This window comes from Methanosarcina horonobensis HB-1 = JCM 15518 (assembly GCF_000970285.1).
GTDB lineage: Archaea > Halobacteriota > Methanosarcinia > Methanosarcinales > Methanosarcinaceae > Methanosarcina > Methanosarcina horonobensis.
Genome location: NZ_CP009516.1, coordinates 172,469 through 403,154 on the forward strand (window position 1 = coordinate 172,469; position 230,686 = coordinate 403,154).

The following is a 230,686-nucleotide window of genomic DNA, read 5'->3' on the forward strand; positions in this document are numbered from 1 at the left end:
AAAGGAAAAAAAATTTGAATGAGTATCTAACTAAGTAAGTGGTCTTAATAAGCTTAACTAAAAAAGCCACTGCTTTGAGATCGATGTTTAGAGAAATCTCAGTCCCCTCAAGCTATGTGGCAAACCCCCAGTAATAAGCTCCTGTGATTTACTAATCTATTTCTATTTTACTGTGAACCCTGGTCCCTAATTTTATTGATTCCCCTGTATCCATAAGGCTTCTTTCTATGAAAAATTTTTCCCTTCTGGTGACCTTCCTCTTGATTGTAACCGGTTTTTTATCTTCCTTTACTATTTCTCCTGTACCGAAGAGTTTTCATGCTTGCATGGAAAATTTTATTTTGTACCTTCCCCTTTTTCGGAATATGAAAGTGCTGATCACAGGAGGAGCAGGTTTCATAGGCTCCCATATAGCTGAGTATTTTGCAGAAGCAGGACATGGTGTAAGGATCCTTGACAATCTAACTACCGGTTTTTCTCGAAACATCCCTCAGCACAGAAATATAGAATTCACTCAGGGGGATGTATGTGATCCCTCTTCAGTTGAAAAAGCTGTCTCGGGTATGGACTGCGTTTTCCATGAAGCTGCTCTTGTATCAGTGCCGCTTAGTTGTGAAAAACCTGTTGAGGCTTTCCGGATAAACACTCTTGGAACACTTAATATTTTACAGGCGTGTGTTAGGGCCGAAGTTAAAAAATTTGTAACAGCATCTTCAGCTGCAGTTTATGGTAATAATCCTGTACTTCCCAAAAGTGAGGGCATGTATCCTGAACCTGCGTCGCCTTATGCAATCTCCAAACTTGATGGAGAATACCTGGCAAGAATGTTTTATGAAGAGCACGGACTTCGGACTACTTGCCTGCGTTACTTTAACGTTTATGGTCCACGTCAGGATCCAAAATCTCCATATGCAGCCGTGATTCCCATTTTTCTGGAAAGGGCAAAGGCAGGAAAAGACCTTGTTATATACGGCGATGGACTTCAAAGCAGGGACTTTGTGCACGTTAAAGATGTTGTCAGGGCAAATGCGACAGCTCTTGAGCATGGGGATGGTCAGGTCTTCAATGTGGCTATGGGGAAAAGTGTAACAGTTTTGGAGCTTGCTAAAAATATTATCAAACTGACCGGCTCATCAAGCAAGATCGTACATGTCGGATCGAGGGCAGGAGATATTCGGGACTCAAGGGCAGATGTCTCAAAAATTTCTGGCTGGTGGAAAGGCAAGATAGATCTGGAAGAAGGACTAAAGAGCCTAATTTAAGCACTAAAGGTTAATTTTTATAATTTGTTCTCAAACAGGATTATAAAATCAAGCAGTAATTTCAGAATTAGATTTTTTAAATCAAAAATTTTTAATTTTTTAAAATAAGCTTTTTAAAATAAGTTTTTTAAAATAAGTTTTTTAAAATATATTTCTTAAATCCAACTTTTTAAAAAGAGTTTCTTATTATCGAATTCCTTAATATCGAATTCCTTAAACGGAATTATTATAAAATAGAATTTAAACAGGAGAACATTGTTCTCCTGTTTGACCTTATTCCTCAGAATTTTCAGAATTTACATCCTTATTATTCTGATCTATTTTTTTCAGTATTGCTATCCCGATTAACATTATCACAAAGAAGCCTGTGTAGAAGCTGATAACTCTTGACCACACGCTTCTATTTTCTTTAGAAGACATATCAGATCCCATAACTAATTCTGAATTGTCCTGTTGTTTTCCACCTGAAATGGACTGCCTTACGTCTCCCCCTGTTTTTTCTCCAATCTCAAGGATGTTCTTGCTGGCTGTAATTGCAAACGGGGAAAAACCCGGAGTTTCGGCTTCGAAGTAGATATATTCATCATCTTCATTTACTTTTTCCGTTTTGAGGGACTCCCATTGAGATCCATCGAAATGTTGAAGGGTTATTGTATCCATGTTGATATAATTTTCAGTTATCCATTCCTTGCTTACTTTGAAACCTACAACAGCATTTTCGATATTCTCTGAGTTTGCAAAGCCGCCGTTCCCTACCCAGATGTTCAGGTATTGGTAGACCGCTCCTTTGGGACCTATAGGAGTAAGTGAAGATTTTCCTTTCAGTTCCTCGACAATAGTTGTTATCTTACCTGCAGTTTTTTTGGCATCAAAAACTATGTAGCCGATAGAGGTTGCTTCCTTTGTGAATTCGAACTTTATCCTGTTGCCGTTTGAGATAAACTGCTGGCAGAGTTCTTTTGTTTTAACATTTTTCGCAGGTTCGGGGGAACCGCCTGCTCCTCCGCTGCCTCCTCCTGAGTTGCTACCACCGTTTGAACTTCCACCACCGTTTGAGTTTCCTTTTGATTTAATCTCCACCTCTTTCTGAGAAAGCCCTACAAGTCCCTTTTCAGAGCTGTATGCGCCCACAAGGAGGTAATAGTTACCTACAGGCAGGTCGAATGCGGTAAGTGACAGCTCTTTCTGGCCAGTTTCCCCTACTGCTATTGCTCCGTTTCCTTCTCCTATAAGGGTCTGGATTTCTGTCTGCAGTTCGTTTTTGGTCAATTTTGACCTGTAGTTTGAGGAGTTAATGTCAAATTCATCAATAATATCCAGATCATTTATTATAACGGAAGTTCCGGCTTTTGTGCCATCGGAGTTGATTTCTATATTTGCTTTGTATGCCTGTTCTTTTATGAGTATAGCCCCGTAGATGCAGTCGTTTGCATCGGAATTGGAAGCTTTCTCCAGTTTCATGCTTATATCCAGGTCATTTCCTTTTACTATACTTGAGGGGGATGAAACGCACAGTTCATACTCCGTAACCACAAAGGCTGTTGAAGAAAGGACTGTCAGACTTTCATCCTGATTCTGCCGAACCATAACTATGCAGTACTGGCCCGCATCAAGGCGTCCAAGGTCATAGTCTGATATATCTCCGCAGCTATCGAGGCTGGTGTGATACTTTTTGTATTCTTCGCCCACACTGTCTTTGAAGAGGGTGTTTAAGCTCCCAATATCTCCTGCCAGGAAGGCATCAAGAAGCTCATGTGCACAATTTGATGTCAACTTGAAGAGGTAGATCTCCGCTTCTTGTTTCTTTAGAGAAGATTCTCCATGGAAAGACATAGTTACATTCTCAGTAGGGAGATATACCGGGTGTGTAATGTAAGAGGCAGTTGAAGGATATTTTATTGTATAACTTTCATCTTCCTCTTTGTTTAAGGTCCCGGATGCTCCTCCGAATTCCTTATGTTTCGGGCCGTTATATGTGATTTTTATCGGCTCAGGAAGTTGAATCCTTGTGCCTTCGTTAGGGCATCCCATGGTGATCCAGTTTCCTTCTGCCGGGTCGCTGGTATGATCCACAAAGTAAACTGCTTTATCAGTAAAGTTTAAATTCCCAATTGACTCTGCATTTTTTTTCTCACCTCCTGCCATTGCTGGTGCAGAGGTTAAGACTAATATTGCCAATACTAATATCAATAAACTTTTTCTCAATTACATGCCTCCATTTCCCCAATTTTTTATTCATTAGTTTCAGAATAGTAAATTTTCATTTAAGTTGAAATTTTTATTTTTGTGTTGTTTTTCTCTTTGAATAAATAACAAGAGTTAAAACTGCTGTTCCCATTCCTCCCAGCATGTAAACCGTATCTACGGGCAATCCTGCTTTCTTAGCAGGTTGAGGCTCCTGAACTTCTACTTCTTTATTTTCTCCTTGTTCAGTGCTTTGATTCAGATTTAACTCGGTATCTTCTGTTTCTTCCTGAGTTTCTGAGGGCGTTTGTTCCATGTCGGATTCTGTTTCCTGTAGTGAATCCGATATAACAGCTGGAGTTTTTCCTTGCAGGGTTACTTTTTTTGTGATGCCTCCTACTCTTATTTCAAAGTCTCCTGGAGGAACCGCTTTTGTATTATAGGAGTAACTGAAGTCCCCGTCTGAGTCTGCTTTTATTTGTTGAACAGCTGTAATTTTCAGGTTCACAGTTGAAGTTTCCCCTTTAGCATCTCCATCCATCTTTATCTGATATGTTCCCGGAGGGACACTTGACTGTGTTACAGTTGCAGTATTCCCGGAAGCTTCTGAGCTTTTAGTTATCCATATCAGCATTTTTACCCTAACATTGAGGTTTCTGGCTTCACTGGCCTGGACCGTAAAGCGGTTCTTGAACCCTTCAGGGATTTCCACGTCTTCTAATATGTACTCGTACTCTCCCCCCGACGCCTGAACAGCCTTTTCAAAAGTTACCTGTACTTCAACTTCCTCTTCTGGAGATGCACTTCCTTTTATACTAAGGGTATCTCCAAGAACAGGTTTTTCAGGAGATATTTCCCAGCTGCTAACTGCTGCAGATGCAGGTGAAACTATTAGTATAGCCAGAATCAGAATCGACAGAGAGGTAATTATAACGTTATGTTCTTTTCTCTTTTTATGGAGATGAGCGAGTTTTCTCACGGGAACTACTCCTTTCAAACTTGGGATATGCTCATTATTTTTAATATGTACGTATTTAAATTTTTTGAGATCTTTAACAATATTTAATATTTATAATTACATTGCAGATAGATATTCTTTAAATATTTTTCCTTAATGTTGCATTAACTTTTATTGATAGTAATTTAGATTCTCTGTAAATTAAATATAAATCTTATGTTTTATTTTTGTTTTTAATGGCAAATCCTAAGTCCTACTAATTTTTAAATTTTTATAAACTGTACAACTAAATATTTTATTCTTTCACTTCCTATTCTTTTTTTAGTAAATGCAGTAGTAATGTTATTTAATGTTTATATTCTTTTCTCGTATTTTTCCTGCATGATTATAAAAACATTTTTAGCTCATATCAGTGTATAAAATCTCAAACCTTTATCTAGATATTGATTATTTCTTGTATTGCGCTGTATTCAGGCAATTTGTTTATTATTTTTGTTATATTAATAAACTAATTATTGTCTATCAATAGTCTATTATCTGAGGAAACTTTTTTATATCATGCAACCCTCCTATTTGTATAATTTCACAAAATCTTGAGTGAAACTAATTAATTATTTATGGGAGGTATCTTTGTGTTATTAAGTATAATTTCATCTAGTGCCATTTCTTCAAGTGCAATCTCTATGGTTACAAGTCCTGGGCTTCCTCAATACGGTGCCGCGGTAGTTGTCGGGTTGATCGCTCTTCTTTCTTTAAAAGAGATCCTATCAGCATCCGAGCACTGGGACAGGTCCCTTGACAGTTCCTTTAATCTGACAATCCTGCCTTTGCTCTTCAGTTTTGGTGCAATTGTCGTTTTCAAGGTTGCAGAAGTCATTTAAATTCCAGGTTTCTGGAATTATCCTTTTTTTGCCACCAATCAAATTTCGTGCATTTCTGCACTATTCTTTTTAGTGAGTCTTCTCTGTGTTTTGACTGACGATTTTTTGTTTTTCTTTTTCAGTTTGCTAAGGCTATCTTCAGATACTTGTTCTACCTCTCAGTCAGAAAAACGGAGAAAATAAACAGTATTGAGAACATTTCATAAGAAAGTAAATAGAAAAGTAAGCAGAAAAAAGATGAATTACTCAAGGAAGATAATAAGATCAATGACTCAAGAAAGATAAAGTGGATGAAGGAAGAATAAGGTGTAAGGATAAAGGGTCAGAGATAAGATAATGTGAGTTGTTCAGATGATTAAATGTATTAGTTTCTTTTTATTACTGGGGAGCGTGGAGAGTCACGAATACCCCAATTTTCAAGTTGGGATGAAGTGAACCCTCGCTGGCTTTTCTATGTGCTCTGGACAAAGCTTGAACAATCTGTAAGAACTGCCTCCTTTTAGGTGCTGAATTACCTCGGATAATGAGGTGCTTGGATGAAATTCCAGAAACAAGTGCATATGATCCTCTACCACTCCATGGCATATGTGACTGCAGACTCAATCAAGCAGTATATTGACGATTTCCAGGGAAAAACAAAGAAAAAGTTTCGATCGAGTAGATTAAAGAAATCTGGACAACTAAGTCTAGAAGATTTCTAACTATCCGAGAAATCGGCGGACGACCCGAAGCAATTTGATTTTATATGGATAACTAATTAAAAATCTCAATTTCCTATCTGCTTAGTAAGAGTGTAAAATTGATATCATTTTTTGTATTAAATTAATTATATTTTCTTATATTTTTTCACCTACTAGTATAATATTTTCAATCTTAATATTTTTAGGAAAAGCTTCTTATATTATGTAATCTTTTATATGAATAAGTCCCAGAATAAATTGGGTCAGTTTAATTCATATTTACGGGGGTATCTTTGTGCTATTAAGTATAATTTCATCTAGTGCCATTTCTTCAAGTGCAATCTCTATGGTTACAAGTCCTGGGCTTCCTCAATACGGTGCCGCGGTAGTTGTCGGGTTGATCGCTCTTCTTTCTTTAAAAGAGATCCTATCAGCATCCGAGCACTGGGACAGATCCCTTGACAGTTCCTTCAATCTGACAATCCTGCCTTTGCTCTTCAGTTTTGGTGCAATTGTCGTTTTTAAAATTGCAGAGGTCATTTAAGTTCCAGGTTTCTGGACCTTCATTTATTCTTCTATTCTATTTTTTGGTATCTGTATGCAGAAATCTCAATCAGACTTTTTGTGAAGTTTTATCGGCTTTTTTTTATATCAATTCTTAAATTAATCTAACTTGTTAAAAACAGGTTTTCTAATATTTCTGCTTCTTATTTTTGGTACTTTCTCTTTCTTGATGTTTATTTGTCTTATAACTAAACATTCTATAACTCAGTTTATACCTTTACGTATCCTTAATTTTGAAACCTTGTATTATTGCCTTAATAGCTAATATGTGAGTTTACCTACTCTTAAAATTTAGAGATTAGTGAAAAGTATTTTATAGTATGTTGTTTTATTATGTCAGTAACCTAACATTATTTCAATGATTTATTATTATACCAGTGATATTCCATGCTCACGGTATATCTTTTAATATTTGCAGGGGTGTCCGCATATGCTGTTAAGTGTAATTTCATCCAGTGCTATCTCTTCAAGTGTAATTTCCATGATTACAACCCCAGGACTTCCTCAGTATGGGTCCGCTGTAATTGTCGGGCTTATTTCTCTACTTTCTTTAAAGGAAGTCCTCTCTGCGTCCAAACATTGGAACGGTCGTCTTAGCAATTCTTTTAATCTGCCAATTGTTCCTTTACTGTTGAGCTTTGTAGCTATTGTTGTTTTTAAGGTCGGCACGATTATTTGAGATTATTATTCTGATTTTAAAAATTTCCTTCCTATATTCTTTTCATTAATTTTTTATCGCTCAAATAGTTTTATTTTTCTTTAAGTATTATCTCCTCAGGTCTACTTAAAGTCATATTTTTTTCTGTTTCCCTTCATCTTCTTTAATGTTTTTTTAGAAAGAAAATGAAAAAAGGAAAAAAAGGTTCGGTAAAAAAGAAAAAAGGCTGAAATCTTATATTCTCGGGAAATTCCTCAAATTAAAGCTTACATGGTTTTTTATTAAGAATTCAAAAACCAGGCAATAGGTTTAGCTGGTGAGGCAAGATCCCGAAAAGGAAAACGTTGACGAATCCGTGGAGGACAGCAACAAAGGGTAAACTTTTTGTTTTGTAGAAAGCAAGGCCCATGATAAGTCCTACAATGCCTGTATAGAAAATTTCATAAATAGTGCCATATCCTGAGTGCATTAGCCCGAACATAAAACTTGTAATTAACAGGGCCTCCCACACGCTGAGAGCTTGCTCGAGCCTGCTCTGCAGGATTGATCTGAAGATAAGTTCCTCAACAAGCCCTACGAAAAAGACCATAGTAATGGTGAGCTTAAGCAGATTTACGAAAGTCAGGTCCGGAATCAGGTAGCTTGCTCGTATTGTAAGGTATTCTCCAAGTCCCATCAGGAAGCCAAGAGGAACTGAAAGAAGCATGTAAGGTACGAAATGTTTCAGGGTTATCCCAATTTGCTCAAGGGAGTCCCGCTGATGCAGTACAATTACCACTACAGGAATTGCCAGGGGCCCGTAGATAAAGACGAAGGTGTAAAGAGTAGTCTCAAAAAAGATTGGCATTGAAAGGTTAATCAGTCTGAGCACCGGGAGAAGCATAAAGGCCTGGTAAATTCTGTGTATCTTCGGATCCTTTAAGAATATCTCGGAAAGAGAGAGAGCAATAACAATTCCTATATGTACCCAGACAGCAGCTCCCATTCTGCCTGAAAACATAAGAAGCTCTGCCAGGGTTATGCCCAGGATGGGAAATGCGGTAAGGAGCCTGAGTCTTGTGGTTTCGAATTCTTCCTCATTAATTTCTTCAATTTCTTCGGGCTCAGTTGTTTTGAAAATTTTAGATAAATGGAAATTTTCCATCATCTTTTTTTGTAAATTCGGGGTTTCTCTAAGAATGCGTAAATATCCAAATAAAATCAGAACTGCTGCCCCGATTCCCACGATTGTATAGGCAATATCTATCTTCTGTTCAAGCTTTAGAAATGGCTCTGAATCTTCATAAGGATCTGTAGCTCCGAGCTCTACTGTTTCTCCCGAAGTTTCGGCATGTATCTTTTCTGAAACAGAATCCATGTCTGGATAAGGAGACAAACTCAGGTTGCTATTCGATGCGGCAGCTGGAGAAATTACTATTGATGCCAGAATCAGAATTGAAACGATGATTAGAAAGTTCAGTTCTTTTTGCCTTTTGTGAGAACTAATTAGTTTTTGCACGGAAATTGCTCCTCTTCCAGATCCAGACGAGTTCAGATCTATTTTGCGCATATCTTATTAAAAGTTTTTCGTGGGTTTTTATTATTCGAGTATCAGGAAGGTCATAAGGGCCGGTATTATACAAGCTTTTCTTGTAAATATTATATAAAGTTTTGTAGATAGTCAGCTTTTTAAAATGTCGAATTTTGATCTGTCTGATTTCCCTTAAGACTGGAATGGGTGGATGTTTAGTTTTTCCCTTCGCTACACCTGAGCCAGTTGCTTAAAGCTTAAGTAAAAAGAACCCGAATTCACAGGATCAATGTTGAATTACTCCCCAAGATGACTTACTTCTTTTCATTACGAGCTTTTCGTTCTACTGTTAAAGGTATCGTTATTAGAGAACTTTTATACGGCACGGCAGTAAATTTATTGAGGAGATTTTGCCAAATGGTCAAAATCTAGCCGAAAATCTCTGGATGCTGGCAAATGCAGGTCAAAAACTGCCGTCTGAATTTTGCATTTACTGGAGTAATATTTAAGACTGAGCCTGATTGCTCAAAGGTCTTTGCTCTAGCTGCACCTTTTTGCCTCCAGAAGTTTATGCCTCAGTTTTCTGTTGAACTCACGTTTATCCAGAGATGTAGATCCCTGTAGGGTGTGTTCTTGTCTGTCTCGTTGAAGAGCAGGAACTCAAGTTTCATATCCTTTCCCTCTACCGAAGGAGTGAGTGTTAGTGGCTCTTCCCAGGTCTCGTTATGGGCGAGTGAAACCTGTTGCATGTTTCCGGGTAGGGGAAGGGACTCATTTTCAAGCCTCACGTCCAGTGTGTAATTTACAGGGCTGTATTCATGATTTACGACTCCGACAATTACTCTCCCGCTTTCCCCAAGTGTATAGTTTGTTGGGTAATTGTCAGCCATCCCTTCAGGCCCCAGGATATAGAACTCTGTGAAATGTTCTCCTTCTTTTGGGGTGATTACCACATAGAAAAGAGTTGTAACTGACAGAAGGATAGAGAGAATCAGAATTATTGTCAGAGCCCTGTCGAGTCCTGGTTCCGGCTTTTCCAGGATTTCAGCTTTAAGTTCATTTGCTATTCTCCTGAAGGGCACTTCAAAGGCATCAGCTTCGGGAAGTTTTTCCCGTCTCAAGTATGCAAGCCAGCACATTAAAAGTGTAAACAATGAAAGGCTTGTCAGGATTGGCAGAAGCCTTATTCCCCAGGGCGTGTAGTTGAGCCCAAGACCAATGAGGGGCACGACTGCAATGCTTAACCCGAAGGAAAGAGCTGTCCTTTCGATCCCGTCAAGGTCGGATTTTGCAGGAAAGAGTGCAGCAATAAGGGCATACCCTGGGAGGAACAGTACAAGAGGCAGGCCGACGATATTACGGATTACAGTTTCACTTAATCCGGGCACGAGTACGAAGAGATCGGTAAGGATCACAAGCCCGATAACGGCCAAAAGGTCTGAAGGAACTTTTTTTCCGGTCATTGAGGTCATCCGGCATATAATTTAAAGACTTATTATATCTCTCTGGTTTTTTTCAGAAGAATAAGAAGAGTAACTATTTTTTCCTAATACATTTTATTCTTTCGCTTCTTTTTCAATTCGTGTATTATCAGCTAGAATTTTTTTCTGTTCTTCTGTATTTCTTATGTCTTGCTGCGCGATTTTTCGACTTTTCTACATCATCTTCACTTTTTTCTAAGTGACTTTTTTCGTAGACCGATAGCTTTATTATTTTTCTTCATATGTATATTTTTTGATTAAGTCTATTTTAGATTTAACTCCCCTTGGGAAACCCAACCAAAGAATTCGGAAAGATCTTTCTAAAGTTCTTTTCTTTTTTGCTTCTCTCTTTATCCGGATATGCGGCAAGTTGTAAATATAGCTATGTAAAATTTTATGACTTCAAACCTCTGGTAAGGATGTCTAAAAATTCTGGAAAATTTACGGTACCAGTGTACTGAAATCCAGAGTGCTTACAATGCTGTTTTCTCTAAATTATTTTTTTATTTTTTGATATTTATTTTTTCCCTGTCGCAATTTTATAACTATTTTTTTAAAGTCTATAGTTCAATAGTATATCATTATATTTGTCCAACTAAGGCTTGCTTGCTATTATTATTTCTGACGTATTATTATTATATTGTTTATTCATCAATAAATATATATAGTCATGACATATATGTCATTCTAAAAAATTAAAGTGCATTTCGTACTCAAACAGTTATTCAATAAACTCTATTCATTGCGAAATTACGATAGTAAGTAACTTTTAGGCGTTTATAACTGTCTCTACTTTATAATATTAGTTAAAAAGGGGGTCATACAAATGAGTAATGAACTGCTTATGGACAACAATACTCAGTACTCAGCCCATATAGAAAACCAGCGCTTCAGGGAGTTCTCCTCTCAAAATATAACTGCTATCCTTCCAGTCTGCAATGAAGAAGTTTCAATAGGGAGTATAGTTCTTCTCACCAGACTTTATGCAGACAATGTAGTAGTGATTGATGACGGCAGCACTGACCGCACTACTGAAGTCGCTAAGAAAGCTGGAGCTCAGGTGATTGTACACAAATTCAATCAGGGAAAAGCTGAAGCTCTCAAAACCGGATTTAAAATTGCAGTCGATCTGGGCGCAGATATTATAGTTACTATGGATTTGAACAGCCAGCACAACCCTGCTGATATCCCAAAGCTCGTTGCTCCTATCATCAAAGGTGATGCTGAGATAGTAAATGGCAGTCGCTATCTGAATCATCCGGGTAAAAATGACTCTATCTACCGTCGCATAGGTCACACCATGCAGGATACAACTGCAAAAATGAACTTAAACCTTGGAATTACTGACACGCAGAGCGGTTTCCGCGCCTACGCAGCCTCCACAAAAGACATTTTCCGCTTCAGCGGCAAAAAAATAGCCATAGAAAATGAAATGCTTGCTGACGCAGGGAGGTCAGGCATCCGTATTACCGAAGTAGAGATCGGAGCCTACAATAACTCCGAAACTTCAATCAGAAATCCGGCAAAGTACATGCTCGGCACCCTGAAGACTGTGGTTGAAGACATAGAAAACAACAGGCCTTTGTACCTCTACTCCGTGCCAGGTTTTGCCCTTGCAACATGTGGCTTTTATATGGGGTTCAAATTCATGGAAGCCTTTTTCCTGGGCAGTGCAAACCTTAATTTCGGGCATACCTTCCTGATGGTTTTCCTGGCCCTTATAGGAGTATATATGACTTTAAAAGGAATAGTAGCCCATTCGATGGAAGGAGCTTTCAGACAAGTAGATCTTGTTTGATATTTACTCTAATACTTTGAATCTTATTTAGCTAACTTAACTAATTAAGATCAAACAATTATTCAGATGCGAGGATTAGATCATTAAACTAACTAAATTTGCTTTTTGTTCCCCATATGCCTGAATAATTTCAGCCAATTAATACATTCACCTGGTTGATACGTCCAATAATTACTTGATATGTCATTAACGGTCTTACTTACAGTAAATCTATTATCAGAGGGTTATTCAAATGAATCAAGAACGGCTTAAGGGTACAAGCATCCAATTACTATTAAAAAAAGAGGGGAGTCATGATGTAAAAGGTACATCCCCTCAAAATGTTACCGTAGTTCTTCCTGCCTTCAACGAGGAAGTTTCCATTGGTAGCATAGTCCTTCTCACTAAACACTACTGCGACAGTGTAATCGTGGTTGATGACGGCAGTTCTGACCGCACAGCTGCAATCGCCAGGAACGCAGGCGCCCATGTGGTTGTTCACGAGGCTAACAAAGGCAAAGGAGCAGCCCTCAAGACCGGCTTTAAAGCCGCTGCCGACCTCGGTGCGGATATTATAGTTACTATGGACTCTGACGGTCAGCACAATCCTGCAGACATTCCCAGACTTATAGCCCCTATTATTGACGGCTATGCTGAAATGGTCAACGGCAGCCGCTATTTAAGCCATAATGATAAAAACACTCCAGTTTATCGTCGTGTCGGGCAGACAATCCTCGATACGGCCACAAATATGAATTCAGGTCTCAAGATTACAGATTCGCAGAGTGGTTTTCGTGCCTTTGCAGCCTCAACAAAAGATATCTTCCGCTTCAATGCGCAGGGTATGGCAATAGAAAGTGAAATGCTTGCCGATGCAGGTAGATTCGGATTAAAGATCAAGGAAGTGGAGATCGGGGTAAGGTATGATGTTGACTGTTCAACAATAAGCCCGGTAAAACATGGTTTAGGCGTCCTTGTTATGGTTTTAAAAGATGTCGAGTTTAAAAGGCCTCTTTATTTCTTCACAGCCCCAGGAATTGTTCTGGATGCAGGCGGTCTGATTATGGGTGTGATGTTTCTACATAATTTTACGCTTGGCACAGGTCTGTATTTTGGGCCTACGGTACTGATGGTCCTGCTTATTATTGTAGGGACTTTCATGACTTTGACAGGAATATTACTGCATTCTGTGTCTGCAGTTGCGAGGAAAACAGATGTGGTTTAAACTAAATAATTAAAAGGGGGGTCTTTTTTCTTGAAAATACTGCGAGTTGCACCTGATATATATCCTCACACGGTCGGTGGATTTGGTATACATATTCATGAAATGTCTAAAGAACAGGTCAGATTAGGGCATAATGTGACTGTATATACAGCTTCTGAAGGTGTCGAACCTGAGTACAAAGCGGATGATGGTTATTATGTCCGTAATTTCAAGCCACTTATAAAAGTACTTGGCAATTCCATTATGCCTTCCATGCTTTTTAACCTCCTCGAAGAGCAATCCAATTACGATATTGTCCATGCTCATTCACATCTTTTTTTCTCAACTAACCTGAGTGCAGTGGCCAGACAGATCGGCTCAACCCCTCTTGTTATAACTAATCATGGCCTGAATTCTCAGACTGCTCCGAAATGGTTTCAGGACTTTTACACTGCAACAGGTGCACGTCTAACCTTTGCAGCTGCCGATAAAATTCTCTGCTATACTGAGACCGAAAAACAGGAACTTGTTGATCTGGGGATAAAATCCGATAAAATTGGGGTAATCCACAATGGAATTGATACCGATCTATTTATCCCTGCCAGAGATCCCTGTTTTGATAAAAAGGACCTGCTCTGGGTCGGCAGATATGCAAAAGGAAAAGGCCTCGATTACCTTATAGATGCTTTCAGTATTTTGAAAACAAGACATCCTGATGTTACTCTTACTCTGGTTGGTAAAGGCCCGGAAAAAGACCACATTACCCAAAAAGTACGCGATCTGGACCTGGAAAGCAGTATTATCATGAAAGACTTTGTTCCGAATTCCGAGATCGTAAGCATGTACCAGAATTCAAGCGTTTTTGTACTTCCAAGCCTTGAGGAAGGAGTTCCAAGGACGATTCTTGAAGCAATGTCCTGCGGGACCCCTGTTGTTTGTTCCAGATTACCCCAGCTTGTTGATATTGTTGAGGGCTGCGGGTTGCTAGTGCCTGTAAAAGACTCTCAAGCCCTTGCAGACAGCATTTCGAAAGTGCTTTCGGACTCCTCTCTCGCAGAAGAATTCCGGGAAAACGGGAGAAGAAAGGTAGTTGAAAATCATTCGTGGAAAGACACAGTGAAGAAAACGGTCCAGCTTTACAAAGAGTTGATCTAAATGTCCAAAATAGTTATCACAGGCGGTGCAGGTTTTATAGGCTCACATATTGCAGAAAACTTGGCAAAAAACGGACATGAGATTGTCATTGTAGATAACCTTGATCCTTATTATTCTGTTGATTTGAAAATGAAAAACGTAAAGACTGTTCTTAACAGTGGGGATGTCACTTTTGTTAATGCAGATATTACTGACCTTTCCAGGATGGGGCAGATTATTGATAGTACAGTGGACTATGTTTATCACGAAGCTGCCCAGGCAGGGGTAAGAATTTCAGTTGAAGACCCATTTAAGCCGAATGACGTGAATGTGCTGGGCACTTTGAATGTACTTAAGGCTTCTCTGGATGCGGGTGTAAAAAAGGTCATTAATGCTTCTTCTTCTTCTGTTTATGGAAAAGTAAAATATTTGCCTTTTGACGAGCAGCACCCAACAGAACCGGTATCTCCATACGGTGTTAGCAAATTAGCTGCAGAACACTACTGTAGAGTATTTTACGAAGTGTATGGGCTTCCAACTACTTCGTTACGTTATTTCACAGTATATGGACCAAGGATGAGACCTGATCTTGCAATATCAATATTCACTCGAAAAATGCTTGCGAATGAGCCTATTACTGTTTTTGGAGATGGAGAGCAAACCAGGGATTTTACATTTATTGAGGATGTCGTAGAAGCTAACAAGAGACTTCTTGACAATAAGATAACCGATGGAAAGGTTTTGAATATCGGTGGTGGAAACCGAATCAGTGTAAATTGTTTGATTGAAAACCTGAGATCGATTACCGGTTCAAAATCTGAAGTTATTTACGCAGGTAAACAAAAAGGAGATACAGAGGATACTCTTGCAGGTGTTGATCTGGGAAACGAAATGATTGGGTACAGACCGCTATTCAACATTAATAAAGGCTTGAATAATTTTGTAGACTGGTTTAAAACTGAGGGAGATACTCATGGGTTCGATAAACAAGTTAATGTTGCTTCACCAGGTTCGCAAAAGTCAGTGACTTCAGTTGTTCATTTAATTGAATCTTATAAAAAACATGTTTTGTATAATTCAAACTAATTTTATTGAAAAAGAGGCTTAGAAGATTAATACTGTGAATGATTTTTTATGAAAGTCTTAATTTGCGCTTCAGAGTATTATCCTTATGGATCTGGGATAGCCAACGTTGCATATAATGTAGTGGAACAATTGAAAAAAATGGGTATCGAATGCAGTGTTTGCTCTCCCACTGGCCCTGATATCAAGATTCCATATTTAGAAGGACATGGACGCTTAGGCCTAATCCATTTTTGGTACAAAGTAAGTAAATATTTTAAAGATAAGGCTGATGACTATGATATAATCTGGTTGCATTATCCCTTATTTATTGGGAAGATTCCTTTTAAGAACTCTTTGGTAACTGTACATTCTACTGCCTATGGATTTATGAATGAGAATATCTCTCCCAAGTTTTATTACAGGCTTTCTTATTTGCTTGAGAAGCATTGTTTAAATAGATTTAAAGGAGATGTTCGATTTACAGGAGTAAGTTCAAAAACCTGTAGTGAACTGAGCAAAATATTACCACAAGATCAATATATAACACGTATTTTAAATGGAGTAGATACTTCCATTTTTAAACCAGCAGTATCAAAAGATATTTCACGAAAAAAGTTTAATATTCCTCTGGATTCGAAAGTTATTCTTTCTGTGGGAAGGTTAGTAGATCATAAAATGCCATTTCTGATGCTTGGTGTTTTTAACGAACTCCAAAAAAGGACTTCTGATAAATACACGCTCGTAATTGCGGGAAAAGGTAAGTTATTTGAGCCTTTAAAAGAGTACAGTGCCAGTCATAATATTGGTAATGTTCTTTTTCTTGGTTTTATCCCGGATAGTGATTTACCTGATCTTTATTCTTGTTCCGATTATTTCATAATCACCTCTAAATATGAGGGTGGTGAACCGGTTTTAACCATAGCAGAAGCAATGGCGTCTGGTTTACCTTGTATAGCTTCACCTATCCCGAATTTTAAAATTATAGAAAGCTCCAAAAGTGGAATATGTGTTGATTTTTCAGATAGCAAAAAAGCTGTAGAATTGATTCTTAATTTTATTCAAAAAGACAATTCTGAGTGCTCTATATATGCAAGAAATTATGTAGTCCAAAATTTGGATTGGGGTATACTTGCAGATAAATATCTGAATGAATTTAAAAGAATTGTTCCTGAGTAAATGCTTCATTTAACATTTTACTTTTAGGTGGGTTTGGATGGATTACGTAAAATATCAGGATATTGGTTTAATAACCTCTCCAATAGCTATCGCTAATCGAAATCAATTATCAAATTTAGTATATATTATTTCTGCGATTTCAAAAAATATTTATTTCATCACTGGTAATGCCGGTTCTAATATTCTTGAAAAAGATAGTAAAATCCATACTTACCTAATAAGATATAATATCAAAAATAATTTGTTTTTGAAGGTTGTAGCACATGTTGCATTACAATTAAAAATATCATATAAATTTATCCAAATAAATAGAAAAGCTAAAACATGGATTTTTTTTCATGGATCTGGAACTCTATTACTCCCTATATTCCTTGCAAAACTCTTAAGAAAGAAAGTAATTCTAATGCTACCTGGTTCTTCAAAAGCACTCAAATACGCAAGAGATCCTTTTTATAGGGTTGTCAAAATCCTAGAATCTATTAACCTAGCATTATCAACTCAAATCATTGTATATTCAAATATTTTAGTGAATGATTGGAATTTAAACAAATATAGCAACAAAATTTCTATAGCGCACGAGCATTTTCTGGATTTTTCAAGCTTTTCTCTTACGCACCCATATACGGAAAGACAAGACTTGATCGGATATGTTGGGCGTTTAAGCGAAGAGAAAGGTATTTTAAATTTAATAAAAACAGTGCCTGAAGTAATTAAGTGGAATCCTGATATAAGATTTTTAATTATAGGTGATGGAAAGCTACGTAATGAGATAGAATCGTATTTAATTAAGAGTAATATTCTTGAGTATGTTATATTTTCTGGCTGGGTATCGCATGATGAGCTTCCAAAGTACTTTAATCAAATGAAATTAATGATTTTGCCTTCCTACTCAGAAGGACTTCCAAATGTTATTCTTGAAGCAATGGCTTGTGGTACTCCAGTATTGACAACGCCAGTTGGAGCAGTCCCTGATTTTGTAGAAGATGGGAAAACTGGTTTCATTATTGAGACAAGCTCACCGGACTCTATTTTCAGAAATATAATTAGGGCTATGGAATCTCCGATCTTAAATGAAATTTCTAAGAATGCAGCTTTAAAAGTAAGAGCTGAATTTAGTTATGATTCTGCAGTTAAAAATTATGAAAGAGTCCTTTACCCATATAAATGATCAAAAATAAAGTAAGTGAGTAATGAAATTATCAAATCAATTTACTTTCTTTATGTCTAAAATATTACGTTTGGCCCAGGGATCTTAAAATGAAGATTAAAGATTACATTGAAGCTGGTATGCATATTTTTTCAATTGCTTTCCCTTATATCATACCATTCATTCTTCTAGGTGCATATTTATGTATGCTGTTTATCGGCAGATCTGATTCGGCTATCAGAGGAATAGTCATTGCAATTCCAGCAATCATTTCATGTTATTATATTATAAATCTGAAAAATGAGCAAATTGATTTAAAAAAAGATTTATATATTTTTACCTCAGAGAGCAATGTCCTTAATTACGTATTTTGGATAATTTACCTTTTTTCAATAACGGTTTTATTTATCGGCGAAAGCAGGCCCTGGTACTATTTTCTTTTAATCTCATTTTCTTATCTGATCATATTTATACAAATATTTTCTAACATTAAAAAGCCTGCATTAATACTTACAGAGTTATTCTTTGTTATGTCAAATTTGATCTATAGCGTTACTATGAAGTATGGATCATATTTTGGAACAACCGATCTGCTTTCCCATATATTTATGTCTCAGATTACTCATATTTCAGGACATGTAATTCCAGTTTCTCTTAGCAGTTATTCTTATTTTCCTTTATATCATATCCTGCTATCGGAAACATCTTATCTTTTGAACCTTGATATTAGAATGTCTCTTTTTTTAATAGCTGCACCAATATATGCAATCACAATGGTCTTTACTTATCTTGTTTTTTTAAAAATTTCCGGTAATCAGCAAATTGCTCTCTTGTCTTCTTCGCTCTATTCATTAAACTCAACTGTAATATATTATGGTGTAAATTTAATCACAAGAACATTGGCTTTCATTTGTTTTATTATTATATTGTACTTGGCTTATTCAGGTAGTCAGGAAAAAAAACATAGGATGAGGTTCAGAATTCTTTCCATTCTGATTTCCATATTTTTGATCCTGGTTCATCAAGTTTCAATTCCTCAAATCCTATTGTTATTCTCAATCATATTTATTTCAGAATGGCTCACAGGTAACAAGAAATTTTTAAGTAATACTTATTATGTGCTGATGAATGTTATGTTTATTTCTTACTGGGTTTTCGTAGCCTATGTATTTGTCACAAAGGATATAAGCTCAAGACTGAACCCAAACTATCTAGATTCGGTCGTTCTGCTTAGTGGAAACTCTGGAGTATCCCAGAGCGAATGGCTGGGTATATTAGGGCTTTTTGATAAGTCTATATTCCTATTTTTTGCTTTAATTGCAATCGGTTATTTCTTAAAAAATCATAAAAATAATTATGCATCAGTTTTTGGACTAGTCGCATTATTTTCCCTTATCTTTTATATTCCAAACCCGTTGAACTCTGTATGGCAATTTATGGTGCTTTTTAGGTTTGATCGGCTAACGCTACTTGTTAGCCCATTTATTGCTTTTGTAATGGGCGCTGGAATTTATTTATATTTAACAACTGGCTCAAAAATTCATTCTAAACTATTTAAACGTAAATTTATTTTAGTATTTATTTTATTTTCTGTTTTTTCATTTATCTCATTAGTTTACAGTGTCTCTGATTCGGACGATCTTTGGATAAAGTCTCAACATGAGTACTTTAATAATCAAGAACTGGACTGTTTTAACCATATTTCTAAAAAAGTTCCTTTTGGCTCTATTATCTACTCCGATTATCACACGGTGCGATATTTCCCAGGCAAATTTGAAAAATCTCAGTCATTGGGTGTTTCATATTATGGAACTAAAAAAATTAGTAATGTTACTTCTTTGTCCTCTTATAAAGGGTATATTGTAATACGCGAGCAAGAATTGGCAAGAAACGGGCTTTACTTCGGACAGGGTGAGCTTGAATCAAGGGATACGCCTAACTATCTATATGCAGGTACTCCCGAAAATCAGATTGAATTATATTCAAAATTAGAGTTAAATCATAAATTTTATTCTAACTCTGCAGTTTCTATATATCTCAATCAAAGAGATCAATCTCAAAATATGATAACCAATGTTATTCATTCAGAGGAGAAATAATATGGTAACAAAAAATTTCAGAATTTTTTTTATTCATTACAACTACCTAAATTCTAATAATGGCTCAAATACTCATATTCTGGAGCTCTTTCACAATCTGAGCAGATATGCAGATGTTACGCTATTTGTCCCCAAAAGTAAGGCAAGGTTAGAAATGAGAAATATAAGATATATTTCTCACGTAAATAAAAAATTTTTCATAGGTATTTCCTATGAGCTTTCTTTATTTTTACATTTATTTTACGAATGCTTAAGAAATAAACCTAATGTAATTTATCTAAGACAAAATTCTTTTTCTTTCTTTCCTATTATATTATGTAAAACCTTCAAGATTCCCTGTATTATTGAAATAAATGGATTTATTCATGATGAGATATTGATGAATAGGTCATTAAAATCTGTAGCACGTAATCTAGATCATTTTTTGTGTATATCTTCAGAAAAATTCAATTATAAATATTGCAATAGAATTGTATCTGTCACTCAAAATCTCAAAGAGAAGCTTATAGATGCGTACAATATATCAGAAGGTAAAATTGAAGTAATTAATAACGGTGCAAACATAGATTTATTTAAACCCTTAGTCAAACAAGAAGCACTGGATAAGCTGAATCTGGACTCCTCTAATTTCCATATCTGTTTTGTTGGCAATTTAGCTCCTTGGCAGGGAGTTGAATACCTTATTAGAGCTGCTTCTTTAATTTTAACAGAGTATCCTCAGACACGTTTTTTAGTAGTTGGAGATGGTGTTATGAAGAAGGAGTGGTTGCAATTAGCAGAGAATTTAGGAGTGTCGGATAAATTTATTTTTACTGGTAGTGTTCCCTACAACATGGTTCCAATATATATCAATGCTTCAGACATTTGTGTTGCTCCATTTATTCGTGAAAGAAATTCGAAGATCGGCTTATCAGCTTTAAAAACGTATGAATATTTTGCCTGTGGAAAACCGCTCGTAGCAAGCAGTATACCTGGGATAAAAGACTTGATTGAACTTTCCGGCGGTGGAATTTCGGTAACACCCGAGAATCCTGAAGAGCTAGCAAATGCTGTGATCAAGTTACTTCCTGATGAAAATACTAGAAGTTTAATGGGCGATAAGGGCCGTAAATATGTTATTGAAAATCACAGTTGGGATGGTGTTGCAAGAAAAGTATTAGGTGTGTGCAATGAAGCAAGAATTCATAATATCTAATCTTTTGTCTGACTGAACTGTACATCTGGAGAAACTGAGAATGAATATGCTCATCTTACTATAGGATCAATAGAAAAATAGAATAAACCCAAATTAGTTTAAAAAAAGACTAGAATATATTTATTGAGATAAGTTATGAACAATTAGGAGCTTTAAAGAGTTATTTTAGAAAATCAGACGTAATGTCTGGATATGAAACAAAAGCGAAAAATTGAAAAATTCTAAGTACGAATTTTTCATGAGTATTATTTACTGTTCTTGCAGTAATTTTTCTGTTTTCTAGGAGGGTCTAAAACAAATTTATATAATTGATAAAGTCTGCGATACATAACTCTTTTATTTTTTAATATATTTAATATATTTAATTGAGGTCTAAAATTGGATTCAATACAAAAAAATTGAGATGCCCTTTATGCTTTTAAAAATGTTATTTTATACAATCTTTCAAAACTTAATCATAATATTTATTAAAGTTGGATCCTTATTTAACTAAAAATTTTTAGAGTAATAGGAAATCGGATAGTCAAGATAATACCATACCGTTTTCTAGACAAAATGTGATACTCATGCAATACAGCAAATTTGCAAAAGATGTAGGGATAGTAGGGATTACTCAGGCTCTTATCAGTCTTGGTAGTTTCTTTTTACTTCCAATTATTACCAAGACTCTTGGATCTCACAGTTACGGGGTCTGGGTACAGATTAATATCACTATTTATCTCTTAACGCCACTTGCTCTAATGGGTTTATCTATGGGGATCATAAGGTTTCTTTCATCCGAAAAAGATAGAGATAAGATAAGGGAGAGTTTCTTTTCAGTCATAGCTTTCGTTATTCTAACTGGTCTGTTTATATCCTCATTAGTATTTCTATTGTCTGATCTCTTAGCAATGTATATATTCAAAGACATTACCACTTCTTATCTAATAAAAATTGGAGCTTTTTTAATTCCTCTTAGTGCAGTTACTCAAATTTCAACTTTTTATTTTAGAATATTCCGATACATTAAAACTTTTGCTTTGCTAACTTTATTTCAAACTTTTGGGCAACTCTTTCTGACACTAATTTTTCTCCTTATGGGCTTCGAATTGTTAGGTGTTATCTTCGCAGTATTAATTGTCCAAAGTCTACTGTTCTTAATTTCTATTTTTAAAATAGTATCTCAAATCGGATTTAAAGCTCCCCGGTTTAAATATATTCGTGATTATCTGAAGTATTCTGTTCCATTAACTCCAAATTCTCTTATTAGATGGGTTACTGATTCCAGTGACAGGTATATGGTGTCTTATTTTCTAGGATTAAGTCAGGTAGGGATCTATTCAGCTTCCTATGCTATAGGAAATCTTATTCACTTATTTATTACGCCTATTCAGTTAATCTTATTTCCTGAACTTTCCAGATTATTTGATGAGGGCAAAATTGACGAAATAAAAACTTACTTAAGCTATTCTTTGAAATATTTCCTTTTAATAACGATTCCTGCTGTTTTTGGATTATCCGCGCTTTCAAAACCAATTTTAGAAATTCTTACAACTCAGGAGTTCATTTATGGAAGTATTGTTATACCTTTCATTGCTGTTTCAGGATTGTTAGCAGGTATTTTCCAGATAGTTATCAACATTACACACCTGGTGAAGAAAACAAAATTTAATCTATACATTCATTCTTTTGCAGCTCTCTTAAACATAATTTTTAACTTTTTTTTAATACCTTCAATAGGGATTATAGGAGCAGCAATTGCTACTTTAATTTCTTATTTTTTCATGACAGCAATTTGTTTGTATATTTCTTTTAAATACATAGAATTTAATATCGATTCTATTTTTATTTTAAAATGTTTGATTTCTTCCTCCATTATGTCGGGGATTGTCCTTTTAATAGGTCCTTCCAGTATTATGGAGCTTTTAATTTCTATAATATTGGGTATATTTGTTTATTTTTCGGTAATGGTGTTGATTGGAGGTATTAATAATTATGAATTAAACTTTATAAAAAAACTGAGCAGAAATACTATAGCTATGTTTGTTTAATATGAAGGAGTCTGCCGTATGAAGATTATATTCACAGGGGATCTATTTCTTGGAGGAGATCTTCTAAATAAACCTACCAAAGAAATTGTCAAATTCACTTCATTTGAATATGCAGATAAAAGAATTGTAAATTTGGAGCAGCCAATAAGTGATAATAATCTTATTGCTGATAAGTGCACATTGTATACTGGCTCCTTTGCCGTTAATCAATTGAAACAATTAAAAATAGATGCTGTTAATCTGGCTCATAACCATATACAAGATAAGGAAAAAGAAGGAATTAGAGATACAATTCTTCATCTAAATAGTTCTGAGATCGGGCATTTTGGTGCTGGTAAAGATATTCTTGAAGCAAAAAAGCCATACTACCTTACAGACAATTTATGTATCATAGGTTATTGTGATTTTGGCCGTTCTTATTTAAATCAAGTCCAGATAGCAACGGCCAACAAAGCTGGTGTAAATCCGTTAAGATATGAATCAGTGATAGATGATCTTGATCAATTACCAGAGGATACGAAAGTCATTCTGTATTTTCATTGGGGCAAAGAGCATGTCTGGCTCCCAACTGCTCACGATGTTGAATTAGCAAGAAAGCTGTTAGATAATAATAAAGTTTCTTTAATTTTAGGAATGCATTGTCATAGAGTCCAAGGATATATAATCCATAACGGAAAAAGGGCATATATGAGCCTTGGAAATTTTTTATTCCCGAATTTTTTTATCACTCCTCCAACCCAAATAGCTTATCCTGACATAATACCTGAAAAGTGTACTATTACGAGGCAATACCATAGTGTTGCCAGGTTAACTTATAAAAAATGGAAAACTGCTAACCGTGTATCGTTAACTATAGAATATGATACTGAGACGCAATCTGTAAAGCATATCCCAGTAATTCAAAGTGATAATGAGCCAAAAGTTGAGGAACTTACCGGATTTTCAAAAAAATTAGTTATTTTATGGATTCACTTTTTGACCGAAATGTATAAAATTCCGCCTAACTTATATTGTTTAATTGAGAATGTTAACTTCTTTGTTGTTTATAAGTTATGGAGATTCCAAATCTTTATGTTCTATATAAGACAGCGTGGCTTCAGACATTGTATTAAGAATTGTAGTACATTTATTCGGCAAATAATCAGTAAAATATAATTTTTTATTTTTTTAATATGGAAGGGAATATGGACTTTCATAAACTCAGTAAATTATTTTATAAAAAGAGATTAATTTTTGCGACCAGTGCTAGATATTTTAACAATTTAAATTTTGTTGAGAAAAAAGATAACCTTTCTTTTGAATTGATATCCTCAAACAATTTCCATAAGATAGCTAGCATTTATGAGTCTTCTGAAAATGATCCAAAATTGAAAATTTTGAAGAACAGACTTAACCGCCCTGATATCTGGAAAGGTGTGATTGCTAATTTGGACAAAAAACCTGTAGGGTGCCACTGGATATTATTGCCTTCAAAAGAAAAAATCCTCTATGACAGTTTTGAAATTAGTAATAAAGCTGCTTTATTTTGCGGGGTATTCGTAAACCCAAATTATAGAGGAAAACGCATCTACAATTCAATGCAACAATTTGCCTATAATATGTGGATTACTGACTTTCCCGATAGAAACATAATTACAATAGTTGAGAATGAAAACAAATCTTCTTTAAAAAGTAATTTCCGAATAGGATTAGAAGTTACAGGTGTGAATCATCTTTTTAAGTTTTTTGGAAAAAATTTTCTTTCAGTCTATTACTCACCTAATCATAAAATTCAGGTCTGGTATGTATTATCTAAGAAAAAATGGTGAATATAGTGAAACCTTATGCAATAGTTTTTAACTGCTATTTTAATGGCCTAAGTATAATTCAGGAGTTAGGCAGAAACGGCGTAAAATGTATAGCTATGGATTATATCCATGATATAGGAACTTTTTCAAAATATGCCACTTATCAGCAGTGCCCTAATCCACTAGAAGATGAGGATGAATTTGTTAATTTTTTATATAATTTCTGTAAAGAGTTAGAACATAAACCGGTTCTTTTTCCGACAAATGACCAATGGGCCGTAGCCGTCTCTAAAAATAAAAAATTATTATCTGAAGTATCACTTCCTGTTGTAGCGGATTGGGAAGTAGTAGAAGTTCTGATTAATAAAAATTTATTTTATGAGATCGGGGAGAAAATGAACTATTTGACTCCCCGGTCTTGGAGTGTTAATGATTTAAACAACCTCAACGAAGAAAATTTTCCTATTATAGCAAAACCAGTTTTCAGAAGGATTTCTTCTAATGAAAATTTAAAATATATTACTCAAAATATGGATCGACTAAGATTTAATGTTATAAAAAATAAAGAAGAGCTAGCTTTATTTGTCAAGAAAGAAAAGGTATTTATTGATAAACTTGTCTTTCAAGAATACGTTAATGGAATGTCAGATAGTATGTATACTGTTGGCATTTATTCAAATCGTCATTCTGAAATTTTAGGTTTATTTACAGGTCACAAGGTTAGAGGATATCCTGCAGAGAGCGGTGATTGTATTATTGGTGAGTGTGTGAAAGTTCCTGAGTATATAATTGAAAACACAAAGAGAATAGTAAAGGAACTAAAATATTCGGGAATTGCTGAATTTGAATACAAAAAAGACTTGATATCTGGTGAATTTAAGCTAATTGAAGTAAATCCCCGTTCTTGGTCCTGGATTGGAATTACTCCAGCGTGTGGAGTTAGTTTACCTCTAATAGCCTATAAAGACTTATGTGGGCAAAAAGTAGAGTATACGGAAAGTTGTTTAGAAAATAGTTCTGTGAGGTATGTGAAGATTATTCCAGATTTCTTTAACTGTCTTTTTTATTATAAAAAAGATTATCCCCAATGGGATATGTCTTTTTTCACATGGGTAAAAAATGTAAAAGCAAAAAGAATCGTTTTTGCTGAATTTAATGCCCGAGATTGGGTTATATCGATGAGACTGCTATATAGCGCTTTCCATGAATTGGCTAATATTTTCAAGGCTAAATTTTTTAAGCACCATAGGATCTAAAATAAATTTAGCTTTATAGCTACTTTGGTGCCTTCTTATTAAATTATTTAACTCACTTTTTTTAGATAGTGTACCGAAAGTTCTGTAAAGTATGATTGACTCTGTATTCTTTTTCTTTCATCACAAAAAAAACAGGATACAGAGTCAATGGTTAATGTCATCTCATTTATAAAAGATTATCTTGTCGATCAGGAAGATGGAATTCGTCATCTAATTACCTGGTTTTTAAACCTTGTAATGGAGGAGGGCTTCCTCCAATCTGGTGCAAAACGTTATGAGAGAACTGATTCTCGCAAAGCTAGTAGAAACGGTTACAAACCCCGTACTCTCCTTACCAAGTATGGAGAACTTGAATATTAAAACCTCAATTCCGTGAATTTCCATTTGAAAATAAGTATTTAATAATGGAACAGTAATCAAAAAAGAAGAAAAAAGGATAGAGAGAATTTTACAGAAGTTCAGACACACTGCCTTAAATCCCTATTGATATACGTTTTTAGATAAAATAACATTTATTCGGAATTAATCTATTATTGTATAATTAAGAAGTATTCTCTAATTTCGCAAAAAGCTTTTAGATAATAATTTTAACTGCTTCGCCTAGGTAAAACAATGTCAACGACCACCTTTGTTAAAATTCAATAAATAACTCTATCTGAATCGATTTCCACTTGCACTCCTATGGTCTTTTCTCGTAACGTCAAGAAGGTAATTTTCTTTATGCCCTTAAGGGTTAATATTTGGCACAAAAAAATTTAGGAATTATAGCGATGACTAAAAATTGAATGGTTAAAAAATTAGAAAGTTGATAATTTTCGATTTATAAATGAGTTACATATACAGATTAATTTTTTTATTACTTAACTCACGCCAAAACTAACTTTTGTTCCGTATTAATAAAGTTTCATAACTATTTTTCCAATCAAAAAACCAATTAAATGTTACATATTCAAGGTTAAGAGGCTTAATTTTTAATTTTTGGAATCTGTTCACTCTTTACAGTATGGTTTTTAGACTTATAGTGCACAACCTTAAGCTATATTTTAACTTTTAAATATTATTTTTGTATTATTTTTACTTTGTATATTATACTATTATTTAAGTTTAAATAAATTTTTATAGTTCTTGTGCCTATTACATCGTAAGTTTAGTTTAACAGATTCGCCTGAATTAACAGCTTTGTTCTTTCCATTTGCCTCTCAAACTGTTCTCACCATACTGGAGGGCTAAACACTCTTTAGTGACAATTATAATTAAAATTCTAATATATTTGGGGGTGTATATTATGACCTTAACTATCGCCGCAATGCCAGCCTATAATGAATCCAAATCGATCGCAAACATAATCTTGGGCTGCAGAAAATACGTTGACAAAGTAGTTGTCATCGATGATGGTAGCCAGGATAATACCGCCGAGCTTGCAGAATCTCTTGGTGCCTATGTAGTTCGCCATGAAACCAACAAAGGCTACGGGGCAGCTCTCAAAAATTGTTTTGAAACCGCCCGCAGGCTCGATGCACAAGCAATGGTCATAATAGATTCTGATGGTCAGCATGACCCTCATGAGATCCCCAAACTCCTTGATCCTCTGAAAAACGGTTTTGATCTGGTAATCGGCTCAAGGTTTGTTAACGGCAACGGCAAAAACGTCCCTCTCTACCGTAAGTTAGGAATGAAAGTCCTTGATGTTGCAACTATGATGGCAGGAGGTCTCAGAGTTACTGATTCTCAGAGCGGCTTCCGCGCTTATGGAAGAAAAGCTATTGAAACTATAAACTTAAGTGGTGAAGGTATGTCGGCAGGCTCTGAGATTCTCCTTCAGGCCCACGATCATTGCCTTAAGCATACCGAAGTGGAAATCCATTGCAGGTACGATGTAGAGAATTGTTCAAGTCAAAACCCGTTTGTACATGGGCCTAAGGTTCTTTTGCGGCTTTTAAAGGATATGGAGTACAGGAGACCCTTATACTATTTTACAGCTCCTGGAATGTTTTTAGGTACAATTGGGATGTTCATGGGACTGAAATTTTTACAAAATTTTTACCTTGATGGAAATTTAAGTTTTGGGCCCACATTGTTGATGATGTTACTGACTATTATTGGGATGTTCATGGCGTTTACAGGGGTCGTATTGCATGCTGTGTCAAGGACGATTCATCAAATTAATGGTCACAATTCTGAGAATTTATAAAACATTGAAGCATAGTTTATTAATTTCTATATAAATATAAAAATAATGTATTCTAATAACCAATATTGTCCTTGTCGTACAATCTCTTCAAAGAATTAAGCAAAAAGGAGGGCATTGAGACACCCGGGAATTAATTGGTGACATAGGATTATCTCTCAGCATCACTTCAGAGATCCTCAAAAGATGCAAAATATGCAACTGTTGTTAGGTGAACTTTATGGATAATAATGTTCTGATTCTTGGTGCAGGTCCAGCAGGGATGTCAGCTGCTTTAAGATTGCTCAATAATAACGTTAATTTTTCAGTAGTTGAAAAAGAGAATATTGTTGGGGGTCTTGCGAAAACAATAGATTTCGGACCGTTTTCTTTGGATATCGGTCCCCATATATTATGTACCAAACCCTACGTATATGATTATAATGAGAAAATATACCATTTCATCAGGGAGTTATTGGGAAAGCAACTGATCTTCTATGAAACATCGAATAGAAAATATCTCGAAACTGTCCGTGTTGGCGGAGACGAATTTGACTACCCTATTCAAATCAAAAACGCCTTACAAAATGTCGGTTTTATTCATGCCCTGCACATGGTCTATGATTATATGGAGGCCAAATCTGCACGTAATTTGAAGGAAGATACATCATTTGAGCAGATAATAACCACCCAACTAGGGCAATCTCTTGCAGATCTTTTTATCCTTAAATACTCCGAAAAAACCTGGGGACTCAAATGCTCAGCCCTCTCTTCTGACCTGGCCTGGCGAGTTGGTGAGTTCTCAATACTGAGTGTTCTTATTGAGCAGCTATCAAACTCATGGAAGAATCTTAGGTCTACATCCGGGCACCCGGTCTGCTATCCCAAGCAGGGCATAGGATTAATCTGTGAGCAGATTAGAGCGAACATCGAAAAGGGCAAGGTTGGCGAGATAAAGACCGAGTCCTATCCCGTACGTATTCTGCATGATAACGGACAAATTTGCGAAGTTGCAGTCTGCGAACAAGGGATCATCCAGTCATATCGTCCTGAATATGTTCTGTCGTCTATTCCGATCGGTCAGCTTATCCAGTTATTAGATCCTAGGCCACCTGATGAGGTTATACATTCTGTTTTGAGCTTGAAATACAGATCGCATCTCTGTTTGTATTTAATTGTCAATAAAGACCGCGTGCTACGGGAACATTGTATTTACTATCCAGATCCTGAAATCCCGTTTGCACGGATGATGGAACAGAAGAATTACAGTCGGGATACCTGCCCCGATGATATGACTGCTCTGGCGATTGAGTTTTTCTGTTGGTATGAGGATGATCTCTGGAATAATGATGACTCAGAACTTTTTAGGATTGCTATTTCTAAGTTGGAGGAACTAGGTATAGTCAAAGAGGATGAAGTCGTTGATTACTTTGTTCACAGAGAGCGATTTGCATACCCTGTATATGATCTTGGATATGCAGATCGTTTGAGAACTGTAACCACTTATTTAGAAGGCCTAAATAACCTCAAACTCATTGGACGCTCCGGGACTTTCACCTATATGGGCCAGTATCGTGCGATGGAAGCAGGCTCAAACGCCGCCGATAAAATCGTAGGTGAAATCTTTAAAGAATCTGGCGGTGATTTACCGTGAAAATCCTGAGGGTTGCAGGTGACCTATACCCTGCTTTCGTTGGTGGGATTGCTATCCATGCCCACGAGATGTCGAAAATGCAGGCGTCTGTGGGACATGAAGTGACAGTCTATACGTCCATCTGGGAAGACGAACCTCTGGAGGAAGTACGTGATAATTATCGCATAGTCAGGTTTAGAGGAATAACGATTTTCCGAAACCCGATATCGCCGAATCTATTTTATCGCCTGTTACGTGAGAGAAACAAATATGATGTCATTCACGCTCACTCCCACCTGTATTCATCCACAGTATTTTGTGCCCTTATGAGGATGATAGGCTCGTCCCCCCTTGTCGTTACGAATCACGGTCTCATTTCGTCGATCGTTCCCATGTGGCTACAGAAAATATACATCCCGACTATTGGCAGGTGGGTCTATGATACCGCTGATAGGATTATCTGTTACACAGAGACAGAGCGGGATCAGTTAATTGATCTGGGGATCCAGCCCAAAAAGATAACGGTCATCCACAATGGAATAGATACAGAGCATTTTGCTCCTTTAACAAATATTCCTCCTAAGAAACAGATCCTCTGGATAGGAAAATATGTCCCGGGAAAGGGTGTCGAATACCTCTTGCGAGGCTTCCAGTTATTCTCAAAAAATTTCCCTGATTACACCCTTTTGATGATCGGAAGAGGACCCCGGAAGGATGATTGCCTAAGAATGCTTGAGGATCTGGGCCTCACGGAGAAGGTTATTCTCAGGGATTTTGTCGATAATAAGGATCTCCCTGAGATCTATCAGCAATCCAGCCTGTTTGTCCTTCCAAGCCTTATGGAGGGTGTTCCAAGGGCAATCCTTGAAGCAATGGCCTGCGGCGTTCCGGTAGCCTGTACCGAACTCCCTCAGTTGGTCAAGATTGTCTCAGACTGTGGACTGTTGTTCCCGCTCAAGAATCCTGAGTCTCTGGCTGCTGCTCTTTCAACTCTGGTATCAGACACTGAGATGGCTCAAGCTTGCGGAAAGAATGGAAGGAAAAGAGCAGTCTCCATGTACTCTTGGAGCGACACTGTCTCCAAGACCTTGGATCTGTATGCCTCTCTTACCGGAGGTAAAGTGATGAATAACTCTCGCGAAAGTGAGGACGGCTATCTCAAACGCATATCTGGAGTTTCCAGTCATGATGAGGTGAGGTGAGCCATATGCTGTTCTCCCTCCTTTATGGGACCTCAAATCTCGTCGCCGAGCACTACTCCAGGGTCTTCTATGAGGTCTACGGCCCCCGGATGCGCACGGACCTCGCGATCTCCGTTTTCACCAAAAAGATGCTCGTAAACGAACCGATCGCGGTCTTTGGGGACGGCGAACAGACCCATGACTTCACCTATATTGACGATATCGTCTGGATGAACCGGAGGCTACTGAAGACACATCATGCCGATGGTTATGCGATGAACGTCGGCGGTGGTCACCAGATTACAGTGAACGGCCTGATTGCTCATCTCAGAGAGATCACCGGAAGCGCTTCTGAAGTGGTGCACTCTGACAGGCAGAAGGGTGATGCGAAGCATACGCGGGAGTTGGTAGGGTACAGGTTGGAGACAACCATAAAGAATGGTTTAAAGAAATTTATGGGCGGTATACAGAATCTTCACGCTGCATGTCATAGTGACTGAAGGATTTCCATGAAACTACTGGTCTGCACAACAGAGTATTTTCCGTACGGCGCAGGCATCGCCAACGTTGTATACAACGTCGTGGAACAGCTTAAAGGAATGGGTATTGAGTGTACGGTCTGTTCACCAACCGGTCCGGATATCAAACTAGGGAACCAAGCCCTGATACCGAAAATAGGTATCGGTGGGTTGCTCAACTACTGGCATCAGGCTTCCCGGTATTTCAAAGACAACGATTACGATGTCGTCTGGCTCCAGAATCCCTTTATTCTTACTGGAAATCCCTTCAAGCGTTGCTTGGTGACAATGCACTCAACCTACTATGGTTCGAGCACGCATGGCGTCGGGACTTTCCCGCTTCACCTGTATAAGTCACTGGTGGCTCATATCGAACGTTATTGCCTTACTCGCATGCCTCCCGACACGCTCTTCACCGGCGTAGGCCAACCAGTCTGTGAAGAACTGGAAGAAATCGGGGTCGTACAGAATATGATAACCTGTATCCCTAACGGGGTTAATGCCAGGCAGTTCCGCCCATTGGATGATAAGAAATCGGTGCGGAAGAAGTTCGGAATCCCAGAGGATGATATCGTTCTCCTGAGCGTCGGGCGGTTAACTCCCGCAAAACAACCCTTTACCATGATCGAGGTATTCTCGCACCTCGAGAAGAAGCTGGGCAACGTGACCCTCTGCATCGCAGGCAAAGGCGAGTTATTGGAAGAGATAAAAGGCTTTGTAAAGGAAAAAGGGTTGCGCAAAGTTCTTTTTCTTGGGCACGTAAACTATGAGTGGGATCTCCCTGATCTCTATGCCTGTGCTGATTACTATATTATGACTTCGAAGTACGAGGGGTTGCCTCTGACACTGCTGGAAGCGATGGCTTCGGGCCTGCCATGCATAGTGTCTGATATTCCAAACCTGAGGGTTGTCGGAGATGCTGATTGCGGGATTATCCTCAATTACGGGAACATTAGTATGGCGTCCGATCAAATATTAGATTATATCTCAAATGATCATTCTGATCATTCTCGAAATGCGAGAAAATATGCTCTTGACAAACTCGATTGGCATATTATTTCAGAGCAGTATCTTAAGGAGTTTTTAGGCTTAATGTGATGACATTACGTTAGACCTTTAGTTTGTCCCTGAACGATAGAATATATTGTAATCCATGAATAGGCAAGGAATATGAGATATAACACAAAAAAGCATATTGGGTTGCTAACTTTGCCCTTGGCAAGGGCTAGTGTGACACCGCTATTACATTTAGTTGAGATTTTAAATAATATCTCAACGAGATTTACCTTAGTTACTGGTAACGAGGGTCATTTGGCGTATAAAGGAGAACATCGCTTTATCGTACATAGCGTTAATTATAAAATAGACAATTCTGTATGGAAAGTCGCGAGGTACTTGTATGGACAAGTAAAGGCATCAATACTATTGATTAAAATTTCAAGAGGAGTTGATTTTTGGTTCTTTTTTGGAGGACAACGTTCGGTTGTTCCCATAATTGCGGCAAAGTTGTTGAACAAGAAAGTTATTATTGTGATGGCCGGATCAGCCATAAGGGACTCATCATTCTCCCAAGATAACTTTCTGGAAGTTATAAAGATGTTATCGTCAACTTGTCTCTCACTAGCAGATAAAATCGTCATTTACTCACCAAATCTTATCCCGGAGTGGGACCTTGAGTCCTATCGCCACAAAATTGTCATCGCCCACCGCCACTTCCTAGATTTCGAGACCTTCACCGTCACCACTCCAATTTCCAACCGCTCTCCTCTAATCGGCTACATCGGCCGGCTGAGCGGAGAAAAAGGCATCCAGCACTTTGCCAAGGCTCTTCCCGCCATCTTCATCGACCGGCAGGATCTCCATGTGCTCATTGGTGGGGATGGGGAATTAAAGGATTCGATCGCCGTCTCCCTGCAGGAAGAAGAGCTTACCGCCCGCGTCGATCTTCCGGGCTGGATCTCACACGATGATCTCCCCAAATACCTGAACCAGCTCCACCTTCTCGTCCTCCCTTCCTACACTGAAGGGCTCCCGAATATCATGCTCGAGGCGATGGCTTGCGGGACCCCAGTGCTTGCGACACCAGTCGGGGCGATACCTGATGTTATAATAAATGGCAAGACAGGATTTTTTATGGATAATAACTCGCCCGAGTGTATCGCGGAGAATGTGATCCAGGCGCTGAATTCCCCCGATCTGGAGCAGATCGCGGAAGCCGGGAGACGATTTGTGGAGAAGAATTTTACGTTCGGAAGTGTGGTTGAAAGGTGGAAGGAAGTGCTTGAAGAGATCTAACTGGTATCATATAGCTAAAGCTCAAATAAATGATTACTTTCAGTAATGTGTTAATGAAATGTAACAATTTTGAGATGTTAACATGAGTCCTACTAATTATTTTTTAAATCAGAAATTTGATGATATAATTCCTATTTTAGGCGTTGCGTCTTCAATTTTACTAATTTTTGTGTGTATGTCTTTTAATCGTACAGTATATTTATTTCCTGGAATTCTTTCACTTATTGCTTGTATGATATGGTTTGGTATGAGGAAGAAAACACTTTACAATCAGTATGCACACTTATCTTTTTCAACAGATATTATACTCAATTCTTTATATTTTATTTTTTTTTCACTTAGTATTTTATCTATCTATTTTAGACCGAATCTGTATGAAAGACCATTATTTTACTTTATTTTAGTGTCTTTAATCGTGGGGATCATGGCTCTTAGAATCTTCTGTAACAATATTTCAAATTCTCTGTTTATATTCCAAACAATATTAATTGGGATCTCTATTTCATGGTCCCAATTATTAATATTTCCAAGTCTGCTGGGCGTTGATCCTTGGTATCATCAAGCTTTGACATTAAAAATACTTGATATACATTTTATACCTGATGGATACAGTTACTCAAAGCTTCCATTATTCCACATATTAATTACTTTAACTTCTTTAGTCACAGGATTAGACTATAAATTTGCTACAATGCTCTCTGTTGGTTTATCACAAATTATATGCAATGTACTTTTTATTTTCTTGCTTGGAAAGTTCCTATTTAACAATAGGATTGGCTTATTAGCATCTTTATTACTAGTTGTTGCTGACCATCATATTTATATGAGTTATTGGTCAATTCCAAATGCCTTTGCAGTCGTATTTGTTTTATTTCTATTATATCTTTTATTTAAAGTAAAAATGAATGATTCTGTATTAATATCCATTGTTTCTATTTTACTAATGGTAGATATAATTCTCACTCATAGTGTTGTTTCAGTATTTACAGCAATTATTCTAACTTTTTACTGGCTGGGAAATTCTGTTTGTGATATATTGTATTCTAAAAAATATACCTCTATTACAAAGAATTATTCAATTTTATTTATCGTATCGATGTTTGCATGGTGGGGTTTTGCCTCTGGACATCTGTATAGTATTTCTAAGCTTCTAAAATGGGGTTTTAGTAGAGATATATTCGATAAAACACCTACTATATTAATATCAAAACACATTGCTACAGTGTCATTTTCAGAACAATTATTTAATAATGCTGGCATGTTTTCATTTTTCGCATTATCTTTTGTTGGATGTTTTTATATGATGTCTAAAAGGTATGGAAATCATAATACCTTTAATTTTGCATTTATTGGATTGATCCCGTTATTCTTTGGATTTTTTTCGTTAATTAGTAGTCATTCTATTGTTGAACATAGATGGTGGTATTTTGCTGAGATTTTATTATCTATTCCTCTCGCGCTCTCATTTACATTAATAACTAACTATTTTAAACAAAATTATCAAAGTTTGGGATTATTTTTTCTTTTAGTAGTTTTCATGTCATTTTTTTTAATAATGAGCCCTTTTGCAAATAGTGACAATCATATATTCTCACCAAATACTTCAATTACACACTCCTTTACAGCATCGGAACTCCAGGCTGTTAAAACAACATCAATAATCTGGGGAGGTACAATCAAAACAGATAGATATTACGCGAACAGCCAAAAATTCGAATATAATAATTTTGAAGCTTTTTGTAATGAAATTTATCAAAAGAATCCAAATAATTTTTTACACAGCTTGGTACTTACAAGAAAAGCGATCATTAATAAACCATTTAAATTATTTTCGTCGATTGTTAGCCTTGATTACGATCCAAGAATTCTTCTTGATGAACATGAATTCTCCAAAATATATGACTGCGGGTCTGTTGATGGCCGTCTGAAGCTCAGGTTTTAAAATCCAATTTCTTTATGAGGAATCTAATTTATCAAAAAGGGAGTTAATATGGAAAAAATAAACCTTAACATATGTCTTCTATTACCTGACTATTTTAGTGAAGAGATGCCTGCCAGGCCTGCGATTACTGAAATATATGGGAAGCATCTATCCCTTAATCATAATATTACTTGGATATGTCCCTCAAAAAAATTATATACACAATTGTTCGATCTACAGAAATACGAGCAAGTTAATGTTTATTCAATATCTCATCCAATTTGTCTTGGATTAATGTCGAAATCTTTTAACTTTATTATGTACTATTACAAATTGTACAAGCTTATGGCTGTATTATTCACAAAAGAGAATTTTGATATTATTCAAGTAAGAAATGATGTTTTCAGTGCCTTAATTGCTATATATTTCAAAAACAAATATCGTATACCATTTGTGTTTCAATATTCATTCCCAATAGATGCTTTCAAATTTAGAAAAAGAAACATCTATTACTTTTTTGGAATTCTTCAAAATTACCTTCAAAAGTATATACTAAAAAATGCAGATCTTATCTTTCCAATAAGCGAATGGATGGAGTTTAAGTTAATAAAAGGGGGAATCTCCAAATCGAAAATGGTGCCACTTCCAATGGGTGTGAATCCAGAACTATTCGACTTTAATATAGATGGTTCAAAGATAAGAGAAAGATACGGTTTAACTGACTATAAAGTTCTTCTTTATGTAGGGTCCATGGATAAACTACGATCACTTGATCCAATAATTCATGCTTTTTCACTCATTAGGAAAACAAATTTAGACACAAAGTTGTTAATGGTTGGTGATGGAAATGATAGATCTCATCTCGAAGAATTATCTGTAAAATTTGGAGTCAGTCAATATATCATATTTACTGGAAAAGTCTCTTATTTCGAAATCCCTTATTATATTTCATCTGCAGATATATGTTTATCGCCGATTAGACCTTTGGACATTTATAAAGTAAGTTCTCCTACAAAATTATTTGAATCAATGGTCATGCGTAAGCCTGTTGTTGCAAATAAGGAAATTCAGGAACAAAGAGAAGTTCTCGAAGTAAGTAATGGTGGAATTCTAGTTGAATTCCAGGCGGAATCTTTTGCTAGTGGAATAATCAGATTATTAAAAAATCCTGACATTGCAAAAGCTATGGGAGAAAAGGGATATAGATGGGTCATAGAAAATAGATCCTATGAATCCATGGCTTATAATGTAGAAAAAGAATACTTCAAACTTTTAAAATCTTACGGAGTGTCACAATCTTGAGTGGAATATTTGGATTTTTTGATCAAAATTTTAATGAAAACTTAATGAATAGTTTTCTTTATTTAATTAAGAATACAGAATATTGTATCACAGATAAGATCCTCAATCATCTATGCCTTTTAGGTGAGTTAGATATATCAGGCTCCAAAGTGAAAGAATCAACAAAAGTTGATGAGGATGACATAAGTATAGTTTGTTGTGGCGAAATATATAATGAAGGTATTAATAATCTTAAATTAGAAATACTTCGATTATATAAAGAGAAGCAATTACATTCACTTTCTAATTTTAACGGTTCATTTGCAGCTGCAATATATGACCACAAAGAGGGAAAAATTACTCTTGTAAATGATAGATATGGTTTAATGAAATTATTTTATTATTATGATAACGATCACTTTTGCTTTAGTCCAAAAATGAAACCGCTTTTAGCAATTTGTTCTGACAAAAGTCTAAGAGATGATTCAATTGTTGATTTTTTCACTTTTGGCTATATTTTAGGTGACAAAACATTTTTTAAAAATATCCATCAATTGCCTTCTGGTTCCATATTGGAATACTCTAGAAATCAGTTAAAAATTACAAAATATTGGTTTTACGAATATGACGAGAATTATGACTCAAGATCCAGTGATGAATTGATTTCTGAACTTGGCACTTTATGGCAGAAAGCTATAAAGCGTAGAATACAAAAGAATGATCGGGTTCTTATCCCATTAAGTGGTGGTCTAGATTCACGTGCTATTTTAGCAGAGGTTTTACAAATAACATCAAAAGAAAATATTATAACATTTACTTTCGGACATCCTGGTAGCTTTGATTTCGAAATTGGAAAACTTGTAGCTAAAAATGCAGGTGTAAGGAATATCGAATTAGGTGTTGAGATGGATTCTTTTGAATCTCAATATAATATTTCAATTGAAGATATCGAAGGGCTTATTGATGCCACACCATATATTGCTCTTAGAGGATATAAAGAGATGAAAAAATATGGAGCGAATATTATTTCAGGGTATATGGGTGGAGAAATTATGGGTTCTCATATTTCTTCAGAAATGTTAGATAAAACGCTAAAATCAGAGTTAAATTATATTGATGCTAAAAATATAATATTTAATAAAAATAGTATATATAATTTAAATGATATTAAATTATTATTTAATCAATCTTGCATTGTTGTTGATGACCTTGAACAATCTTTTGAAAATACACTACAAGACCTAATAACAAGAAAAAATTATGATATGGCTAATTTTTGCTCTTTATGGGATTATACACAAAGACAAAACAAATATATAATGACCACTCTTTTCAGATATCGTGGATCTTTTAAGAATTTGACTCCATTCTTAGATAACGATTTAATTGATTTTATGCTCAAAATTCCGCCTGAATTGAGATTTAATAAACATTTGTATACATTAATGCTCTTGAAAACATATCCCAAATTATTTGAAATCCCCACAAAAAATAGTTTTGGACTGAAACTGAAATCTCACAAAAAATTGAAGTCTCTCAAAATGGCGATCTTATTTTCAAAAACAAAAATAAATAATGCTTCAAGTATTTTGATTAATAAAAATATATTTCTTAATAAAAATAAAAATTATATTGATTATGATGACTTTCTACGGCGGAATTTTGAATATAATTATTACATTCGAAGTATGGTTTTTAAAGTTAGAGAAAGAAAGTATTTTAATAAAGAATTCATTGAAAATATTTGGAAACTGCATATGAGTGGTAAAGAAAATTATTCAATGTTATTTGGTCTATTAGTTACATTTGAGTTGTTTTATGAGTCGTATGTTGAAAATAATGATTTTTAATTTTTTATGAATTCGTTGCAATCATTTAATTTTAGAAGTATATATCACTATTCGAGTAAGTAAATTTAAATGTTTATAAAATATAATTTTTGGGTAAGTAGACTGAAGAATCTATTATTCGCAATTAAAAATAAGAATAATTAATATTTTAACAAATTTTTGATTAATAACCTAGAATTTTAGATTTGAGGTAAATAAATGAACATATGTTTATTCTTTAACTTAATTCGAAATTTAATACTTGAGCATCTGTTTTTATTTATTAGATACATATATTGGAAAATGCTTTTTAATGAATTGGGCAAAAATGTCAGATTCTATGGTAGTATTAAAGTACTCAGGCCAAATAATGTTTCCGTAGGAAATAATTGTGCATTCAATGATTATGTACTTCTTAATGCAAGAAATAAACTATATATTGGAGACAATGTGGTTTTTTCTTCCGGCGCGACCATTCATACGGCAGGTTTAATGTACAATGATCCTCAAAAGAGTCATCTCAGTAAAAAAATATCAATTGAAGATGACGTATGGATCGGAACAAATGCAACTATTTTGCCTGGAGTAACTATTGGAAAAAACAGTGTAATAGGTGCCGGAGCAGTAGTTAATAAAAGTATTCCTCCGAATTCAGTTGTAGTAGGAATACCTGCTAAGATTATTAAGACTATAGATTTTTTTGATCGAAACGAAGATAATTATCATTAGCTTGAATAAATTTCTTTTTTTCATTTATCTGACTTTCCGCAGATGTCTTCAAAAAAATAACATTTTTCCTGTTATCGTTTTTGGAGAATTATTCGAATATCTTTAATTATTATCCCAACTGAATCTTCGGGAAATGGCTGCTGGAGGCTTTTAATGAAGGCAAAAGGTCGAGAATTGTAGGACATTTAAAAAACACATGCTTGAGTAACCAAGGAGATTTCCAGAAAAAACGATAGCAAGAAAAATTATGAAAATTGAAAGGACATCTGCGGAAAGTGAGATTTATGATTCTACTAATTTTTCTCAGGCTTCCGAATAGTTTTGATCAACTGAAAAAGAGGATTTTTTCACTGCTTTTAACATTTTTTCTATGATTATAATCTCAACAATAGCCATTGATATAGAACAGAGTGCATATAAGATAATTGCAGCAATCCCTGCTCCAATAATTCCAATCGCACTTAGTAACCATTTTAATGTAATTAAATATATAATAGTTGCTACTAACTGAATCCAGAAAGATATTTTAGGTTTACCTATTGATAGCATTGCAGGTTGTAACGGGAATGAAAAAATAGCTATAACCATTGCTAACATATACATTATTGTTAGTGATTGTGCTGCAACATAGCTTGATCCAAAAAAAGTTTGGATAGCCCATGACCCAAACATTATAAAACCTATCCAAATAAAGGTCGCACTTGCTCCGGCGATAAGTCCTGAACGTATTATCAACTTTTTAAACGCTAATATTTCTTTCTTTGCCCATAATTTTGAAAGTTCTGGATATATCGATTGATACAATGAATCAGAACACATCGCCGGTATCGAGGCAAGTTGTTTTGCGACTTTATACAGACCGGCTCCTTCCGCACCTGCTATTCCTCCTATAATTAAGGTATCAACTTCTTTTCGACCCAAACCTACTGATCCAGTCAAGTTTGTTGTCAATACGAAGTTAAAGATCCCAGGGTTGAGGGAATTAATTTCTTTTAAAGGAACCTTAAAAACACCAGTGTAACCTTGAATCTGAAGTTCTCTCCAACCTAAGCTAAATAGTAAAATTTGTCCAATAATCGTAGTAGTTATATATAAACTAATTACCGTCCATAAATCTATGTTGAGATAGAAAATTATAGCAATTCCTGTTAGTTTTACTGTTGCAGTTATTATATGTATGATTGCGAATAACCGAAATTTATTGAATAGTCTAAGTACTCCTGTAGGAGTCCCTGATAAGTTAAAAAGAATAGTTAGACTATAGAATGTTGCCATATTTACAGTATCATTATTCCATGATAACCATGAACCAATTATTGAAACAATCAAAATTGCTGTTATTGTCCCCACAATTGCTGTTAGCACGTCGATGAGTGTACAAAACTTAACAACACCTTTAAACCTATTAATATTCTTGTTTTCTAGAGCATCTCCTCCATATTTTATCATGGCTTGCCAAGACTGAAAGTTAACAACGCCATCAACAAGCGTTACATATGAGATAATAAGAGTAAATAATCCAAACTGACTTGGCCCAAGGACACGGGCCATAAGTACAAAAGTAGTAAGCCCTAGAATCCATGCAATCATATTTGCGCTTAAGAGAGTGCCTGCATTCTTGAATAGCCGCTGGAATAAGTCATCTTTGAACCATATTCTAATTCTCTCGAATAAGTAATTTCGAAATATATTTTCTAAATTTTTAATCTTAGAGCCTCCATAAATTTTTCATTTAAATGTCGTACCCATTCTTAAAACAAAAGCCAATGCTACTAATGATAGTTTATGCTCTTTTTACAGGCCATCCAAGTATTTGTTTTTCAAGTGAGTATAAATCTGACTTTTACAGGTATCTCTCTAGTGTCGGGTCAACGATTAAATGTCGAATAAAATTGGCTACAATCATTCATAATCATTCGATCCTTTAGGATTGATGCGACACTAGTGTTGATTTTTTAGAATACCAATTATTTATGCAATTAGTTATCTTTAAATTTCAGTTTCGTGTTACTCTTATTAACTGATTTAACATTTTTACTAAGGACTACAAAATTTTTTGTAAAACATTGATGACCAAGAAATCGGCCTATTAACTTCTATTACACGAATTTAGATATTATTGATAACGTCAAATCAAAAAAAATCACAAGTACAATAGATACAGTTAAGCTAAATGAAATTATTATCCTTTTAGTCGTCCTCTCTTTCCCGAGCGTGCTTATTTCTTTAATCTGTGAGTTAACATTAGTATCATATTTCTTATTTTTTGTAGTTCTGATGCATAATCTTTGGATATAATAGGAAAAAATAATTACAATAGGAATTCCTAACAGTACTAGCAGCAATCCTTCAGCTGATTGACTTAAATCTAATGAATTTAAACATAATTTTACTACTGTTAATATTTGAAGATGGAATAGATATATAGAATAAGAAGATTCTGAGATAAAGGATATTAATTTTGATTTTTTGAAAAATGAACCTTTGTTATCATTTCCAATTGTAAGGGCACAACTTAAGGCTCCTATAAGAAATACTAGATAATATCGGAAGAAATCCATACTTATAATATTGTATTTTATTTTTAGTACAAAAAAGATAAATAAAAATAATATCGAATACATCACAAGCTCTTGATTATTTTTTGAAAAATAAACAATAATCGAATAGGATATATAGTATAAAAAAATGATCCCGATAAACCAAAGTCCTGGCATATGAAACTGAGGAAAAAATCCTTGTAATCCAGTTAAATGAATTAAAATATTTATATAACTTATATTTAGATTAAATGGCTTTACTATTTCTGAATCTAAGCTAAGATAGCCAAATAATATTAAAGAACATAAAATCGATACACAATAAAGTGGATAAATTCTTATTACCTTTTTTTTAAGAAAAATACTTATTTCTTTCTTTGATTTAATTCGATCATTATATTGAAGCAAATATCCAGAAATAAAAAAGAAAATAGTTAATCCTATTATAGCAAAGTAGTAATCATACGTTTCTATAAATTGTGATTTTGCAAAGTTATCTATATGAGAAAAAATAACTAATAAAATTGCTAAAGCACGTAAATAATCTAGCTCAAATAGTTTCTTTTTTTCCATACTCTCACTGATATGTATCATTTTTCTATTCTCTTCAAACTCAAGAATTTTTCTTCAAAAAATATGATAATTATATAGCTATAAAGATGAATTTGCCTTTTATTGTGTTCTTTTTAAATTTGGGTAGTTTTAAACTTTTTCCACAATGTAAGACTCATTCTCCCATACTTTTTGAAGAAAATAGTTATCTTTCACAAGACTATCGGATCTCAAATGTTTAAACTTCTTTAAACCATGACATTGTTCCAAGCAATTCCTCTTTAAATTCATTTTTTGGAGTATATCCAATTCCTTTAGCTCTTGAAATGTCTGCAAGGGAATGTTTTATATCTCCAGGTCTCGTAGAAACATATTCAGGCTTTATTTCTTTGTTAAGTATTTCGTTGATGTTGTTTACTAGTTCATTTATTGTAATTCTCCTTCCACATGCAATATTGAAAACTCCAGTCTGATCTGACTCACAGGAGAGTATATTCGCATCAACAACATTCTGAACAAATGTAAAATCTCTACTCTGTTCCCCATCCCCGTATATCACTGGACTCTCATCATTCAAAATCGCAGTAATAAATTTAGGAATTACAGCAGCATACTGGGAATTAGGATCCTGCCTTGGACCAAAAACATTGAAATACCTTAGACTAACTGTTGGAAGCCCATAGAGGTCTTGAAAAACCCTGCAGTACATTTCTCCGGTTGCTTTTGTAATTGCATATGGAGACATTGGATTTATGGGCATATCTTCTCTTTTTGGAAGAGTTGGAGTGTCGCCGTACACTGAAGAGGATGAAGAAAATATTACTTTCTTAACTCCAGTGTCTCTTGCAGCTATTAAAACATTCAGTGTTCCTGTTACATTGGAACTATTTGAACTGAAAGGATCCTTCACACTTCTTGGAACACTGGGAATAGCTGCAAGATGAAAGACATAATCTTTATCTTTGAAAATTTCTGTTAAATTTAAATCTACTATGCTGCCTTTTATTACAGTTAGGTTCTTGTGGTCTAGCAGATGTTTTATATTTTCAATTTTGCCTGTAGATTCGTTATCTATGACTGTTACTTTGTTGTCCTCAAGTAACTTCTCAGTAAGGTGGGAGCCGATAAAACCCATCCCGCCAGTGACTACTACTTTTTTATTTTCCAAAAGATCATCTCTTGTAAACTTGTGAAACGGTTGAAATTTTTGAAGTTTGCTTTTGAAGTTTGCTTTCCCGAACTTCTTTTTTTATCCTCTGGATGTGCCCTCTTCCAAGAGCTTTGACTTCACAGCCGAGTTCGAAATATCTTCTTATTTTTTCGTCGGGTAATATCCCGAAGCAGTCAATAACTGCAATAGGTCCGCCTGCCATTTCTACAATGGCTTCCGGCTCAAGAGTAAAATATTGATCATGTGGAACTGCAAAAATCAGAGCTTCTATGCCTTTAACAGCTGCTGGGAATTCATTTTTCATTTTCAGCTCTGTTAGACCATCCTGATTTCTAAAGAAACGTTTCCAGGACTGGCCGGATGCCGGATATGTGTCCTGGCTTTCCATCTCGTACCAGTGGTCTACATATGGGTCGTGGACACGCATCTCAGCGCCCATTTCCGTAAGTTTCCTTACAACAATTTCGCTTCCGCTGTATCTGGTATCTCCTACATCCTGCCTGTAGCTTGCTCCACAGATCAGGACCTCTGCTCCGGCAATATACCGGTCCATATTCCGTAGAGCGTCCCTTGTGAGCTCGGCTACGTGAAGAGCCCTGGTATCGTTAACGTCGATTGATGTTGGAGTGATTTTAAACACATCATCTCCATCTTCAAAACCCAGAATGTGCTTGTATGCCCAGTAACCCAGCCCTCCGTCTTTTGGAAGACAGTAGCCGCCTATTCCCGGACCTGGGAAAATTATATTGCTGTGGGTCGGGCGCATTTTTATTGCATTTATCACTTTTATAACGTCCACACCGTTTCTTTCGGAAAAAAGGCTCCATTCATTGAGGAATGCGAGTATTGTCGCACGATATGAATTTTCAATAATTTTTGCAGTTTCGGATTCTATTGGCCTGTCCATTACCGTCAGGGGGTGGTCTCCGGTATTGATAACTTCTTTTAAGAATTTTTCAACTTTTTCTTTTGCTTCGTTATTGCAGCCAGCGCAGACCCTCCAGAAATCGCGCACACTTGCAACATAATCTTTTCCTGGCATCACTCTTTCATAGCTGTGTGCAAGCAGAGGGGTCGAATCTATTCCACGCTTGTAAAATGCTTTTTTTAGGAGTGGAAGTGCAACGAATTCTGTAGTTCCTGGAGCAACGGTTGTCTCGATCAGGACAAGGCAATCAGGGCGGATGTTTTCTCCAATTGTTTTCATAGAGGATTCGAGTGCAGCCATATCTGCTTCGCCGGATCTGACGTTTCCAAGCTCACACTTTATGTAATCACATTGAATATCTACCACGACAACATCTGCAAGTTTCAGGCAGTCATTTGTGTAGGTAGCTACCAATGTTTTTGTTTCAAGAACACAACGCTTTATAATCTCATCTACTTCTTTATCTTCTGATTTTACAGGAGACTGTCCTCTGTTGAGCAGAGGAATCTTCCAGTAACTGCGGATGCTTGGTCTCTGACAGCCAATTACAAATTTACTGTAGTTACCATTTTCGTTTTTTGTATCTGCTATAATCGCAGCCATTACAGCTCCAACGAATCCGACTCCCATTACAACAACAATTTCTTTTCCTTCTATTCGGGCTTGATTTACGAGTTTTTCAATTCTTTTGAATTCCTTTTCATACTCTTCAGGAACGGGAAGTGGAAATTTTTCTCCTTCTGGACTAACCGAATAGTCTTTAATTTGAGGAGTAAAGTCTATAAGTGAGTCCCTCTCATCTTGGAGGACTTCAGTTTCAATAAAATGGCTTTTAATTTGAGTAGACATACCTTTCTCTCCAAGAATTTCAGTTAAATTATTTTTTAACTCAAATCTTTTTAAACTCAAATATATTTTTGATGAAGACTTTGTGCCGAAATAACTGCAATTTTCATACTTTTTACCGTATCTTTGTCAAGTAAACTCTTCAGAAATACTAGTTTTTCAATATGTAACTTACTAAATTATTTTAACCTATCGTTTCCCTTTAAACGCTCAGAGCATATCGATTTTTATAAAAAAGAATATTTACCCGAACCTTCATTTTTTTAGACAGTTTGAATTATTCTCTTATTCCATGAGAAATCTTTAAATAGTTCTTTCTAACTAAGATCGCCTCTAACGAAAGCCAAAAACAGATTCTATTTATTGAGCAAAATTGCAGTGTAAAGAAAAGTGAAATTATAAGAATATAGAAAATTCAAAATCAAAGATTTCAGGTTTGTTTTAACATTTTCAGCTCGATAAGCTTTAGCTGCAAAATATCTTTTTTCTGTCAGGCCAGGTTCTTTGAGAATATCTGTTCCGCTTTTCGAGATCTCAAGGTTCTGATAAGCTGCGTCAACAACCGTGTTTCCTGTAACAAAGATTTAACCGTGATTCTTCCGGCTTACAATGAAGAGGTCTCCATAGGCAGTGTTGTCCTTAGGTAGCGTTGTCCTGCTCGCCAGGCGGTACGCCGACAGGGTGATCGTGGTTGATGACGGAAGTTCGGACAGGACGGTCGAAGCTGCAGTAATGGCAGAGGCTGAGGTGGTTATGTCTTCCTTATGATTTCCTTTTCCCTTGTTAGCGCATCGTCATTATGAAAGAAATAGTCGAGCGTTAGATGGCAGGGGTATTCAGGCAGATAGAACCTGAGTAATATATTTATTCAATAACAATTAGTTAAGTTTAATAATTAGTATCTCTATTCAGTATTAGTAGTTCAATAGAATATCCGATATTTCAATTTAATAATAGGTTATTTAATTTAATCAATTTCAATAATGAGGTCATTAATCATTATTCAAGTTCGGCAACTGGAGCATTAAGGCAAGTTATGTACTGTTTTTATGCCTATTATGCTTTGATAGTCACACATGACCTTATTTATTCTTTTATAAATTTATTTATTCACTATATAGTTTATATAGTAAAACCTCCCATTATTTTTCATTAAATCTTTATATCTATTATTCAGGGGTTATTCGAATGAATGAAAAATCGTACATGGGAAAGGCTACCTATGTAATAGTCAAAAAAGAGGAAAATACGCTTACTAGAGGCTCAGACGTTAGTAGTGTAAACAGTATCGTGCCAACTTATGAAGACGCGATATCTCTCGGAAGTATCTTTTTACTTAGCAAACTTTACATTGATATCCAGCTTCTTTATCCTGTTTCGTACCCATCCGCAGTAACCCTATATACCTGGCATTTTCCGCCTTTTATTCTTCTTTCTTTTTTGTTTTTTCTCTTTCAATACTTTTTTTCTTCTTACTCTCCGCTCAAATTGTTTTCATCAATACTGGAGGGCTAAATATTTTTTAGTGATAATTTTTTGACTACTACCCCCACAAAATTCAGAGATGTCCCCCATGACCCTAACAATTGCGGCAATGCCCGCCTATAATGAATCCGAATCAATTGCAAACGTAATCCTGGGCTGCAGGAAATACGTCGACAAAATAGTTGTCGTCGATGACGGCAGCCTTGACAACACCGCCGAGCTCGCTGAAACCCTTGGTGCCTACGTAGTCCGCCATGAAACCAATAAAGGTTACGGAGCAGCATTGAATAATTGTTTTGAAACAGCTCGCAAGCTCGATGCACACGCAATGGTCATAATCGATTCTGACGGCCAGCACGACCCTCATGAGATTCCCAAACTTCTTGAACCCTTAAAACAGGGATTTGACCTGGTAATAGGTTCAAGGTTCGTTAACGGCAACGGTAAAAACGTCCCTCTCTACCGGAAATTCGGAATGAAAGTTCTCGATATTGCAACTATTATGGCAGGCGGTCTTCGCGTTACGGATTCTCAAAGCGGCTACCGTGCCTACGGTAAAAAAGCTATTGAAAATATAAATCTAAGCGGCTCCGATATGTCGGCAGGCTCTGAAATTCTCCTTCAGGCTAGGGATCATCATCTGAAACATACTGAGGTGGAGATCCATTGCAGGTACGATGTAGAAGATCGTTCCAGTCAACATCCATTTTTACATGGGCCTAAGGTCCTATTTCAACTTTTAAGAGATATGGAGTACAGGAGACCCTTATACTATTTTACAGCTCCTGGAATGTTTTTAGGTACAATTGGGATGTTCATGGGACTGAAATTTTTACAAACTTTTTATCTCGGTGGAAGTCTGAGTTTTGGGCCTACATTGTTGATGATGCTACTGACTATTGTCGGAATGTTCATGGCGTTTACGGGAATTATATTGCATGCGATCTCCAAGATGATATGCCAGATCAAATATAGCTAAAATAATCACTGGGGGTCATCTTTTTGAATCGTGATATCTCTGTTATAGTACCAGTAAAAAATGGCGAAAGAAATATTGGTGACTGTCTTAAAGCTATTTTTAATCAAACAATTACTCCATTAGAAGTGATTGTTGTAGATGGTCATTCGACAGATCAAACACTCGAAATCGTGAGAAAGTTTCCAGTAAATATATTTTACGAGGATTATAGAACTGTCGGTGGAGCTCGTAAAGTTGGAGTTGAAAAGGCAACAGGGTACTATGTTGCGTTTACAGATGCTGATTGCATACCTGAAACCGATTGGCTGGAAAATTTGATTAAAGAGCTTAAAGATGATATTGTAGGTGTAGGTGGAGCAACAGTTAACATTGGTAATGGGATCTGGGAAAAATCGATTGCGTTAGCACTAGATTCATTTCTTGGAAGTGCAAACTCAGTTCAAGACAGAACTCTTGATGTCTCAAAAACTGTAAAAAGCATCAGTGGTTGTAATAGTTTGTATAGAAAGAGTGATCTTTTGGAGATTGGAAACTTTAATCCTTGTCTTGCTTTCAATGAAGATACAGAGTTAAACAAAAGGTTGCTCAGTATTGGTAAGATTCTTTATACCCCAGATGCAAAAGTTTATCATCATCAGGATCGCGGATTGAAAGACTTTTCTAAAAGAATATTTTTGTTTGGGCAAGGTCGTGCTATAAACAAACTACCAGATTTGCAGATAGTACCACCCATCATCGCATTAATATGTTTCTTTTTAATGTTCATATCTTTAAAAGCATTCGTTTTCATGTTAATTCTTTATTTCTCACTTATATTCATTTTTGATGTTCTAATCTTTCTAAAGCATCAGAAAATACCTTACTTGTTTTCAGTCCCCATAATATTTATCTTAGAACATTTGGCTTATACACTTGGTTTTTGGAGAGGCATTGCAAAAATAGTTGGTGTTTAAATGAAAGTTTATTTGTTAAATCCCCCTTATTATCCACATTTCGGAAGAGGTGCCAGATGGCAGGATACCGGCAGAGGAGGTACCCTTTACTATCCGATATGGTTATCTTATGCGACGGCTCTTCTTGAAGAAGATAACGAAGTTAGATTGGTTGATGCTCCTGCATGGGGCTGGGACAAAGAGGATGTTATAAAGGATATTGGTATATTCAAACCAAATTTACTGGTTATTGACAGCAGTTTTCCCAGTTTAAATAATGATATAAACGTTGCAGAATCAATAAAAAGAAGCTACAATGAGATAAAAATTGTACTTGTAGGACCACCAGCTTCTCAATTTTCAGAAAAAATTCTTGAGAGTAATGGAATTGATATTGTAGCGAGATGGGAATATGATTTTACACTAAAAGAAGTTGCCGAGAAGTTTGAAAATGGAGATGACTGGTTAAAAGACATTAAAGGTATCTCTTTCAAGAAAGATGGAAAAGTTATTCATAGTTCCGATAGAGCTTTTTCAACCTCTGAAGATCTCGACAAAATACCTTTTGTTTCTAAAGTATATAAGAAGCATCTACATATTAATGATTATTTCTTAGGTCAATCTCTGTATCCAGAAGTTCAGATTTTTACAGGAAGGGGATGTCCAAATAGATGTACTTTCTGTTCATGGCCTCAAACATTAATGGGTAGAAAATACAGATATCGGTCTGTTTCAAATTTACTAGATGAAGTTGAATGGATTGGGAAGAATCTTAGTGTAAAAGAGATATTTTTTGAAGATGATACCTTTACATTAAGTAAAAATAGAGTTCTTGAATTCTGTAAAGGTTATAGAGATAGAAAACTAAAGATAGTATGGGCCTGCAATGCAAGGGTAGATTCTTTAGATTTAGAAACAATGAAAGCAATGAAAAAAGCAAATTGCAGATTGCTAATTGCAGGTTATGAGTCAGGAAGCGATGTGATTTTGAAAAACGTTAAAAAAGGGATTACAGTTGACCAAATAAAAGAATTTTCTAAAAATGCTAAAAAAGCTCGTTTACTTGTTCATGGAGACATAATATTTGGTCTACCGGGTGAAACTAAAGAAACGATTAATAAGACTAAACAACTTATTCGGACTGTAAAGCCGGATATTCTTCAGGTTGCTGTAGCCTCTCCCTTTCCAGGAACGGAATTCTATGAATATTGTAAAAATAATAGCTGTCTCTTGACAAATGATCCAAACAAATACTTGGATGAAAAAGGTCATCAAAAAGCAATAATCTCATATCCTGCATTGAGTAATGAAGACATGGTCAGTGAAGTAAACACTTTACTGAAGAACTATTATCTTTCCTTACAATATGTGCCTCTTGCATTTAATCAAATATTTCGAAAAAACGGCTTTCAAGAATTGAAAAGATTGTTGTTCTCAGCTAAAATGTTTCTAGGATATGTCAACGAAAAATAAAAAAGCAGAATACTATTTTATAATTCTTGAATTCCTTAAAGCCATCTTATATTGTTTCCGAGATTAAGATATTATTGTGCATTTTTTAAGGGGATTTTGCATGGACGACAAAAAATTGGTTTTATTATCTGGTACTTATACAAACAAAGGTGGACTTGCAATAGTCTATGGGACTTTAAAAGTTCTTAACGAATTAGGAATAAAAACAAAATATATTGTTGATCCTGAACCTTCGTTTCCTGATTCTTTTTATAAGAAATTTAATCTAACCCCTATATATAGATGGTCTCATAAATTTGGAACTGGAGAAACAAAATCGTTAACCTTATTAAGTTCAGTTAGACCCTTTGTGCATTTAATTAGGAATTTTTCATCAAGCCAAATAAAGCAACTACATGGTTACCCTATTTGGTACATTGGTGACAGTTCTCTAAACGATTACGGATCTGTACTTGCTTTACTTGGTCAAATAATTAACTTGTTATCACTAAAGTTATTTACTGGAGGTAAATTGCTTGTAAATGCATCAATGGGATATATGAGAACAGAAATAGGCGAATTTTTGTTAAAATTCTTTTTAAGATATGTAAATGTCTTCCTAGTGAGAGGTACAGCCTCTTATAAGAATATCACTCAAAGAGGAGTTCCAATAAGTAAGGTCTCGATTGTAAGTGACATGGCCTTTTTTTTAGACAAAAGCCAAACATCCAATACTAAAGAAATGTCAAATATAATCTCTAAATCTGAAAAGCCACCTATTGCCCTAATTTTTAAAAATTATTCAAAAGCAGAGAATAAGAGTATGTATATACACTCAATTAAGAAACTTGCCAATAGTCTAAAAAAAGATTACTGTATTTTTTTTGTTCCTACTTCTTATGTACCATATAAATATGAGAATGATTTGGAATTTCTCAACGAAATTGGAGTACAAAACATATTAAATATTAGTCATCTAGATCCTACCGAGATTATTGAAGTATTTACTAATTTTAAGGCTGTAATCACGTTAAGGCTTCATGGCGCTGTATATTCTACATTAGCGGGAGTACCCACTTATCATATATATGAGGCTGACAATAGCCTTGATGTCATAAGAGATACTTTTGGAGAATCAGTTCCTTTATTGCACATTTCTGATTTTATAATTGGGGATGTAGAGAAGATACATCAAGATGTTCAAAGATTAATCAATAGAAAAGATGAACTCTCATTTTCTATGAGACAATGTATTGAAGAAAACAAAGAGAAAACAATTGAAACTATTAAAAATTCACTTAAAAGCTATTTTTAAGGTGTGGGTTCAATTGAAAATATTATATGTGCTTCCATATGATTGGGGAGCAATGCCGCAGTATACAGCAGAACTTGCAAACGCTGTATCAAAGTATGAAGAGGTTACAGTAATAGGAAGCAAGGATATAAACAAAAAGTATTTCTCAGAAAGAGTTGAAATCATTAAAACTTTTGATAATTTTAATTTTTCGATGAACAATTTAAAAAATTTATTTTCATTGAAAACATTAAAAAGTTTTTTCTCATTTAGGAGTATTAATATCATTAATACAATAAATCCTGATATTGTACATTTAACTACACCTGTTATTCCTCCACTTTCCATATATATTTCATTATTCAAATTGGATACGAAATATAAGTTTGTTTATACAAAACATGGTATATTTTCAAACTCGGGCTTTAAGGAAAAAATACTTGAAGTATATGTTCTCGGATTTTTTGAAAAGCTTATTAATTTCGCAAAAATTATAGTACACACTCAAAAAGATAAAGATGCATTTCTTAATTTAAAGAAAGCAAATGAAGAAACTGTAGCAGTTATACCCCATGGAACTTACTCATTCTTCAAAAATTACGGGGGGTGCTATCCTGCCGAAAAAGATTGTATTCTTTTTTTCGGTAATATCAGAGAATATAAAGGGTTAAAATACTTAATCCAAGCTATTCCGCTTATACTAAAAGAGATTCCTGATTTGAAGGTTATAATTGCGGGAGAAGGGGACATTTCCGAATTCTCTTCATTCATAGAAAATAACAAATCTGTATTTGAAGTTTACAACGAATTCATCTCGGATGAAAAAGTATCTGAACTTTTTCAAAGAACAGAAATTGTGGTAATGCCTTATACAAAGATGAGTGGTCAAAGTGGAATTCTTAGCGTGGCACTTGCATTTAACAAACCAATTGTTTCTTCTAATGTTGGTGGGATAAACGAGGTTGTGGAAGATGGCATTACTGGGTTTCTAGTGCCACCTCAAAATTCAGAAGCTTTAGGTGATGCTATAATAAATATCCTAAAAAATGATACTCTTCTTAGCGATATGAAATCAAATCTTCTCGATAAATCTCAAGAACTATCATGGGATAACATCGCTAAGATACATATTGAATTATATAGCAAACTACTCAGTGATTCTCCCAAAAATAATTAATTCAATATACGAGGAATATTGTCATGTTAAATTCCGACTTAACAGCTAATAATTCAATAAAAAATAGCATTTCAGAACTTATCCAAGAAATGTCTCATAAATCCCAAGAAGTTAAAAAAATTGCTATCTGCATATCCATATTTTCAAGGTATGAAGGCGCTAGTAGATCAGCAGAAAATCAAGCAAAAGAACTGTCTGAACGTGGATATTCTGTAACTATTTTTACATTCTTCTCTAATATCTCTTCTGATGATTTTAAGATTAATATTATTAAACCAGTTATTCCTATAAACGATAATTTTCTGAATCTAATATATCGAGGACTTTTTCCTTTTAATGTAATAGATTTAGTTCGATTTATTCCAAAATTTAAAGATTTTGACTTTATCATAATTCATCATAACACTTTCTCAATTTTAAGCTATTTTGCCCAAAAAATATATGGTACTAAAGTAATATTTTACAACCATCACATCGCAGACGGATTTGAGTCTAACAAGGAATTTTTTTTTAAGAATATCTACCTAAAATGTGTTACTCCTATTCACTGGAATATTATTAGACAATTTGATCAAGTCGTTTCTGTAAGTTTATATAGCAAAAATTGTCTATTTCAGAAAACATGCTTGGAAAGTGTTGTAATTTATAATAGAATAGACTACAATCGTTTTAGTAATAATTTGGACAAGAATATTGTAAGAGAGCGATATCGAATATTTGATAGTCCATTAATTTTATTTGTTGGAAGAGTTCTTCCACATAAAGGAGTTCACATATTAATTGATGCTTTTAAAATAGTAAAAAACGAAATCCCTAACGCGCAGTTAATTATTGTAGGAAAACACTATGAAAATGATTATTCTAATAAGTTGAAGACAAAAAAGGATAGCTCTATCTTTTTTGTAGAAAATGTTTCAGACGAAGATTTGCCGTTTTATTATGCAGCATGCGATGTTTATGCAACTTGTTCTTTGTTAGAGGGATTCAATATGCCTCTAGTTGAAGCACAAGCTTGCGGAAAACCAGTTGTAGCTTTTAACATTGGACCACACAAAGAAGTTGTAAAAAATGGTTTTTTAGTTAAAGAAAATGATACTAAAGAGTTCGGAAATACGCTAATAAAAGTTATCAATAATATTAGAGGGAACAAGAGTGTACAGTAATCTTGGCTATATCAGAGTAAGTAACCGAAATCTCCTAATTGTGTGTTTGTCCATTCAATTGGCTTTTCTGGGAACTGTTGGATTTGATTTGTTAAATTTAAATATTCCAGTTCTAAGACAACTAATTGGTTTCATATATCTAACATTTATACCTGGATTTTTAATTCTCGAAACACTTAGATTAAATAAATTGAGTTTAATAGAAGTCATTTTATATTCCACAGGTTTAAGTTTATGTTTTTTAATGTTTTTAGGCGTGCTAATAAACTTTTTATTCCCTTTAGTCGGAATTTCTTCCCCACTATCTGATATTCCTCTGATAGTCACAATAAGCTTTGTAGTTATTTTATTATTTATTTTTAATATGTCTACAAAGAGTAATTCTTATTACGAGTTTGAATATAAAAATACTTCCTTTTTATTTATACTTTTTTTATTGTTAATTCCTTTTTTAGCAATTTTTGGAACATTGTTGGTTAATTTCTATCAAAATAACTTATTATTAATGATATCAATTCTAATAATCATTGGAGTAGTGATTTTTCTTGTTTTTAAGGATTCTATCTCTAAAAATGTTTACCCATTATCTATTTATGTCATTTCTATTTTCTTGTTGTATCACTATTCGTTGATATCTATGGATCTATGTGGATGGGATATTAATACAGAATACTATTTTTCAAGACTTACAGTACAAAATTCATTCTGGGATCCGGACTTATCGAATAATGTCAATTCAATGATCAGTATTGGTGTATTAATGCCAGTTTATTCTATCTTGTTGAATCTAGATTTAATTTGGATCTTTAAAATAATATGTCCGCTATTGTTTTCCTTAGTTCCTCTTTGTCTTTATAGCATATACATTAAACAAACAAATGAAAAAGTAGCACTTCTATCAGCTTATTTTTTTGTAACATTGTTTGTTTTTTACACAGAAATGTTATCTTTGGTTAGACAACAAATCGCTGAATTTTTTTTGATATTATTGATTTCTTTGATGGTAAATGGAAATCTCAGTAACTCAAAGAGATCTTTCTTATGTATTATTTTTAGTTTTTCTTTAGTTGTGTCTCACTATGGTTTGAGTTACATATATATGTTCAGTCTTATCTTTTCAGGAATTTTATTATTTATATCTAATAATTTGTGGATAAAAAAACTTAAAAATATGTCTCACTTTATAAATATATTTGCAAGCCCAAAAAAGGTCTTTATCACTCAATCTTATATTTTGCTTTTCGTTGTATTCGCATTGGCGTATTATATATATACCTCAAATTCTTCTGCGTTTTTGTCTCTTACTAGAATGATTAATCACACGTTTAATTCTATATTCACTGATTTTTTAGACCCTGGGAGTCCTTCTGGTTTCAGTCACATAACAAGTAGTTCAATTTCACCACTTTATAATGTCGCTAAATATCTTCACATATTCTCACAATTTCTTATTATTGTAGGAGTTATAACCTCTTTAAAAGAAACCAAGTTTATAAATATCACAACTGAATACAAGTTATTTTCCATTATTTATTTACTTATTTTAGTAGTATCTATCGTCTTCCCTTTTATAGAAATATCTTTCAGTACGTCAAGAATTTATCATATATCTTTAATATTTTTATCCCCCTTTTGTGTTATTGGTGGAATTACGATTATCAAACTTACTTCTAACATACTTAATATTTCTTGGACAGAAAAGCGATTTAAGAATTCACTAAAAATATTATCTATATTCTTTTCCATACTATTATTATTTAATACTAAATTTATTTTTGTAATTGCAAACGAAAGGCCGACGTCAATTCCTCTAGGTCAAGAAAAAATTGATCTGTATGGAGATGAAGATGATATAATTAGTTTTTATTCTCAATATCATCCTGAAACTGAAATTAATGGTGCAAAATGGTTATCACGATATAGAGAACATTCTTTTAATATTTATGCAGATAGAGCTCAAGTGTACAATAAACTTACCAGCTATATAATGCCAAAAGAGTATGGTTTGGTAGAGTTGACAAATGACACAACAATAAATGAGAATGCATATGTTTTTTTAGGTTACTCTAACGTCCATTTTGGATTGATGTTTAATAAAAAATATAGTGAAAAAAGTTGGTACGGTATTAATGAAATTTCTCAAATACTCGATACCTCATTCTTGGTTTATTCAAATAGTGGATCGGGCATATATTATAAGCCAAAAGTATAACTATATATCATAATCTTTAAATCCATTTGTTTTTCCAAACAAGTACTCCTGTAATTACTGTACCAATTCCATAGCTTAATACCCATGCATATCCAATACCAATAAGTCCAAATTTAAGCATAAATATATAACTTGATCCAATAAGGATTAAAAATATAATCCCGCTTAATATCACAATCTCATTAACATCTTTTTGAATCCTTTTTATTGTAATATATATTGAAGTTATGGTCATAAAAATACTTGTAAAGATCATAATTTTTAACAAATCACCACCATTTTCTGAATACGTTTTTCCAAATATGTTTAAAAACCAATCGCTTTCAAAGTAAAGAATAACTAAAGCAGGAATTATGATAGAAAATACAATACTAAATGATTTTATTATCATCTTCTTCAATTCTTTCCCATAACTTCCTTCTACAAGTAGAGACATGCTAATGGATCCTGGTATCATAAAAAGTAAAGAAGCTATAGAAAAAGCGATATAGTAATAGGCGGTTTCTTCTACACCTAGTATGTTCAACACAAGAAGTGGAAGAATATAATTTGGAGCTGTTGTAAACCATACTGCAAGATAATTTCCAACAGAAAAATTAAATGCTTCGTTTAGAAAGGTTTTATCAATTTTAAAGTTCAATTTTATTCCAAAGAGAGCGAGATATATTATTGAGAATATAGATGCAACTATAAATGAAGCTCCTATTGCGTCAAAAATACCTATGGCTTTCAGTTTTATGAATGGAAGAAGAAATAATATCCTAGTACTTACGAAAAGACTTTGAATAAATTGAAGACCAGCTTTGCGAAGCGCAACAAATGAAATTCCTGCAAGAATTGCGAAGGAGTTTGCAGATAGAAATATTAGGTATGTACATGCATTCGATGGAGACTTTAAGAAGTTTAAGTTTGGAGATAGTACATCAATTCCTATGATAAATAATATTCCAAAAACAACTGCAAAAAAAGTTGTAACTATCCAAGATGTATTGAATATACTATTTTTGTCATATTCAGGGAAAAAACGAATAATAGAATAATCTAAACCAAATCTAGAAAACAGGACTATGAGATTCATTGATGAAAGCAACGCTGTTGCAATGCCGACGTCTAGGGGTGAGTAAAACTTTGCAGCTAAAGTCCAGAAGACAAACCCAAAACCTGCGCTCGAAATTGAGTAAAGCATCATAAAAAATGAGTTTTTGAGTAAGGGACTCTTCAAAAAGGTAACTCGGCTATTAGATATGTACTGATTCATAAACAAAAGTCCATTTTTATTTTTTATTGTTCTAAGTTTTAACATTCCAAGTTTTTCTATTATTTATGGATTTTTGATTTAAGATAACTGAAAAGAAGTATTAAGCTCAATTTTCCTATTTTTTTATGCTCTTAAGCATATATCCATTCTCAATTTTTAGTACTTATCCTGCATTAACTTCAAGTTCACGCTAGTTGGAGCTGTAGAATTTTATCCATTCTCAAGACTAATAATGCGAGTCACTTCAAGAAGCCTAATGTTCCAAGGATATCCAAGTTTGCAGTAGTATACCCAGGAGTTTGAAAAGAGACCTACATATGACTCTAGTATACAAGGTTGTAAATTTCTTCAGGCTAAAATTTCTTGATTATTTTGTCTTGTTTGTTGGGATAGCTAGGGTATTCATAACGCATGAAATTTTATCTCTTTGTAGGAGTCTCTACAAAGGCGATCCATTCTTATAAAATCGAATGAAGAAGGTCTTCTTTTAATCCCATGAACATTCCTTTATCAAATAAAAGTTCAGCTAAATAAACTCGAGTATCTATAATTCCTATTTCTATATAACTTTAGGCAATTTTCCACTTCATTACTATTACAGGTTTTAAACGGGTTATGAATGAGCCTATCCCAAAACCAATTTTGTTCCCAAATAGTGAGAGTTTAAAATCATTTTTCATTACTGAGAACTCGGGTGATTATCCCAAATTCGAGATTTGAGACGCAATTTTGAGTTTTGGGGTCAGCTCAATAAGTAAGGATCAGATTTAGTAAACTCCCTTAAATAGTACATGTTGTGATCTCAGCTCTTATGCCGAGAATAATTGATTTTTACATTCTTAAGCACCTTTGTCGGGATTTCTCTAACTTTCTTAAGTTTTAATGAATTACACTTTGCAGTTATTTAAGTTATTTGATTCATATTTATACTTTACCCGTTTTTCTGTTTTTATTCTCTTGCAATTAATATTTTTTTACTGTAACTGAAAAATTCTTATGATGCTTTAATGTAATTTCTCAAATAAAGGCTAGCTTTGAGGTCATCAGAGGTGCGGTATACTTAAAGGTTGAGCTAAATAGTAAATTGGAATCATTATTTGAATGTCTATGCCAATACACGCCTGCGTACTGGCGCATAGGTCAGACTATTCTTGACAAGGCAACGGTCCTGAACTCCGGCGTCGAAATTACCGACTCCCAGAGCGGGTTCTGTGCCTTCTCAGCCTCCAAAAAAGATATTTTCCGCTTCAATGCGAAGGAGGATGGCAATAGAGAGCGAAATGCTTGCAGACGCAGGCAGGTACGGATTAAGGGTAAAAGAGGTGCCCATCGGAGTCAGGTACGATGTCGACGGCTCAACCGAAAATCCGGTACGGCACAGGCTGGCTGTTTTGTTAAAGATTATTAAGGATATAGAACATAACAAACCTCTGTACTCCTTTACTCTACCGGGTTCCATCCTCAGGATGGTAGGGTTATACATGGGGCTCATTTTTTTACGCACTTTTTACCCTGGCAAAGGTCTGGAATTCGGGCCTACTATGCTGATGATCCTGTTAACTCTGGTTGGGGTTTTTATGTTTTTTGCCGGAATTCTTCTGCACTCGATAGCTGGACTAATCACGCATTTAGGGCATTTGAAGCCCGAAAATTAGTTTAAGCAGAAACATTGAGGAAGATTGTTGAGATCGACTCATAAGGATTATTATGTTCTCCATATGGTTAAAAGTTGGTTTGATTTATTTATGCAGTTATAAATGTCTTTTTTGAGGCATATTTCTAATTTAGAATCTATTAATCATTGTATCTATTTCTTGCATGTAGGTAGTTTGAGAGAGGACAATTCTTCATATCTTTCTGGCAATGTGGTCGTTAAGATCTGAGATAAATCAACGAAATTCCATATTTTTTTCTAGCTTTAAATATATATTAATAATATTATTTCTCAAACATTTATACTATTATTTATGTTTAAATAAATTTTTATAGTAGCCTCTACATTACTTTATCAGTATAATGTTAGAGAAATCTGCACTAATAATCTTATTAAACTATTCTGTTTGGGGTAATTCGAATGAATGGTGAACTGCTCATGGGCAAAAGTGCCCGGATATTTATAAAAAAAGAGGAAATTTCAGATGTAAGGGGTACATCTCCTCAAAATGTAACCGTGGTTCTCCCTGCCCTCAACGAGGAAGTATCTATTGGCAGCATAGTGCTTCTTACAAAGTATTTCTCCGACAACGTTATCGTGGTCGATGACGGTAGCACTGATCGCACAGCTGAAATTGCCAGAAATGCAGGAGCTTATGTGGTTGTTCACGAGGTTAATAAAGGCAAAGGTGCAGCTCTCAGGACCGGATTTAAGGCCGCAGCAGACTTCGGTGCGGATATTATAGTTACAATGGATTCTGATGGTCAGCACAACCCTGCAGATATCCCAAAACTTGTAGCCCCCATTATTGACGGTTATGCAGAAATGGTGAATGGTAGCCGTTATCTTAGCCACAGGGATAAAAATACCCCGATTTACCGCCGTGTCGGCCAGACTATTCTTGATACAGCCACAAATATGAATTCCGGCCTCAAGATTACAGATTCTCAGAGTGGTTTTCGCGCTTTTGCAGCTTCAACAAAAGATATCTTTCGCTTCAGTGCACAGGGTATGGCAATAGAGAGTGAAATGCTCGCAGATGCAGGCAAATCGGGCCTCCGCATAAAAGAAGTAGAAATCGGAGTCCGTTATGACGTTGACTGCTCAACCGTAAACCCGATAAAACATGGTTTAGGCGTCCTTGTCATGGTTTTAAAGGATATCGAGTTTTACAGGCCTCTCTATTACTTCACAGCCCCCGGAATTGCTCTTGGAGCAGGCGGTCTGATTATGGGTGCCCATTTTCTGCATGAATTTATTCTTGGTAGAGGGCTGGATTTCGGGCCTACGATGCTTATGATCCTGTTTATCATGATAGGGACTTTTATGGCATTGACCGGAATATTGCTGCATTCGGTGTCTGCGATTATGAGGGAGACGAAGGCGGTTTAAATTTAAGAAAAAATTCTGTATAACAGCAATCATAGGTTGTATTTTTTTGTTATACTCCTTTACAAAGGTGCTCTTTATTTGGACTCTGTGTTTAAGGATTGATTTGTGAATACATGCATGTTACAGCACACTGGGAATTAATAACAACTACGGAATAGTCAGAAATTTAATCTTCACATTTATCTAGCACAAAGGAAAAGAACAATGACCCGAATATGGATAGATATTATAAACCCTTCTCATGCCCTTTTTTTCAACTCATTGATTCCTGAACTATCCTCCCATCAGCTTGATATTACCATAAGAGATAGAGCAGAAACAGTGAAACTATGCAAATCTTTTGGAATAAATGGTCGAGTTATAGGGACAGATTATGTCGATCCTTTGAAAAAATCAGTAAACATGGTTTATAGAACTCTAAAACTCTCTACATCTATACCTAAATTTGATATATCACTTTCCTTTGAGAATGGGATGTGTGTATTCGGTTCAAAAGTTAGAGGAAATCCTTCAATTCTGTTCTGTGACAACGACCTGAAGTTTTCCCAAAAAAAGTCTTTTTTGCAGGATCTGGAATCAGACATAAAGAGCCTTGCAAGTTATGTATTTATTCCCAGGGTTTGTAGAGAAAATTTCAGTATAATGTTTGATGATACTCAATTAATAACATATAACGGATGTAAAGAAGATATCTATATTGCAGATTATATCCCCGATCCCGATTTTCTGGACAAAATTCCTTTCAATGATTTTGTAGTAGTACGTCCGGAAGCACTCGGATCTTTCTATGTTAAAGAAAATAAGACTATCGTACCTGAAATTCTGAAAAGGTTTGAAAAGGAAAATGTTAATGTAATCTATCTTCCCAGAGAAAAAGAAGATATAAAATATGCTGAAGGATGCAAATTTTATACTCCTGATAACCCGCTAAATGGCCTTGACCTTTGTTATTATGCAAATGCGGTACTAACTGGTTCGGGAACACTTGCAAGAGAGGCTGCTTGTATGGGTACTACTTCGATTTCTTTTTTTCCAAGTTCTAAGCTTCTTTCAGTTGACCAATACTTTGTTGATCAGGGTAGAATTCTACATTCCAGGGATGTGAATGAAATTATGGATTACATAAATAAAAATATACAAAATGGCAAAAGGAGAGATCTCAAGAAGTGCAAAGCTATTAAAAAAGATTTTTTATCTAAATTACAAAAAAATCTTAACTAAATATTGAAGACAAGCGATCTATCATTCTATTGTGGTTATTTGTGGTCAACATGTATATTCTTGTTACGCCTGCAAAAAATGAAGCTGAAAACTTACCGGACCTCATTAAATCTATACTCAGTCAAACAGTGAAGCCTAATTTATGGGTTATTGTTGACGATGGTAGTACGGATGCTACTCCTGAAATATTGGCAAATAATGAGTTTGGTGACTGGATCAAAACTATAAGACTTCAACCTCATCCAAGGGATATAACTTTTCATTATAGTTTTGTGTGTAAAAACGGTTTTGATTATGCTATTGATTTTTGTACACAAATGCAAATAGAATATGAATTCATTGGATTAATTGATGCCGATACTCTTCTGGAAAATCAATATTTTGAAAAATTAATCGATGAGTTTAAGACTGATCCGTATATCGGAATCGCTAGTGGTGGTATTTATTATGATAATGAAGGAAAACTCGAATTGGACTCTGTTAACAAGGAGTATCCGAGAGGTACCGGAAGGCTATGGAGAAAAACATGCTTTATGGAAACTGAAGGTTACCTCATTGAACCCTCTCCGGATTCGATTTCAAACATTAAAGCTTTATTAATAGGATGGAAAGTTAAACAATTTAAAAATATAATCGCTATTCAAAAAAGAATGACAAGTAGTGCGGATGGATTGTGGAAAGGGTACAAATCAAACGGATTTATAGCTTACTATTTGAATAAGCATCCGTTACTTGTTTTTCTCAATACGATTTTTTATAGCACCAGAAATCCGTACTATGTTGGAATTCCGTATTTGTACGGATACCTGTTATCTATTATTAAAAGGAAATCTAAAATTAGGGATAAAGAAATTAAGGATTTTTTCTGGAATACCAGGTTAAAAGAATTAATTTCGATTAATATTATCAATATTATTAGATGAAACACTACTAGAACTAAACATTACTAGAACTAAACCGTTTTCTTTGAGTGGGAGATCAAAATTGGCAGATACTATTAAAGAAAGATCGTTTAAACTGACATTGATCTTTTGTTTAGTTTTTACTATCTTAGCATATCTTACAGCCTATCATGCCCCTTCTACAGGTTATGAGTTATCAATATATACCTCAACTCCGGTTCTTACATGGGTTTTTTTACTATTGAGCATTCTTGGTAGTCTATATATAGTTATAACTAATGTCTGTACAAACGAATCTGAAAGAAGTAACTTATGGTTAATAGGTATTTTTATATTATTTATGAACAGGTTATTATTGCTCTACATCCCTTTTATTAGAGGCTACTATACCTGGAACGGAGATAATATTTCTCATATTGGACACATAAAAGATCTCATTTTTACAGGTTTTATTTCTCCAGATAATCCCTATCCTATAACTCATATTTTACTCAGTGAAGTTTTATCTATCTCTGGAATGGAAATTAGTTTCATAATAAATCATAGCACTGCTTTATTATCTGGTTTTTATGTAATTTTCATCTATTTACTTAGTAGAGTCGTCTTCCCTGGCGAGAAAAGAATACATTTATTCTCTATAGCTTCCGTATTAGTAGTCTTATTTGATGGATATAACGTCTATTTAATGCCAAATGGATGGTCTATCTTTTACTTACCTTGTCTTTTCTTTCTTTATTTTAAATCAATTGGAAATAAGTTTTCCTTCCAGTACCGTTTTCTTTTCGCTATTATACTAATTTTATATCCTTTTTTCCATCCGCTTACATCGGTTATAATTATTATTTTGTTATTTATTGATGGAATTACCAGGTTAATTGTGTACTATACGTCAAATAAAAAAATTTTTTCAGGAATTATTAATGAACTTATCCCTTTTAACTCGATATTTATTATGTCAGTAATTTTTGTTCCATGGGTACTATCTTTCAAGATTTTTCATCCCAATTTGAAGAAATTTTATTTAGCGATTACGACCGGGAAAAGTTTTGATGTGATTGCAGACATGAGTAATACTTTAAATAAAATAAATCTTCATGGGTCTGAGTTACTTCTTTATATTTTTAAAGTAATGGGGGATCAAATAATATTTTTAGTTTTATCCATCGTCTCTTCAATTATATTTTTTACGAAATATGATTTTAAAAAATATAATAATTTTACGTCTTTGATCTCAATTACTTTTTTCATTGGATTTTTGTACTTGTCATATTTATTAAACTTACTACCGGGTCTCGAAAATATAGGCTCTGACAGATTGGTATCTTATCTCGTCATTTTTACACCCATTATGGTAGGTTTTATTTTTAATCATTTCACAAATACAAAAGGTATCAGTAGAGCAAATCTAAATGCGTTAATTATTATACTTCTGATAATAATTCCCTCAATTATCGGCCTATTCAGTTTATACCCTTCTCCTTATACTATAAAACCGAATTCACAAGTTACACAGATGGATATCCATGGTGCAAGATGGCTGTTTGTAGGTTGTAATAATTCGGAAATAGAAACTACAGATATCTTAGGCACAACACCAAGATTAGCGGATGGAGTTTTGGGAGTCAGCGAACGTCGTAAAAGATCAATATCTCGTGACTTTATACCTGAGCACTTTAATTATTCTCAACATATGTATCTGGGAAATTCATATATGGGTGATAAATTTTCTATGATTTCCAAACTCGATGAGCGTATTTACATTGATGTGTGGAGTCCCGTTGGGAGATTTAACGAAAAGGATTTTGAGAAGCTTAAAGCTGATTGCACTGTGGATAAAGTCTATTGTAACGGAGAATCTTATGTCTGCTGCATACATGGAAACCAAAAGTGATATTCTTAAAAGTAATATCTCGATTGTAAGAGTTGTATCCAGCTTTTATCCTAAAATAGGGGGTTCGATCACTCATACTATAGAACTAGCTCAAAAAATCAATCCATATCTCACTGACCAATTAATTTTAGCTCCAAAAACTAGTCTGGATTGTTCCGAATTTGACAAAAGCCTGGGAGTTCGTATTCTAAGGATTAAATACCCTGCACTCAAAAAAATCCCTTTAATACCAATGGAACCTTTAATACAAGTTCTATATTCGATCAGTGTATATTCTTCGTTGAGAGCCCTAAAAAAGCCTGATATTATTCATACTCATGATATCTCTCAAGCTGTATATTGCAGTATTGTAGGTAAAATATTTAAAATTCCCGTCGTTGGAATGTTACACGGTTCTACAAGCGCTTATTCTCCTGTCAATGGAATGTACGAGACTATACTTGCTAAACTCTCAAGTCCCAGCCATGCATTTGTTTTAGATGACGGATCTGAAGCTCCTTATAAGTTTAAGAAACTATGGGGAGATAAAGTATCAATTGTATATCATGCAATAGATACGGAGTTATTTAATAAATTACCCACTAACAAAGGTATACTAAAAAAATTAAAGATTGAGAATGCAGAATTTATCGTTCTGTCAACGAGCTCACTGATTACTGTAAAAAATATAGAGCTAGCGATTGAAGCTTTCAAATTATTTTTTGAGTCAGTTAGATCAAATAACATATACTTTTTAATAGCTGGAGATGGGGACCAAAAGACCTTTTTAATTAATTTAGTAAAAAGTTATCAACTGGAAAATAACGTTAAGTTTCTTGGCGAGGTTTCTTCCTCTGAAGTGGTAGAACTTCTATCAATAGCTGACGTAGTCGTAGCAACTAGCTTATATAGTAATATGAATCGGTCAGTTCAAGAAGCAATGTCTTGTGAAAAAGCTGTAATTGCTTTTGATAGTGGAGGGACAGGTAAATTAATCAAACATATGGAAAATGGAATACTGGTAAAAAAGAATGATGTAGCTAACCTTGCAAAAAGTATTCAACTTTTTTATAATTCTCAAGATCTAAAATTCTCAATTGGTACCAGGGCCAGGAATTTCATAATCAGTGAGCGAAGTTGGGATAAACGAATTAAACAAGAGTTAGAAATTTACGATAAGTTATTAACTAGAAAATAACTGTCCGGAGCATCTACTCCATTTATTCTCAATAAAAATCGGGATAAAATTTCTAAAAAAGTATAATCCTCAGATTAAATGTATGAACAGGAATAAAAATTTGATTTTTCTGGCAGGCACATGAATTGAATTCTTACTCATTGAGAAGTCATGCCATGTCTAAACACTGTCAGAAGCTAAAAAATCAATCTATAAACTGTTACACCTCATCTAGTTCCGATAATTTTTATTTTATAACCTGATTTCTCCAATAAATCTTTGTTAATGATATTTCTTGTATCTATAATATTCGGCTTTCTCATTTTATTATGTAAATTTTCAGGATCCACATTCCTAAACTCCGAATGATCCGTCAACACAACAATACAGTCACTTCCCTCAACAGCCTCTTCCAATCCCAGAATCGGATAGTTCCATTCTTTCACAAACGGATCATAAATCTTAATCTTGAAGCCTTCCTTTTCTGCAAGTTTGATAAACTTCTTGGCCGGAGTAGCTCTTGTATCTGCAATGTCTCCTTTATATGCAATTCCAAAAACTGTAATTATCGGATTTTCAATACCTGTAAGCATTTCTTTTACCATTTTTAAAACATACTGAGGCATGGAATCGTTTATTTGCCTGGACATCATAATGAGGCTGCTGTTGTTTGCGTTTTCTGTCAAGAACCAGGGATCAATTGCTATGCAATGTCCGCCTACTCCTGGACCAGGCTTTAGAATGTTTACACGAGGATGCTTATTTGCTATTTCGATAGCTTTCCAGACATCTATGCCGTAGTCGTCTGCTATCTGGGCGAATTCGTTGGCAAGCGCGATGTTGACGTCTCGGAAGGTATTTTCCATCAGTTTTATCATTTCTGCGGTTGTGCTGGTTGTGAGGTGGAGGTTGCCTTTTACAAAGGAAGAATAAAGGTCGGCTGTAAGCTGGGTAGATTTTTCATCTACGCCGCCGATTACGCGATCGTTGTAAACCATTTCGTGAAGGGTATTTCCGGGAATTGCCCTCTCCGGGCAGTGGGAGACACAGAAGTCTTCACACATTTTGAGGGTGGATTTTTCCAGGATTTGTTTTACCTGCTTTTCACAGGTGTTGGGTGGAATTGTAGATTCTATAATTACGAGATTACCTTTTTTCAGGTAGGGAACAATCATTTCGCAGGCAGATACCACATATTTGAGGTCTGCCATCCTCATTTCCGAATCGAAGGGTGTTGGAACGGCTACAAGGAAAACATCGGCTTCTTCCACAAGAGATTCTGCTCGGAAAGCTTTTCTGGCAACGGCTCCGTCCAGAAGTTCCTGGAAGCCTTTCTCTTCAAAAGGCATCTTGCCTGCTTTGAGAGTGTCAACAACACGTTTATTTACATCAATGCCCACGACTTCATGACCATTGTTCGCAAAAAGAAGAGCTGTTGGTAGGCCAATATATCCTTGACCGAGTACACAGATTTTTGACAACCTTATCCCGCCTTTCTTCAAATTATTTCCTATTTGAAAACCTATTAAATTTAAGAAAATACGAAATGAGAACAATTTTGAGGCTCATTCTGATGTAGAAACTAAAGCTCAGTTGTTATTATACATTTCAATTAACTTTTTTATTACCACTCTGGAATCATGAACTTCTTCAACATATTTTCGACTTTTAACTCCAAATTTAGCTCTCTCTTCTGGATTTTCGATTAACTTAGTTAAATTTTCATACATAAACTCCGGATATGTATTCAATATAGGCAAGTTTGTATAGTATTTATCTACCAAATCTTTTTTGATGAAGCATAAAACCGGTTTTCCCATACACATAGCTTCAATTGAAAACACTCCATATATTCCAAAACTAGGGTTAATCCAATCTACGACTATATCGGCAATTCTAAGTTGCCTTATAACTTCATCATGGGGTACATTTTCTAATAGGATAAATTCAACATCATATCCATCTTTTTTTAATTTATCTATTGCCTGTACCACATACTCGGTGCCCTTTATTTCTCTGGAACTTGGAGCGTGTAAAATCCTTAATTTGTGGGTCTGATAATTAAACTCTGTGAACTTGTATTCCCTTGTATCTGCTGGGTTTGGTAACCATATTCCTTTAGGAGACCATTCAAGAAGATCGGGGGTTGAAACAAGGATTTTATTTGCAAACCTGGAGTAAAGATATTTTTCACCTTTAAATCGAAGTTCAGAGCCATGGTGGTGTACAATTGTTTTTTTGTTCAATATTCTCCACAAGACTAGATCAATACCTTTTGGAAGAATAGTTCCGCTGTGAAAATGATATACATCGTATTTCTTAACAAATTTTAAAAAAATAAAAAACATTTTTATGTAATTATATGGAAACTTAGATGTTATAGGATAACAAAAGTCCGTTTTATACCTGAAAGGATGTTTTTTATACGAAAGGACATCACTTTTATAACCTAATTCTCTTTGTGCTTGGGCTATATTTTGAGGCACTCCAGCTACATCTCCAATATGTAATATCTTCATAATATGCTCACCCAACACATTTTACCGATTTTAAAGAAATAATATTGAGTTTTGGTCTTATTATCTGAATATTGACTTTTTCAATATACTAAGCCCTTCCTGAAATAGTAATTTGTCACTGGAGCTGAATACAATTGTTTTCCACCACGGATTTTCACTTAACTGGGAATATAACCACAATTTGATAATTGCATTCAAACCATAGGCGATAGTTGTTGCCATAGCTCCCCCTTCTATACCATATTTCGGGATCATAATTATATTCGCGATTATATTTACAAAAACCACTAGTATTGAAGTATAGAGATTTAGCTCTGGTCTGCCTCTAGCTGCAAGGTCATTTGCTAAAATCTTCGAGCCACTACCTACAACTATACCTGGAAGTAGCCATAGAAATGCGCCAACGGCCGGAGCAAATTCTCTACCAAATAAAAAATTAATAAGAAATGATGCCAATGGTGTTAATACTAATGCGAAAAATGTTGAAATTAGCAAGACCCAACGAGAAATTAAAGGAGTAAGTACCTTGCGTTTTTCTTCATCATTATGTAGTTCCGAAAGGCGGGGTAAAAGCACTGTACTTATTGCCTGTGACAATATCCATATTTTTTCAGCAATTTGCACAGCAATTAAATAAATACCTGTAGCTGCTGGTGTAAGAAAGAAATTAACTAAAAAGAGATCGGCTCTGTAGTTTACAAAAGCGAGGATATTACTCAAATGGGCCTTCCAGCCATATCCAAGGCACTCTTTTGTATAATTCTTTAAAATGTTATCCTCATGATTTGTATTATGTTTTTTGAGGTAAGGTTTTAAAATAATCAATGTAACAATCAATCCGCATAAATTGCCAATGATGAAAGATAACAAAGCTCCAAATACACCAAGTTTTAATATCCCGACCAGAAACGCTACAAGCAGGAGTGTAATACAGGGTGTTATTAACGAAATATAGTTGTAATTTTTAAAATCCTGTAACCCCTGAAATAGACTGCTCATAAATTCCTGAAGTAATGATAATGGAAATGCCAGAATACCAAGCCAGAGAATAGATAAAGGTATGCCTGGAAACCAGGTCTCACCTTGAGTTTCAACTACTGATATAGCAATTGAAATACCTATGATACATAAAATAAACCAAAGCCTAATATTAGTTTTAAATGCAGAATTAATATTAATTTTATTCGAAGCAATGAAGTAAACATTAGCAGGAGATACTCCAAGATTCAGGAAGCTAACAAGCATTGTTGGTAAGAGAATACCCATAGCGTATTGACCGTTACCCAGCGGACCTAATGAGCGAGCCAAAGTAATTGAAATAGCTAATCCGACAGCTATTCCAACGCTTTGACGAATAATTGTGAGAATAATATTATTACTTAGTTTTTTGAGTGAAAGACCTTCATAGTCTGACCCCATTTTTTGACCTCTGGTGTTTTAATTTCTCCGGTTATTTGCTGAAAAGTATTTCACAATTTAACTTTGATTCGCAAACAATGTTAAAATAGTAGTCAATTTGTATATTTGCATGAAAACAGGCCTTCTTTGAATTTTTGAATTATTAACTTTGCAGTATTAATTAGCTTTTAATAAACTTTCAGCTACTTCTGCGTTATAAATTGCCTGCCGTTCCAATTTTTCTGCACTGATAGCTAAATTTTTTTTGATTTCATTTCGATTTTCCCAAACATAGTTTATTTTTTCAAACATATCTGGTAATTCTATTTCTTTATAATTTAATGACCATTTATCCTGCTCGACCATTTTTAAAAATTCATCAACTTTCCCGCTATATGTAATTCCTATCATAGGCACATTCATTCTTGCCGAAAATATGAGAGAATGCAACCTCATACCAATAACCATCTCCATTTTTCCAAAAATTCCCATCATTTCTTGTGGTGTGTAAACACCTCTTACAATTCTGGCTTCTTGTTTACATTTCATCATCTGATGGATTGGATCCATTATTCTGATATCACATGTTGGTCTTGGTGGAAATTGCATAGGAATGAAAACTAAATTTACATTTAAATTCTCTATTATATAATCCGAAATTTTAGCTATTTTTTCAATGAAATTTTCCACAAATTCTGAGTCAAAACGGTATTCATAAGGATTCCATCTGACAGAAATTCCAACAAGTGGTTTCTCTGTGCAAATTCCTTCTCTATCCAATATCTCTTCAACTCTTCTTGAATTCGCAGGGGTTAGTGCCATCACAGGATCAGAAGTAACTTGAATAAGAGATTCATTTACTCCACTCGAGACTAATACTTCTTTAGATAATTTATTTCTAACATGTATGGCTTCTACTGAGCTCAAAGTGTGTTTTGTAAGCATTTTTCCAAATGTGGTTTTTATAGGACCCACTCCTGGTGCATACAAAACTATTGGCTTACGGAACATTTCTCCGATTACAATTTTGTTAAGCCAAAACTTAAAATTTTTATATGTAAGGTCATGTATAATTCCTCCTCCTCCGATAATCAATAAGTCTGCACCATATACTGTTTTTAGTATTGAGTGTAGATTGCGTAATTCGCTGATATAAACCGCGTTTACGCCGTGTTTTTCGATAGTTTCCTTTGGATTACCAGAAAATACTGTTATTTCTACGTCACATCTCTCTTTGATAGATTGGATAATAGCAGCGAGAATTGCTTCATCTCCAGTATTTCCGTATCCGTAATATCCGCAAATTGCAACTTTTTTTGTTGACATAACAGCTCACCAGGATCAATACACTAATTCACTTCCCCAATTCGCTACCTTTTATCTCACTCTCGTTTTTATCCGGTTATCCTTTATTACTGAATTTATTCAGGACTATCTATGATCTTCTATTCTACTGCATTTTACGCTTCAACCAGTCACTGTATTCTGAATAGTCAATTCTGCAGCATTTCCTTTTCCATATGGATTTTCCCACTCGCAATCCGACTCCATCATTTTTCTTGCGTATTCGATAATCTTTTCTCCTGCTCCTGCAACTAAATTTGCGCCTACCTCTACCGTTTCCGGCCTTTCGGTGTTGTCACGAAGGGTTACGCAGGGGATTCTGAAGATACAGCTTTCTTCCTGTACGCCTCCGCTGTCGGTAAGGATCAGCCTGGCTGAGCTTTCCAGTTGCAGGAATTCAAGGTAGCCAAGGGGTTTTATCAGCCGGGTTCCTTCCGGAAACTTTAAACCAAACTCTCCTATCATTTTCGCAGTTCTGGGATGAATCGGAAATATAATTGGAAGGCCAAACTCCTTATAAATGTGCGAAAAGGCGTTCAGAATTCCGCTGAGACGCTCTTTACTGTCCACATTTTCGGCTCGGTGGACTGTGGCTACAATATACTTTTTTTCTTCTATGCTTAATTTTGTAAGTATGTTAGTTTCGTATTTAGAAATCTCAAGGTTCTGGTAAGCTGCATCTACAACCGTATTTCCTGTAACGAAGATTTTCTCTTTGGGAATGCCTTCGTTTAGCAGATATCTTTTTGAAGTTTCGGTTGAAGCGAAGAGATAATCGGAAGTGTGATCTGCAATAACTCTGTTCGTTTCTTCGGGCATTGTCCTGTCAAAGGATCTAAGACCGGCTTCAACATGCCCGATTTTGATCTGAAGTTTGGATGCTGCAAGGGTGCCTGCAAGAACAGTATTTGTATCTCCCTGCACAAGAATAACATCCGGTCTGTCTTTTACCAGAATTTCTTCAATTCCGGCAAGCATTTTTGCAGTCTGTTCTCCATGTTTGCCAGAACCTACATCGAGGTTGTACTTTGCCTGCGGGAGTTTCAGTTGTTCAAAAAAGATTTTGTCCATTTCATAGCTGTAGTGCTGACCTGTATGCAGTATATAGTACTCTATGCCCTGTTTTTCACATTCTCTTATTATAGGGCTCATTTTTATGATTTCAGGCCTTGTGCCGAGAATGATTGCAATCTTCATATTTTTTATCATGTCCGTTCAAAGGAAAGTTTCCAGAAGTGTTAATATTAGGTAATACTCAATAAGTTATTTAACCCATTTGGTATGTTCTAAATCGCCAAACAGACATGTATTTTTAGAAAAAAATATTATTAATTATTATTTTTTTAATTCTTATATTTTAGGCGCATATACTAATACAAAAGTATGTTCAGTCAATTGATTATGTTTTGATATTGTAACTTTAGTTTATGCTTAAGCTAAAGAACATAATTCGTATGAATAGACCCTGCGAGCTAAAAGAAACAAAAATTGGAGTATTCGGATTTTTACTCTTTCCCCTGCAAAATTCGACAGAGACAAATTACTTTGTATTTTCCATTAGCAAACATTTTGTAATGTTGCGTACGAAGCGTTTGTATAACCGATTTTCCATTCATTTTGAGTATTTACTCCCACATACCACATGTGTATTGTGTCAGTATAAGGATCATATGTGATAGATGACTTATATAAGCTTGAATTATCAAATTTTCTTGTATTACTATCTGGTTTAAGAATTTTATCCGGATAATATTTCCACACTATCCCATCATTACTTTCCGCCCATGACAGGCTTTTATCAACATCAGAATATTGAATCATGAAAAATAGTTTATATTCGGGAATGTATTTTACTTCAATATGCCAGACATCTTTATTATAAATGTCATCTTCAAAAACGCAGTCTTCAGGTTCTGACCATTGAAAACCATCAGTTGAAGTTCGATATATTATTGAACATTCGGAATCCCACTTTTGTGCCCACATCATCCACGATCCATCTGGAAGTTGAACAATCGCATTCGATCTTTCTATATTTGTCGCGCCGTGTTGTAAATCTTTATGAATCACATTCAGTATCTTTATGCACATTCTTCTACATACTTGTTCTAATTTTGATCGGTTACAAAATGTAATTTTATTTGAAGGTATATTATAAAGTAATACAGGATTTGACCACGAAACCCCATCATATGTTTTTACAATTAAATATTTAGTCTCCTGACTGGTAGAATTATAGTCTCGATAAATGCAGTAAAGTTCGTCTGAGGTTTTGTTATGTGCCAGGCAAGGGTCAGAGTTAAATCCTACGGAAGGTCCTGGAATCACAGGATTGGTAAGTCCTTGTGGAACGGACCAATTTTCATAAGGCACATCAAAGCAGTAAATTGATGGGTTTTCATATTTATTATCCGAATTCGGATATGGTGTTGCTGCAGCCCAATATTTGTGCCCGTTCCAACCATCCGAGAAATATAATACTGATGGATGTGTTAGTTGCCCGCTGCCATCGTAAGTTGGAATCTCCAGAGGTTCATTTGAATTTTCAAATATGTCATTTGACCTCAAACTCACATTCGGAAAATTAAAATTTTGAACTCCATTATATTTTTCAGCTGTAGCTGGTATAATTAAACATAATATCAAATATGACACTAATACGAGTTTTAGCATTCTTTTCACGATCTCACTTATTTTATCCAATCACCTGTTCCTATATTAATTATAGAGAATTTAGATAAGTCCTCAATGTTTTAATATCTCAGGTAGATTTGTCAAAGTCAGGATAGAATGGTTTACAGGAATAAAGAATTTGATACAAAATCAAAATTTTATGACGCGGCAATAAAACAGCAACAAAAGAGCGTTTTTTGGGGATCAGGAATATAATTACAAACTTTCGGGTTAGCCTTGTTTTTGGCCTGGTAAATCCTTATAACAGTTTTTATCGTTTTTATCTGAGTTCTGTTTCACTTGCAGTATAGCTTTCAGAAAATCTTTGCTTTTTGTACTCCCGGGAGAAAGACTCGAGCCGATAGTCGCAGTTCGGGTGCTTTGAGAGCGAACAGAGAATAAGGTTTATCTTATGTTAATGAAAATAGATCTCATATGGAGAAACGTGCCGAGATCAAAGTACATGGTCGAGTCCAAAAAGCAGGTTTCAAAGACTTCATTGACGAGATTGCTTTTAATTTGAATCTCAATGGATACGTTAAAAATCTCGATGACGGGACAGTGCAGGTTGTTTGCGAGGGAGACGAAGCTGCTATTGCGGAATTGCTCGAAAAGATTAACATCACTCAATATCCCATCAGGGTAGAAAATATTGAAGTGACTTACAAAAAGCCAACAGGCGAGTATAAAGCATTTGAGGTTATCAGAGACGAAGACCTGACCACTGCAACTTATGAAAGAATGGATGCAGCTGCGCGGTATATTCGAGAAATGAATTCAAACCTCTGCCAGAAGGTGGATCTTCTTGGGGGGAAAATTGATGTCCTGGGTGGAAAAATGGATTCCCTTGGGGGAAAGATGGATTCTCTCGGCGGAAAAATCGATACACTGGGAGGGAAAATTGATTTTCTCGGAGGGAAGATTGATGTGCTTGGCGGAAAAGTGGATTCTTTCGGCGGGAAAATTGATGTACTGGGCAATAAAATCGATCACGCCCGTGTAGAAATCACATCAGAAATCCGGTTAAGCCGGAATAACTTCAGGTCTCACATTGACGAAAGGATTTCAACTATAGAACGCGAGTTAGCTCTCATTAAGTCTAAAGTCATTCCCTGAAGCACTTCTGCAAAAATAGTAACCGAAAGCAAGAGCTTTCGGAGAGGTGCTGATAAATCAGAACTTTGAAAGGCAGGACTAAGGATGTTTTTGTATAGCTTTTCGGGCCCATGTAAGCGGTTCGCTATGCTGGAGTATCTCTAAGTTAATCTGCAGAAAGTAAACCATGAAAGTTCCGGAACCGGAAAGTTAAAGTGAGAGTTAAACCGATAGGCTTCCGGGTAAATAACCGGTATTTTCCAGTCACTCTCTCCGGTCTCGAGCTTTTTTCCTGCTTTTATCCTTCTTTAACGCCTTTTACTCATTATTGTAATCCCTATAAGGAGCGTTCCCACAAAACCTATGAGGAAAGAAGCCAGCTTAGGGGGATTTTTTATTATCTCTGCTGCCTGGAGTGCTTCTCCTCTAATCTGGGGTTCGAGATCTCCAAATCCGAGTGAACTTGCTGTATCAAGAATGGACTTATCGGTTTCCAGAGTGGAAGGATTCTCATTCTCAGTTGATAGGTCAGTGTTTGATTTTTGCTTTTTATCCGGTCCGTTTGATTTTTTGACTTCACGAATGGATACCTCTGTCTGCGCTATACCCACAAGACCTCTACCTTTTTCATAGGCACCCGCAAAGAGAAGATAATCTCCTGGAGGAAGATCGAAGGTTGTCAGGGAGAGGGTGCTCTGGTTTTCTTCACCTATGCTTATCGTACCGTTGCCTTCTCCTATAAGGGTCTGGATTTCAGTTGTTAGCTCATCTTTGTTGAACTTGGATTCGTAGTTTGTTGAGTTGATATCGAACTCATTTATGATATCTATCCCGTTCACAAATATATCTGTCCCGGCTCTCGTTCCATTGGAACTGACATTTACTTCTGCACGATAGGCGTCCTCACTTATTAGCAGGGCTCCGTATGTGTAGCTTCCCTGGGCCGGAGCTTTTTTCAGATCCAGACTGACATCAAGGTTCTCGTGCTCTTTAAGGTTATTTGGAGCTTTTATTTTAAGTTCGTACTCCACAACTTCAAAACAGGTTGCTGAAAGAACCTTCCTCGACTCGGGGTTTTCATCGCCTTCAAGCATTATGAGTATTCCATAGCTTCCAGCCTGAAGAGGGTCAAGAGTCAGGGTGGAAGGGAGATCCCCGTTTTCGTCCAGGGTCACAGCAGTTACCAGGGTCGTAGAATTTGTACTGTTATCAAAGACTTCCTTCAGGTTCACGGCGTTTCCGTCCCTAATGTCCGTGAAAGCCTCACCAAGGGAACTCAGGTTAAGCCCCTGAACAAGATAAACATTTACATTCTGCTGTCCGAAAGCTGCAGGGCCTTTGTAGTCTACCTTCACTTTGTCTTTTTCAGCGTAAAAAGGATGAGTAGTGTACGGGTATGCAAGAACTATTTCAGTACCATCCCCGTACTCCCCTGGTTTCAGTTCAAGGGCAGCTCCTTCACTATTCAGGCTGTCTGTCCCTTTGTATGTGAAATTAAGAGGCTGTGGGAGCCGGATCTCATCTCCTCCACTGAGAAGGATCCAGCCTCCTTCCGTAAGGCTTTCATTATGGTCTGCAAAATAAATACTATCTCCGTTTTTCTCGATAACTGCAACCCATGGATCATCTTCAGAAATTGCTGCTGATGCCGAACTGAGTAGAAAAATCAGAGTTAAAACCATCAGGGTTAACTTGAACATTCCACTATAAACTCCGTTATACATTCCTGTTCTTTTCTTCAATTATAGCACCCCTTAATGATGTTTTTCTTCTTAATTCCGGTTTTTTTCCTTTTTTAAGGAATTTAACCGTAAATATTATTCTAATCTAATGTCATTAGTGCTCATATATTTATTTAAACCGCTTGTTCGCCGTTAAAGACATCTGTAAAGGCTCTTCTAAACTTAAAGAGTTTAAAGGCTTTTTTTGCCTTGGAAACTTCCATAATTTTAATGCTTTTTAATCCTTGAATAAAGCAGGACCAATAACATTCCGGCCAGAATTCCTCCAATCCATATGCTCCAGGCTTTCCAATTTTTGGAAAAGTCCTTTTTTGATTCCTTTGTTTGATCTGATGAGAGTATTACATCTGAAGACAGGTTTTCTGCCGGATGCAGGGTAACCTGCTTTGTAACGTCCTCGACCTTTATTTCAAAATTGCCTGCAGGTATGGATTTTGTGTTGTACTTATAGCTGAAATTTCCTGAGTCGACTTTTACCTGCTGAAGACCTGTGATCTTGAGTTTTACTTCAGGAGCACTTGACTTTCCATCGATCCTGATTCTGTAAGTCCCGGGGGGAACAGCAGACTGTGAAACTCTTGCAATTCCTCCTTCTGCTTTTGCAGTTCTGGATATCCACAGGATCATTTTTACCCTAACGTTCAGGTCGTCGGCTCCTTTTGCCTCTACACTAAAACGGTTATTGAACCCTGAGGGAATTTCCACGCCTTCAAGCAGATACTCGTATCTGCCGTCCGAGACCTGAACGTCTTTTTCAAAGGATACCAGCACTTTTGCTGTCTCTCCCGTGAAATTAGCTCCTTTTATCTCTATCACATTCCCAACCGCCGGGTTTTCAGGAACAAGTTCCCAACTGCTGGCTGCGGCAGGAGGGAGGGCAGTCAGAGATATAAATAACATAAATACACAAAGCTAAGACAGAGGTTTCAGCCTTTTTTTACTCCCCTGGTTCTGGAGAGAAGCGAAAACTAATTCCACGAAATCAATCCCTTTAGAAAGCAAGACCTTGAATCTCCTTTTTAACACCCAGAGTCTTTGATTTGAGTTATCACACTATAAGGTAGTTTTAACAATAATATGTTCCAGGAAAGTCTATTTATATTTTATGTTGACTTTTTAAGGCTTTTTACTAATATATATATCTAAACGTTAAAAATGAATACATAGCTATCAGTTTAAAAATTGACATTGTTGACAATTAAATAGGACAGTTAGTAATAAAATCAATCAAAAGAGAGCGGAAATCGTATCCTAAATTAAAGGAACCTTCATCTTTTTAGAAAGCTAGTTAAAATTTAGATTTAGTTAAAAAACTTTTTTGTTTCTAAATTGTGAGGAAGGAATAGTCCGCTTTATTTTGAGGCATTACCTGAGGGAGTTTGAGCTTTTTACGCTTTTCCCGGAGATTTGAATTCTTTTATTATCTTTTTTACCTGTCTATCTGTTTTCAATATATAAAGATAATAAACACAGATAATCAGTCCGGAGATTACAACAAGGAGAATCTGGTTTATTCCTGCGGTTTTGAGAGCTGTCAGCACTATTCCTGCAGGAATGAAGAGGATAAGATTTGAAAATACTATTTTCAGGGCTTTTGAAGTCTTCACCCCTGAGTAATGCATCATTTTCAGGCATAGATATCCATACACCACAATACCTGATATGGAAAAAAGGATAAGAGCTGTACGGGCGCTTCCAAGAATGCCGCCAATTGTAAGGGACAGGAAGCGGGTAGTCAGATTGAAAAAATTGTAACTAAAACCGAAATGGTGTTCTTCTACTACAAGGTATATTGTGCTTAAAGGGGATGAAATAAACCATATGAAAGCCCAGAGGCTCAGGATTTGGGCATAAACACCCGCTTCTGTCCAGGCACTCCCGAAAATCACAGTAAAGACATCACTTCCGACAATTGTCAGAATCAATATAGGGAACATGCCTATAATTACAAGCATCCTGAAAACATTCTCAACAAGGGTGCTGAGGCTTCCCTCGGATACTGCCCGTGACGCCCTCTGGTAAAACACCTGTGAAATTGATCCTCCAATAAAACTCATAGGGAGCTGGAGCAAACGGAACCCGAGGGAATAAAAGCCAACCACTGCAGGAGCAAAAAACGCCGAAAGGAGAAAAGCCGGAAGCTGCCAGGAGATTGAGTTCATAAGGGCAGACCAGCTGTCTATGAGTGGGAGGTTGCGGTGCCTTACAGCTCCTTCATACATCTTTCTCCAGCTCAAGCTCTTTTTTATCAAGCTTCTATCATCTCTCCAGATCTGACCTCCAAGCACTAATGTTGCCACCGACTGGCCTGCAAGACTGCCGCCGATTAAACCAGCTGAAGTTGGAGGGCGTTCTGAAATCCCGAGGAGAATTTGTGTTGCAGTTGTAGAAACCGAACTGGAAACCCTTGAAAAGGAGAGCCTCTTGAAGAGCTTTGTTCTTGAATTCCACTGGTTGAGCGCGAGAAAAATCCCATTTACGAATACGAACGGAGACACAAGCCAGAGATAGTTCTCTATCTGCGGAGCATTTAGAAGGTCAACTATCTGGGCTTTGAAGTACCAGACAACTGGCGCAGTAAATCCGGTTATAGCCAGGACTGCGAGGACACTGAGACCCAAAAGATTTACTGCATCTTCATTTGATTCGGGCAGCATTATAGAATACTCATACCTCAGGCATGAAATAATGCTTATTATGCTGGTGATAGAGATATATAGAGCCCATACTCCAAAATCCTCAGGTCCGTAAAGGCGGGTCAGAACAGGGGCTGCCAGAATCGTAAGGATTTGAGCAAAGGTCGTTCCACCTGCAAGTGTCAGTACATCCGATACAAAACTTGCCTTTTTTTCTTTTTTGGATGGCTTTTTTGTTGCTTTTTGTTTATTTCTATCCATAGTAGCCAGTACCCTTAGCAAAGGAACTCGTTTTTCAGGCCAGACAGTTAGAAGTTTTTTAATTTCTGCAATAATTGTTTCAATTACATGATTAAATTTCTCTTTTTAAGAATCTTAATTTTTAATAGCTTCAGCACACTGACCTTCTGCTTACTTTTTACCCCATACCTTTTTCTCCCTTTTCAATTCCTATACACAAATTATCCTTTATAAACTCATCCGATTCGGCGGTATTTTTCTCCCATTAGTGATAATACGTACCAGAAAAACATATAAGACACAGTACCTTTACAGACAGAACTCTGATTTTCTTTCCTCTTTCAAGAGACTTACAGTTCCCACTCTTACCGGATAAAAGAATTATTTAATTTTTAACAGAAAGTCACTGTTAACATTTTAACAGCTTAAACCCTTCAGACCAACATCAATCCGGTTAACCCGTCTGAGGCAGCTGCACATCTGATAAAAAAGAGTTCTCTTCAAGCTGCCGATTGATGTGTTTATTTTTTATAATGAAACCACATTTAGTCTTTTTACTGATCCTTGTTTTCAGATTCCCGGTTCAATCTTACTGGTCCACCAGTTGTAGATTTCCTCTCCGCTGGTAATCCAGGCATTTTTACCGGCACAGTACTCAAGGACTTTTTCGTAATACTTAAGATTCTCTCCTTCAATGCACGTGTTATTATGCCAGAGGATAGTAATCACACCGTTATATTTCTCAACCGTATTGATAAGATGTTTCGTACATTCCCAGGCTTTCTTAACGCTAAGGCGCATGTAATCCCTCAAAAGTGAACGGTCCATGATTACCAGTGGAATTTCCATGATATCGATCTGGTACCCTTCGTTTAAATTGAAAGGCCTGAATGGATGGCACATTCCGTTTCTAAAACCGGCACAGTCCGAATATCCGAGTGTGGTATCGTATTTGAAGCCTGCTTTACTTAATAATTCCCAGGTATCCGGTACTCTGAACCTTAAATAGTGATTTCTATACCCAATAACCTTTCTCCCTAAAACTTCCTCAAGACGCCTTTTTTTTTCTTTGATATCCTCAAGGCTGTTGTAAGACTCATGTCCGCCGTGCAGGCCTACTTCCCATCTCGTGTGTGAGGCAGACTGCAAATTTTTTTTCGTCCGGATATTGTGGCTTCAGCCCGTTTTCTACCAGAAATTTCGAAACTCTTGGCTCAAAAATGCTTCTATGATTGCTTAGATAGTAAGGAAACCTCTCATAACCATCGCGAAAGGTTACGCTGTACTCCTCTTTCCTGGTAAAGAGATCCCAGAGCTCCTCGTTTTCTTTTAGTTTTTCAAACATGTTCCTCGCCTTTTTTCCCAGAATATAAAAGATAGATCAATTTTAAAAAGGGGATTTCCCCCCTCACTTTATCTCATGTGAATTCTTGTCTCCCCTCCCAATTCCCTTATAAACGAACCCTTTTCCAGTAAATTCATCCGGCTCAATAACATTTCTCCCGTCAACAATGACCGGATTTGCTTTTCCGGTTATTCTCTTTATCCAATCAGCTTTCAGGCCAGAGTATGCACTGTGCCCTGCAAGCACTACTACAGCGTCCGCGCCCTTTACAACCTCTTCCAGATTATCCGAAATCTCGACTCCAGGATAATTGACAACGTACGGGTCGTGCACCATAACGCTGGCCCCGGCTTTCAGGCAGAGATCCCTGTAAGGTTCCGAGGGAGTGTTTCTGGCATCATCCGAGTCTTTGATAAATGCCCAGCCGAGCATTGCAACCTTTGAGCCTTCCATCTTCTTTCCAAGCCTATCAAGTGCAGCAGCAGTCAGGTTGTACATATGCACAGGCATGAAATCATTGACTTTCCTTGCAAGCACGTAAATTGAGTCCGAGCCTTCGGGATAGTCAAGCTCTCCCTTTCCAATCTTAACTCCCCTTTCCAGGTGGTATGTATCCTTGGTCAGGCAGTGGCCTCCAACCCCTGCTCCTGGCCAGAGGACAGCTCTTGTGATACCCTCACCTTTTAAGCTGTCAACTCCTGTCCTGACATCATAGACATTTATGCCCATAGCTTCACAGTAAAGGGCAAGCTGGTTGATTGCTGCGATCTGAAGATCGCGGAAAGTATTTTCTGCTGTTTTTGTAACCTCGGCTGCAGTTGCACTCATCGGGATAACCTTTCCGACCGTAAGCACCGGGGAGTACAGCTCAACCGCCCTCTTTGTGCTTGCTTCATTGATTCCTCCCACGATCCTGTCATGTTCTCTGATATTCTTCAGAAGCCTGCCCACCATCACCCTTTCAGGTGCGTGTGCAAGGGCAAAATCTTCACCGGCTTTTAACCCGGACTCTTCTTCAAGGATCTGTTTTGCCATTCCTTCGGTTGTCCCTGGAGTGATTGTGGATTCAAGGACTACAAGCATACCGGGTCTCAGATATTTTCCTGCATTCCTGATCCCTTCTATAAGAGCGCTGAAATCGGGTTCCAGATCTTTGGGATTTGCAAAAGGAGTTTGAATTGCGAGTGTAACTGCATCAAGTTCGGAGATCCTTGAGAAATCAGGTGTGCACTCAAACTTGCCGGCTTTTACAACCTTTCCAATCAGTTCTTCAAGGCCCGGCTCCTCTCCTTTGAGCGGGCTTTCTCCCCTGTTGAGCATGTCAATCTTGTAGCCTGAGCTTTTTGAGTTGCGCTGGAAGCCAAGGACTTTGTCAAAACAGGGAGCATCTGCAAAAAGGACAGCTGCAGGGATTCCCACATATCCCATGCCAAGCACACCCATTTTTTTTATAGGACCGCGTTCCTTCAGAAGTTTTTCTAATTTATTCATGCTAATCACTTCCCATTGTTGTTTTTAAAACATTCTCTCGTTTTCCCTGAGGTTTTCGGATTTCTATTTTCTTCACCATTTCTTCATGCGCTTTACTGTCCTACTTCAATCAGTCTTTCTTCTTCGTAAGATCTGATTGCTGACATTGCTACTTCAAGGGCATGTTTCCCATCTTCGCCACAGGGGCTCGGTTCTCTGCCTGTCCTGACACAGTCTATGAAATAAACAAGTTCGTTTTTCAGGGGTTCGCTTGGCTCGACTTTGGCTTTTCTTATCCAGCCATTATCATGCAGCTCAACTGTCTGGTCAATATAGTCCAGATAGGCTACACCCTTGACACCTATTGCTGTCAACTGCCTTACCTTATGAGGGGTTAGCCAGTTTGTTTCTACAACACCTGCAAAATTGTGATCCATACGCAGGATAATTGAGGCATGGTCCTCAAAAGAATGAATATCTGCACCTGCAATGGCATAAACACCCCTTATCTTCTTGCCATAAAGGTATGAGATGACGTCTATATCATGAACACCTATATCCAGAATTACGCCGACATCCCTTATCCTCGGATTATAGGGACCTACTCTTCTGGTAGAAATAGAAACTATTTTCCCCAGAGTACCTGAATCTATGATCTCTTTGAGCCTTATGACTGCAGGATTGAAACGTTCTATATGCCCTACCATGAGAACCTTTCCTGCTTTCTTTGCCGCTTCGATCATCAGCTCTGCGTTTTCAACCGTGTCGGCAATTGGTTTTTCAACAAGGATATGAAGGCCTGCTTCCAGGGCATCAAGAACTACCTGTTTATGCAGCTTTGTGGGCACAACAATGCTTACTGCATCAAGACCTTCTGCAAACATCTCTTTATAATCTGTAAAGGCTTTCGTTTTAAACTGGATAGCCATGGATTCAACTCTATTTTTGTCTACATCCGATATCCCGGCAAGTTCCACGCCTTCCATCTCGCTGTAGATTCGGACATGATTCTGACCCATGGCGCCAGTGCCTATTACTCCTACTCTGATCAAGGTTACACTTCCTTTCAAAAATGCAGCTGCAGCCTGGAAATTGTTCAAGCTTTTGCACAGAACTCTTTTACTTCTCTGATTATTTTTTGCACGTCGTCTTCGGATAAAGCCGGATGTACGGGAAGGGAGAGAACTTCCTCTGCTGCTTTTTCCGAAACCGGCAGGGAATCCCTGTACCCCAGCTCTTTATAGTAGGGTTGCTTATGGATGGGTACAGGATAATGTACTCCGGTACCTATTCCTTTTTCCTTCAGGAAATCTGCCAGCTCATCTCTTTTTTCAGCTCTGATTGTATACTGGTGGAAAACATGAGTGCGGCCGGGTTTTGTTATTACAGGTACGATCCCTGAAATGCCTTTGAGTCCGGCTGAAAGCATGGCTGCGTTTTTCTGCCTGGCGGCTGTAAACCCATCCAGTTTTTCGAGCTGGACAAGCCCGATTGCTGCTGCAATATCAGTCATGCGCAGATTAAAGCCAAGCATTTCGTGCAGGTAGCGAATTTTTGAGCCGTGAGCCCTGATCATTTTTGCTTTTTCTGCGATTTCCCTGTCACTGGTTGTGATCATCCCGCCTTCACTCGTTGTCATGTTTTTGGTCGGATAGAAGCTGAATCCTCCTGTGCCAAAACTGCCAACTTTTTTCCCGAGGTATTCTGCTCCATGGGACTGACAGGCATCTTCGATCACGACAAGTTTGCGGTCTTCAGCTATTTCCATTATAGCTTTCATATCTGCAGACTGCCCGTAAAGGTGAACAGGCATAATGGCTTTTGTTTTTGAAGTAATCTTTTCCTGGATTCTATCGGGATCTATATTGTATGTATCCGATTCAATGTCTACAAAAACAGGTTTTGCCCCGGTGTAAAGGATGCTGTTCGCAGTGGCAATAAATGTGAAAGGGCTTGTAATTACTTCGTCCCCTTTTCCAATGCCGTGGGCAAGAAGTGCAATATGCAGGGCTGCGGTGCCGGAGTTCACCGCAACTGAATATTCGCAGCCCGTGTACCCGGAAAATGCAAGCTCAAATTCTTCTACTTTTGGTCCCTGTGCAATCATGCCTGAGCTCAGGACCTTCGTTACTGCATCAATCTCTTCCTTGCCCAGCAGGGGCTTGGCGATTGGGATCATTTTCGGACCTCATATTAATCTTAATAATTCTTTATAACTTCGATTTTGTTTTCCGATAGGCTTATATTTGGTTCAACTCTTTAAGATCTTCAGGTAGTTCCTGTATTCTGGCAGGCACACCGAGTGCCAGTTTCCATGGGGGCACGTCTTTTGTCACAAGAGCTCCTCCGGCAACCATTGCTCCTTCTCCGATTTCCACTCCAGGAAGCAGAGTTGCGTTAGCGCCAATAGATGCTCCTTTCCTCAAAACAGGCCCTTTAAGTTCGTACTTTTTACGTATGGGATATTTATCATTAGCAAGAACAGCACATGGCCCAATAAATACATTGTCTTCGATAACTACATTTGTTGGAATATAGACATTCCCCTGGATACTGACATTATTTCCTATTTTCACGTTTCCGTCTATGATAACGTTCGTTCCGATAAGTACATTGTCCCCGATTTGCGTATTTTCCCTTATCATTACGTTATGTCCGGTTTTGAAGTTTTTTCCGGTTTTTACGCTGGAGAAAATTGTAGAACCTGCTCTTATGATAGAGTTTGGACCTATATTGCAGCCCGGAAAATCGAAGTCCTCTATTTCCATATCCTTTTTGAGAATCTCCGTGAGGACTTTGTGCTCTGGATACCCCAGTATTACATTCTCCAGAACTACCGTATCTTTTCCGACTATAGAATTACCGTAAATCTTGGAAGAACCATGGATTTTGAATTGTTTTGAATTCATATTGTTACCCTTTTATATATACCTTTTAATTTATTCGAAAGGTTTAGGACGGAATCAAAACATCGTTAATAATTTTTACACCTTCAATTTATGTACTCAGTTACACACTTGTTTTCGTTCTCCGGATTATCTGACTATCTATTGTTCCAGATTATCCGGGACTATTTTAATTTCTCTATTCTCTCTACTCACTCCCTGCAGTTTTGTAACTATGTGAATTTTTGTTCGAATACACTGTATAATTATTTAACTGATTTGGTTTGTCTTCTACCTGCTATTTCTCCGTTTTTTCTTTGATAAAGTAATTTGATTTGCCGTAGCAATTCAACATAAATTTTCTTTCCAGGCTTAAACTGATCTAATACATGCTTTCCACTTTCGTGGAGAAACCGGTTACTTATGGTTTCAATGTTTAAAATCAATCTAAAGGTTATGGAATTGGTCTTCTTTGCTTTTTATCTTTTATAAGGTTAGCCTTTTTCCTTTCCTCTCGGGACAGGATTTTTGGTTTTTAATGGTCATGTGCTCTCTTTTTTATTTCTATTTCCTGTTATATGGCTTTAGTTCGGGAAATTAAATGGAGGAGAATTTTTATATAAGATTGCATATTTGTTCCTCTTATATATACATGAATTAACCAAAGGAGTTCTAGTTACGCTTACAAGTTTAATTCCATCAACTTCCGCTTCTTCGGATGTGTTCACAATTATGACCACACCCGGGGTCCCTGAAGGTGCATCAGTAGCTGTAGCAGTTTTGCTTTTACTCTTACTTTTCAGAGACTTTCTCCCTCTGTCAAAGCACTGGGGAGATTCTGTGCAAACTTCTTTAAACATGGGAATCCTTCCACTTCTGTTTTCCTTCGGCGCAATTATTCTTTACAAGCTTGTAGCTCTCTTCTAATATCTGGGGAACTCTTTTAAGTTTGAACTTAAAGCATCGAGAGAAAAAATATTTTAAAAAAGTTTATGAAAGTAATTTTTTCCTATCCAGTTACTAAAAATAAGTTTTCCTGCTTTCTTTTCTGCCTGCTCACTTTCATGCACTACCTTTCTCTCTTTTTCCCTTTCGCTTGCATTTCTTCTCTTCAAGCAGAATCTTACAGCAGGATACATACATGTCTGAAAAGGAAACGGATCTGGAAAATGTACACTTGTGAACTACCCCTCCCTGCTTTCTGATGAAAGCGAGGAAGTGGCTTCTTGCTTCATCCCTCGAACTACCGTTCGCAAGTCCACAAGCTCATCCCCTACGTTCCATAGGTGTCAGATAACTATAAGATTTTGATCTTGAAGAGAGAACTTTTTGATATTGATTGCAGCATTTATGTCTCTGTCATGCTTTGTTTTGCAATCAGGACACGTCCACTCTCTAACATCAAGAGTTAGATTGGAATTGTGATACCCACAAACATTGCATAATTTAGAAGATGGCTCAAATCTTCCTATTCGTAAAATGGTTTTTCCCAACCATTCAGCTTTATACTCTAATTTTGTTACAAAACTACTCAACGAAGCATCGGAAATAGACTGAGCCAGACAATGATTTTTTACCATACCTTTAACATTCAGAGTTTCCAGCGCAATAGCTTGGTTCTCGCTAATCAGTCTAAAAGAGAGTTGATGCTGGAAATTATTTCTCTGATTGCTAATAGTTTCATGGATTTTTGAAAGATGCTGTCTAGCCTTATTCCTATTCTTAGAGCCTTTAACTTTTCTCGATACTCTTTTTTGCAAACATTTCATTCTTTTTAGAGAATTTTTAAGGTATTTTGGATTTTCAACCTTTTCTCCATTTGATAGAACTGCAAAATCTTTGATGCCTGCATCAATACCTATTGTAGTTGATTCTGAAAAGTTCTGCTTTTCAGGAATATCTTTTTCATTATCTACAAGGATACTGATATAATATTTTCCTGTACTTGATCTTGAAATTGTTGCGGTTTTAAGTTTGCCTTCAAACCTTCTATGAAGTATGGTTTTAACTTCACCTATTTTAGGAAGCTTAATTATCTGCTTCTCAAAATCTACCGCATAATGTTGAGGCATTTGATATGATTGAACCGGATTTTTCTTAGACTTGAACTTAGGAAATCCGGATTTCTCTCTAAAGAATTTAGTAAATGCTGATTCTACATTTACTAAAGAGGCAAGTAGAGCCTGTGAATTAGCTTCTTTTAACCATTCGTTAGAAGGTTTTACTTCATGGACTAAAATGTGCTGTAAATCAAACCTCGATATTGATTTCCTAGTTTGTTCATAAGTTTTTATCTTTTGTTCTAAAGCCCAGTTATAGACAAATCTACATGCACCAAAATGAACTTGTATCATTTCCTTTTGTTTTTTGCTAGGGTAGATTCGATATTTGTAGGCTTTTAACATACTATATATTATGCGTTTTAAAGAGATATATAGGTTTTGTTAAACTTAATATAGTGAAGTTGACGGCTTTCATCCCCCACCTGTCGCTTCGCTCCGAGGAAGGGGACTTCACGCCTTAAAGTTAAAAAATGAATTTAGAATTTAGAGTAGATGTGGTATAACCCCAAAGAGAAATACATTTATGAAACCGTGAATCATTGCGACCAGAGGGAGACTCCGGGTTTTATAGAATATATATCCTATGATAAAACCTACTAATAAGGCATAGAACACTTCAATTACATTCCCATACACGGAATGCATTAGTCCGAACAGGACACTTGTGATTATCAGGCCTTCCCTACTTCCGAGAAACACTTCGAGCCTGTTCTGCAGAATGGACCTGAAGATGATCTCTTCAATTAGACCTACTAAAAAGACCATAGTAAGAGTAAGTATCAGGAGGCTGAAAATTGATAGATCGGGAATCAGGTAGTTTGTCCCTATTATAATGTATTCTCCAGCTCCAAGAAGAAGACCTACAATTATCGATAGCGGAATATATATACCTATTTTTTTGAAGGTTATTCCAAGTTGTTCCTGGGTAAATCCCTGATGGGTGAGTGCGATGGTTACCGGAATTGTAAGGAGCCCGTAGATAAAGACAAACGAGTAAAGCGTTATCTCATAAAATGCCGGCATTGAGAGATTTACAAGTCGCAGGACCGGGAGCAGAAGAAGGGCCTGGTAAGTCTTCTGGATCTCGTCGTCCTTTATATATAACATGGAAAGAGAAAGTCCAAGCAGGAGAACTGCGTGTACTTCCATAGCTTCTACAACTTTTCCAGAATATATCATAAATTCCGCAAAAGCGATGGCTATAATGGGAATAATCAGGTAAAGTGCTTTGTTTTTTATAGCAGGCTCTTGTACTGACCTGCTTTCGGGCACATACATTTCTCCGTATTCAGGCGTTTGCATTTCTTTATTTTCGGGTACTTTTATCTCCTGATTTTCATATATCTCCATCTTCAGGCCTCCTCGGTAACGTTTATCCAGAGGCGCAGGTCCCTGTAAGGTACATCCTTTTCAGTATCATTGAAAAGCAGGAACTGAAGCTCCATGTTCTCCCCTTCAAAAGAGGGGGTTATCTCAAGCGGCTCTTCCAGGGTCGTATTGTCTTCAAGCTGTATATTCTTCAGGTTCTCAGGCAGAGCCAGAGATCTATTCTCTAGTCTGACATCCATCGTATAGTTTACTGTTCTATGTTCATGATTTACGACCCCTATGATGACCGTTCCGCTGTCTCCCTGTATGTACTCTGTAGTATAGTTATTAGCTGTCTTATCGGGTCCGAGAATATAGAACTCTGTAAATGGTTCCTGTTCGTGTGGGATTATAGATACATAGGCCAGGCTTCCAACTAAAGCCATAACAGAAATCGCCAGAAAAACCCGGAGGATTTTTTCTGTTGATGATTCTGGTTTTCCCAGAATTTCAACTAATAGAGAGTGGGCAGAAGCTTTGAAAGAGACTCCAAAGGCTTTATCTTCTGGAAGCTGTCTCCTGCGGACATATGCTGCTGCACATGTAAGGATGATGAGCAAAGAGAGGCTTGCAAGAAGAGGCATTTCTCTGATCCCGAATGATGTGTTATTAAGTACAAGTCCTATAAGAGGTACAGTTGCAACACTCATTCCGACAGAAAGTGCTGCCCTCTCAATTCCTTCAAGTCCGTTATTTGCTGGAAATAGTAAGGCTACAAGGGCATACCCTGGTAGAAACAGGACCAGTGGCAGGCCAAGGACTGTGCGAATAAAACTCTCACTGAGTACAGGGATGAGTACGAAAATATCCGTAAGAATTACGAGACCTATCACAAACAGCAGGTCAGATGGAAACTTCTGGTTTCCGGCCATATGACTCCTCATAAAACGGTTTTAATGTTTTTCTGGTTTTCCAGCTTTATTTTTCGTGTATTCAGGCTTATCTGCTTATTTCATTATCTATTGGCAGGCTTTTCAAAAACCTTTCTGGCTGTTTTTCCGGCTGGTCTGCTATATCTTCTACTACGAAGAGTTGAGAACCGGAAGATTGGGGATTAGTCCTTGGTTTCAATTCAGGATTCGATTCTTGATTTAGTAAAGCATTCGTTCTTGAATAGTTAATATTTTTTTCAATAATGTTTTTAATTCGATCTACTCAAATTCTCTTTTTATATAAAATATCTTTCCTTTTTCCTGCTTTGTTATTATAAAAATGTATTTCTTTTTTATGGTCTTTCTCAGAACTTCTACTTCTCAGAGTAAGTTTGACATTTTTTTGAAAATCATTTCTTGGATAAGTTTACACTTTTTTGATTATGTTAGTCTGAGTTACAGAAATCTCTGTTTACTTAACTATCTGTATAAACTTTTATATTTATATTAGAATATATGAAATTTTATTTGAAGCCATCTAAGGGGCTTTTAAGGCCAAAGGGCTTTTTAACGAGGCTTAACTGTTTTTCGTCATCGGGGGCACTGCTGAACTATTTTTTGTGCCTAAATGCTTATATAGCTCATATATTAAAACAAATACACGTCTTATTCAGAACTACTAACTTGCTTGCAGAGCATCTCTCCTTTCCCTAAAAGGAGACAAAAGCCCCCCAATGATGCGCTGTAAGTCCGATTATAGATTATCCTTAGAAACCCTTTAAAAATTGTGGAGCGATGACTCTGAAAAATGTATTCACTGTATTTGACATTCTCGCCAATTTCTCTATAGAATGGCGGTTTATAGAGAATTCTGAATTTTTTTATCAAAGAGGTAGATGATTGCATGACCATTACTATTGCAGCCATGCCTGCCTACAACGAAGCCCATGCCATTGCAGAGGTTATTCAGGGCTGCAAAAAATATGTGGACAGGGTGGTGGTTGTGGATGATGGGAGTACGGATGACACTGTTAACATCGCCGAGTCTCTTGGTGCATACGTAGTCCGCCATGAAATAAACAAAGGATATGGAGCAGCCCTCAGGAACTGTTTTGAAACCGCCCGTAACCTTGGCGCAGGTGCCATGGTTATAATCGATTCCGATGGTCAGCACGATCCTTCTGAAATCCCCAAACTTCTTGAACCTTTAAAGCAGGGATTTGATCTTGTTATTGGTTCAAGATTCGTCAACGGCAACGGAAAAAATGTCCCTATTTACCGTAAGTTTGGAATGAAAGTCCTTGATATCGCAACCTACATAGCAGGCGGTCTCAATGTCACCGATTCCCAGAGTGGTTTTCGGGCATACGGCAGAAAAGCCATTGAAAACATAAATCTGAATGGCACTGACATGTCTGCAGGTTCCGAGATTCTTATTCAGGCAAGGGATCACAAACTTAAGTTTACTGAAGTAGAAATCCACTGTAGATATGATCTTGAAGACTGCTCCAGCGAGCATCCTTTTATACATGGTCCCAGGGTTCTGTTTCAGCTTCTTAAAGATATGGAGTACAGGCGGCCTTTATACTACTTTGCTGTCCCCGGGCTGATTATGGTATCTGCAGGCGTCCTTATGGGGCTTAAGTTTTTGCAGGATTATATTCTTGGGGGATATCTGCGTTTCGGACCTACCCTTCTTATGGTAATGCTGACAATTATAGGGGCTTTCATGGTATTTACGGGAATAATACTGCATGCCATTTCAAGAATGATATTTCTGAATGAACAGATGCGGAAATAATAACGATTAAATTGGGTGTCATTTTATGGAATATCCTTTTGTTTCGGTTGTAGTAGGTATTCGCAACGAAGAGAGATTTATTGAAGAATGCATCGAGTCTCTTCTTTGTCTGAATTACCCTCAGGATTCTTATGAGATTCTTATAGTCGATGGAATGTCCACCGATAAAACCCGGGAACTCGTACAGAAGTACCCGGTAAGGCTCCTTCTTAATGAAAGAAAAAATGTTGCGGCAGCAAGGAACCTTGGCGTGGAAAACTCTCGGGGGGATCTCGTCGCATTTACGGACGGAGACTGCAAGGCCGATCCCCTGTGGTTAATAACACTTGTCAATGAAATGAAAACCGCTCCTGAAGACGTAGCATGTGTTGGCGGGCCTAACTTAATATTTGATACTGACCCTGTTTTTGGTAGGGTGGTAGGGCATGCCCAGGAAACATTTCTGGGGTCTGGAGGCTCTGCCCAGTCTAAGAATTCGACAAAGAAGCATTACGTCAGTTCTCTTCCTAACTGCAATGCGCTGTATAAAAAAAATACAATCAAGGAAGCCGGGTATTTTGACGAGCGATTTGTTGTAGGTCAGGACGGAGACCTCAATTACAGAATAAACAAAAAAGGTTATAAATTTTTGTATATTCCGGAAGCAAAAGTATTGCACCACAGAAGGGGAACTCTCAAATCATTTTCAGTAAGAATGTTTAAGTACGGTATGTGGATGGCTGAGCTTTTCAAAAAACACGGCGAATTTGTTCGCTGGTATGCATTTCTGCCCTCGATTGCCATCCTTTTTGCAGTCCTTTCGCTTGTTATTTCTCCTGTATATACAGCGCCGATAATAATTCTGCTCTTAATGGGAATTTTATATTTCATTCTGGTCCTTGTTACCTCAATTCAGGTAACATATAAAATGAAATCAAAATACGGCCTTTTTGCCCTTTTTGTGATTCCTGTGCAGCATATTACTTATGGACTGGGGTTTTTGTACAGTTTTATAAACTCCCTTTTCCTTTCAAAAGCCAAATCTCTTTCGAATAGTTAAAATTTTACAATTTATCGATTCTAGTGTCGCGTCAATCCTGAAGGACCGAATGATTCTGAATGGTTGTAGCCAAGTTTATACGACATTTAATCGTTGAAGCGACACCAGTACAGCTTTCCTTAAAGTAAATTTAATAAATTACTGGATAAATTGAATCTGACCTGGAGTATAAGTTGGAGCAAAAAATTCTTAACCAATATAGACCTCACTGTAACCCTGTTGGTTTCAAACAAAAAATCGGAGCCATTTTTCAGGTTCAGTCCTGAATCCTTATTCAGAGTAATCCCAAATCCTTATTCAGAGTAATTCTGAATCCTTATTCAGAGTAATCCCGAATCCCTGTTCAGATTCAATTCTGAACTCTTTATTTCAAATTCAATACATGAAATTATGATCGCTTAAGGTTATGGAGATAGTATGTTCGGATTGAGCGAAGAGACGGGACTCACGTACGTGGGTAACACTCGTTTAATGAAGGTAATTTCCTTTCTATTCCCGATAGCAATAATTCTTGCAGTTATACTCACTTTCGTGTGGATGTTTGCAACGGAAAAGCCAGCTTATGCAATTCGCGGACTCTTCACAGGAGTCCCTGCAGTAGTTTCCTGCTTTTTCATATTGTATATTTACAGAAAAGATGTAAGCCTGCATGATATAGACAGTTTCCCGTCGATAAACATCAGGTCTCTTACATACGTATTCGGTATATTTTATCTTGGCTCAATAGCTGCGCTTTTGCTATCTTCCGGAAGCAGGCCCTGGTACTATTTTGTGTTTATTCTGGTGACATATCTTTCGGTTTTCCTGCAAATTTTCTCTGAAAAGGTAAAGCCCTCATCTGTTCTTCTGGAGTCTTTTTTGATTATGGTAAACCTTACTTATAGTGTTACCTTAAATTATGACTTCTATTTTGGGACAACTGACATCTTGCCTCATATTTTTCTTTCGGAATTTACCGCAGTAACAGGACAGACAATTCCCATTTCCTTAAGTGATTATGCGTTTTTCCCTCTGTATCATATACTTGTTGCCGAATCCTCTCAAATTATGAATCTCAGTACAAAAACTTCACTTTTCCTGATAACAGCACCAATTTATGCGATAACAATAGTTTTTCTTTACTATCTCTTTAATTATATTACGCATAACAGACAAATCTCCCTGCTTTCCTGCCTGCTTTTCTCTGCAAGTTCTATTGTGCTCTACTACAGTACAAACGTTATTACACGTACAATGTCATTTGTAGCGTTTATTATACTACTATATCTGATTTACAGCGTTAATTTTAAGGAAGAAAAATTCTCTTTAAAAACTCTTTCAATAATAGTTTTACTGTTTCTAACCCTGGTACATAATGTTTCCATACTCCAATTTGTTTTACTAATTATTATCATGCTTGCCTCGGAATATATTATAGGGTCTGCCAATTACGTAAGCAAGCCTTTCTTCTTACTTTTAAATGTTACTTTCACTTCTTACTGGTTCTTTGCCGCTTACCTGTTCATGCAGAGAAGTCTGACTCCTCGCTTACAGAGCCATTTATTGGACTCTATAGTTTTAACTGCCGGAGGTTCTGATGTTCTTGAAGAAGGACTTATCAGTCTGATAGGACTCCTGGACAAATCTGTCTTTTTATTTTTTGCCCTTATAGGAATAGGCTTTCTTCTGAAAAACTACAGGAAAAACTATGCTTCAGTTTTCGGACTGTTTGCCCTGCTAACCCTCATGTTCTATATCCCGAATCCTCTCAATACTATCTGGCAGTTTAAGGTTCTGTTCAGAGTTGACCGATTTATGCTTTTCGTCAGTCCTTTTATGGCCTTTGTGATGGGATATGGAATCTATGTATTCTGGAACTATATGGACAAATACGGTCCTAAGAAATTCAATACAGTATCCTTTGTGGTCGTGCTATTCTCCATTTTTGTCCTTATCTCTTCAGTCTTTAGTATTTCGGATCTGGACATGCTTGGCCAGAGTTCAAAGCAGGAATATTTCACTGATCATGAATTGAGTAGTTTCGAACATGTTTATAACTACGTTCCTGAGGGCTCCGCCGTCTATTCGGACTACTATACTACAAGGTATTTTTATCTCCCGTCGATTCCTGAGAAGTCTTCGGGCATGAATTTCTCAATTTACAACAATTACAGAATCGATAACGTCAGTGAATTATCCAGTTACAGGGGTTATGTGATATTCCGGACTGGAGAGTTTCTCAAGAATGGTTTATATTTTGGCACCGATGAAAGCAGTACTAAAGAAACTTCCAATTACTTCTACAGGAATACTCCAGAAAACAGGATTGATCTTGAAGCTAATCTGACAGGAATAAATAAAATCTACTCAAATCCGGCAACGGATATCTTTGCTCCAGGTCCGGCTTTAAAGAAACCTATCAGAAGTTCTAACCTTAACAGCACTCTTACAGGCATCTAAATGCCTGTATTTTGAAGGGCTTTAAATAAGTTCTGAGTATATGTCTACCGTTTTCTTTGCATGGGCTTCCCATGTAAGCCCTCGCTGGATTATGCTCGTGCGTCCGAATTTTCCCATTTTTTCTCTTCTGCTTTCGTCTTCAAGCAGCTTATTTATCTTTTCTGATAGTTTTTCAGGGTTTTTTGCAGGGACAAGATAGCCTGTTTCCCCTTCAGTCATAATCTCCGGGATCCCTCCAACATCAGTTGCTACAACAGGAACTTCGCAGGAAAGGGCTTCAAGAACGACATTTGGTCTTCCCTCCGAAAGAGAAGGCAGGACAAGCATGTCAGATGCTGAAATCCAGAGAGGAATATCCTCATGATTTACAGGTCCCGTAAATTTGATGGAGCGAGCAATCTTGAGTTCTTCTGCCCTCTTCTCCAGGCTTTTTCTTAGTCCATCGTCCCTGCCTACTACGTAGAGGTCAGTGTTCGTATCCACAAAACTTTTCGCAGCTTCAATAAGATAGTCCACGCCTTTTATTTTTCTCAGGGCTCCTATAAACAGGACAATGTTCTTTTCCTGAGGCAGGTTTAAGACCTTTCTTGCATGTTCTCTTCCGGCAGACTTGAATTTCGCCGTATCAACGCCGTTAGGGACCACATGTACTTTCCTTTCGTCTATCCCGAGATTGGTTATATGAAGCTTGAGGTCTTCACTGACAGAAAGAATCTTATCTGCAAAATTCATGGCTTCTATGATCTTTTTTGAAGTATGGGACCCTTCATAGGCAACTTTTCTTTCTATCGTACCAAGGGCACTTATTACCAGAGGAACTTTCCATCTCTTTGCCAGGCCCATCATTCCATAACCATCGGGATACGAAAAATGTGCGTGAATCAGGTCCGGTTCTGGCTTTATATTTTTTATGGCATACCTGGAAACGAAATGGGCATATGAAATGCCGGTTATAGGATAAAAGTACTTTTTGGGAACAGCATAAATGTAACGTGGATAATGAAGATCGTATTTTTCTGTATGCTCAATCCTGGGCAGTTTAGAAAAATTGTGATACGGAAACGCAGAAAAAGGAAGCACAAAAGCCTTTGGAGAAATAACCATTAAGTCTATTCCCTGATCTGCGATTGAGTCTATGCTCTGCTTTATAAATGTTCCAAGCTGGGGATAATACCTGTTAGGTAACTCCTGACACACTTCCAGTACTCTCATAATTTTTTTCCTTTTTCGATTCGGATGCCTCAAAAACACACAAAGGAGAGAATTTCTCCTATAAATATTTCTCTATAAAATACAAATTTATTTTTCAGATCCTAAACTCCTAATCAGTTCTTCCATACGTGTAAAATTAATTATTTGAGTCCTGGGATAAACTAATTAACTACTTTTTACTATTCAGGTAACGGCAATTATGTTTAATAAAATAAATAATATTTTTCTGGTCTATTACGGTTCTTTCAACACAAAATCAGGTTCGAATATACATATACTCGAGCTCTTAAGAAATCTGAAAAAATATTCTGACGTAGTTATGTTTGCACCAGGTCAGAAAGGTGTAGAACACGTCTCTTCCGGAATAATATATGTACCTGTAATAGACAATAAGTATCTTGTACAGCCTTTTTACGAATTCATGCTATCCTTTTATCTTCTTTACTCATGTATAACAAACAGGCCTGACGTGCTTTATCTCCGTCAGAACTCTTTTCCGTTCTTCCCAATTGCTCTGTGCAAACTCATAGGAATTCCTTCGATAGTTGAGGTTAACGGACTGGTTATGGATGAACTCAAGGTAAGTCCGGATTCGAAGTCATTCGCATACAGGGTTTTTTCCTCTCTAGCACTCCGTTCTGAAAGGTTCAATTATAGGTACTGTGATAGGATAGTTTCCGTGACCGATAAGTTAAAAGACGAACTTGTAAGGCTATACTCGGTTCCTGCAGAAAAAGTTCTTGTAATTAACAACGGAGCAAACACCGACATTTTCAAACCCATGGACCAGAAGCAGGCAAGAGCTGGGCTCGGACTTGACGATTCAAAGAAATATGTATGTTTTGTAGGACACCTTGCAGCCTGGCAGGGAGTTGAATTTCTAATCCGTTCGGCTCCTTTCATTTTGGAAAAACTCCCTGATGTTCGTTTCCTCGTAGTCGGGGACGGAGTCATGAGGGATAAACTGATGGAAATAGCCTCAGAGATGGGAATTTCGGATAAATTCACTTTCACCGGAAGAGTTCCCTATGAGAACGTCCCTGTATATATTAATGCAGCCGATGTCTGCGTTGCTCCTTTTATACAGGAAAGAAACTCAAAGATAGGACTCTCTGCCTTAAAAACATATGAATATCTCGCATGTGGAAAGCCTATTGTGGCGAGCAGTATACCAGGTGTAAAAGACTTGATCGACCTTTCAGGTGGAGGTATTTCAGTGCCTCCTGAGAACCCCGGAGAACTCGCTAATGCAGTGGTAAAGCTGATTTCCGATCAAAAGATACGGAATATAATGGGAGAACAGGGCCGTAAATATGTCATTGAGAACCACAGCTGGGATGGGGTTGCAAGAAAGATTCTTGATATATGCCACGAAATTATCTGATGTTGTTTTCCAGGTTTCGTAACACTTTCAGTTTCATTAGCGGCTAATTTCTCTCCTTTTCTTTATTTGAATTTACCGGAAATTATTGAATTATCTCTTTTTCCGGCTTTTTTGCCGGGCTTTTTATTATTCGTTTATTGCTTTTACTTTCGATTTCTAGCTTCTATAACTATTCCTGCTTCATACTTTATTTTTTTATTTCTTCAATCTATGTTCTCGGGAAATGATAGATCTTAAACCGCTTATACTGGGAACTCTCTAAAAATTATCCTATATGCAAAAGTCCTGAAATTTTCTAATAAGTATTTACTTCTCATAACTTTTAATAATAAGCTTCATTCTGCTTGTTTCTATTCTCGAATAATGTTCAACTTTTTATTCTATTTGTTTATAAGTTTCTAAAAATATTTAAAAACTCCGCACAAATACTTTTATAATATAATGATCTAATTTACAATGCTGACTATAGAAATTTAATTAGAACATAATGTTCTAATTTAGTTTCAATGTAGTCATGGGGGGAATTCATGTATATTGGAGGTAAATTGCCTTAAAAAGGGAGTTAATTCTGAATCCATTATTCTTCTCGTCTAACAGGATTCAGTAACTGCTGAACTTTACTTTTCCCAGGACTTACTTAGGGTCTTGAACATTTAGAGAGTTGATGTTATTATTAAGTCCTGTCAGTTGACTTTGAATAATGGACAAAGAAATTTCTCAAAAATTGGATTAACAGCGTAAACATTTATTGAGAATTCCCGGCAATTTGGAGTGAACTTCTACCTTTATGAACATAATAAAAAATTGTATTATGGCCAATCCCAGGTGATAGCAATGCTAAAACGAGAATTGGGAGTCCTCTTCCTGGTAGGGTGCTTTATATTTTCAAGTGTTCCTATGGCTTCATGCCGGACTGCTGCACCTATGATTTATGTTGCAGGAGATGGGAGTGGGGACTTTAACTGTGATGGAAAAGACGATCATGTACAGATAAACCAGGCCCTTAAATTCGTGGCAGAAAATTCTGCATATACAACTGTCCACCTCAAAGGGCCTTTTACGTATGATATTGGCGATACACTTCTGATTGGAAGCAATACTATCCTTGAAGGAGATTCGAATGCTGTAATCAGGCTGCATAATAATGCAGGTTGGGCTACTATGAAACCTCTTATCCAGCAGATGAGCAGTTCAGGGAACACCAATATTACGATAAGAGGTTTCGAAGTTGATGTGAATCACGATGGCAACAGTGAACTTGCCAAAGGTAAAGGCTACTACAATGTGATTTACTTCCTCTACACCAGCAATGTAACCGTCCACGACATGTATATGCATGATGGACACGGGGACGGGCTGAGGATAAAGTACGGCAGTAATATCCGGTTTTATAACAATACAATTTATATGCTCGGACACGACGGGCTTTTTGCAATCGAGTGCTCTAACGTAGAAGCCTGGAACAACACGATAACCTGCAGGACCAATAGCGCTTTAAGAGTATGGAATTCAAACAATGTAAAGTTCCATGATAACTTTATTGATTCCTTTTACCACTGGAGCGCAGGCGGGCCCGGAATTCAGGTTGAGAGATCCGCAGGTGATATGAATAATATTGAGATCTATGATAATGTGATTACGAACACCTATGGTCCAGGTATCTGGCTTATAGGAACTGCCGGAGCATACGATAAGAGCTTATCAAGTGTGCATATCTACCACAACATCTTCTATGGTTCCGGTACTAATCCGAGCATAGAATGGGTTGGCGGGGTTCTTGGTAGCGGATTCCACAATGTCCTGATTGAAAATAACGTCTTTGACGGAGTCCACAATGCAGCAGTTGTAAACATGTATTCAACTGATGACAATGCAGGACCTTCAGGCACAGGGTTCACTACCACTGTCCGTAATAACATAATTGTTAATACTGTCCCCAGAACCACAAAAGGGACCGGTACCGGATATGGTGTTTCAAACTGCCTTCCCAAATCACATACTATGGTGCTGGAATATAATTGTGTCTACAATAATTCGGCTGGCAATTATAAAAACGTCGTCCATCCAACGGACATCAATGTTGATCCTCTCTTTGTAGACTCGAAAAATCATGATTACCACCTGAAGTCCGTGGCTGGTCGCTGGACCGGGACAGCATGGGTAAAGGATAGCACTGGTTCTTCGTGTATTGATGCCGGATCCGCTTCTTCTGATTACTCAAATGAGCCGGAGGACAATGGAAACAGAATCAATATCGGAAGGTATGGAAACACTATATACGCATCTCTCTCAGGGATTGCTCCTGATGATACATCTTCTGATGATACATCTTCTGATGATACATCTTCTGATGATTCGTCTTCTGATAGTACAACTCCTGAAGAGCCTGTGTTTGATGAAACTATCGTTTCCGAAGTTGCCGTATATGACAACAGGCTGCGTGAAGCTTCTCCTTCCACAGTCTATCAGAGTTCTCCTTTCATTGACCTGGGTGGGATGAACAGTGTCAGGTACAGGGATGTAATAGGATTCAACTTGAGTGAATATACGGATGCCTCTCAGATTGGAGCTGCTACCCTTTCGCTCTACTGGTATTATCCTGAAGGAGGTACCAGACCTCAGGATACTGTAATTGAGGTTTACAGACCTGCTTCTGCCTGGAACTCAAACTATGTAAGCTGGACCAGGAGAGACAATGGGGTTGCCTGGAAAAATGCTGGTGGAGACTGGTATGATAAAAATGGCGTCTTGCAGGGCAGTACTCCGTATGCCACAATTACAATTAAAGGTAGCACCCTTCCTGACAACAAGTACTATCAGCTCAATGTAACCGATCTCGTAAAAGAATATGTCAGTGGAAAGTACAAAAATACTGGATTCCTGATAAAAGTAAAAACTGAAAGTGACAATTACATTGCATTCTACAGCAATGACTGCGGAAACGAAAATCAGGAGCCAAAGCTTAACATAATAACTAAAGTGCCTGCAGTAACCGTACCTGTGGTCACTGTAAATGTGACCCTTAATGGTGAAAAGGATAACAGGCTGCGTGAAGCTTCTCCTGATGTAGTCTATCAGGACAGCTCTTTTATTGATATAGGAGGAATGAACGGTGTCAGGTACAGGGACGCAATCCGGTTTAATCTGAGCGAGTATAATGGCTCTGAAGTTACTAATGCGACCCTTTCTCTATACTGGTATTATCCTGAAGGAAGCTCAAGGCCTCAGGATACCGTAATTGAGATTTACAGGCCTGCTTCTGCCTGGAACTCAAATTACATAAGCTGGAATAAAAGAGATAAAGGTGTCTCATGGAAAAATCCCGGAGGAGACTGGTACGATAAAAATGGTGTTTCTCAGGGAAGCACTCCTTATGCTACACTTACCATTAAAGGCAGTGCCCTTCCTGACAACAAATACTATGAGCTGAATGTTACGGATCTCGTAAAAGAGTACGTCAGTGGCAAGTACGAAAACACGGGATTTCTGATAAAAGCCCGCAGTGAGAGTAACAACTATATTGCATTCTACAGCAATGATATCGGGAAGATAAATCAGGTGCCAAAACTTCAACTTGTATACAACGCCTGAACTTACCTGCGAGAAACTACTCAACTTTAAGGGTTTATCTAAGAATTTTCAGTAAACAAAGTACCTTAATAAGGTACTTTTACTTTTAGTTTTTTATCTATTATCTTTGCAGGCTCTATTTTAACTATGACAAGTGACTTTATCATACCCTGAGATCTTCACTTAAACTGACAATCTTCTAGATCTTCTTATTTCTATCTTAAAGCCAAACTTTTTTATTTACTTTACATATTCTGTTCTGATTCTTTATACGCTCTTCTTAAATTTTTATTCAATCTATTCTCTCTACCAATAAATTCCTTTTTCTAGAAGTCTGTTTATCTACATAGTTAACTATCATAAAAATTTATTTAAACACAAAGGCTTTTATCCTTTGTGGAAATCTTTTATTTGGGTGAGAAGGAGCCCGATTTCTTTAAAAGAGAACGATGTTCAAATAGACTCAAAGTTAACGGTGAAAAATATCTCTTGATCTCCCATCTTTAAATTCAGGAATGTCCCAAATTAAAGGTGTTTCTATGAATCACAATTATTGTGCCCCTATTATAAGAATAAAGTTAACACTGAGAATAAATAAAATTTTTTCAGGCTTTCTCCCTTACAATTAAAGGTGTTTTAATGATAATAAACAAATTCGCTCTGGTTATAGAAAAACAATTAATATATGGGCTAAGACCTGAGCCGGATAATCAATGGCGTTCAAAAGGATTTATATACCGAGCATTAATTAATAAACCGGGTCGTGCTATGGAAAAGATCTTTCGCGCGACTATCTAATAAATCCTTCATTAAAAACGGAAAGGAGACAGTTCTTTTTAGGGTGATATGATGTCATATCAAAAATTTGCAAGGGATGTCGGCTTTATCGGGACAGTTCAGATACTTACAAGCCTGAGCACCTTTTTTTTACTTCCTATTATCACAAAAACTCTTGGAGCATACGATTACGGACTCTGGGCACAGATCAATATTACAGTATCTTTAATCTCTTCCCTTGCACTTATGGGACTTTCGATGAGTTTCGTCAGATTTTTATCTTCCGAAACCGATACGAAAAAAATAAGGGAAGCAGTTTACTCAATCCTTTTTTTTGTTATGGTCTCAGGCTTTCTGGCTTCATTCGTATTGTATATGTTTGCAGAACCACTTGCAACTTTTGGTTTTAAGGACCCCGCAGCAACCTATTTTGTCAAGGCAGGTTCCCTCCTAATTCTTGTGAACGTAATCGAGTCCATATCCCTTTTTTACTTCAGAGTTTTCAGGCAGATTGAAAAATTCTCTTATTTTACTCTTTTTGAAACCTTTGGAAAACTCTTATTCATATTGATTTTCCTTAAAATGGGGTACGGACTCCTTGGAGTAATAACTGCCACTTTAATGGTTCAGGGTCTGATTTTTTCAATCACCCTCATTACTATAATTTCACAGATCGGATTTGTCATACCACGGTTTACTTATATCAGAGAGTATTTGCAGTTTTCTCTTCCTCTAACTCCGAACGCACTTATTAGATGGGTTACGGAATCGAGTGACAGATATATGGTCACTTACTTCCTCGGTCTCGGCAGTGTAGGTGTATATTCTGCGGCATGTTCGATCGGGAACCTTATTCAGCTTTTTGTAAGCCCGCTTCAGCTTATTCTCTTTCCCGAGCTTTCGAAGCTATTTGATCAGAATAGGATGGATGAAGTAAGAATCTACATGTCTCATTCTCTGAGATACTTCCTTATTATCGCCATTCCGGCAGTTTTTGGACTTTCAGCCCTTGCAAAGCCTTTGCTTGGGGTTCTTACCACTCAAGATTTTATTTCCGGCTGGTTTGTAATCCCTATTATTGCTTTTGCCGGGCTTATGGCAGGAATATTCCAGATCTTTGTAAATACGATGTTCCTTATAAAGGAAACGAGACCTGCCACTTATATTAACATTGTTGCCGCGGTTTCAAACGTACTGATTAACCTCATTCTCATTCCTTCAGTAGGCATTATCGGGGCTGCTATTTCAACGCTTGTTTCCTATTTTTTGATGGCTATGTTTTGCGTGCGTACATCCCTGAAACATTTTAAACTCGATTTTTTTTATCTGGACATTGCAAAAAGTATTCTGTCGTCAATGGCCATGTATTTCTTTGTTTCCAGTTTCGCTATCTCAGGCATACTTGAGCTTTTCGAAGCAGTGGGAGCGGGCACGTTTATTTATCTGGTTGTGATGTTTCTGATAGGCGGCTTTACCAACCATGAAATGTCTTTAATAAAAAGATATTTATTCAAGTCAGAGGCTAGTCCAAATAGCAAATAACCAGCTCTCTATTCTCGGTATCGAGCAAATATAGATTAGCTGATTATTCAAGTAGTTGAATAAATTTTGAACAGATTCTCAGTATGTTGCTCCCGGTTAACCATAGGAGCTTTCTAATCTCTTCTCTAACTGTAGTCCTCTATTTTCCCACAACTTTCTAATTGCGGTATAAAAAATTAAATTAAGAAAAAGAACTGGGTTTATTCTTGAAGATGAATTGTCCCAGAGTAATAAATCCTCAGTTTCCGGTAAGCAGTGACCTGGCAGTCTCTCTCACGCTTTTCTCCGAGGTATAGGCAGGCTTCCATCCTATGGCTTTTAACTTCTCAATTCCGAGCCTCATCCTTGGAACATCGCCTTTCCAGCCTCTGCTCCCTCCGGTATATGTAAACTCTACGTCCGAAAGCCCCATTTCTTCCACAACAACTTTTCCTATGCCTGTAGCACTGATAGTATCTTCAGAGCCAATATTGAAGATATTTACCTCTTCTTTACTTTTTTCTATTGCAAAAAGGATCCCATTAACACATTCCGAGACATGAAGATAGGATTTTTCCTGTTTTCCGTCCCCGAGAATCTCGAGCCGGCGGGGATTTTCCTTCAGCTTGTTTATAAAATCGACAGTAATCCCATGTGTGCTGCGAGGTCCGACAATGTTTGCAAAACGGAAAATCCATGCCTGCATGTCGAAGGTATGAGTGTATGAAGTAATGAGAGCTTCACAGGCAAGCTTTGAGGCTCCATAGAGGGATATAGGAATAAGGGGTCCGTAGTTCTCCGGAGTGGGCATAATACTTGCTTCCCCATAGACCGTAGATGTGGAGGTAAATGCAATTCTTTTTGCACTGCCTTTTCTCATGGCTTCAAGAAGATTATAGGTTGCCAGAATATTCTGGTCCAGATGGACTTTCGTATCCGAGGCTCCAAGTTTGACGTCAGGATTTGCGGCTACATGGCATACCATATCAGCATCCTTACAGGCGCTTTCGATCGCTTCAGGATCAAGAAGGTCTCCCTTTACAAAGGAAAAATCCGGGTTTTCAAGGTGGTGTTCTATAAATTCCATTTTACCGGAACTTAGATTGTCGAAAACGATAACCTTATTTCCTTTTTCCAAAAGGCAGTCTATGAGATTGCTCCCTATAAAACCGGCTCCTCCGGTCACAAGTATTCTGTTCTTTGCAGGCATATACATCCCCAAATAATCTTCCTCTCTTTATTAATATTTTACACTATTTAGGAAAATGGTTTAATTCTTTGTGTACTATTGAACTTTGCGGAGAAGTAAGGGAAAAATTAAAGAGATAGGGTGAAAAGTACTTTAACTTAGTAAGAATACATCTTTATAGAATTTTTCCTTTTATCGGAGAGTTAACCTTGACTATCAAAAAAGCACTCATTCCGGCAGCCGGTCTTGGAACCCGCTTTCTGCCGGCTACCAAGTCAATGCCAAAAGAGATGCTTCCTATCATTGACACACCTGTGATTCAGTATGTAGTAGAGGAAGCTATTGTCTCTGGAATCGAAGACATTATCATTATTACAGGCAGGGGCAAAAGAGCAATTGAGGATTATTTCGACGATTCTCCTGAGCTTGAGATGCACCTTGCAAAAAAACACCAGACAGACATGCTGAAGCTTGTCAGGGATATCTCTTCCCTTGTGGATATCCACTACATCCGACAGAAAGAGCCCAATGGGCTTGGAGATGCAGTCCTCAGGGCAGAGAACCATATAGGAGACGAGCCTTTTGCAGTGCTTCTCGGAGACGATATTATCGTCAATAATAAACCCTGTACTGCCCAGCTTATTGAGAACTTTACGAAGTATGGGAGGTCGACAATAGCAGTTGAAGAGGTGCCTTACGAAAAACTGAACAGCTACGGAATTATAAAGGGCAGGCCTCTGGACGACTCCCTGTACGTGCTTGAGGACATAGTAGAAAAGCCAGCGCCTGAAGATGCTCCTTCCAATATAGGGGCAATCGGACGCTATGTTTTCACTCCGGAAATTTTTGACTGCATAAAGCAAGCCGGAACAGGTGTTGGAAGCGAGATACAGCTCACAGACGGGATCAGACTCCTGAACAAATCCCAGATGATCTATGCCTGCAGGTTCAAAGGAAAAAGATTCGATACCGGAGACCGACTTGGATATGTAAAGTCCATAGTGGATTTTGCTCTTCAAAACGAAAGTCTCAGAGACGATGTACTTGAATACCTTCGGGAAATACTTGCAGTTAATAAGATTCCCGCAGAAAGGAAAGAGTAAAAGTAGTAAATGAACCGAGAGAACCTGAAATGACCAGAATAAAAAAAGTATCGGTTAAGATAAACAGAGATAAATAGATTGGAGAAAGACGGCCAAAAACTACATCAGTTATATTCAAGGGTAATCCTGCTGGTTCTCACCAGCAGAGCCCTTCATAATCAATATTTTTAGCTTTAATTACCCGCCTTCCATCAATAACTGTTTTTCCTTTCATGTTCTGGAATTCGGAATCAAGATTCCTGAACTCGTCCCATTCTGTCATCACAAGACAGGCGTCTGCATCTTTAAGCGCATCGGAAGCCTTACTACAATACTCAATTGCAGGAAAGATACGCTTCATATTCTCCACTGCCATCGGGTCATAAGCCGAAACTCTTGCCCCAAGTCTGAGAAGTTCAGCAATAACGGGAATTGATCTGGATTCTCTTATATCGTCAGTTTCATTTTTGAAGGCAAGGCCCAGGACTGCAATCTTTTTCTCCGCAAAGTCTCCGATTTTCCTCTGCAGAATTTCGGTCATAAGAAGGGGCTGTCTCTCGTTTACACTTATTACTGATTCAAGGAGCACAGGAGAGTACCCTATTGCTTTTGCCTTTCCTATAAGAGCTTTAACATCCTTAGGGAAACATGAACCTCCAAAACCTGCTCCTGAGTTCAGGAACTTTGGGGAAATTCTAAAGTCCTTACCCACAGCTTCCATGACCTCATAGGTATCGATTCCCAGTTTTTTGCAAATATTTCCTATTTCATTGGCAAAAGAGATCTTGGTTGCAAGCAGGGAATTGTTCGCATATTTTATCATCTCTGCAGTTGCCGGACCCGTACGTGTGACTTCACATTCAAAAGTCCGATAAAGCTCAGATACAAGGTCTCCTGATCTTCTGTCGATTGCTCCGATTACTATTTTATCAGGATGCATGAAGTCATGGACTGCCTTTCCTTCCCTCAGGAACTCCGGATTCATCGCAACACCGAAATCTTTTCCGGCTATCTTCCCTGACGCCTCCTCAAGAACAGGGAGAACGAATTTCTCTGTCGTTTCGGGGACTACTGTGCTTTTTACTACCACTACATGATACCTTTCTTTTTTTCCAAGGGCTGCACCAATACTTGCTGCTGCTGCTTTAACAATTGAAAGGTCTATACTTCCATCCTCTGCCGAAGGGGTTCCTACACAAATAAAGGAAATATCTGTTTCATTGACCGCAAATTCATAATCAGTAGTTGCTATGAGCTTTTTTCCTGCATATTTTTGCAAAAGCTCTTCAAGTCCTTCTTCGTATATGGGGGGAATGCCTGCGTTTATCTGCTCTGTTTTTTTCCTGTCGATATCTACGCAGATAACTTCATGTCCTACTTCTGCAAAACAGGCTGCAGTGACCGAACCTACATACCCTGAACCTATAACAGAAACTTTCATAGTCTTACCTCTTTCTCGTGAATTGAATAAGTAATCGATCCTAGTTCTTATTTAATTTTTTGATGAGTTCTTCATCATTTCCAAATCTTTAAGGTTCTCGCTTTCAGGCTTTCACATACTTATCCTTTTCGTACCCATTTAAATATTTATATAGTTTAACAGTTTATAAGTTTCTATAGTTAGAATTTAGTACATGTTCTGACAATACCTTTACCGCGATAATTTGGGGGATTTTTAGTGCTTTCTATGTTGATCCTGGGTACAGAAAAGCTCACTCTGGGAAATAGTTTTCCCGGTTCAGGCGTCTGTTTTGTTTATACGGACTTTGGAATTCCTGCATATTACAGGATAACAGTCCTGGGATTGATTGTCCTTCTGGGAATGAAAGAAATGCTTCTGGTTTCCAGAAAAGAAGATCGTTTTTCAATCGATTCTATTGAGATGGGGATATACTCACTACTAATATGTTTTGTTGCCAATTTCCTCTTTGCAGGGATAGAAATTATTTTCATAGGGTTGGCCCCTTAAATCTTTTAATTTTTTTATAATCTGACTATTTTCTTCCTTCATTAAAGAAAGTTGTCCTATTGAAATGTCAAGGAGTAAAAACAGGTTATTTTTTCTCATTTGTGAAGCTGTAGGAAAATCAGAATTATTCATGTTTTAAACTTCTTCCCCATCCTTAGTTCAGAATTTTACCTCCCAAAACTATTTATTTATGAACTATTTATTCTTTAATATAATAGTATTTGTTAGCGATCCTATCAGAATAAAAAATTTAGGTTTAAGGAGGCGCTATAATAGGGTGGGGCTATGGCCGGGGGGGCCAGAGTTGCTGCTACCCTGTTGTCCATAACAGGGAGATTTTAGGGACATTAAGTCTTAAAGGACGTTAAGTCTTAAAGGACGTTAAGTCTTACAGCAAGGTTAGGAAAAGAGACTTAGGAAGAATCAGGGTCCTATCTACTGCTTCTCTACAAACGAAGTAGAAAGACTCCCTGATTTCTTGAAACATCTTGCCTTATTTGTTTCCGGATTTGGCATATGTTTTCGCTTCTTATCTTCTTTTCTACTGCTGCCTTCCTGTAAGAAAAACTGCTCTTTTCCCTGAATGCGTACATTTATAAGTGGGGACCAGTTAGGGAGTGAAAATCTTGAGGATCATCGTTGATATAGGGCATCCTGCCCATGTTCATTTTTTCAAAAACACTATATGGAACCTTGAAAAGAAAGGACACCAGGTTGTGGTTGTCTCAAGGGATAAAGATGTCGTAATAGAATTATTAAATGCTTATAAAATTCCGCATACAGTTCTAAGTAAGGTTAAACCGGGAAAAGTTCACCTGTTTGAAGAGTGGTTTGTAAGAGAATCCAAGCTTTATAAAATCGCCCGTGAGTTTAACCCTGACCTTATTATAGGCATTCTTTCTCCTCCTGTTGCTCACGTTGCATGGGCGTTGGGAAAGAAATCCATAATCTTTAATGACACTGAACATGCAGAAATAGCCCAGAAAATGACCTATCCTTTCTGCAATATTATCTGCACTCCCACATCCTTTAACAGAGACGCAGGTAAAAAGCAGATCAGGTATAGAGGTTACCATGAACTGGCATATCTTCATCCAGCTTATTTCTCCCCGAATCCTGAGGTTTTACGGGAACTCGATGTGGAGATGGGCGAACCGTTCGTGATTCTGCGATTTGTTTCATGGAGCGCGCACCATGATGTAGGGCAGCACGGAATTGGTAATAAGCTAATACTTATTCAGGAACTCGAAAAATACGGGAAGGTCTTCATTTCTTCAGAAGGAAAAATGGCAGAAGAATTTGACCGGTACAGAATCAAGGTTCCCCCTGAAAAGATCCATAGTCTTCTTTATTATGCTACCTTATGCGTAGGTGAGGGTGCAACCATGGCTGTCGAAAGCGCACTCCTTGGGACTCCGTCAATCTATGTCTCTTCTCTTGCGGGAACTATGGGAAACTTCTCGGAACTCGAAGAGAAGTATGGTTTGCTTTTCAATTACAGTGATTCAGAAGCTGCTCTGAAAAAGGCTGTAGAACTTCTCAAGGACCCTGAACTTAAGAAAACCTGGAATCTCAAGAGAGCCGAGCTTCTCAAGGATAAAATCGACGTAACCGAATTCATGATAAAACTCATAGAGGGGACTCCTGGAAAAAGGCAGGGGAAAAAGCAAGGAGTATCCTTATCTGCGGTTTCGGATGAGAGCTATGCATGAATTATTGAAGCAAAAAGCAGGAATCTGGGACCTTTTCACCAGAAAAGAAGAATACCATTCTAATAAGCTTGACGAGCACGGCCGTTTCCTTTTTGCTGAAGAATACATGAGAAATGCCTCTAAACCTGAGGTTTCCAGATACCTGGTAGAAAACGGGATGGAGATTGAATTCCCGGAAAACAAAACCTTTGCTGTGTGCTTGACTCATGACATGGATGATATTTATCCTCCTCTTTCTCACAGCCTGCTGTCCTCATCCTGTTGCCTGAAAAATCTGGACTTTCGGGGTTTGGCAACTCAGTTTCTCTGGAAGTTCCGGGGATCTGAGTACTCCCCTTACCTTAATTTTTCCAAAATAATGGATCTTGAGGAAGATTTCGGGGCAAAATCTTCTTTTTATTTTATTGCCAGCAGAGAAGATCCCAATAGGTTCAGATACGATATAGAGGATTTGGAAAGCCGTCTGGGAGAGATTTCCGACAGAGGGTGGGAAGCTGGTTTGCACGGGGGATATTATTCATACGACAGTTCTGAAGCTATAAAAAATGAAAAAGAAAGGCTGGAAAAAGTATTGGGTAAAAAAGTCCTGGGATTTCGCAACCATTATCTCAGGTTCAAAACCCCGGAGACCTGGGAATCGCTGGCAGAAGCAGGTTTCAGTTATGACTCCACTTTCGGATTCAGCGAATCGGTAGGTTTCAGGAATGGTATGTGTCATCCTTTTAGACCGTATAATGTGAACAAAGACAGGGAGATAGACATCCTGGAAATTCCGCTTACTTTAATGGATGTCGCTCTCTTTAAGACTTCCAGATCTTTTGAAGAAGCCTGGAGACGCACAAAGGATTTGATAGACACAACAGCAAGGCTCAATGGAGTCATTACTCTGTTATGGCATAACTTCGTTTTCGGATGCAATTTCCGAGATGATTGGATCAAACTCTACGAAAAAGCACTGCACTACTGTTACGATAAAGGGGCATGGATGACAAGCGGGGAAGAGATTTACAGGTGGTGGGGAAATGAATTCCGATTTTAAAAGGAAGTACCTGCTGATTACACCTGCAAGGAACGAAGAAAAAAACCTGCCAGAGGTTTCGGAGTCTGTAGCCGGGCAGAAAATAACACCTGCACTCTGGATCATAGTAGACGATGGAAGTACGGATGACACTCCCAAAATTCTCGGAGTCCTGAAGGCAAAATACCCCTGGATTCAGAGTATAAGGCTTCCTCCAAGGCCAAGGGATATAACCTTCCACTATAGCTACGTCTGCAAGCAGGGATTTGATTATTCGCTGGAATACTGCAGGGAAAATGGAATTGAGTATGAGTACATAGGTCTTCTTGATGCCGATACTGTACTCGAAGAAAATTATTTTGGAAAATTGATGGATGAATTTGAGAAAAACTCTTCTCTTGGGATTGCAAGCGGAGGGGTTTACTATGATGTGGACGGCAAGCTTTCACGAGAAGTAACAGATATAAATCTGCCTCGAGGCACTGGAAGGCTCTGGAGAAAAGCCTGTTTCCTCGAGACCGAAGGCTATCAGATAGAACCTTCTCCTGATTCTATTTCCAATACTAAAGCTCTCCTTAGGGGCTGGCAGCTAAGGCAGTATGCAGATGTGATCGAGACCCAGAAAAGAAAAACGAGTGCCGGAGAGGGGCTCTGGAAAGGGTATGCCAAAAATGGCTGGATGGCCTATTATGTGGATAAAAGCCTGTCTATGGTTCTATTCAATATTCTTTATCGTTCCCTGAAATCTCCATATTACCCGGGTATCGCATACTTCTATGGATATTTGAGTTCGGCTATTAAAAGGGAGAAAAAAATTCAGGACCCGGAGATAAGGAGTTACTATAAAAATCAGAATCTGGGGTTTTTGTTTTCCAGAATTTCGGGAGCCTTCAGCCGCAACTCTATGGACCTCAAACAGGGAGAGCAATAAACGAATTAAATATTTTGAGACAACTCTGATTTAAAAGTGATAGTATGAAGTTGCTCTTTCTGGATATAGTGTGGCCCCTTTACCTGGCTGATGGTTCGCTTATTCACAGGCATGAACTTGTAAGCAACCTTGCAAAGCTGGAGAATGAAGTTCATATCTTCACCACTGATACCTCTACTCTTTCTCATCTGGATAACATCCGCAGTCACTACGTACGTCCTGGAAGCCTGCTTTCTCTCACAATCAATTATTTCAGGAGTTCTGCAGGTCTGGTCGGCTCTGGAAGTTTTGATGTGCTATATACCAGAAATCCGAATTTTGGCTTTCTTGCCGGGCTCTTTTGCAGGGGCCGATACAAAGCTCTTGTTTACGAATTAAATGGAATTCCAGAGGATGAAACTAGCCTTATTAAATTAAGACACGGTGAAGATAATTTACAGGGAAGAGGGACAGGAGAGCTATTAAGATATTTTTCTTCTGCAAAATCCAGGTTAAAGATTTTTATTCTGAGAAACGCTCTCGGGTTTTCGGATAAAATTATCGCAGTGACTCCTGGAATTAAAGCGAACCTTGAGAGTGCTTATCTAATTCCTGGAGAAAAAATAACCGTTGTACCTAACGGAGCAAATACCTCGCTGTTCAAACCTCTTGCTCAGGACGCCTGTAGAAAAGAGCTTGGGCTTGACCCGGAAGCCCCTTATATTTGTTTTGTGGGAAACCTCGCTCCCTGGCAGGGAGTCGAGTATCTTGTAAAGGCAGCTCCTTCAATACTCTCCAGATATCCTGGGTGCCGTTTTCTTATTGTCGGGGACGGGGTTATGAAAAATGAGCTCTTAAACCTTTCAAGAGAGCTCGGGATCGAAGACAGGTTTATTTTTACAGGTGTGGTTCCTTATGACCGCGTACCGGCTTACATCAATGCAAGCGATGTCTGCGCTGCACCCTTTATTTTGGCAAGGAATGCAAAAATAGGGCTTTCCCCTCTGAAGTTATACGAGTATATGGCTTGCGGAAAGCCTGTTGTTGCAAGTGCTATCAGTGGGGTTGCTGATGCACTTGAGGCTTCGAAAGGAGGAATTTCCGTCCTTCCGGAAAATCCGGAAGCTCTTGCAGGGGCTATCTTAAAGCTGCTTGAAAATAAGGAATTGAGAGCGAGTATGGGCTCAAAAGGTTTAAGTTATGTTACTGAAAATTACAGCTGGTACAGTGTTGCGAGACAGGTAGACGGAGTCTGCAAATCAGGGCTCAAGGACTGAACATTAAAAGCTGTCTTTCTATTAATACTATAATTTATTGAATAACTACTATAATTTATTGAATATCTAAATTATTATCTGTCAAACGGGGCTTAAAATGGACGAAGTTGAAGTTAGAGAATTAATGCCGTCTGAATACAAAGAATGGGATTTGCTTGTGGAAAAAGCTCAACCCGGTACGCTCTTTCACACAAGTGACTGGCTGGAAATCTGCAGGGATGTCCTTTCCAGAGACTTTAAGATTTATGGATGTTTTAGAAACGGCGAGCTTGTGGGTGGATGTCCCATTTTCGTTAAAAACATTAAAGGTATGTTGAAAATAGCTTCCTCTACCTGTAATATGACCGATTATTGCGGTCCCCTTATAAAAGAAGGAGCCAGCTCTAAAGCCAGCAAACGTATGCAGGATACGCATGAGATTCTTGGGGCCCTCAGGGAATTTCTCTGCAAGCAGGGGTTCGATAGTATTCACCTCACCCTCTCTCCTGGGCTTGAAGACGTAAGACCTTTTACCTGGAAAGGATGGGAGTCAAGCGTGCGATACACTCATCATCTGGACCTTAAAGAAAACGTAGACAGCAACCTTTCGAGAAAAATCCGGAGGGAACTTAAGAGCGCAGAAGAAGCAGGGCTTAAAACGAGATCTTCAAACGATCCTGAGACTTATTACCACCTGCTTTCCCTTGTCTATGAGAAACAAAATCTGGAACCTCCTGTGCCAAAGGGATTCTTTGAAAGAGTATTTAAATTGATCCAGGAGAAAGATGCTGGCTATATGTTTGTCTCGGAGACTCCCGAAGGAGAAGTAGTTGCATCTCATCTTAACCTGTATGGTAAGAAATGTACTGTTACCTGGTCTTCAGCCCTGAACCCCGAATTCGGCAGAATGGGTCCCAATGCACTTCTATATTATAACGAGTTTCTCGACCTCAAGGCCAGAAATTTCGAATATATGAATGTAATGGCAGCAAACATTCCAAGATTTGCGGACTTTATTATGGGTTTTTCCCCGAAGATTGTCCCTTATTATACTGTAACCCTGCGCAGCAAAAAGTATTCCCTCATGAGAATATTGTATCAGGCTACGCATGAAGAAACTGAATGATGAGCAGAAATCCTCTTTCCCGAAACTTTATCTTCCTGAATCTTTTTTCTCACAAGGCTTCGTAGAAGCTCTTAGAATAATAGCTTCTATCGAACCCATTCCTGAGTAAAAGATTTAATTCTCCTTCAGCTCCTATTTTTTACTTTTACAAGAAAAGATGAGAACATTTTTCTGAACATAGGATCTTCATGAAGGGCTATTAAGTAATACACAACTGTTACGACTACAGCTACAAACATTATTACATAAAAGTTCGAAGAAATCAATTCTATCAGAATTAACGGGGTCGAAACGATGAGGCTTATTACCGCGTATTTCACAAGAACTCCTATACTTTCTTTCTTGCTAATTCCTGCAAGCCCAAGGAGGTATGCATTGTTCCAGAGCCAGAACGCTATCCCTGTAAAACTGTACAGGGCAAGGGCGAATTCAGGAGTTCCATGACTTCCTCCGATGATCAGTGCTATTATCCTTGAAGCAAGAAGAGCTATGCTAAAGATGAGCCAGACTTTCTGCTTTTCAAATACGTTATAGAGAGTTGTTATAGGCGAAGAAAGAAAGACAAGGAATATCCAGGGGACAAGGATTCTCACATATATACCTGAAATACCCCACTCTTCTCCGAAAGCAAATGTGAAGATCTGCTCCCCAAGAAGCATCAGGAGTATCATAGGGAAAAGACCTATTGAAATCAGTTTATTATAAACTTCGCTAACTATAGTCTTCATGTTTCCTTCCCCATTCCCGTTCTTAACCTCGCTTACCTTCTGGAAAAAGACCTGCCCTATAGCGCTGCCGACAATCCCCATTGGCAGGTTTACAACCTGATTTGCAAGTGAGAAATGTCCTACAACCGAGGTGCTGTAAAAGTATGCAAGCAAAAAAGCAGGGACCTGTGGGGAAATAGTGTTCGCGATCGACGACCAGAAGCTGAATAAAGGAAAATCTTTGTATTGAATAGCCAATTCTTTCATTCTTTTTATTGATACTTTTTTGAAAACCTGAATATCTTTTTTTACGCCTTTAAGCATGAAGAGGTCTGCAAATGCGAATCCCGCAATATATCCTCCTATCAGGCCAAATGGAGTAACACTCGACTTCGCAAGCCCTATTTGAAGTACCTTTGTTGTTAGGGTGTTTGAAACTCTGGACCCTGCGATAACCCCGAATCGGGTCTTTCTTGAAAGCCAGTAGTTTTGCACAAAAAATATCCCATTAAGGAATACTATCAGTGGAAGAAGAGGCAGGTACTTCGAAATCCCGGGCGTATTAAATATATCATCGATATTTCCCGGAGCAAGTAACACTACGACACCTACAAGTAAAGATGTAATAGTTACCAGTATAGTGCACATAGAGGTAACATTTGCAGCGTCTTCCTCTGTTTTAGGTAGCATGATTGCAAGTTGATATGAAAAAGTAGAAACTATCACAAGTATGCCTGAGATTGAAATAAAAAGCTGGAAAATTCCAAAATCATCTGGATTATAAATTCTTGTGATTATGGGTATGAGAAGTATTCCCAGAGCCTGTGCAGCAACACTTCCTGATACTAGTTTCAGTACATTAGTAATAAAGTTAGACATAGGGGTTCAACCTTTTAATTATATTAACTCAGTTCCAGTCATGGATAGGTGTTTTCACTCAAGCGATTTATATAATAGTTTCCAATGGATCATTCATTTTTTACTTCTTTACTCTCTTTAAGATAAGCAAGTACCTCTGCATTGTCATACACCAGAGCATACTCCGGAGCTTCGAAGCTGTTAAAGAACTCCACCGGTAATGGCTTGATTATGTTTACCCCGTATCTATTCGGATCATTTATGGATGTAGGCTCCTTAAGGGATGATCTTCTTAGCAGTATCATACGATCGCCGCTTATTTCTCCTGTCTCTATCTGGTTCGTATCAAAGTATGTTGCATTATTTGCATCGTATCCCGGATCCCTGTAAAAAATACAGCTGTCATAAGGAGAATCCATTAAAATGCTTCCTGAGTACGCTCCAGTTAAGGTTTTCATAGCCTGAATTTCAATGTTCTTGAACTGGTTTCTTACGGTTGTATCTTTTCCTACCAGAGGGTTGTCTTTATTAATCCCCGGTGTGGTGACCATTACAAATGAGAATAATAGCAGTATAATAAAGACTGCAGGAATTTTTGCTTTTTTAGAGTTGAACAGGCTTACAAGTTTTAGTATATATGAAGCAGCTACAAGCACCAGAAATACTCCTATTAGAGGGAACCACCTGCTTGTGAGGAAATTTCTCATACCCAGTAAAGGAATTCCGTAGGCTAAGCTGTAAAGAATTGCAACAACAATTGCAATTGAGAACTTATCTATTTTTTCGGCATCTCTCCGGGAAAACCAGGTCAGAACTCCTCCTATTGCGAAGAAAGGCAGGGCAAGGTAACTTATGTGAAGTATCAGTGTCTCCATCGGGTCCTGATTGGTTGCTGTTCCCGTGATAAGTTCGTCACTCGAGTAACCGGACCCTGCCTGAAGTACCTCCACAAGAGGCCTGAAAATCATCTCAAAAAAGGAGGTATCCTGGGTAACATATGTAAACATCCAGTAGGTTTGAAGGCTAATTACAAAGAAAAGGATATAGTTAAAGCTGGCTGCTTCAACAGGCAAACTTCCATATAGGAGGTTATGAAGGTATTTCCCTGCTAATATTGATACTATAGCCAGAAAAACCACAAAAGTGGTCAACTGATGGGTCAGCACTATTAGAATCGTAGTCAGGAGAAGAAGACCTGTCTGCACCAGACCCGGCTTTTCGCTGAAGATTGCATAGAGAATAATTATAAAGTAGCAGAGAACCAGGGAACCCGGAGTTATGTTAGCAATTCCAGTGACAATATTGTGGTTGTTCAGGTTTATTAGTAAAGCGGCAAGTAACCCCATCTGGGGACCTTCAAGTTTCTTCCCTATAAGGTAAATCCCTGCCGTGCTGAAGATATTGGCAAAACCTATAGAATAAAAGAAACTGTCTTTGACATCCAGTCCACCCATAAGCTGGGTCATCGAGACAAAAATATGTGCAAGAGGATAATAGAAATATTTACTGCTGACTTCAATCGGAGGGACAGCCCCGGTGTCGGTAATCAGTTTTGACATACCTGCATGAAAGTAAGCATCATAGCCCATAAGGCTTGGAAAATTGTAATAGATTCCGGCTCTTATCAGAATTGAAAGCAGGAATATTTGCAGCAAGATCGGAGCTACCCTGTCTCCTTCTCTTACATAAAGGATTTCCGAGGCTATGATACCTGCGAGCACGCATATAAGTATAAAATAAGATATTGGCCTGTAGTACAGGTTCATGCTGTAGATAAAGATACTTATCAGAAAGACAAGATAAAAGGAAAGGTTGAGTATATTCCTCAATCTGTCTTTTCCTGAGGAAATGGGGGCTTCGTTTTTAAACTTCTTCCTGAACACAGAGTAAATCAAGCAGGCAGAAAGAACAGCAATTCCAATGTCCTGCTGGTTTAAGTTGATCAGGTAATATAAAGAAACAATGAATAAGCCTAAACTGAATCCTGTGAAGCTGAGAATCGTGTCCAGATTCCCGGTAAACTTCTCTTTATATTTTTTTCCAATTTCCATATGACCCACGACATAATAAATTTTCTTTGAGATTAAATAGTTTCCCGATGAATTATTTTTCTCTTACAAACAGAACTATCTTACTTATCGGTCTGCGGTTTCTTTTACTCGCTCCTTTCAAGCTTTATTTTTAAGCTTTAATATCTGTCTTTTCTCCCCTTTTCCCTCTAATTAATCACGCTTTTTAAATTGATATCTCTTTTACTTTTTTTAGATTTATAATTATCCTTGACTGTCGTATTCTTCTTTCCACCAGTTACAAATCTGAATTCCCGGAGCCATCCATGCTCCTTTTTCGGAACAGTGCTGCAAGAGTTTTTTATAAAATACCAGGTATTCTCCCTGCATATACGTATTATGCCAGAGAACCGTCAGGACTCCTCTGCAGCGTTCAACTGTAAGGATTAACATTTCCGTAAGAGCCCATGCGTGCTCGAAGTCCAGACGCATCTGACTTTGAAAAAGAGTTGTATCCATTATAGTTAACGGGAGTTCCAGGATATTGATTTCTTTTCCGGTTTTAAGGTTATATGGTTTGAAAGGATGGCACATCCCGTTTCTGAAACCTGCGCAGTCATGGTATCCGAAAGTTGAGTCATAGCTGAAGCCGGCATCTGCCAGCAGTTCCCAGGTTTCCGGAGTTTTGAACCTGAGATAATGGTTTCTGTATCCCATTACTTTTTCTCCGAGGACTTTTTCCAGCTTTTGTTTTTTCTTTTTTATCTCAATCAGGTTGTTGTAAGCTTCATGCCCTCCGTGAAGTCCTACTTCCCATCCTTCTTCAAGAATGTAGCCAAGTTCTCCTTCAAGTTCTTCAATACTAAAGGTGAAATCTTCATTTCCCGGATCAAGGGTCAGAAAATAGAAAGTAGATTTTGCCCCGTATTTTTCTTCAAGATCCATTATACGCCTGAAATTCCATAAAGGGTTCCACGTTTTATTTATTCTTGAAAACGGAAGCATTGAAGCTTCCGCAAACTGCCCTCTTTTGAGAGCCTTTACGGTCCTTGCCGCAGTGTTTAACGTGTCAATGTACACAAAATCAATATCATGAGTAAGACATACGGCAAATTTTTTCCCTTCGGGATACTCCGGATTCAGTCCGTTTTTCAACAAAAACTCTGAAACCTCAGGCTCAAAAACGTTTCTTTGCCTGCTCAGGTAATAAGGAAATCTTCCATACTTATCCAGCAAGGCAGCATTGTATTCCTCCTTTTTCGTAAATAACTCCCATAAATCTCTGTTCTGCTCTACCTTCTTAAGCACTTCATCAGCCTCGAAATTACTGCTCGCTTTTCTATGATTTTTTAAATGATGTTTTCATTCCTTTTCTATCTGCAAACAAAAGCAATTTAATGAGAAATTCCACGGAGATTGCTCCATCTTGCTGCAGTTCAGATCTCAATCATTCTTTCTTCTCTATATGACCGGATTGCAGCCAGAGCAACTTCCAGAGCATGCTTTCCTTCTTCTCCTGAAGGTCTGGGGCAGGTTCCGTCTCTTGAACAGCCGATAAAATGAGAAAGTTCTTTTTGAAGGGGTTCGGCTCTTTCTACCTTGGCTTTCCAGACCCAGCTGTCGTCGTGAAGCTCAACACTTTGATCAAGATAGTCCAGGTACGCAACTCCCTTCAGACCAACAGCCGTAAGCTTTCGGATTTTGTGGGGGGTAAGCCAGTTCGTTTCTAAAAGGCCTGAGTACTCATGGTTCAGGCGCAGGTGAACAGTTGCATGATCCTCAGATGAATGAATATCTGATCCCGCTACGGCATAAACCTGTTTTATCTTCATTCCGTAAACAAAAGAGATTATATCTATGTCATGGACTCCAATATCCAGGATTACTCCCACATCTCTTATTCTTGGATTGTAAGGTCCGACTCTTCTGGTTGAAATTGAGACTATCTTCCCCAGGATTCCAGAATTAATGATCTCTTTTAATTTTAGAACGGCAGGATTAAATCTCTCTATATGTCCTACCATCAGATGTCTGTCCATCTCTTCAGCAGATTCGATCATTGCAGTTGCATTTTCTACGCTGTCTGCAATGGGCTTCTCTACAAGCACGTCTATTCCTGCTTCAAGAGCATCAAGCACTATAGGGCAGTGAAGAGTAGTAGGAGCTGCAATACTTATTGCGTCAAGCTTTATTTTCTCGAACATCTTTTTATGGTCTGCAAAAGGTAGTGTATCATATCTTGCCGCAAGCTCTTTTACCCTTGAAGAATTGGGATCTGATATCCCTGTTAGTCTCACATCTTCCATTTCACTATAGATCCTGATGTGATTCTCCCCCATGTAACCGGTTCCAACTACTCCTACATTTATCAATCTTTTACCCCCACTAATAATACATCAAGCGCTTTTTCCTTAACTTCCCCAATATCCTGAAAAAGCGTAATACTTTAACACGGATAGTATGCTATGAATAAAATAAAAACCCATTCTTCAAAAATAGGCATTAAGTTCTTGCTTCTTTCTCAGATGACCCCGGTTCAGTTTTTCTTTATTCTTCCTTTCATTGTATGGAAAAATTCTCGGAACACATGCAAACTAAATTTCAAGTTCTCTTACCCCAGTTGACGGCATAATGTTTTAACAGTATGCGGTCTCTCTCTAAATGAACAAGTATTATTATAATGTAAGTTTGAGCCCTGTATTAGTATTTTTTATCAGTTTACTCTAACTATCTGAATATTCCAGCCTTCTCTGCTTAATTTTTTAAAGCCTATTGACACTTTCATATATTTTGCCTTTATTTCTCTCAACCAAATAACTCCAATAACTGCTTCATTCCTCGTAGAACAGAGCTGTGCAGGTGAATTTTTTTATCCCTTTTATAATCCCACATCTCTTTCTTTTCCTTATATCCGGAGGAATAAATAAGCTTCCTATCGATGTATTATTTTTCTTAATGCTATTGTGAGAGATCCAGGAGTTTTTACAGTGCTTATTATATACTCTTCTTAAATCAGGAACAATATTATTCTTATAATGGACGATTACTGCCTTTCACAGTACTTTTTCACCCTTTCGATCTCGCAAGTCGGTAAAATCCTTAAATTATCGATCCATGAAAGCTATGCTGCGACAGATAATTAAGTTCGAGCACATCACTGCAGTTTATTCTCTCTTCTTAGAATAATTTATACAGTAATTTTCCAGACTGATGTGCCATCAAAAAAGCTATTCTGGGGCAACATTTCTTTATTTTTGCAGAAATGAGCTGTTTTTTTGCATTTGCTGTTAACACGTAAATTGCAGGGAATTAATTACCTCTTATCGCAAATTTACCTGTTAAATATATTCTTTTTCCAAATATTCAGAAATGTACCTCGATTTTGTAATATTCCGGATATTTAAAAGTCAGAATAATAAAAATTATAATTCTTATTTATGTATTAGCAAATTTCTATCTAATGAAAGGAAAATTCCAGTAAATTGTTAATATTTTAACAAATTATTTTCAGTTGGATCGCAATTATATAAACATTTTTATCAAAATATTTTTTAAATGATAGCCTTTAATAATTTTGTTTTTATACACATACAGGGGGTTATATTATAATTCATGCTTATAAGGGGGTGGAGAGGGTTTGTATTCAGCCCTTACACTTTGTCTTAATTCTCTAATTTCCGATCCTATCAGTATAGTCTCATCGCCATCTCAACTTTCAGATAGGCCTCTAAAACACGAATTCACGGTCTTGATTCCAGCTCAAAATGAAGAGGCTTCCATCGGGAGTAAAGTCCTGCTTGCGGCGAGTTACGCGGACCGTGTACTTGTGCTTGATAAAGGTTCTACTGACCGAACTATGGAAGTGGCAGCTCTTGGTGGAGCAAGAGTCGTTCCTCTGGCAGGAGGAGAGGAAGCATTGCTCAAAATCCTTTACAGGGCATCCCTCGATTCGGAGCTCGTTGTTCTTATCTATCCTGATTGCATGCAGGACATAGATCTGCTTTCTCATGTCCTTGAGCCTCTGAAGCAGGGTTTTGACCTTTCGGTGGGTTCCTGGCCCTGCCGCGTTTCCTGTGAGCAGGAGACAGTTATGCTTCTGAACGGGAAAAGTACCTTCAAGGAAAAGATTGGCTTCCTTGCCGTAACATCAAGAGCGCTTCAAAACATTAGCTCGGGCAAAGAACATCTTTCTTTGAAATCCCTGCTTTCTGCTGCGAAAACCGAAAAACTTAATGTTAACTACCTGAGCTTTGACGTTGACCCGGCATTCAGGAAGCTTGAAAGTACCCGAATAGGGATCGTAGTACCTGCCTATAACGAGGAATTGCTTATCGGTGAAACCCTGAGTGGGATTCCAGAGTACGTGGATCGGATTTATGTTATCGATGACGGGAGTACTGACCGGACAGGAGAAATTGTAAAAAAGTTCGGAGATTCAAGAATTGTTTATCTGCGCCACGAAGTAAACAAAGGTGTCGGGGCAGGTATAATTGACGGGTATAAGCTTGCTCTAAAAGACGAAATGGACATTGTAGCAGTTATGGCCGGGGATAATCAGATGGATCCTGCCCATCTTCCCAGGTTGATTTTTCCGATTATTGAGGGGCTGGCTGACTACACAAAGGGTAACCGTCTTCTCTCTGATAATTTTATGACCGGGATGAGCAGGTGGCGATCCTTTGGAAACCTTCTGCTGAGTTTCCTGACTAAAATAGGTAGTGGATACTGGCACGTCATGGATCCGCAGAACGGGTATACAGCTATTTCCAGGCAGGCCCTTGAGGTTATCGATCTGGATTCGGTTTATCCTTATTACGGCTATTGTAACGACCTGTTAATCAAGCTTAACGCCTTTGGAATGAGGGTTATGGATATAGTGATTCCTGCCCGTTACGGCAGAGAGAAGTCCTCTATAAAGTACAGTAAGTATATCCGTAAGATTTCACCCATGCTCTTCAGGGGCTTTCTCTGGAGGCTAAGGATCAAGTACACAGTCCTTGATTTCCATCCTCTAGTTCTTTTCTATTTCCTTGGGATGCTTGCTTTACCTCTGAGTGTCTTTCTTGGTTTCTGGGGATTGTTGCAGATACTGCTTCAAAATCCACTTCCGTCCTATTACCCACTGCTCGGTTTTCTCGTACTGGGCACCGGGCTTCAAATGCTCCTGTTCGGAATGCTTTTTGATATGCAGGTTGAAAAGAAAAGGAGTGAAAGAGTAGGACTTGCTCGTTAAGATCTGGAAGGTAAACTTCCGGATTTTTTATATGCTACAAACTTCAGTGCTTTTCGGATTGTATTATTCGTCTGCATATTCTATAATAAGTTTGGGCCTCTGGCTTTTGTTTTGCCATTCCGAACTGTAAAAGGCAATATAATTACTGCTTTCTTCTCTGGCTTTTATAAGGAAGCCGGTATTTTCATAATTTCCGCTGGCGTATTCCTGAACAAGTTTTGTTACGTCCAGTTCACAGTATCTGTCATCCGGAAGATTGCTTCCCTTGATAGTTATTGTAGCATACGGCGTATCCCCCTGAGAAACACCGTTTTTATCGTACCAGTCTCCTCCCGAGTTCTGCCAGAGAGTTCCTGTTTCTCTTGATTCCCAGGTAACATGTTCTTCACACCATTTTTCCGGCCTGTATACTTCCAGAATAGTATCTTCCGGCCTGGTCTCATCAGGGTAATACCAGAACATAAAAAGGGTTGCTTTCTCAATTTCATATGTTTTTCTTAGCTGGCTCAGATCAAACAGTATGACATCCCTGTACTTTCCACTTTCTGGCCTTTCTCCCACATCTATATACTCAGTTTCCCTGAATGTCGTATTAGAAGATTCTTCTTTTAATCTGTTATCTGAGACGACCGAAGGCAAAGCAATTTTAAGACCTTCATTATCAGATCCTCCCGAAGTAAAGCCTGAAAAGATACTTTTCACGAATCTTATAATCTCTGAGATAACTCTTTTAATAGCCGACTCAAGACCTTCTTCCTGCCCTTCTTCCTGTTCTATATCAATGCCATCATCGTTTATCTCATAAGATAATCCCTGCGGTCCGGCTTTTATAGCCTCTGCACAAGGTAAGTTATCCGGCACCGAAGATCCATTTTTATCCAGCTGTTCTATAAGTGCAGGATCCACTTCTATATCCGATGTAGAGCTGGCATACATATAGTTCCCACCAGCATTGTTTAAGAGACAGTTGTTTTGAAGAATGAATGAGTGAGTGTCTTTTAACTCATTATTGAAAGCATAACCTTCTCCTGCTGCAGGACTTGACTGGCTATTAATTATTATATTATTTCTTGCAATGGTTGTATATCCTGACCCTGAAGATGAAAACTCGCCGTCTACCTCTTTGTGAGCAATTGCCGCTCCGTAGCACCCGTCGAATATATTATTTTCTATCAGAGTATCGTAAAAACCATTGAGAACTACACCCCCGGACCAGTCAGCACCGGGATTAATGCCGGTTTTGTAAAACTTATTATTGTGGATGCGCACATTTTTTGCAGAGTCTTTCGAATATGCAGACCCATAACCTGTAATCCAGACCCCTGCGGCATTAGTTTCATATAGCAGATTATTGAAGATTTCAATATCATCCATTACTGTGGAAGAACCTGCTTTCTGGATTTCAATTCCGGCTCCTCCTTCTCCCTCGGAATTAATAATGTTATTATAGAATTTCACATGATTTCCATTATATATCCTGAGTCCGCTGTTTGTTCTACACGTTATTTTATTATTCCATGCCTCTACGTTTGAGGAGTAAATAATATAAAGAGCATCATGTCCGAGTTTATATATTGTGTTATTATAAAATTGGATATTGGAACCTTTCACCACTTTTAGCCCGTCTCCGTGGCTGTCGTGCATATACATATCATAAACGCTGATATTTTTGCAGTTGAGGAAATGAATCAGGTTGTAGTACCCTTTTCCCCTGCCTTTTTCTTTGTTTCCATCATGGTTTCCGTCAATTTCAAAACCTCTTACAGTAATGTTCTGGTTTCCCGAGCTATCTATCTGGGTAATCAGAGGCTTCTCTTCTGGCCAGCCTGCTTTATCCTCAAGTTTTATTACAGCTGTGTGGTCTCCTTCCAGGATAGTATTGCTTCCAATGAAAATGCTGCCTGAGATAACGTATGCGTTGGGGCCTTTCAAATAAACGGTTGTATACTCCGGATGTTCTGCAACATATTCGAGGGCTTTATTGATCTCTACCTGATCATCAGTTCCATCACAATTAAAATCCCCGCTCCCATCAGTGTTTACATAAACTGTCATTTCAGACAAGGCATTTGAGAGGGCAACAGTTGCACTTGCAATCAGAATAATCAGAGTTAAGATCAGGATTCCCTTTTTCTTTTTTTCTCCCTGTCTATGTATCCACTGACTTTTTATCATTTTGTACCCCCAATACCCTTAATATAACTCTCTAAGCTTAAAAAAAGTTATCTGTTATGATTTATAAAAAATTTTTAAAGTAAATGTTTGGATATCCTTTATAGCTTGATGTCCGAAGAGCTTGATTTTTAGATAAATCACTTTTCAATTTCTATAAAGTTATTAACAGATATTCTATGATGATTTGTAAATCTTTGAGATGTAGTAAAGACCCGGTATGTGATAAGGATTTAGTATTCATCGGAGTTCAAAAAAGAGTTTTAAATTGGGTTTACTGAACCGGGGCGAATTTAACTTTAGATATTAAAAACAAACCCCTGAAAGTTCAAGTCAAAACCTCTTTTAAGGACTAAAAATTAACCTTAGAGAGAACCTGAAAAAGCGTTAAATGTGAATTTTAAAGCAGAATAGAAGGAAGATTCTCAGGAGTATCCTGAATATCCTCCATTCAGGTGAAAATATCTGATTCCACCAGGCTATATATCCGGGCATAACTCCTGACCTGGAGGCTTCTTCAGTATTTCCGTACCTTCCGATATTGATTCTCTGTCCATTGTCTTCAGTCTCCTGTGAGTAATCAGAGGATGGATACCCTGCATCAATACACGGAGAGCTCCGGATATCTTTTACCCACGTATTCCCGTTCCACCTGCCACCTGCTGACCTGAGATGGTAATCATTTTCTTTCTGATTTACGAAAAGGGGGTTTGCATAAATATCGCTTGTTGATGTTGCATTTCTATACTCTCCTGCCGCATTATCGTAAAAGCAGTTATTTTCCAGTACGAAACTATGGGTTTCCGGGAGATAATTGACAACACCAAATCCTGTCCCGCTCGACTCGCTTTTGCGCCGTTCAGTATTTGTAATAATGTTATTACGGACAATTGTAGTGTATCCTGTACCTTTAGGTGAGAGATCTGTAGAGTAGCCTGTAGGGTACATAAGGACGATGGCAGAATGATACGTGCCGTCAAACACGTTATTTTCAATCAGGGTATTGTTAAATCCGCTGGTTACAATACCTCCTACCCAGTCAATACTCGGGTTTGTGCCTGTGCTGTAGAGCGTATTGTGATGGATATGGACACCCTGTGCTTCTGCCACAGGGTAACTGCCATAAGCCACCAGCCAGATGCCAGGACCATAAGTGTTGTGGATTGTATTGTTATATACTTCTACATCATCCATGATGGCTGAAGATTTTTGAATCTGAATTCCGGGCCCGCCTGCGCTCCAGTGATAAAAAGAACTAATAGTATTGTCATGAAATTTTACATGATTTGAGTTCCACACTCTAAGCCCACTGTTAGTCCTGCAGGTTATTGTATTATTCCAGGCTTCTATATTTTGAGACTGGATCCCATAAAGGCCGTCGTGTCCGAGCTTATACACTACATTATTGTAAAATTGAATATTTGAGCTGTTTTCTATTTTCAGTCCGTCTCCATGACTATCATGCATATACATATCATGAACCTGAATATTCTTCGAGCTGGTAAAGTAGATCAGGTTATAATATCCGGCACCTCTCTTTTTTTCTGCATTGCCGTCATGGTTTCCGTCTATCTCAAAGCCCTTTATAGTAATATTACTAATCCCTGCATTATCTGTCTGTGTGATCAGGGATTGGTTCCATGACCAGTCTGCTTTGTCTTTAAGCTTTATCACAGCTGTAGGGTCTCCCTGCAGGATAACATCACTTCCGACAAAGATGCTCTCTGAGATAACGTATGTGTTAGGACCTTTCAAATAAACGGTTGTATACTCCGGGTTCTCTGCTATGTATGCAAGGGCTTTATTGATCTCTACCTGGTCGTCAGTTCCATCACAGTTAAAGTTCCCACTCCCGTCTCCAGCCACATAAACCGTCATGCCTGATGGTGTAGTGGATAAGGTAGTCGTCACCATTATAATCAGGAACATACAAACTGCAATGTAAACTCCTGTTTTTTTCCTTTTTCCCCATGTGTTTATAAGGTCCTTTCCTTTCATTTTTTATCCCTGTACCCTGGAGATATAAAACCTTCCAAACTTGAAAAAAGTTTATTGCTGGAAGGAAGGTACTGCCAATGGAGTTTTTAAAAAGCCTGATCTTTTCAGTCATTTCGCAGGTTAAATTTTTGCAATAATTCAAAATGATTCTTTTAACGTCTTCGTTTTTTCTTGGATATACGGGTTACTACATAAAGATACTAGTCATTGATTACGGCAGTATACAAAAAGCTTATGTGCTTAAAATTATCACAATTGTGTAGTAAACTCTGTTTAGAGGGATTCCTCACTATTATTGATTCTTTAAATATGTAGTCTGGTTCCACAGTTCAAACTGGAAATTCCTCATGAAAAAATAGGTCAGAAGAACTGAAAGACTCGGGTAGGAGGCCTTTTATTACCTCCATACTTCCAGCCTCTTAAGTTTTCTTTATGAAGTTAGATTTGTTAAACTGTTTCCTTTTCTTCTATAGTCAGCTTTGGACGCTGGTTTTCATTTTCGACCTCGCTACTGTAGAATGCTATATAATCCGCATTTTCGGTACGAGTTTTTATCAGGAACCCTGTGTTTTCATACTCACTGCTGACGTACTCTTTTACGAGTTCTGTTACGTTCAGCTCGTAGTATCTGTTGTCCGGTATATCGCTTCCGTTCAGAGTTATTGTAGCGTATGGTGCGTCTCCCTGAGAGACATTGTTCATGTCTAACCAATCTCCTCCAGGTTGTGTCCATAGTACTCCGTTATCCCTACTGTTCCAGGTTACGTTTTCCGGGTTCCATGCTGCAGCCGGCCTATATATCTCTATAATTGTGTCTTCTGGCCTTTCTATTCCATCGGGATAGTACCAGTAGAGAGACAGAGTAGCGTTGCTAATGTTTTCAGCATCGCCGTATTCACTTAGATTAAATAAAAGCAGCTCTCTATACTTCCCGATCCCAGGTCTGCCTCCTATGTCGAGATATGCTTTGTCCTGATATGCTGTATCAGGAGAGGCTTCCCTAAGTCGATTGTCAATAACAGTGCCTGTAATATTCTCTTTTGCCAATGATGTGTTATGAGTCCCAACTACCTGTTCAGGAGCAGTCTCTGTTACGGGAGTTTCACTAACTGCCGTCTGGGAATTTGATCCAGATATCGGATCTACAGTTGTTGTATCCTGTGTGCCTGATGCATTGTCAAGAGAGCCATATCCGTACCCTTTGGCTACCCAATTCTCAACACTGTGATCGGATGGGCCCAGTATGTTTGTGCCTGATCCTACCTCAACGTAAGGGGACACGTTCCACATAACGTTATCATGAACGCTAATTGACCCTTTTGCATTCCAGTTTCCAATGCCTGCACTGCTGCTTGATCCTTTGTAATCATGCATAATGTTGTGATGGACATTCACATTTGTCAGTGTATTTTCCAGCTCAACACAGCACCATCCGGACCCTGCGCTACCTGTGAAGGTATTATGGTCAACCTCAATATTTGCGCAGTTGTCTACCCTGGCACCTGTGTTGGTCTGAACCTCAACATAACAGTTATACATTCTGGAATCCTTGGTGCCGGACAAAAATGATACGCCATCGTGTCCTGAGGACTGTATTCTGCAGTTATATACCTCTATTCCAGAACTCTTACTGATTCTAACACCATCACCATACAGATAGCGAGTAAGTAAGATATCATGTACTTTACTATCGGTTACAGATGTGAATTTTATGCAGTTTCGATAGGCTCCATGACCTCCATCACCAGGTCCGGTTGCTGTACTCTGAAATTGAAGATGGGATATTTCAACGTTAGAAACACCTGATCCGAATATATATGCAGGTGATCCTTCGGAATTGCAGACTGAACCTTTAGCAAAGATTATTGTACTGTCGCCTGCACCTTTCAGTACTACATTGGATTTCAAAATTATAGGTGCACTTATCTCATAAGTGCCAGCACTGAGGATAACATATCCAGGGTTGCTTGCTGTTGCTCCTGATGCTACGGAATTTATTGCGTTATTGATTGCAGTTTGGGCATCTGACCCGGAGGTCGGACTTACGGTTACTGTATTCTGTGCGCCTAACGCCGCGGGTACGGTTGTTAAAATAAGGCATGCTGCTAGGAATAGGGTTCCTATCTGTCTTTTTAGCATCGTATCACCTTTGGGTTGGATCTGGAATTTGAGTAGACTCAAAAAATTTCATAGGATTAGAGTCTATTTTTCCCAAAGCACATACGGCAGTTAAACTAAGACGTGTTGTCAGGAATAGGGTTTCCTGCTTCATTTTTAGCATCGTATCGCCTCTGGATTGGATTTAGAATTTGAGTAAACTCAAAAACTCCAGGATAGTCGTATACTCTTTCCCGGATATTTCTCAAAATTCCATATTACGTACTCATAATGCTTTTCCGAACTATCTAATTAGACTGAGCCTGTATCAAATATCTAATTACGTCGGATCTATACGGTAATTCAAAATTCTAATTACGTCTGCGTAATATCTTTGAATCTATCCAATTCGGTTCTCTGCGTTTTGTGGGGCGGACACGATGCAGAGGATTTTCAACTCTGTATTTAATGTTAAAACACTGTTTTTCGGAGGCAACCGGATCTGAGAAGCTCTGACTCTGGATTTCCTGTTAAAAACCTGTTGTTATAATTGCAGGATATTTCTTTTTCAAATCAGTATCTTCTGTTCTTCCTAGCCGTAGCTTTTAGCCCGGTAAACTCATCTGCGAAATTTTTGTTTACTTATTTAATAGGTGAGTTGATTCTGAAGTTTATGTGAATCTATTATAAATTATTTTTGGTATTTTTTAAATAATTTTATATTGTATTAGGAATCTTTATATTTTTGTGAGTCCTATGAGGCGGAAAAAACAATTTTTTAGAGGGAAAGTTGCACAAATGTTCAAGCTTGAACCGGTAGAATAGAAGTGCACTACTGTTTTTAGATTCGACAGCAAATTTTAGCTAAATTATCTGTCTTTTTTCTTTTTCTCTTGCAAAATAAGAAAGGATGTAAATAAATTAATTTCCACTAGCTTGAATTTTACAAAATTCGTGGTTTTGTGAAATCTTTCTACTCACAAATTCAACATTTAATTTATTTTTATCTTAACTAAAATCCTTATTAAATGTCTTTTATAGTTCTTATGGTCTATATCTACATCAAAGTTTTATTTATATTTACATCAGAGTTTTCGGGTAAATCCGGTGAGAAATTCTAAAATAAACCTTTAAATTGGAGAGAGAAAAATAAATAAAATAATAACTGAAGTCATCTAAGTTTTTCCACATGACTTATTCTATGTTTATAATGAAGTCTCTCATTTTCTTATCCAATCGACTTTTCTACCATTTCCCTCAATCACTTTTTTTAAAATTTCAACTAAATATAGTATTAAGGATAATGTAAATAGCCCCTGGAGCTGAAAAATCTCTTTTTTAAATTATATGTATCCTCTCTAAAAATAGAGATGTTTTTTCTGGCATGCCTGTAAACCGGATAATCTGAAATTGAAGATGAAGGTCGTTACAATAGTATTTTTTCTCTATATAACAGAACAAACAATATCTAGAAATTTGAAAGGGAGGTTTCTTAGAGCCCGTTTTTATGAGATAAAAACGAACTCGATTTAATACGAGATAATATTAAAAAAAGAATCAATTTACCAATTGGTTTTAACTTAAAAATTACTTTGATTTCGGGACTAAATAATAAGTACAACTCAAAAACTATTCTTAATTATTTTCCTAAAAAGTCCACAATCCTTTTTTCTCTATAATACAACTGAAATTATGACTCCGTATCTTCAAATAAAGTCAATAAATATTAATTATGTTATGAAAAGACAATATTTAGTAATCGTCTCATATTTATATTTATGCTCTTAGTAAAAATTATTTTTTTTGTTCTCGCTGTTAAGGAGTTATTTCTTTAATCCAGTATTTCATAGTCCTTTTTTTTCTGAGGATATCTAGAAAAATCTTTTATACTCTTAGTGTGTCCTTTTAGTTGGGGGGCTTTCTAAGCTTAGTGGGGACTCGCGTAGTTGCTAACTTCCCATTTCGTGAAAAACTTCCAATCTAGTTTCACGATATTATAAAAACGATCGAGTGAGGGGATTCCATGAACAGTAGTCTTTCGGTTACGGTAGATCTTGAAGACTGGTATCATATTCCTTCCGTCTGCAGTTCCCCATTTTCGGTTTACAGGAGTGTGGACGAATTCTTCAAGAACTGGAATGGCAGGTATGATTTCTTAAGCGAACCTACAAAAAGAGTACTGGATATTCTTGATGAGTTCAATGTAAATGCTACTTTCTTTGTAGTTGCAGATACCATTGAACACTACCCGGGATTGGTAGAGTCAATTGTAGATAGAGGACATGAACTTGCCTGTCATGGGCTGAGCCATGCCTGTAAGATTGATCCTGAAACAAAAAAACAATTGATGAGTGTAGAAGATTTTGAGCAAAGGACTTTAACTGCAAAGAAAATGCTCGAAAAAATCAGCGGAGAAAAGTTGATAGGCTACAGGGCACCAAATGCTCTGGTAAGCGGATGGATGATTGATTCCCTTGAAAGGATGGGATTTAAATACGATTCCTCTGTCTCGGTAAACTCCATATATAACAAAACTGATTCGGCCCTTAGCACAGTTTCGTCTTTCCCTTACTATCCCGCAAAAAGCGAACTCGAAGTGGGTGATGACAGAGACTTTATTGAGTTCCCATGGGCCTATTCTCAACATGGACTGAAACTTCCTGCATCAGGTGGCCCTATGCTCCGATTCCTGGGGTCATCATTTATACTTGATGGGCTTATGCAGAGTCTTAAAAGGGGGCACACCATATTCTATTTCCATCCACTGGATATTTCCTGTGCAAAGTTTCCATCTCTTGGAAACAAAAGGCCATTTTACTGGTGCATAAAAGGGAGGTTTGTTGAAAAAAGAATCAGGCACATCCTGAATAAACTAAGTGAAGTTGAGAAAATATGTTTGAGGGATTATTCGGAAGTGTCATGTGTTTAAATTATACTTCCTGATGTTTAACGTAGGTTCAGGATTCTACTTTCTGTACTCTGAATGTGCCTGAGTTTTAATATTTTAGCAAAAAGGTGTATAGTCAGGAAGTCTAAAAAGGCGTAGGGTTCGTAAGAATATCGAATTCCTGCCCTCAAAATTCAATTTATGGGTAATTACTTTCTGAACTTGAGCAGTATTCTCTTCCTGTTTTTCAGGCTTCAACTTCCATAACTTTTTCTTTCCTGTGAATAACGTCTTACTGTCACATCTATATGTCTTAAAAGTACTGGAAACGTCTTAAATATCTACATTTATCTCTTTGAAAGCCCGAAAGCCTTTAATTCTTGAGGATTTTTATTTATGGGAACACCAACTACTTGAGGAGGGAATATCAACCTGGCACCGGATGCAACGATTAATTATTTATTAAGCGATTGCATACACGAAAAATAAAAAGGAGAAAAATAATAAAAAATTCTTAGATATAAGGAAATTTCGAGAAAGAAAGTTCCCTTATTGCAGACTGCCTGTGAAAGCAGATTCTAAGAAAACAATAGAGGGCTGTCTCAATGCTATCCTTGAATATAAGTGTGGGAACTGGACTCTGCAACTTTCCGGAAGGATGGGGGACACATTGTCTAAACTCAATAATAATATCTTAAATCTGGTAACCTCGATTTCTCTGCTGCTACTTGTTTACAGTCTCTTTATTCTTAGAGAAATCCAGCCTGGAGGATACATAGTTAATATCTATGATCAGCTTCCTTTCCGCTTCTACCTGATCCTGCTCTTATGTTACCTGTCCGCCTGCTTTCTACTTCTTGCATATAGAAAGATTAGTGCGGTTTTCATACTGCTATTTGTTCATGTTATCGTAATGATAATTCCCTATATGCTAGGCTACGCTTCAGTAGGTAGAGGAGATGAATTCTTATACCCGGGCCTGGCAGTAAATACAGGAATTTCAGAAACTTCAGGTTTGTCCGCATTCTCAGATCTCTCCCCCACCGGTCCTTTGTTAGTTTCAACTCTGGCTCTTGCCTCAGGTATGAATATACAGGCACTATCTCACTTTTTGCCGGTTTTCTTTTCGATTATATTTATTGCCGGCATGTTTCTGTTCTATCGGGGCTTTATGAGCCGGGAAAAGCTGGTCTCAGTAACATTTCTTTCTTCAGTTATTCCATATTTCGGGCATTTCCAGGTATCCTCGGTCTCATATTACCTCACTTTTTGCCTTGTTCCTATCTATCTCCTCTTGCTGTGGAATGCAGTATCCGATAAAAACAGAGCTGCAATGGTTGCCTGTCTGCTCTTTATGATACCTTTGATCCCATTGGCCCATCCTTTTATCTTTGCCTATCTCTTGTGCTTCACCCTGCTTCTGACTCTTGCGGGTAGAGTAACGCAGTCAGGCCTCCTTAAAAAAGCTCTCAGTCTTAAAAGCCTGGTTCGAAATCCACTTTCCAGCTCTTCAGGAAAAATAGTTCCCCTATTTATTTTCCTTTCATTTACTTCAGTCGGCTTCTTGCTCTTCGCAAAGTATGCTTCAGAGTTTTTTGATATTTTTCTTCCATCTCTTGTCTGGCGTATTGAGACCCTCACCGTAGCGGGTTTTGCTACAATTCCAAGCATGGAACCAGGAATTTTCGAATTTATACATCTCTTCAATCTTTACTATGGTAAATACTATATTCCATTAATTTTTGTTGTAATCAACACAATTATCGTATGGCAAAATCGCAAACGATTCTGTCATCATTTTGTCCGCAGGTATCCCCGCTTTTTACTCCTATATATAGCCTCGTTTTTCCTTGAACTGGGCTTTCTCTTAAACCCTTTCATACCCTATCCTCCGGATAGATTTGTAAACCTGAGCTTCATTATCTTTGCCCAGATTCCTTTGCTGGGATACTCTCTCTATATTGTCCTTCTCAGGAAGGGGTATGCGACCGGTCTTGGCGCTACGATCCTTATACTGGGCTTTCTATGGACTTTAGGTTTTTTCAGCTGTTTCAGTTCCCCGTGTACCGGCGGAATCTCGGAAGCTATTCCACAAAACGAAGTGGAAGGAGTTCAATGGCTGATAGAGTCAAAAGCAGCATACCCGTATATTATATCTTCCGGAGAAAAAGAAGGTTACACTTTCTCAGGAAACACTTCCGAAGCTTCTGCGAAGTTCGGGTCAACCCCTGCAGACCATAGTGAGGATGTAAAATTTTTTAAGAGTAATACTACGGATAACTCATTCTACTTTATAGCGACAACCTTTTCAGAGGCTCTAGGCCTTGAAAAGTCAGCAGGGTCCATAGGCTACTCTTCAGCTAGAAATAGCTCTGGAAACCAGGACGATAATCTTCTGTGCCAGATTTATGACTCTCTTGACATAAAAATCTACAAGCATACCGCTTGAGTCTGCTTTTCTTCCCGAGTTTCGCTTCGGCACCCGAGTTTCGCTTCGGCACCCGAGTTTCGCTTCGGGAGCACGAGGTCCTTTTCGCTTCGCTCAAGAGGACTACTTTATAGATTATTAGCAGTAAGCTGAGCTCTAGAGGACTAATTTGGAAGTTATGATAGTGAAATCTTCTCAAAGCACAGAAAAACTAATTCACAATATTTTGATCCTTACAACCGTACTCGCTATATTGAGTCGTTTATCTTCATTTGGTCGGCTGCAAGGCAGACTGGCTTGGGCGCTTTATTTGCCTGTGAACTGGAATATGACCTCCCGTCAAGAAAAATATTTTTCGGCCAGAAGCAGGTCCTTTTCGGAGAATAAAGCACTACGTTTTATTATTCCTGCTCTGCTTCCTTTTTCATTACTTGAGAGCTTATGTGATTTCCTTTAGCTTTTGACCTGATATAGCTGCCTGCAAACAGGAGAATGATCCCTAACCCTATTATTTCCGAGATAAATACACTTGAATAAGCCGGGTTGTACGAGTTATTTAAAATCCTCATGAAGTACTCAATAAAACTTCCGGAAAATGTATCTCTTGGAAACTCCCATCCGAGTAGCGGCCAGAAAAATGCTCTCGGTGAGTTCCACATCTGGTCCTCAAGCAGGTGACAGAACGAAGCACCTGCAATAACAAGAGGTACCTTCCAGCCCTTTTGGTAGAAGTTGTAATATGCGGCCAGTCCAAGCAGGATTGCGAAGATAAGGGTATGAGCAAATATCCTCCCGCTTCCTACGGCTTCAGCAAGGATTATTCTGCCAAGGGGTTTGTCAATTAAGTCCGGAAGGAGTGCTCCAAAAGCGATCCATTTTATGTCTACCGGAATGTTCTTCCCCGGAAATAGACGGCTAAGGAAATAGAAAATTCCCAGGGTTATACCTATATGCCCGAAAATAAACATCAGATTAAAAAAGTAAATGATGTATAATTATTTTTTGGCTGGCTGCCTCAAAGGCATGCCAGCGCAAATTCCGACGTTATGTGATTTTGCTGGTACACAGGATTTTCAGGCCTGACACTCAGCCACGAGTTTTTCTACAAGTTCCTGTCTGATTGCAGTTCTTCGGTCTCCGCCGCAGACCATACCCCTGACCCCAATTATGTCGGGACCTATCCTTTCGAGTACAGGAAGGTCCTCAAATTTCAGGGACCCGGCAATTGCATTTTCAAGCCCGTACTTATGAGCAAGATCGGTAAATTCTTTCAGCTCCTTTTCATCCATGAATTCAAAGGTAGATTTTCCGTCCTTAATGCCTGTGTCTACCATAACAACGTCTACCCCTGCTTCTGCGGCAACTGCGGGGAGTAAAACAGGAGAAATCGAATTAATGCGTCTGTAGTCCGAATATCCTGAGGCAACAACCTTTTTTGACGGGTCATAGTCTTTTACGGCCCGCGTAACCTTTGTGAGCAGTTCAAGAGCCTGTGCTTCAGTCTGGATATCATAAAGACCTACTTTTATATAGTCTGCTCCTGCGACTGCTGCCCCAAGGGCTGCAAGGGCGGCAGTTCCGGGTTTGTAGTTAAAATCTCCGATTGTTGCGCTTATCGGCTGCCTGCCGTTTACAACCGCTTTAACTTCTCTGATAATCCAGGGGAAATTGGCTCCGAGGGAACCTTCCTTGGGGTTTTTGACATCCACAATGTCCGCGCCGCCTATAGAAGCGATGATCGCCTCCTCTCTGTTAATTGGACTCACAAGCAGTTTCATATAAAGCCTCTAGTCAAGCATGAAATTAAATCTTTAACGATGTATATTCTTCCTTTTATACAATAAGGTTTATTTTATATTTTTTTATAGGATGATGAAACTATCGAATAAGTATGTTCCGAGTAGTCTTTGTAATGGATATATTTAATCGTAACGTGGTTCTTGCAAAAGGCGGAATAAGGGAGAATTACCGCCCGGTCTCGGATTCGAGTGCTGTATGCGGGACTTCAATTCCCCTGGAAATACTTGAATTTTTACATCCCGGAGAAGTTTATATTGCCGATCTCAATGCTCTGCAGGGCAAAGATCCTATTGACATTAATTCGGAGATTATCCGGGAAGTAAGTTCAAAAGCGGATACGATGCTTGATTTTGGAATATCTTCTCTAAGGGATGTAGATAAAGCCCTTTCTATTGCAGGAATTGCGATTATAGGTACGGAGACAGGCACGCTTGCAATAATTAAGGATGCAGCTTCCAGAAACCCGGGACGTATCAGTGTCAGTATCGATATCAAGCACGGAAAGATTCTGAAACGGGATTCTGAGATTCCTGAAGACCCTTTTGAAATCGTGAAACTTCTTAATGGACTTCCTTTAAAAGACCTGATTTTTCTTGATCTTGACAGAGTCGGCACAGCTTCAGGTTTTGATCCCGAGTTCCTGCGCAAACTGGCTGAGGCTTCAGTGCACGACGTCCTGCTTGCAGGGGGGGTCAGGGGTATGGAGGACCTTTTTGCTCTTGAAAGAATCGGTATAAAGGGCGCTCTGGTGGCAACTGCAATCCACTCAGGTTCGGTTCCTCCGGAAGTGATGACAGGAGGACTTGAGAAGGCTAAGAATACTGATCAATGAGTGCACGGGAGGGCTTTATGCTCTATCTTATGCCTCTGGTATATAAAGTATTGAGTATCTTATATAACTCTACAGGCATAACCCAATTAGCAGACTTATGTTCGGATTATTAGATTTTACCTAAATACAACAAATTTATGAGGTTACAGCATGGCAACAAGAAAGGTAACTGAGGAAAGTATTGAAGAGCCAGTTGATGAGAGTGCAGGAGGAAGCAGCGGAGACGGTTATGTGGAGATCAAGATGGGAGGCGGCTGGTACATGACTATCTCCCTGGCCCACAGTGACAGATTTGAAAAAGAATACGTAGAGCTCGCAAAAGAGCGCGGAGGCATGAAAAAGTCACGTTTCAATCTCAATCCTTCGCACGTTCGGATGCTCGGGGAAGCCCTGATTAAGTTTGCGGATGATAACGGGCTCTAACCGGAATTTTCTCTTTCTTTTTTATTTTTCTTTCTTTTTTTATTTTTATATTCCTATCGTCTGGTTATCGGGCGCCCAGTTCATATTATTTCACAACATATCGTTTAATCTTTTTTAATAAACTCAATAATTTTTTGTACAACTTCTTTTTCAACCTTTTCAGGGGAGGAGGAGGCATCAATTACAACGAAGCGATTCGGCTCTTCTTTGGCGAGACTGAGGAAATTTCCTCTGACCTTTTGTAAGAATTCTATTTTTTCGAACTTGGTCTGTTCTCCTCGCTTTCCGCAGCGTTCAACTGCAGTTTCAGGTTCAATGTCGAAAAGAAAAGTAAGATCCGGAACAATAGTCCACTCTCTATGCAGGCTCTTTACCCATTCCAGAGGATTTTCAAGCCGGTCTTTAAGAGTCACTCCCTGGTAAGCGTAACGGCTGTCAGAGTAACGGTCAGAAATTACGGTTTTCCCATTCTCAAGTGCAGGTTTTATAAGCTTTGCCAGATGCTCGGCATGGTCAGCTGTAAAAAGGAAGAGTTCGGCAAGCTGGTCGGTTTCAGACTGGATAGCATTTTCGACAGCATTTCCGGTAAGGGTGCCTCTGGTAGGCTCTCTTGTAAAGACCGGTTCAAAGAGACGAATTTCAGAGTTTTCCTGGAGCTTTTTTGCAACCGTGCTTTTGCCTGAACCATCAATACCTTCAAGTGTTATCAGTTTGCCTTTCATAAGGACTGCCTCTTCAATTTTTCTTTTAACAGGTTTTATTGAAATGCACTATCAGTATTTATAGCCTATACAGGTCGCGGGTAGCTGACAGGTTAGGGCAGTAGTTCCGGATAAAATGAGCATCTATTTATGTAAACATTAAAAATAGCTTAGTAATGACTGTAATAGGAGTTATCACACGGGGCAAGTACGGGCACCGCCTTATTGAATCTATAAAGGAGCACAGTGATTTTTCGGTTGTAACTACCGACCTTCCCGAGTTTGTGCCTGCATTCATCGAGGATCCAGATGAATTTCTGGAAAACCTGGATTTCGACAGGCATGTCTTTTCTGCCGATATCGTAGTTAGCTATGCTCTGCATCCTGACCTGACATCTTCAATTGCAAAGCTTGCTGCAGAAGCTGGTGTACGCTCTTTAATCGTGCCAGGAGGGCCTTCCAGGGCATCGGTTCCTGAACTTAAAAATATTTCTGAAGCTTCCGGAATGGATATTGAAGTGGACGAGATTTGCTGCACCCTCGAACCCAATTCCTGCAACCGGCCTTTTACTGAGATTTTTGGGTCTCCCATCCTAAAAGTTAAGACAAAGGACGGGAAAATAGCCGAGGTTGAGGTTATAAAAGGTGCTCCCTGCGGAAGCACATGGTATATGGCAAAGGAAATCATTGGAGTGCCGGTAAAGGATGCCCCTCCTAAAGCCGGATTGCTGGTTCAGCATTATCCCTGTCGGGCTTCAAGAGGTGATATGGGAGGAATTCACGAGTCTGGAGAATTGCACAAGCAGGCGTTAATAAAAGCACTTGAGAACGAGGAGTGATTATATATTCTTTGGAAAAATATAATCTAAATATGGCAGAAAAATGGGGCTAAGTTTTTGATTTCTGAGGTTCCTGTTTTTGCCTGTACCGATTGCCAAATACTTTCTGGGGGTGAAAACATTATTTCCCTATCTATATCCGAAGATTCAGGGCCTGAAGACCTTGAGCCAATAGCAGTTGCAATACATTCTCTAACCGGCCTCCCTACTACTATCAGAAGCGTTAAAAGAAGAGGGCTCCGTCTGGAAAAGGGAAAAGTCCTTGACAGGGATTATACAGGACCTGTACTTGAAGAGGTATTAAAGACTAATAAAGTCGCCCACGAAGTTCCCACAGAAGGCGTGTACCGTGGAAAACATGTTGTAGTTGCTCCCATCCGTTCAAAGGAAGGGAAAGTTGTTGCAGCTCTCGGAATCGTGGATCTTCTGGCTACGATTGATCTTCCGTCTGTCTTTCAGGAATATACCTCCGTACTGGAAGAAGTTGAAGATGCAAAAAAATGAGATAGAAGAAGGTTTAAAAAGTAGCAGCTTATAAAAAGCATCCTTAAAGACTATATAGAAAAGATAAAGGATAATTTGTAGTTTTGTTGGAGGATTTTGTCCCTCACCTACTTTTCAAGGTTTGAGAGGGACATTTTTCCAGTTCCTCCAGTTGCTAATGAGATCCAGGATTATGTTTTAGAGCTGAAAAACTTTTTCCAGCGTTTACTCTGGCTTTTCGTATAACCTGACTTTTTTCAACAGGGCTCCGCTCTTTGCGTGGGGCTGCCTGAAGACGGTGTCATTGGATTTTTCGATTTCTCTCGCCTGAGTTGCAAGCTGGGCTGCAGCTCCCATGATCTCATGTCCAGCTGCGGCTGTGAGGCATACCTGGTCGATTTCCTTTAACATGAAGCAAGCAGGGAAGTTAACCTGTGCGACTTTCTCAGCCATGTGAAGGGCAGCAAGAGCTTTTGCTTTTGCATAGGGATTTGCAAAGCCTGCATGTTCTACACATTTCTCGGGTTTTGCGAAGATGTGCGGAAGTTCCAGATCCTTTCCTGACTTTCCGGATGCTACCTGTTCGGTTACTTTATCGAGCTCTTCCTGGATGAGTCTTACAACACCACAGATGGAAAGCACTTTCATGGCGTCAGAGTTGAAGGATGCCATCTCTACGGGATCGAGGAATTCTCTCTTTGCTCCGATAAGGGGGTCTACCGGGAGGATAATGTATCCGAAGCCTTCTTGCTCAAAAGCCTCACGGGCTTCCTTCTTTGTAGGACCGTCTGAAACTACGATGCAGGGTACATCCTTCCAGATTTCACGGGCTGCTGTGGGACCTGGAGCTGCTGCATTCGGACTGATAATTACCACGAAGTCAGCGTTCCACTGCTTGAAGCTTTCAGTGTCTGCAGCATCGGCGGGGCCCATTTTGGCGCCTGTACCGAATACTCTTACAGTGATTCCTTCTCGCGCTGCAATTTCATCCTGGATCAGATTGATAACCTGGCTCATTCCCAGGTTGCCCATTTTTATAAAGCCTATGTTGACCATTTTTCTCAAAATCCTGTGTTGACCTTTTTCTTCAATAGTGGAATTCCTAAAGGGTTTATAATCCTTTTGGCAATCTTCCTTCCTTATCACCCTTATTTTATATATATCTGTCTTATTTATAATCATTATTCGATATATTTTGTTGCTCCTCCGAAAAGCTTAAAAGGGATGTGATTTATTTCACTCAAAAACGTTGACATCAATGCTGTTGTTTTGTGGTTTTGTTTTCGCGAAACCCGCATTATAATTTGAAAAACTTATCCGTTGGTGGGCTTTTAATGTCAGGGCAGATATATTATCTCAGGCTGCGGGGGTACCCCTGAAACGGTACTTCTGGCAGTATGCCCTCTTTCGGGAATTGTCCCGCTATATCTATAGATATTCAGGTCCAGGTTTTGATTGAGTGAACTGTCCTATAAATGATTCTACTGAAAACAAACTTATAGTTTTTGACATGGATAGCACCCTTATAGACGCTGAGACCATCGATGAGCTCGCCAGGGCTGCAGGTGTTGTAAGCAAAGTAGAGGAGATTACGAAGAGAGCGATGTATGGAGACCTCGATTTCGAGCAAGCGCTCGCAGAAAGGGTCAGACTTCTTAAGGGGCTCCCCCTGGAAACTGCCCTTGATGCTGTAAATCAGATTAATCTTATGCCGGGAGCAGCCGATCTTGTCCTGTATGTTAAAAGTCGGGGTTACAAGACTGCGATGATTTCCGGTGGATTTACCATAGCCGCCGAGAGGGTAGGTGAAACGCTTGGTATCGATTTTGTCGTTTCTAACGAACTGCTTGTGGAAGACGGCTACCTCACGGGAGAAGTTGTCGGTCCTGTCACACAAAGCGACTCCAAAGCAAAAGTGTTCGAGGAACTGGCACGTTTCTACAATGTCAGGCCCGAGCAGTGTGTGGTTGTCGGGGACGGCGCAAACGATGCCTGTATTTTTGAGATAGCAGGTTTTGCCATAGCTTTCAACCCAAAGCCCATCCTTAGGGAGTATGCGGACGTGGTCATAACAGTAAAAGATCTGAGAGCCGTAATCCCTGTTCTTGAATCTCTTTCTTATCAATTTTGTAATCAGGCACAGCATGTCGACATCGAACACTACTAAAATGCCAGCTCTTTTGCTGGACCGGGAGGCACAATAAGAGATGCTAAAGGAATTGCAGAAAAAAAGATCAGATTTGAAAGACATTTCTGAAGAATCCAAAGAAAAAAGGAATACTTTAAACGCTGAAGCCAGCGCTCTCGCCGCAAAGCGCAACGACCTCAACAAGAAGACAAAAGACCTTATCAACGAAGCCCAGGAATTAAAAGTTCTCAGGGACGAGATCAACGAGAAGGTCAGCGAATACAAGAACAAACGCGACGAGACCAATGCCAGGGCAAACGATCTGTTTGCAAAGGCAGACTCCATCAGAAAGCAGAACAACCTTGGCGGGCCCTCAATCAAAGCCTTAAGGAAAGACATCGATCGCCTTGAATTCGCCCAGCAGACCGAAGTCCTGAGCACCACCAAGGAAAGAGAACTCGTTGGTAAGATCCAGCAGCTTCAGAAGCAGTACCAGGTTAAAAAAGTCCAGCTTGAGAGCAACCTCGAATTGAAAAATATCCTGGACGAAGCCCAGAAAATCAGGGACGAAGCTTCCGTATTCCATGACGAGCTTGCAGAGTACGCCAGGCAGGCACAGGAATACCACGAGAAGATGATTGCAGCCTTTAAGGAAGCTGACAGAACCAGAGCAGAGTCGGACATCGCACACAGGGAATTTGTAAAAGCCCAGGAAGCAGCTGACGAACAGCACAAGATTTTCATCAATGCTCAGAAGGAAATCAGGGACCTTGACAAAGAAATCTTCAAGCTTAAGAAGAAAGACAAGGACGGAAAGTCCCGTGTCGTCAAGTCCGAACTCCAGAAAGATGCCAAATCCATCTTCGAGAAGTTCAAGGGCGGAGCAAAGCTCACCACTGAAGACCTGATGACTCTTCAGAGGTCCGGTTTAGTCTAATCAATCTCATAGAATAGATTCTCTGGAATCCTTAATTCCAATTGCAGGTGAAGGCAACTTCGCTTTTATCTGCATTCTTTTTTCTGTTATCAGAACGGTACTTTCTGTTGCCTTGAATTACTGAATCCGTTATTTTACTGGAATTGCTATTGTATTCTGTTAATGTACTTTTGAGCAGCTAATGCTATCGATTTATCTGATGTGCAGGCAAGCTAAATCCAGTAGGCAAGCTCAAACTCACTGGCATGCAGAAAAAAACAAGTAGTGTATTTTATGGCTTGACTTGCTTCAAAAATCTAAATTTGGTAAAATTTGAAGTTCAATTTACTTCAAAATGCCGAAGCTCACTCCAGAAGCTTCAGGTACTTCTCCCTGAACTCCGGGTTTCTCATAAGGCAGCATTTTGCGTTATATGCGGGGTCATTCCTGATTTTTTTCCACACATCCTTTACCCTGTCCCTATGAACATTTCCATAGGGAATAGGAATGCAGGCGCAGGGGAGAATATTTCCTTCAGGTGTAATATGTAGCCATTTCCTGCCTGCCATACAGCCTGTTGTCCTCATAACCTGCGGAATCGGAAAGATTCTCGGACCTTCTTTTTCACGTGCCTGAGAAACAAAACTATCAAATTTTCTCATATCTTTTGGAGTCATGATCTCGGAAGCATGATCCATCCATCTGCCAGTGGGCACTATCTCATAGAAAGAGAGTTCATGGGCTCCAAGGTCTGCAGCAAGGGTGTAAAGCTCATCAAGTTCATTGACATTATCCCTTGAAAGCACCACATATATATTTACAAGCAGCCCGGCCGCAAGTCCATTCTTGACTGCCTCAACCGCACTTTTGAATACCCCTATCCTGCCCCTTACATAATCGTGCTTTTCTTCATATGCGCTGTCAAAACTGACCGTAAGGGAATATAGCCCCGCAGCTTTCAGACTCTGCGCTCGTTCTTCGGTCAGCCCTACTCCCGAGGTGAACATGCCGGTGATGGCTTTTTCGGGATCTACATATCTTATCAGATCTTCCAGGCCGGGATATGTCAGGGGCTCTCCCCCATCAAAGATAACGAAGGTCGTGCCCATTTCGAGCACCTGATCAACTATGTCTCTAACCGTTTCGGGTGCAAGCTTTGCCCTGTTCTTTGTATCCGGAAGGGCACAGTGGATGCAGTTGTTAGGGCAGTCTTCTGTAATTGATATCGTTACCTGGTCAGGTATGTTTTTCCCGAGCATTGACGAAAGCTGGCTTTTCACAAGGCGGTCAAAGCCAGTACTCGGAATCGGGGGCATCCAGGTAGAATAGATCAGACGGTCAGCCTCTAAGTTTGCAGGCTTTTCGCCGTCAAAGATTGAGATGTTTGCCTTAAGGACTTTTTTCATCAGTGGAGATGCTGCCCCACCGGTTTTCATTGTCAAGCATCCGTCTTCAATTTCGGCATAAACCCTGAAAAGAGGATTTTTATAAAATTCGTACTGCATATTTTCCCTGCATCTGGCTTTCTGGTATTTTTTCCCTTTCTGTATTGTTCCGTTCTATTTTTTCCGTTTTTGCCTTTTTTTCAGTTCCTAAAATCCTGTCTTTACTCAGCCTGCCTTAACTTTCAGTTTGTTTCCAGTAGTTTATATTCCAATTTATTTGTTTCTCAGGAATGCCCTATACTTTAGCATAGCTGAAGGTTTCTTCTTCAACATGAATGTGAAAACCTGCATTGCCTGTTCAAAAGCGCTGCCGTGAATGAAGGAGAGGTCTTCGTTTTCAAACACTTCTGCCATCTCATCGATTTCTCTGTCCGTCATCTTCCTGAGGGTCTCAAGTCCTATACGGCCCACGTAGTGCTCTACTTTAAACTCTTTTTCCCAGATTTTTCTGTACTCGGAGAGAGCATTTTTTGAAACGTCTCCTCTTTTCACAGAATCTGCAGCCACATCTCCGCATATCTGGCCTGCCCTCATCGCATACCCTATTCCTGACTGGCCTGCAGCTCCTCCGACTACCATTATCCCGTCAGTTATGTATTCCCCGGGTATGGTTACTATGGGGTCTCCCCCGGAAAGTTTTCTTACAACCTCTATTTCTTCTAGCCCTTTAAGTTTTTTGAAACGCTCTACCCAGGCATTCAGGTAAGGGGTCGCATCCTTTCCGCACCTTCGTACATAAGCTCCGATAGCTGCATTATCTCCTCCCCTGGGAGCATATGTGGTCTTCCAGCCTGGGGCATGATTTCCTACATAATACTCAAACATCTCAGGTTTACCCAGTCCGGGTGCTCTAATATCAAGTTCAGTTCCCCAGGCTATATCTTCAGGGTGTTTCATCGTTTTCATACCCAGACGAGAAGCTATTTTCGAATTGATGCCGTCGGAAATAATCACAAGCTTGGATCTTAATGTCCCCTCAGAAGTAATGACAGCAAATTCCCTTCCTTCCTTCCAGATATCCCTTGCTTCGATCCCTGTTCTGAGTTCAACGCCGGTTTTCATAACTTTTTCCGCATAAAACCGGTCAAAATTTGATTTGTCGATGGAATAACCTGGGGTTTCAACTATTACTTCTCTACCTTCAGGGGAGATAATCTTCATCCCTTTGAGGTAATGTACGACATAAGACGGGTCTGCCTTTTCTCCGCACCTGTCAAGCATCCCCTTAAAGAAAGAGTTTGCAGGGTGTGGTGGATTTCCAATCTCTTCTTTCTTTTCGAGCAAAAGGATATCTGCACCTTTTTCACAGGCATTTCTGGCAGCCATGAGTCCTGCAGGGGATGCCCCGATTACAATAATGTCCGCGTCCATTTTTATCTATCCTTTTTTCACCAGAGAATGGAGGTATAAGATCCCAGATATATGCAGAGCACAACATCAAGGATCATTGACCCGAACATTATTGCTCTGTAATTTGAACCGTTAAGGAAAAGTGCACCGCCTCTCTCAGGAGTGGGATGCCTGATAAAGTCAAAGCACTGGGTAAGCATCCAGAGCCCTGAAGCAAGAGCTCCTGCAAAAAATACGGGACCGAGCCGGGCTGACCAGCCTATGATAACCGACGCAATAACCCCTACAATCCACCAGAAGGTCACAAACCTGGCAGTAAAGGGGATCCCGAAGGTTACGGGCATTGTAGGAGCTCCTTTTAGCCTGTCTCCCTCTACATCCCTGGCAACGCCTCCCAGAGTAAAAGCCCAGTCAGTTACGCACATCATGAGTCCGAAGCAGATTGCAGGAAGAGGTAGAATTACCCCGTCACTGCCTTTCAAAATCCCGGCCGGATCGAATGCAAGCCATATCCCGACAGGCACGAGCCCGTAGGAAATGCCTACGGGAAGAAAACTCAGGAATGTGCTGCGCTTTGCAAAGATTGAGTAAACAGTGATAGTTGCAGCTGCGATAAAGAGGACTACAAGGGACTCAGGGTTCAGGTACGTAGCTGCGGCACCTGCGATAAGCAAAAGCAAGAAGGCATACATCATCGCCGAGTTCTTTGAAACTCTCGAAGAGGGCAGTGGACGGTTCGGAATATTGATAGTGTCGATATCGACATCGCAGCAGTCATTGAAAACGTATGAACTGGTTATAGCCGCAAAGCCTCCTATCACGGCAATCAGGAAGGGGACAAGTAAGGGCAGCCCTCCGGTTGCCAGATATGAAGCAAGGATCGCGCTTGCGGCAGGGAGGGTCAGGTCCATGTAGTAGAGTTCGGGTCTCAGCAGCCGGAGGTAGGGGCTGAGCTCCCCGATTCTTGCTGTAAGGGACAATAGTTTCACCTGTGAATTTTCGGTTTATACGGATTTTTCTGTGTCCGGAATCTCATGTTTCGGGATTTTTCTGTTTAAGTGCTTGTTTGCAAATAGTCCTATAAAACTTTCGCATTTCAAAAAAGTTTCCTTTTTTACTGAAAGATTCTGCCAGTACGGGAGAGTTGAGAATTTGACATATATGGAAGGCTGTTGGAGAAGGGCTGTTAGATAAGAGTTGTTAGATATACTACACCTCATATCATTAAAGAGCCCGAAAGAAACCCATTTTAACAAGCTTTCATAGCTTGCTTATTCTTTTTTCCAGGCTTCTCTGTATACGAGCTTTGCTTTTTTCCCGATTTCTTCAATTAAAGGGTGTTCAAACTCTTTTTCGCAGATAAAGGTAAACTCTGCCCCAGGGTTCAGATCCATCAATTTAATTGTGTTTGAGAGGGCTGTGCTGAGAGCTTCGTAGTCCGGAAACTTCGGGATCTCGGCATTGAAGGGATAAACCTCTTCCATTTCCGCAGGAAAAGCCCCGAACGGAGCTTTGAATGCCAGGATCCGGTCATAGTCTTTTTCTCCTTTTACAGGGGCTGCGCGGATAATTGCCGAACCTTCAAGGCTGAACCTCTCCAGCCTTTTTCCGAAGCGCAGAACTTCAGGTCTGGAGGAGGATTCCGGCCCGCAGTAAAAGTATGTGCCTTTGGTTGCAGGGTCAAACTGTTCCAGCCATGCAGAATGAGTGTAGAGCCTTTTCAGCCCGTCAAGGAGTTTCGGGTGAGCACGGCAGCGCTGTTCGACAAGCTCGAGCAGTTTTCCATCCTTGATAGACTGCTTGATCAGCCTGATTTCTGCAAAGGTCGCATAAAGGTTATGCCGCCCCAGAAGTTCTTCTTTATTTCTGGCTTTTTTCAGTTCATCGGCAGTATATTTGGAACAGACAGGGCAGGAACAGGGCAGATAATTCAATTTTTCTATGTGATATGTCCCGTTTGCAGTAATATAACGTCCGTCTTTTGCATATAGGGCATAAGCTGCCGAGTCAAACAGGTCGCAGCCAAGAGCAACTGCAAGAGCAAACATCATGGGATGCCCTGCCCCGAAAAGGTGGACGGGTGAGGTTGGAGAAAGTCCTTTTTTGGATGCTGCAATTACATCAACAAGCTCTGCATAGCGGTAAGATTCCATCAGAGGGACAACAGCCCCCAATGGATAGACTTCAAAGTTCAGATTCCTCAGGTGAGATGCAGCTTTTTCCCTTAGTTCGGGATAGGTAGAACCCTGAACCGGGCCTGCGAGGAGCTGTTTGCTCTGGATGAATTTGCGGGCAGCTTCGAGACGTTCGGCTGTAATCGCAAGCTCTTCTTCTGCCTTCTTAAAGTGGACGTCCGGAGGAGTAGGAATATCAAGAGGGACTATAATGTCGCTTCCTATTTTTTCCTGGAACTCGAGGATCTCCTCGTTTGTAACTTCAACTGACCCGTACACTGAAAGCTGGAAAGAACCCGAGTCTGTCATAATCGGGCCGTCAAAGCCAAGAAGCCCATGCAGCCCTCTTTCAAGGGCGACGCTTCGGAGCTCTTCTTTACGGTAAATAATGTAGGAATTGGTGATCAGAATCTCTGCCCCGAAACTTCTCATCTCTTTCGGGGAAATAAGCTGGATGTTCGGATTAATTACAGGCATGACCGTAGGAGTCTCGACTATCCCGTGAGGAGTCCTGAGTTTCCCTATCCTGCCGCCTGCGTCCTTATCTAGAATTTCAAATATCGCTGACATGCCGCGGGTATAGATGCCTCTCAGATATATTTATCTTTGGGGCTGGCGGCTTTGTTGGAAAATAATTCTCTCATCTTACGTTTATTTTGAGAACTAGCTATAAACAAAGACCTTACTCCGATTTTTTGTAGCCTATGGAGGAAAAGTCCAGGAAAAATATAGAGCTTGCATAAATTATAAACAGATGCAGGTATAAAATCATAAACAATTGATGATATGCAGCCTATTACACCACACCTCGATTTTGAACAGCTTGAACAGAAGCTAAGGGAATTTTTCTCCAAAGTTGAGAATATTTCATTGGCTTATCTTTTCGGTTCAACCGTCCGGGGAGAATCTAATTGCCTGAGTGACATAGATATTGCTGTGCTTTTTGATGATACTCTTTTACAAAAGGAAGCTTTTGACCTTCAGCTGGAATTAATAAGTGAACTTACAGGTCTTCTTAAAACGAACAATGTAGACCTTGTGGTACTCAATGATTCTCCTCTCCTTTTGACATATAACATCATACGTAACGGGATCATTTTAAAGTCCGATGAACCTTTAAGGGTAAAGTTTGAGACAAAAATCATGTCCAGGTACCTGGACGAGCGGTACCATATTGAAAGGCATGCAAAAGAGAGCCTGAGAAGGATAGCAGAGAGCGGGTTTCGATGATAAAAGAGATCAACTTCAAGCTGGAACAACTTGGGGAGTATATCAGCACCCTCAGAGAATATCAATCGTGTGATATTGAGGAGATAAGGAACAATCGTACTTTGAGGGGAGCGATTGAAAGGTATATAGAGATCTCTCTTGCCTGCATGATTGATATCTGTGAGATGATCATTTCTAGCGAGAAATTGAGGCGTCCAGACACTTACAGAGAAGTTATTCTGGTACTTGGCCAGCACGATGTTCTCCCAAAAGAATTTACCAAGAAGCTGGCACCTGCAGCCGGTTTTCGAAATGTGCTTGTCCACATGTATGCAGATATTGACCTTGAAAAGCTTTATTCACATCTCCAAAATGACATTGACGATCTGGAACTTTTTGCTGAATACATTGCAAAGTACTTGGTTTCTAAGTACGAATAATTATGGTAGTGCCAGTCTAGTTGCGCCACCCTAATTGCACCTCGCTCGAATTGCGCCTCGGGATCACAGGAAATCGGAGATTTTCTGGGAGTTGCGATGTAATCGCAACAGTACGCTGTCCTTTTCGCTTCGCTCAAGAGGACTACTTTATAAGTTATAGAGTGGGCAGAGCTATAAGAGGACTAATTAAAAATGTTAGTGGAGCTTTTCCTTTCCGTCCTTGTTTTTCATGATCATAGGATATCAAGCGAACTAAGTTTAATATTTACGTCTAAACTATAGTCCCCCTCTCCTCATTTTTTTCTTCCCTTTATCTACTTTTTGGAATCAGTCTTCTTTTGCCCGTGGCATAGCAATGATTTCCCTGACCTGAAGGGAGAAAAAGTCATTGCTGTGGGCCGGCCTCAATACGAGAGCCACATCTGCGCCCCATCTCGTGCCTCCTATGGCTATGATCTCGGTATCGTTTGAGACAGGGATATGGCCTGAATCTGCTGCCATAATGGCAACCTCTATAGCTACCTTGAAGCCTTTTCCGAAAAGGGAACGCAGGGCGTCTGCAATTATCTCGGTTCTTGAATAGCCTCCGAACTTCTTTGTGATCGAACGCTCTATTCCGGAGAACATGTGTGACTGGGTGGTAATTACTGCTCCGAGCTCTTCGAGTTTCTTTTTGTACTCTTCTTCTACTTCCCATTCACCTTTTTCTTTCTGCCCGTACTGGTGGCTTACTCCAATTACTTTGATGCCACTGCCCTTTACTGCCTCTGCCATTTTAAGAGCAGTTTTCCCGCTGGTACTTGCAACTACGATATGTGAGATTTCAAGTTCTGATGCTCTTTCTGCTGCAACCTCAATAACAGCTTCCGTATTTTCTTCCCCTACGCTATCGAGATAAAGAATTGGTTTTTCCATGATTATTTCCTCCTGCATTTGATTTTTAATTATCTTTTACAAGCTTCTTCCACTGATTATTATAATCTTTTTAAGTTTAATTCTGTTAAGTCCGGTTCTGTCGTTTACATCTAACTCTACTGCTTAGATCTATTTTTTTCCGTTTTTTACATCTATATCTTTTATGTATAGTGCTTTTTATCTGCTGTTTTTACGGATCTTTCTTCTTATTTTCCATCTTTTCTGTAAAACTCTTTTCCCTCTCCTTTTTATCTCCCAGAAGCGCAGCTTATATTCGGCATATATTTGGCAAACGTTTAGTGGAGAAGATGTGGTAATTAAATAAGTAATTTTGATCTGAATTATTTTTTCTCTGTCATGAGAAGAGATATATATTAAAAGGATTCTCTTTTAATAAAAAAGAGGGTTATGGCATTCGAAATCCCGGGATCATCAATATTTTTTTTATTGGTGCCTGTGCAGAAGGTAACACAGACCCGGGCTGGCGAGAAACTTGTTTATTTAGGATTAGATAAGATATACTCATAGGGGTTGTATTTCATGAGGTGGTTTTTTGTCAACTACGACAGACTATGACGACAATGACGTGAAGATTATTACGAAACCTGTTCAATCAAAAAACCCTGTTTTGATTGAAGGTTTTCCCGGAATCGGGCTTGTGGGGAACATTGCAAGTCAGCACATGATCGAAGAAATGAACATGGAGTACATAGGCTCCATTGAGTCCAGGTATTTCCCCTCAATCGCAGTGCTTTATGAGGGGCTTATAAACATGCCTGTAAGGATCTACGAAAATGTGGAGCACAATATCATTATAGTTATTTCCGATATTCCTATCAGCCATTCGGTATCCTATGATGTAAGCAATGCTCTCGTGGACTGGGCTGAATCCATCAACGTCAGAGAGATTGCTTCCATTGCAGGGATTGCAATTATGGACGGAGGACATAAGGTTTTCGGAGCAGCTACCACGCCGGAAATGCTGGATAAAATCAGGGATAAGGTCGAGATTTTCCAGATGGGAACTATTTCCGGGATTTCAGGCAGCGTAATGGCTGAATGCTTGCTGCGCGGAATTCCTGCAATCAGCCTTCTCGGGGCTACGAAAACCCAGAACCCGGACCCAAGAGCCGCATCTTCTGTGATTGGAGTCCTTAATGAGCTGTATGGACTTTCAGTCAGCACTGATAGGCTCATAGAACAGGCTGAGCGCATAGAGATCGAACTCCAGAGGCTTGCTGAAGACGTTCAGGCTACCGAGCAGAAAGGAGAAGTCAAAAAGGAGTTCCCAATGTACGGGTGATCTCATGGAGTACATCGCATTAACAGGAATTGCCGACTCCGTGATTGAGATCCTGAAAAAGCACGATCTCAGGACTCTTGAGATCAGAAATCCGCAGAACTTCTTCGGAATACTGGGGCTCAATGCAGGAGACAGTGTTCTCCTGACCTCTACAAGCCTTCAGGACCTAACTGATGGGACTCAGGGGCTCATAGCAAGGGTTGTTCAAAAGCAGATCTCAGTTCACTCTTTTGTCAGCTCAAATGAACTCTATATTGAAGAGCGAGAGACCCTTTCAGCCCGTATTCAACTTGAGTGCAGGTGTATGGCAAGGGTAAGGAATGTTATCTCAAATGAAATCGGAAAACCCGTGAGAGTAGACGCAAGAGAAATCTCCTGCTATGAAGCCAGGTAAAGTTTTTCTTAAATTCAGCATATTCTGCCAGACTTCAATTCAAAAACGTACTTTTCTGAAGCCTTTGACCCTCTTATAATATCCGATTTTAATAAAATATATTAATAATGGTTAATTTTTCGAAAAACGTATTTTTTAATTTTTTCAATAATTGATTCTTAAAAAAGATTTTTAAAAGGTGAAACCGGAAAGTTGAGCTTTTCCGGAAACCGCCAGTTTAGTTTTAAATATATTTACATGTCTTCCGGCATTTCGCCGCCCATACCCGGGCCTGGGCCTGCTCTTCCGCCGCCGGATGAGGCGATTACGTCGTCGATCCTGAGGATCATGATTGCGGCTTCTGTAGCTGCGTTGATTGCCTGGGTCTTGATCCTGAGGGGTTCGACAACATCATTTTCGAACATATCCTCAATCTTGCCTGTATAAACATTGAGTCCGGCTCTCTTGTTACCTTTCTCGTGCTGGGAGCGCATTTCCACAAGCATGTCGATCGGATCAAGTCCTGCATTTTCTGCAAGGGTGTGCGGGATAATTTCCAGGGACTCGGCAAACTTCATTACTGCAAGCTGTTCCCTGCCTTTAAGGGTTGCTGCATATTCCTTGAGCCGGAGGGATAGTTCTACTTCAGGAGAGCCGCCACCGACAACGATCTTCTGGTCTTCGAGGGCAACGCCAACAACCCTGAGAGCATCTTCAAGGGCTCTCTCAAGGCCGTCAACCACATGCTCGGTTCCGCCGCGGAGCAGGATAGATGTGGTCTTGCTTTCCTTGCATCCTGTGACAAAGGTCATTCTGGAGCCTGTGACATCCTTTTCTTCTACAAGGCCTGCATAGCCGAGGTCGGATTCTTCGATCTCGTCAAGGTTGGTAATGACCCTTCCGCCTGTAGCTCTGGAGAGCTTGTCCATGTCGCTCTTCTTTACTCTGCGGATTGCGAAAATGCCTGCCTTTGTCAGGTAGTATTGGGCAAGGTCATCAATGCCCTTCTGGCAGAAGACTACGTTTGCACCGGTCTTGATTACCTTGTCAACGATTTCCCTGAGCATTGCTTCTTCCTGGTCAAGGAAAAGCTGCATCTGGTCAGGGGTGGTGATCTTAATTTCAGCTTTGGTTTCGGTCTTTTTGAGTTCGATAGGTACGCTTAAAAGAAGAACCTTTGCATCCTTTACAACTTCCGGCATGCCGGTGTGGACACGTTCCTTATCGACAATTACACCTTCGATAATTTCAGAGTCCTTGATGCTTCCGCCAGGTCTCTTTTCGGTTTTAACATCTTCTATGTCGACAGTGATCTTTCCGTCTTCACTTTTCTCAACAACGGACTTAATTGCATGGACTGCGAGCCTGGAGAGGTGAGCCTTGTGTGATTCCGCACCCTTTCCGGTGATGGCTGTGCCTGCGATCTTCTCGAGAGTCTCGGTATCTTCAGGAGATGCGCTGATGGTGACTGTGTCAAGAATCTTTACAGCCTGGGCTGCTGCGAGCCTGTAACCGCTTGCGATTACAGTGGGGTGTACGCCGCTTTCAAGCAGGTCTTCCGCCTTTGTCAGGAATTCTCCTGCGAGGACGGCTGCGGTAGTTGTTCCGTCACCGACTTCGGCGTCCTGAGTCTTGGCGACTTCTACGATCATCTTTGCACCGGGGTGCTCAATGTCCATTTCTTTGAGGATGGTTGCTCCGTCATTGGTGATGACGACATCTCCCATCGAGTCTACAAGCATCTTGTCCATACCCTTAGGCCCAAGAGTGGTCCTCACCGCTTCAGCTACTGCCTTTGCGGCCATAATGTTGTTGTGCTGAGCGTCGGAACCGTGGGTTCTCTTGCTGCCTTCCCTTAATATAAAGATCGGTTGTGCTGCCAAACTTCAATCTCCTTTTAATGATGTGAAATATATGAATTTTTGTTAATTGTATTCCTGAGCACTTACCTTTGTGCGTAATTTTCCTATTCTTAATGCAAGCACTTCTATATAAGAATTCCTCTGAAGGTCAGATCCCTAATCCTGAAAAAAGAGTCTGCTGGTCCTTTTAATACATGAGTTTCGCTTCCCGAGTTTCGCTTCGGGATCACAGAAAATCGGAGATTTTCTGGGAGTTGCGATGTAATCGCAACAGCACGAGGTCCTTTTCGCTCGCTCCGCTTCGCTCAAGAGGACTACTTTAGAAGTTATACAATGAGTTAAGCTCAGGAGGACTATTAGGAGAGCTCATAAATTCTAATACTGAAGCTCGATATTGAGGACAGCCTCTCAAATAAAACGAGGAAAACTGAGACACCATCAATAAAATTAGTTAGAGAACACAGAGGGGTGAAAAAAATGAAATTAATTTTGTCTGAAAAAAGGGTTAATCGAAGGAACTTCAGGTTTTTTTCCTTCGATTTCTTGATTCTGTTTTTAGTTTCTCTATTTTTCTTAGATGGCTTTCAGTGAGTTTTTATATACTCGATCATGCGCGGAGTAAGCAACGGAATCAACTCAGGCAGCATATTGGGCATGAGATTTTCCATGGCTTTTGGCATGAGATCAGGGAGCTGTTCTTTCATGTAGTCCGGCATGGGGACTCTTCTTTCCACGGCTTTGAGCATATCAGGCATGACTTTTGGCATGACAGAAGGCATGAGTCTTGGCATCATAACCGGCATCATGGGTTTCATCATGGCATCCATGCCTGGTACGTACTTGACCATCTTCATCATTGCTTGAAGAGGTGCTGGCATGGCAGCCATCATCTGGGGCATGAGTTCAACCATGAGATCGGTCATCTTTTCGGGCTGCATGAGGTCGATCATCTTTTCGAAAGGCACCCAGGATTGCAGCGTATAGTTTGTCGAGTCCGGGATGTCGTAGCCGAGACTTCTCGCTACCAGGGCACCGAGGTCCTGAGCCTGTATGTCAAGGTTATTTTCCTGCGCTGCCACCCTGAACTGGAAGATGCAGCATGGGCAAAGAGCTACAATAACATCAGCATTCACATCAGCAGCTTCCTGAAGTCTCATGTTCCCCAGCCTGTAAGCAACCGGAGGCTCGGCAATCAGGCTGACAACGGAGCCGCAGCAGTGCGCTCTTTCTCTATTATATTCCAGTTCTCTGAATTTTATGCCGGGTATGGCTTTAAGGAGCTCTCTCGGAGGCTCGTATACTTTACCTCCTGCTCTTCCCAGGTGGCAGGAGTCGTGCCAGGCGACCACTTTGTCAAGGGGCTGCTTAAACTTCGGTTTAAGGACGTCAAGTCGTTCCACAAGGACTTCGGAATAGTGCTTTGTCTCAAGCCCGTATTCGATCCCGAGCTTTTCTGCCCACTGGGGATAGACTGTGTGCCACATGAGCCAGCATGCAGGGCAGGAAGTAATGACCGTTTTTACGCCTTTCTTTTTCATGTTTGAGACGTTCATTCTCATTATCTTCTCAAAAACGTCCCACTTCCCGGCAACAAGCATGGGGATTCCACAGCAGGCTTCTTTGTCAAAGAGCCCCGTGAATTCGATACCTGCATCGTCGAGCATGCGGACTGCCCCTACAGCAACGTCATTTTCCACAAAGGATGCTGTGCAGCCTGCAAAGTAAGCGTACTCGGCTTCATCCTTCATTTTTGCCCGGATATCTTCTGGTATCCATTTATCCCGGTCTTTCCTGTAATTTGCCCATATATTCCGCTCTTTCAGGAGGCTTGCAGCCATGATCTCAAAGGGCGGGAAAGTCATCTTTTTCTCTTCCCCAATCAGTTTATCCCGCATGGTCATCCAGGCATGTTCGATTGGCATATCCAGTTCGCACCTGGAATCGCACATCTGGCAGGTGGTACAGCCAAGGAAAGTGTTTGTCTGCCTCTGGTCAAGTTTTTCCCTGCCTGCCAGGTACTCTTTAATAAAGAACCATTTCCCTCTTGGAGACTGGGATTCCCAGCCCCTGCCGTAGTACTGGTCGCACTCGCTCACACAGTACCCGCACTGGGAACAGGAATAAGCAAGTTCGGCAACCTCTGCGGGTATTTCCTTTTCATTTTTGAAGCTGACTTCTCCTATCCCGGACATGTTCCCTACAAGCCTGCCCATGGGTTCGAAAGAAGATCCAAGAGACACGGCTGTGTTCAGAAGCCCTTTCCCTTCCAGGGTTTCAGGGTTCATAATCCCGTTGGGGTCGTTTTCTTTTCTCAAAGCTTCGATTTCTGCAAGCCTGTCTCCGAAGACACTCTTCTTCTTCGAGGCGAAGAACAGGCCTGAAGAGTAAGCTCTACCTACATTTTCTTCTGCAATTTTAAGGATACTCAGGGACAGTGCAAAGGCCGTATTGAAAAGTACGGAACGCTCGGAATGGCGCATGAAACAGAGAAGTACAACGTTTCCGTCGCTGATAACCATCCCTTCGGTGAGCACCGGAAGTTTGATCTTCTTTTTAATCTCTTCAAATACACTGTCCATGTTTTCAAGCGGCACGAGTATTTCTGCAGGAATGAAGGAGGGACCAAGTCTTTTTACCTTCATGGATTTGAACCATTCTTCGGTCTCGTGCTTTGCAATCTCCTCAGGGAGAACCGTACCGCCAGCACTTTCGATTGCTTCTCTCAAGCCGGACACGTCTCTCGAAGCAGGATACATGAAGGTGCAGACATAAGCAACAGGCAGCACAGGTCTGTCTTTATCCACAACTTCTCCGTAGTGGAGTTTCTGAGGTGATTTGTTTTTCATGTCCGCCCATTCGGGATTCAGGAAGGAGATTGACCAGAGAGGAATGTTCTTTGCCCTGATTGTTTCAACTGCTTTTTTCATAGCTGAAGCATCAGGGAAACTTGCAGAAACAGCATCTCTATTTTCGAGTTTTTGGACGTTCAGGGTGATTTCGGTTATTATTCCCGTTGTTCCCATTGTCCCTATCAGCTTCTTGAGTTCGGGACCTGAAAATTCCTTTATTTTTCCGTTTGGGAGAACGACCCGGACTTTTTCCATGCTCTCGTAGCCCCAGCCGAACTCATAACTCCCGTATCCGGCTCCGCTCTGGGCAAGCCAGCCTCCTACGGTTGAGGAAGGGGCGCTCGATGGAAGTGCCCTTACAGAAAGGCCCTCTTCTTTCAGCTTTCTTTCCAGTTTTTCCCAGATAATCCCGCTCTGCACAACTGCTTTCTGTCCTTCCGGGTCGATGCTGATTACTTTATTAAGCAGGGTCACGTCGGCAACAATTCCTCCTTTTGTAGGGATTACTCCGCCATACCCTGAGGAGGCTCCTGCACGTGGAACTACAGGAATTTTGTGCCTGTTTGCAAATTCCAGAAGCTTTATTACATCTTCTTCTGTACGAACCTTTACAACGGCTGCCGGATCTGCTTTTCCTATCACTTTTTTAACAAGTGGAGGGAGGGCTCCTATATCGTGATTATAATAGTGGCGTTCGCGTTTGTCAAGATTGACATATTCCCCGAAGAGTTTGGAGAGTTCTGTTTTCTGGACTTCTGAAAGCTCGGATACGCTTTTTGCTGTCATATTTTTTCTAGCTCCCCTTTATTTTTATAACTATAATACAATTAAAAAAATAAAAAATAATTAAAGTTAATAATTATTGAAGTTAAAATAATTAAAGTAATAATTAGAAGTGAAGTGCATCTTTAGGACAGGCACTAACACAGCGCCCGCACTTGATACAGTCGGGCTTTGTCTCGTTCTGGCACACCTTAAGCTGCATCGGACAGACTTTTTCGCATTTCTTACAGCTGATGCATTTGTCTTTTTCAAGTTTCAGCTGGTACCTTTTTCCTCCGAGCAGGCGCTGGGCTGTGCCCATAGGACAGAAAGAACACCAGGTTCTCGGGCTCAGGAAACTTCCGAGAAGGACTGCAATTGAGGTGGTCACAAGGCACATCATTACAAAGATCATGCCTATCTTTTCGAATGTGTTAAGGCTTCCGAAAGTACTTGCTACCCTGTAGCCCATAAAGCCCATCAGCAGGAAAAAGATTGGCAGACGGACCCAGAGACTCCTGAGTGCTTCGGGTATTTTTCTTTTCTTTGAGATTTTGCTGACCCAGAAGTCAACAAGGCTTCCTCTCGGGCAGAGATTTCCGCAGAACCATCTTCCTCTGAAAGGACTGATCAGGAAGATTGCGGCAAACACAAGCAGCATAAAGTACCCGAGTGCAGGATACCAGAGACCCCCGATAGAGACGATCAGTACAAGAATTCCCAGGTAGGGAGTGATTTTGAGCATTTTAATTAACCTCCGTTTTCCCATTTTTCAAGTTCCTGCCCGAGTCTGTCAGCCCAGGACTGGACGATTTTTTGAATGACATTTCTAATCTGGTTTTTTGAATGGATTTTGTAAATGAAGACATAGCCCCCTCCGTCAAGGTTCTGCTGCGATCTCTGAAGAATTTCTTTTTCATGCAGCTTTTTTACGGAGCGCTGGACTGTAGAAATATCTAGGCTCAGAGATTTTGAGAGGGCATCCGTATCAATCCATTTTTCAGGTTCATTTAAAAAATGCCTCATGACATTCAGATCAGCTTTTGTAAGATTGAGGGCGCACTTGATTACGTCCTCTATTTTGAATTCCTTGCAGGCGAAGTCCATTATCCAATCCCTCTTATATTCTACAGTACTGTAATATTACGTCAGGAGTATATATATACTGGGAACTACTGTAGAATAAAGCCAGAAATCAGAAGTACTGTATTTTTTAATTTTGTTGTCCAGGTTGATATTTATAAAGAATAAAGAACAGATAGACAAAAATGAAGGAGAAAGTGCAAGTATGCGTGCTCTGAGAAATGTTTGATCCTTATCTCTGCACCAGGGTCTGTTTTAACAACGAGTCCTGGACCGTTTAGTTCCTAGCAACTGTCAGGTTTGGACGGATTAAAATTCTATACCTAAGTTTAATAGCAATATTCTTATTATATTGCACTAATTATATATCATGGGGGAAAATAAAAATTCATCTGCAATTGGTGTTGGTGTTCTGGTATTCATTGTATTTCTTGTGATAATGCTCGCAGCATTTAATACAGCGAATAATTTAACAACAGGTACAATTTTAGGCACAATTTTTACTGGACTTTTCATGGGGTTTTTAGTGACCGCTGCAATACTACAATAATAAAAAGAGATTTTTGAATGACCTGAAGTAAAAATCAAAGAGTTTATGCCTCTTTATTTCCAAACAAGATGGCAAACTCTGTTCCTCTATCTCTTTTAAGTTCAACATAACCATCTATCTGTTCAACAAGAATATTTATAAGCTGAAGTCCGAGAGAATCGGCATTTTGAAAATCTATCTCTTCTGGAATGCCTTTTCCATTGTCAACTACTCTAAGTATGTACTGGAAGCCATTTTCTTCCCTGCAATCCTCGTCCGAACTGGACATTTCAGATCTGGCTGCAAAGGTCTCAGTTCTTTGCAGGTTTATACATATTTCACCTTTACTTCCGGCAGGAAAAGCATGTTTCAGGGAATTTGAGATCAGCTCATTTACAATGATTCCAAGAGGAATTGCCGTATCCATATCCAGATATGCCTGTTCGAGATCCATTCTCAGGCTGACATTATTTCCAAGATTGTAAGAACTGAAAAGGTCTGAGGCGAATTTACGAAGGTAAGCTGCAAAATCAAGGGCGTCATTTTTGTCTCCCCTGTAAAGTTCTTCATGAATCAAAGCCATTGAAGCTACACGGTTCTGGCTCTCCCTGAAGGCTTCAAGCATCTTTTCATCGCTGAATTTATCAGCTTCAAGGCTGAGAAGAGAACATATAACCTGCAGATTATTTTTTATCCTGTGGTGAATTTCTTTAATCCTGATTTTATCCATTTTTTCCAGGGACTCTTCAGCTATTTTTCTATCAGTTATGTCATACATCATACCCTGGTAAAGCTCTTTATTGCCTGATTCGGAAATGTTCTGGGCAATTCCATGGATCCAGCGGACTTCTCCGTCTTTTTTCCTTATCCTGTACTCATGCCTGACAGTCATACTGGGGGTATTTTTCATTTTTTGAGCTTTTTCCTGCAGTCCTGCACGGTCTTCGGGCACTACAATTTCACTCCAGCGGACTTTTCCGGAAAGAAAATCTTCTTTAGTGTATCCTGTTAGTTCCTCAACAGCCCCGTGCAGGAATACAGGAACAAAGTTCCCATCTAGCTGAGTGCCAATACCCATGAAGTTCTGCAGATATAACTGGACGCGCTCTTCACTCTCTTTTATTTTTTCAATTGCAAGCTTCTGTTCGGTAATATCCTGGATTGCTCCTCTCATTCCAATAGGAGTCTTTTTCTCGTCAAAAATAACTTCACCTTGAGTATGTACCATGCGCTCTGTTCCATTAGCTGAGATAATCCTGCAATCATTGCTATAGGGTTCCCCTTTTAAAGCTTTTTTAACGTTATTCTCTACATAGTCTTGATCTTCTGGATGTACATATCTTAAAAATGAATCAAAAGTTACTTCAAATTCCTGGGGCTCAAGTCCAAAAATGCGATATGTCTCGTCAGACCAGTATACTTTATCAGTTATAAAGTCCCGATACCAGCTCCCCAGATGAGCCATTTTTTGGGCTTCAGCAAGAACTCTTTCGCTTTCTTTTAACGAGTTGTAAGCCTTTTCAAGCTCTGCTGTACGCTCTTTAACTAGCTTTTCTAAATTGTCAAGTATGTTTTTCAACTTAGTCTCTGCTACTTTTCGCTCAGTGATATCCGCAAGAGTGACTACACAGCCTATAATCCTGCCATCGGAATTTTTTAGGGGCCCTGAGTTCAAAAATAAATGGAGTTTCTCGTGGGAATTCTGACATCTTTTAAGTTCGAGAGTTGTTTCCATTCCAAGAATGGTGTCTCCTTTAAGAGCGGAGGAGACAGGAAGAATACTTTTGCCGGCATCTTCTCCTTCCGAAAATCGAAGGTCTATTATGTCTTCAAAACTCTGGAACATCGGGTTATACTCACAGAGTATGGGTACTGCGTTACTGAACCGAATAATCCTCCCGGACGTATCACAGACAACTATAGCCTCGACAGCCTGTTCTATAATCGATCTAGCCAGGCGCTCAGCAGCAACGATTTCTTCACTCTTCTTTTGCTCGGTCAGGTCCGTTGCTACAAGGCACCAGGCGTTTGGAGAACCTTCGGTTTTTAACGAGCTAACTGATAGATATACTGGCACGGATTTCTTATCCTCACCTTGAAGCTTGACCTCTCCCATGCCCTTTTCCAGCTTCAGGAGTGCCTTAAAGGTTGTGGCGTCTTCAGGTGCAATGAATTTATGGATAGATGTACCTATTATATCCCGGAACGACATCCTCATGAGTTCTGCAAAGTGGCGGTTACAGTAAAGGATGGTTCCGTCGCAGGCAAGGGTGGCAGTGCCTTCATTCATCGTCTCTACCAGGACACGATAAGCACGGTCGGCACTATCCAGAGTGAAGATTAACTCCTCTCCCGGTCTGGATATCACCAGGGCATCCAGATCCCCTTCACTGATAGCACGCTTGAGTTCTTCAGCCTCTTCCAGACGTATTCTCAGATCCTGTATTTCTGCCTCCAGGGCATGATTCTTATCTAACAGTGCCTGATAAGACATGGGATTCCGGTCTTTTGCCAATTTAAAATTCATATTCACAACGCCCTTACCCAAGTGTCGTCTATTTTTTGTCAGTTATTCTTTATCCTTTCTGGATTTCAGGTCCATTCCAACCAGAACCCTATCGGTATCCGACATGCTACCTATGAGTTTCCTCAGGGGTGGAGGAAGCTCTTTTATGAGGGTTGGAGCTGCCACTATCTGACCATCTTTGGCGAAGACCGGGTTCTGATAGATATCAATGACCTCCAGCTGGTACTTGCCGGGCACATACTCTTCAAATATGCGTTTGATATTGTCTATCGCCTGTATGGATTTGGGGCCCATCCCTGCGACATAGAGGCGCAGAACGTATTTGCTGTCATCCTTTTTGGCCAGAGCTTCCTCAAAAGCGGCTGTTGAGTCCCTGACTTCTGATGTGCTGGTCTTTTCGTTATTGTTCATCTGTATCACTCCGCAGGACGCAAATCCAGGCCTACCAGGACTCGTTCCGTATTCGACAGGTCTCCTATGATTTTCTTTATAGGTGGAGGAAGCCTTCTAACCAGCGTCGGGACAGCCAGGATCTGGTCTCCTTTAGCCAGTTGCGGGTTTTCCAGAAGATCTATAACCTCAATCCTGTACCTGCCTCCCAGGTGTTCCTCGCAGATTTTCTTTAAGTTTGCAAAGGCTGTCAAACTCTTTTTAGTCTGGCCAGCTACATATAATCTCAGGATATAAGCTTCCTGATCAGGTATGGTATCGGACTCAGTAGGCTCAGGTCCGTTGTCATCTTGCGCTTCATCTTCCATCGAATTTCCACCGTTGAACTTTAGAAGGCTTATTCTTTTCCGGGGAGTTTCATCTCTTTAGCTTTTGGAACCCATGATTATGTTTAACAGGAGTTATGGGACAACGAAAACAACCATCTTTCCAGATTTTGAGACCGCTGCCTGAATAAACCGCTGCCTATGTAAGGCTGGAGATCGTCTTTCGACCTCTCGCTGCCTGCTGTGTGAGCTTTCGATTCCTCTGTGGGGGTCTTTTCTACATAGCCTTTCTCACTATCAACATCTGTCGGACTGGAGGTTCTCAAATTCAGGGCCTTAAGTACCTTTTCCGGGTTAGAGAGACTACCTATAACCTTTTTCTCTGGATGGTTCTTTATTATAAGGGTGGGAACGGCTAAGATCTGATCCGCTCTGGCAAGACTCGGGTCCTTTATTAGATCTATGACTTCTATATGGCATTTTCCTGAGAGATATTTCTCGCAGATATCCTTCAGGTTCTCGAAAGCTAACTGGCTCTTTTTATTATTGCCTGCCACATAGAGTTTCAGTTCATAAATATGCGCATGATAATGGGCATGACTGGACGAGTAACCAGACTGTTCTGTATCTTCCATGAAGTCTCCACTGCCTGTTTAGGGCTCATCGGCTTTTTTTATGCGGGCCATCCTGCTTCTATCGCTTGCAAGCGCCTTACTTCTGAGCTCATCCTCGGAAACGAGTTTATTCAGCTCCTCTTCCTGCATCTCTAATTCGGAGTTTAAAATAGCGATCCGGGCGTCAAGGGATTTTAGCTTGTTCTCCATCTCTCTCTTCAGCCGCGCATCATTCTGTCTTTGAGCCATTTCTTCGGCCATCTCCTCAGCTTCATGGATAGCTCTGGAAGAACCCATAAGCAGACCTCCCGAAGGGCCCAGGTACACATCCTGAATCTCTATGCCGTGATCAGTCAGCAGATACTCCCTTATCTGGTTTGAATGCTCCATACCTCTTGACTTAATAATAGAGATTCCGCGGTTGCGCTCATTGTTACTCTCGAAGAAGCGGAGGTTGATCCATGTGTCCATGAGAGAAGATATACTCTCGGCATTAACGCCAGCAGTGCTCTCGTTCTCTACAAGACTTGTACATATAGCAGTGATATTCTTGAGCTTTAAGTAGTCAATAAGCCGGGTGAGCATGATCCTGACATCGCTCTCAGTACCTGCATTGACCAGGTTGGAAATAGGGTCTATGACTACGGCACTCGGTTTGAAGGTATCCAGAACTCTGCGCATTGCTATCAGATGCATTTCCAGTCCGTACGCCATGGGTCTTGAGGCATGTATCTGCATGAGTCCGGAATCAATATAGGTCTGCAGGTCTATTCCTATGGAATTCATATTCCTGACGATCTGGTCCGGAGATTCCTCGAATGCAAAGAACAGGCAGCGTTCTCCTCTTTCACAGGCAGCTTTGCAGAACTGGGCTGCAAAACTTGTCTTGCCTGTGCCCGCTGTTCCTGAGACAAGTATGGTGGTGCCGCGATAGTAACCCTCCACTCCAAGCATTGTATCCAGACGCGGTATGCCTGTTGATGTCCTCTCTGTAGACGCCTCGTGTTCCAGGCTCAGTGAGGTGATAGGCAGGACAGATATACCGTCTTCCTCTATCATGAAGGGATACTCGTTTGTACCGTGCTTTGAGCCTCTGTACTTGATGATCCGCAGGCGCCGTGTTGCTATTTGTTCCTCCATCCTGTTATCCAGAAGGATAACACAGTCTGCAACATATTCTTCCAGTCCGTATCTGGTAAGTGATTCTTCTCCTCGCTCTCCGGTGACTATGGCTGTTACACCCCTATCCTTCAGCCAGCGGAATAGCCTTCGAAGCTCGGATCGCAGTATAGCCTCGTTCTGGAATCCTGAGAACAGAACTTCCAATGTATCCAGTGCTACACGTTTGGCACCTATGGAATCTATAGCCAGACCGAGCCTTATGAACAGCCCTTCAAGATCGTACTCACCTGTTTCTTCTATCTCGCTTTTATCAATATGAACGTGGTCAATCGTTAGCCTGTTCTCTGCTTCCAGACTATCCAGATCGAATCCCAGAGACGCAAAATTTTCGGTAAGGTCCTCAGCGGTCTCCTCAAAAGCCATGAATACGCCGGGCTCACCGTACTTTTCGGCACCATTAACCAAGAACTCCATAGCCATAAGAGTCTTTCCCGAGCCTGCACTTCCGTATACAAGGGTTGTGCGGCCCCTGGGCAGCCCGCCATAAGTTATATCATCTAATCCGTTTATGCCTGTTGGGGTTTTCTCCAGACTTTTTTCTTTTAAAGTTCTGCTCTTCTCTTCAGTCATTAAATTCCCCTTTTAATAATCTGATATATAATAAGGATTATTATAAACTCTTATTTTTCATTAAGTCTCTACATATCGATATTCTTGAGGAGGCATGATTAATCCTATCAATAAAGGAAAACTGCTCTCTATTTCCGGAATCACGTCTTCATTCCTGGAGTGTTTTTTCCGTCTGTTCTAACTGTTCCAATCATCTTTTTCATTTATAAAAATAAATTGAAAAGTCCTATTTATATTATACTTATTTTATGCGACAATTATCAGTTATAAAATGGAAACTTTTCTGAAACACTTTCAGCGCTGAGTGAAATAATTTTAATGACAATTTTTAAGAAAAAGGACGGTTCTGTCTAAGTATTTTTATGGTCTATTTTTTTATAAAATTAATTGTACAGCAATGTTTTTATACTCCCTCTCCAATCTGCAAATTAAGGTTTAATGAGCTTGCTTGCTTTAAGACTTCTTTTCCACAAAAAGGCTCGGTCTTAAAATTATGCTTCAGGCTCATTAAAATCCACATATACTCCACAAGAACCGGCAGGTTTCTCCTTTTCTCCTGCCGGGTCCACACACCCTTTTTCAATAAACTATACCTGGCCCGCAATATTCAATTACGTCTATCTGTCTTCTTTCCAATACCTCTTTTCCTGGCTCTCGGCTCTTCCCTTTCACAGGCAGATCTTTCCCCGGCCTGTTTCGGAGTTTTCGGAAATTTATCGGGGAAACTGCAGTGTTTCCCCGTCTGCCTGACTTACGTTCCGAAAGCTGTTTGTGTTATTGTGTTTTCTATTTCTTCCTTCAGCTCTTCCGGAATTCCCCTTATCCCTACGTCAAGGAATCCCCTTATGATCATTCCAACGGCTTCTTCCTCGGTAAGTCCTCTCGCCATCAGGTACTCTACCTGATCCTTGGCGATTTTTCCAACGGCTGCCTCGTGGGTGAGCTCGATATCATCCACATTTGCCTCAAGGATAGGGATTGCAAGCTGGCTGCCTTTGTCAGTAAGAACGAGCCCTTTACATTCAAGGTGCCCTTTTGCGCCCTTTGCATTGCCTATCATCTCTCCGCGTGCAACCAGTCTCCCACCTATGGTAATTGTTCTCGAAATCAGTTCGGCTCTCGTACCCGGGGCATTGAAAACAGCTCTGCTCCCAAGGTCAAGTTCGGAGCCGGGATGCGCAATTGCTATGGTATTGAGCCTTGTTACCGCACCTTTTCCTTCGAGCCTGACAGTCGGATAGGTCTGTACGGAGCGCACGGGTTTCAGGCAGATGTAATTGCTAATATAAGTCCCGCCTTCTTCCACATGCACAACTGTCCTCGGGCGGACTCCTATCTGTTCAGCCCAGTTATGGATCATCGTAAAGTTCAGGGTAGCGCCTTTTTTTACGTACATCTCGGAAATCCCGAGGTGAAGTCCTTCTTCGACTCCTTTTTTGGAGGTGCAGCCTGTGATAATGTCAAGACTTGCTCCTTCCTCTACAACTATGATATTATGCACTGTCTGGGATACCTTTTTGCTTCCCAGCATAAGGCAGGTCTGAACAGGCATGGCGGATTTCTTTCCCGCAGGTACCCTGATAAAGTAACCGTCCGCGTCCTCCAGATAGGTTTTTGCGGTGTACTTGTCCGCGTCCACCTGCACGAGTTTCCAGGAGTAATCTTTGAGCCACTCATATTTTTCCATGGCTTTGTGGGTGGACATAAGTTCCACATTTTTATCTTTAAGGGTAGAGTGCGAGACCGCATTATCCAGTACCAGCAGGCTGCCTGATCTACCTTCTTCGCTCGGGATCACCCCTACCTGGAGAAGAGTTTTTTTGCTTTCCTCATCGAGAGCCTGGAGATCTTCAATAGGCTTGCTGACCTTAGAACCTTCCTCATATTTATCCAGTTCAAAATCCTCGCCGAAAGCCGCTTTTTTCTCAACTGCACTCTCAGCTCTTTTTTTAAGGCTCATTTCATCAGTCTGCATGTAATACACTCCTGGTACCCTTTGCTTTTTATTTCTTCCAGCATTTTCATGGGATTTCCCGAACACATAACCGTGCCGTTGCAGAGAATATATCCTCTGTCCGCCTGCACATAATCAAGGACCTGACCTGTGTGGGTTATAATAAGGGCTGACTTCCCTTTTATGCACCTTTCTCCAGGGCAGTCCATGCCTTCGGCAAGCAGTCCTTTTATCGTCATTCCGACCTGCTCTATGCTTACAAGGTCCACTCCGGACTCAGGCTCGTCCAGAAGATAAAGGCTCGGATTCTGGGCTGCAAGCTGGAGAAGTTCGGAGCGTTTGATCTCTCCGCCTGAAAAACCCACATTTACATCCCTGTCCAGAAAGCGCTTCATATCGAGATTTTCTGCCAGGGTTTCAGGGTCTCTTTTTCCTTTCGATGCTACTTTTACAAGGTCCCTGAGTTTGATTCCGGACATATCCGGCGGGCGCTGCATCATAATCCCCAGCCCGCGTCGGGCTCTTTCATCTACCGGAAGATGGGTAATATCTTCCCCATTGAACAGTATCCTGCCTTTCACAACCCTGTACTCACTAAAACCCATAATTGTTCTCATAAGGGCTGACTTTCCGGCTCCGTTTGGCCCGAAAAGTACATTTGTATACCCTTTTTCAACCTCGAGGTTCACGTCATGGAGCAGGGTTTTTCCGTTGACCTCTACAGTCAGGTCTTCTATTTTTAGCATCGCTGTTTTCTCCCTTTGTCTCATTTTTGATACGGTTTCCCCTTTCTTATTCCGTATCCTGAGAAATAGCCTTTCAGAATGTGTTTATTTTATTACGTAGATATGGCAGAAACGAGGGTAAAAATCAGGCTGTCTTTACAGTCCTGTCTGATTTCAGGTTTTCTGCGCAAAATCTTTTACTCTTTTTGGAGGACATGGTATTTCTAACCATATGTTCCTCAGGGCTTCTGCACCATCTTTTTAAATTAAAATACTAAGTTCGGATTATTCAGTGAATCGTAATCGCCCCATGCCCGGCATTTCGGAGCGACAGATATCGAGTTAATTAAAAATAATCTTCAGCCTCTTTAGAAACATAGGAGGCGTAAACATAGGAATATCAAATGTCGGCTGTCTGGTGGTTGCCTTTTTTAAAAGAGATAATATTTCCCAAATTAATATTTGGTTAATTCAAGGTGCAGACCAGCTCGGGTTTCCATAAATTTTGAGGGAAAAAGCTCTTTTATCCTTTCTTTATGGGCTGTGCAGTGTCCGGCAGCTATCAGTTTCATTTCTTTAAACCTTTCAAACCTGTCACTATCATGCAGCCCTCCAAGAATTCCTTTAATCTCTCCATAATAAAGGGCAGCATCCATAATCTCATCAATTCCCGGATGAGCGCAGCCTGTAATCACATATGACCCGTTTTCCGTATTCAGAACAAGGGATTGTTCTTTTATTTTATCTCCCAGTTCTCCGGTGCTCCAGATCCCATCGGATATCTCAATAGCCTCTTTCACCTCTACAAGTGTGGCTCTCTTCTTAATTTCCCTTTTGAGATTCTCTGAAAAAGAGGCAGGGACATACACGGTAATTCCGGGATTTGCACAAAGGATCTCGGGCAGACCTCCTATATGATCCCAGTGCTGATGGGAAAGAACCAGTTTGCTTATACAGGCAGGATCAATGCCAGTTTTCTCCATATTCTTGAGAAGTAAAGTTCCATCCCATCCAGTATCGAAAAGAAGGGTGTCTCTACCTGTCTCAATTAAGGCCGAAAATCCCCAGCTTCCTGTAAAACCAGGACAGGCTTCATTATCATACAGCACTGTCAGCCTGAGCATTTTCCTGCCTCACATTTTTGGTGTTTTTCGGCTTGTATTTCTAAAAGCATAAAATTTATATTTCTGTCATTGTTCGGTAGTCCAGCATGGTGGAAATCGGGTTAGTTTCAATCTCAATTCCTGTTTCCTCAAGGGCACAGATCCCGTTAATTCCTCCTACTACCGCAGCCCCGAACTTTCCTGTTTCAACCGGAGCTCCAAGTAAAAACTCGTCAATTTCTCCTATAGTGATACAGCCCGCAAGACCCACCTTTTCTGCCTTTTTCAAAATTTCTGTTGCCATATCGTAAGCAGAAGCATTTATCTGTCTCATATTGGCAAGGATTTTTCCTTCTCCTTTTTCAAGTACTCCAAGTACTGAGGTAGGAGTCCTATTCATGAAAATTTTTATCGGGTCAATAGAGGTTCCACTGTAGGAAATAAGATCAAGGAAGCGTGCAGGTTTTTTATTCTCTATCTGGAGGATTCCTCCGTAGGCGGGTTCTACTGGAATTCCTGCTTTCAGAAGGAGCCCGTCAAAAGTGACGCTGCATACGGTGGCTATCCCTATCTTCCCCGGAGGTAAAGGTATTTCAAATGAATCTTCTTCGAAGACTCTCACTCTCGGGCTTATCATATAGCCTGAGTGGGCCGTATACGAAATTAAATCGATGACAGTTTCGAAGTCATCCTTGTCAAAGTAAGAAATATTTACCACAACATCCCCTTTGTTAGTTTCGGGATTATAGGTGGTTCTGAATGCCATTTCTTCGATCCTGGATATCACAAAACCGAAACGGTCCCCTATGAGGGCATCATTCATTTCACTTTCCCCAAGATCGGTAAGCGTACGCCCGGCATATCCGTGCTTGCGTGTAAACCCTCTCTCATCCAGGATCCTGAGGTGGTAACGGACAGCCCGCTCCCCTATATCATAGCCCCGGTTGTTCAGTTCGTCAGCTATGGCCCGGGCACCTATGGGCTTGTCACTCTCGTGAATTACCCTCATGATTTCAATGAGTTTTCTTTCTATTTGCGGATCCATCATGTTTATAACACCGTTATACCCTGTATCAATTCCGTAAACTTTACGGATAATAATGATAAAACCACAAAACCACGTATTGAACCTTTTAAGAACGAATCTGATGAATAAATTCCAGTGGCTTCAGTGGGATTTCAGTAAACAGTTTTCCGGATAGCTTCAGTGAGTACTTTTTTCATGAGCTCCCGATTAATTAATATAATAATTCTTGAATCTTATTGTCTATTGTTCAATTACTCAAACCGGATTCATTTTTGCTTTTAAATATCTTAATTATAGTAAATCTTTTCGTACTTAATATATGTTTGTCTTATCTAACTTCGTAATAAATGCTGCTGAAAATCCCGGAAAAGAGAATTTTCTGACAACAAAAAGTTCTTTAACAATTGTTTATTAATTTTTCTTTTTAATTTTTCTTTTATTTCGCTCTCAGTCACTTAACATGTCAGTTGATTAGAGGGGCAGTCTTAAAAATAAATAAAAATAAATTCATAAAAAACAAATTTTCGGTGAAGAAGGATTATTGATAATTAGTTCTAATAGTAAGTGCTCAATAATAGACCTCAGTAGCGCATAATCAAACCGACAGCTAATAATTACAAAAATTTATGTAAGTTTTACAGTACCTGGTTCCGGAGAGTAAAGCTCTCCTGTTTCCAGAAGCTTTTTCAGGATTGTCTCAAACTTTTCCTCACTTATCCCTTTTTCCAGAGCTTTTTCGCGAAATTCTTCGATCTTCATTTTCCCATCTGAAGCTTCAAGGATCTCACTCATGATTGTTTTCTGGTCTTTTTTAGCTGATACGCCTTCAGAAGTGGTTTTGGCTTCCGGAAATTGAGCTATTCTTTGTACGGCCTTGTCTTCAGAGCCTGATCTTTCGGTTTTTTTCGGAAGGGTATTCAGGGAAAAAGTTTCTTTTCCTTTTCCGGAAAGTTCAGCCTGCAGGCGGGTTCTGAAATTCACAGCTTCGGGCACTTCTTCAAAAGAACCGAATATTCTGAGCTTTCGCGCCTGCAGGAGGGCTCCGCAGTGCTGACATCTAAGAGTTTTTTTTCCGGTTTCGGTTATCTGGGCATGCTGTCTGCATTTAGGGCATACAATCACGACATAACGATTTCCGGTTTTTTCCCCAAACTCCATCTTTTTTCACTTTCCGTACCTTCTCTGTCTCTTCTGGAAGTCTCTTATAACTCTCATGAGGTCTATTTTCCTCACATTATTCCAGTTAACGTCCGTAAAATAGAGTTCCGAATACACCGACTGCCATACAAGGAAATCCGAAAGTTTCTGCCCGCCCGAACGGATCATTATATCAGGTTCATGTTTGATAAGGAGATGTGATTCAAGCATTTTTTCGTCAACGTCTTCAGGTCTGACATATCCGGCCTTAACCTCCTTGAGGATAGAAGTTACAGCCCTGGTGATTTCTCCTCTCCCTCCAAAACCAAGGGATACGTATACCAAAAAATCCTTTCCCTGCCGGCTGCTCTTTACTTCTCCTTCAAGCCCGCATATTTCATAACCTGTCCCGGAAGGAAGATCTATGAAACTTTTTTCCAATCTGTTTCCAAGCGTTGAGGCAATCTCGGTTTTCACAGGCTGATCAGCTTTAAGAATGTCCACATAGATGCTCACAAGTTCTACCTTAAACCTTTTGAATATAAGGAGTGCGGCAAGGAGCTTTTCAATTCCTTTATGTTCTAGGAGATCGGTTTCCTTGAGTATGAGAGCCACATGTTCCGGAGTCCTTGTAGCTGATCTTGTTATTTGCCAGGCCAGGTATCTCTCATAAAGAGGTTGACCAAAGGAAAGCAGGTCCATTAAGTATTCCTTCTTAATAAAGCCTTAAATGGCCCGGAATTTTCTTTTTCATTTCTTATTTCACGCTTCGTTTTTCCCATATGAATTTTTTTCTGCTCTTTCCACGCAGGTTACTTTGCAGTAGATACGATCTTAATCACATCGCCGTTTTTCAGTTCGTGCTTTTCCCCGAGCCTGAGCCTTGTTCTTGCATCTACCGCATATAGGAAACGATCTCCTATCTCAGTATGGATCTGGTATGCAAGGTCGTGGCAGGTAGATCCCCTTTTCATAAGGTAAGCATCCGGCAGTACATTACCCAGTTTGTCAGACCATTTTCCTTCATCTTCTACAGGATATACCACAATCAGGTCCAGAAGTTCAAAGACAGTCCTGTTTATACATTCCTGAATACCAGTGGTGCCAAACTGATCAATTACTTTATGGATTGCCTCAAGCCCTTTTTTCTGGGCTTTTGTAAGGTCTTCCGTAAGTAGTTCGAAATCCCTATCACCTGGCGTGTACCTTATTAACCCGCTCTTTGCCGCTGACCTTAAAGCCAGTTCGGCTGCTGCACTGGTAGGTACCATTATTCTGTCAAGTTCTCTGAGTTTATCCAGATTTTCTCTTGGGGCAACATCAGCTTTATTTGCAGCAATAAGCAGAGGTTTACTGATTTCCCTCATGGTATCGCAGAGCCGGATCATGTCTTCTTCAGTCCATTTAACATGATCCGTCCTTGCAAGCCCTGTGTCCATTAAGGCAGCGTTTACATGGGATTCCTTTATTCCTGCTCCTGCAAGCTGTTCCGAAATTACCGCTTCAAGCTTGAGCCCCTCTGCCTGGATTTTTCTGGAAAGCTTGACCCAGTTCCTCTCAAGAATTCCATAAAGCCACATTGTAATTTCCCTGTTCAGGAAAGCCACATCTTCAAGCGGGTCGTGGTCCCCTATATCTACGGGATTGCCTTCACAGTCTGTCCCGCCTGAAGCATCCACCACGTGAATTATAGCCTGAGCCTGCCTGAGTTCATCCAGGAATGTGTTCCCAAGTCCTCTTCCTTTACATGCGTCAGGCACAAGCCCTGCAACGTCTATAATGTCAATAGGAACAAGCCTGACTCCATCCACGCACTTCCCGCACGTTTTTCCTTTCTCTTTGCACGGGCACTCAGCCCGAACATATGTGACGCCATGGTTGGCATTTATAGTTGTGAAAGGATAATTTGCAATCTCAACATCTGCAAGGGTAGCCGCTTTAAAGAAGGTGGATTTGCCCGCATTGGGCTTTCCTGCAAGTCCTATAGTCATTGACATAAATTATAAAAAAGAGCTTGTTGCATTTAATCTTTATTGATATTGAAGTCGTGGAAACGGGTTTTTTTCCTCAATTTTTCAGAGACGTCGGAAAGATTCGCTATATCTTCTGCTAACTTTTGAATAATAAAGTTTATATTCTAGAATGTGCTTATCAGTGGTGCTCGCTTGCGTCCCGATAGGGTAGTGGATATCCTTGAGGCCTGCGGAGCCTTAGACCTGAGTTCAAGTCTCAGTCGGGACGTAAATTCTTATTTTTGTTTTTTCCCTTTTTTTCTTTCTTTTTTTCTCTTCAATCTCTTAAATCTATCAAAAAGATAATGAATATAAATTATCTTATAAATAAAGACTAAAAGATGGTGAGATCCATGAAAGGGAAAATTTTAGTTTTACTTCTGGTGTTTGTGTTTCTGTTCGCCTCCGGTTGTGCTGAGGAAGATGCAGAACCGACTGAAGAATCCGGTGCTTTAGAAGCTTCAGCAGAACAGCAGGATAATGTACCGCAGGAAAATTCAGGATCTGGAAAAGATCATATTGTCCGCCTTGAGTATTATGATGTAGCAAGACCCTCAGAACTGGATATTTCGGCAGGAGATACAGTTTCCTGGTGGAGCGGCAAAAGGCAGGGGACTTATATTCTTGTCAGCGAAGAAGGCCTTTTTCCGAATCAGGAACTGAATTACAGTGTTCCTTACAGCTACACCTTTACCGATCCGGGCACTTATCTTTTCACTGTAAAAGACAATTCAATGAATGTTACGATCAGGGTGAGTTAAAAAACCCTGTTCCCCCTTATTTTTAAAAAAACATTTTTTCTCTGCAAAAAGCATACGGATAGTGTAATAACGCTCTTTTGGAAAAGCAGTACCTTATCACTTGCAGGAACATTATCCTTTAAGAGCTGTTCTTTTTAAAGTTATTTTTATTCAAACTTTTTATAGAAGGAAAATTTTCTTTCAGACCCTTGTAATCGGCCTTGCCACACCTTTATAATGGTCAAAAAGTTCTTTTCCCCATTTAAGTGCACTTTCGTCAAAACTTACAAGATTATGGTTATAGTAGATTCCGCTATTACAGAATAGAGAGAGAGCCATAAACTTCTCTGTAACTATACTTGATGCGATTTTCATATTGTTATTATTGCAAACATACAGTTTGGTGTACTTCAGATTTAGAAAGTGTTCTAGCTCTTTTTTGTAGTCATTGAGCATTCTGTCATAGACATATTCGGTGAATACAAGGGTAATATCCGTACCTTTTGCAGCAAGCTCTATACAGAGAGAAGGATATATCGGAAGGAAGAATGAAGATGAGATCATTACTTTATCGGATTCGGAAAGATGTTTAACAACCTCTTTTGGATACTCGAACACGTGGTTTCGGTCAGGATTTACTTCCATGTAATTTCCAAGTTTTCCTATGTCGTCCAGAAACTCGGGAGGAATTGATGTCATATCCTGGTTTATCCAGTAATCATGGTTTTTATCGAAGACATTAAAGGTTTCGAGGATTGCTTTCATTTTGGGAACAAGAATCTCTCCGATACTGGAAAGCTTGTAAAGCCTGTTATTTTCAACAATTAAATCCTGTTTCATCAGGATTTTTATTTGGGTCATTATAGGGCTTGAGCGTACATCAAGTGTACTTTTAATCTCCTCAATAGTCTTGGGTCCGTCCAGAAGAAGCAGAAGGAGGTTTTTCCTTTTTTCCGAAAGAAAGAGAACATCCAGTAATGATGATTCCATCTAATTCCCTCTCTTGTTTTTCATCCTGTTATATCCAACATTGTATATATCTCTATACCGGAAGTTTTAAGCACTTCTCTTACTTTTCTCCATAATCATTGCCGCTATGGAAAAAGTACTCACAGGTTAAGAACTATGGAGACATCTTGAAAATTGCCATTTTTGCGTAACAAATTACTACTATAAGATATATAATTATTTTTCATTATTTTTGTTTCTGATGTCCCCATTCCCGGGTTTATCCGGCAAAACTCTGATTGGTCATATCTTTATATGCATAAAGAATGAGACAGGATTTATATCTAGAAATAGCTGGGGTTTTCATCTTTATTTTTCCTCTCGCATTTTTTAAATTATATCTTATTCACCTGTTTGGAAAGCTTCTTGAAATAATCAAACAGTTCCTGTCCCCACTTCAGGGCAGCAGGCTTAAAGCTCATAATGAACTGCTGATCAAACTTTCCATTTTTATCAAAGAGTCCAAGAAGCATTATTTTATCAGTTACTGTAATCTCAGAGATTTTTATTCCTTCTTTTGAGATATAAAGGCTCACATTATCCATGCTCATTAGCTCTTTTATCATATTTGAGTGCTCGTTTGAGAGATGATCCCATACAGATTGTGTAAAATTAAGTGAAAGCTCGGCATCCTTTCTGCCGAGTTCAACATATAGGGGCAAATAGGCAGGATTGAAATATGAAGCAAAGGTTGCAGTCATTTTTGCATTTGCCATACTATCGATTATCTTCTGGGAAGGCTCATAAATATGGTTCAGGTCTGGCTCTATCAGAGTACAGTCTCCAAGCTCCGAGATTCTCTCAAGAAGGTGACGGGGAATCGAATTCAGATCATGACCTGTCCAGTAACAGTTGTTCTTTTCCACTACCTCAAGAGCATTGATGAGCGGTTTTACCTTCTTGATTATAAATTCTCCCAGTACAGTGAGCTTATACATCCTGTCTTCCTGGACAATAAGATCGCTGTCTATCAATTTCTTTATCTGGGGAAGAATTGATGTGGCAGTAACATCCAGTTCATCCCTGATCTCATCAATGTTTTTTGAGCCGCTATCCAGCAGTATAAGAAGGTTTTTTCTTTTATCGGAGCGGAAAACAAGATCAATAAGTGAAGATTCCATATCTCCCTACTTCCTGCAGTATAATTTCCTGCGATATGCTGCCGATCCTTCTTCCCGGCAGGCTGGTTCCTTGGCTGTTCTCTTTCAAATTCAGAATTTCTCCGGCGTTTTTTCAAATTACATATTGTGGGGGGTGAATGTAATAATTCAGTCCATTGAAAAACCGGGGGTACAAACCCCTACAAACGTCATTTTTGTCTCCATCGGGGTCTGCTTCCATCCCGGAGGAACAAGATACTCTATGCTGGTATCTATCTTTATTGAATTTTCCGGAAGCCCGAAGTCTTTCATCGAATCCAGAATGAGCTCTTCGCCAGCTTTTTGAGAATATTCCACTGCAGTCCTGTACTGCTCGAATTTTTTTCTTCCAGCCGGAGTAAATACAAGGAAATTCTGATCCGGGTTTTCCATTGAATACGGTCTGATCGTTATTTCAATTCTTTTAATCCCTTTTCCTACAAGAGCTCCTACAGCGTTTCCTACTCTTGCCTGCTCAGGGACAATGATCTCCGCATCAATGAGAGACTTCAGTTCTCCATAGTAAGCTTTTACCGGTCCTCCCAGCAGAACTATAGGAATGTTTACTTTATACTGGACAGGTACTTCTTCTTCCAGCATCATCTTTATTCCGTCTTTTCCCCTGCCTTCCATTATAAAGGACATAAGGCTGTAAGCCATGTTTCTGGCAACCTGCTGCTTTACTTTTTTACAGAAAGCATGGACTCCCAACTGAGTAAAGCGGGAAAGTTTTTTAGCTCCTGTCAGGGAAGCTTCTACGTCCCATTCCGTATATTCCCCAAGGACATGCAGAGCATCTGTGGGCGTAAAGCCTATTGCGTGAATTACCCTCTGGTTGAGCAGAGAATCAAGGACTGCAGGAGAGGGAAAACGCTTCATTTTATTTAATATTTCATGGATAGAGAGGGGTTCGTCTCCTATTACTTCAAGCAGTTTCTTTTCACTCTCTGAGGGGTTGATGGGGTTTACTCCGGTCCTGACAAAAAACTTGGTAGGCTGAATATGCTCATTGAGCATAGTTCTCAAAGGTATGGGATTTTTCTCAAGTTTTTCTTTGAAGTTAGGATAGTTTACCGCAGCAAAACAGAGAGGCATAACTCTTCTCGGTCCTATCCTTATGCATTTCTTGAACCATACGTGGCTGTCTCCTCCGTTTGCGGAGCTTTCCATTTTTATGGCTTTTACGCGGGTCTGCCAGCCTCCGACAACTGCTCCTTTCTCGCAGAGTTCCGGAACTCCGTTTTTAATTATGGAGACATCCGTGCCCGTCCCTCCAACATCGATTACGGCACATGTATCCAGGCCTGAAAGATGTGAAGCTCCCATAATACTCGCGGCAGGACCCGAAAAAATAGTTTCAATAGGACGCAGTTTTGCTCCTTTTATATCAATGACCGAGCCGTCGCATTTTAACATCAGAACCTTTGCATCAAGATTTCTTTCCCTGACTTCGGTCATAATAGAATGGATAAACTGATAGGTTATGGGAATTAACTGGGCATTTAAAACTGCCGTAGCCGCTCTTTCGTAAGCTCCGAGTTCCTGGGAAAGTTCATGCCCGCAAACTACGGGATGCCCTGTAAGTTTAAGGATTACATTCTTTATCTTAATCTCATGTTCAGGGTTTCTGGTACTGAAATAAGAAGAAACAGCAAATGCTGACACTTTCTTTTTAAGACTTACTGCAAACTGTTCTACGGCTACGAGGTCAAGAGGCTGGAGCTCGTCTCCGTTGCTATCATGTCCTCCTTTAACCGTGATAGTATAATCGGCTGGCAGCTCCTTTGGAGTGGTATAGTCTCCTACAAGGATCAGGCCAACAGGATATCCTGTCCTTTCCAGAATGGTATTTGTGGAGAGAGTTGTAGAAACCGACACAAGTTTTACTTGTTTAAGATATTCCGGGTTCAATTTGTTAATTGCGTTTCGAATTCCGGTCATCAGGTTTGGATAGGTGGTAATCGCTTTACTGGTATCAAGGATCCTGCTGTCCGAATCCCTCAGGATAACAGCATCCGTGTATGTTCCACCTGCATCAATACCCAGACTATATTGCATATCAAAACAGCCCCATTTTTTATTCTTTTTAGGCGATCTGTGTCCTTTTTTTTAGCCGTATTAATCCCTTTTAGCCGGATTTATACAGTTATGCCTCAAGATATATATTTTTACTTATAATGTTCAACAATTTCCGTTTCTTACTATATTCCTTTTAGATTGTTACGCTATTCCTCGGAACTCCAATCCCTACATAAACAAGTTTTGTCTCCAGAGGAACGTCTGTCCAGCCGCTGGGTGCCAGGTGCTTCCTGCTCACGTCTATTCTTATATCCTCTTTTCCAAGCCCTGCGCTAATCATGTAATCCATAACAAGCTGCCTTCCTAGCTTTTCGGCATACTCAAGGGCTTCGCCATATACGTCAAATTTCTTTCTTTCCGACGGAGAAAAGACAATAAACTCGTTTTTCTTTTCCTGCTGGAGCGTATCTTCTATAACTTCATTCTCAGGAGCTGCGCAGTGATCCTCACCTATAATGGGGGCTTCTTCTCTTGACCTGGGAACCAGCCTTGTTTTTATTAGAATCTCTACCCTTTTAATTCCTTTTCCAACAAGAGCCCCAACTGCATTGCCAACATCTGCGTGTTCGGGAACTATAAACTCAGCGCTAATCAATCTTCTCAGGTCTTCAACATATGCTCCTACAGGACCTCCGAGAAGCACGACAGGAATTTCTACTCTGAAGCGCGTAAAGTTTTTCCCCATGAGAACTCTATCAATCTCTTCTCTGGGTATTCCCTCTATCAGATATGCTATAAGGTCTTCGGCAATATTGCGTGCAACCCTGCGCTTTACCTCGGCACTGAAATCTTCCGGATCAAGCTTCAGTGATCTTCCAAGAATGTAAGCCCCAATTCTTGCAGCTTCCACATCCCATTCCGTATATTCTCCGAGAACGTGCAGGGCATCGGTAGGTGTAAAACCTATAGCCTGGATTAGCCTTTTCTGTATAAGCGAATCAAGCATTGAGGGCGAGGGACGCTTTTTCAGGGCTATTAGCAGGTCTCCGAAGGAGACAGGTTCTTTTCCTATATGCCTGTAGATTTCACGTTCTCCTGCTTTCAGTTCTATAGGTCTGAATCCTGTCCTTATAAAAAACTTCGTTACCTGAATGTTTTCACAGAGGTAACCTTTTGCTACCCTGTTATGCTTGAGTTTCTCCCTGAATCCGGGATATATGACAGAAGCTCTGCAGAGAGGAATGACTCTGCGGGGACCTACATTAATCCTGTCGCCCTTAAGCCATATATGGCTATCACCTCCGGTTGCTGAGGTTTCCATGCGGATAGCTTTTACACGGGTCTGCCAGCCTCCGACTACAGCACCCGAACTGCTGAGTTCCGGTAATCCGTTCTGCATCATGGCAACATCCGTGCTTGTCCCTCCAACATCAATCATAGCGCATGTATCAAGCCTGCTAAGGTGAGAAGCACCTACAAGACTTGCGGCAGGTCCCGAGAAAATAGTTTCAATGGGTTTTTCCAGAGCTTCTTCGATTCCGACTACCGACCCGTCGCATTTTAACATCAGCATATTTGCATTGATTCCGCGGCTTTCGAATTCTCTTATTATTGCCTGAATGAACTTATGAGTGATAGGAATTAGCTGGGCATTCAGAAAAGCAGTTATAGCCCTCTCGTAGGCTCCGAGATCCTGGGACAGTTCGTGCCCGCAAACAACAGGGTGGTCTGTGAGCTCCTTTACAGCTTTTTTGACTGCAAGCTCATGCTCGGGGTTTCGGTTGCTGAAGTAAGAAGAAACCGCAAAAGCAGAAACTTTACTCTGAACTTTGAGTGCGAACTCTTCTACCGCATCAAGATCCAGAACTTTTAATTCTTCTCCATCGCTGTTATGCCCTCCCGAGACTGCTATCCAGTAATCTGTTGGAAGTTTCTCAGGAATCACATAGTCTCCGACCATGATCAGCCCTACAGGAAATCCCGTGCTTTCCAGAATCGTATTTGTGGATAGTGTAGTGGATACGGATACGAGCTTTATATCTCCAAGATATCCGGGATCCAGCCTGTCTATTGCATTTTTCATTCCAGGCAGAGGGTCGGGGTAGGTCGTCAGAGCTTTGCTTGACTCAACTACTGCTCCATCAGAATCCCTTACGATAACGGCATCGGTATACGTGCCTCCTGCATCTATTCCAAGACTGAAGTGCATTTCCTCATTAACCTCTTTGTGAATTGGATAGTGACTTCTTCAGACTTTCCGGAAAATTTTTAGTTTCTGATTATTTACTTTACGGCCGGTCAGTTTTGAGTCTATTAAACTCTATATGTTTTAAATTCCGGTGCTGGCTAAAGCCTATTATTATAATAAAGTCCGAATAGTTGTTAAATATGTAGTAGCTAAATGGATATCTAATAACATCTGAGTGATATGAAAGACGGATTTCGGAACTTTGATGTCCTGAAAGATATCTTCCATCCAGAGGGTTTTATTATATTATTTTTTTACTATTTTATTTTTTTGTGTTTATAATTTTTCTGGTTGACTTATCAAATCGACTTTTCATCTTGCTTGTTTATATCGTTATCTTCTTTCCTTCCTCGGGGAATCCGATTTTTTTCTGGAAAGAACAATTTCTTTCAGGATCAGGTTCTGCTTTTATAAGGGTGTATATATCCTTCCCATAGGCTGCTTTCAGTCTATCTTCCACGAGGTCCGCAATTTCTGCGACTTCCTGTATATTCAAAGAGTCATTTACAGTAATACAGGCATTGATTGCTATCCCGTTTCCTATTCTCCGTGTTTTAAGCTCGCCGGACCCCATCACTCCTTCGGTTCGGTTTATTATTTCCCTGATCTTCCGGTTATCTTCTTCATTAAGAGAAGCTTCTATAAGTTCGTTAGCAGTGCCGTAGAGGAGTCTGCCCGAGTTTCCGAGAAGGTAAAGACTAATAAGAACCGCAATAAAAGAATCAGTTATAGCCCAGTTTTTTCCGGGAAGAAAGGTACACCCTATGCCCAGAGTAACAAAACAGGAGAGAAATAAACTTCTGATCTGAGCTTTTTTGGCATAAAAGTCAATTTCTGATGAAACGCCTTCAACTTTTTTCCTGGCTTTCCTGCTGAAAAAAGGAACAATTTCTCTTGATATCAGGGTTAGAGCAGCTGCGGATAGTGCAAAGATTTCAGGGACTTCTGTCTCTCTTCCCTGTATAAACATGAGTAGTTTTTCTGAAGCCAGACTTATTGATTGTATACCTGCAAAAAGGACTACACATGCTCCCGCTCCCATAAAGAGGGTTGCAACTTTTCCATGTCCGTAATTGTGACTCCAGTCTTCGGGTTTGCTGGCTATAAAAATATCAAGAAGCTTTCCGAGTTCATCGATCAACTCTGAAAAGGAACGGATCGAATCCGCAAGAAGTGCCGTGCTGTGTCCCAGCAGGCCGGCAAACAGTTTAAAAAGAGTTAATGCAAGACTAAAAAAAAGCCCAGCGTATGATATTTTCCGAGTAGTATTCAAATTTTTGTCCGCTTTCATCAGAAATTCACCGTTAATGAATTTTTTTCTAATCCTCCCTGGTAAAGCGGACCCCCTTAAAAGGGTCGAAAAGAGATCATAGTAACAATAATTATCTAAAATGTTAAGCAGCCTCGAACGCCTACATTTGCCCTAACGCGGTACATGCGCAGCATTTTCAGCCACTAAGATCAATAGATGGAGAGGGTAAGTATATTGAAAACACAGATTCTAAATCTGTGTTTTCAAGGGTTGGGTTTTTTCGGGCTTTCTATCCTGTTTTTGCCCTGTCGTTTTTGTGGGTTTTGTAGGTCGTCGAGGTTGGTGTAGGTTTCCTCAGTTTCCGTTTTTCTAATTTTTCTGAGGGTGTAATGCTGTCATTACTTTATCTTCAGAGTGGAGCAACTGTCTTGCCATGGACTTCATTCATTACCATCGCAAGAGCGGTATACATGGAGGCAAGGCCCATAATAAGTCCTACATATCCGGCCACTACAAGCAGTCCGGCACTTCCGGTTGCGTTTACAACGGCCAGCAACATAAATAATATAAATAATGTTACAAATATAAACTGAAGGGCTCTAACTCCGATTTTCATTGTAATGATCAACATAACAAAGGTGTACACGCCCCAGATGAAGAGATATGCGGCCATGGCGATTCCGGAAGAGGCCTCAATCCAGCCCATTGCAGGCATCACAATCAGTCCGGCCAGTGAGAACCAGAAAAGGCCGAATGCTGAAAATGCGGTTCCTGCAAAAATGTCTCCTTTCTTCCAGGACATAATTCCTGCAAATACCTGAGCAAATCCTCCCAGGAATATTGCCATGGAGACAATCATTGACCCCACAGGGTATACGCCGATGTAACTCAGACTTAACAGAACTGCAGCGAGGCCCAGTCCGGTAAAGCCAAGAGGGGCGGCGTTTGCTGTTTTATCAACTATTATTGTAGAAGTTCCTGCGTTTTCGCTCATGATTATTCCCCTGAAGCCATTTTTTCGAAAAAATTAAAAAAGGAAGTTTAAGGCTTAGAGCCCGTAGTTTTCGGTCTTGAAAACTGCAACTTCCTGCTTGAATTTGGTCAGGTTGTCACTCATGAACTTGTCAGCATCGTCGGTAAGGGCTTCAAGGTCGGCTTTAACCTTTGCAAGAGCATTGGTTTCGAACCTTGTGAGTCTCAGCTTGCCGGAGTTGATACCTTCTTCGACAATTTTGCAGCACTCGATTGCAGCTGCCTTTGCACGGAGGTAGTTGTTGCTTCCGTTCTTTGCAATTGCCTGTCCGACCTTGTAGGCGTTGTCGTAGGCGAGGACATATCCCTGTGGGTCTCTGTATTTGTCAGAGAGTGTGAGGATGTCCCTGAGGTCCTTTGCCTTTCCGAGTTTCAGAGAGGTGTTCATCATTGCACAGTCGTATGCAAGAGTCTCGGACCAGCACTGAACGGTGGTACCACCGAATTCACCGTGGTATTCAACGGACTCGTTGGACCAGAGGTCACAGCACTGCATTGTCAGGTTACCCATCAGGTCAGAGTGGGCACAGGTTGAGGTCTTACCTTCCTGAGCAATTGGCACACCAGCTATGGATTTTATGATGGTGTTTTCGTATCCACAGTCCTTTCCAGGGCCGGTTGCACCGGATTCATATGCACAGAGGGATCTTCCTGCAGAGATTGCCCTTGCAACGATTGCGGTTGTGTGGGCAAGGTTCTTGTCAAGGAGACCGCCTGCGATGAACATTGCAGTGTTTGCCTGGGCACAGTCTGTGTCACCGGCTGCAACTACGCCGTTCTTCTTTGCAATGTCTGCAATGTCGGACCAGACCATTTCCATGTCCATGCTGCCGAGCACACCGATACCGAAGAGGATACCTGCAGTGTCGTTCCTGAGGATGGAGTAGTCGAATACTTCCTTACCACCCATTGATTCAACGGAAAGCAGGTCTGCACCGTTCTGGGCACACTGTTCGAATGCTTCCATAAAGGTGCTGTACTTGTCTCCTCTGAGCTGGAGGTAGTCACGGTCTTCACGGATGTCACCGATTGTGTGGCGGAGGGCGCACTTTATGCCGTATTCATCGTGGTATTCTTCCATGATGGTCTTCTGGGCGTGTGCAACAGCGCCTCCCCAGTCGGGGTTGTTGGACATCTGTTCGACGTGTTCGGTTTCGAGTACGATGGAGGGTGCACCGATCTGGACCATTCTTGCCATTGCGTCGGTGGTGATCCTCTCGTATTCCTTTACGAGTTTTTCTTTGGACTTGCCTGCCTGAGGTCTGGGGGCGTAGTTCAGTTCAGGAGTGGTGTATCCTGCACCGATCTCGAGGCCAAGTCCTGCCTTTACTGGGAATTTTGAGTTCCCGAAAAGCATGTCGTCTGCCTTAGCGTAAGCCATTGAAGTGTATTTCTTTACCATTTTGCTCCCTCCGATTAGTGCTTGTGGAATTCCTCTCTTAATTTCTCAATGTCGTCTCCGCTGGCAACGATTGCGTCAGCAATCTTTACAGCGTCTGAAGCTTCTTCACCATAAACTCCGAGGTCATACTGTGCAACGAAGTCCTGGTTCACAGCACCGCCACCACATGCGAAGGGCAGTTTTATTCCCTTTTCAAGGAGTTTGTCGTTGATTTCCTTGAATGCATACATGGTGGTTGTCATGAGAGCAGTACCTGTAAGCAGTATGGGTTTCTCTTTTACAACAGCTGCAATGACTTCATCAACAGGGACATCTCTGCCCAGGTCAGTTACGTCATAGCCGGCTGCTCTCAGGAGGGCAGCAACAATGTTCTTTCCGATGTCATGCACGTCACCTTCTGCAACATGGCAGACGACCTTGCCCTTGGGTTCAGGTACTTCGGTGGTCTGGGTCTTGCAGTAATCAATACCATTCAGCATGGCATCAGCAGACATCATTACATTGGGGAGGAAAATGATACCTTCGTCGTAGAGCTGGGATACAACTCCCATACCTACCATCAGGGCATCGTTGATAAGATCGATTGGTTTCTTGCCTGCGTCGATTGCGGCTTTAAGGGCGTCAACAACATCGTCTTCTTCTCCCTCGTAGATTGCTTTTGCAATCGGGTAGATGAGTTCATCCTTCGGGTAAAGCTCTTCTGCTGCTTCGTCAGGGGTCATTTCCTTTTCGAGGGCGACGTTGTAGCGTACTAATATGCCATCGATGTCTTCCAGTTTAAAATCCAACATATTTTAACCTCCATTTAATAACGAAGAGATCTCGGATTGCTCAGATCTTCGATCCTGCAAGTTGAATTTTCCTGAACTTTCAGGTATTTCTTCCGAAATACTGTCTGAAACAATGCAAACGAATTCGAAAACCTCCAGATCGAATTCTTTCCATTGTGGGGGTATGGATAACCTCTTGGTGGTATACTGGTTGCACATCAATTAGTGCTGAATTACGGTCAATTTCCCGTTTTTCAGGCTCATCAGGAATATTACTGTTTCCTGGGGTTCAGGATCATGCAATTCCTGCTTTCATGTGCCTTTTGACCTTTTCTTCCCAGTTAACTAATGAAAGGTGTACTCCCTTTACTATTCGGGAATTCACTTGCAGATGACAGTTGGATTTACTGGAATATACCTTCATCTGTGCTAATTTTTGCGAAGCTATAATTTTATAATTAGGACGTCAATTTTCTCGGCAAATGATTTTATAAAAAAGAGTAGTTTTTTTGATTTCATTAATCTAATCAATGGCATCAAAATTTATCAAGCAATTATCCTCTTTTCAGGGATATCTCTCAGTGCAAATATTGAAGAAATACTGACATTTATTTGAGCTAGGGAGGTTGTCAAGTGGATTTGTTTTATCTGGAATTCTTCATAAGGCAAAATATGATACATCAGGGCTTTTTCTTAAGAGCATGCAAGTGAAGTTAACATGTTCAATTACTTTCCTGTATTTTTTTCGGATTTTTATTCTCTTCTTAATATATAAGAGGATCTTTTGAAGTCCCTTGCTTTAAATTGTCCCTGAATCCGGTTAAATCTTATTTTTTTGCCTTCTTTCTGCCGTTTTTAAAAATGTGGCCGAACTTTTTCCCTGGTAAGTTATTGTTCCTCTGTTTTTAATTTCTTATTATGCTAACTTATTGAATATTTTCTATATATTTGTTTCCATCCCGGGTCCAGGTTACTCAGGAGGCTGAAAGAGTACTTTACCTCTCTATATGAAAGGTCTCTCTTCGGGCAAGGATCGAGGACAATTTTATCTTATATAAGGTTTTTGTATGTCAGGTCACAGCTTTCCTGAACCGGAAACATGCTTCCTTCAGAAGTTCCTCTACTTAAAGGGATTTATTGTGACCTGACCGTATCCGTGGCTGTTTTTTTCCGCTTTTTTATATGAAAGCTGCCTGTCCTCCAGCTGTCCGCTTACCGTTGTGTCCACAGCCTTAACAAGTTCTTCCCTGGGTACGGACGTTACCGCAGAGAGCACCTTTATCCTTGATCGGGAATTCCTTCCTTTTTTAAGGACTTCAATCTCATATCTTTCATACGCCGAAGTCACACTTCCTTTTACAAGATTTCCTTTGTGTGCAAAGGAGAGTTTGATATGCCCTGTAAAGTCAGGGTTCAGCCCTGTTACCCTGCTTCTTATACTATCCAGAATCTGCCCGGATACAGAGATCGCCGTTTCAAGAGGTATTTCCTTTGAGGTTATCTCGAATTCGGTTGAGTAAGTTGAAACTCCGGACATTTCAATTGAGTTTCTCGTTTCAATTGAGTTCCTTATCTTTACTGAGTTTCTCACTTCAAGAGCAATTTTACTCTGGCTATTTCCGTTGACCAGCCCGAACAGTTTGTCCAGATCCTCACCTCCTTGCCTGGCTGAAAAATGAACTATCCTCGCTTTCGAGTTCAATTTGCGCAGAAACAGGCATATCTCAAAAAGTTTTTCTGGCTCTATAAGGTCTACTTTGTTAATGCCCAGAATCTCGGCATCCTCTATCTGGTTTCTAACGAAATTCTGCAAATCTCCCGTATCCTGGCTCAGGCGGCAGGGATCCACAAGACTTACAATCGGGGCAAATGTGATCTCCGGGATATTCATGCTCTGTATATTGTTTTTAATCTGTCTTGGGAAGGCTATCCCTGTAGGCTCTATTATAATAGTATCCGGGCTGTAAGAGGACATAAGACTTCTCAGGGTATACTCCATACTGATTCTCAGGGTACAGCAAACGCACCCGCTTGTAATTTCCCTGGTTTCTATTCCGCCTGCTGAAATAGCATCCCCATCTATCCCTATTTCTCCTATCTCGTTGACAATGATTGCTGTCCTCTGTCCCTGTGTTCCAAGGTGTTCCACCAGCTTTCTTATTGTTGTTGTTTTCCCGCTTCCAAGAAATCCACCTATTATTATACACTTCATAGCTCTGTTGCCCTCCGCAAGATTTTTTTCTTGATTGAAATCCAGCCAAACCTGTCCCTCAGACTGACATTTGCAGCAGTTCTGTTCTGTCTGCTGGTTTCCTCAGGTCGGGACACTGCCCCTGTTCCTGCCCGGAAGATTTCAGCAGAACCGGAGCATTCCCTTTTTTTCGCTTCAGGTTTTACGGCTTCTCTTTAACCCTTGAAATGGCAAAAAAGAGTATGAGAAGTGTTCTTTTCACCTGAGGTTTCGTGTTCAGATACTCTTTTGAGAGGTGACTTAAGGTTTAGAGTATCTTGCAGTCTCTTTTTCCGGTTCTGGCTGACAAACTCACGGCAAATGGCAAAACCGGAGTCTGCGCTTTTCCGGAGTTTTCCTGGATGTAGATTTCCTCTCTGAAAGGCTATTAAATGGCAAATCTATGCCTTTCCGGAAAAGTGTTGCAAGTTTAACTCACTTCTGGGGAATATGACAACAATGCCCGGAGAGGGAAGGGCACTGTTATCAGCGTGACTTTCCGTCTTTTTGTGTCTTTTTCTCTCTTTTTCGGCTCCCTTTTTCCTTATTCACGATTCTATTCTTCTATTTACTTCTTTGGAACAATTTCATCTATCCTTAACACATTCCTTGCCGTCTCAGTTCCTGCGATAATTGCCAGCGTTTTTACTGTTGCCGAATCGTAAACTTTCTTTCCTTTGTCCGTTACCTTTCCTGAAAGGTCTATCCTTGCCTCTACCCCTTTTGCATATGAGTTTCTCATCTGCGCCATTGCATCAATCGAGTTCATCCCCATATTTCTTGCAAGAATAGTTGGGATTTTTTCGAGAGCCTCTGCATACGCCTGAACTGCCATCTGTCTTTTTCCTGTCTGTGTCGATGCAAAGAGCCTTACCATATGCGCAAGTTCAAACTCAATTGCCCCTCCCCCGTTTACTATTCCTCTGTTTTTCAGGAGGAAAGCCGCATTATTGAGTGCATCGTCAACAGCCTCTTCGACCTTATCAAGCCCATATTTCACAGGTTCCCAGATCAGGATAGTAGCTATTGCCTTTTCTTTCACGGTAACGAAAACAAAATTTTCTCCGTTTTTCTTTTCTACTCTTATGCTGTCTGCTTTTCCGAGATCGCAGGGGTGAATCTCATCTTTCGGGCTCATCAGTGTAGTGTCTGTTGCTTCCGCAAGCTTTTCGAGGTCTTTCGTTTTCAGCTTCTTGAAAGCCAGAATATTATTGTCCCTCAGCAGAGTTTCAATATAGGGGATCAATATCTCCCTCGGAAAAGAGCACATTTGCTCCCGAATCAATTATTTTTCTGGCAATTTTCGCACACATCTGCTTTTTCTTTTCTTCAAAAAGGAGTGCAGTCTTCACGGAGTCCATTTTGAGGTTATGCTGTGGGTTTAAGTATCCGCTTTTAATCTTGAGGTCATAGTTCGTAATCAAAACCTTTAGGGTTTTCAAATTCGGCTGGCATGTCAACCCTTGCAGGATTTTCATCCATAATCAGGCCTTCCACTGCAACGATTTCAGGTCCGCCTTTCTTTTTGAGGACTTGATGTTCCTGTTCAGGTCGAGCCTTCCGGCCTGTTTTTCGTTGAGGTGGTTGATAACTTTCAGGACAATATCAGTTACGGCTTCTGCCTGATTCCTTTCAATCCCCTTTCCTGTTGCAGAGCACATTATAGTAGTGCGTACATCCTCTTCAGATGCCTGCTTTATGCTGTACTGCAACATCTCGTAGGCTTTTTGCATGGCAAGTTCGTATCCTTCGATAACGATTGTCGGATGCACTCCTGCCCTTATCAGTTTGACAGCGTTTTTTATGAGATTGCTTGCAAAAATCACGGCAGTTTTTGTTCCATCCCCGCATGCTTTGTCCATTGATTCGGCAAGCTTTTTAAGGGAAGTCACGAGCGGGTGAAGCACATCCATTTCTTTTAAGATGACTTTGCCGTCGCTCGTAACGAAAATATCCCCCACCGGGTTTACTATTATCTTGTTCATCCCTTTCGGTCCCAGGGATGAGCCAAGCAGCTCGTCAATCTCTATGGATGCCCTTTCAAGCTGGTCGATCAGCCCTTCTTCTTTTACCGGCTCATCAATGAGAATCTTGTCTCTTATTGTCCGTGCCAGTTTTGCCATTCCGTCCTGGCTTTCAAGGTTCGTGCTGCCCGGTACTTTTAATTCGCTTGCCATGTTTTTTCCTCATTTGCTGCGGTTTTGTGATTTTCTGCTGAGGTTCCTGCTGTTTTGACCTGCCGGAAGTCTTATTTCTGGCTAACATTCTGCTTTCTCCAAAATTTCCATCCGCAGCTCTAACATCTTTCATGTTTTTTTATCCGGTTTTTTCGAAGGCTAAAATTAAGAAATTCTGGAGATTTTGCTGGTTTTTTGAGGGCCATATTGTTCTTCTGGAGGTTGCCTTTCTGGAGTTTTCTATTTTTTATTTCAACTGGAAATTTTTGAAAACTTTTGTTATCGGATTATTTTCTCAACTGAGTGCTGAATATCTGATGATTCGGAGAGCTTTCCTGTACATTCCAGGTAAATATCAGGATTTGACATTGTAAGGTCCGCTTCTGCGAGCAGATCGGAATATCTTGAATCCTTACTTGTGTCTGTATATTCTATCGATCTCTGTGTGGAGTTTGATCCGTATTTCAAAGGACCTGCTTCAATAACCGAATAACGAAATAGGAAGTTCTGAGAGGAATGGTTCAGTCCCTGTTTGTAGGCTGCAGGGTGTACAGGACTCGAATAAGACCTTCTCCCCTCAGGTTCCGGTACCTTCTGATGTCTCATCCATTTTCACCTCTTTTTCCAGAGTTTTGAGAAGGTTCCCATCTATTTTCTGCGGAAGTTGTTTGCGTTTTTCGGCCCAAATGTGTTTATATCTATTTGTATCTGCTTTTCGCTCTTGTTTTTTTGTGTTTTTTTCTTCCCAATGCCTTCTGCCGTTTTTAGTTCGCTTGCATTTAACAAGGCAAAGAATGCAGGAAATAGCGAGAACTCTCTTTTAATGATAAATTAAGAGAGGATGAGCCAGAAGCCCATCCTGTACCTGACAAGCCATTCTTGTTTTTTTCACTATGGCTTCAGCGGGTGAGTTTATCCGATAATTTTCTTGTAGATCTCGGGACCCTTTTCTGCTACTGTGTAGGTCTGGGCAGTAATCGCATCGCAGGGTGCTCCTGGCGGCACTTCACAGCCTGTTGCGATTGCATACTTGGACTGCATGCCGTTCTCCTTGAGGGTATTCAGGACACTTTCCTGCAGGGCAATGGTGTCTGCCTTCATCTTCTGAATGCCTTCAGGGCTGTTGTCAAGGAATACAACCGGGCTGACTTCACCGGCAAACATCGTCTTCTTGCCGTAAGTATTGATCAGGTACTTGTGGTCTCTGGAACCCTTGTTAACTTCATCCGGATAGAAGGTGTAGCTGTAGTACTTTGTATCCCATTTATGGATAAGGTCCCAGTGCGGGGCATCGGAGCAGTTGTGAATGACTGTCGGCTTGTTGTACTTCTTGTACAGCGGGGCGATCCTGTTCTGCATGATCTGGCCTTCGGATTTCATGTACTCGTCAGCGCTAAGGATGACGTTGTTGGTCCAGAGGGTTACCATACAGAGATTGTCAGGCTGGGCTTCTTCGAACATACCCTTCATTATTTCTTCTACATAGGTTGCGGTCTTGTCAAGAGCCTTGAGAACAACATCGGGGTTTGTCCTGAGGTCTGAGAGTACACGGGTTGCTCCCATGATCTGGGTAAGGGCAACCATTGGACCTTCTATAAGGGCGGTCATGGGTGCGCCAAGGGCATGTGCCTTTTCGGTTGCAAGCTTGTTGCCCTGGATCAGGTTATAGGCACGGGTGCCTTCCTTTATTTCTGGAACCTCAAGCTTCTCGTAGTCTTCAAGGTGGCCGGTTGCTGCAGGTGTGTCTTCTTCAGGGTACCTGACGGTTGCACCGAAGTCCGCTGCGTCAACACAAAGGTCGGTCAGGCCGACGAAGGTGTCCATATTGAAGTATTTGATACCTGCTTCGACACAGTCTGCGTACTTCTCTGCCCTGGTTGAATAGTCCTTATAGGAACAGGGGACGAACTTCCTTGATACGCCGCAGGCAAGAGTCGCAATTGGAAGCCTGTCAACCTTCTTGTCTTCAAATGATGCGGAGAACCTTTCTGCCTTGGTCATGGTTTCCTTGAATTTCGGAACTACGGAGTCAAACTCTGCCTTCACTTTCTCAGCGGTCACCAGGCCGACATCGATCTTTTCCCTGCTGCCTTTCTGTGCGAGGGATTCTTTGTACTTCATCTTGCTTGCTGCAATTGCCGAGTCGCTCCAGATATCGGCAGGAAGTTCGCTTACAAGGGAAGTAAGAGTCTCGACTGCAGTGCTTGCATCAAGGGCTGTTCCGTCTGCGCCTATGCTGTCAGCAAAGGTCTGAGAAACGGGTGCACCGCCGACCATGACAATGAGGGAGTCTCTGATTCCGTCTTCCTGGAGCTGCTCAATAACAGTTTCCATGCCGCTCATTGTTGTGGTCATAAGTGTGCTCATCGAGATTGCAGTCGCCTTCTTCTCTTTTGCAGCTTCTGCGAACTTATCAAGAGGTACATCACAGCCGAGGTCGATCATATTGAAGCCGGCAGCAGTCATCATGGTTTTGACAAGGTTTTTCCCAATGTCGTGCACGTCTCCTTCAACGGTACCGATGATAACATTCCTGGGGGCAGAGGTTTCGTCTACTTTAATGTAAGGAGTAAGGATGTCCATCCCGGCATACATCGCATCTGCTGCGAGCAGAAGGCTGGGGACGAAGGCTTCTCCTTTCTCGTACATATCACTGATAATCTTCATACCCTTTGCAAGGCCTTCAACGATTGCTTCATATGCATCGAGGCTCTCATCAAGGGCTTTCTGTGCGAATTCTTCTGCAAGTTCGTCGTCACCTTCAACGACAGCATCAGCTAAAGCGTTCAAAATATCTTCTTTTGCCATAAAAAATCTCCTTTTTTTGTTAAAGGATCCAGACAGTCAGTCTTCCGCCTGTTCTCCGGATCACTATCTACTTTTATTTAGATCTTTAACGGGTTCCACAGCCCGTCAATTCTCTAAATTCACTATTAATACTCCTGGTCCACAACATGACCATTTCTTCTGAAAAGCAGTACTCCCTCTGAAAATCAGCAGTTCTCAGCCGCGGTACAAACTGTAATTTCTCCTGAATTCAGTATGGTTATTCTTTCTTTTCAGGCCTAGATGGTCACTACTGACAGATTGATCCTATGATATATAGCTTAACCGACAATGTTTTTTGATCCAACGGCAATTTTTTTCCCCTTAGTAAAATATAGTTTTCCTCATATTTTGTATGAGTCGGATTTTTATCTGGATTCTTATTTCTGGGTACCGGGAAATTTGTTATTTCTTAACCTTTTATGCTCTTATCCATTTTTCAATCTTGAGGTTTTTACTTGTGTGAATGGAAAATCTCCTTATCTGGAAAAGCAGGGATCATTGAATATTGAAGAGGTATGTAAAAATCAGGGGTATTGAAAATTTGAGGGTAATGATCGAGAAATACAGATTTAAAAGCTCGAAGTTTCGAGCAGCCTGTTGACCCCTTTTTTGAGCCTAGGAATTTATATTCTTTGGTGTAAAAAATATTTTTATTCCTCATTAGTCTCAAAACAGTAAAATATCTCTGACATTTGTTTTATAACTTTTGATTCTTTACTTATTATGTTAATTTAAATATAATATCTGCAATTTACACTATACCTAAAAATTAATATTTAATATGACTCATGTAATATAATTTATATGATTTTTGGTCTGAATAAATTCTCCACTTTTCGATAGTCTCGTTAAAGATATATCGATCAGTGTTCTTTAATGCAGAGGTGCTGCAACAAGAGCTAAAATTTCAAAATGCTTTATTACAGGTAAATTTGATGCATCCTGGTAAAATTACTGGGTTATCCAGTATTTCTCTTTACTAAATGTGGAAGCTGTCTTTCCCGGAGGATAAGGCGGGTTTATGGGTATAACTCCGGAAAATGGTAGTCCGGCTTAACGTAATAGACGCATGGTTGGAAGCTGATAAAAATGAGTTCCCTTGTAGACTTGATTTTCTTCTCTGAAAAAAGAAAGAATCTGCTTATTCAGTTAGCTAACGGGCCGATGTATATTGATGAGATCAAGGAAACCCTTAATGTGAAGGCATGTGCGGTAATGCCGCAGATAAAAAAACTGAAAGATATGGACATCATAGTGCAGAAAGGGAATACCTATGAACTCTCGGACATCGGAGAAGTGATAGTTGAAAAAATGCTCCCCCTTACCTCTCTCCTTGATGTTTTTGACGGAAACAAGGATTACTGGTCAAAACACGACAGGTCTCCAATCCCAAGACACCTGATAAAGAAGATTGATATGCTGGGGAAATGCACTCTTGAAGAGCCTGACCTTGACCATCTCTTTGAATTTCCAAAACATTTAAGGGATAAGCTGGATAAGTCAAAAAAGGTTACATCCTTTTACTCTTATTTCTGCCCCGATTGCCCTTCAATCCAGGCAAGCTGTGCAAAGAATGGAGCTGAAGTACGTCTTATCCTTGATGAAAAAGTCTATAACAGGATGAAAAACGATTTTGAAGAGGAATATAATACCTGTGTCAAAAACAGGGTTTCTCTTTATATTTACTCCGGTAAAGTGAGGCCTTCTTCCTTCATGGTTTCGGATAATTTCATGCTGTTGAAACTTTTCGGAAAAGAGGGGGAGTTCGACCACAGAAAGATCATGAGTTTTACCCCGAGTGCTCTGGAATGGGGTAATGAGCTTGCGCAGTATTATATAGACCGCTCGGAGAAAATAAATTAAAACTTATTGCCCGCTGTAAGTCTTAAGGGCTGTTTCCCAGGAATTCTCTCTGGGAATCATTTTACGGCACCCGGTCCTAACTCCAGGGAAAAGTTTTAGAGCAGGGCGGGACGAGAAAAAACTTCAATCTTACTCTCCCTTTCCTTTACTCTTTCTATTTTTACTCTTTTCTGCCTATATTCACGATTCTCTGCACATTTCCGTGATTTTTATGTTCGTGATTATGTTCGTGATTATGTTCATGTACGGCTTTGTGCACCTTGATTCTCCTTTTTTCAAAGGTGTCCTTCACAGAGCTGTTTACAGCATCTTTCAGGGATTCTTTGTCAACATTCGAGACTGCAGAGAGAATCTTGAATGTCGGAACAGCTCCTTCTTTTGACCTGATGATATCTTCCTGAGGCTCTTCATAATAGATTGTAATACTCTGTTTTACGGTTTCAAGTCCGTTGTCAAGGAAGAGTTTTATGTGTCCTACAAACTCGGGATTTAATTTCAGAACCTTTATCTTTATTGCATTCATCAATTCGGTTGTGAGCTCTCTGGCTGCTTCCGTGCTCAGGTTTTCTCCGCCTTTAATTGCAAATTCTGCAGAGTAACTGCCAACTCCTGAGGCTTTAATGGAATCTTCAGTCTCCTGAGGCTCGGAAAGTCTGGACGCTTCTCCTGTAGCAACGGTTGCCTGGACTTTTTCCGAAACTTCTTTGATATCGGGGAGAACTTCATGCATGAAATTTTCAAATCTTTCGCCTGTATCCTTTCCTGAAAGCAAAACCACTTTTGCTTTAGGATTCAACTGCTGAACCGAAGCTTCGAGGATAGGTATTCTGATAGGTTCGATCAGATCGACCTTATTTATTCCCAGAATCTCGGCATCAATAATCTGCCTCATGGCAAATTCTTTTACCTCTTTCATCAGGTGTTTGAAACGGCTGCCGTCAATAAGGGTTACAAGGGGAGCAATTTTCACTTCTTCGCCGAGGTTCATAAGCTCTACTTCGTTTTTGATAATCTGCGGGAAAGCAATTCCTGTGGGCTCGATCATTATGATATCGGGCTTGTATTCTTTTACAAGGAGATTCATTGTTGTCCTCAGCCCTACTTTCAGGGAGCAGCAGATACATCCGCTTGTAATTTCCTTGGTATCGAACCCGAACCTTTTTATTACATCCCCGTCAATCCCTATCTCTCCGATCTCGTTTACGATAATCGCAACTTTTTTCCCTTTCTCTGCAAGGAATTTACCCATATTGATAATGGTGGTTGTCTTTCCGCTTCCCAGGAAACCTCCAACAACAATGACTTCCACTTTTTTTCCTCCGTTTTCTGCAGCTTTCTGTTTATTGTCCCTTTATTTTTTCTATTTTTCATAAAAAGTAGTAAAGTCCTGTCTTTAATACAGGGTGTATAAGTGTCAACTTTTCTATTTCAAAGTATATTTCTCTATCTCTATATCGCTCTCTATAAAAGTACTTGCAGATAAAAAAAGGTGATCTTCATGTTAAGACGGCATAGATCAAATTGAATCCTGCAAGCGATCAAAAATATTGTTAAAAAGAACCTTCAGTTGCAAGCATATAGGTGCAGGTATTCGGTGTGACTGTATTAGTGTATAAAAGCATAAAAAATACATAAAAGCACAAAACATCCAAGCATATTATAAATTCACTCATTAGTCTTAGATATATGGTGGTTCCACATCAAGGGTCTGGAGGAAGCCTGAATATGGAAACCACCTGTGTTTTTGGAAGTTAAAATATTAAAATACATCAGGTTTCACATACTTGATGAGCAAAGAAGTATCCTTCAAGCCAATCTTTTTTATTTTACTTTATGCAGCTTCTGATGCTCATATTTTTCGTGCGCATGCTGCTCACAATGGTCAAATACGTGGTAGCCATGGTCATGATCCTCATCGTGTTCATGTTCTGCATGGCTGTGTCCCTTTCTGTGGTCATGTTTATGGTGGTGATGGTCATGCTCGTGGTGGTCATCTTCATCATGATCATGATGATGACCATGCTCGTGATCATGATCATGACTGTGTTTGACCTGATGAATCTCTATTCCCATTCTTTCTAATGTTTCCTGCACTGAACTGTTAACTGCATTTTTAAGTACTTCTTTTTCAACTTTTGAAACTGCTGAAAGAACTTTAAATGTCGGGGTAGCTCCGTCGTTTGATTTGAAAATGTCTTCTTGTGGCTCTTCGTAATATATTGTAATGCTCTGTTTCACTGTTTCTGATCCGTTATCGAGGAAGAGTTTGATATGCCCTAAGAATTCTGGATTAAGTTTAAGAGCCTTTTCTTTTATCTTATTCATTATTTCAGTTGTAATGGCTCTTGCAGTTTCCTTACTTAGAGCACAGCCGTCTTTTAAGGAATATTCTACGGAATAACTGCCAACGGTATGCTTGAAAGAATCGCCATGATTATATGGGATTTCTGAGGAATTATCTTCAGAACTGTCAGTTCCAGAGGCACCGATTGAGTTTTCAAACTCCTGCCGTGCAGATTCAGGCTCTTTCTCGACCTCCTTTGTTTTCTTAGGAATGTCCTTTACTCCCGGAAGAACTAACTGCATGAAGCTTTCAAACCTTTCTCCGGTGTCTTTCCCTGAAAGTAAGACAATTTTGGCTGCTGGATTAAGTTGCTGGACCGAAACTTCAAGAATAGGGATCTGAAGTGAGTCTATAAGGTCCACCTTGTTTATTCCCAGGATCTCAGCATCTATGATCTGCCTCATGGCAAAATCTTTTACCTCTTTCATCAGGTGTTTGAAGCGGCTTCCATCTATCAGAGTTACCAGAGGGGCAACTTTAACTTCCTCCCCAAGGTTCATTAGCTTGAATTCGTTTTTAATGGAATTCGGAAACGCAATCCCTGTGGGTTCGATCATCAGGATATCAGGCTTATACTCCCTCATGAGAGTATCGACTGTTGCCCTCAACCCCATTTTCAGGGTACAGCATATGCATCCGCTTGTGATTTCTTTGGTATCGAACCCGAATTTCTTTATTATATCTCCATCAATCCCTATTTCTCCTATCTCATTAACAATGATAGCGACTTTTTTTCCTTTTTCTGCCAGGTATTTTCCCATATTGATAACTGTCGTGGTCTTCCCGCTTCCCAGGAAACCACCAATAACAATCACGTCCATTTTTTTGTCCTCGTTTTCTTCCATTTTTCTTTTTTATGTCTTTGTTCACGCAGGCCTAAATCTCCAGAGCTTTTTAGCCGGAAAATTTAAACTTTAACCTTTCTATCTTCATAGTATATTTTTGTATCTATAATTTGGTATATATAAAATATTTTTTAATGCCTTATATATCTCTTTTTTAATTTTATACTTTAATTTTTGGTATATATCTAAAATTTTGCTCGTTAATTCAGATCTTTTATATTCTTTTGCCCTTCAATCTTACTCCGCTACTCCGCTGATTAAACTCTTTTTTCCTTTATGCATATTGATTTTTGTCTTTTGTATCTTTTTTCTTTCATTTAATGATCTCAATTTCCTGTTTCTTGATTTCATTTGTTCTCCTATTTTTGGTATCAATAAAACTTTTTTTGGTATATGTCCAACTCCTGCCCGCATAGGATGCATAGTGTATGCTAAAATCAGTACCTCGAATCGAATTCTGCTAACTGCAAGAAAACTTCAGTGAAAGAAAAATCACCGTCTAAAAAATACCCATGTCTTGGCACTGTCTCTAAAAAGAAAGCAAAAGAAGCAAAATAAAAAAATAATCACAGTGTAGATATGAATTATGCAATTTCCTCATGAAGGCAGGGGTATTTTCCACAGGCTTCTGAGTTATATCTGGAGTGTGGTATAAAAGCAGAGAGTCCGCAAACTTCAGTCTACGGGCTGTCTGCCTCCTAAAATATAAAAATTTCTCTACTTCTTCAGTCAGACTCCTGCAACGGTCAGGTTTTCCCATTTAAACCTGTCATCAGGGCAGGCATGCAGACAGCGCTGGCAATTTGCTCCGTCACAGAGGTCGGTCCTTATTTTTACAAGCCCTTTGTCATCCATCCTGAGAGCTCCGGTAGGACATACTTTTACACACTTCTTGCAACCCTGGCAGTTCTCGATAATCATGGTAAGGTAGGTCCCGACTTTTTCAAGTACTTCAAGCCCTTCTTCTCCCAGTACCGGAATGTCCCTTTCGACCTGGCGGTCTATTTTCAGGATAGTTGAAGGCTCGCTTATCATGGGCAGTTTTTTCTTTTTCAGGAACTTCTGGAGCATCTTGAATGCCATGCCCTCGTTCCAGTAGGCAAGTTCAAGCAGATATGCTTCCTTAAAGGCTTCCGAGGTTGCAAACATCACATGCGTACCCACAATCTCTTTTGCAATTGCCTGCAGTTCCCAGAGCCTGTCTTCGGAAAGCAGGATTTCCCGGGCAACTGTAAGGGAAGTGTTCCCTATCTGTGAGACATAACTTGCATTGTAAGGGATCATTCCTACCTGATGGGCTTTTGCGGCGTCCATGTAGGTGCCGGCAGCTCCTGACATGTGGGCTATTTTGAGGTCTTCCATCTCGATGCCTGCAGCTGCACAGAGGGTAATGTGGCCTGCTCGGAGTGCGCCTATTGCTCTTCCGGCTGCGATAAGGTCTTTCTCCGTGAACTTGATGCCGTCCTGCAGGTAGATGATGCCTTCAGGAGTATGAATCTTTGGCAGGACTATCAGTTTGTTCCTCATTCCGGCTTCGATAAGGGCAATAACCCCTGTACCCGTAATGCCCTTTGCAGTGACCTCTCCTTTTTCCACGACCTCTCCTGTTTTCGGGTTTACAAGGTCTCCGATGGCTGTTTTCATGTCTTTATCAAGAACATAACAGCGGAGGTTATTCCCTTCAAACTCGACATCACAGATAGTATGAGGGGAAGCAATGGATCCGTACTCGATCTCCTGACCTTCGAGAGCAGGCCCGGCAGCAGCCGACCCTGTGTAAATAACGCCATTTGATTTAAGGGCCATTTCGGCGTTTGTCCCATAGTCAGTGGCAATTGCAACTTCGTCGCTCTCGATCATGCCTGCTTTTACAATAAGGGCAAGTGCATCGGCTCCTACCTCATGTTTTATCGCCGGCGGTACATATAGTTTACAGTTTTTAAACTCTTCAAACCCCGTGATTTCGGACAGAGGTACAATCCGAGCATCTCTATTCTGCTCTTCAATATGATACTTCTGTTTCTTACGCTCGCCCGCGTATGCCAGGTCTTCAATTGGAATTCCCTGAAAGATAGAAAGCTGGATAGGGTTTCCACAGATTGAGAACTTTTCCATTTCTTCGGGTTTTACTCCGAGCTCATTAAGGATATTTTTTACCGCTGTTGCCGAGAGCCCATGAGCTTTATCAAGCCCGTAATGGATTGCAAAGTCAAGGTGGTCCATTACGTTTGCTCCTGGCAGAGGGTTCCGGAGAGTTATCACGGTTTTCTTAATCTCGCCGCTCTCAAGGTCAATTTTCTGGGCCCTGAATCCACTGGTTCCCAGGTCAATTGCAACTCCTGTTCTCATATCTTAACCTCCTCCAAAAAAGTTTAAGACTTTCTCAGCTAATCCTTTCAACAGTTATTATTTTTAATAAATTTAAATAAGTTTTATGATGAATAAGCCATCCCTGTGAGTTTTACCGGATTATCTGCCCGGATCGAGTCTACTGAACTGGCAGCCTGTAAGGGGCCTGGTTCTGGATATCCTCATCCCTGAAGTCCCATCCCGGCAAAGTAAAAAAAATTAATCGGGAATTATATCCAGAGCTGAAATTTCTTGCTCAGGATTTGCCCGCAAAAAAATAAAGAAATTTTGTGCCTTCTCAGGCGTAGTACTCGTCTCTTGCTGCGACCATGGCTTTAATGTTCTCGAGAGGGGTCATGGGTGCAATTCCACAGCCTGGCGCGAGTACATCAACGCCGTCTGCAATAGCCTGCTTTGCTTCGGCTTTGATCTTGTCAATAGGTCCTGGGAGCAGGGTGAAGGGGCTGGAAACGTTTCCTACTAATCTTGCTCTGGTTCCGATGACTTCCTTTGCCTTCTTTGCGCTGCCGATCTTTTCTTCAACACTGAGACCTTCGAAACCGCAGTCTGCCATGTAGTTGAGGATCGGGTTCACGTTTCCGCAGACGTGGAGGATGGTTACGGAGTTCACGCTGGAGGAGAACTTCTGGAGCCTGGACTGGAGATACTGCTTGAAGGAGTCAGGGCTCATGAGGTCAGGGGATGCTACAGGGTCTGCAATAGCGATAATGTCTGCACCGGCTTCTACCATTGCATTTGCATACATAATTGCAGCTTCGGTTGCAAGGTCCAGAGTCTGTTCGAAGAGGTCAATTTTTTTGATGGACCATTTCATGAAGGATTTAACACTTACAAGGTCGGATGCGACTGTGATAGGGCCTTCCATGCCGCCAACGATTGGCACGTCAGGACCTACTTTTTCCCTGATGATCTTGATTGCTTCAAGTACTGCCGGAATTCTGCCTTTCTGCAGGAGGTCTGCAGGGATTGCTGCGCCTTCGAGGTCCTTGGGGTAGGGGTGACCGGTAACAGAGGGCTGCCTGTTCTTGGTACCCATGTTGATCTCACAGCCCATAGCTTCGACCAGAACGGTAAGGCAGTAGGGGACTCTTACAGCTTCAAGTCCGCTGAGCTCGTAGTTGGCAATTGCCAGCTTTGCCATAAGTTCAGGGTTGGAGTGGGATTCCGGCCAGGGGGCTCCTACTTCGTCCATGAGTTCCACAATTCCGGTCTGGGTCACGGAACAAACAGGTACTTTGTCAACGGGCTTGCCTTCAAGGGCGGCTAAAAGTCTTGTTTTAAGTGTGAATTCGCTCATATCGGTCATACCTTTTTTACTTTTATCCTTGTACATTTATTTTTATTACAATTTTATTGTCTACTTGACAATATTATATAGACCTTTTCAATCCAAAATGTTTCACACTCCAGACTAGAGTATCCAGAGTTCAAAACATGTCAAAAAATTGTGGTTTCTTTTGATAAATGGGAACGGATAGTTCTTTATCATTGTTTTTTTTCTCGCCTGAGCAGGAACGAGAACGATCAAAGTAAAAACAGTTCTCGAACCCTTCAATTGAGTCAGAATGCGGACATTTTTTTAGTTAGCAAATTATAAAAGCTAATTGCCGGGAATTTTTTTCTCTCTTTTCTTTGATCAATAATGCAATAATTTTTAATCTCATTATTTAATTTTTTTTCTTCATGAATAGTTTCAGCCGCATGTTTTTACCCTTCAACGAATTGTAACGTGATATTTGACTTTATCTCTTATGATCGTTTTTCGGGAGTTCGGGAGACTCGTAATGTTAAGTTTCTTATTCTTGTGCCACATTAAACTATAGGGGGTTTGATGGAAAAAGAATCGGCTGGAAACAAAAATAGGGCATGCTCTCCGCGGGGTGATGAGCATCTTATTTCTCTCTCAGAATTCCTGCAGAGATTAGACGTAAGCGAAAACGGGCTCAGTGAACAGGAAGCTGCCCGCAGACTTAAGGAGTGCGGCCCAAATGTCCTCGAAGAAGCCGGAAAGGAAAACATATTTAAGAGATATGTCCGGCAGTTCCGCAACTTTTTCTCCATCCTTCTAACTGTAGGAGCCATTCTATCTTTCCTTGGTGAATACCTTGATCCCGGGCAGGGGAATATTTATATCGGAATTGCCCTCGTCGGGGTCGTCATCCTTAACGGAACTTTCACGTTTGTGCAGGAATACCAGGCTGCGAAGACAATGGAAAGCTTTCGGCAGCTTCTTCCGCCCCATGCCAGGGTTCTGAGGGAAGGAAAGGAAAGGGATATTCTGGCGTCGGAGCTTGTTGCAGGAGATATTATTCTTCTTGAGGAAGGAGATAAAGTTCCTGCCGACGGGCGTTTAATTGAAACCAACGTTCTGAAAGTGGATAACTCGGCTATTACAGGTGAATCCGAACCTCAGCTCAGGTCTCTTGAGTGCACTCATCCAAATATGCTCGAGTGCAGGAACATGGTTTTTTCAGGGACTCTTGTACAGAGCGGAAACGGAAATGCAGTTATTTTTGCAACAGGACAGAACACCCAGATCGGAAGCCTCGCAACGCTTACAGAGCAGACATCCGAAGTGGACACACCTATCCGAAGAGAACTAAATCATTTCATAAAAATCATATCCTCAATTGCGATTACCCTGGGAGTAATCTTCTTTATACTGGCGTTTATTCTTCAGGATGTCTTTCTTGCAAGCCTTATCTTTGCAATTGGAATTATCGTTGCCAATGTGCCTGAAGGGCTTTTACCTACAGTTACCCTTGCCCTGAGTCTTGCCTCAAGAAGAATGGCTTCGCGGAATGCCCTTATTAAACAGCTTGAGTCGGTAGAAACCCTGGGCTCTACGACGGTTATCTGTACGGACAAGACCGGTACCCTGACCCAGAACAAAATGGCAGTGAATTCCATCATGTTAGGTTTTGAATGCCTCCTTCTCGAGAACCCTCTGAGTACTAAAAAAAGGACTGAAGGGCAGGAAGCAGAGGAAAGCATAAGCAAAACTGCTGTGGGTACAAATAGTGATGTTGCGGAAGGAATTACAGATCCCGGAACAGAAGGATTTTGTGTTCTAGAAAAGCCTGTATGGGAACCTCAAAGATTACCATCTGTTTTCATAAGAGCCGCAGGGCTCTGCAATAATGCAAAACTTTATGAGTCTCCTCCAGGGTATACCGGTGATCCGACCGAAGGAGCTCTTCTTGTTTTTGCAAATAGTTTTGAAGATGTAAAAAAGCTTCAGAACGATTATCCAAGGTTGGAAGAGTTTCCTTTTGATTCGCTTACCAAAAGGATGGAAGTTATCTGCCGCACTCCTGAAGGAAAACTTGAAGTTTATCTCAAGGGTGCCCCGGAAGTAGTTGTGAAGATGTGTAGTTTTGCCATAGATTCAGGAGGAATAACTGAACTGGATGAAACTAAACAGCAACAACTTCTTGACCGTCACCTGAGACTTGCAAAAAAAGGAGAACGGATTATCGCCCTTGCGTACAGGCAGGGAGATGACCTGAGGGAATACACCGGAGGCTTTGTTTTCCTGGGATTTATAGGAATTCTTGATCCTCTGCGCCCTGAAGCCAGAGATGCTATTGCAAGATGCTACGCCGCCGGGATCAAAGTTGTTATGATTACCGGAGATCATCCTGTCACTGCAGAATCAATTGCAAAGGATGTAGGGCTTGCAGACACAGGAAAGCTTGAAATCATCACTGGAGAGGAGCTGAACTTACTCTCGCGTACAGAGCTTGCCTCAAGACTGAAAAACCCAAGCATCGTCTTTGCCCGTACTTCTCCTGTACAGAAGCTGAAAATTGTACAGCTTTTCCAGTCAGAAGGGGAGATCGTGACCATGACAGGAGACGGGGTCAATGACGCCCCTGCAATTAAGAATGCGGATATGGGAGTCGCTATGGGCAGCGGCACGGATGTAGCTCGTGAAGCTGCGGATATGGTACTCCTTGATGACAACTTTGCTACGATTGTGAATGCTGTAGAAGAGGGCAGGACCGTTTTTGATAACATTAAGAAATTCATTGTGTATATTCTTGCAAGCAATATTCCCGAGATTCTGCCTTTCATAGCTTTTGTACTTCTTTCCATTCCCCTTCCCATGCCTGTCCAGTTAATCCTTGCAATCGATCTGGGTACGGATATGCTGCCTGCCATTGCTCTGGGAATGGAAAAAGGAGAGGGTGATATCATGAAGAGACCTCCCAGATCAAGGAGTGAAAAATTATTGACTCCTCAGTTACTCCTGACAGCCTACGGAGTAAAAGGACCTATAGAGGCTGCTGCAGGATTCTTTTGTTATTTCGCCGTACTTTTTGAAGGGGGCTGGACTTTCGGAGAACAGCTTGCAAATACTAACCCTCTTTATAGGCAGGCAATAACAGCTTTCTTTTCAGCTGTCATCATCTGTCAGATTGCCAATGTGTTTGCTTCAAGAACCCGGTTTCAGTCAGTCTTCTCTATGGGATTGTTCAGCAACCGACAGGTTCTCCTGGGAATTGCAAGCGAGCTCCTGATTCTTGCCCTTATTATCTGGAATCCGTTTGCTAACCTGATTTTTAACACTACTCCCATTAACCTCATGTACATACTGCTTGCCGTTCCTTTTGCAGTTCTCCTTCTTGGAGTCGACGAACTGAGAAAATATCTCCTGAGAAAAAACGTGAGCTGGGCAGTTAGATTCTTTAAATGGTAATCCGGCCACTGGCAATAAACTAACTTGGTACAGAAACAGCTGGAGGTACAGCTTGACGGAGGTACGGCTTGAAAATCCGGCTGGAGAGAAATTGATGCGCATAGTCCATGGGTACTTTGAAGGCAGGTAATATAGTAGTAAAATTTTTTGCAGGATTTTTTTTGACTCTTGTTTAAGATATTTTTTTCGTAATTTTCCCTTTGAATGTCTTTTTCGATCAATAGGGTCTGGTTACCTTTATTCACAGCTAATTCAGGATAAATTTTTATACTATGTATGTAGAAATTGTTTATATAAGTCGCTTAAATCTGTCTATTATAATTAATATATAGCTTCCTATTCAGTTTCAACCCCGTCGAGTCCAGAATATGAATGTTAATCGAAAAATTTTTGTTATTATTTACATAATTTTTGCCCTTCTTACCTCAACTGTCATTTTTGTATCACAGAGTATCCTAGACTCAAGTTTTTCCGACCTGGAAGAAAAAGAGGCAATCAGTAATGTGGAAAATGTACATAACATGATTGATTTCCAGACCATTGAACTGGATGAGATAAACTCTGCCCTTTCTTTAAGGGAAGATGTCAGGGTTTTTATGCGAACTGAAAATCCAGAAGATCTTGGCGGGACTTTACTTACTGATTTTTTTACTCTAAGTGGATGTGACTTTATTTTTTTTGTCAATAGTTCCGGAGAGATAATACATTCTCAGGTTTCGGATTCAGAAAATGAGGGTAACACTTCCAACGACTTAATAATTTCCGAAATCGGTCAGAAAGTAAATGATGGAAGCTTTCTCTGCAGAGATAAAACGAATTCTCTAAATGGAATGCTCATGCTGAAAACCGGACCTGTAATTTTTTCCTGCCGCTGTGTATCTGCAACATCGGATAACAATGAAACAATCGGAACAATAATCCTTGGGAGAAGATTGGATTCTGGTTTTGTCGAATCTCTCCAGAAGATTACAGGAAATCCGGTTTTACTTTCCGGTCCTGACAGTATACCTCCTGATTTCCAGCAGGCATTTTCAGAAGAAGGAAACAGGAGTTACATGCACAATATAGAGGGAGGCCGGTTAGCAGGTTATTTTGTGCACGAGGACATTAACGGAAACCCGGCAGTTATGATTCGGACGGATGCTGACAGGAACATCTATGAAATAGGCAGAAAAACCCTCAGGTATATCGTAATTCTCCTCCTGTTTTCAGGTCTCATGGTCGGAGCAGGCTGCAAGTTCCTTCTTGACAGAGAAGTTGTATCCCGAATCGTTGTCATTGATAATTTTGTAAAAAAAGTGGGAAAGGATGAGGACTTCTCAGCACACTGCATTATGGATGGAGACGATGAACTTTCAAGGTTGACTACAGGAATAAACGGAATGATTGACCGTTTGAAACAAAATTCCAATAAATTTAAAGCACAGGAACACGAGAAGAAGGTAATTCTAAACTCACTCAGCGAGCTTGTAATCTTTATGGATCTTGAGCTTAGAATCGTCTGGGCAAACAGGGCTGCTCTGGACCATGCGGGTCTTAAGCTTGAAAACATTACCGGACACAGATATGAAGAATTCTCCCTTATGTCCGACGTTATTTCTGGGAAGTTTCTCGCACAAAAGGCACTTAAGTCCGGAAATGAGGAATCGGGAGAGATAGTTACTCCCGATGGAAAAGTCTGGATGATCTGTGCAAATCTGATAAAGGATGAAAATGGAAAAGCAACCGGAATCCTGCAAACAGGGCTTGACATTACCGCACATAAACGCTCTGAAGAGAAACTCCTTCAGGCAAAACTGGAAGCTGAAGCTGCCAGCTGTACTAAAAGCGAGTTCCTTGCCAATATGAGCCACGAACTGCGGACGCCTCTTAACTCCATTATCGGTTTTTCGGATATCTTGCTCGAAAAAGTTTTTGGGGAACTCAACGAAAAACAGTTGAAGTATATTAACAATATCTCTGTCAGCGGAAAACATCTCCTCGGACTTATAAACGACATTCTTGACCTCTCAAAAGTGGAGGCCGGAAAAATGGAGCTTCACTACAGTGAGTTTTCTGTTGGCTCGGTTTTCGATGAGGTGAAGTCCACGTTTTTCCTTCTTGCCCAGGCAAAATCTCTTGAAATGGACTTTAAGTTAGAGTCGGATTTTGGAGATATTCAGGCTGACAGAAGTCGTCTTATTCAGATCCTTTATAATCTTGTAAGTAACGCGGTTAAGTTTACTCCGGAAAAGGGGAGAATTTTCGTCCACTGTAAAAAAAGCGGAAACAGAGCTATTTTTTCAGTTGCTGATTCGGGAATAGGTATTTCCCCTGAAGACCAGAAAAAACTTTTCCAGCCCTTTACCCAGATTGATTCGTCATCCTCCAGGCAATACTGCGGGACAGGGCTTGGGCTTGCTCTCGTGAAGAAGCTCGTAAATTTACATCAGGGAGATATCTGGGTTGAGAGTGAACCTGAAAAGGGAAGTACTTTTATATTTACGATTCCTCTCACCAGACCTTCTGAAACTCGAAAAGTCGATACAAAAGACCTTAAAGAAGTGCTGATGGAGTTTGAAATGAGTAAAACGGCTGCTTTTTCCGCAAAAGAGTGTGAAAAAGGTCTGCAGGACGGGTCCGGGCTTCCCGAAATCCGTCTTCCTGAGACAGCTCATGAAACCCGGAATCTTGTGCTTGTAGTTGATGACGACAGGAACTCCAATGAATTGATTTCGGTTGTTCTCAGGGAAGACGGATACAGTACAGCCTCTTTATATACTGGAAAAGATGTTCTGAATGTTGCAAAGAAACTGAAGCCTGATGTTATTACGCTTGATGTTTTCCTTCCTGATACTAATGGCTGGCATGTCCTGAGCCAGTTGAAGGGCGACCCTGATACAGCTCGCATCCCTGTACTTATTATTTCAGTAACAGACAATAACGAACTGGGAGTCGCCCTTGGGGCAACTTATTCCTTTACAAAACCCGTAAAAAGAGTCGAACTTCTGGATTCTCTGAGAGAGATCACAGGTAAATTCAGGTTTGAAGAGCCAAGAATTCTTATTATTGATGACGATGAGAACGCAGTGGAGCTACTGAGTTCAATGATTGAGCCCGAAGGCTTTGAGGTGGCAAAGGCTTATAGCGGACAGGAAGGTCTGGACAAACTCTTTTCCGGGCAACAGCCGGACATTCTCATTCTCGATTTGCTGATGCCGGAAATCAGTGGATTCGAGATTATTTCCCGCATGAGAGCAGGTGAAAAGACAAAAGATATTCCTTTAATTGTATGTACCGCAGCAGAGTTTACTGAGAAAAATCTCGAAGAACTAAATGGTGAGCTTAAAGGAAGCCTTATCTCTATCATGAAGAAGGGCACTTTCGGAAGAAAAGAATTAATTAATAGGATAAAACAATTAGCTATGCTGAAGAGGCGTGATGATGAAAGAAATTCTTATTGTCGAAGATAACCCCATGAACATGGAATTGATCCTGGACCTCCTCGAGTTTTACGGGCACCGTGTAACCGAAGCAGAGGATGGGATAAAGGCTCTTGAACGCCTTGCTGAGAAAAAGTTCGATATTATCCTTCTCGATATGCAGCTTCCTAAAATGGACGGGCTTGAGGTTCTTGACAGGATAAAGAAGAATCCTGCTACTGCAGAGATTCCAGTAATAGCTGTCACAGCCCATGCTATGAAGGGAAGCGAAGAACACTTTATTGAAATGGGATGTGTGGACTATATCTCAAAACCCATAGATATTCACAGGTTCAGGTCCCTTATTGATAAGTATCTTGGAGAGTAAAAGATAAAAGACAGATTTCAACTTAATAACCTGGGACTATGAATCTATAACTTATCAAAAAACTTTAAGACTTCCCAAAAGTTTCATAAACTGTACTTGATTGGAAGTTACAGCTGAATCCAATCCAGTTTTCAGTCCCAGCTCGATTTTCATCTAGCTCTGGCTTCAGTTTTGGTTATAAAGGACTGCTTTTGTTTCAGGCAGTCCATATCTCAGCGGACAATAATTATACTTTTTCCAGCCGTCTTGACATATCTTTATAATATAAAAAGAGCTCTTCACACCATTTAAGTGCACTTTCATCGAAGCTCATTAATCGCTGATGGTCAAACTTTCCTTTTTTATCAAAGAGCACAAGTGAGCAGAAACGTTCTGTTACAACGTCTTTAAGGGTTACGTTTTTGTCACAGACATAGATTTCTGTATTCTTTGATTCTACGAGCATCTTCAGGTCTTCCAGATAGTCTTTTTTCAACCTGTCAAAGACAGGCTCTGTAAGGATAAGACACATCTCTGCTTCTTTTCGTATAAGTTCGGAATATATCTCAATATAGAGGGGGTTAAAGTACGAAAGAAATATTTTTATATTTTTTGACTCAAGAAGGTTATTCTTAAAATCTTCGGGAACTTCAAAAAGCCGATTAAGGTCGGCTTCAAGCAGAAAGTAATTTCCGAGTTCGTCTATCCTGTTAAGGAGGTGCTCGGGAATTGCGGTAAAATCATGGTTGGTCCAGTAGTCATAGTTTTCCTCGAAAACTCTAACCGTGTCCAGCAGAGGTTCCATCTTCTCGACAACTATTTCTCCCATGTCCGAGAGCCTGTAGGTATTTCTTTCGTCCTGCACTATCAGGCGCCCTTCTTTTAATTTTTTGATCTGGGGCATAATTGAAGTCGAGTTCACGTTAAGGGCTGTTTTTATTTCGTCGCCTGTTTTGGGTCCTTCTTCCAGCAGGAGCAATACATCTTTTCTTTTTTCGGATAAGAACGCCAGGTCAATCAGTGATATCTTCATTTTATTCCATCTCCCCTAGAAGCTTCTTAAATATACCGGAGCATTTCTCCTTTGTTTTTTTTAGGAAACAACTTTTATTGGCAAAAGTCCTTTCTTTCTCCCAGGTGAAAACCGTTAAGGGGACTTAGTGCAACACTCATGCGCTACTTTTTAGTTGATTACTTATATTTTTTTCCAAAAAACACTTACTTTCTTAAAGTTAGGCTCCTTTCCCTGCCTTTTTCTTTATTTTTTTTCTTCCATTTTTAAAGGATATTTTTACTTACTTTACTTCCTTTTTTGTCGGGATTTAATCATTATGTTTCTCCCAAGCCTCTTTTCTCTCTCTAAGTCAATTATTTACTTTTTTGCTCGTTTAAGCCCTTTCTTCCTGTAACCAGTACATTATTCATAACTTTTAATACCATTTTCCTCCACAACAGAACTCTTTGCCCTCATTAAGTCATCTAAATCTCTACTGTACCTTGTACTTTACAAAGAAGCGCTTTCACATCTCTAAAAGCAGTCCAGCAAGAGATCTCAAAATATTCCAGAGATATTATAATGCCATACTGGGACCTGTGTTGAGGTCTCAGACTCTATAAATCCTCCTGTCCCGCCTCAAATCGCCCCAACAAAGATCTATTCTCCAGGGGGTTCTGTGGACAGTTGATTCCCAAAAATCAACTCTTCTGGGCATCTTCAGGGACTTTAATGTCAGTGAAGACACAGGAAACAGTTTGAAATAAAAATCTCTTCCGACAGACAAAGCTGGCAGACAAAACTTTTTTGGGAAACAAAGTTCGACTAAAAAGAAAGTGATCTGTATAAAAAGAAGATGCTTCTGCCTCAGGCAGAAGAAACCCGATAATTATTCTCGGGCTTTTTTAACAAGGGCAAAAATTCCCTGCATGATTTCTTTCGGAGAGGGCGGGTTCCCGGGAATTTTCACATCCACGGGCAGGATTTTGTCAACTCCTCCGAGCACGGCATAAGAACCCTTATAGATCCCACCGTCACAGGCATCGTCCCCAACTGCTATTACATACTTTGGGTAAGGCATGGCTTCATAGGTTTTTTTTGCGGCTTCGGCCATGTTAAGGGTTACTGCTCCTGTAACCAGCAGGACGTCAGCATGCCTCGGAGATGCTACAAAAGAGATCCCGAACCTCTCAACATCATAATGGGGGTTTCCGAGGTTTGAGATTTCAATCTCCGTAGAGTTGTCACTGCCTGAATCCAGTTCACGAATGGCAAGGCTGTGTCCAAATACTTTCGGGATTTCTTTTTTAATTTTTGCCCCGATAGCTTCCAGTTCTTCGTTACGGAATTCAAATGTCTCGGTAACTTTCGGGTGGAAGAAGAGAGATAGTGGATTTACCATAATCAGACCTCAATGTGTTTCTTTAGTTTTCCTGAGTTCAAAGGTCGGTCCCTGCATACGAAAGGTTAAGGCTTTTATTTATCAGGGGAAAATCGGGAACGATATTCCCTATAACTGCATGTTCTATTGCCTGCCAGTTGCAGAAAGATGCCGTTCTTATCTTATAGCGGTCTACGATTCCATTTTTCAGGTAGACCCAGTGAAGGTTTTGTCCTCTTGGTGCTTCTATGAGGGCAAGAGAATACCCTGTGGCTCCAGAGTTGTTTGTTACTTCTGAACTGCCCCCATTTCCGGCATATCCGGTACTTTCAGCAAATACAGGACCTTTCGGAAGATTTTCTATGAGACTGAGGATCAGGGCTACAGATGCACGGATTTCATCGGCTTTTACCTCAAATCGGGAAAGAACATCCCCTTTTTTCCTCATCGAAGGCTCCGGAGCAAAATTCCTGTAAGCTCCGTAAGGTCTGTCAAGCCTGGTATCTGCAGGACAGCCTGATGCTCTGGCAAGAGGACCTGTAAGGTTAAGCGGGGATACAAGTTCTTTTTTTATCACTCCTGTAGTTGCAAACCTGTCGATAAGGGAAGACGAAGACATTGCCCTGTCATAAGCAGATTCGAAAGTCCTGGAAAACCTCCCAAGGAAGACAGGCAGTTCTTTTAGGGACGAGTCTGGAATGTCTTTTTTCAGCCCTCCCGGAACGGTAATTCCACGCAAGAACCTTGAGCCTGTCAGTTTCTCGTTCTGCCTGAATATCTCTTCTCTGAGTACGAAGAAAGGACTTGCTACAAGAGCAAAACCCACATCTACAGCCATGCCTGCAAGATCTCCGAGCAGGGAGTAAATACGTTCGAGTTCAAGCATGACTGCTCGGAGGCGTTCTGCCCTTTCAGACACATTTATTCCGCAGACCTGTTCTACTGCCATACAGAATCCAGCTGCGTTTGCCATGCTTTCGTCCCCGCTTACAGCTTCGGCAAGAGGGACGCATTCCGAAGGGGTTTTTCCTTCAGCCAGTTTTTCTATTCCTCTGTGTTTGTAAAAGAGCCGGATTTCCAGGCTGAATATAGGTTCCCCTATCACACTGAACCTGAAATGTCCTGGTTCGATTATCCCTGCGTGCACAGGTCCTACAGGAATCTGGTACACACCTTCACCTTTGACCTGCCTGAACCTGTACTCAGTACATGGGGCTTCAGCCGTCGAGATTGGCCCGTTTTTGAAAGCTTTTTGCAGAGGATGGAAACCTTCAGGGTAACACTCATGCAGGAAAAGTCTTCGTGTATCAAACGCCCCTGTAAATTCAAGCCCGAAACCATCTCTTACCTCCCTCTCGAACCATGAAGCTGAAGGAAAAGTCTCCGCAATTGAAACGGCCTTTTCTTCCCTCTCCAATTCCCTGACAAGTATAAGGACAGGCGGCTTGCTTTCCTGTTTAAATATATAGAAAAGTGTAAGACCATCCTTTTTTTCAAAGGCTTCCGCACAGAAGAGTCCTGTAAGGCTAAACTTTCTCTCCGCAAGAGAAGGATAGATATCCTTAAACCTGCTTTCCGAAATCTTCAGATATACCTCATTTTCACGGGTACTGAGTAGTTCGGGCTCTTCTTCTTTTATACTCGAAACAATTGAAAGTAACTCCATTTTATCTTTACTCATTTTGATACTCATCTCGATCGCCCCTTAAACATACCCGAGTTCAAGAATTATCGCATCAAGCAGATCTTTCAGAGAATCGGGGAAATAAAAACCCAGGGCAATGGCAAGAGCCAGCATGAAGACCGCCGGAACCCTCATTCCACTCCTGACGAGATATTGATTCGGAAGCCTGTTTTCATCGTAATCCACTTTCTCTGCGAAGGTCTTTATAAATACCTTCGATTTAACTCCTTCTGTCCCTGCATGAGTTCTGGGTATGTGTCTGTCTTTTTCGTTTTCTTCCTCTACGGTCACTTTTGAAAAAGCTTTCAAGAGAAAGTTTGCAAAGGATGCGGATGCAAGGATAAGCATGAGCAACACTGCAAGGGTCAGGTAAGGAGAAACTGCCGCACTTTCCAGCAGGATAAAAAATTTTGCCGGAAAAAGAGGAAATGGCGGCATTCCTACTATCGCAATGCTTCCAAGAATCAAACCCCAGGCTGCCCTGGGCTGGAGTTTAAAGACATCCCGCATATCTTCACGCATGTTGCTTCTGTACTGTCTGTGCAGGATGCCTGCGGAAAACAGCAGGGTTTCCTTTACCAGCACATGGACGAGCATGTAGAAAAGAGCCCAGAAAAGGGCAAGAGGTGTCCCTATTCCTATTCCTATGAGTAGAAGGCCCATATGCTCGACACTTGAGAAAGCTATCAACCGCTTCAAATTTCTCTGCTGGAACATGCTGAACGAAGCAAGAGCAATTGAGAATACTCCTGCTGCAAGCAGTATAGAAGATGCCTGAGGGGCTGCACTGCTTTCTCTGAGCAAGGCGTACATCCTTATTATGCCGTAGATTCCCAGGTTCTGCATCAGTCCCGAGAGAATTGCACTTACTGAAGGTGCCCTTGCATAGGCATCCGGAAGCCAGGTATGAAAAGGAGCTACCCCTGCTTTTGCTCCGAAACCTATGAACATGAAGGCAAAGCTTGCAAGGAGGAGGGCAGGTGAAAACTCAGAAACATGCACTTCCAGCTCTGTCCAGTTAAGAGTTCCTTCCCCGAGAGCCTGTTCCGAGAGGGTGAACAGAAAAATCAACCCGAGGAAAGCAAAGAGCATGGCTCCCGAGACTATAAAGACATACTTTAAGGCGGCATCAATGTTCTCCCTTGCAGAAAGGATTGCAACAAGCATGGCAGCACAGACCGTTGTGAGCTCTGCAAAGATCCAGAAGAGAGCAAGGTTATCTGAGAAAAGTGCAACAGTGGCTGTGACAAGCAGGAGGTTGAAGGCAAGGTAGAAAGTCTTCAAATTCCTGGGGTCAAGTTCTCCGGCTTCCATAAGGCTGTCAGTGTACCCTCTGGCATAGAAGGCTGCAGCAGTGAATCCCAGTGCGGTTATAAGTTCCACGTAAAGGTTAAGGTGGTCAAGATAGAGCGACTCTCCTAGCCTTCCTGGCAGGTCAAGCATGAGAAGGGCAATGCAGCTCATGACAAGGTGCAGTAGACCGTTTCCTGCTGCAAGTGCGTTCATGAGCCTGTGGGACTTCGGAATAAGGCCAAGTGCCAGAAATATTCCCATTACTAACAGGTAGTATCGGATCACCGGGACTCAACTCCTGTCCAGACCTGCAATTTCCGGAATTTTTGCCTGTACTCTTCAATGCTGGAGTCCATTCCCACAGCCAGGATTGTGGTCAGCATTACCAGGATAATAAGGTCGATTATGATCAGGACTTCTATAATGAAAGGAAGCTCGGTCACAAAGAGGCCGAACATCAGGACCCCATTTTCCATGCTGAGATATCCGAGTGCCTTTGTTACGACCTTTTTTCTGCTGAACACTACAAGCATGCCCATCAGGGTAAGGGAAAGCCCTATCACGGCACCAAAGAAGAAAAGCTTTGAGAGGGGCAGCCCTTCGAAGACTTTTGAAAGGAAGGTGTAGGAGAGTATGATAAGACCTATGCTCAGCAGAAGAGAGGGTGTTGGCTCCAGATACGTAAAATGGAGATCTCTGCCTATTCTAATTTTTTCTTCTATCCTGGAGATGAAATAAGGGATCAAGATTACCTTGCTTGCCAGAGTCAGGCCTGCCAGCAGCAGAAGCTGCCCTTTTCCGTCTATCATGTAGAGGAGAAATGAGACTGATGCCAGCAGGAAAGACTGTATTGTGTATGCGGTCAGTACTGAACTCAGGTTGCGGGTTGAAATGATCAGCCCTGCACTGATAAGGACAAAGACAAAAAGGATCTTTATTATACCTTCAAGGAAGAGCGGGTCAATCATGCAAACACCTCGATAAGGATTGTAACGGCTGAAAAGAAAAATGCCATAACATAAAACGCAGGAAGCCTGAAGAGCCTCATCTTTGCAATGGCTGATTCAAAGAGCCCGATTATTACTGCAAGCAGCCCTGCCTTCAGGAGGAAGAGAAAAGTTGAAACCGCGATTTTTCCGGCATCGATTTCCGTACTGAGCCCTATCGGAAGAATTGTATTAATTAATATCCCCATCAGCAGGAACTGTTTAAGGGCATGGGTAAGTTCGAGCAGGGCAAGGTTCTTTCCTGTCTGTTCGAGAATCATTGCCTCATTAATCATGGTAAGTTCGAGATGTGTAGCCGGGTTATCAACAGGAAGCCTGCCGGTTTCCACGATCAGGATAATGAAGAGAGAGATCGAGACAAGGACAAGGGTCGGGCTGATGGGAAGAACCGTACCCGCGGTAAGGGCAAACATCTTGTGCAGGTTCAGGCTTTTCAGGACAAATGCCAGAGCTGCAAAAGAAATCACCATTGTAGGTTCGATCACGGCTGCAAGGCTCATAGACCTTGAACTGCCCATGCCTCCGAAAGTGCTTCCTGCGTCAAGTCCGCCAAGTGCAGTAAAGAATCTCTCAAGCGCCAGAAGGTACAGGAAGACAATAATGTTACCGAGCCCTCCTGCCGGTTCGGGGACAAAGACCAGAGGTACGAAAAGGGAGCAGACAAGCAGGGTTGAAAGGTTCAGGTACGGAGTAAACCGCATTACCCATGAAGAAGTAGGGGAATAGACCGCTTCTTTTTTCATGAGCTTTTTTAAGTCATAATAGACCTGAAAGAGCTTCGGGCCCTTTCTCCCCTGAGCATATGCCTTCACTTTCCGGATCAGAGCCATATATAGAGGGGCTGCCAGTAGGGCAAAGAGCGGATTCAAGAGAGCAAAGAGCAGGAACGAAGTGTTCATACAAAGCCTCCTGTTGCTATAATTAATACGATGACTGCGAGAAAGGCGTAAAGGACATAACTGTCAAGTTTTCCGTTCTGCAGTTTTGAAACATATTTTGAAAAACTATCAATTACCCTTGCAGGGGGGATGTAAAGGTACTCTTCAAAGAAGCGAAGCAGGCGGATCTCCACTTTCCCTTTCTTAAAGAGACTTTCCTGTTTGTCGAAATACTCAGCTCTGTTCACAATCTTTGTCCTGTAAACGCTTTTGAAGATCATCACAAGAGGCTCGGAAAAGCCTGCAGAGCTGTATTCCATATAAGGCGCAAGAGTCGGAATTCCACATCCCCATGTCTCGCTAATCCTGGCAGGGCTCGTTTCCTTTGAACGGATTATCAGGAAAAGGGCTGCATATATTAACCCGAGAAGAAGCCCCAGCAAAAGCATGTCCGGAAACTCGATTTCCCAGCCTGCTAGAGAAAGGAGCTGCTTTGAAAAGAGCCCTGTAAGTATGCAGAGGGCTGCAGGCACTGCGGGTCCTGTAAGCATGGGTTTCCGGACTTCTTCCGCAAGACGGCTCTTTTCCGAACGCGGTATGGCAAGACAGGTGATCCCGAAAAGTTTTACGAAAAGGGCAGCTGCCAGCGCTCCGGTCAGGGCAAAGCTTGAGAGAGCAATTATCAGAAATACGGTAAGCAGAGGATCGGTTACGGCAAAAGACTGGAAGAATGCCTGGTAGAGCAGGAGCTCGCCGGCAAAACCATTTGTTAGAGGCAGGGCTGCAATTGAAACCGACCCTATCATGAAAAGGGCAGAGGTTACAGGCATGCTTTTTACAAGCCCTCCAAAGGCTTCGATTTTCCTTGTGCCTGTAGTATGGACCACAGAGCCTGCACAGAGGAAGAGCAGACTTTTGAAGAGGGCATGATTAAAGGCATGGAAGCAGGCTCCGACAAGGCTTAACAGAGCAAGGGATTCAAGCCCTTCAACTTTGAATATTACATACAGCCCTATCCCCGTAAAGATGATCCCTATGTTTTCAATACTGCTGTAGGCAAGGAGCCTTTTTATATCATTTTCCTTAAGGGCGTAAATTACCCCGAAGAGAGCTGAAAGGCTGCCTGCTGTGATGATGAGCACTCCCCACCAGAGTTCAGGCGCGGAAATTGAAAGCAGGAAACGCAGGAAGCCGTAGACTGCGACTTTAAGCATAACTCCTGACATCAAAGCTGAAACATTTGACGGGGCTGCAGGATGAGCATAGGGCAGCCATTTGTGGAAAGGAACTAGCCCTGCCTTGACTCCGAAGCCAATAAACAGAGAGAGGAATGGAAGTGCCAGATCTGCCGCAGGATATTCCAGTGGTCCGAAATCGGCAGAGCCTGTCAGCCTGAAGAGGCTTATGAATCCCAGGAAAAGAAAAGCCGTACTTATACTGGTCATCACGAAGTAGAAAAAGCCGGCTTTTTTATTCTCCTCGGAAGAATAGTCGTGCAGGACTAGCAGGAGAGAGGAAAGGGACATTATTTCCCAGAAAATCAGGAAGCCTACCATATTGCCTGCAAGTATGACCATCAGCATGGCAAGGATAAAAAGATTTGTCAGGGCTGCCTGCAGGTTTTTCCTGGCTTCGCTTTTAACGTGTTCCACATATTCCACCGAGTATACCGAAACTCCGGGTACTACTGCTGCGATTAGGAGGATAAATCCGGCTGCTAGCCTGTCTGCAGTCAGAGTAAAGTCCAGGCCCGGCAGGAATCCGATGACTGGAAATACAGGCTCTTTTCCGGTATATAGGACCGTGCCTGCAAAACCCAGAAGCAGGACCGATGAGATAAGAGAAAAGCCAAAAGCAGTCTTTCTTGTGTTTTTACTGCGGTACAGGAGAGGGAGGACAGTTCCGGATATAAGAGCGGCAATTGCACCGTACATCAAGGCTTCGAGCAATATATTCACTCCTCAAACCATAATCCGGCAGCTAAAAGAAAAGCTGAAAACAGTTCTTCAGTCCAGGTAGAGAGTTCTGGCTTTCCAGCCTCTCTTTCGCTTAAAGTGAGACTTTCAAAACTATCCTCATATGAAATGATAGGGTATGAAATGATAGGATTAGTTATATAGTTCGTATTGACATTCCACCGTAAATTTCATCCCGTGAGTTACTTTCCCCGGGAACGTTTTTTGCCTAATACTCTCTAATATTATATAGGTTTACATTATAAACTTTATTGCACGGATTGATAATTATTAATCGTTATGTATATTTTTCCTGGAAAAGATCGAGACAATTCTGAAAAATAGAGGGTAAAAATCCAAAAAAAGCAATTAAAAGGTTTATTTCCTAATTTTAAGGAAAAATCTCTCTTATATTCTCTTTTTATAAAAATATCTTCGAAATCCACTAAATTATAATTGTCTAATATTAATATTATGGTTACTCCTAAAATGGGTTATTCTCAGACTCAAAACTTATTAAAAAATATTTGTTTAACTCAAAAAATTTCCAGGCTATTTATAGTTGTCGATATTTATAATCCGTTTGACCCCATACTGCCCTGTGACTTCGTTGCTTTATGTTCCGTTAATTCTCTTCCCGATCTGAATTTTATCCCGTGCCCTGCAGTATTAAGTTCCTTTAGTATTTCACTCAGGGAGAAAAGGAACTCGGCCCTCAACCTTTCGGTCAGCTGTTCCGGACCAATGCACCAGAAATATGCCGGAGTTCCTCCTGTAACTTCCACATACTTCTTTTTTGACATTCTCCTCAGCGTCGCATAAATTTTTGGTCTTGGGACGTGCGTAAATTCATGTATCTCTCTTGCAGTTGCTTTTCCCAGGCCAAGGAGCCCTATATAGATCTTCGCCTCATTTTCGGTAAATCCCAGTTTCTGGAGTTTTCTTACGAGTTCCGTGTACTCCATGCTATCTACTCTTTTTTCTTGCTTTCATATTTTGTATAAAATTTTAATTTTCAGAAATTTCTGAAAATTAAGAAACTTGTTATTTATATCCTTTTTGTCAGATGGTTTGACAGAAAATTAAAAACGTCATGACTTAATTTCCATACCTTTCAGGACTTACGCAGTTGAAGCATTTTTCCATAAGTTACATTAAAATATTTTTTAATATATTAATAGGAATATAATCAGAAAAAAAAATCTCTGAGTTGAATCAAATAAATCCTCCTAAATGCACTGACCTTGATTATTATGGCCTGGAAGATGAGGTAGACATCTTTTACGGAAAAGAGGGCCTTTATTTTTCCTTGTTCATGAATATGGTTCTCCTTCCAGAGGCATTCAGAAGGGGTCTTTTATGAGGTCTGCTCTGGAAGAGAACAGAAAGGATTGAAGATGATCTTCGCAAAAACTGCGAAGTAATCACTTCTTCCTCATACTCCATGCTATTACGCCAACTACTATTAGAGACCCTGCCACGATCCCAATACTTAACAGTGTGTTCTTCTTCTGAGACTGATCAGGGTTTCCAGTTTCATTCTCTGCAAGAGCTACGGACCCTACAGTCCTGTTTTCAGCTGGGAGGTTAGCTTCTTCCTGGACCTGGAGAGTAGGAGCTCCAGCAATTACGAATGATCCATAACCAGGAGTCTCAGCTGTGAAGTACAGGTTCTCGTCGTCTTCTCCGGTCTGTTCAACTGTAAGCTGTACCCATTCCTTATTCTTGTCATCGTACTTGTAGAGGATGACAGAAGCTGGATCCACATTATTCTCCCGGATCCAGAATTTCTCCACTTTGAATGAAATACCAGCATCTATGATCTTGTCAGAGCTGCCATACCCTGCATTACCGACCCAGACATTGAATGACCTGTAGATAGTTCCTTCAGGCAGGCTTGAAACCAGAGTAGATTTGTTTTTCAGATCCTCGGCAATGGCAGTTGTCTTGCCCATTGTTTTCTCAGATGTAAAGGTGATGAAATTGACAACAGTTGCATCGTTTGTGAAGTTAAAAGTCACCTGCTGATCATTAGGAATAAAAACTTTTGTAGTATCTTTAATTTCGACGTTCTTTTGAGGTTCAGGAGATCCACCAGTTCCACCACCGGAGCTACCGGAACTGCGTTGGCTGCTGCCTGAGCTGTGAGACCCACCAGATGAACCGGAAGAATCACTGGAACTACGAGGGTCGGAAGAATCGGAAGAGTCCGAAGAATCGGAAGAGTTGTTGAAACTACCGGAATCAGATGAATTGTCAGAGTCCGAAGAACCGGGTGAACTGCCAGAAGGATCGCTGGAGTTGGTGTCACCACTATTTTCATCACTAATATTTTTCATTTCTACGGTTATTGTAACTGTTTTTGTAGAAGTTCCGTTTTCATTGATTGAAGTCAGGTTAACACTGTACGTCCCTGGATTTGAAAATGTATAAACTGGATTTGCTTCACCACTGTCACCCTTCCAGTCACTGTTGAAGTCCCAGGATCTTCCGGTTGAATTCTCAGATAAGTCTGTAAACTGTACAGTAAGAGGAGCATAGCCGCTTGTGACATTAGTTTTGAAGTTTGCTGTGGGAATAACTTTTACTTCCTGCACGATTATTTCTAATGTCTTTGAGGTGTTTCCATTTTCATTGCTTACTGTTAAGTTGACGATATAATTCCCGGCTTTATCGTATGTGTGCACCGGATTCTTTTCTGCGGAAGATGTCCCGTCCCCAAAACTCCAGTTCCATGAATTTGGTGATTCTGTACTTTTATCGGTAAATGTCACTGCTAGCGGTGCATTTCCTGAAGTCGCGGAGGCAAAAAAATCAGCATTTGGAACTTCTGAATCAAGGGTAATCATGTAAATATCATAATTACCGTCAGGATTATCAGTGAACACTATTTTGTTGCTGTAGATCGCAGGGTCTTTAACGAACATAAGCGGTAGTTCAATCGACTTTTTAGCAGAAAAATCATACAAGGTAGTAACTAATCCTGTATACATATCATTGTAAATTATCTGATTCTCATACATTGAAAAGTCAAGTATCATACCATAGGTAATTTCAGTTGTCCGTTTCGTGGAAATATCATATAATATAATTTTATCTAAGGCTTGATCCTCTACAGTCTGCCAGGCTATCTTGTTACCATAGATAGTAGGATTAGTTGCTCCAGTGCCTGATGTAAGCCAAGTTTCATTTTTAGTAGACATATCTTCCAGGTAAATATCAGCTCCGCCATTACGAGTATCGGTCCAAACAATGTAATTGCCATACACTCCTGGTAATGTTTGATCTGCCGTGTTCGTAGTTATTCTGGTAGTCTTCTTGCTGGAAATCTCGTACATATATATGTCCCAATTTCCATTCCTCTTATCCTGCCATACAATCTTGTCTCCGGATACGCAGGGATATTCTGCATCGACGTTTGAAGTAACCCTTGTTTGCACTTTCGTTGAAAGATCCTGCAGGTAAATATCAGACCCACCATTGCGGGTATCCTGCCAAACAATATAATTACTCCAAATTGAAGGGTTTGTTTGTTCAGCTGTATTAGTAGTTATCCTGGTTTCTGTATATGCAGAACCTATTCCACAACTTGCAGTCAATATAAAAGCTGCAAGAAACAGTAAGAAGAATTTATTGTTTTTACACACTGGAATAAACCCCTAAACTTATTTATTAAGCAGGCTGTAATGTTGGGTCATCCATTGTTACATGGTTGATATTACTCTGATTTGACATTCAGTATGGCAAATGCTTGCGTTTTTGTACAAAGAACGCAAGTCAGCTCCAGTTACACTGAGGTTCGGAACAAAAAGAACCTAAAAATTACTTTACGAGCATTTGGAAATAATATCAATCAGACAACAGAGGACAACCTAATGTTGGTTGAATGTTAAAAGTACTTTGAGTTTTTGAAAGCTATACAGCCTCAATATCCAAAGCTTTATATTATTACTTAAATATATCTAAGTTTCTCTAAATATCACTATATATTCTCAAAAAAGATTAGTGAAAAATCACATCTCCTTAGATTTCAGGAACGTACACAATAAAGAAACGAGTACAAGTACTAATTCAAACCCTGGAGCCTTTTCATTTCTTTCAGTAGCTTTAGCTGTAATTGTGCTTGTGTTGTCGCCTAAATTAGTTTTTTTAACTGTTCCAACAGATTCTGATGCTACTGTACTTTGTTCTTCTTTCTCTCCTGCGTCTCCTGTAATAACGAAAGAAGAATAGCCAGGTACATTTGCCGTGAAATAAAGGAATTGATTGTCTTCACTTGATAAAGTTACTGTTGTCTTCTCCCATTCCTTCTTCTTGTCATCATATTTGTACAGCACAATAGAAGATTGGTCTATGTCATTTTCCTTAATCCATGGCTTTTCAACCTTGAAGTTTATAACTGCATTCTGAATATTGTCGGAGTCTTCATAACCGCCGTTTTCTACCCACACGTTAAAGGACTTATAGACTTCACCCTCAGGCAGGCTTGAAACCAGAGCAGGTTTGTCCTTGAGATTTTCGACAATAGCTGTAGTTTTACCTACAGTCTTCTCAGAAGTAAAGCTGATAGACTCAACAAAAGTTACATCATTTGTAAAGTTGAAATAAACAGATTTATCGCCAGGAATGAAAACTTTTGTTGTATCTTTAGTTTCGACATTCTTTTGAGGTTCAAGGGCTCCTCCAGTGCCACCACCGCCACCAGATCTACCTGATGAGCTGTGATGACTTCCTCCTAAACTGCTTCCACTGTCTTCAGTTGGAGTTTCTTCAGGGGTTGGGGTCGGCTCTGGAGTAGGTGTCGGTTCTGGTGTCGGAGTGACAGTCTCGTTCATTTCATTCACATTCTCTGTTGGAGTGGGTTCTGGTTCAGCTGATGCAGGAGTTACCAGAGGGAAATAATCAACAACGATATCGGAACTTGCTTCGACAGCGTTACCTCCGTTCTCATCCGGTATCCAGAATTTATATTATACGCTTCTTCAGCTATCCCATCGCTGTTATTATCATGATGAGTCTGTGAAAAGCCATCTCCTACCGGAGTAGCCCAGTAGTTCCCGCCAATGTACGGGCCTCCTCCTATAATGTTAGTGCCTTTCACTAGAGAGCTCTTGCTCCAGGCATCGACTTTAGCACCATCACCCATTCTTACATTCACGTCGTTTTCGAATTTGTTATTAAAAAACACTGTCCATCAAGCCATATTGCCTCATATCAAGTCCTACGTCACAGCCTGATATTTTGTTTTCCTGAGATCTCCACGCATTGAGTCTGGTATCCTGGCTGAATTCCATATTCTGAATCATAGATCCCGTTCCCGGTTATACTATTATTACTCCCGCCATAGCCGTACTTGTTGAAACGGTTGTTCCTGATAGTGTTATGATCGCTATATTTTCCTCCTGTTTTATCCCGAAATTATTTCGCGTTAACTATTTTGTTTGTAGTTCCCTATCTATTGTGAAACTTAGTAGGAAAAAGATCCGTTGGATCGTTACTCAAGAGTTGAAAGGCGAATCCACCTCTACGATAGCTGAGATCCTGGGGATCTCAGCCCGTCGAGTTCAGCAGATCTATAAAGAGTATGTTGAGACTGGTCAGTTTCCTCAAGTTGGCACTAACCTTGGACTACCAAAAAAAACCATTATCGTCCGACGAAAAAAAAATTGATTGACCAAACATACTCAGATTACAAGTTTGGAGCCTGTTACCTCGAGATCCTCATAGAAAGCAGACATAATCGAAAGATATCTTATAACAGAATCCATAACCACCTACTCAGCATGAACCCTGCCCATGAGAACCGAAAAAAGAAGCAGAGAAGAAAATGGTGCAGATACAAACGTGAACACAACATGTCTGCTGCACACATCGACTGGCATGAAAACCCTGTGTTAGGGCTGCAAGTCTGTGCCATTCTTGATAATTCATCAAAATGATAATTGTAGGTGGAGAATATGTTCATTGTAACACGGAGAACACCACTAAAGTGATTGATGAACTTGTCAGAGAGTACTGGGATATATGTCCTTTAAGGGAGCTCTAATGGATCATGGAAGTGAGTTCGGAGCTCACAGAATCAATAAGGATGGTTCATGGGATAGTGAGTTTAAAAGACGCATTGAAGAACTTGGAATTAAACCAATACTTGTAAGGGTAAGACATCCTCAGACAAACGGAAAAATAGAGAAATGGTTCGATACATATCAAAGGTTCAGAGGAGAATTTGAATCATTTGAAGAATTCGTACAATGGTATAACAAGAGGCCTCATGGCACTTTGAAACTTGAGCAATTAGAATCGCCACAAGATGCTTCTGGAATAGATTACCGGTAGAGGCAAAATTCAGAATAGGAGTGAGAGTGTTTGGATGGTGAAAAAATGGACAAAATGAAAAAAGTTTCAAAGCGAAATGATTTCAGGACAAAACATGAATTGACAGAAAAATTAAAAATATTAGTTGCCGATTTCATACGACATTTATTGTTGACCCGACAGTAGTGACCTGCGGCCTATGCCAACTTTCTTATGAGCAATTTCCCTATGAGCAACTCACTTCTCTTTTTCCTCAGCGAAGTTCTCCTTTGAATGAGAACAACTCTTTTTTCTGTTCTTTTTCCTTTCTTTTTCCACCTTGTCCAGATTTTCCATATAATCTTTAAATGGCTTTTCTGTGCTCAGGAGCTGTTCGTAGTAGTTTTCCACAATTTCCAGCTCTTTTGAGGTCTCTTCGGAATCTTCTTTTTTTTTGTAGGCCTCGATGATCCCCGGAAGGACCTGCTTCGTTGGCAGGATGACGTTTTCGTATTTTGCTCTGAGAATCCGGACTCCAATGGATATCATATCCTTCTCCATGAAAAGGTACACTTTTTTTGAGCCCGGTTTTCTGAACTTCTTGATCAGCCCGATGCTTGCCAGAAATTTTGAAGCCGTACTGACTGCCGAGAGGCTGTACCCTGTTTTTTCGGCAAGCTCTTCGAGAGGGATCTCTTCGGGTTCGATAAAGAGCACGGCGAGTATCTGCGAAGTGAGCTCGTCGAGTCCCTGAACCTTTGAGTTATGCACTATCAACTGAATAAACTCGTCTCTTGGGTTTTTTATCATCGGATCATCCAGGATTTAAAATTTCTAACTTACAGTAAGCTGTGAAAGCAGACAGTAAGTCATGAAAGCAAATGATATTTTATATTTTTCGGTTTTCATAACCTCCATTATGGCTTTTACTTTTTTAAGACCCTGTAAACCAGATGCACATACTTCTTTTCCACAATTTCGTTTCTTACAAGTTCCAGTTGAGTCCCGCTTTTCTCAATGCCCCTGAAAAGGTTTGTTCCATTTTTCCCCACGATTTCCGGGGTCAATATCAGGCTGATTTCCTCTACGAGTCCCTGTTCGAGTAAAATACTGTTCAATATTCCTCCGCTGTCCGAGACAACAAGTTTAAAACCGTATCGTTCATTTGCAATTTCAAGGGCCTGTTTGACGTCCACGCGCTCGGCTCCTGCCTGAATAAAGTCATAGTCCCTTTCTTTCAGGTAGTTGAGGTAAGCTTCAGGAGTTTTCTCCGATACAAGGACAATAACATCTTTACTGTACTCGGAACGCCTGAATACATGCATAAGCCCTTCAAGAATCCCCCTGGAGTCTGCAATCATCCAGTATGCTCGTGTGTCATCGGGCTGGATATCAGGTTTCTTGAAATCGGATTCCTCTTCAGGAGGGATTTTTTCGCAAAAAAATTGTGTTCCTGTCTTTGCAGTGTTTGAACCGACTATCATGGCATCGGGCTCGTAACTGCCCAGGATTCCATAGTGAACATCAAGGTTTGCCGTAAAACCGGTAGTTGAGCCGTCAAGACTTATGCTGTTGTGTATAACCAGTTTGGGTATCATATTGTCACCTATTCCCCCAGATTGAAAATAGTCTGTTAATTCAAATTAAAGTCGTTTATTATCTTAAATTGACTTAAACCAAACATTCAATAAACTTATTCTATATTGGAAGATATTTAATCTGGATGCATGCTCTGGAATTTAAAGGCGTATCAAAGTCTTTCGCCGAAAAAAATGTTATAAGAGATATCTCTTTTTCAGTTGAGCAGGGTGAAATCTTCGGGCTGCTCGGGCCAAACGGGGCTGGAAAGACCACCCTTATAAGGCTGCTTCTTGACATTATAAAGCCGGACTCGGGAGAGATCCGGGTTTTTGGGGATTCTCTTACTGCCGCTGGAAAAGACAGGATAGGCTACCTGCCTGAAGAACGCGGGCTGTACAGGAAAACAAAGCTCCTGGATACGCTTGTGTACCTCGCCCAACTTAAAAATGTTCCTAAGAAAGAGGCTCAGGCGAACGCAGAGGCGCTTCTTAAGTCCCTGGATCTGTACGAACACAGGGGAAAAAGAGTAGAAGAGCTTTCAAAAGGAATGCAGCAAAAAATTCAGTTTCTTTCTTCTATTATCCACGACCCTGAACTTATTATTCTTGACGAACCTTTTTCCGGGCTTGATCCGGTAAGCACGAAAACCGTTAAAGCAAAAATACTTGAGTACAGGAACGCAGGCAGAACAGTTATTCTTTCCACCCACATGATGGAGCAGGCGCAAAAGCTATGTGACAGAATTCTTATGCTCAATAAAGGCCAGAGAGTACTTTACGGCACAGTTGCAGGTATAAGAAAAGAACAGGGAAAAAACTCCCTGCTTGTGGAGTTCGCAGAAAAAGAGAGTTTGAACATTCTTCAGGAAATTCCAGGCATCAGAAAGATTATAGAGCGTGAAGGATCGGTTGAGATCTTTCCTGAAGACGGAATAAGAGCACAGACAGTTCTTCAGGAGCTTGTAAGGAGAACCGAGATCCTGCGCTTTGAGCAGGCACTTCCCTCCCTGAATGAAATTTTTATTGAGACTGTGGAGCGTGTTTCTGGTGAGTAAATTTCCCGAAAAAACCTTTATTGTCGCCAGGTACGAGTTTTTGAAAACCATCAGGCGTAAAGAGTTTCTTTTCATGACTTTTGCTTTTCCTCTTTTCCTTGCCGCAATTGCTATTGTTCCCTCTCTGCTTGCCACTACCACTTCTGCAGAAGACCAGAGGGTAGGTTACATTGACATGACCGGCTCCTTCGATTTCCCGGAATCTTTAACCAGTGAAGGTTTTTCTGTAGGTCCGCTTGGGGCAAAGGCTTCGACCATAGAATTTATAGAATACGAAGAGAGTTCCGAAGCCAGGGAAGATATGCAGTCCGGAAAAATCTCTTCTTATCTTATAGTCCCTGAAGATTTCCTTGAGACCGGCGTAACAGAACTCTATACTTCAGGGAAAGGAGCGTCAGTTCCGGGGTTCGAGCTATCGGGTGAACTTTCAAATATAGCAATTGATTCTCTCCTGAAAGACAACGTGGACGAGTCTGTGCTCCAGAGAGTCAAAAACCCTATCAATTTGAAGATGTATAATGTAGGGGACAACGGAGAGTTTTCAGAACAGGGCATAGAAGAGATCCTGACTGACTTTGGTCTGCCTTTCCTTACTGCTTTTCTCCTCTTTTTCAGCATTTTCTCCTCATCGGGCTATCTTCTTCGCGGAGTTGCCGAAGAGAAGGAAAACAGGATTATGGAAGTTCTTCTCTCTTCTGCTACCCCTACCGAACTTCTTACAGGCAAAGTAATCGGGCTCGGTGCAGTCGGCCTTGTGCAGATTGTCATCTGGCTCTCAGTAATCATTCTCGGGGGTGGGTATGCCCTCCCTGTAAAAGTTGAGCCCATGCTTCTTTTTCTCGCTCTTATCTATTTCCTGTTAGGTTTTCTCTTCTTTGCCAGCATGATGGCAGGGATCGGGGCAGTAACAGGTTCTCTTCAGGAGAGCCAGCAGGTTGCGGGAATTTTCACATTTGCTGCCGCGTTTCCTCTTGTTTTCATGCAGCTCATCCTCACGAAGCCCGACAGCCCTCTTGCAATTTTCCTTTCCCTTTTCCCCTTTACATCTCCCGTAGCCATGCTTTCCAGGATAGGGACATCGGAAGTGCCTTTCTACCAGATCGCAGCGAGCATATTGATCCTGTTTGTTTCTATTCACGCAGTAATCATAATTTCGAGCCGACTGTTCAGGGTTTATTTGCTCATGTATGGAAAAAGACCCGGTGTAAAAGAAATCCTGAAGAGTATCAGGGAAGCCGGAAGGTAAAGAAAAGTAAGGCAGAGTAAGGAAAGAAAATTCACGTTTCCCAAGGCAGGATGCTTGTGACTTTAGTCATGAGAAGAATGCCGTCAACTTTCAGGCATTCCGTTGTATATTCGTATCCGTCTACTCTGCTCAACACTTTACAGTGTTTATGATTAATTCCCTGTGCGATCCTAACACCTTCTTTATTTTTGATATCAAAATATCCATTTTTTCTACAGGCCAGAGCGCCAGTCCAGGTTCCTTTGTACTTTCCTTCAGGTACTATCGCCTTAACAATATCTCCTGTGGAGCCCAAAGAAACTTTTTTGTCTACTCAGATAACCTCTTGGAAATCCGTATCTATCAAGATTGGTTCTGCAATGTGATCCTCGGCTTTTTGCTTTTATATGTAAAACCTCATTAGTTTTTATTTTAATAATTCCTGGTGTCGATTGCCCAACACAAACGGCATCGAAATGATGGTCTTTTGGCAGATTCAAACCGATTCGATTCATCTTTGTTCTCGCACCTGTGCCACATTCGACAGGTAATCCTGTAGCAACCAGTGATCATACACTTTCCATCTCTGCTGAATGACAGGGACTTAACGGCTGCTTGTTTTTGTTTAATACAAACACAATCTTGAATTTCTCCTATCTCAAACACAGGTTTGATCCTATATCTGGTAATGAACTTTCGTTTCTCCTCTCGCTAATATTGGAAACGCTTGTTAGGTATAGCACACTGTTCCTGCCCTTCAGAACTTTTAATGCTATACAACAGAGCTACAAACTGAGGAAGTATTCGTAGGTGTTATGACATTCCCAACGTAGTTCTCGAAGAACTTAAGCTGGTCAACCAGGGCAATTACATGCCTGCCACTTCAGTGGCGGGTAGTTGACTGGTTCTGGGCTGCACTTCAGGATTTAGTCTGGATTAACAGAGTAAAATGCCCTGAACCTTTATCTTAATCTATTTGCTTGGAGGGATTTGCTAAATACTGAAAACAAATGAAAGCATCTCTTCAGGTGCACAAGGGCACCCAACTGCTATATTTATTAACTGATTAAATATTCTATACTTCTATCGCAGGTATTTTATATTATAACTTACATAGTATTAATTGGTTCATAAGGGAAGAGCTGTAAAATGGAGCAAATTCAGGACAGCCTGAAAACTGATCCCGAAATCTATTTCATTGACTCATTAACGCGTAAGGTAAATGAAGCAAATTCAGGACGGCTTGAAAACCGATCCCGTAATATACTTCATTGACGCGTAAGATGTAAAATGAAGTAAATTCAGGACAGTCTGAAAGCTGATCCCGAAATCTACTTCATTGACACAGGGTCCCCTGTGAACCACCAAACTGTTTTTTACCTAATGTTCAAGCTCATAATCTACTGTTTTTCTCGTCTTTTACTTCTTTTACCATGCCAGTGAACTACTGTAAAAGAATTCAAATCTATCTACAGCTTCTGGAGGAAGCCCCATATTGTCAAACATTTCTCTGAAGACTGCCCGGTATTCCTCTTCAGGTATTGTTTCTCCACTGCTTCCTCCGGGCATTATTATTTCTAGTTTTACGTCTCCTGAAGCTCTGAGTCCAAGCTTGTATTGATTCCCATTATCGAAAGTTTCAACCTCAGCGGTGGGTATGAAGTATTTTATGTATCCCAGTCTGCTTTCGTTCCTTAAAAATATCTCCTCCGCATCCGAGCTCTGAATAAGAATTCCAGTGACATCTGATCCGGAGCTGGCGCTGTTTTTCTGAAGATAGTCATAGACTGAAGGAAAGTCCAGAGATTCATTCACCTGAAGCTTCACGTCCCATGTCTGATTTTGTGCGGCTGCTTTCATTTCTCTCATATAGGACCGGGAAGTGGCTTCATCCAGGTCAAAGAGAAGTCCGATCATCTCAAGCATCCATTTTTCTTCGGGGTATTCCGAAGGCTTGAGGGACGAATTAAGGTCCCGGTGGGTCGTATTTGTAAAGGCGAGATAAGTTTCTGGTTGTCCATCATATTTGCAGACCACAAGTTCGGAATTGCTGTCATAGTAGAGCCTTATTTCCTGCACAACGGTTGCATTTCCGAATTTTTCTTTTGCCTCTGCCACTTTCCATGTTCCAAAACCTGAATTATCTCCGGGCCAGGGCCAAGACCCCCTTCACAGTATAACCTGCTTCTTCTGCTTTTGCGAGTTCGGCATTGTAATCAACCGGCCCCACATTTACAGCCTCTGAATAGTACCAGGAACTGTCAATAAAACTCAGTAATATGAAAGGTCCGATGGTAATACTCAAAAAAATAAGAGGGAGAATGAATAACAGAATTAGCAGAATCTTTAACTCTTTCATAAGCACAGCCACCACTGATATTTCTATTTATATCCATGTGTGACTATCTTACTTACATACATAGTCTTTTTTTACTCAAAGAGGAAAATTTGAAGGATATGTGGAATATTCAGTGAAAAACCAATTATTACTGAAAATCTTTCCTGTTTTACATATTTGATTGGGAGAAAGGGACTCCTCCCAATAGTCCTTTCCGAAGACTCCTTGAAACTGTGAATTTATCCGTGGCAGCCTCCGCAACTGGTATTCTCGTCAACTGAAATATGGGTTTCAGGGATGCTGCCGTTTAAGAGAACCGATTTTGCTTTGAAAACAGCATCTTCCGGACCTGAAGCATAGATATCAGCTCCTATCTGGTCAGCCCATTCCTGAGTGACCAGTGATCCTCCTACGCCTGTTATGACCTTATCCCGTATCCCCGCAGCATTTTCTTGCTCACTGGAATCTCCGGCTGATACCGGGAAAACTAATTGGGAAACAATCATTCCCAGGACTAACAGGACAAATAGATTCGGGTTTTTTCCGTATATATTTCTCCCTCCTTTCTTATCCAGGCTTACTCTGTATTATTGCAACTGTTCCCTTCCGTACTTTCGGTTTTTTCTGAAATTTTCCCGAATACAAGGGAAAGGTAATCATAGTTCGTTTCCGTTATGTTGAACGGGAGGTCTGCAATCATATCTCCGTCTTCATCCGAAGCTGTTTGTGAAAAACCATCTCCTTCCGGAGAAACCCAGAAATTCCCGCCTAGGTAAGGTCCTCCTGCAATATTCACACCGGTTGTTTTCGAAATGTTCCAGGTATTTGTTCCGTAGTTTTCGGCATTCTGACTGTTATTCAGGTAGTTATGTAGGAGCCTATCCCATAAGTAATATTATGTTGAAAATATAAATTTACTTTTATGTCATTCCATGAAATCGATGATGTTCTATGGAAATCAATAGAGCCTTATCTTCCTCCTCAGAAACCACATACAGGAAGACCACGCGCAAATATGAGGAAGTTAATGAACGGTATTCTTTCAAGCCAGATTCCATCGTCGCTGTTTTATAGACGATTATTTTTCAGAGAGTTCTCGTGCGAATCTCTTAACATGATGCTTCTCCAGTTTTTCAGAAAAATAGTTGTTATTGATACTACTTCCGGAAACACCATCGAGATATATTCCGTATGTAGAGTTTGCTCCTCTTAAAGTGAATCCGCTGATTTTTACAAAATTAGAAGTCATGTGGAACACAGGGATTTCCGGATCTAGAGCAGTAATTATGGTTTTTTCAGGATTTGAATTCTCAGATATAATTTTTTAGATATTTGTTTACGAGTATGTTTTCAGTGTATCTCCCTTCTCCTACAAGGATAACATCCCCTTCAGCAGCAGCGTTAACTGCTTCCTTTCAAAATATCATCTTCCTGTAAATGAACCCGTGTCAGTATTGCTCATTAGTCCCGGAGGGAAGGCAAGACGTGTTTTCCCTGAATACATCCTTAAGTTTAGCAAACCCTGATAGGACAAATTGTGAAACCTGCCTGCTAAAAGAGTTTTGATTTTATTATTTAGGTCTGAGTATTTGGGTAACGATCGTTTCCTTTTACTGCTACTTGAGATTCAAGAACTGAAGAGAGAACCAATGGTCTTCAGTTCTTGAACTTTTTATGAAAGATCTGCCTGAATGCAGACAGGAGCGATATGGCTTACTACCTGGAGGGCGATGCTTTCAAGGAAGTTGCGGATATTCCAGGGAATCCTATCCAGAGTATGGGATGCAAAATTCAGGCTGCCTATTATTTCGTTGCTATACTTTAGAGGGATCACTGCAACTGCTGTAATTCCTTCTGTCCTTGCCGCTTCAGCCATATCTTCTGAGTAAAAATCCATTGAGTAGACGGGTTTTTCAGCCCAGACCTGTTTTGCTTCACTCGATTCTGCCCTGAACCTGGAAACCTTTTCTTTGAATTCCGGGGAGATTCCGCGAGACTCAATAAGGTTTATCTGATCCAGAAGTTCGTCCTTGATATATATCCCTCCGGCATCTATCCCGTTTATCTGCAGGCAGGCATCAAGTACCATGTTAAGAATGGCATGGAGATTCCAGGTAGTGTTGAGTTTAGCTCCTATTTCCCGCTGAATTTCAAGCATTTTCTGGGCTTCTTTTCTTTCGGTAATGTCTACAACAAGGCCCTGTAGGTGAGTTGCTCTGCCTTCCGTGTCCCTCTGAATAAAGACTCTCTCATCCACCCAGAGCATTTTTCCGTCTCCTGTGAAAATCCTGTACTCAATTCCGAAAGAGTCCTGACCCTCAGCGATATTGCGTTTAAGGGTTTCTTTAACCCTGCCTATGTCGTCTCCATGAATTATGCTTCCGTACATCACTTTTCCTGATGTGAAATCTTCTACGGTGTACCCTAACT

General features: G+C 39.8%; 175 protein-coding genes, 1 tRNA gene and 7 pseudogenes (1 of these 183 only partly in view). 80 read left to right on the forward strand and 103 right to left on the reverse strand.

Going from position 1 to position 230,686, the window contains the following annotated elements; translation table 11 throughout:
- Window positions 1–365 precede the first annotated feature (365 nt).
- Entirely contained in the window at window positions 366–1,262 is an 897-nt protein-coding gene (locus MSHOH_RS00790) for an NAD-dependent epimerase/dehydratase family protein (RefSeq protein WP_048142960.1), read from the forward strand.
- Window positions 1,263–1,535: 273 nt separating this feature from the next.
- Here MSHOH_RS00790 and MSHOH_RS00795 read toward each other — a convergent pair whose 3' ends face one another.
- Window positions 1,536–3,440 carry a TIGR04279 domain-containing protein gene (locus MSHOH_RS00795; RefSeq protein ID WP_239451127.1) on the reverse strand — a complete coding sequence of 635 codons (1,905 nt, stop codon included), beginning with the start codon at window positions 3,438–3,440 and terminating at the stop codon, window positions 1,536–1,538.
- Between the two features lie 100 nt (window positions 3,441–3,540).
- Entirely contained in the window at window positions 3,541–4,425 is an 885-nt protein-coding gene (locus MSHOH_RS00800) for a hypothetical protein (protein ID WP_239451129.1), read from the reverse strand.
- A 662-nt stretch (window positions 4,426–5,087) separates the two neighbouring features.
- Here MSHOH_RS00800 and MSHOH_RS00805 point away from each other — a divergent pair.
- Window positions 5,088–5,285, forward strand: a complete 198-nt coding sequence (locus tag MSHOH_RS00805; protein ID WP_082089454.1) for a hypothetical protein — start codon at window positions 5,088–5,090, stop codon at window positions 5,283–5,285.
- Window positions 5,286–5,701: 416 nt separating this feature from the next.
- Here the strand turns inward: MSHOH_RS00805 and MSHOH_RS22435 are convergent.
- Window positions 5,702–5,860, reverse strand: a pseudogene (locus MSHOH_RS22435) (transposase); the annotation flags it as partial.
- Between the two features lie 451 nt (window positions 5,861–6,311).
- On the opposite strand from MSHOH_RS22435, the gene MSHOH_RS00810 reads away from it, so the two are divergent.
- Window positions 6,312–6,509, forward strand: a complete 198-nt coding sequence (locus MSHOH_RS00810; protein WP_048136715.1) for a hypothetical protein — start codon at window positions 6,312–6,314, stop codon at window positions 6,507–6,509.
- Window positions 6,510–6,959: 450 nt separating this feature from the next.
- Entirely contained in the window at window positions 6,960–7,208 is a 249-nt protein-coding gene (locus MSHOH_RS22440; RefSeq protein WP_204245370.1) for a hypothetical protein, read from the forward strand.
- A gap of 268 nt (window positions 7,209–7,476) precedes the next feature.
- Here MSHOH_RS22440 and MSHOH_RS00815 read toward each other — a convergent pair whose 3' ends face one another.
- Together MSHOH_RS00815 and MSHOH_RS00820 are read right to left on the reverse strand one after the other, a co-directional pair.
- Entirely contained in the window at window positions 7,477–8,736 is a 1,260-nt protein-coding gene (locus tag MSHOH_RS00815) for a CPBP family intramembrane glutamic endopeptidase (protein ID WP_239451131.1), read from the reverse strand.
- A gap of 536 nt (window positions 8,737–9,272) precedes the next feature.
- Window positions 9,273–10,160, reverse strand: a complete 888-nt coding sequence (locus tag MSHOH_RS00820; RefSeq protein ID WP_048136716.1) for a DUF1616 domain-containing protein — start codon at window positions 10,158–10,160, stop codon at window positions 9,273–9,275.
- A gap of 844 nt (window positions 10,161–11,004) precedes the next feature.
- On the opposite strand from MSHOH_RS00820, the gene MSHOH_RS00825 reads away from it, so the two are divergent.
- From MSHOH_RS00825 to MSHOH_RS25905, 23 genes and pseudogenes are all read left to right on the forward strand, one after another.
- Window positions 11,005–11,976 (forward strand): glycosyltransferase family 2 protein, encoded by a 972-nt coding sequence (locus MSHOH_RS00825; RefSeq protein ID WP_048136717.1) that lies wholly within the window; start codon window positions 11,005–11,007, stop codon window positions 11,974–11,976.
- Window positions 11,977–12,208: 232 nt separating this feature from the next.
- The gene (locus MSHOH_RS00830) at window positions 12,209–13,180 is read left to right on the forward strand and encodes a glycosyltransferase family 2 protein (protein WP_048136718.1); all 972 of its coding nucleotides are present in this window, start codon (window positions 12,209–12,211) and stop codon (window positions 13,178–13,180) included.
- Window positions 13,181–13,210: 30 nt separating this feature from the next.
- The gene (locus MSHOH_RS00835; RefSeq protein WP_048136719.1) at window positions 13,211–14,314 is read left to right on the forward strand and encodes a glycosyltransferase family 4 protein; all 1,104 of its coding nucleotides are present in this window, start codon (window positions 13,211–13,213) and stop codon (window positions 14,312–14,314) included.
- Window positions 14,315–15,379, forward strand: coding sequence for an SDR family NAD(P)-dependent oxidoreductase (locus MSHOH_RS00840; RefSeq protein ID WP_239451133.1), 1,065 nt, complete (start codon window positions 14,315–14,317; stop codon window positions 15,377–15,379).
- A gap of 48 nt (window positions 15,380–15,427) precedes the next feature.
- Window positions 15,428–16,534, forward strand: a complete 1,107-nt coding sequence (locus MSHOH_RS00845) for a glycosyltransferase family 4 protein (protein ID WP_048136720.1) — start codon at window positions 15,428–15,430, stop codon at window positions 16,532–16,534.
- Between the two features lie 37 nt (window positions 16,535–16,571).
- A complete protein-coding gene (locus tag MSHOH_RS00850; protein WP_048136721.1) occupies window positions 16,572–17,702 on the forward strand; it encodes a glycosyltransferase family 4 protein in 1,131 nt (376 codons plus the stop codon).
- Window positions 17,703–17,791: 89 nt separating this feature from the next.
- Window positions 17,792–19,780: a hypothetical protein gene (locus MSHOH_RS00855; protein ID WP_052730651.1), complete on the forward strand. Its 1,989-nt coding sequence runs from the start codon at window positions 17,792–17,794 to the stop codon at window positions 19,778–19,780.
- 1 nt (window position 19,781) lies between these two features.
- The gene (locus tag MSHOH_RS00860; RefSeq protein ID WP_048136722.1) at window positions 19,782–20,975 is read left to right on the forward strand and encodes a glycosyltransferase family 4 protein; all 1,194 of its coding nucleotides are present in this window, start codon (window positions 19,782–19,784) and stop codon (window positions 20,973–20,975) included.
- A 566-nt stretch (window positions 20,976–21,541) separates the two neighbouring features.
- Window positions 21,542–23,005, forward strand: coding sequence for a flippase (locus tag MSHOH_RS00865; protein ID WP_048136723.1), 1,464 nt, complete (start codon window positions 21,542–21,544; stop codon window positions 23,003–23,005).
- Between the two features lie 18 nt (window positions 23,006–23,023).
- Window positions 23,024–24,160 carry a CapA family protein gene (locus MSHOH_RS00870; protein ID WP_048136724.1) on the forward strand — a complete coding sequence of 379 codons (1,137 nt, stop codon included), beginning with the start codon at window positions 23,024–23,026 and terminating at the stop codon, window positions 24,158–24,160.
- Window positions 24,161–24,177: 17 nt separating this feature from the next.
- Window positions 24,178–24,813, forward strand: coding sequence for a hypothetical protein (locus MSHOH_RS00875; RefSeq protein ID WP_162197593.1), 636 nt, complete (start codon window positions 24,178–24,180; stop codon window positions 24,811–24,813).
- A 5-nt stretch (window positions 24,814–24,818) separates the two neighbouring features.
- Window positions 24,819–26,048: a carboxylate--amine ligase gene (locus MSHOH_RS00880; RefSeq protein WP_158024009.1), complete on the forward strand. Its 1,230-nt coding sequence runs from the start codon at window positions 24,819–24,821 to the stop codon at window positions 26,046–26,048.
- 95 nt (window positions 26,049–26,143) lie between these two features.
- A pseudogene (locus tag MSHOH_RS00885) lies at window positions 26,144–26,461 on the forward strand (transposase); the annotation flags it as partial.
- A gap of 872 nt (window positions 26,462–27,333) precedes the next feature.
- Window positions 27,334–28,239: a glycosyltransferase family 2 protein gene (locus MSHOH_RS00890; RefSeq protein ID WP_048136728.1), complete on the forward strand. Its 906-nt coding sequence runs from the start codon at window positions 27,334–27,336 to the stop codon at window positions 28,237–28,239.
- Between the two features lie 217 nt (window positions 28,240–28,456).
- Window positions 28,457–29,869 carry an FAD-dependent oxidoreductase gene (locus tag MSHOH_RS00895; RefSeq protein ID WP_048136729.1) on the forward strand — a complete coding sequence of 471 codons (1,413 nt, stop codon included), beginning with the start codon at window positions 28,457–28,459 and terminating at the stop codon, window positions 29,867–29,869.
- Entirely contained in the window at window positions 29,866–31,050 is a 1,185-nt protein-coding gene (locus MSHOH_RS00900; protein ID WP_052730652.1) for a glycosyltransferase family 4 protein, read from the forward strand. Before MSHOH_RS00895 ends, MSHOH_RS00900 begins: the two co-directional genes overlap by 4 nt.
- Before the next feature lie 5 nt (window positions 31,051–31,055).
- Window positions 31,056–31,529: an NAD-dependent epimerase/dehydratase family protein gene (locus MSHOH_RS00905; RefSeq protein ID WP_052730653.1), complete on the forward strand. Its 474-nt coding sequence runs from the start codon at window positions 31,056–31,058 to the stop codon at window positions 31,527–31,529.
- A 9-nt stretch (window positions 31,530–31,538) separates the two neighbouring features.
- Complete coding sequence (locus tag MSHOH_RS00910; protein ID WP_048136730.1) at window positions 31,539–32,645, forward strand: glycosyltransferase family 4 protein; 1,107 nt, start codon at window positions 31,539–31,541, stop codon at window positions 32,643–32,645.
- Between the two features lie 297 nt (window positions 32,646–32,942).
- The gene (locus MSHOH_RS00915; RefSeq protein ID WP_162197594.1) at window positions 32,943–33,842 is read left to right on the forward strand and encodes a glycosyltransferase family 4 protein; all 900 of its coding nucleotides are present in this window, start codon (window positions 32,943–32,945) and stop codon (window positions 33,840–33,842) included.
- 82 nt (window positions 33,843–33,924) lie between these two features.
- On the forward strand, window positions 33,925–35,784 hold the full coding sequence (locus MSHOH_RS00920) for a hypothetical protein (RefSeq protein ID WP_048136731.1): 1,860 nt from the start codon (window positions 33,925–33,927) through the stop codon (window positions 35,782–35,784).
- Between the two features lie 48 nt (window positions 35,785–35,832).
- The gene (locus MSHOH_RS00925; RefSeq protein WP_048136732.1) at window positions 35,833–37,065 is read left to right on the forward strand and encodes a glycosyltransferase family 4 protein; all 1,233 of its coding nucleotides are present in this window, start codon (window positions 35,833–35,835) and stop codon (window positions 37,063–37,065) included.
- Window positions 37,062–38,894 (forward strand): asparagine synthase-related protein, encoded by a 1,833-nt coding sequence (locus tag MSHOH_RS00930; protein ID WP_048136733.1) that lies wholly within the window; start codon window positions 37,062–37,064, stop codon window positions 38,892–38,894. Before MSHOH_RS00925 ends, MSHOH_RS00930 begins: the two co-directional genes overlap by 4 nt.
- A gap of 516 nt (window positions 38,895–39,410) precedes the next feature.
- A pseudogene (locus tag MSHOH_RS25905) lies at window positions 39,411–39,602 on the forward strand (DapH/DapD/GlmU-related protein); the annotation flags it as partial.
- A gap of 303 nt (window positions 39,603–39,905) precedes the next feature.
- Here MSHOH_RS25905 and MSHOH_RS00940 read toward each other — a convergent pair.
- From MSHOH_RS00940 to MSHOH_RS00955, 4 genes are all read right to left on the reverse strand, one after another.
- Entirely contained in the window at window positions 39,906–41,327 is a 1,422-nt protein-coding gene (locus MSHOH_RS00940; protein WP_338037931.1) for a lipopolysaccharide biosynthesis protein, read from the reverse strand.
- 374 nt (window positions 41,328–41,701) lie between these two features.
- A complete protein-coding gene (locus MSHOH_RS00945) occupies window positions 41,702–42,715 on the reverse strand; it encodes an acyltransferase family protein (RefSeq protein ID WP_158024011.1) in 1,014 nt (337 codons plus the stop codon).
- Between the two features lie 217 nt (window positions 42,716–42,932).
- Window positions 42,933–43,862, reverse strand: a complete 930-nt coding sequence (locus tag MSHOH_RS00950) for an SDR family oxidoreductase (RefSeq protein WP_048136736.1) — start codon at window positions 43,860–43,862, stop codon at window positions 42,933–42,935.
- Between the two features lie 4 nt (window positions 43,863–43,866).
- Complete coding sequence (locus MSHOH_RS00955) at window positions 43,867–45,642, reverse strand: nucleotide sugar dehydrogenase (RefSeq protein ID WP_082089187.1); 1,776 nt, start codon at window positions 45,640–45,642, stop codon at window positions 43,867–43,869.
- 630 nt (window positions 45,643–46,272) lie between these two features.
- On the opposite strand from MSHOH_RS00955, the gene MSHOH_RS25500 reads away from it, so the two are divergent.
- The 9 genes from MSHOH_RS25500 to MSHOH_RS00995 all read left to right on the forward strand — a co-directional run bounded on the left by MSHOH_RS25500 (window position 46,273) and on the right by MSHOH_RS00995 (window position 56,333).
- A complete protein-coding gene (locus MSHOH_RS25500; protein WP_269851765.1) occupies window positions 46,273–46,407 on the forward strand; it encodes a hypothetical protein in 135 nt (44 codons plus the stop codon).
- Window positions 46,408–46,827: 420 nt separating this feature from the next.
- Window positions 46,828–47,154 (forward strand): hypothetical protein, encoded by a 327-nt coding sequence (locus MSHOH_RS00960; RefSeq protein WP_048136737.1) that lies wholly within the window; start codon window positions 46,828–46,830, stop codon window positions 47,152–47,154.
- Between the two features lie 58 nt (window positions 47,155–47,212).
- Window positions 47,213–48,103 (forward strand): glycosyltransferase family 2 protein, encoded by an 891-nt coding sequence (locus MSHOH_RS00965; protein WP_048136738.1) that lies wholly within the window; start codon window positions 47,213–47,215, stop codon window positions 48,101–48,103.
- 23 nt (window positions 48,104–48,126) lie between these two features.
- On the forward strand, window positions 48,127–49,056 hold the full coding sequence (locus MSHOH_RS00970; RefSeq protein WP_048136739.1) for a glycosyltransferase: 930 nt from the start codon (window positions 48,127–48,129) through the stop codon (window positions 49,054–49,056).
- A complete protein-coding gene (locus tag MSHOH_RS00975; protein WP_048136740.1) occupies window positions 49,057–50,508 on the forward strand; it encodes a B12-binding domain-containing radical SAM protein in 1,452 nt (483 codons plus the stop codon).
- A 100-nt stretch (window positions 50,509–50,608) separates the two neighbouring features.
- A complete protein-coding gene (locus MSHOH_RS00980) occupies window positions 50,609–51,802 on the forward strand; it encodes a polysaccharide pyruvyl transferase family protein (protein ID WP_048136741.1) in 1,194 nt (397 codons plus the stop codon).
- On the forward strand, window positions 51,741–52,958 hold the full coding sequence (locus tag MSHOH_RS21825; RefSeq protein WP_158024012.1) for a glycosyltransferase family 4 protein: 1,218 nt from the start codon (window positions 51,741–51,743) through the stop codon (window positions 52,956–52,958). Before MSHOH_RS00980 ends, MSHOH_RS21825 begins: the two co-directional genes overlap by 62 nt.
- 23 nt (window positions 52,959–52,981) lie before the next feature.
- A complete protein-coding gene (locus MSHOH_RS00990) occupies window positions 52,982–54,121 on the forward strand; it encodes a glycosyltransferase family 4 protein (RefSeq protein WP_048136742.1) in 1,140 nt (379 codons plus the stop codon).
- Window positions 54,111–56,333, forward strand: coding sequence for a DUF2206 domain-containing protein (locus MSHOH_RS00995; protein WP_048136743.1), 2,223 nt, complete (start codon window positions 54,111–54,113; stop codon window positions 56,331–56,333). Before MSHOH_RS00990 ends, MSHOH_RS00995 begins: the two co-directional genes overlap by 11 nt.
- Window positions 56,334–56,349: 16 nt before the next feature.
- Here MSHOH_RS00995 and MSHOH_RS01000 read toward each other — a convergent pair whose 3' ends face one another.
- Window positions 56,350–57,636 (reverse strand): oligosaccharide flippase family protein, encoded by a 1,287-nt coding sequence (locus MSHOH_RS01000; RefSeq protein ID WP_239451135.1) that lies wholly within the window; start codon window positions 57,634–57,636, stop codon window positions 56,350–56,352.
- A 1,217-nt stretch (window positions 57,637–58,853) separates the two neighbouring features.
- Here MSHOH_RS01000 and MSHOH_RS01005 point away from each other — a divergent pair.
- The 6 genes from MSHOH_RS01005 to MSHOH_RS01030 all read left to right on the forward strand — a co-directional run bounded on the left by MSHOH_RS01005 (window position 58,854) and on the right by MSHOH_RS01030 (window position 65,828).
- Window positions 58,854–59,246, forward strand: coding sequence for a hypothetical protein (locus tag MSHOH_RS01005; RefSeq protein ID WP_204245371.1), 393 nt, complete (start codon window positions 58,854–58,856; stop codon window positions 59,244–59,246).
- Between the two features lie 419 nt (window positions 59,247–59,665).
- The gene (locus MSHOH_RS01010; RefSeq protein WP_048136744.1) at window positions 59,666–60,637 is read left to right on the forward strand and encodes a glycosyltransferase family 2 protein; all 972 of its coding nucleotides are present in this window, start codon (window positions 59,666–59,668) and stop codon (window positions 60,635–60,637) included.
- A 204-nt stretch (window positions 60,638–60,841) separates the two neighbouring features.
- Entirely contained in the window at window positions 60,842–61,858 is a 1,017-nt protein-coding gene (locus MSHOH_RS01015) for a DUF354 domain-containing protein (RefSeq protein WP_048136745.1), read from the forward strand.
- Between the two features lie 50 nt (window positions 61,859–61,908).
- A complete protein-coding gene (locus MSHOH_RS01020; RefSeq protein WP_048136746.1) occupies window positions 61,909–62,781 on the forward strand; it encodes a glycosyltransferase family 2 protein in 873 nt (290 codons plus the stop codon).
- Window positions 62,782–62,842: 61 nt separating this feature from the next.
- Window positions 62,843–64,651 carry a hypothetical protein gene (locus MSHOH_RS24170; RefSeq protein ID WP_048136747.1) on the forward strand — a complete coding sequence of 603 codons (1,809 nt, stop codon included), beginning with the start codon at window positions 62,843–62,845 and terminating at the stop codon, window positions 64,649–64,651.
- Window positions 64,620–65,828, forward strand: a complete 1,209-nt coding sequence (locus tag MSHOH_RS01030) for a glycosyltransferase family 4 protein (RefSeq protein ID WP_048136748.1) — start codon at window positions 64,620–64,622, stop codon at window positions 65,826–65,828. Before MSHOH_RS24170 ends, MSHOH_RS01030 begins: the two co-directional genes overlap by 32 nt.
- 206 nt (window positions 65,829–66,034) lie before the next feature.
- Here MSHOH_RS01030 and MSHOH_RS01035 read toward each other — a convergent pair whose 3' ends face one another.
- From MSHOH_RS01035 to MSHOH_RS01060, 6 genes are all read right to left on the reverse strand, one after another.
- On the reverse strand, window positions 66,035–67,288 hold the full coding sequence (locus MSHOH_RS01035; protein WP_048136749.1) for a nucleotide sugar dehydrogenase: 1,254 nt from the start codon (window positions 67,286–67,288) through the stop codon (window positions 66,035–66,037).
- A 108-nt stretch (window positions 67,289–67,396) separates the two neighbouring features.
- A complete protein-coding gene (locus MSHOH_RS01040) occupies window positions 67,397–68,326 on the reverse strand; it encodes a glycosyltransferase family 4 protein (RefSeq protein WP_048136750.1) in 930 nt (309 codons plus the stop codon).
- 60 nt (window positions 68,327–68,386) lie between these two features.
- Entirely contained in the window at window positions 68,387–69,745 is a 1,359-nt protein-coding gene (locus tag MSHOH_RS01045; protein ID WP_048136751.1) for a flippase, read from the reverse strand.
- 156 nt (window positions 69,746–69,901) lie between these two features.
- Entirely contained in the window at window positions 69,902–71,050 is a 1,149-nt protein-coding gene (locus MSHOH_RS01050) for a polysaccharide pyruvyl transferase family protein (RefSeq protein WP_048136752.1), read from the reverse strand.
- A 141-nt stretch (window positions 71,051–71,191) separates the two neighbouring features.
- Window positions 71,192–72,277 carry a non-hydrolyzing UDP-N-acetylglucosamine 2-epimerase gene (gene wecB / locus MSHOH_RS01055; protein WP_239451137.1) on the reverse strand — a complete coding sequence of 362 codons (1,086 nt, stop codon included), beginning with the start codon at window positions 72,275–72,277 and terminating at the stop codon, window positions 71,192–71,194.
- A gap of 348 nt (window positions 72,278–72,625) precedes the next feature.
- Window positions 72,626–73,771, reverse strand: coding sequence for a glycoside hydrolase family protein (locus MSHOH_RS01060; protein ID WP_048136753.1), 1,146 nt, complete (start codon window positions 73,769–73,771; stop codon window positions 72,626–72,628).
- Between the two features lie 405 nt (window positions 73,772–74,176).
- Here MSHOH_RS01060 and MSHOH_RS01065 point away from each other — a divergent pair, with 405 nt between their 5' ends.
- Entirely contained in the window at window positions 74,177–74,857 is a 681-nt protein-coding gene (locus MSHOH_RS01065) for an acylphosphatase (RefSeq protein ID WP_048136754.1), read from the forward strand.
- A gap of 287 nt (window positions 74,858–75,144) precedes the next feature.
- Here the strand turns inward: MSHOH_RS01065 and MSHOH_RS01070 are convergent, their stop codons facing one another.
- The 12 genes and pseudogenes from MSHOH_RS01070 to MSHOH_RS01125 form a co-directional block, all read right to left on the reverse strand.
- A complete protein-coding gene (locus tag MSHOH_RS01070) occupies window positions 75,145–76,578 on the reverse strand; it encodes a TIGR04279 domain-containing protein (RefSeq protein ID WP_048136755.1) in 1,434 nt (477 codons plus the stop codon).
- A gap of 207 nt (window positions 76,579–76,785) precedes the next feature.
- Complete coding sequence (locus MSHOH_RS01075) at window positions 76,786–77,478, reverse strand: hypothetical protein (protein ID WP_048136756.1); 693 nt, start codon at window positions 77,476–77,478, stop codon at window positions 76,786–76,788.
- Window positions 77,479–77,966: 488 nt separating this feature from the next.
- Complete coding sequence (locus tag MSHOH_RS01080) at window positions 77,967–79,475, reverse strand: lipopolysaccharide biosynthesis protein (protein WP_048136757.1); 1,509 nt, start codon at window positions 79,473–79,475, stop codon at window positions 77,967–77,969.
- A gap of 549 nt (window positions 79,476–80,024) precedes the next feature.
- Window positions 80,025–80,799 (reverse strand): annotated as a pseudogene (locus tag MSHOH_RS01085) (polysaccharide deacetylase family protein).
- Between the two features lie 63 nt (window positions 80,800–80,862).
- A complete protein-coding gene (locus MSHOH_RS01090; protein WP_048136758.1) occupies window positions 80,863–82,290 on the reverse strand; it encodes a nucleotide sugar dehydrogenase in 1,428 nt (475 codons plus the stop codon).
- A gap of 92 nt (window positions 82,291–82,382) precedes the next feature.
- The gene (locus MSHOH_RS01095) at window positions 82,383–83,321 is read right to left on the reverse strand and encodes a UDP-N-acetylglucosamine 3-dehydrogenase (RefSeq protein WP_082089456.1); all 939 of its coding nucleotides are present in this window, start codon (window positions 83,319–83,321) and stop codon (window positions 82,383–82,385) included.
- Between the two features lie 44 nt (window positions 83,322–83,365).
- Window positions 83,366–84,448, reverse strand: a complete 1,083-nt coding sequence (locus MSHOH_RS01100) for a DegT/DnrJ/EryC1/StrS family aminotransferase (protein ID WP_048136759.1) — start codon at window positions 84,446–84,448, stop codon at window positions 83,366–83,368.
- Between the two features lie 61 nt (window positions 84,449–84,509).
- Window positions 84,510–85,178, reverse strand: a complete 669-nt coding sequence (locus MSHOH_RS01105) for an acyltransferase (RefSeq protein WP_048136760.1) — start codon at window positions 85,176–85,178, stop codon at window positions 84,510–84,512.
- 560 nt (window positions 85,179–85,738) lie between these two features.
- On the reverse strand, window positions 85,739–86,014 hold the full coding sequence (locus tag MSHOH_RS23305; protein ID WP_048136761.1) for a hypothetical protein: 276 nt from the start codon (window positions 86,012–86,014) through the stop codon (window positions 85,739–85,741).
- A gap of 429 nt (window positions 86,015–86,443) precedes the next feature.
- Window positions 86,444–87,559 (reverse strand): IS200/IS605 family element RNA-guided endonuclease TnpB, encoded by a 1,116-nt coding sequence (gene tnpB / locus MSHOH_RS01115; RefSeq protein WP_048136762.1) that lies wholly within the window; start codon window positions 87,557–87,559, stop codon window positions 86,444–86,446.
- Window positions 87,560–87,700: 141 nt separating this feature from the next.
- Window positions 87,701–88,567 carry a CPBP family intramembrane glutamic endopeptidase gene (locus MSHOH_RS01120; protein ID WP_048136763.1) on the reverse strand — a complete coding sequence of 289 codons (867 nt, stop codon included), beginning with the start codon at window positions 88,565–88,567 and terminating at the stop codon, window positions 87,701–87,703.
- Between the two features lie 2 nt (window positions 88,568–88,569).
- Window positions 88,570–89,469, reverse strand: a complete 900-nt coding sequence (locus MSHOH_RS01125; RefSeq protein ID WP_239451138.1) for a DUF1616 domain-containing protein — start codon at window positions 89,467–89,469, stop codon at window positions 88,570–88,572.
- Window positions 89,470–90,361: 892 nt separating this feature from the next.
- Between MSHOH_RS01125 and MSHOH_RS01130 the strand changes: the two genes are divergently transcribed.
- From MSHOH_RS01130 to MSHOH_RS01140, 3 genes are all read left to right on the forward strand, one after another.
- Window positions 90,362–91,258 (forward strand): glycosyltransferase family 2 protein, encoded by an 897-nt coding sequence (locus MSHOH_RS01130; RefSeq protein ID WP_048136765.1) that lies wholly within the window; start codon window positions 90,362–90,364, stop codon window positions 91,256–91,258.
- Window positions 91,259–91,283: 25 nt separating this feature from the next.
- Window positions 91,284–92,297, forward strand: coding sequence for a glycosyltransferase family 2 protein (locus MSHOH_RS01135; RefSeq protein ID WP_048136766.1), 1,014 nt, complete (start codon window positions 91,284–91,286; stop codon window positions 92,295–92,297).
- Between the two features lie 417 nt (window positions 92,298–92,714).
- Window positions 92,715–94,736, forward strand: a complete 2,022-nt coding sequence (locus MSHOH_RS01140) for a hypothetical protein (RefSeq protein ID WP_048136767.1) — start codon at window positions 92,715–92,717, stop codon at window positions 94,734–94,736.
- Window positions 94,737–94,757: 21 nt separating this feature from the next.
- On the opposite strand, the gene MSHOH_RS01145 is transcribed toward MSHOH_RS01140, so the two are convergent.
- On the reverse strand, window positions 94,758–95,948 hold the full coding sequence (locus MSHOH_RS01145) for a glycosyltransferase family 4 protein (RefSeq protein WP_048136768.1): 1,191 nt from the start codon (window positions 95,946–95,948) through the stop codon (window positions 94,758–94,760).
- Between the two features lie 199 nt (window positions 95,949–96,147).
- On the opposite strand from MSHOH_RS01145, the gene MSHOH_RS01150 reads away from it, so the two are divergent.
- The 3 genes from MSHOH_RS01150 to MSHOH_RS01160 all read left to right on the forward strand — a co-directional run bounded on the left by MSHOH_RS01150 (window position 96,148) and on the right by MSHOH_RS01160 (window position 103,221).
- Window positions 96,148–97,332, forward strand: coding sequence for a glycosyltransferase family 4 protein (locus MSHOH_RS01150; protein ID WP_048136769.1), 1,185 nt, complete (start codon window positions 96,148–96,150; stop codon window positions 97,330–97,332).
- 834 nt (window positions 97,333–98,166) lie between these two features.
- Complete coding sequence (locus tag MSHOH_RS01155) at window positions 98,167–100,923, forward strand: disaggregatase related repeat-containing protein (RefSeq protein ID WP_048136770.1); 2,757 nt, start codon at window positions 98,167–98,169, stop codon at window positions 100,921–100,923.
- An 828-nt stretch (window positions 100,924–101,751) separates the two neighbouring features.
- Window positions 101,752–103,221 (forward strand): flippase, encoded by a 1,470-nt coding sequence (locus MSHOH_RS01160; RefSeq protein WP_239451141.1) that lies wholly within the window; start codon window positions 101,752–101,754, stop codon window positions 103,219–103,221.
- Between the two features lie 238 nt (window positions 103,222–103,459).
- Here the strand turns inward: MSHOH_RS01160 and MSHOH_RS01165 are convergent, their stop codons facing one another.
- Window positions 103,460–104,410 (reverse strand): NAD-dependent epimerase/dehydratase family protein, encoded by a 951-nt coding sequence (locus tag MSHOH_RS01165; RefSeq protein ID WP_048136772.1) that lies wholly within the window; start codon window positions 104,408–104,410, stop codon window positions 103,460–103,462.
- A gap of 188 nt (window positions 104,411–104,598) precedes the next feature.
- Here MSHOH_RS01165 and galU point away from each other — a divergent pair, with 188 nt between their 5' ends.
- The gene (galU, locus tag MSHOH_RS01170; protein WP_204245372.1) at window positions 104,599–105,492 is read left to right on the forward strand and encodes a UTP--glucose-1-phosphate uridylyltransferase GalU; all 894 of its coding nucleotides are present in this window, start codon (window positions 104,599–104,601) and stop codon (window positions 105,490–105,492) included.
- A 136-nt stretch (window positions 105,493–105,628) separates the two neighbouring features.
- On the opposite strand, the gene MSHOH_RS01175 is transcribed toward galU, so the two are convergent.
- Window positions 105,629–106,912 carry a UDP-glucose dehydrogenase family protein gene (locus tag MSHOH_RS01175; RefSeq protein ID WP_048136774.1) on the reverse strand — a complete coding sequence of 428 codons (1,284 nt, stop codon included), beginning with the start codon at window positions 106,910–106,912 and terminating at the stop codon, window positions 105,629–105,631.
- Between the two features lie 246 nt (window positions 106,913–107,158).
- Here MSHOH_RS01175 and MSHOH_RS01180 point away from each other — a divergent pair, with 246 nt between their 5' ends.
- The 6 genes from MSHOH_RS01180 (at window position 107,159) to MSHOH_RS01205 (ending at window position 113,462) form a co-directional block, all read left to right on the forward strand.
- A complete protein-coding gene (locus tag MSHOH_RS01180; RefSeq protein WP_239451343.1) occupies window positions 107,159–107,440 on the forward strand; it encodes a hypothetical protein in 282 nt (93 codons plus the stop codon).
- Window positions 107,441–108,066: 626 nt separating this feature from the next.
- Window positions 108,067–109,152, forward strand: coding sequence for a DUF354 domain-containing protein (locus tag MSHOH_RS01185; protein WP_048142989.1), 1,086 nt, complete (start codon window positions 108,067–108,069; stop codon window positions 109,150–109,152).
- Entirely contained in the window at window positions 109,136–110,191 is a 1,056-nt protein-coding gene (locus MSHOH_RS01190; RefSeq protein ID WP_082089191.1) for a polysaccharide deacetylase family protein, read from the forward strand. Before MSHOH_RS01185 ends, MSHOH_RS01190 begins: the two co-directional genes overlap by 17 nt.
- Window positions 110,175–111,101 carry a glycosyltransferase family 2 protein gene (locus MSHOH_RS01195; protein WP_048136776.1) on the forward strand — a complete coding sequence of 309 codons (927 nt, stop codon included), beginning with the start codon at window positions 110,175–110,177 and terminating at the stop codon, window positions 111,099–111,101. The genes MSHOH_RS01190 and MSHOH_RS01195 overlap by 17 nt, the downstream gene beginning before the upstream one ends.
- Window positions 111,102–111,145: 44 nt before the next feature.
- Entirely contained in the window at window positions 111,146–112,357 is a 1,212-nt protein-coding gene (locus MSHOH_RS01200; RefSeq protein WP_048136777.1) for a glycosyltransferase family 4 protein, read from the forward strand.
- A gap of 97 nt (window positions 112,358–112,454) precedes the next feature.
- The gene (locus MSHOH_RS01205; protein ID WP_048136778.1) at window positions 112,455–113,462 is read left to right on the forward strand and encodes a GNAT family N-acetyltransferase; all 1,008 of its coding nucleotides are present in this window, start codon (window positions 112,455–112,457) and stop codon (window positions 113,460–113,462) included.
- Between the two features lie 125 nt (window positions 113,463–113,587).
- Here the strand turns inward: MSHOH_RS01205 and MSHOH_RS01210 are convergent, their stop codons facing one another.
- From MSHOH_RS01210 to MSHOH_RS01225, 4 genes are all read right to left on the reverse strand, one after another.
- On the reverse strand, window positions 113,588–115,048 hold the full coding sequence (locus MSHOH_RS01210; RefSeq protein ID WP_048136779.1) for a lipopolysaccharide biosynthesis protein: 1,461 nt from the start codon (window positions 115,046–115,048) through the stop codon (window positions 113,588–113,590).
- A gap of 89 nt (window positions 115,049–115,137) precedes the next feature.
- Window positions 115,138–117,078 carry a hypothetical protein gene (locus MSHOH_RS01215; RefSeq protein WP_048136780.1) on the reverse strand — a complete coding sequence of 647 codons (1,941 nt, stop codon included), beginning with the start codon at window positions 117,076–117,078 and terminating at the stop codon, window positions 115,138–115,140.
- 222 nt (window positions 117,079–117,300) lie between these two features.
- Entirely contained in the window at window positions 117,301–118,344 is a 1,044-nt protein-coding gene (locus MSHOH_RS01220; protein ID WP_048136781.1) for a polysaccharide deacetylase family protein, read from the reverse strand.
- A gap of 128 nt (window positions 118,345–118,472) precedes the next feature.
- Window positions 118,473–119,408 (reverse strand): UDP-N-acetylglucosamine 3-dehydrogenase, encoded by a 936-nt coding sequence (locus MSHOH_RS01225; protein ID WP_082089192.1) that lies wholly within the window; start codon window positions 119,406–119,408, stop codon window positions 118,473–118,475.
- Between the two features lie 1,265 nt (window positions 119,409–120,673).
- On the opposite strand from MSHOH_RS01225, the gene MSHOH_RS01230 reads away from it, so the two are divergent.
- A complete protein-coding gene (locus tag MSHOH_RS01230; RefSeq protein WP_048136782.1) occupies window positions 120,674–122,269 on the forward strand; it encodes a glycosyltransferase family 2 protein in 1,596 nt (531 codons plus the stop codon).
- A 63-nt stretch (window positions 122,270–122,332) separates the two neighbouring features.
- Here the strand turns inward: MSHOH_RS01230 and MSHOH_RS01235 are convergent, their stop codons facing one another.
- The 3 genes from MSHOH_RS01235 to MSHOH_RS01245 all read right to left on the reverse strand — a co-directional run bounded on the left by MSHOH_RS01235 (window position 122,333) and on the right by MSHOH_RS01245 (window position 128,578).
- On the reverse strand, window positions 122,333–124,444 hold the full coding sequence (locus MSHOH_RS01235; RefSeq protein WP_048136783.1) for a disaggregatase related repeat-containing protein: 2,112 nt from the start codon (window positions 124,442–124,444) through the stop codon (window positions 122,333–122,335).
- Window positions 124,445–124,828: 384 nt separating this feature from the next.
- Window positions 124,829–126,439 carry a right-handed parallel beta-helix repeat-containing protein gene (locus MSHOH_RS01240; protein ID WP_048136784.1) on the reverse strand — a complete coding sequence of 537 codons (1,611 nt, stop codon included), beginning with the start codon at window positions 126,437–126,439 and terminating at the stop codon, window positions 124,829–124,831.
- A gap of 447 nt (window positions 126,440–126,886) precedes the next feature.
- Entirely contained in the window at window positions 126,887–128,578 is a 1,692-nt protein-coding gene (locus MSHOH_RS01245; protein ID WP_048136785.1) for a disaggregatase related repeat-containing protein, read from the reverse strand.
- 1,981 nt (window positions 128,579–130,559) lie between these two features.
- Between MSHOH_RS01245 and MSHOH_RS01250 the strand changes: the two genes are divergently transcribed.
- Both MSHOH_RS01250 and MSHOH_RS01255 read left to right on the forward strand, forming a co-directional pair.
- Window positions 130,560–131,465: a polysaccharide deacetylase family protein gene (locus MSHOH_RS01250; RefSeq protein WP_048136786.1), complete on the forward strand. Its 906-nt coding sequence runs from the start codon at window positions 130,560–130,562 to the stop codon at window positions 131,463–131,465.
- A 523-nt stretch (window positions 131,466–131,988) separates the two neighbouring features.
- A complete protein-coding gene (locus tag MSHOH_RS01255; RefSeq protein WP_239451142.1) occupies window positions 131,989–133,872 on the forward strand; it encodes a hypothetical protein in 1,884 nt (627 codons plus the stop codon).
- 380 nt (window positions 133,873–134,252) lie between these two features.
- On the opposite strand, the gene MSHOH_RS01260 is transcribed toward MSHOH_RS01255, so the two are convergent.
- Both MSHOH_RS01260 and MSHOH_RS01265 read right to left on the reverse strand, forming a co-directional pair.
- Complete coding sequence (locus tag MSHOH_RS01260) at window positions 134,253–134,819, reverse strand: metal-dependent hydrolase (protein ID WP_048136787.1); 567 nt, start codon at window positions 134,817–134,819, stop codon at window positions 134,253–134,255.
- A gap of 105 nt (window positions 134,820–134,924) precedes the next feature.
- Window positions 134,925–135,629: a (5-formylfuran-3-yl)methyl phosphate synthase gene (locus tag MSHOH_RS01265; RefSeq protein WP_048136788.1), complete on the reverse strand. Its 705-nt coding sequence runs from the start codon at window positions 135,627–135,629 to the stop codon at window positions 134,925–134,927.
- A 113-nt stretch (window positions 135,630–135,742) separates the two neighbouring features.
- On the opposite strand from MSHOH_RS01265, the gene MSHOH_RS01270 reads away from it, so the two are divergent.
- Complete coding sequence (locus MSHOH_RS01270) at window positions 135,743–136,483, forward strand: HisA/HisF-related TIM barrel protein (protein ID WP_048136789.1); 741 nt, start codon at window positions 135,743–135,745, stop codon at window positions 136,481–136,483.
- Between the two features lie 150 nt (window positions 136,484–136,633).
- Window positions 136,634–136,906 (forward strand): hypothetical protein, encoded by a 273-nt coding sequence (locus MSHOH_RS01275; protein WP_048136790.1) that lies wholly within the window; start codon window positions 136,634–136,636, stop codon window positions 136,904–136,906.
- Window positions 136,907–137,010: 104 nt separating this feature from the next.
- Here MSHOH_RS01275 and tmk read toward each other — a convergent pair whose 3' ends face one another.
- Window positions 137,011–137,628: a dTMP kinase gene (gene tmk, locus MSHOH_RS01280; RefSeq protein ID WP_048136791.1), complete on the reverse strand. Its 618-nt coding sequence runs from the start codon at window positions 137,626–137,628 to the stop codon at window positions 137,011–137,013.
- 155 nt (window positions 137,629–137,783) lie between these two features.
- Between tmk and MSHOH_RS01285 the strand changes: the two genes are divergently transcribed.
- Entirely contained in the window at window positions 137,784–138,446 is a 663-nt protein-coding gene (locus tag MSHOH_RS01285; RefSeq protein ID WP_048136792.1) for a DUF166 domain-containing protein, read from the forward strand.
- A gap of 57 nt (window positions 138,447–138,503) precedes the next feature.
- Window positions 138,504–138,950, forward strand: coding sequence for a DUF2111 domain-containing protein (locus MSHOH_RS01290; RefSeq protein ID WP_394297758.1), 447 nt, complete (start codon window positions 138,504–138,506; stop codon window positions 138,948–138,950).
- A gap of 204 nt (window positions 138,951–139,154) precedes the next feature.
- Here the strand turns inward: MSHOH_RS01290 and MSHOH_RS01295 are convergent, their stop codons facing one another.
- Complete coding sequence (locus tag MSHOH_RS01295; protein WP_048142998.1) at window positions 139,155–139,985, reverse strand: F420-dependent methylenetetrahydromethanopterin dehydrogenase; 831 nt, start codon at window positions 139,983–139,985, stop codon at window positions 139,155–139,157.
- A 403-nt stretch (window positions 139,986–140,388) separates the two neighbouring features.
- Here MSHOH_RS01295 and serB point away from each other — a divergent pair, with 403 nt between their 5' ends.
- A complete protein-coding gene (gene serB / locus MSHOH_RS01300; RefSeq protein ID WP_048136793.1) occupies window positions 140,389–141,096 on the forward strand; it encodes a phosphoserine phosphatase SerB in 708 nt (235 codons plus the stop codon).
- A gap of 40 nt (window positions 141,097–141,136) precedes the next feature.
- Complete coding sequence (locus tag MSHOH_RS01305; protein WP_048136794.1) at window positions 141,137–141,994, forward strand: coiled-coil protein; 858 nt, start codon at window positions 141,137–141,139, stop codon at window positions 141,992–141,994.
- A 344-nt stretch (window positions 141,995–142,338) separates the two neighbouring features.
- On the opposite strand, the gene MSHOH_RS01310 is transcribed toward MSHOH_RS01305, so the two are convergent.
- The 4 genes from MSHOH_RS01310 to tgtA all read right to left on the reverse strand — a co-directional run bounded on the left by MSHOH_RS01310 (window position 142,339) and on the right by tgtA (window position 147,512).
- Window positions 142,339–143,478: a radical SAM protein gene (locus MSHOH_RS01310; protein WP_048136795.1), complete on the reverse strand. Its 1,140-nt coding sequence runs from the start codon at window positions 143,476–143,478 to the stop codon at window positions 142,339–142,341.
- A 153-nt stretch (window positions 143,479–143,631) separates the two neighbouring features.
- Window positions 143,632–144,789 carry an NAD(P)/FAD-dependent oxidoreductase gene (locus MSHOH_RS01315; RefSeq protein WP_048136796.1) on the reverse strand — a complete coding sequence of 386 codons (1,158 nt, stop codon included), beginning with the start codon at window positions 144,787–144,789 and terminating at the stop codon, window positions 143,632–143,634.
- Between the two features lie 17 nt (window positions 144,790–144,806).
- Window positions 144,807–145,748 carry a UbiA family prenyltransferase gene (locus MSHOH_RS01320; RefSeq protein ID WP_048136797.1) on the reverse strand — a complete coding sequence of 314 codons (942 nt, stop codon included), beginning with the start codon at window positions 145,746–145,748 and terminating at the stop codon, window positions 144,807–144,809.
- Between the two features lie 291 nt (window positions 145,749–146,039).
- A complete protein-coding gene (tgtA, locus tag MSHOH_RS01330; protein WP_048136799.1) occupies window positions 146,040–147,512 on the reverse strand; it encodes a tRNA guanosine(15) transglycosylase TgtA in 1,473 nt (490 codons plus the stop codon).
- Between the two features lie 216 nt (window positions 147,513–147,728).
- On the opposite strand from tgtA, the gene mntA reads away from it, so the two are divergent.
- Together mntA and hepT are read left to right on the forward strand one after the other, a co-directional pair.
- Entirely contained in the window at window positions 147,729–148,172 is a 444-nt protein-coding gene (gene mntA, locus MSHOH_RS01335; protein ID WP_048136800.1) for a type VII toxin-antitoxin system MntA family adenylyltransferase antitoxin, read from the forward strand.
- The gene (hepT, locus tag MSHOH_RS01340) at window positions 148,169–148,591 is read left to right on the forward strand and encodes a type VII toxin-antitoxin system HepT family RNase toxin (protein WP_048136801.1); all 423 of its coding nucleotides are present in this window, start codon (window positions 148,169–148,171) and stop codon (window positions 148,589–148,591) included. The genes mntA and hepT overlap by 4 nt, the downstream gene beginning before the upstream one ends.
- A 327-nt stretch (window positions 148,592–148,918) precedes the next feature.
- Here the strand turns inward: hepT and MSHOH_RS01345 are convergent, their stop codons facing one another.
- Window positions 148,919–149,506, reverse strand: a complete 588-nt coding sequence (locus tag MSHOH_RS01345; protein ID WP_048136802.1) for a pyruvate kinase alpha/beta domain-containing protein — start codon at window positions 149,504–149,506, stop codon at window positions 148,919–148,921.
- Between the two features lie 553 nt (window positions 149,507–150,059).
- Here MSHOH_RS01345 and MSHOH_RS01350 point away from each other — a divergent pair.
- Complete coding sequence (locus MSHOH_RS01350; protein ID WP_048136803.1) at window positions 150,060–150,809, forward strand: proteasome assembly chaperone family protein; 750 nt, start codon at window positions 150,060–150,062, stop codon at window positions 150,807–150,809.
- A gap of 4 nt (window positions 150,810–150,813) precedes the next feature.
- Complete coding sequence (locus MSHOH_RS01355) at window positions 150,814–151,203, forward strand: DUF473 domain-containing protein (RefSeq protein WP_048136804.1); 390 nt, start codon at window positions 150,814–150,816, stop codon at window positions 151,201–151,203.
- A 233-nt stretch (window positions 151,204–151,436) separates the two neighbouring features.
- Here MSHOH_RS01355 and thsB read toward each other — a convergent pair whose 3' ends face one another.
- From thsB to MSHOH_RS01375, 4 genes are all read right to left on the reverse strand, one after another.
- The gene (thsB, locus tag MSHOH_RS01360) at window positions 151,437–153,065 is read right to left on the reverse strand and encodes a thermosome subunit beta (protein WP_048136805.1); all 1,629 of its coding nucleotides are present in this window, start codon (window positions 153,063–153,065) and stop codon (window positions 151,437–151,439) included.
- Window positions 153,066–153,628: 563 nt separating this feature from the next.
- Window positions 153,629–156,679, reverse strand: a complete 3,051-nt coding sequence (locus MSHOH_RS01365; protein WP_048136806.1) for an FAD-binding and (Fe-S)-binding domain-containing protein — start codon at window positions 156,677–156,679, stop codon at window positions 153,629–153,631.
- Window positions 156,680–156,782: 103 nt separating this feature from the next.
- The gene (locus tag MSHOH_RS01370) at window positions 156,783–157,400 is read right to left on the reverse strand and encodes a 4Fe-4S binding protein (RefSeq protein WP_204245373.1); all 618 of its coding nucleotides are present in this window, start codon (window positions 157,398–157,400) and stop codon (window positions 156,783–156,785) included.
- Window positions 157,401–157,405: 5 nt separating this feature from the next.
- Complete coding sequence (locus tag MSHOH_RS01375) at window positions 157,406–157,765, reverse strand: TrmB family transcriptional regulator (protein ID WP_048136807.1); 360 nt, start codon at window positions 157,763–157,765, stop codon at window positions 157,406–157,408.
- A gap of 343 nt (window positions 157,766–158,108) precedes the next feature.
- Here MSHOH_RS01375 and MSHOH_RS23310 point away from each other — a divergent pair, with 343 nt between their 5' ends.
- Window positions 158,109–158,288, forward strand: coding sequence for a hypothetical protein (locus MSHOH_RS23310; protein WP_158024013.1), 180 nt, complete (start codon window positions 158,109–158,111; stop codon window positions 158,286–158,288).
- Between the two features lie 43 nt (window positions 158,289–158,331).
- Here the strand turns inward: MSHOH_RS23310 and MSHOH_RS22450 are convergent, their stop codons facing one another.
- The 12 genes from MSHOH_RS22450 to MSHOH_RS01440 form a co-directional block, all read right to left on the reverse strand.
- The gene (locus MSHOH_RS22450) at window positions 158,332–160,794 is read right to left on the reverse strand and encodes a PAS domain S-box protein (protein ID WP_082089193.1); all 2,463 of its coding nucleotides are present in this window, start codon (window positions 160,792–160,794) and stop codon (window positions 158,332–158,334) included.
- A 42-nt stretch (window positions 160,795–160,836) separates the two neighbouring features.
- Window positions 160,837–161,205, reverse strand: a complete 369-nt coding sequence (locus MSHOH_RS01385; protein WP_048136808.1) for a circadian clock KaiB family protein — start codon at window positions 161,203–161,205, stop codon at window positions 160,837–160,839.
- A 5-nt stretch (window positions 161,206–161,210) separates the two neighbouring features.
- On the reverse strand, window positions 161,211–161,552 hold the full coding sequence (gene kaiB, locus MSHOH_RS01390) for a circadian clock protein KaiB (RefSeq protein WP_048136809.1): 342 nt from the start codon (window positions 161,550–161,552) through the stop codon (window positions 161,211–161,213).
- 83 nt (window positions 161,553–161,635) lie between these two features.
- Window positions 161,636–162,145, reverse strand: coding sequence for a circadian clock KaiB family protein (locus tag MSHOH_RS22455; protein ID WP_082089194.1), 510 nt, complete (start codon window positions 162,143–162,145; stop codon window positions 161,636–161,638).
- Between the two features lie 18 nt (window positions 162,146–162,163).
- Window positions 162,164–163,876 (reverse strand): circadian clock protein KaiC, encoded by a 1,713-nt coding sequence (gene kaiC / locus MSHOH_RS01400; RefSeq protein WP_048136810.1) that lies wholly within the window; start codon window positions 163,874–163,876, stop codon window positions 162,164–162,166.
- A gap of 751 nt (window positions 163,877–164,627) precedes the next feature.
- Window positions 164,628–165,851, reverse strand: a complete 1,224-nt coding sequence (locus tag MSHOH_RS01410) for a SufB/SufD family protein (RefSeq protein ID WP_048136812.1) — start codon at window positions 165,849–165,851, stop codon at window positions 164,628–164,630.
- Window positions 165,833–166,576 carry an ABC transporter ATP-binding protein gene (locus MSHOH_RS01415; protein ID WP_048136813.1) on the reverse strand — a complete coding sequence of 248 codons (744 nt, stop codon included), beginning with the start codon at window positions 166,574–166,576 and terminating at the stop codon, window positions 165,833–165,835. The genes MSHOH_RS01410 and MSHOH_RS01415 overlap by 19 nt, the downstream gene beginning before the upstream one ends.
- 434 nt (window positions 166,577–167,010) lie before the next feature.
- Window positions 167,011–167,679, reverse strand: a complete 669-nt coding sequence (locus MSHOH_RS01420; protein ID WP_048136814.1) for an MBL fold metallo-hydrolase — start codon at window positions 167,677–167,679, stop codon at window positions 167,011–167,013.
- 55 nt (window positions 167,680–167,734) lie between these two features.
- Window positions 167,735–168,706 carry a global nitrogen regulator NrpRI gene (gene nrpRI, locus MSHOH_RS01425; RefSeq protein WP_048136815.1) on the reverse strand — a complete coding sequence of 324 codons (972 nt, stop codon included), beginning with the start codon at window positions 168,704–168,706 and terminating at the stop codon, window positions 167,735–167,737.
- Between the two features lie 603 nt (window positions 168,707–169,309).
- Window positions 169,310–169,843, reverse strand: coding sequence for a DUF5817 domain-containing protein (locus MSHOH_RS01430; protein ID WP_048136816.1), 534 nt, complete (start codon window positions 169,841–169,843; stop codon window positions 169,310–169,312).
- A 6-nt stretch (window positions 169,844–169,849) separates the two neighbouring features.
- Entirely contained in the window at window positions 169,850–170,524 is a 675-nt protein-coding gene (locus MSHOH_RS01435; RefSeq protein WP_048136817.1) for an undecaprenyl diphosphate synthase family protein, read from the reverse strand.
- A 110-nt stretch (window positions 170,525–170,634) separates the two neighbouring features.
- Window positions 170,635–171,819, reverse strand: coding sequence for a redox-regulated ATPase YchF (locus MSHOH_RS01440; RefSeq protein WP_048136818.1), 1,185 nt, complete (start codon window positions 171,817–171,819; stop codon window positions 170,635–170,637).
- A gap of 172 nt (window positions 171,820–171,991) precedes the next feature.
- On the opposite strand from MSHOH_RS01440, the gene MSHOH_RS01445 reads away from it, so the two are divergent.
- A tRNA-Arg gene (locus MSHOH_RS01445) sits at window positions 171,992–172,063 on the forward strand.
- A gap of 124 nt (window positions 172,064–172,187) precedes the next feature.
- Window positions 172,188–172,595 (forward strand): cupredoxin domain-containing protein, encoded by a 408-nt coding sequence (locus tag MSHOH_RS01450; protein WP_048136819.1) that lies wholly within the window; start codon window positions 172,188–172,190, stop codon window positions 172,593–172,595.
- 180 nt (window positions 172,596–172,775) lie between these two features.
- Here MSHOH_RS01450 and MSHOH_RS01455 read toward each other — a convergent pair whose 3' ends face one another.
- From MSHOH_RS01455 to MSHOH_RS01495, 9 genes are all read right to left on the reverse strand, one after another.
- Window positions 172,776–173,564: a helix-turn-helix transcriptional regulator gene (locus tag MSHOH_RS01455; RefSeq protein WP_048136820.1), complete on the reverse strand. Its 789-nt coding sequence runs from the start codon at window positions 173,562–173,564 to the stop codon at window positions 172,776–172,778.
- Window positions 173,565–173,917: 353 nt separating this feature from the next.
- Window positions 173,918–174,703 carry a helix-turn-helix transcriptional regulator gene (locus tag MSHOH_RS01460; protein WP_048136821.1) on the reverse strand — a complete coding sequence of 262 codons (786 nt, stop codon included), beginning with the start codon at window positions 174,701–174,703 and terminating at the stop codon, window positions 173,918–173,920.
- Between the two features lie 147 nt (window positions 174,704–174,850).
- Window positions 174,851–176,779 carry a hydantoinase/oxoprolinase N-terminal domain-containing protein gene (locus tag MSHOH_RS01465; RefSeq protein ID WP_048136822.1) on the reverse strand — a complete coding sequence of 643 codons (1,929 nt, stop codon included), beginning with the start codon at window positions 176,777–176,779 and terminating at the stop codon, window positions 174,851–174,853.
- A gap of 154 nt (window positions 176,780–176,933) precedes the next feature.
- Window positions 176,934–178,949, reverse strand: a complete 2,016-nt coding sequence (locus MSHOH_RS01470) for a hydantoinase/oxoprolinase family protein (protein ID WP_048136823.1) — start codon at window positions 178,947–178,949, stop codon at window positions 176,934–176,936.
- A 364-nt stretch (window positions 178,950–179,313) separates the two neighbouring features.
- Window positions 179,314–180,279, reverse strand: a complete 966-nt coding sequence (locus MSHOH_RS01475) for a cation diffusion facilitator family transporter (RefSeq protein WP_048136824.1) — start codon at window positions 180,277–180,279, stop codon at window positions 179,314–179,316.
- Window positions 180,280–180,649: 370 nt separating this feature from the next.
- The gene (locus MSHOH_RS01480) at window positions 180,650–181,234 is read right to left on the reverse strand and encodes an acetate uptake transporter (protein WP_048136825.1); all 585 of its coding nucleotides are present in this window, start codon (window positions 181,232–181,234) and stop codon (window positions 180,650–180,652) included.
- 54 nt (window positions 181,235–181,288) lie between these two features.
- Window positions 181,289–182,674 (reverse strand): methanol--corrinoid protein co-methyltransferase MtaB, encoded by a 1,386-nt coding sequence (mtaB, locus tag MSHOH_RS01485; RefSeq protein ID WP_048136826.1) that lies wholly within the window; start codon window positions 182,672–182,674, stop codon window positions 181,289–181,291.
- Window positions 182,675–182,688: 14 nt separating this feature from the next.
- The gene (mtaC, locus tag MSHOH_RS01490; protein WP_048136827.1) at window positions 182,689–183,465 is read right to left on the reverse strand and encodes a methanol--corrinoid protein MtaC; all 777 of its coding nucleotides are present in this window, start codon (window positions 183,463–183,465) and stop codon (window positions 182,689–182,691) included.
- A gap of 1,099 nt (window positions 183,466–184,564) precedes the next feature.
- Entirely contained in the window at window positions 184,565–185,656 is a 1,092-nt protein-coding gene (locus tag MSHOH_RS01495) for a CobW family GTP-binding protein (protein WP_048136828.1), read from the reverse strand.
- A gap of 30 nt (window positions 185,657–185,686) precedes the next feature.
- On the opposite strand from MSHOH_RS01495, the gene MSHOH_RS23315 reads away from it, so the two are divergent.
- Window positions 185,687–185,854 carry a hypothetical protein gene (locus tag MSHOH_RS23315; protein ID WP_158024014.1) on the forward strand — a complete coding sequence of 56 codons (168 nt, stop codon included), beginning with the start codon at window positions 185,687–185,689 and terminating at the stop codon, window positions 185,852–185,854.
- A gap of 388 nt (window positions 185,855–186,242) precedes the next feature.
- On the opposite strand, the gene MSHOH_RS24910 is transcribed toward MSHOH_RS23315, so the two are convergent.
- From MSHOH_RS24910 to MSHOH_RS01510, 5 genes and pseudogenes are all read right to left on the reverse strand, one after another.
- Window positions 186,243–186,920, reverse strand: coding sequence for a TCP-1/cpn60 chaperonin family protein (locus MSHOH_RS24910; RefSeq protein ID WP_239451144.1), 678 nt, complete (start codon window positions 186,918–186,920; stop codon window positions 186,243–186,245).
- A pseudogene (locus MSHOH_RS24920) lies at window positions 186,904–187,851 on the reverse strand (TCP-1/cpn60 chaperonin family protein). The gene MSHOH_RS24910 and the pseudogene MSHOH_RS24920 overlap by 17 nt, the downstream one beginning before the upstream one ends.
- Complete coding sequence (locus MSHOH_RS23320) at window positions 187,811–187,984, reverse strand: hypothetical protein (RefSeq protein ID WP_158024015.1); 174 nt, start codon at window positions 187,982–187,984, stop codon at window positions 187,811–187,813. The pseudogene MSHOH_RS24920 and the gene MSHOH_RS23320 overlap by 41 nt, the downstream one beginning before the upstream one ends.
- Window positions 187,985–188,130: 146 nt before the next feature.
- Window positions 188,131–188,457, reverse strand: coding sequence for a hypothetical protein (locus tag MSHOH_RS01505; protein ID WP_048136829.1), 327 nt, complete (start codon window positions 188,455–188,457; stop codon window positions 188,131–188,133).
- A gap of 306 nt (window positions 188,458–188,763) precedes the next feature.
- Entirely contained in the window at window positions 188,764–190,659 is a 1,896-nt protein-coding gene (locus MSHOH_RS01510) for a uroporphyrinogen decarboxylase family protein (RefSeq protein ID WP_048136830.1), read from the reverse strand.
- A 1,110-nt stretch (window positions 190,660–191,769) separates the two neighbouring features.
- Here MSHOH_RS01510 and MSHOH_RS01515 point away from each other — a divergent pair.
- On the forward strand, window positions 191,770–192,543 hold the full coding sequence (locus tag MSHOH_RS01515; protein ID WP_048136831.1) for a helix-turn-helix transcriptional regulator: 774 nt from the start codon (window positions 191,770–191,772) through the stop codon (window positions 192,541–192,543).
- Between the two features lie 160 nt (window positions 192,544–192,703).
- Here MSHOH_RS01515 and MSHOH_RS01520 read toward each other — a convergent pair whose 3' ends face one another.
- The 4 genes from MSHOH_RS01520 to mtaA form a co-directional block, all read right to left on the reverse strand.
- A complete protein-coding gene (locus tag MSHOH_RS01520; RefSeq protein ID WP_048136832.1) occupies window positions 192,704–193,852 on the reverse strand; it encodes a GTP-binding protein in 1,149 nt (382 codons plus the stop codon).
- 512 nt (window positions 193,853–194,364) lie between these two features.
- A complete protein-coding gene (locus MSHOH_RS01525) occupies window positions 194,365–195,732 on the reverse strand; it encodes a GTP-binding protein (protein ID WP_239451149.1) in 1,368 nt (455 codons plus the stop codon).
- 729 nt (window positions 195,733–196,461) lie between these two features.
- A complete protein-coding gene (locus tag MSHOH_RS01540; RefSeq protein WP_048136835.1) occupies window positions 196,462–198,081 on the reverse strand; it encodes a methylamine methyltransferase corrinoid protein reductive activase in 1,620 nt (539 codons plus the stop codon).
- A gap of 298 nt (window positions 198,082–198,379) precedes the next feature.
- Complete coding sequence (gene mtaA, locus MSHOH_RS01545; protein WP_204245420.1) at window positions 198,380–199,399, reverse strand: methylcobamide:CoM methyltransferase MtaA; 1,020 nt, start codon at window positions 199,397–199,399, stop codon at window positions 198,380–198,382.
- A 534-nt stretch (window positions 199,400–199,933) separates the two neighbouring features.
- Here mtaA and MSHOH_RS01550 point away from each other — a divergent pair.
- The 3 genes from MSHOH_RS01550 (at window position 199,934) to MSHOH_RS01560 (ending at window position 206,593) form a co-directional block, all read left to right on the forward strand.
- Window positions 199,934–202,804 carry a cation-translocating P-type ATPase gene (locus tag MSHOH_RS01550; protein ID WP_048136836.1) on the forward strand — a complete coding sequence of 957 codons (2,871 nt, stop codon included), beginning with the start codon at window positions 199,934–199,936 and terminating at the stop codon, window positions 202,802–202,804.
- Between the two features lie 368 nt (window positions 202,805–203,172).
- Entirely contained in the window at window positions 203,173–206,256 is a 3,084-nt protein-coding gene (locus tag MSHOH_RS01555) for a response regulator (protein WP_048136837.1), read from the forward strand.
- The gene (locus MSHOH_RS01560; protein WP_048136838.1) at window positions 206,228–206,593 is read left to right on the forward strand and encodes a response regulator; all 366 of its coding nucleotides are present in this window, start codon (window positions 206,228–206,230) and stop codon (window positions 206,591–206,593) included. Before MSHOH_RS01555 ends, MSHOH_RS01560 begins: the two co-directional genes overlap by 29 nt.
- 226 nt (window positions 206,594–206,819) lie before the next feature.
- Here MSHOH_RS01560 and MSHOH_RS01565 read toward each other — a convergent pair whose 3' ends face one another.
- From MSHOH_RS01565 to MSHOH_RS25505, 12 genes are all read right to left on the reverse strand, one after another.
- Window positions 206,820–207,605: a helix-turn-helix transcriptional regulator gene (locus MSHOH_RS01565; RefSeq protein WP_048136839.1), complete on the reverse strand. Its 786-nt coding sequence runs from the start codon at window positions 207,603–207,605 to the stop codon at window positions 206,820–206,822.
- An 850-nt stretch (window positions 207,606–208,455) separates the two neighbouring features.
- Window positions 208,456–208,968 (reverse strand): NADH-quinone oxidoreductase subunit B family protein, encoded by a 513-nt coding sequence (locus tag MSHOH_RS01570; protein ID WP_048136840.1) that lies wholly within the window; start codon window positions 208,966–208,968, stop codon window positions 208,456–208,458.
- 37 nt (window positions 208,969–209,005) lie between these two features.
- The gene (locus tag MSHOH_RS01575) at window positions 209,006–210,640 is read right to left on the reverse strand and encodes an NADH-quinone oxidoreductase subunit D-related protein (RefSeq protein ID WP_048136841.1); all 1,635 of its coding nucleotides are present in this window, start codon (window positions 210,638–210,640) and stop codon (window positions 209,006–209,008) included.
- 12 nt (window positions 210,641–210,652) lie between these two features.
- Window positions 210,653–212,209 (reverse strand): proton-conducting transporter transmembrane domain-containing protein, encoded by a 1,557-nt coding sequence (locus tag MSHOH_RS01580; RefSeq protein WP_048136842.1) that lies wholly within the window; start codon window positions 212,207–212,209, stop codon window positions 210,653–210,655.
- Window positions 212,206–212,892 (reverse strand): hydrogenase subunit, encoded by a 687-nt coding sequence (locus tag MSHOH_RS01585; protein WP_048136843.1) that lies wholly within the window; start codon window positions 212,890–212,892, stop codon window positions 212,206–212,208. The genes MSHOH_RS01580 and MSHOH_RS01585 overlap by 4 nt, the downstream gene beginning before the upstream one ends.
- On the reverse strand, window positions 212,889–213,830 hold the full coding sequence (locus tag MSHOH_RS01590; protein WP_048136844.1) for a respiratory chain complex I subunit 1 family protein: 942 nt from the start codon (window positions 213,828–213,830) through the stop codon (window positions 212,889–212,891). Before MSHOH_RS01590 ends, MSHOH_RS01585 begins: the two co-directional genes overlap by 4 nt.
- Window positions 213,827–215,767 (reverse strand): proton-conducting transporter transmembrane domain-containing protein, encoded by a 1,941-nt coding sequence (locus MSHOH_RS01595; RefSeq protein ID WP_239451151.1) that lies wholly within the window; start codon window positions 215,765–215,767, stop codon window positions 213,827–213,829. The genes MSHOH_RS01590 and MSHOH_RS01595 overlap by 4 nt, the downstream gene beginning before the upstream one ends.
- 569 nt (window positions 215,768–216,336) lie before the next feature.
- Complete coding sequence (locus MSHOH_RS01600; protein ID WP_082089195.1) at window positions 216,337–216,729, reverse strand: TrmB family transcriptional regulator; 393 nt, start codon at window positions 216,727–216,729, stop codon at window positions 216,337–216,339.
- A 459-nt stretch (window positions 216,730–217,188) separates the two neighbouring features.
- Window positions 217,189–219,363, reverse strand: a complete 2,175-nt coding sequence (locus MSHOH_RS21830) for a PGF-pre-PGF domain-containing protein (protein WP_158024017.1) — start codon at window positions 219,361–219,363, stop codon at window positions 217,189–217,191.
- 414 nt (window positions 219,364–219,777) lie between these two features.
- Window positions 219,778–220,599: a PGF-pre-PGF domain-containing protein gene (locus MSHOH_RS01610; RefSeq protein WP_052730659.1), complete on the reverse strand. Its 822-nt coding sequence runs from the start codon at window positions 220,597–220,599 to the stop codon at window positions 219,778–219,780.
- A 50-nt stretch (window positions 220,600–220,649) separates the two neighbouring features.
- Window positions 220,650–220,910, reverse strand: a complete 261-nt coding sequence (locus MSHOH_RS01615) for a NosD domain-containing protein (RefSeq protein WP_158024018.1) — start codon at window positions 220,908–220,910, stop codon at window positions 220,650–220,652.
- 31 nt (window positions 220,911–220,941) lie between these two features.
- Entirely contained in the window at window positions 220,942–221,070 is a 129-nt protein-coding gene (locus tag MSHOH_RS25505) for a hypothetical protein (protein ID WP_275425545.1), read from the reverse strand.
- A 154-nt stretch (window positions 221,071–221,224) separates the two neighbouring features.
- Between MSHOH_RS25505 and MSHOH_RS01620 the strand changes: the two are divergent.
- Window positions 221,225–222,141, forward strand: a pseudogene (locus tag MSHOH_RS01620) (helix-turn-helix domain-containing protein).
- 175 nt (window positions 222,142–222,316) lie between these two features.
- Here the strand turns inward: MSHOH_RS01620 and MSHOH_RS01625 are convergent.
- A complete protein-coding gene (locus MSHOH_RS01625) occupies window positions 222,317–222,868 on the reverse strand; it encodes a GbsR/MarR family transcriptional regulator (protein WP_048136847.1) in 552 nt (183 codons plus the stop codon).
- Window positions 222,869–222,984: 116 nt separating this feature from the next.
- Complete coding sequence (locus tag MSHOH_RS01630; RefSeq protein ID WP_048136848.1) at window positions 222,985–223,656, reverse strand: dihydrofolate reductase family protein; 672 nt, start codon at window positions 223,654–223,656, stop codon at window positions 222,985–222,987.
- Window positions 223,657–223,781: 125 nt separating this feature from the next.
- Here MSHOH_RS01630 and MSHOH_RS01635 point away from each other — a divergent pair, with 125 nt between their 5' ends.
- Both MSHOH_RS01635 and MSHOH_RS01640 read left to right on the forward strand, forming a co-directional pair.
- The gene (locus MSHOH_RS01635) at window positions 223,782–224,693 is read left to right on the forward strand and encodes an ABC transporter ATP-binding protein (protein WP_048136849.1); all 912 of its coding nucleotides are present in this window, start codon (window positions 223,782–223,784) and stop codon (window positions 224,691–224,693) included.
- The gene (locus MSHOH_RS01640) at window positions 224,686–225,939 is read left to right on the forward strand and encodes an ABC transporter permease (RefSeq protein WP_239451153.1); all 1,254 of its coding nucleotides are present in this window, start codon (window positions 224,686–224,688) and stop codon (window positions 225,937–225,939) included. The genes MSHOH_RS01635 and MSHOH_RS01640 overlap by 8 nt, the downstream gene beginning before the upstream one ends.
- A 31-nt stretch (window positions 225,940–225,970) precedes the next feature.
- On the opposite strand, the gene MSHOH_RS24470 is transcribed toward MSHOH_RS01640, so the two are convergent.
- The 8 genes and pseudogenes from MSHOH_RS24470 to MSHOH_RS01665 form a co-directional block, all read right to left on the reverse strand.
- Window positions 225,971–226,234 carry a hypothetical protein gene (locus tag MSHOH_RS24470; protein ID WP_052730660.1) on the reverse strand — a complete coding sequence of 88 codons (264 nt, stop codon included), beginning with the start codon at window positions 226,232–226,234 and terminating at the stop codon, window positions 225,971–225,973.
- Window positions 226,235–227,346: 1,112 nt separating this feature from the next.
- The gene (locus tag MSHOH_RS01650; protein WP_052730661.1) at window positions 227,347–228,036 is read right to left on the reverse strand and encodes a hypothetical protein; all 690 of its coding nucleotides are present in this window, start codon (window positions 228,034–228,036) and stop codon (window positions 227,347–227,349) included.
- A 22-nt stretch (window positions 228,037–228,058) separates the two neighbouring features.
- Window positions 228,059–228,277 (reverse strand): hypothetical protein, encoded by a 219-nt coding sequence (locus MSHOH_RS24925; protein WP_052730662.1) that lies wholly within the window; start codon window positions 228,275–228,277, stop codon window positions 228,059–228,061.
- Window positions 228,278–228,495: 218 nt separating this feature from the next.
- The gene (locus MSHOH_RS01655; RefSeq protein ID WP_052730663.1) at window positions 228,496–228,762 is read right to left on the reverse strand and encodes a hypothetical protein; all 267 of its coding nucleotides are present in this window, start codon (window positions 228,760–228,762) and stop codon (window positions 228,496–228,498) included.
- Window positions 228,763–228,833: 71 nt separating this feature from the next.
- A complete protein-coding gene (locus tag MSHOH_RS01660) occupies window positions 228,834–229,052 on the reverse strand; it encodes a hypothetical protein (RefSeq protein ID WP_048136852.1) in 219 nt (72 codons plus the stop codon).
- A gap of 3 nt (window positions 229,053–229,055) precedes the next feature.
- Window positions 229,056–229,118 (reverse strand): annotated as a pseudogene (locus MSHOH_RS25805) (hypothetical protein); the annotation flags it as partial.
- A gap of 216 nt (window positions 229,119–229,334) precedes the next feature.
- Window positions 229,335–229,514 (reverse strand): hypothetical protein, encoded by a 180-nt coding sequence (locus MSHOH_RS24935; RefSeq protein WP_239451413.1) that lies wholly within the window; start codon window positions 229,512–229,514, stop codon window positions 229,335–229,337.
- Window positions 229,515–229,928: 414 nt separating this feature from the next.
- A protein-coding gene (locus tag MSHOH_RS01665; protein WP_239451155.1) for a PAS domain-containing protein crosses the window boundary here: on the reverse strand, window positions 229,929–230,686 show its 3' portion. The gene runs 769 nt beyond the window's last position; only the last 758 of its 1,527 coding nucleotides appear in the window; the start codon falls outside the window, past its right edge; it ends in the stop codon at window positions 229,929–229,931.

Excerpts from the sequence above, each read along its gene's own strand:
- MSHOH_RS00790 (WP_048142960.1), top strand. The coding sequence starts at position 366 with ATGAAAGTGCTGATCACAGGAGGAGCAGGTTTCATAGGCTCCCATATA.
- MSHOH_RS00805 (WP_082089454.1), top strand. The coding sequence starts at position 5,088 with ATGGTTACAAGTCCTGGGCTTCCTCAATACGGTGCCGCGGTAGTTGTC.
- MSHOH_RS00810 (WP_048136715.1), top strand. The coding sequence starts at position 6,312 with ATGGTTACAAGTCCTGGGCTTCCTCAATACGGTGCCGCGGTAGTTGTC.
- MSHOH_RS22440 (WP_204245370.1), top strand. The coding sequence starts at position 6,960 with ATGCTGTTAAGTGTAATTTCATCCAGTGCTATCTCTTCAAGTGTAATT.
- MSHOH_RS00815 (WP_239451131.1), bottom strand. The coding sequence starts at position 8,736 with ATGCGCAAAATAGATCTGAACTCGTCTGGATCTGGAAGAGGAGCAATT.
- MSHOH_RS00820 (WP_048136716.1), bottom strand. The coding sequence starts at position 10,160 with ATGACCGGAAAAAAAGTTCCTTCAGACCTTTTGGCCGTTATCGGGCTT.
- MSHOH_RS00825 (WP_048136717.1), top strand. The coding sequence starts at position 11,005 with ATGAGTAATGAACTGCTTATGGACAACAATACTCAGTACTCAGCCCAT.
- MSHOH_RS00830 (WP_048136718.1), top strand. The coding sequence starts at position 12,209 with ATGAATCAAGAACGGCTTAAGGGTACAAGCATCCAATTACTATTAAAA.
- MSHOH_RS00840 (WP_239451133.1), top strand. The coding sequence starts at position 14,315 with ATGTCCAAAATAGTTATCACAGGCGGTGCAGGTTTTATAGGCTCACAT.
- MSHOH_RS00845 (WP_048136720.1), top strand. The coding sequence starts at position 15,428 with ATGAAAGTCTTAATTTGCGCTTCAGAGTATTATCCTTATGGATCTGGG.
- MSHOH_RS00850 (WP_048136721.1), top strand. The coding sequence starts at position 16,572 with ATGGATTACGTAAAATATCAGGATATTGGTTTAATAACCTCTCCAATA.
- MSHOH_RS00855 (WP_052730651.1), top strand. The coding sequence starts at position 17,792 with ATGAAGATTAAAGATTACATTGAAGCTGGTATGCATATTTTTTCAATT.
- MSHOH_RS00860 (WP_048136722.1), top strand. The coding sequence starts at position 19,782 with ATGGTAACAAAAAATTTCAGAATTTTTTTTATTCATTACAACTACCTA.
- MSHOH_RS00865 (WP_048136723.1), top strand. The coding sequence starts at position 21,542 with ATGCAATACAGCAAATTTGCAAAAGATGTAGGGATAGTAGGGATTACT.
- MSHOH_RS00870 (WP_048136724.1), top strand. The coding sequence starts at position 23,024 with ATGAAGATTATATTCACAGGGGATCTATTTCTTGGAGGAGATCTTCTA.
- MSHOH_RS00875 (WP_162197593.1), top strand. The coding sequence starts at position 24,178 with ATGGAAGGGAATATGGACTTTCATAAACTCAGTAAATTATTTTATAAA.
- MSHOH_RS00890 (WP_048136728.1), top strand. The coding sequence starts at position 27,334 with ATGACCTTAACTATCGCCGCAATGCCAGCCTATAATGAATCCAAATCG.
- MSHOH_RS00895 (WP_048136729.1), top strand. The coding sequence starts at position 28,457 with ATGGATAATAATGTTCTGATTCTTGGTGCAGGTCCAGCAGGGATGTCA.
- MSHOH_RS00905 (WP_052730653.1), top strand. The coding sequence starts at position 31,056 with ATGCTGTTCTCCCTCCTTTATGGGACCTCAAATCTCGTCGCCGAGCAC.
- MSHOH_RS00910 (WP_048136730.1), top strand. The coding sequence starts at position 31,539 with ATGAAACTACTGGTCTGCACAACAGAGTATTTTCCGTACGGCGCAGGC.
- MSHOH_RS00920 (WP_048136731.1), top strand. The coding sequence starts at position 33,925 with ATGAGTCCTACTAATTATTTTTTAAATCAGAAATTTGATGATATAATT.
- MSHOH_RS00925 (WP_048136732.1), top strand. The coding sequence starts at position 35,833 with ATGGAAAAAATAAACCTTAACATATGTCTTCTATTACCTGACTATTTT.
- MSHOH_RS00945 (WP_158024011.1), bottom strand. The coding sequence starts at position 42,715 with ATGGAAAAAAAGAAACTATTTGAGCTAGATTATTTACGTGCTTTAGCA.
- MSHOH_RS00955 (WP_082089187.1), bottom strand. The coding sequence starts at position 45,642 with ATGTCTACTCAAATTAAAAGCCATTTTATTGAAACTGAAGTCCTCCAA.
- MSHOH_RS00960 (WP_048136737.1), top strand. The coding sequence starts at position 46,828 with ATGAATGAAAAATCGTACATGGGAAAGGCTACCTATGTAATAGTCAAA.
- MSHOH_RS00965 (WP_048136738.1), top strand. The coding sequence starts at position 47,213 with ATGACCCTAACAATTGCGGCAATGCCCGCCTATAATGAATCCGAATCA.
- MSHOH_RS00975 (WP_048136740.1), top strand. The coding sequence starts at position 49,057 with ATGAAAGTTTATTTGTTAAATCCCCCTTATTATCCACATTTCGGAAGA.
- MSHOH_RS00980 (WP_048136741.1), top strand. The coding sequence starts at position 50,609 with ATGGACGACAAAAAATTGGTTTTATTATCTGGTACTTATACAAACAAA.
- MSHOH_RS00990 (WP_048136742.1), top strand. The coding sequence starts at position 52,982 with ATGTTAAATTCCGACTTAACAGCTAATAATTCAATAAAAAATAGCATT.
- MSHOH_RS01000 (WP_239451135.1), bottom strand. The coding sequence starts at position 57,636 with ATGTTAAAACTTAGAACAATAAAAAATAAAAATGGACTTTTGTTTATG.
- MSHOH_RS01005 (WP_204245371.1), top strand. The coding sequence starts at position 58,854 with ATGGCAATAGAGAGCGAAATGCTTGCAGACGCAGGCAGGTACGGATTA.
- MSHOH_RS01010 (WP_048136744.1), top strand. The coding sequence starts at position 59,666 with ATGAATGGTGAACTGCTCATGGGCAAAAGTGCCCGGATATTTATAAAA.
- MSHOH_RS01015 (WP_048136745.1), top strand. The coding sequence starts at position 60,842 with ATGACCCGAATATGGATAGATATTATAAACCCTTCTCATGCCCTTTTT.
- MSHOH_RS01020 (WP_048136746.1), top strand. The coding sequence starts at position 61,909 with ATGTATATTCTTGTTACGCCTGCAAAAAATGAAGCTGAAAACTTACCG.
- MSHOH_RS01030 (WP_048136748.1), top strand. The coding sequence starts at position 64,620 with ATGTCTGCTGCATACATGGAAACCAAAAGTGATATTCTTAAAAGTAAT.
- MSHOH_RS01040 (WP_048136750.1), bottom strand. The coding sequence starts at position 68,326 with ATGAAGATATTACATATTGGAGATGTAGCTGGAGTGCCTCAAAATATA.
- MSHOH_RS01045 (WP_048136751.1), bottom strand. The coding sequence starts at position 69,745 with ATGGGGTCAGACTATGAAGGTCTTTCACTCAAAAAACTAAGTAATAAT.
- MSHOH_RS01050 (WP_048136752.1), bottom strand. The coding sequence starts at position 71,050 with ATGTCAACAAAAAAAGTTGCAATTTGCGGATATTACGGATACGGAAAT.
- wecB (WP_239451137.1), bottom strand. The coding sequence starts at position 72,277 with ATGATAAAAAATATGAAGATTGCAATCATTCTCGGCACAAGGCCTGAA.
- MSHOH_RS01065 (WP_048136754.1), top strand. The coding sequence starts at position 74,177 with ATGGAGAAACGTGCCGAGATCAAAGTACATGGTCGAGTCCAAAAAGCA.
- MSHOH_RS01075 (WP_048136756.1), bottom strand. The coding sequence starts at position 77,478 with ATGTTATTTATATCTCTGACTGCCCTCCCTCCTGCCGCAGCCAGCAGT.
- MSHOH_RS01080 (WP_048136757.1), bottom strand. The coding sequence starts at position 79,475 with ATGGATAGAAATAAACAAAAAGCAACAAAAAAGCCATCCAAAAAAGAA.
- MSHOH_RS01090 (WP_048136758.1), bottom strand. The coding sequence starts at position 82,290 with ATGAATAAATTAGAAAAACTTCTGAAGGAACGCGGTCCTATAAAAAAA.
- MSHOH_RS01100 (WP_048136759.1), bottom strand. The coding sequence starts at position 84,448 with ATGATCCCAATCGCCAAGCCCCTGCTGGGCAAGGAAGAGATTGATGCA.
- MSHOH_RS01105 (WP_048136760.1), bottom strand. The coding sequence starts at position 85,178 with ATGAATTCAAAACAATTCAAAATCCATGGTTCTTCCAAGATTTACGGT.
- MSHOH_RS23305 (WP_048136761.1), bottom strand. The coding sequence starts at position 86,014 with ATGTTTAAAGAAGTTTGCACAGAATCTCCCCAGTGCTTTGACAGAGGG.
- tnpB (WP_048136762.1), bottom strand. The coding sequence starts at position 87,559 with ATGTTAAAAGCCTACAAATATCGAATCTACCCTAGCAAAAAACAAAAG.
- MSHOH_RS01120 (WP_048136763.1), bottom strand. The coding sequence starts at position 88,567 with ATGGAGATATATGAAAATCAGGAGATAAAAGTACCCGAAAATAAAGAA.
- MSHOH_RS01125 (WP_239451138.1), bottom strand. The coding sequence starts at position 89,469 with ATGAGGAGTCATATGGCCGGAAACCAGAAGTTTCCATCTGACCTGCTG.
- MSHOH_RS01130 (WP_048136765.1), top strand. The coding sequence starts at position 90,362 with ATGACCATTACTATTGCAGCCATGCCTGCCTACAACGAAGCCCATGCC.
- MSHOH_RS01135 (WP_048136766.1), top strand. The coding sequence starts at position 91,284 with ATGGAATATCCTTTTGTTTCGGTTGTAGTAGGTATTCGCAACGAAGAG.
- MSHOH_RS01140 (WP_048136767.1), top strand. The coding sequence starts at position 92,715 with ATGTTCGGATTGAGCGAAGAGACGGGACTCACGTACGTGGGTAACACT.
- MSHOH_RS01145 (WP_048136768.1), bottom strand. The coding sequence starts at position 95,948 with ATGAGAGTACTGGAAGTGTGTCAGGAGTTACCTAACAGGTATTATCCC.
- MSHOH_RS01150 (WP_048136769.1), top strand. The coding sequence starts at position 96,148 with ATGTTTAATAAAATAAATAATATTTTTCTGGTCTATTACGGTTCTTTC.
- MSHOH_RS01155 (WP_048136770.1), top strand. The coding sequence starts at position 98,167 with ATGCTAAAACGAGAATTGGGAGTCCTCTTCCTGGTAGGGTGCTTTATA.
- MSHOH_RS01160 (WP_239451141.1), top strand. The coding sequence starts at position 101,752 with ATGTCATATCAAAAATTTGCAAGGGATGTCGGCTTTATCGGGACAGTT.
- MSHOH_RS01165 (WP_048136772.1), bottom strand. The coding sequence starts at position 104,410 with ATGCCTGCAAAGAACAGAATACTTGTGACCGGAGGAGCCGGTTTTATA.
- MSHOH_RS01175 (WP_048136774.1), bottom strand. The coding sequence starts at position 106,912 with ATGAAAGTTTCTGTTATAGGTTCAGGGTATGTAGGTTCGGTCACTGCA.
- MSHOH_RS01180 (WP_239451343.1), top strand. The coding sequence starts at position 107,159 with ATGTTGATCCTGGGTACAGAAAAGCTCACTCTGGGAAATAGTTTTCCC.
- MSHOH_RS01190 (WP_082089191.1), top strand. The coding sequence starts at position 109,136 with ATGAGAGCTATGCATGAATTATTGAAGCAAAAAGCAGGAATCTGGGAC.
- MSHOH_RS01195 (WP_048136776.1), top strand. The coding sequence starts at position 110,175 with ATGAATTCCGATTTTAAAAGGAAGTACCTGCTGATTACACCTGCAAGG.
- MSHOH_RS01200 (WP_048136777.1), top strand. The coding sequence starts at position 111,146 with ATGAAGTTGCTCTTTCTGGATATAGTGTGGCCCCTTTACCTGGCTGAT.
- MSHOH_RS01205 (WP_048136778.1), top strand. The coding sequence starts at position 112,455 with ATGGACGAAGTTGAAGTTAGAGAATTAATGCCGTCTGAATACAAAGAA.
- MSHOH_RS01210 (WP_048136779.1), bottom strand. The coding sequence starts at position 115,048 with ATGTCTAACTTTATTACTAATGTACTGAAACTAGTATCAGGAAGTGTT.
- MSHOH_RS01215 (WP_048136780.1), bottom strand. The coding sequence starts at position 117,078 with ATGGAAATTGGAAAAAAATATAAAGAGAAGTTTACCGGGAATCTGGAC.
- MSHOH_RS01235 (WP_048136783.1), bottom strand. The coding sequence starts at position 124,444 with ATGATAAAAAGTCAGTGGATACATAGACAGGGAGAAAAAAAGAAAAAG.
- MSHOH_RS01240 (WP_048136784.1), bottom strand. The coding sequence starts at position 126,439 with ATGAAAGGAAAGGACCTTATAAACACATGGGGAAAAAGGAAAAAAACA.
- MSHOH_RS01245 (WP_048136785.1), bottom strand. The coding sequence starts at position 128,578 with ATGCTAAAAAGACAGATAGGAACCCTATTCCTAGCAGCATGCCTTATT.
- MSHOH_RS01250 (WP_048136786.1), top strand. The coding sequence starts at position 130,560 with ATGAACAGTAGTCTTTCGGTTACGGTAGATCTTGAAGACTGGTATCAT.
- MSHOH_RS01260 (WP_048136787.1), bottom strand. The coding sequence starts at position 134,819 with ATGTTTATTTTCGGGCATATAGGTATAACCCTGGGAATTTTCTATTTC.
- MSHOH_RS01265 (WP_048136788.1), bottom strand. The coding sequence starts at position 135,629 with ATGAAACTGCTTGTGAGTCCAATTAACAGAGAGGAGGCGATCATCGCT.
- MSHOH_RS01270 (WP_048136789.1), top strand. The coding sequence starts at position 135,743 with ATGTTCCGAGTAGTCTTTGTAATGGATATATTTAATCGTAACGTGGTT.
- MSHOH_RS01275 (WP_048136790.1), top strand. The coding sequence starts at position 136,634 with ATGGCAACAAGAAAGGTAACTGAGGAAAGTATTGAAGAGCCAGTTGAT.
- tmk (WP_048136791.1), bottom strand. The coding sequence starts at position 137,628 with ATGAAAGGCAAACTGATAACACTTGAAGGTATTGATGGTTCAGGCAAA.
- MSHOH_RS01285 (WP_048136792.1), top strand. The coding sequence starts at position 137,784 with ATGACTGTAATAGGAGTTATCACACGGGGCAAGTACGGGCACCGCCTT.
- MSHOH_RS01295 (WP_048142998.1), bottom strand. The coding sequence starts at position 139,985 with ATGGTCAACATAGGCTTTATAAAAATGGGCAACCTGGGAATGAGCCAG.
- MSHOH_RS01305 (WP_048136794.1), top strand. The coding sequence starts at position 141,137 with ATGCTAAAGGAATTGCAGAAAAAAAGATCAGATTTGAAAGACATTTCT.
- MSHOH_RS01310 (WP_048136795.1), bottom strand. The coding sequence starts at position 143,478 with ATGCAGTACGAATTTTATAAAAATCCTCTTTTCAGGGTTTATGCCGAA.
- MSHOH_RS01315 (WP_048136796.1), bottom strand. The coding sequence starts at position 144,789 with ATGGACGCGGACATTATTGTAATCGGGGCATCCCCTGCAGGACTCATG.
- tgtA (WP_048136799.1), bottom strand. The coding sequence starts at position 147,512 with ATGTCAGCGATATTTGAAATTCTAGATAAGGACGCAGGCGGCAGGATA.
- mntA (WP_048136800.1), top strand. The coding sequence starts at position 147,729 with ATGCAGCCTATTACACCACACCTCGATTTTGAACAGCTTGAACAGAAG.
- hepT (WP_048136801.1), top strand. The coding sequence starts at position 148,169 with ATGATAAAAGAGATCAACTTCAAGCTGGAACAACTTGGGGAGTATATC.
- MSHOH_RS01345 (WP_048136802.1), bottom strand. The coding sequence starts at position 149,506 with ATGGAAAAACCAATTCTTTATCTCGATAGCGTAGGGGAAGAAAATACG.
- MSHOH_RS01355 (WP_048136804.1), top strand. The coding sequence starts at position 150,814 with ATGGAGTACATCGCATTAACAGGAATTGCCGACTCCGTGATTGAGATC.
- MSHOH_RS01365 (WP_048136806.1), bottom strand. The coding sequence starts at position 156,679 with ATGACAGCAAAAAGCGTATCCGAGCTTTCAGAAGTCCAGAAAACAGAA.
- MSHOH_RS01370 (WP_204245373.1), bottom strand. The coding sequence starts at position 157,400 with ATGCTCAAAATCACTCCCTACCTGGGAATTCTTGTACTGATCGTCTCT.
- MSHOH_RS23310 (WP_158024013.1), top strand. The coding sequence starts at position 158,109 with ATGGGGGAAAATAAAAATTCATCTGCAATTGGTGTTGGTGTTCTGGTA.
- MSHOH_RS22450 (WP_082089193.1), bottom strand. The coding sequence starts at position 160,794 with ATGAATTTTAAATTGGCAAAAGACCGGAATCCCATGTCTTATCAGGCA.
- MSHOH_RS01385 (WP_048136808.1), bottom strand. The coding sequence starts at position 161,205 with ATGAACAATAACGAAAAGACCAGCACATCAGAAGTCAGGGACTCAACA.
- kaiB (WP_048136809.1), bottom strand. The coding sequence starts at position 161,552 with ATGGAAGATGAAGCGCAAGATGACAACGGACCTGAGCCTACTGAGTCC.
- MSHOH_RS22455 (WP_082089194.1), bottom strand. The coding sequence starts at position 162,145 with ATGGAAGATACAGAACAGTCTGGTTACTCGTCCAGTCATGCCCATTAT.
- kaiC (WP_048136810.1), bottom strand. The coding sequence starts at position 163,876 with ATGACTGAAGAGAAGAGCAGAACTTTAAAAGAAAAAAGTCTGGAGAAA.
- MSHOH_RS01410 (WP_048136812.1), bottom strand. The coding sequence starts at position 165,851 with ATGCAGACTGATGAAATGAGCCTTAAAAAAAGAGCTGAGAGTGCAGTT.
- MSHOH_RS01415 (WP_048136813.1), bottom strand. The coding sequence starts at position 166,576 with ATGCTAAAAATAGAAGACCTGACTGTAGAGGTCAACGGAAAAACCCTG.
- MSHOH_RS01420 (WP_048136814.1), bottom strand. The coding sequence starts at position 167,679 with ATGCTCAGGCTGACAGTGCTGTATGATAATGAAGCCTGTCCTGGTTTT.
- nrpRI (WP_048136815.1), bottom strand. The coding sequence starts at position 168,706 with ATGATGGATCCGCAAATAGAAAGAAAACTCATTGAAATCATGAGGGTA.
- MSHOH_RS01430 (WP_048136816.1), bottom strand. The coding sequence starts at position 169,843 with ATGGAGTTTGGGGAAAAAACCGGAAATCGTTATGTCGTGATTGTATGC.
- MSHOH_RS01435 (WP_048136817.1), bottom strand. The coding sequence starts at position 170,524 with ATGGACCTGCTTTCCTTTGGTCAACCTCTTTATGAGAGATACCTGGCC.
- MSHOH_RS01440 (WP_048136818.1), bottom strand. The coding sequence starts at position 171,819 with ATGTCAATGACTATAGGACTTGCAGGAAAGCCCAATGCGGGCAAATCC.
- MSHOH_RS01450 (WP_048136819.1), top strand. The coding sequence starts at position 172,188 with ATGAAAGGGAAAATTTTAGTTTTACTTCTGGTGTTTGTGTTTCTGTTC.
- MSHOH_RS01455 (WP_048136820.1), bottom strand. The coding sequence starts at position 173,564 with ATGGAATCATCATTACTGGATGTTCTCTTTCTTTCGGAAAAAAGGAAA.
- MSHOH_RS01460 (WP_048136821.1), bottom strand. The coding sequence starts at position 174,703 with ATGGAATCTTCACTTATTGATCTTGTTTTCCGCTCCGATAAAAGAAAA.
- MSHOH_RS01465 (WP_048136822.1), bottom strand. The coding sequence starts at position 176,779 with ATGCAATATAGTCTGGGTATTGATGCAGGTGGAACATACACGGATGCT.
- MSHOH_RS01470 (WP_048136823.1), bottom strand. The coding sequence starts at position 178,949 with ATGCACTTCAGTCTTGGAATAGATGCAGGAGGCACGTATACCGATGCC.
- MSHOH_RS01475 (WP_048136824.1), bottom strand. The coding sequence starts at position 180,279 with ATGAAAGCGGACAAAAATTTGAATACTACTCGGAAAATATCATACGCT.
- MSHOH_RS01480 (WP_048136825.1), bottom strand. The coding sequence starts at position 181,234 with ATGAGCGAAAACGCAGGAACTTCTACAATAATAGTTGATAAAACAGCA.
- mtaB (WP_048136826.1), bottom strand. The coding sequence starts at position 182,674 with ATGGTAAAGAAATACACTTCAATGGCTTACGCTAAGGCAGACGACATG.
- mtaC (WP_048136827.1), bottom strand. The coding sequence starts at position 183,465 with ATGTTGGATTTTAAACTGGAAGACATCGATGGCATATTAGTACGCTAC.
- MSHOH_RS01495 (WP_048136828.1), bottom strand. The coding sequence starts at position 185,656 with ATGAAGTGTATAATAATAGGTGGATTTCTTGGAAGCGGGAAAACAACA.
- MSHOH_RS23320 (WP_158024015.1), bottom strand. The coding sequence starts at position 187,984 with ATGAAAGATGTTAGAGCTGCGGATGGAAATTTTGGAGAAAGCAGAATG.
- MSHOH_RS01505 (WP_048136829.1), bottom strand. The coding sequence starts at position 188,457 with ATGAGACATCAGAAGGTACCGGAACCTGAGGGGAGAAGGTCTTATTCG.
- MSHOH_RS01510 (WP_048136830.1), bottom strand. The coding sequence starts at position 190,659 with ATGGCAAAAGAAGATATTTTGAACGCTTTAGCTGATGCTGTCGTTGAA.
- MSHOH_RS01515 (WP_048136831.1), top strand. The coding sequence starts at position 191,770 with ATGAGTTCCCTTGTAGACTTGATTTTCTTCTCTGAAAAAAGAAAGAAT.
- MSHOH_RS01525 (WP_239451149.1), bottom strand. The coding sequence starts at position 195,732 with ATGGAAGAAAACGAGGACAAAAAAATGGACGTGATTGTTATTGGTGGT.
- MSHOH_RS01540 (WP_048136835.1), bottom strand. The coding sequence starts at position 198,081 with ATGAGAACAGGAGTTGCAATTGACCTGGGAACCAGTGGATTCAGGGCC.
- mtaA (WP_204245420.1), bottom strand. The coding sequence starts at position 199,399 with ATGAGCGAATTCACACTTAAAACAAGACTTTTAGCCGCCCTTGAAGGC.
- MSHOH_RS01550 (WP_048136836.1), top strand. The coding sequence starts at position 199,934 with ATGGAAAAAGAATCGGCTGGAAACAAAAATAGGGCATGCTCTCCGCGG.
- MSHOH_RS01555 (WP_048136837.1), top strand. The coding sequence starts at position 203,173 with ATGAATGTTAATCGAAAAATTTTTGTTATTATTTACATAATTTTTGCC.
- MSHOH_RS01560 (WP_048136838.1), top strand. The coding sequence starts at position 206,228 with ATGAAAGAAATTCTTATTGTCGAAGATAACCCCATGAACATGGAATTG.
- MSHOH_RS01565 (WP_048136839.1), bottom strand. The coding sequence starts at position 207,605 with ATGAAGATATCACTGATTGACCTGGCGTTCTTATCCGAAAAAAGAAAA.
- MSHOH_RS01570 (WP_048136840.1), bottom strand. The coding sequence starts at position 208,968 with ATGGTAAATCCACTATCTCTCTTCTTCCACCCGAAAGTTACCGAGACA.
- MSHOH_RS01575 (WP_048136841.1), bottom strand. The coding sequence starts at position 210,640 with ATGAGTATCAAAATGAGTAAAGATAAAATGGAGTTACTTTCAATTGTT.
- MSHOH_RS01585 (WP_048136843.1), bottom strand. The coding sequence starts at position 212,892 with ATGATTGACCCGCTCTTCCTTGAAGGTATAATAAAGATCCTTTTTGTC.
- MSHOH_RS01590 (WP_048136844.1), bottom strand. The coding sequence starts at position 213,830 with ATGAACACTTCGTTCCTGCTCTTTGCTCTCTTGAATCCGCTCTTTGCC.
- MSHOH_RS01600 (WP_082089195.1), bottom strand. The coding sequence starts at position 216,729 with ATGGAGTACACGGAACTCGTAAGAAAACTCCAGAAACTGGGATTTACC.
- MSHOH_RS01610 (WP_052730659.1), bottom strand. The coding sequence starts at position 220,599 with ATGAACGAGACTGTCACTCCGACACCAGAACCGACACCTACTCCAGAG.
- MSHOH_RS01615 (WP_158024018.1), bottom strand. The coding sequence starts at position 220,910 with ATGGGTGATGGTGCTAAAGTCGATGCCTGGAGCAAGAGCTCTCTAGTG.
- MSHOH_RS25505 (WP_275425545.1), bottom strand. The coding sequence starts at position 221,070 with ATGATTCAGAATATGGAATTCAGCCAGGATACCAGACTCAATGCGTGG.
- MSHOH_RS01625 (WP_048136847.1), bottom strand. The coding sequence starts at position 222,868 with ATGATAAAAAACCCAAGAGACGAGTTTATTCAGTTGATAGTGCATAAC.
- MSHOH_RS01630 (WP_048136848.1), bottom strand. The coding sequence starts at position 223,656 with ATGATACCCAAACTGGTTATACACAACAGCATAAGTCTTGACGGCTCA.
- MSHOH_RS01635 (WP_048136849.1), top strand. The coding sequence starts at position 223,782 with ATGCATGCTCTGGAATTTAAAGGCGTATCAAAGTCTTTCGCCGAAAAA.
- MSHOH_RS24925 (WP_052730662.1), bottom strand. The coding sequence starts at position 228,277 with ATGAAAGAGTTAAAGATTCTGCTAATTCTGTTATTCATTCTCCCTCTT.
- MSHOH_RS01655 (WP_052730663.1), bottom strand. The coding sequence starts at position 228,762 with ATGATTGTTTCCCAATTAGTTTTCCCGGTATCAGCCGGAGATTCCAGT.